Source organism: Leeuwenhoekiella sp. ZYFB001, assembly GCF_011784865.1.
Lineage (GTDB): Bacteria > Bacteroidota > Bacteroidia > Flavobacteriales > Flavobacteriaceae > Leeuwenhoekiella > Leeuwenhoekiella palythoae.
The window spans coordinates 1,361,200-1,591,885 of record NZ_CP050460.1; the positions used below are offsets into that span (position 1 = coordinate 1,361,200).

Consider the following 230,686-nt stretch of genomic DNA (forward strand, 5'->3'; position numbering starts at 1 on the left):
TCAATTATATTGGTAGTCATCCAATCTTTTTCAAAGTAAGGTTGAATAGTTTTAGGCAACACTTTTGGCCATATATAGGCCATACAATCAAATTGATCAGAAATTATAGTGGTGATATTCAAGTGCTCCCAATGCGGCCGGATGTAGTCTTGATAAGATTGATCCTGCTCCCAAATCAAGAATAAACGTAGTTTACGAGCAACATAGTTAATCTTTTCAGGATGGTCTTCTTCAATGATTTTTAAGGCACTAGCAATGGTATTCGTTCCTCCCCAAGCTTGCACCCAAATTGGTCGATGATCAGTAGTATCTAAAAGAGTTTCTGCGATAAACTTTGCGCCTTTGGTTCGTTTTTGATATTCCCCGATTTCAGCGATGTTACCAACTTTCCATATGCTGTGTAAATAATCGGGATGCGGAAAAAGGGTATCGTGAGTTTGTAGATTGGGGTAAACTTGAGCATACAAGTCTATATATTCTTTAACCCAAGTTACGGGGTGAAAGGCATTCCACCCTTGACCACCTTCCCAATGAAATTGCGAACTAGAATTTACAATACCTTCAACTTCAAATTCATTAGAAGTGAGCAAAAAGCGCACCATTGAAGCTCGATCATCAGCTTCGCCGTCTGTAGTCACAAATACACGTGGTCGATCAACAGTTTGAGCTATCAATGAATTTACTACTGATAGTAGTAGTATAATGATGAATGAATAGTAAAATTTAACCATGATTAATATCCTCTAAATCGATTGAAATATACAGAATAAAAATCTAAAGTGTATTTTTTACAATTATTAAAAGAGTCCGTTTTTATTTGGGCTATCTTTTTCGATGATTTGGCCCAAATCCCACAATTCTACAATTCTATTGTTTTCAAATCTAGATATATGCACCACTGCAATCTGCATAGTTTGCTTTGAGACCAGACTGTGCGTGATTACCGTATTACCATCAGCATATACCTTTTTAATTTCGAAATCAAGGTTAGGATTGGTTTTGTGATCTTCTTTCATCGCTTGTATCAATGCATCACGAGAGCCCTCAAAATACTGATTGTGATGCATAAAATCTTCGGCAACATATTTCTTGAAAGCTAAGTCAATATTGCCAAATGCGACCTCTTTTAAAAAGGTTGCGGCAATGGTTTTAAATTCTTCCATAGGAGTATTATTTTCTGAGAATTTTTTCCATCGCCTTTCCTTTAGCGAGTTCGTCAATTAATTTATCCAGATAACGCACTTTTTTCATTAGAGGGTCTTCAATATTCTCAATGCGATGACCACAAATAACTCCGGTAATCTTGGAAACATTAGGATTGAGCTGAGGCGCTTCGTCAAAAAAGGTCTCAAAATTTGTTTTTTCAGATAATATTTGATCTAAGTCGGTCTGATCATAACCGGTTAACCAAAAGATAATTTGATCAACCTCGTCTTTGGTGCGGCCCTTTTTTTCGGCTTTTGCGATGTAATGCGGATAAACACCCGAAAAGGCCATAGTATAAATGCGATGTTTTGCCATATTGAAGTACTTGTGAAACTCAAATATAACTAAAACATCTTTTCTTCTTTTTTGTATTCTCGTTTAAGACCTGCTGTGAGATTCTCGCTCGTAATAGTCAGTGAGTCTTGATTCAGCGCTTGCAAACAACAGTAATGCATAACATTAGTAATGTGTGCCCCGGTAATATCGTAAGTTTTTGCAATTGTTTTTAAATCGATCTCTGGCGCGTATTTAAATTTCTTTGGAAGTGTTTTTTTCCACAGTTCGAGGCGCTCTTGATATCCGGGAGGTGCAAAATAGACCAAAGCTTGAAAGCGTCTGTTAAATGCAGCATCAATGTTATTTTTAAAATTAGAGGCTAAAATGACAAGGCCGGGATGCTCTTCTAAACGTTGTAAAAGATAAGAAACTTCTTGGTTGGCATATTTATCGTGCGCATCGCGCACTTGAGTGCGTTTTCCAAAAATTGCATCAGCTTCGTCAAAGAAAAGTATCCAGTTTTTATATTGGGCTTTATCGAAAAGTTTAGCCAGGTTTTTTTCGGTTTCTCCTATATATTTTGAAACTACGGTTGAAAGATCGATACGGTAAACTTCGCGGTCTGTATATTTTCCCAAAAGGCTTGCGGTTAGTGTTTTTCCGGTACCGGGCGGACCGTGAAAAAGTACGCGATAGCCTTGCTTAAATCTGCTGGTCGTGTGGTGTTTTTGCTGAAGCGTTTCGTTATGTTTCAACCATATTTCAAGGTCCCGAATTTCTTGTCGGGTTTCGTCATTAAGAACCAAATCATCCCAGGTAAGTTGTGTTTCGATCTTTGAAGCAGGAAATTCAATGCTCAGTTCTGGTTCTGGTATGTTGCCCGTTATAAACAAAGAAGTGTATTCAGGGTCTAAAATCAGCGCTCCACTCATTTTGGGCTCATTCTTTTCAGACTTTTCTAACTGAATGACCTTGTTTGCGATGAGTTTACTATGCTTATCAAAATAATGCCAGCATCGGCCTCTAGCTTCAATATTTGCTCCTGCGATGAGAAACAGTGCAGTCTCTGCAGTGGGTAAGATACCGCGGTGATTTTTGCCTTGAATTCCGCCAAGTTCGGGAAGTTCGCCGCCATCAGGAAAAACCTGATTTACACAAAACTTTAAAAGTTCCGGTGAAAGATTGGGAGCTAGGACAAGTATGAGTATTGCAATTTCTGCAGCATCTAATTCTAAGACTTTAATAAGCTGTTTTAATAGTGAGTCGGGGAGTGCCTGACTATCTAACTGTGGAGCTTTTTCAAAACTCAACTTAGGATGTTTTAGTCGCCAAATCACAAGTTCTTGCAAATGCAGCATCACCGTGTCAAAGCCTAAGGATTGATTTTTACTCATAAGGCTTACGAGTATTTAGCATAGGCTTTTGCCAGTTTAATATCGTATTTGTTTGCAGCGTAACCGGGGCCGTTGTAGCCTCTGGCAAAAGCTGCCCAATTTTTTGAGCGTAAGTGTTTCAACAGTTTATTGACCTCTAAAAACTTACCGAAAGCCGCCAGATGCTCCCGCTCGTGTTCAAACATTTTTTCTACAAATGCATCTACCGAAGCATAGTCCAAACTTTTAAAATGATAACCCATTATTTGAAACATCCCCCAAGATGCCGAAGCCTGAGCTGCAGCTTTAAAGTCAGGATGATCGTCTAAAGCCGCAGCTTTATTCATACGGTCGTATTCGCCAATTCCGCCTATATAATATTTACGGGTCCATTTTTTATAAAGCACGTTAGCGCTCTCCTCTGAAACATAGTTTTTGGGATCGATGCCTTTAGATTCTAATTGTCGCCAAAAAATATGACCTTCAAAAAGAATACGCGGTTTATCACCCACCAGAAAACCTTTACCATTGCTCTCAATTTCATTGACAGCTTTTACAGCAGCCAACTCTAAATCATAGCACTGCGCAAAATCAACCAGATCCTGTTCACTAAGTAATTTTGAATTCGAGTCAAAAATTTGATTTTCCTGAGCCAAAAGCTTACTCCAGGTTTTTAAGCCTACGATACCATCCACGACCAGATCATTTTTTTGCTGAAAGTCTTTAACTGCTTTATCAGTATCCACACCAAAATAGGTAGATACATAAATCTCGTAACCCATTTTTTGTAGTAGTTCTTCTAAAAAATAAACTTCTTGATCTCGTGAACGGTAGCGTAGTGTTTTCATGATTTTTAATTTAGTGGTTTAGGTCATATTCAATTTAAAGTAACGTTATTCATTGCTCTCAATTTTTCTACGCCAGCCTCTGCTGCGGGAGAATTAAGAGTCGCAATAATCTGATCATAGTATTTCAAATTATCTATTTTATCGACAGCATCTTTAATACGATTAATACTCACGCGGCTTATACCAGTGGTATTAGCTGCGATATGATCCTTAGTATCAGTCTTAAGTTTAACGGGTTGTTTTTTCTCTGAATCTAATTGATAATTGGTGATGGTAGTATCAATAGGATTATCTACATTCTTTTTGACAATTTCCTGCGTTTTCTCAAAGCTGTTTTCTTTCTTCCGTATGATAATGGCTTCACAAACAAGTTTAGTTGGAACGTGCTGTTCTGCTTCTCGTATTTGTTGAATATCAGCTGGAGCAGAGCTTGGTGTTGCTAGCGCATTCCTACTGTAGTCTGGCTTTACACTATACTTCACAATAGCTCCTGAACTTACAGCAGCTTTCACAAGTGATTCAACAAGACTTTCGTGATTTTTATTACCCTCTTTAGAAAGCGGTGTCATGTTAGTCCATTTTCCTGGACCATGTGTGTTATGGTTTAATAGGTGCCCTCTGATGTAGTAACTACTTCCACCCAAACGGCGTTTTGAAAGCTTGTCAAATAATTTGTGTTTTCGAGAGGTAGGAATACTTCCTCCACTTCCTTTTTGAGTTAATGGTTCTGCTATCATCTCGGTTCCAACAGTGTCATCACCTTTTGTTGTAGCATCTTGTTTGAAAATCTTTGTTGTGGGAAGTTCAGAAACATCCAGACCAAATAGCTTTTCAGCACGTTTACTAAGGTCTGATAGTAAAGCTTCAAGTTTCTCTTTTTTATCTAGCCGGCTTTTATTCTTAGCTTCTTCGGTAGTTCCTTCTAAAGGAGCGCGTTTTGTTGTGTCAATTTCAGTTGCTATTTGTACGGCTTCGTCTTTGGCTTTTTGTTTTTCTCCTTTTGGGTCTTCACCAATTACTACGGAAGAAATAAATGTCGTAAATGGGGTAGGATTACTGGCAACCGTCAATATCGGATTAGACTCATTACCTTCAAAATACAAGGTATGCGTTTTATCATCTTGACCTCTAAATTTTTTCTTTACCCGCCACCATTCAATGAACTTTTGTACGCCAGATTTTACTTTATTGCCCAATTTTTTAAACGCCTTTTTAGCCTTAAGAATAAGTTTATCAATAGCCTTGTCTATGCGTTGGCGTATGCGCTGAATGAGGTTTTGCACCTTGAGAGCGAGTCCGCTGATGCCTAACAACGAAGCTAGGAAGCCAATGATCACGGGTACGGCACGCCCTAATGCTTCTTCAATTTTAGAGGCAATAGCACCCACATTTCCTGAAGCCACCGCTTTTACACCTTCGATAAAGGCATTAACCAGAGCCATAATTTGACTTCCCCGTTTAATAAAGAATTTTACAATGTCGATGATCATCATTGCCGCTTTGACAAAAGCACCCGCCGGACTCATCAATCCTAAAACCCACTTGATTCCGGCGTCAACTACGGTGGTAATGATCATATCTTGTATACCTTCGATCACCGTTTCCTTTAGATCAGTAAACTGTTCTTTAATGTATTCCCAAATGCCGGCAATTCCTTCGGTTCTGATGATTTGAAAAAGTTCAAAGCCCAATTCTAAAGCTTGTACTACAGGTTCGCCCAAAAGTTTTACTGCTTTTTGACGCATATAATCCCACGTCAGCCCAAGCACTTGCATCACCAGACTAAAGATTCCTTTTAAGCTGAAGATGTCTTCCGGAATTGTGATTCCCATTGGCCCTAAGGCTCCGGTTAACCATGTCACCAATCCATTCATCAAGTGCGTCATGATGTTGGTGCCGAAATTCAAAAAGCCTTCTTTCACTCCGCGAATCAAATTCATCAAAAATCCGATAGGATCAGATATGATCGCACCTATCGCATCTAATGCAGCACTCAATAAATTGGTGAGCATATTTTTGATATTGATGATCGTTTGAATGACGCCCATAACAACACCCATCGCCATATCTATAAGTCCACGGTTTTCAGCTTGCATTTCTTCAATACGCGCATCTACTTCAGCAAGACTTTCCTGATATTGTTGTGCGAGAGATTCAATAAGTTCGTCTTGCTTGCTATTTACAGCATTTTCTAGGTCGTCAAATCTACTTTGAATAGTTCCGGCGGCTTCTTCAGCAATATCTTGAAACTCCTGAGGCTGACTTGCAACATAGTCTGCAATTTGTTGTTTGCCTTCAGTAATTTTGGTTTTTGCTTCGGTGAGTTTTTGAGCGATATATTCTGCGATACTTGTAAGCTCACTATCCATCGCCTCGATGTATTTTTCTCTTCCTTCTTCAAAAAAGGCATTGACTTCTTCGGGTAAACCGGTAAATGCATCACCCACCCAAGTGACGGCACCACCTAGACCGCTGTAGCGTTCAGCTTTATAAGTATCCATTTTTCGTGCTACATAATCCTCAAACACCTTCTTGGCCTTTTCTGCTGCTGTGGTAAACTTTGATGCAACCTGTTCTTCGAGTTCGCTTAAAATTGTCTCTACTGCATTTTTTGTGCTTTCAAACAGGGTGTTGATTTCTGATGCAATGCGTTCTCGGGCAGCGCTGTTAGCAGTTGCTGTATTTTGTTGCTCCAGTTGAGCACTTCCCAGCGAGGCAGCTCTGCTGTTATGCATAGCGTTAAGTTGAGAATTGCTGTTTTGCTGCGCAGAATTTTGTGCGGAAGTTAAACTTGCTTGCTCTGACGCTCTAAATGCTGCAGGAGCTTGATTTGCGTGGTCACGTGCTTCGTTAGTTGCGCTTAAGGCGCTACCGAAGGTAGGTTCGTTACTGTTATGAAGCATATCCTCAGTGACTTCATTTGCTTCTAATTGCTGATCTATTTCATTTACGTTTTGTTCTAAAGGAGCCTGTACCTGACTGTCAGGACGGGGAGGAGGTGCAGCTGCGTTTGCGTTTAAAGGTGCCGGTCGCTGACCTACGGGAGCCTCAGGAATGTTTGCAACCTCACGTTGTGCAACCGAATAAGGATCTGGTGCTGTACTGGTTGCCTGATCAATCGCTCCAGATGCTTGCTGACTTTCTGTATTAGCCATTCCAACTCCGGCTTGAGTAACCGAATCAATATTATTATTGCTTTCAAAGTCATCTGCCTCTTCTTCATTTGCCGGAAGCTGCATCGCCTCAATACGTTCCATCAGGCGATTTTTAAAACTTACAGCATCAAAAACTCCCGGTTCTTGCGCATTCATTACCTCAACCTGATTGGCTTGTGCACCACCCATTTGTTCATTAGCAGCACGTGGTGCAGCCAACGCACCTGTTTGAGCAGAAACGTCGGCATCGGGCGTTGTTTGAGCAGCCCTTGATCTGTTTGTAATGGATTCGGTTAATTCTTGAAAGGCTTCATTTTCTTGAGCAGAAGCAGGAAAGGAAGGATCTTGAGTTTCGGTTTGTGCTGAATTTTCCTGAGATTGAAATTGCTCTTTCTTTGTTTCTTCTGAATTTTTCTTCACAGATCCTGAAATAGAATCCTGCTTTGGAACAGCTGTTTCCTTTGATGAAACCGTTGCCTTTTTAGGTTTTATCGAATTGGTTTTCGTCGATTTGTTAGTAGCAATTGCACCTTGCTGAATCGTATGCGTCAATTCGTGTGCAAGCAGGCCATCACCTTCGGGTGATCCCGGCGCATATTTGCCCTCATTAAAATAAATATCACGACCAGAAGTGAATGCCTGAGCACCAAGATCTGCGCTCATTTTTTTAGCATTGGCATCGGTGTGAATACGCACATCAGACAAATTGGTACCGAAATTCTGCTCCATTCTGGTTTGCGTAGCCGGAGCCATAGGTTCACCATTGTGCTTATTATTTTTTAAACCTTCTTGAATATTTGTAGTTGGAGTGGCACTGGTTTGCGATTTTGCTTGAAGGCTTTCTTCCTCGTTTTCTTCAGTTTTAGCTTGTACTGTTTCCTCTTCTTCTTTCGCCTGAACAGTTTCTTCCTCTTCACTTTTTTTCTGAACCTGGTCTTCCTCCAGCGCTTTGAGTTGAATCCCCGGTTTGATGGTTTGTGCGAGTGGTTTCTGTTGCACTTTAGCTGCTGAGTTTCCGTGGGTGTTTTCAACAACTTGTTGTGCTACCGTATCTGCTTCCTGCTCATACTTATCTCCAGATTGCCCCATTTTAAGCTTCGCCTGAACTTTAAAAAAAGCAGCTTTAGAAGGTTTTTTGGTATCTGTAGACGGAGTTCTATTTTTAGCAAAAGCAGGCATAACTTGAACTTTTTACAGAATTAGGGTTACTGCTTTACTCACAATGAGTTTAATAGCGGCGTTTTTAAAAAGACCTATTTTTATCTTTGACACACCAGCTTTTTCAAGGGTTTGAATGATCAAAAGGTCTTTTTGACTTTGCAGTAAAAGTTCAAATTCGGCAGGAGTGATGGCACCCTGATTGAGTAATAAAACCCAGCGTTCTAATTTATCTTTTGACTGCTCTAAAAACAGATCAACATCGTTTTTAATAAGGCTGCTTTCTTCATCAAAGCGTTCTTTGATCAAATCAAGAATTCCCGCTTTTATCGATTTGTAGAGTTCTTTAAAATCCATAATTCAAGTTTTTTTACATCGAGATTAAGTCTAACAAAGCAAGCTTAGACTGTTCGTTCTTTTTATTTTCATAATTGGCCATCAGATCAAAGATCTTGGCAACTTGCGGCTTAAATTCAGCCTTAAAAGCGGTGCTTAAAGTGCCTTGCGTTTCCCACAAATCCAGAAATTGCTGGATGCTGCTTGCGTCGCTTTGCAAATACTGCCACATCTGTATGGTAATTTCATTTTTAGATTTGGCCTTTTCATAGCTTACCATCATATCAATTTTATTGATCAGTGCCTGAGCAGCGACTTTGTGTTGCTGGTATTCTTGATCTGAAACTTCAACCAGACTCAAGGCATTGGCTTTGGTTTCAAGGGTTTCAGTAAAACTGTATTGATCATAAAAAGAAGTGCCGCAGCTCGATAGCAAAAAGCAGATGAGAAGGCTAGAACTTAATAATTTGATTGTTTTCATAGCGTAGTGTTTACCAGGTTACATAAATCATTTTTTTGAGCCAGGGAAGTTTTACCATAGACAGTCTCCAAGGCAATTGATCGAGTAGAATGTCTGCAGTTTGCCGCTCGATAAAGAGTTCGATTTTTTCATTGGTTGTGACCCATTTTCCGGAACGGATTAAAAATTGACCGCGCAGTCCTACGGCCGTTGTATTTTTTAAGGCACTCCAGTAATTGAGCACGGTTTGAATGAGATTAAGTGCTTCCTTTTTATGTTTTTCTTGTAAGACGTTTTCTTTTTTTATGGGGTACGAACTAAAAACACCACATAATTGTTTAGCGGCGCCAAGTTGCTGTTCACTTATATTTTCTTCACCTGTGGCAATGAAATGCAGTAATTGTACAACGAGATCATAATGTTCTTCAGCGATCTGTTTTTGCGAACTAAGAACGCCTAATTCTTCAAATAAAATGGAGAGGAAGGGATGCAGTAAAATGAGACCGCAGTTGGGTAGAATCAAACCTTGGGATTCATCAGTTTCAACCGGATTGTGCTCGATTGGTTGGTGTTCCTCTTTAAAAGTATCGTCGGAATCAAGTGTTGGTTTTTTATACTGAAATTTTACAGGAGTAGATTGCAGCCTTTCTTCGATCTCTTTTGTAGAGAGACTTTTGCTTTTATGGAAACTTATTTTTTCTGACGGCTGAAAAACCAAGGTCGCCTTTTCAAGATTTAGAAAAGAGGCTATTAAAACTGTTGGTATAAAGCTTATACCAATTTTTAGGTTGAAAAAGTTAGAAAGACTCTGAAACCTTTCAAGTGATAAACCGCTTTTTGATTTATAAAATTCAAAGAGCTTGATCAAGCGTCGTTCGCGTTCTAAAGCTGATAAGCGATCGTATTGAAACAGACTTGATCCTATTTCTTCAAGTATTTTTTTATCTACAACTTTAGAGGCTAAAACGACTAAGCCGTTGATACTACTTTTCGGTAGTTTTTTTAATTCGGCATAAGTACGCCAAACCGTCAACATAAATTTTGGATGCTCTGCAAACTGATATGCTAATCGTTTTTGAGTTTCAGTTTTACTTAAACATTCGGTAAGTGAATGTGGCTGTGTTTCTTTTAAAAATAAAGTCAGTGCTTCAAGATTCAAAGTTTCTCTTTCAGCAAAAAACCAAGGATGCCTTCCATTTTCTAAGAAATAAATAAAAGCCTTATAGTTTCGCTGTTTTTCATCTTTAAACTTTTGATTGTTAATTGTTAAATCATTTCTATTTAAACTTAAAGTTTCAGTGGTTCTGGTGTGTATTTTATTAGTGATTTCAGATAAATTAGATTCTTTAAAAAAATCATTTTCAAATGCAACAGCGACTTTATCTACAGTGTAAAACTCATTTGAAGTGCCTAATTCATCAAAAGCTTTACTTAAATGCGGACTGAGTTTTTTGGTTACGAATTGGCCTAGATTCTGTTTTAAGCGCAACGCTTCCTCCATCGAGTTGCAATCGACTTCTACAAATAATTTATTGATGATATGTACGGGTTGTATAATCATACCTTAGCTTGTCCATTGGAGTAATTGATTAAAATGATTTTGATAGCGGTCTACTTTAAAATGAGAACTGTAATCGTTAAGTAACGCGTACCAATTTTTATAGTTGATTCCCTCAAGTAGGCTTATGGCGATATCAAACTGTGGATTGAACTGATTTTCGATCAAGTTTAAAATTGAGAAGATCAAGTCATTATCAAGAAACTGCTTGTCTCGGCAGTAAATGCTTAGATAGAATAATTCTTGCAGTTTGAGATAGAGACTGAAATAAGGCTGACGCTGTTCTGGCTTGTTTTTGAAAAGCAATTCTGATAGCTCGGTGAATGCTGTTTCTAGTTTCTTAGCAAATGCTGCATCAAATTCACTTTTAAACAAATCCGGTCTATTAATCAAAGTATCATATATTGCTATGATTTTTTGACCAGCATCTTTCACTTGTTGATTATCCGTTTGTTTCAGTGCAGTTACGATCTCTTCTTTATTTGTATTCAGCTTTTTTGAAACCTCATCTGTGCAAGTATCAGTTTCTGGATCAGGTTCAGGTGTAGGGTCTGGGATAGGATCAGGATCAGGATCCGGGCTGTCTGTTTCTATTGCTGGAACTCTAACTTCTTGATATTCAGATTCAAGAGTGCCACAAGCTGAAGTTTTGACAACTACTTGTAATTTGAATAGTTGTTCTTTTTCTTCTTGCGGAATTTCTAAAACAGGTTCTGCCGTAGTTGAAATGAGTTTGGCGTCATTAAACCAACTGAATGCTTCCGCCTGAATGTCCTCAGTGATTTGTAATACCATTACTTTGTTATGTAACTCAGCTTCAAAACGTACCGTTTCCGGAGCCTTAAACACTTCAATAGTTATGGGATCAACTTCAGCAAAAGTTATGTTGTGCTTTCCAGGACCTGCTACAGCAGGAATAAAATACCAAGAATCACCTTCACCGTAAATTCCCTTCACATCATCATTTAAAAGTTTGATCTCGCTTCCTTCTGGTGTAATAGTAATAGGATATTTTTCTTGGTCGTTAGAACAAAATGGTCCGTCCTTAAGAATTACCTGTACTTCTTCGGGAGTGTCTATAGCAACTTCTAAGGTATATTCAATAGAAGTTGAATCGCACAAATCGTTTGACAATGTCAGAGTAACCGGTATTTCAAGAATGTTACTATCAATATTCTGAGGAATAGGCAGATTCACCGTTGGGCGTTCGTTAGTATACGAAGTACCGTTAATCGTCCAATTGAAGCTAAACAAATCGGTATTGAAGTTATTCAGATTTTCGATCGAGAATTGAACGGGAGGTAACGTACTTCCCGGTAAGCCACTCACTCGCTCCGGATTTGTAGTTATGCGAGCTTCCGCCTTTTTAGTTGCTGTTAGATTCGCTGTGGTCAACTGACCATTAACTGTAAATTGAATAGGAGTATCAAAGGCATTAAGCTGGTACGGAGTAATAATAAGCTCCGTTTCAGAAAAGCTAATCCCTTCAATATTTTTATTGAGTAGTGCTAAAACACCATCTGTAGGACTTTTAGTAAATGAAATGCTAATTTCAGTTTCAGAATTGGTGTCTATGCATATTTTATTTTGGTCTAGAATTAGGCTGCTGCTAGTGGCTGCTTCTTGAATAATAAAGCCAATAGGAGAACAATCTGAACAGCAGAGGTAAGGCAGTGCAAAATCTGCGACTACTATGTTTCTGGGGATTTCACTATCATTAGAATTGCTTACCGCTCCCGTGTAAACCATCACAAAGGTCCCACCGATTGGGACACCGGCTTTATGCTCAAGTCCCGGATGTTTTCTAGCAAAATTTGAGAAAATAAGTTCGTCAAGAATTTCTTCTTTTTTGGTCTGAATTTCACTCAGAATAATTTCTAAAGAAGATGCGGCGCAGCAATTTGCTTCGAGCCGGTCTAACATAAATGTATATAGCGTCTCATAACCAATGTGGGTGTATTCAGCTTTTGGGTTGTAAAAAATTTCATTGATGATGGCTCTTGATTTTTTAGTATACACACATAAATCTTCCATCGCAGCGGCGTATTTTTCTTTTGTGTCCGCGTTTACTTGGTCTAAACTTTCTGGGATATATGAACTTACAATTTGTAATCTGGCGAGAATTCCGTTAGGTATGGTGAATCCCACCTTTAATAAATTTTGCTGTTCAGGATCAATTTTTGGATAAAGTTCTTTACGTTTAAGATCGATCGCTTTTTCAATTTCAGTAGCGCTTCCTATAAAGTTTTTATCGAGCACAGTGTTCATTATAAAGCCGAGATCTGAGGTTTTTGTTTTTAGATTATCCGTAACTGTGGCGTTAACTTTGGTTTCAGTAATAAAGGGCGTATACGTTTTAACGCCGGTATTGAGAACTACGGGACTAACAGGTTCTACAGTTTTACTTACTTTTAACAGCATGGGTTGAGCGGTGTTTTTTTCCGTGCTTGATTTGGAATACGATTTTGGCTCAGTGGAATTGAGGACTTCTAATTTTTCTCCTAACACCACAAAAGAGCTTTGATATTCACTTACCACATCCTCAATAGATGCTCCCGTGGAGATTTTTTCTTGTGCTTTATCTAGAAGTGTGATCAAAGGTTCTCGATCTGTCTTATCGCGCGCAGCAAGAAGATCTGCATTAATGTTAAGTTTGCCTAGAAGCGAAAGCTGATTGTTGCTGAAAAGTAAGTCAGTAGGCTTCTTGATCTTATCCGGATCTACAAGTACCTCTTTATCTAATAAATCATCACGGTCAAATTGTTCAAAAGCATAATTATGACTGCCCAGATCATCCATATTAAATCCGCTAAAGAACTCCGTAATATCTTTATTGATGCAATTTTGTTCCTGTCGCCAGGTTTTAAGATCAGTATCGAGATAATTAAAATGACATGCATAAGCATCCATATCAATATCTTCAATTTGTTGATCAATATTGATCGCTTTAATGTCAAAATTAAGACCGTAATCGGTTTTCAGCTTTGATACTTCTTTTAAAGCTTCATCATAAGGCATACCGTGAATTCCTTCAATCCTTAGAAAATCATAGTTGCTCAAGTCATACTTAAGTGGTTCTTGAATGGCATTAATGGGCGATAAGTACTTCTTGAAATAGCTTAACTGAAAGGCTTCGTTAAAACGTTGTGTGAGTTTAAAATTCCATTGAAAAACCAAATCTTCTGATGGATTATAATAAAATGGAATTGCACAAGCTGCGTTTTCTGTACTGATGCTCGTAGATGGTGTGATGTCTGCACCTAGCTGTGTTTCCGGATTGAATGCTTTTAAAAGCAATAGCATTTTACGTACTAAAAAGTGCGCTTTTTTACCCGGAAGTTTTCCTATTATTTCTGTGGTGGCAGGGTAGAAGTGATGTCGGTACGCTATGCTACGAGATGTATCATTTGGTCTCCCCAGAATCAAATGTTTTGGGAACGCGTCTATATTTGGACAACAATCACTTTGAATATCAAGAAGCAGGTCTCTTAATTCATTATAGATTTTTACGAGATCACAGAGGTGATCGTAGAGGTATTGTATATCCCCATTATTTTGTTCCAAATGATTTTCAAGTGCTTTAATGCTTTGTTCAAAATCTTCTGAAATATTCAAGCCCAAAAGCTGACTAAAGTGGTCTGTTATCGTTTTGAGTGCGGATTGCAATTGAGGTACTACCGTGTTTATTTTTTCTGCATAGGAGCTAACCAATGCCGAATAGGTCTTGGTATTGACGGTAGTTTTTGTATTTGAATTAAGAACAGAGGTAAAGTTCTTAATAGCCGTATTTGAAGCACTTAAAGAATTATATCCTATATCAAGCGCAGGAGTTTTTACTGAGGAGAAACTGTTTTTGAGAGGTGAAAGTGCGTTATTAGAAATAACTAGGTTCTTTCTAATATTGGTTAGGTCAAAAAGATCGCTTAAGTCAACTTTCAAGGGTGTTTCAATCTCTTTGGCGCCGCTATTTAACAACACGCGAGGCATCTTAATAGGCGGAAGCTTCTTATAAACGTCAAGGATGTCATACTTGCGATAGATACTATCATTTGCAAGCAAATAGTTGATGTTTTTTTCTTCGACTAATAAAACCTTTAGTTTTTGTACGTGTTGCTCCCCAAGATTATCGCAATTAGTTTCGGTACATATATCTGGAGTTTTAGCATAAGATTCTAGATAGAGCACCACAATTTTATCAGTAAGATCTAATGTCGTTAAAGCTTTATCTGTAGTTTTTGAGCTCCCTTTTGAGACAAGTTCGTATAAAGGAATGGTCGTATTGGAATCACTATTTGAGGTTGTTCTAAAAGCATCATATTGCGCAAAATCATCCTCAAAACTTCTAAAGTGAGTGTAGTGAATAGCCTCTTTGGCTAAAGTCTTATAGGTAAGGTTCTGCGTGCTTTCATCATCGGTTGGGGTTTTCTTTGCGTCCACAAGTAATTTAATAAGATCACCATCTGTGGTAATGCCACACCCGGGAGTGATCGCAATAGTTTTTGTAGCCGCATTCAAACTGACTTCAAATCCACAAACGATCCCCACACCGTTGAGGCAAATACGCGTCAGACGCTGCTGATCTTCAAAATAGTCTAAAAACTCATTTAGCTGCCCAGAGGTTAATACTTGGTCATCTACAAATGCTCTATAGTCTGGCGTTATCTGGTGAAGTATTGGTCGCATAGCCGTATATTTTAAAGTTTGCCAAGATGAGTACGCCCCAAAATGACTTTTTGATTAGTTTTTTGCTCATTGGTATTTGATGGAGAAGAGGAACAGCTGTAAAGCCTGCCTTGATGGTAAATGGTGTGCAAACTGCTTAGCACTTTATTTAGGGAAATAAGTGCGGTTTCATCTTGTTTTTGGCCGGCGTTGGTCTTAGAAAGTAGCCAGATTTTATACGCAGCTTCAAGTAAAACCATTTCATTTTCTTTAGGTGGATTGCCGTCAGGCTCGGTATAATTTTTTGGATAACCAATCCAGCAAATTTTTGGAAGAATATGTGATGGGAGTTCTCTGCAGATCAAATCTTCAACATAGCGTCTAAAGTCTATATTGCCAAAGCGTTCCGTCCAACCCGGAAGTACAATGCTCACTCTAAAGCTATAGGGGTCTAACGGTTCACATGCTTCTTCAATCTGTTCTTTACAAATGGGTAGAAACGTATGTTCTAGTGCTGTATTTTTAGTAACATCAGGACGAAGAAGTATGTGCTCAATTAGATACATTCCTTCATTTCCTGCAAAGGATTTTACCAGATTAAGCACAGCTCTACTCGCTTTACGCGCATTAGCTCTACTGTTAAATTGAGCAATACGACGGGCGATAATGTAATCTTCGCTTTTTGTATTGGTGATCGTTGGATTCACAAGAACGAAATACCATTTAACCTGATCTTCAGGATTCTTCTTTTTGATTTTTCTGAATTTGTAATTAGAAGAGTCGGTAGCATAGCGTTTTACCAGTATTAACTCTTGGTGCAATTCTTCTAGGCTTTCGTAATTCTTGGTTGCAGAAGACAAAATGGTCTTTGAACCGTCTTTTATACGCCAGCGATATTCTAGTTTGTTATCAGCGTCTTTTTCCTCATAAATTTCAACGTAATCTTCAGAAAGATTTCTGCGGTTGATGTCAGTAATTCCTAATAGAAGATAGAGCCGTTTTTGTAAAGCCGAAATATTATCAGTTTCCCAAAGTTGAGCTTCCGGTTGCTGATACCAGTTAAAAGCTGCTCCTCGCGCATAACTACTTTCAGCATATTGCTTTAACAAACGTTCTTTGGTATCTAAAACCGCATCATTTGCAAGATCTCCATAGATCTTTTGCATTAGAAAAGCGTAGTTACCAAAATCTTCTGCAAATCGAGACAACAAATGGTCAATTATTTCGTGGCGCTTTTCACTGTTTCTAGCAGTATAATATGAATAGAATAGTTCGCTTAATTTTTGCTCATCGTTATAATTTTGAGGTTCCCTTAAAAGTTCCTCAAGACCTTTTATATCTGTAAGAGGTTGAGCAAAAAAGTTTTGAGATTTATCACCAGCAACCGAAAGTAAATCACCTACGATACTAAGGTGTTTAAAATAATTAGCCAAAAGCTGATCGAAGAATAATAGATAGGCCTTTAGTTGCTTAGCCTTTACCTTATCAGCTTCAGAAGCATTGCTTTTGAGTCCGTAAGGGCCTACACCATAAATCTCGGGAAGATCGTTTTGAATACTGCTGGTTTCGGCAAGGTTGGTAAAACTTCCTTTTAGTATGTCTAACTCTTGAGAAGCACTTTTGATTTGAGTACTCACAAGGAGTTCCTGTTCTTCAAATGCGGTTTGATATGCTTTTACTTTATTTTCATCAGGTACAAGCGGTATAAAACCTTTAAAAAAGCTCCACGAACTTTTATCGCATAGCACCGGTTTTTTACCGTTTTCAATACAAATAACCCAATTATCAGGAGGAGGTGTTTGGTCAGAACAAGCGCCTATACTTATGGCCTTAACATATTTAATTCCATCTATTTTAGTAAGTATTGCTACAAGATCGCTTTGGCGTACTTCGGTTCTTAATTGAGCTGCTTTTACCTCATTGCTATCTAAAAAACCGTTTTCTAATATCGGTCCGTTAAAAATCTCGTGGGTTTCTAGACCTAATTCAAGCAATTGAGCTAAGGTTTTGGGACGTATTGAAGGCGTTAGGTATTGATCAATCGTTTGTAATACAGTTGCTTTTACGAGATTTTCATCAGCTTCAGGTTCCAGTTCTAGTTGGGCGCAAATTTTAACGGGATGTTCTCCAACCTCAGTGATATGAATAAGGTCTTCACATAAGTTGCGGTTGGCTTGGTAGCGCTTCATTAGTTCAGGCCTTAGGCTATTTATAGAGCGGGTACCGTCAAGATCGATAATGAGATCATATAATCCATTCAGTATCGTTGTATGTTCATCTTGAGGCTTTACATGTGCATAAGAACCATTTTTTAGAAAGCTTCGGTAACTTATTTTGGCATCTTTTGTATTGATGTAAAGCTTCTTATTATGTTTTATTAACCAGGCATTACGCACTCCCGGAACGTCTATAAATAGTTTTCTGTAATCTAAATGCGTTACCGGCTTACAGCCTAAAATGTCTGAAGCTTTATGAAACTGATCAATGCTATCTTCTTGTTTGCTGGCGATAATCGTTTCAATAGGAAGACTCATGCGTTGACCAAGATCGGTAAGTGCGTAGCATAACACTTCGAGAATAGTTATCCCGGGATCGTGGCTGTTATAGTCTGTCCATAATTTGCTACTTAGAGATTCTATATAGGCAATTCCGCTTTTGCGTAAAAATTCAAATTCAAGATCATCGTGAGTGCTTGTATTTTTTGATAGCGATATGTGTTCTTGTAAACCTAACATGAGACTAGAACAGTATTTTCGTTAGACTTACATGTGCTTTTTGCCAATTCAATAGTGTGTGTTTTGGCAGAAACTAATATAGCTTTTGGAGAAGAGGGGACGATTTCATTTTTTGGTGTTGCCTGATGCATTAAAACCACATCGCTCAAATATTCTACATAGCTTAATTGTTCAAGATGACTTATAAGCATACTTTTATTAATAGACACGCCAAATGTTAGCAGGGAAACCTCTTCATAAGCCCAAGGCGAAAGCCATTTTTTTACAGCTTCTTGTAATTCATTTTTATAGTGATGCTCGTCATAACCTTTATGAAATTTTACTTTGAGAGCAACACTAACAGGCTCATACTGCGGATTGATTATTTGCGGCGTGATGAAATACGACGTTCGTTCAATTAAAAATTCTTGAATTTCATTCAAAATGGCAGTACTGCATCTAGGCTCAAACAGGTCAAAAACGGGTTTGTTTATCGTATTAGGAATGACCACTAATGTGACTTGCCCGGCTGCTTTAAATTTAGTTTTACAGGTATGGTTTAAACATTTTACCTTATAAATTTCAGGGAAGTTCTGTAGCACCAGATGTTCATAATCCCAAAGATTCAATGCGCGATCTTTATGGCGTAGGCGTTCACTTACTCTTCTGTAATAATCAGCTTGGGACTCTTGAGTTCTTCCATTGAAGCTAGAATAGGGTTGCATTACTTTTTTAACGGAAGCAACACGTGTGTTTAATTTGCTAATGCTTTCTGCAGGCAAACCATTTTTTAAATGCTGAATACTTGAGGAAGCCAAATTAGCTTTTACAACCTGAATATGAATATTTATAAACCTACACACTACATCAAAGGCTCTAGAAGTATGCGCTTGTAACCAAATAAATCCTTTAGGCATTAAAGGACTCTCGGTTGAAGCCGATTCAGGCAAGGCCAATGTAATAATTCCTGTTTTTAGAAAATTGTCTATTTCTTCCCGCAGGATTTCCTGATCGGTTAATGCTTGCCAACCCGAAGCAGTAAGAACTGACCATTCGATTTTTTCTTGTTCTGCAAACGATTCTTTCAAAGGATTTTCTGTTCCCTCTTGAAGCTGAAACAAAAAGCTTACCTGCGCTCCGGGCTGGGCATTTTCAAGAGCTAAATAAAGATATCCTCCTTCCTCGTATTGAGGAAACACCGTAGTACCCATTGAAACGCCATATGGATGAATTTGATAAAAATTTAGTTGCTGATCAGTTTCTTCTGCTTGCTTATCTGAGGTAAGGTCTAACCGTTGCGTAGCGTAATAACTGAGTTCTAACGATTCCAGAAGTGGGGTGTAAGGCTCGTTAGGAATAATTACTTCTGGATCTTGAGCGGCCAAAGCCAGTGCGTAAAGTTTAGGATAGAGTGTATGATAAAAACTTGTATTTAAAGTAAGTTCAATAGGATGTGCGCCAGATTGAATTCCGTTTTCACTTAAACTTTTAATGTTGATATCGGTTTGGGATGCGTTATCAGTAAATAACGGATGCGCATCTTTAGATTGAGAAGTGATAAAAAGTCTGTTCTCATCTGCTATAGTAATCTGTACAGAAAAATGGTCGTTACTCTCAACAATGAGATTATCGAGATCAGAATTCCAAGTTTTGGGAAGTTTAGCTAACTCTGTAACTTCGGTTTTACTGCCAATCTTATAAATACTTTCTACAAAAGCGCGCGTAGAATTGATGGTGCCGCTTCGGTATCCTAAATAATGATCTCTAAAGCTTTGAGGTAAATTAAGCCAGTTAAGCCTAAGGTTTATTTGAAGCCAATTCTTGGTTGTAAGTTCAGAGCATTTTATTTTAAAACGGGACTTTTCAAATGGTCTAGGCCCAAAAGGATAAAACGGTTTTGATGCGCTTAAATTCCCGATGTCATTACTTAAATCAAGCGTTGTGAGTCCATCAACCGCCACGGCAATTTCGACATCATCTAAAGTTAATTCACTAAGCGATTGGGCCAGATCATAAGATTCTGTAGAATTTAGGGTTAACTGCAGTTTCACTACCGGAATTCCAATTTTAAAATTTCCAGTATGAATTGCATCATCAAAGCCAATAATTGCTTTTTCCGAGGCTTCTAAACTAAAAGCAAAATTGATAATACCAGATTCTGATGAGGTTTCAAAGCCCGGATAACTTCCTTTTTCTTGTAATCTAATTGGACCGATCCAGCCTTTTTCACAGGTGACAAAAACTTCGAGTAAATTAATCAACTCCTCACTATTAAGCTTTTTACTTTCTTTAAAGAAGGCTGAAATACGCACTTGACGTAGTCCGGATTCCATGTTCAGTACGGTGGCAGCCACAGCAAAACCGAGAGTAGCATTGGGTAATTCAGGACGGTTTTTAAATATTTTAGGATAGCCGAAGGGCATCCAAAATTTTTCTTCTTTGAGTTCTTGATCTATACCATCTAGCGTATTGGTTTTATGGGTTGCCTTGAGTACTTTAGTTATAGGATCTTTATAAATGCTTCTAATATTAGCGAGCTGAGTCTTGTTTATGACTGTGGTTTGCTCAGTTGCGTAAAGAAGTGGCTTATTGTGCTCGTCTTTTCCTGCAACGGCTTGGGTAGCCTCAGGTAATGCATAGGATTCTATATTTTTAGCGAGTTCAAATAGTAAATGAACCTGATCGTTTTGAGCGGGTTTCCTGGCGATCTTTAAAACTTCAGAATAGTAAAAATCCAGATGTCTAGTAGTGATCGTATTAAACCGATTTTTAGAATGTTCTAATAATCTTAAAAAAGAAATAAACAGGGCTAAGTGCGGTGTAATGGTATGTTCCTTTTCACCTTGCTCTAAGTAATTTTGAAGCGTCTTAGCATCGCCAGAAATAAAAAAGGTTTGCCAATCACCTATAGCTTGTTCCGGATTACGAGTACCGAAGTACTTAACCTCTTTGGCAAAATTGTAAGCCAATTGCATATAATCCTCCCAAGACAAGTCATTCAGTTGAACTGAAGCAGGATTAGGAGCTGTGGCAGCTCTATCTTCTTGAGATGTTCCGCTTAGCGCATTCAAAAAAGAGTCGATACAATTAGTACTCATAATTATTTTAATTCAGTTCCTTCATTGATGTAAAAGGGATAAACCATATTGCCACGCGAATTGGTTAAACGCACGGTGTAATGCACGATCATTAGTACTTCACCCTCTAGAATACGTGATTGATCAAAATCGATCTTATCCAGTTCGATTCGTCTTTCGTTATAAAGGATGGCCATTTTTACCCGGTCTACGATGTAGGTGCGCGTGCTCATATTTAGTCCTTCAAAAACAAAATCACTTAAGCTTGAACCATAATTAGGAAGCATAATGCGTTCTCCCAATTTAGTATTCAGAAGAATATGAAGACTTTGATTGATGTCTTCAATAGCAGAAACCATTTGGATACTTTTAGTTTCTTTATTAAACTCCGGTGGAAAACTCCATCCAATACCTAAAAATGATTCTTCAATTTTCATAAGTCATTATTTTTAACCACCAATATCAACAGTTGGGGCTCCTATAGAAATTGTTCCGCCGTGTGCTGTTGAGTCTCCCATTCTTGCCGCCGGCATTCCGCCAATTAAAACACTTGTTGAACCCGAGGCGATTACATCAGGAGGTCCTACACAAACCGCATTATCCCCAACGCGAGCTGCCGGCATTCCTTCAATAAGCACGGTAGGCTCTCCTGGACCAATTATAGGCCCGCCAACGTGCGGAACAGGTGGCGTTCCCGGCGTTTGCATCGGGCAGGTATGCATATCGTTAAGTCGTGCTGCAAGTGGCATAGGTTTAATTTATTTGTACTAATGATCCTTTTAAAATGGCGATGGCTGAGGTTGATAATTCTGCTCCTGCTGCGCCTTCGGCTTTTAATTCTTGTAGGGCTTTTATGCTTATGTTTTGTCCCTCAAGATTGAGGTCGCCTTTAGCCTGTATAGTTATAGCACCGCTACTGTCTAGAGCGATTCCGTCACTGGTGAGGCTGACACTACTAGTGCCATTGTCATCAACATGAATTTCTTCTTCATCATCATTAATGACAATGCTTCGACCTCCCGGTGTGGTGATGGAAACTGATTTTTTTTCATCGTTGAATAAAAATTGAATTCCGCTACGCGTAAAAAATCCTTTCTCATTATTCTCATCGGCTGCGGCGATTGGTGCAGTGTTAATACTACTATGTAAAGCGCCGAGTATAACAGCGTCGTTGGGATCGTCATTGATAAATCCTAGTATAACTTCGTCATCGATCTCGGGACGGAATAGGGATCCGCGATCTAGGCCGGCATCTAGCAGTGCAATACGTGCCCAAATCCCTTCTTCAGCATTGTTGATGATTGGAATCTTGACCAAAACACGTTCGGCACCCTCAGGATCATCCTGTAATTGGGTGACTTTGCCAATTTGTAAACCGCTTATTGCCGGAATAATACCAGAAGCCGGTTGTGCATTTACTTCAAAAGTTTCACTAAACCATTGCGGACTCAAGCCGTATTGAAGATTTGTAAACCAGTTTCCGTTAGCGAGCTCGTGATGTACCGCGGTAATGTATGCTTTGCCATTAAAACGATCGCCTAATCCTTTAAGAGTTACGTTCATTCCCGGTTTTACCGAAGCATTCCCTTGAATTTTTATACGGCCCCGATTAAGCGACAACTGATGCAGTTGCAGTTTAGCATCGGCCCAATCCTGAAGTTCTTCTTCGGAAAGACTTCCACCGTGGTTGAGTTTAAAATTTTCAAGATCTACTATTTCAGCGAGATCCATTTGGGTTAGATTTCCCAATTCTAATGCGTTAGATGTATTTGCTTCTTTTTCGCTTACCTCTTGATCATTGCTGTTCCAACTATAGGAAGTGATGGTTTTCAGTGCATTTCGGGCGTCTATTTCACCGTCAAAATCATAGATGTTAAGTCCGTATTCTAACGTGATTACAGCTTCGGTAGAAAGATCAGGCTTCTTGAATTCAATAGTGTTTCCTTCAAGAAAACATAAAAATCCGTTTATTTGAGCGCGTAGTACGATAAAGTCCCAATCGGTAGTTTGATATTGAATAAGCTGAGGGTGGTTAGAATTTGATTGCTCTACCGATGCATTAATGCCTGCATTACCAAGAATGCTTTCAATAATATCACTATCAGAACTATCATAAAAGTAGGTGCTTTTAGGGCCAACGGTAAGCTTAACTGCCTCGTGTTTACACTCAACAACAAGCATAGAAACAGACTCTCTTATTTTTATACTATGCCGAATAACTTTACCTGTAAATAAGCTTACATTATCATTTTCATAGCCCGCTTGGATTTCTAATTCGCTGCCCGGAATTAAATCTTCTGAAGAGCTAACCGCAAAAGTCCCGGTAGAAACATCACCATCTACCAGAATAATCGATGCATAAGGAATACGATTAACTTCGTGATGAATAACCATGGACTTTATTGATAAAGAAGCACTTTTATCAGTGCCATTGATCAAAAGCTTATAGCTAACTATTCCTGTATTTAGTGCGGTAGCAGTATTCATGTGTCTAATGCATCAAATTGTTTTTTCTATAATAGGAGGGAAGAATATCTTCTGACCGGGTTTAAGTGTTCTAAAATTGGTGATCCCGTTTGCCTGAGCCACTTGCAAATAGTATTTGGAATCGCCATAAATGCGAAAGGCCATCAACGGAAGCGTATCTCCCGATTCTACAATACGTATGTGCGTGAGATCTGGTGAATTTCGGTTTTCGTCTGCCAAACGTAATTCAGGGTCTACCGTTTCTTTAAACTTGGCTTTGATGACTGCTCGTAACGGAGTTCCTTGCGGATTAAAAAGTTTATATTCGATATTCATCTCAATTAATATCCCTTTAAAAAGCAGACTACCCCAACGGATTTCTAAATAGTAGGGGCGATGTTCATCCCCAGAATATTCAAACGCTACTTCTTTAAATTGCTGAATATCATCGACCACTCCGGCGTCTTTATCGTGATTTTGATTGTGAGCAATTATGCCTGTACGATCAAACAAGAATTCAAGATCTAGATCTTTGGGAGGTATTTTTTCAAATCTGGGATCATTGCCACTAGACCCTGCAGCCTGATCATCATTATATTCAATCTTGTACGCCAGCGTGTATTTTTCTGGATTAAGCAGAGATGTAAAAACTCCATCAGCTACTTTCTCGCTATATTTTATATCGCGAAAAGCGGTGATCTTCAATTTAAAAAGTTCTCCTAAGGCCATTTATCGTTCGTTTTTTCGTTCTTGAATACGCATAACTTGTTCTATGCATGCTTCGATGAGTTTTTCTTTTTTAGCAGAAGAGGTTGTCGAAGTCGCAGCGGTAGAGTTGGCATTATCGCTAACATTTATTTTGATATGCAATTCTTTAATTTCAATGGGCATAATCAAGATTTAAAATAGTTATACGCTAGTTCTATGGTTTCTATAGCGATGCTGTTCTGCTCTGCATTAAAATCTGAAACCGACCATTTTACGGGATACGCGTGAACTACATTCCAGGTCACCAGAGGTTCGTGTTCATTATTCAAAAGTTTGATCGTTACATCTGTAGGACTGAAATCAAAATTTTCTACAGCGTCCTTGCACCATTTAATAAGTTTTGAATCGCCTACGAGTCCGCGTTTGAGGACCAGATTAGGAAACTTGGTCCGAACGGGTAATTTGTGCTTAAACCTATTTTCTCCACCTTCGGCATATTCTTCCGTTTCTATATCTACTGAAAGTCCGCTCACAGATTGAAACTGATGATCGATTTCAGGAGAAACCGCACCAAATTCAACCTTAAAGTGAAAACCAACCGGTGGATAGTAGTTTGCCATTATGCACCATTTTGAATTTCTAGACCTTCGTGCACAATCTCGATAGATTCTATAGCCACTTCATTGGCATCAGATTTCAAATCTGTTGACTGTACTTTTATAGGAAAGGCATTTTTTACTTTCCAAACTACAACAGGAGCATGCTCTTCATTTAAGAGACTTATGGTAATGTCGCGACGTTCTATGGTGTTGAGTTTTACACTATTCCACCAAGTGAAGTATTCATTGTCTGCTAAGAAGGTACCACGTTTCATCGTGATGTTGCTGTATTTCTGCATTCCCGGCATTTTGGTTTTACTGTATTCCGGGCTTGCTCCGTGTCTGTATTCTATAGGTTCAATTTCCACATCAAGACCGGAGACTTCTGTGAAACCTACATTCGTTCCGCCCCAATCAACGAGGAAATGAAATTTTGCTAATGGATATATTGCTGCCATATTTATGATTTTTAATTACTAGGATTAGATGATTGTTTTTTATGATTCCTGCATTTTATGAGAGAATTTAAGGATGATGAATTCTGCAGGTCGTACTACTGCCATACCAATTTCGATCGCCATAATACCATTTAAGATATCTTCAGCAGTCATCGTTTCTCCAAGCCCTACACGCACATAAAAAGCGTCGTTAGGTTTTGCTCCGGCTAGTGCTCCGGCACGCCATTGAAGATTTAAAAAGTTTTCGATCATTGCGCGTACTTTTACCCAAGTGTTGGCATCGTTACTTTCAAAAACAAACTGTTCAGTTGCTTTTTTAACCGACTCTTCAACCATATTAAAAAAGCGACGTACAGGAACATAGCGCCATTCGTTGTCATTACCAGCAAGGGTACGTGCGCCCCAAACCATAATGCCTTTTCCGGTGAAGGGTCTAATAGCATTTATAGATTTTCCTGCAACGGTATCAACATTCAAGCCTTGCTGATCGTCGTGATCTATAAGGTGTGTCACACCCACAACACTATTTAAAGAAGTGTTGGCTGGAGCTTTCCATACACCGCGGTTAGCATCTGTTCGTGCATAAACTCCTGCAATTGCTGCACTTGGTGGTAGCACGATGTATTCTCCTGCAATCGCATTTTTAATTGATTTTAGAGCCGGAATCATTTCGGTTGCGGCCGTTTCGTAGGAGCTTAAATAATTTGCCGTAGTGCTGCTGATATAGTCTAATGCCGATTTGATTTCAGTATAGAAACTACTCACAGTGGGTAATAGTTCTGCTATATAAAAAGCTTGTGTTTCACCTCCTTGGAAATAGGTTCCGGTTCCGCCACTACTATAATCTACACCAGTGGTAGAAGTTACAGTACGGTCAGGATCATATTCAGCATTAAAATCAGCAAGAATGTCTGAAATCGTCTCTGTGATGGAATGTATACTGCCACTAGTCAAACTTGTATTAAATACCGAATTTAAATGCGGTTGTAAGGCTTGGCCAGGAGCCGTTGCTGAAGTGTGTTTCAATTTATAATTATCGGTTCCCACTTCAACAATATCTCGTATAAAATCAATTGCATCGGCATAAAATTGAAGGAGACTAACAAGGTTTCCAATGGATGAAGTTGTTGTGACCGTAGTAAGCAACTCTTGATACTGATTATCAACCGACGAACTAGAGTCGGCAAGGCCATTCAGCTTATCTGTTACGAGTGCGCTGTCATCTATCAGTTCATCAAGTTGATTAGCAAGACTTTTGGCTTCTGCATCCTGAATCAGGTCAGCTAGAGTAACCGATACGCCTCCCAAGCTTATTTTACCTTTTAAACTTTTATAATGCACCGTTCGCGGCAAATTTGCTTTTAACCAAGGCGTGTAGGCTGCTCCATATTTTAAGCTGTTCATACCCACGCCATTTCTAAAAGCATTTATATCTACCTCGAGATCTTCGTTATCATTTTTAATACCTAATAGGGCAAAGCGATCGCCTAATTTTCCACACTGTTTTAATAATCCCTGATTAAAGGAGTCTAGATCAGCTTGATCTAATAAACAGGCATCGGGAGAAACTAAAATGGTAGGTTCATCTACTTTTGCGATTTTGGCTAAACCGTTTTCTAAGGCTGTTAATGCAATACTATCTTCACCGCATTTACCTACACTTACTATGTAGCAATCACCGCCACCATTTGCATAGAAAAGTCTCAACGCATCATATAAATAATACGTGTCTTCAATAGTAAAAGAAGCAACTGATTTTGATGCTGTTAACTGAATATCGTTAATATTTGCTTCGGGTGCACCTCCATAAAGGGAAACAAACTCTAACATAGAGCCTATTTTCTTAGGTGTCAAAAGCAAATCTTGTTCGATTTTATGAGAAACTTTATTAGTATACCCTATAAATGCGGGAATAGCGGTCTCAACCTGCGCTACCGAAGGAGGAAATACTGATATTTCTTCTACATATACTCCGGGCGTTTTATACGATGATGCCATAATAGAACGTGTTTAATTAATATAAATGTTAGAATATGTTTTGATGAGCGAACCGTCTGTATCACGGTCTTGATAAATTCTGTATGGAGTAGGAGTAGGGTAGTCAGTACCCGCATTGCTTATGGGGACAATCCCGTGCTGTACTAGAGGTTTTTCTTCAGGTTCTGTGGTGTATATCAGATCTTTTGTTGCTCCTGAATAATAGCGCCAAATTGTTTTACGATTATGAAATACAATTTTAAAATGCGGTGTATGCTGTGGAAGTGTTCCATTTAATAAAACCAGATTCAAGCCCGAACCCGCATCACGCATTTTTAAGGAGATTATAAAAGGTTTTTCGGTTTGAAGGTCACTATATTTCTTAACGAGAAAGTCTTTAAAAGCTTCGGAGACCGAATGATTTTTAGCGTTTGATTCTTCATTGTGTCTAGCCAAATAAACGGGTGAAACAGCGTTGTAAATCGTGGCATGATTACTTAGGAAAAGCGGACGGTCAAAAGCTGGATCAAGGTCTGTGTAATTATAAAATTGCGGGTCTAAAAGCTGAATATAAAACTCAAGCTTTAGGTCTTGATCTAAAGCAATTAATGGTGTGTAATTAGGAGCAGTATCATTAAAAAGTTCAGCTTCAATCAAAACCACAAAGCCTAGAGGATTTGGTTTGAGCAACATTCTGTGATTCTGTAGGTTTACTTTTGTCTCAACAGTAGGAACTATTTTTCCGAAGGAATTCCAGTTATATTTTTGAAGTTGTTTTTCAAGAACTGTTTCATTGGTGTCAAAAGGAGTGAGTCCGTCATCTAAGAAAAACTTATGGAAAATATCCAGTTGAAATAAAGGACGATATGTGGTAATGGTACTCACGATGTTAGGTGTTTAAAATTGGTATTAACCTGTGTGAGTAAAGCGCCTTCGTCTAAAATATGTTCACGCTCTATGCTCAAAATATTGAGTTTATAGATAGCCGCAGGATAAGCCTTACCGCCATGCATACTCCAGATGTAATTGAGTTCTTCAAAAGAAGGTGTGTAAAGCTCAACCGTGAATTGAAATTCTTTTACAGCTTGCATTACTTGCGTATTTCTGGAAAACAATGTGTTTTTATGATTGAAACTATTTTTCCCTTGAAAAAACTGAAGTATTGCCGCAAGAGACCGTAAGGAAAACGCATACTCCAGACGGTTGCACGTAAACAGAATGTATGCATTTACAAATACCGGAGTATTTTTATATACAGGTTTGCCGGATTGAACCGTATAGTTACGCTGATTTTTGAGCGTCACCTCTTCTTGAAGATTCAGCAGCGAGACAACTACTTTATTATCTAAAGGTTGGTTATCTCTATTGGGTTTATCAATAAAATGCGCAATAGAATCTAAAGTCACCAGATTGGTGCCTAAATCCATTTCTTCTAAATAGATTTCGACTTGCTCTCGTAATATTTCGAGGGATTCATAGAGCATGGGTTGGAGAATTTAGATTTTTTGTTATTCAAATTTAAATAGATAAATAATTGATATTCAGTGGTTAAAATCCCGAAAGCCATTGCGTCATTGACCCTTTTTTAATTCAGCTTATTCCCTTTACGCTACGGGGAATTTCCCCCTATTTAACTTGCTGATAATCCATTTGTTAGCAAATGCAGTACTTTAGACTGTGAATCACAAAATCAATACTATTATGAGGTGTTTTAAAGTTTTTATATGCGGTTTTGTAACCGTATTATTTTTAGGTTGTACAGAACAATACAATACTGCAAAACCTCCTAAAGGAGTTATTTCAATAGAAGAAGCAAAGATTTTAGATCGCACATTTACCGAAACTCGTGCGGACGCCATAAACAAAGCTATTGGTATGCCTGATAGTCGATCAAGTTGGTGGTCTGTAGATGATCTAGAAGCCTATATCGCTTATGCAAAAAGTGTAGCGAAGGAAAAAGGATATAATGTAAACGGCTTACGCGTGTATTATGGTGCCTATCCTAAGGATTACCACAATGCTGAAGTTTCCGGATACTCAACTTTATTTATTGTCCCAACCGGATATAAAGCAGCTTCTAATGAAGCGGCTGTTTTTAGTATTAATTTTCAAGAGGAAGAAGAGGATCTTGAAGTCCCTCCATTAAATATGGGACATTTAAGAAAACCACCTCCAGGCACGTACCAATAGAAAACAGGTTTAATGGAAGATTTGAGTTCGTATTCTCAATACTTAGAACTTATTGCTCTGATCATAGGTATTATAAAGTATAAAGAATTTAAAGATTTTTACTTTAAATATGTCTTTTACTTTTTGATCTATGTGGTGGCCAATGAGTTTTTAGCGGGTATTTCATATGAAGTATTGAACATCCCCAATACCTTTTTATATAATATCTATATTTTAATTCATTTTTCCTTTTTTTTAGCTTGGTTTCATTCGCTAATTGTTTCGACCGTAAAAGCGCGAATACTTAAGTTTTTCTTTTTAATGTATATCGTGTTTTGGTTTGGCGAAGCGTTGACCATAGGCTCTATAACTGATAATTACCTGTCCATCACCTTTTCTTTAGGCACACTGTTACTCATAATAGCTGTAGCTTTTTATTTCATCGAAATGCTCACTAGAGAAGTTGTACTTAATATCACGCAATCACCATATTTCTGGATGAGTTTTGGTATCTTGACCTATTGTGTGACCTATTTGCCTTTTTACATTACCTTAATGTTCTTTTTACAAGAAAATCCGGTTATTCTGAGTGTGGTTCTCTTTCTCATTAATTGTATTCAATATTGTTGCATCGCAATTGCGTTTATAAAATCTGATCGCTATCAAATGGAGCATCCAATAGCAAAAAAAAGCTAACTTGCTTCTTGTATGTCTTTTGATGATAACATTTTAGGCTCTTTTGAACTACTTATTATAGTATGTTCTTTAGTGCTTCTTGCCTTTTTGATGATCATCATTATTCTTTTTTCAGTATTTCAAAAGCGCAAGATCAAGTTTATCAATCAGCGTAATGAAGCTATTTTAAGATATCAGGAGGAAGTTGCGCGTACTCAGGTCGAAATTCAAGAGGAAACCTTAAAGAATGTGGGGCGCGAATTGCACGATAATATTGGTCAGCTAATTTCCGTAGCTAATTTGGAGTTGAAGATCTTTGGCGCAAATAACCATTTAGAAAAAGAACCAGAGCTTATCGAAATTACAAAACTGTTAGGCAAATCTTTAAGTGAGATAAGGGCCTTATCTAAAAACCTGAACAACGATATTATTACACATATCGGTCTTCAAGAGAGTATTAAAAATGAACTTAACCGCCTAGAACGACTTAAATTTTTAAATACAGCATTTACTATTCAAGGAGCGCCATTTTCAATACCTAAAGATGATACCATCATTTTATTTAGGATCGTGCAAGAATTTCTCAGTAATGTGATCAAGCACGCAAAAGCCTCTTCTCTAGAGGTTATGATGCTCTTTAAGGATGATTTCTTAGAAATTTTAGCCCAAGATGATGGGATTGGCTTTGATCAAAGTGTAACATCTCAGGGTTCTGGGCTACTAAATATGCATACTCGGGCACAAATGATCAGAGCAGAGTTTGAGCTTAATTCAACTAAAAACAAGGGTACACGTCTTAAAATCAAATACATAAAGGTTTAATTTAGTAATTATAATTACCTTTAACGCACTTAAAACTAACCACAAATTTTACTATTTCCATGAAAAACCATGTTGTAGGAGTCGTTGATGATCACGTTCTTTTTGCACAATCCCTACAAGGGCTCATCAATAGTTTTAATGGTTTTGAGGTGGCTTTTATGGCACGTAACGGTAACGACTTGATTAATAAACTTAGTACCTGCGATAAAGAACCTGATATTCTACTCTTAGACATTAATATGCCTATAATGAATGGTTTTGAGACTATTTCCTGGCTGAATGAACACAAACCGGAAATTAAAACCATAACGCTTTCTATGGATGATGATGAAGAAACTATCATTAAAATGCTAAAAGCAGGAAGCAAAGGCTATTTGCTGAAAGATATTCACCCAGAAACACTTAATCTTGCGCTCAACCAAGTGATAGAACGCGGTCACTACTACACTGATAATGTAACTACCGCTTTACTTAAAGGTGTTTCTAAGAAAGAACAAGATACGCTCCTCGAAAATTTTTCAAGTAGAGAATTAGAGTTTATGGAGCTTGCCTGTTCTGATAAAACCTATAAGGAAATTGCGAGCGAAATGTGCTTAAGTCCTAAAACTATAGACAATTACAGAGACACGCTCTTTAAAAAGCTTGAGGTGCGCAGTAGAATAGGTCTGGTTCTATACGCTTTGAAAAATAAAATTGTTTCTAACGGAAACTAAAGCATTTTTACAAAACTTGCCGTTGCGATAAGCTGACCTAAATGCCGCTGACTGTGTTCAGCAGCGTGAAATAATAATCCGATTAAAGTGGATGGTAATTTTTTTCTTCCTACAGATCGAGTCTCCGTTAGCTGGTGCTCTTCTAAAGTTTTAAAATAAGTAAGGGCTTCTTCAACCTTTGCAGTAAAAAACTTTATTAGTTGTTCAACAGAGAGATTAGTTTCAATCGCTTCCTCTGCCTTGAGGTACGCAAATTGTTTAGAAGATAAGGGTTCTTCTTTGGCATACGTAAGCATTCTATCTAAGACGCCGCTTAAATGCTTGAGATGAAATCCTACTGAAGCTCTTCCTGCCGGTTTGATCCATAATTTTTCTTTAGGGAAATCTTTCAACCAAAACGGTAATTCTTCTTTGGTTTGCATTAGAGCAAATGCTGCAGGCTGTAATAGTACAGGCAGATCTTCAAGAGGACCTCTTAGCCAAACTTCGGGTTGTGGTAGTTTTTCATCCATAAATAAGTTCGTTTAGCAACCGCATTCCCCATAAATTGAAGTACTGTAAACTGCTCCATTTTTGTCAGTTATTTTAAGAGATCCTTCCCTATGGTAGCGCTCTTGATCTAGTTGAATTTCTTCCTCAATTTCAAGGTCTAAGGTATATTCAGATTTTTGTTTATTTTTTGGATCAACAGCAATTAAAGAATCATTAATACTGATGTAAGCAGGAGGAGTTTCATAACTATCAATATAAATAAATTGTTGTTTTTGAAAATGTGCTTCATCTACCGCATAATAGCAACTACACCCCATAATGTCAGGAGGAAAGCCATCTATCTGAGTTACAGCGATACTTTTGTCTTTGACGCAGCTCACGAGTAGCATTGTAGAAAAAAATAGTAGTAAACCCTTGCTCATAATTTTAAAATTTGGTTTTAAAAGCTTAGGCCGAAGACGAACGCTCCGTCTTGATTGGGGCCATTAATTGAACGCACATAATCTACTCGTAAAAATTTGAATTTACCAAAACCTAGATTACCAATCCCTGCTGAAAATTCATAATACGGTTTTTGCTCTTGGGTAATTAAGGAATGCGCACCAAGAATCAAATTAGCATTTAAACTACGTATTCCGGGAATTTTGCCCAAAATAAAACCTTTAAAGTTATGCTCAGCGTGTCCTTCAAAATAGCTGTTGTTAGTACTAAAACCGTAATAGGGGAGCAGGTTAAAACCATTTAAGTGTCTCCCTTGCATTTGTATTCGTGTTTGATTTCCTTGAAAATGTTGATAGTCAACAAAACTAATGTCATCGCCATTTAAAAAGGTTCCGCCGCGCAACGTATAACCTAAATTTCCCTTGTTGCCGATGTCTAATTCTTGCTTGAACTGCGCAGCAATCTGAGTAAAATTAAAACCGGAATCTGATGCTGCAAAAGCTTGCTCAAAATTTAGGGTTAGCGTAGGGTATTTTGACTCGCTCACATTGAATTTTCCGTCAGGATAACTCATATATTTTTGATCAAAATGAATGACCGCTCTGGCATTAAATTTAGCCAACTCGTGTGGCACAATTGCATCTGTGTCAAAATCTAGTGGCACTAACGGATTGTTTGATGTATAGTCCACCGAATTTTTAATCCAAACTTGATCTGTGGTATTAAAAAGCGGACTACGTTTTTCGTATGCAGCGTTGGCGTAGAATTGGAAGCCATTAAAAAGCTCTTCACTATAGTAAACTCGAGCAAAATCGAGTTCATAAAGCTTCATATAATTGCGTTCCCAGAAGAGGGTAGAAATGCTATTTACCAATTTAGAAATGGGCTCTTGCGCGTTAAACTGTTGCACCTTTGTTCCACCCGTTATACCCAGCGTGCGTTTATTAATTTTATTAAAACGCTTTGCAATATTTCCTGTAAAACGCAGACGATCATCGTCAAGACCATAATTTGCATCAAGACTGGCATAGGTAGCTTGATTATATTCTTCGGTCCAAGTATTATAAAATAAACCTGCTGTTGCATTAAAACCTTGAACGGTATTGAAATTAAGCGTAGAAGCGGGCCCGCTGTAACCTATGCGCCAGCGCTCAAAACTATTGGTATAGCTATAACCTAATAGAGGATCTAAAATCCCAAAGGTATTAGATACTGCATCTACGGAATCTTTATAGGGTTTCGAATTACGTTTTTCTTGAATACTATCTTTAAGTTGATAATCTGCACGCTCTTCAAGGGTCAGCGGTACCGGTCGTATTTGTTGCCAGAATAAACTGTCTTTCTTATTGGCTTCGGGCTCAAAACGCAACACTTCATTAGAAAAAGAAGAACGCTCAAATTGCGGCTCAAAATCATAATTACTATAAACAGCAGTAAAGCGACCATTTCCGCCAAAACCCAGAAGTTTAAAGCTGAATTCAATGTTTTGCGAAATCTTCACCCATAAATCGGTTTGGGAATCGTATTTAAAATTGTGTTTAAACACCAAAGATTCTACAAAAGGCACCTGAATGGCTTTACCTGTAGTTGTGAGTTCTGCTCCATAAAGTTGCCAGTCATCTTCTACAATATAAATCACGCCAGAAAATACTCGATCGTTCTCTCGTTTTGGGCTAACGGCAATTTTGTTGATGAGTTTATTACCTTCTCTAAATGCGCCTAGAAGTTTATAGTTGTAATAATTAAAGGCATTGTCAGCCAGTGGTGAAATGAGTTGCGTATTGATCTCTAACGTATTTTCATAAAAGGAATAATCAGCTTCTTGAGCGCTGTTAAAACTAAAACCGTTGTCATTTCCGCTTACTTTGCTTGCGGTGATGGTTTCATCAAAATCATCTGGAGCTTGATAAGCGATTTTTGAGATGGTTTCGCTGAGATAAACAATACCCGTGCGGGTTGAGTCCAGTCCGCCGCCAAGATCTCCAATTTCTTGACCTAAGAATTTTTCAGGTGCATTTTCTACGCGCCATAAACCTCTGGAATAGAAATCTGCCGTATATGCTTTCTGTTTATCTACAATTACCGGCTTTTGGTCAAGTACAGCTTGAATGATCCTATTGGCAGGATTGCCGGTAGCATCCACAAAGACTTCATCTAGTGAGGTGGTTTCTTCCTGCAAGGTGACATTCAGCTCAAACGGAAAAGAGGTTATGCTAACTTCAACCTCTTTAGTCTGAAATCCTAAAAACTGAAAAACGATAGTGTAATTCCCGGGCTTTGCTATAGCGAGTTCATAATTGCCGTCGCCATTAGAAGTTGTACCGGTAGCTGCATTTTTCTGGTAAATATTTACATAAGGAAGTGGTTCGCCATCGGTATTGCTAACCAAACCGGTGATTTGTGCAGTTCCGGTAAAAGTGCTTAGGGTGAGTAGAAAAAGAAGTAGCTTTTGTTTCATAAAAGAAGTTTCAAGTAAATAATTCTTGGGGTAAAAGCCCAAACCACTTTTAGGAAACAATTTTTCAATTTTCAGGCAAGCCTCAGAATATTAAATCCTTTGGTGGTGCTAATAAAGACTTCAACTACTTTATGCCTGTTGCATTAATTATTAAATGCTTTCTTGATCTGCCCTAATCGTTTTTTAGTGTCGCGCTCCTTAATAGTCTCTCGCTTGTCATACAATTTTTTACCTTTTGCTAAGGCGATTTGCATTTTAGCAAGACCGCGATCGTTGATAAAAAGCCTGAGCGGGACGATCGTAAGACCGCTATTGCGCACTTCTTTATGCAATTTATTTAACTCACGCCTGTTGAGTAAAAGTTTACGACTGCTCTTAGGATTGTGATTAAAATAGGTCGCGTGAGAATACTCTTGAATAGTCATATTGATCACAAAAAGTTCATCTTCTTGAAACTCACAAAAACTTTCGGCAATAGACGCTTTTCCTTCTCTAATAGATTTGATTTCGGTTCCTGCGAGTTTTATTCCGGCGGTATATTTATCAAGAATCTCGTATTCAAACCGAGCCTTCTTGTTTTTTATGTTAATTGTATTTGTTTGCTTCATAGATTTTTTTGCCTTGTAAGCTTATCGCTTATGCTATACAAAAGTACTAATTTCTTATTGGGCGTTCTATTGCTTTAAATTACTTTAATTTTGTTTTAAAAATTTTTTTGATGAGAACATTACTCCTAGGTGCTATTGCATTATTTATTGTTTCGTGCGGTGAAACTGCTGAAGATCTTAATGCTGAAAGCATAATTGCAAAAGCTATTGAAACCAGTGGTGGCACAACGATTGACACTTCTTTGATCGCCTTTCAATTTAGAGATAAGTTTTATAGAGCTGATAGAAATAACGGAAGGTTTAAGCTGGAGCGGTGCACAGACGCTGCTTGTAAAGATACCCTAGATCAGTTAACCAACGCCGATTTTAAGCGTTTTGTTGATCAGCAGGAAGTTACGCTTTCTGACAGCCTAGTCGCTTCATTATCAGGAGGTGTTAATTCTGTTCATTATTTTTCGGTTTTACCTTATGGATTAGATGCCAAAGCGGTAAAATCAGAATTGGTGGGTGAAGCTACTATTAAAGGAAAACACTATTATGAGGTTCAAGTAACCTTTAGCGAAGAAGGTGGCGGAGAAGATTTTGAAGACACCTATATGTATTGGATCAATAAAACAGATTTTACCGTGGATTATTTAGCATACAACTATCACGTAAATGAGGGCGGAACGCGTTTTCGCGAAGCGTATAACATTAGAGAGGTTGAAGGAATACGTTTTGCAGATTATAACAATTATGAACCTGCCGAAAAGTTTCCGCCGTTACAATCTTTAGATAGTTTATATACATCCGGAAGCTTAAGCTTGCTTTCTAAAATAGAATTAGAAGATGTAACTGTCAAATGATATTCGCAGGGCTTCACACGAATTTTTAGGCTTGATAAAAGCTATTCTGCGGACCAGTCATTAAAATCTTTGAGCTCTACTTGGGCGCTTCCATTTTTGACGGTTACGACATATAAAAATCCATACAGAGCGTCGTCGATCTCGTCATATTTGTTTTCGCCAAGAATAGCATTCACAAAAGCGGGAGTCGTATTGCTGTGACCAACGACTAATACTGTCTTTCCTGCGGTTTCTTGCTGAAATTCGGCATTATATAAATGCGTAGGATCATATAATTTAACGCTTAACGCTTGTGCTTCTGCAGTTGGCTGAGCAGTGGCTAGGGTACGCTTATAATCGGTGCTGTACACCGCATCAAAGTCCACATCACTTAATTCTTCAGCCCAAAATTCTGCACGCTGCTTTCCGGCATCGTTTAATTCAGGATCAGAACCTGCATCAGGACCACGCATTTTATCAGCATGCCGAATTAAATAGTAGGTAGCATCCAAAGAAACAGGCGCAGCTTGTGCAGTTGCTTTAGGGGTGTCTTTACAAGAAATAATTGCAAGAAGAAGCGTACAAAGGAGTATGGTTTTTTTCATAAATTGAATTTAGACATTTTTAACGTAACCCGCATAAACCTTAGGTTTTTCTTGTGCTAGGCCGGGGTGATTAATCTGTACTTTTAAATAGTATTAATTACAAAAACTATAAAGCTATGAATTCTGATCAATTAGAAGGAAAATGGAAACAAGTAAAAGGAAAATTTAAAGAAGAGTACGGCGATGTGACTGAAGATGACACAAAGCATGCTGAAGGTAAATTTGACCAAATGCTTGGAAAACTTCAAGAAAAAACCGGTAAAACCAAAGAAGAAATTAAAGATTGGATCGATAAGCAATAGGCAGATCACAATTTATTAAAAAGGAACCGCTAGTAATAGCGGTTTTTTTTATTTCTAAACTGTACTTTCGCAAGGCTATGCGCATAGAAAAATCAGTAGAAATTCCGCAAGATCTTCCCTTGCTTCAGCAGCTTGTTTGCTGGGCAAATCAGGAGCCGGTTTCTTGTTTGCTATTGTCAAACAATCAGGTGGATGCTTATGGCGCTTACGATTATGTATTTGCTGCCGGAGCACAAGAGTCGCTACAAGTTTCTACCGGAACCGCTTTTGAAGCTTTGAAAGCGTTTAGAAAACGCACGCAAGATTTCCTTCTGGGATACTTTTCTTATGATCTGAAAAATGAACTGGAAGAAGTCAAGTCAGAGAACCTAGACGGACTCGATTTCCCTGATCTGTTTTTCTTTCAGCCTAAAAAGTTATGGCTGGTTAAAAAGAATGAAATTACCTGTTTATACCTCCCGGAATATGCAAACGAACTTGATGCTGATCTGGACAAAGTTTTTAATCAAGCATTTCAAATAGAAAATACAGTTGCGTCTGAAAAACCGCGTATTCAAGTGCGGTTTAACCGGGATGCCTATTGTGCGCAGGTTTCTAAAATGCTCGACCACATCAAACGCGGCGATATTTATGAGGCTAATTTCTGTCAGGAATTTTATAGCGAAGCTGCAATTGATCCTGTTGCGAGCTTTTTACATCTCAATGCAATTTCTGAAGCTCCATTTGCTGCTTTCTTCAAAAATGAAACACAATATGCCTTATGTTCCTCACCTGAACGTTTTTTGACAAAGCGGGGGACTCAGCTTATCAGCCAGCCTATAAAAGGCACAGCACCACGCAGTGTAAATGCCACTGAGGATGCTTTTCTCGCCCGCCAACTTGCCACTGATGCTAAAGAGCGTACCGAAAATATTATGATCACAGATCTAGTGCGTAATGATCTTTCAAAAAAAGCTTTAAAAGGAAGCGTAAGAGTCGAAGAACTCTGCAAGGTTTACAGTTTTAAACAAGTGCATCAGATGATCTCGACCATCAGTGCTCAAGTTGATACTGATGAAGACCATGTAGCGTTGATTAAAATGGCATTCCCAATGGGAAGTATGACCGGTGCACCTAAGGTTTCTGCAATGCAAATCATTGAACAATTAGAGAATCATAAACGGGGCTTGTACAGTGGCAGCATAGGTTATTTTGAACCCAATGGTGATTTTGATTTTAATGTGATGATCAGAAGTATTCTGTATAATGCGGCAAAGCCTTACGTCTCATTTTCTGTAGGAAGTGCGATCACTGCACAAGCCTTACCTGAAAAGGAGTATCAAGAGTGCTTACTTAAAGCTAAAGCCATGCGCGAGGCTTTAGAGCTTTAATCTAATGCTAGAAGTTCAATTTTGTTTCGTTGAATTTTTATGCGACCCTCCAATTCGAGTTTTTTTAATAAGCGTGAAATCACCACGCGAGAGGTGTGCATTTCATATGCGATATCTTGATGCGTACTCGACAGAAAATTACTTTGCACCAGTTTCTGTTTGTCTCTTAAATAGCGTAAAAGCCGCTCGTCCATACGCATAAAAGCAATACTGTCTATAGTATCTAGCATTTCCATCAGACGATTTTGGTAGCTGTCAAAAATAAAGTTCCGCCAGGATTTGTAATTAGAGCTCCATTCTTCCATTTTTTGAATAGGAATCATAATAAGTACCGTGTCGAGTTCGGCGATTGCTCGTATTTCGCTTTTGCGTTGGCCTCGATTAAAAGATAACGTCAGCGCACACGTATCTCCTTTTTCAAGAAAATAGAGTAGGAGTTCATCACCCTGAGCATCCTCTCTTAAGATCTTGATAGCACCGGATACTAACAAAGGCATTGCGGTGATATACTGACCGATATCCATAAGTTTCTCGCCTTCTGAAACCTCTTTTAAAATTCCGGCTTTTGCGATTTCTTCTAAAAGGTTTGGCTCAAAAATATGTGCGTAGTGCTGTTCTAATAATGCTCTCATAATTTCAAATGTAAACCGAAAAACTCATTTGCGCGGTTCAATTTAATTCAGAAAGCATTAAAAAAGGGTTAAAGTGCTTGTTCTGCGTAGATAATCTTTTAGATTGACGGGTACACTAATTTGAAATTATATGGCAGGACATAGCAAATGGGCAAATATTAAACACAGAAAGGGAGCCCAAGACAAAAAGCGCGCGAAGCAATTTACACGCGCCATTAAAGAGATTACGGTGGCGATTAAAGAAAACAATCAAAATGGCGATCCGGATTCTAACCCGGCGTTGCGTAATGCGATCCAGAACGCCAAAGGTGTCAATATGCCTAAAGACACAATAGACCGTGCTATTAAAAAAGCCTCGGGAGCAGATGCAGACAGCTATGAGCAAATAACCTTTGAAGGTTACGGCCCACACGGCATCGCTTTTTTTATTGAGTGTACCACAGATAATACAAACCGAACCATCGCTTCGGTGCGTTCTATTTTTTCAAAAAATGGAGGAAGTTTAGGTACCAATGGTTCGCTCGAATTTTTATTTGACCGAAAAGGTGTTTTTACGTTGGACAAAACTTCTATCGAACGCGATTGGGAACTGCTGCAACTCGAATTGATTGAAGGCGGAGCCGAATCTTTTGAGAATCACGACGATGTTTTTGTGATCTATACTGCATTTACCGATTTTGGTAAAATGGCACAGCATCTTGAAGAACTGAATATCGAAACTAAAAATGCTGAATTACAGCGTATTCCATTAAATACCATCGAATTGCCCCTTAAGGAGGCAAAACAAATTTTAAATCTTGCTGAAAAATTTGAGGATGACGATGATGTACAGAATGTTTTTCACACTCTTGAATTTTCCGAAGAATTGGAATTGGCTTTAGATGAAGAAGAGTAGGTTCTAAATAAAATCAAAGAATTACATATTCTGAAGCTAGCCTTTAAGGTAATCTAAACCTACTTTTCTTTTCCTGATCCCTCAGTAGTTTTTGACTGTTCGATAGGGAGCTTGTTTTCAAATTGAATACGCGATTTAGAAAGGTGTTTACCATTTTCTAGGCTGCAAATGTATTTTATGAGCTTTTCGCGTAATCTACAATGTAAATCCCAAGTAGTAGAAGCGTCTTTAGAGCTACATAAGGCTCTTAATTCCAAGGCATTTTCAGTAACACCAACGACTTGAACTGTGGGCGGAGTATCGCGGTCCCAGTCTTCTTCGGCTTCTAAAAGTTCTTCAAATATATTACGAACTAAATCCACATCAATCTCATAATCCGCATAAAGGATTATAGGGCGCACTTGATGTGCACTGGTCATCGACCAATTTTCAAACGTGTTTGAAATAATGTTTTTTAAAGGCACCACCAAGCGTCGTAAATCCCACGTACGCACTACCATATACGTAAACCGAATGTCCTCAACATAACCCCAATCGTCTTCAATGATCACAGTGTCTCCTATGCGTGCGGGACGGGTTATGGCGATCTGAATTCCGGCGATGATATTTCCTAAGGTACTTTGTGCCGCAACCCCTAAAATCACAGTTGCAAGACCCGCAGAAGCAATAAGGGAAATTCCTAATTTCTCTAAAGATCTAAATTGGGAAAGGATCACAGAGATCCCCACAATGATCACCACAAAAGTGATTACCCTACGCGCTACCGAAATATAAGTCATCATCATCCGGGCTTCGTTATTTTCTTCGGGGTTGGCATCGCCAATTTTGGTTTCGGCAACATACACCATAAAAGAATCAATAAAACGCATAATAAACCACGTGATCGATAGAATTACTGCGATAAGCAAAATAGCATACAACGTACTGGCAAACGTTCCTCCAAATGAAATCAATTTATTCAAAGCGATGTAGAAGAAAATAACGCCGATGGCCCAACCTGCTGGTGTTGCAAGCCTTTTAGCTATGGTATTGACCCAGACTTTTTCAGATTTTCTAAAAAGTCTTCTAAAGAATATTAAGCTTACTTTACCAAGGAAATAGCTGAGCACAATAAGAATAAAGGTTCCCACAACTTTCCACACCGGCATATTTAAAAAGCGTACGCGTGCCCAATCTGGCATCATACGATCTAGCTCTCGAGGGCCGTAAGTTTCATATAAACCGTCTATATTCTCAACAGTATTTGATGAAATGAGCCAAAATGCACCAAACTCTTTATACTTCACCCGTTGCAGTCGCAAAACAACATCTTTGCCCTCAAGATCAATCTCACCAAACACAATACTTCGCATTGGTTTACCGGCGATTGCTTGGTTAGTGGTCGTGCTAATATCTATCTGACCATCAGGGCGATCAGATAGTCCGCCCCAATCGATTTTAACACGTTGATTGAGCACGAAATATAGCTTTTCAGCTAGCGTAGAGGCTTCTTCCTGCGTTAGATTATTGGGAAGCAAATTAAAGTTGAGTGCATAAGATGCTTCCTTAAAATTATTATTGCGAGCGCTGCTGATAAAATGCTCAAGGGTCGCCTGAGGAGACTGAAAATTCAGTTTGTTCGGCGGTAGTCCGTTAGGCATATTCAACCTGTTGATCACATAATAGGCTTCATTATATTCTTGAATCGCGTTTGGCAAAAAGGCTCCATCTTCAGGAACGGTAGCTTCACTATCGGGTAGATTGGCTCCAGATTTTGCATTGGTAGAATCTTGAGCAAAGCCATTAAAATTTAACAATAGAATAAAGAGGAGAAGGATATGGTTAGCTTTCATAAGTTGAAATTTACGGTCAAATTTTAACAGCAGGTATTAGTGTTTCGTTAAAACCACTTAGGGAATAGCGCAGTGCTAAAACTTTCACAAGCTTTTAAGAATATTAAATGTATAATTCACGGTTATTTACATAGTTATACAATATTTTTAGAGCATCAGTAAAGTATACGGTCTGTTTAAAATCGAACAGATTATGGTTAATTGAGCATATTAAAATCGTGGGTTTTGCGATTAATATTGTCAAAGTATTTTGCTGTTATAAATCTGTTTTTCAGATAAGTAACCAACTATTTTTAATTCTGTAAATGAAAAATTTTTTATTTGTTTGTGCCGAAAATGACGCTTTAGCTCATTGCAAGGCCGGTGGTATGGCAGACGTGGTACGCGATGTTCCCAGACAGATTGCCGCAAGCGGCGATCAGGTTCACGTTGTGGTGCCTGCGTATAACCGTTTGCACAAAAACGGCCGACTCATCACAGAATTAAAATTCAATATCAGGGGAGAAGCAACTCTCGCTTCAATTTATGAGGTCGAACCCAAAAAGCAAATTCCGGGAATTACACATTATGTCATTGATCATCCGGAAATCGTTGAGGGGAATATCGCACATATTTATAATGACGACCCGGAAGAACCTTTTTTTAATGATGCCGTAAAGTATTTTATTTTTAATACTGCAGTAGCACAGGCGGTAAAGCAAAATTTGTTTGACCATATTGATGTCGTGCATTTACACGATTGGCACACGGCGTTACTGTTATTTCATAGAGCTTTCCATCAAGATTTCACGATATTAAAAGACAGCAAATTTGTTTACAGTATTCACAATCTAAGTTTGCAAGGTATTAGACCTTTGAACAACAATTTTGCATCAATCAATAATTTTTTCCCGGAGCTGGGCTACGAGTATGATAAAGTGAAAGATCCCAGGTATAACGACTGCATTAACCTGATGGCGGTGGGAATTCGCCTTGCCGATAAAGTGCACACGGTGAGTCTGTCTTATATGCAGGACATTATGAGACCCAGTCATAAGCCGGAATTTATTGGGGGAGAAGGCCTTGAAGAAGATTTACGTACAGCTTTTGCCGAAGGGAGACTGCACGGCATTTTGAATGGTGTGAACTATAAAAATATGCGCGTAGCAAAAAAAGGGAATCTGTACGCCAATATTCTCGTTCAAATCTTTAAATGGATTCAGGAAGAATCTAAAAAATACAAGTCTGATATTTTAGCGAATACAGGTGAAAAAGTGGTGCATCTTCTTTTGAATCCGCCCAGCTTTGTGGCGTCTAGCGTAGCACGTATGACTGAGCAAAAGTTTTATTTCTTCAAACGTAATCCTGAAGCGTTAAAGGCTATTTTAACCCATCTGGAATCTCAGAATGGTATTTTTATTCTTCTGGGTACCGGTGAGCCGGAATATGAGCGTTTGATGCGCGATATTAGTTATGAGCACGCCAATTTTATTTTCATAAATGGCCAATCTGAAGACATTATAGATTCTATTTATTTGGAGTCTAATTTATATTTTATGCCAAGTCTTTTTGAGCCGTGTGGCATTAGCCAAATGCTCGCCATGCGCAATGGTGTTCTCTGTTTAGTGCATCACACAGGCGGACTCATTGATACCGTGCGGGATGGGGTAGATGGTTTTGCTTTTTACGGGTCGCACATCGACGAGACGGTAACTAATATGGTGAAAGCTTTTGCACATTGTATAGAGGTATTTCAAAATGATCGTAAACGCTGGGGCGTTATGCGCCGAAAGGCTAAAGCAGTGCGTTTCTCTTGGGAAGATTCGGTGAAAAAATATTATGATAAGCTCTATACGTACTAAAGTCTAACCGCCAATCGCGATCATACTGCGGTTGTTACTGTGTAGATCAGGATTGGTAAGTTGGTCAAAATCATTCATTCCGGCGCGTACGGCTTTTTTGGCGTTCAGCGCACCATCAATAAGCTCTTCGAGTTTTTCGCCTTCGCGAAAAGGTTTCAACAGGTTTGTTTCTTCATTTGAAAACAGGCAATTTTTCAATTTTCCGTCTGCTGTTAGTCGAATGCGATTACAACTATCACAAAACGGATTAGTCACCGAACTAATTATACCGAAGGTTCCTTGAAACCCTTCAATCTTAAAATTACGCGCGGTAAAGTTTTTCTCGTTAGGAAGTGGTTGCAACGCTTCAACACCAAAATGATCAGTCACTCGATTGATGACTTCCGCCTGAGATACTAGTTTTTCTTTATTCCAGGCATTTCCATCAAAAGGCATAAACTCAATAAAGCGCACATTGATCGCTCGTGCTTTGGTAAGATTAATAAAATCTACAATTTCATCTTCATTAAAATGCTTCATCAAGACCGCATTGATCTTGACATTAAAACCTTCTTGAATAAGTTGTTCAATATTCTCAAATGCTTTTTTGTACTGATCTCTTCTGGTGATGAACTTAAATTTTTCGGCATTTAAACTATCAAGACTCACGTTGATATCGTGAAGCCCGTAGCGTTTAAAATCCTCAATAAAACGATGAATTAGCAGCGCATTTGTGGTGATCGATAACTTCACCGGGAGTTTAGCTAACCGCGCTAAAATAGCTGTAAAATCCTTGCGTACCAGAGGTTCGCCACCGGTTAGTCTTATTTTAGTGACCCCGTGATCAACAAATACTTTGGCGAAAGTTTCGATCTCATCCGCGGTCATAAGATGCGACCGCGGACTTAACGGAATTCCGTCGTGCGGCATACAATACGTGCAGCGCAAATTACATTTTTCGCTTAGCGAAATCCGTAAATAGCTGTGCTTGCGACCGTGCGTATCTGTTAATATTGAAGTTGTACTATTCATTGGCTTGGTGTTGTGCACCTCTTAAAATTTTAAAAACATGTAATAAATGCGGGAAAACAGCATCCATAGATTCTTTAGCTCCGTTAGTAGAACCGGGTAAAGCCAGAACTAGGCAATTTCCTAGCGTTCCTACCACGCTGCGGGAAAGCATAGCATAGGGCATACGGTCCTGACCATATTTGCGAATGGCTTCTTCAACCCCCGGAATTCTGCGCTCTAAAATAGGTTCAAGCGCTTCTGGAGTAACATCGCGCATACTCAGGCCTGTTCCGCCCGTGTAGATCAATAAGTTGACCACTTCAGAAAGCTCTAATGCTTTGTTGCGGATGGTTTGCAAATCATCAGGAATGATCTCATAGCCTTGTATCTGCACATCACTGGCTTGAAGTTTCTCCATAATTGCTTTACCGGCACGATCTTCTTTTTTTCCTTCAGAAATTGAATCTGAACATACAATCACATGCGCACTAAGTCGCGACGGATTCTGATCTTTAAAACTGCTTTTACCGCCTTTTTTGTGCAGAAGCTTCACGTTGTTGATCTCTATACCTTTATCAATGGGTTTGAGCATATCATACATCGTCAACGCGATCACCGATGCACCGTGCATCGCTTCAACTTCTACACCGGTTTTATAAACGGTTTTAACCGTGATCTCAATAAAGATCTGTAAACCTTCAATACGATAGTCAACCGCGGTATATTCTACCGGTAACGGATGACAGTCAGGAATTGAGGTATGCGTATTTTTTACGGCAAACAAACCCGCTGTTTTTGCCATTTCAAACACATTGCCTTTGGGCACGGCGTTGCGCTGCAACGCATCTATGGTTTCTTGTTTACTAACGCATACCGTGGCTTGAGCGGTAGCAGCTCTTAACGTATTTATTTTATGTGTGATGTCAACCATAATGGTGATTTCAGAATTTGTGATAGAAAGATTTAAGATTAACTATTGACTTTCCATTGATGGGTTTCATCTTCAAAAATCTCTTTTCCGAAGATTGGGGTGTGTTCTTTCACTTGGTTTACCAGCCATTCGGTGGCAGCATAAACTTCTTTTCTGCCCACCGCGGAAACAAAAACAAAAAAGCAGATTTCTCCAGCCTTAATTGTTCCCAGACTGTGGTAAATATGCATACAGATCAGATCGAATTTTTCAAAAGCAGCCTCACGAATTTCGTGTAGCTTGGTGTTTGCCAGTTCTTCATAACAGGTGTATTCAATAGCGGCAACATTCTTACCATCTACCGCATCTGCACGCACCTGACCTAAAAAGATATTGTGTGCACCAATGCTAGTCTTAGATTGATGTTTAGCGATAGCGTCGCCAATAAATTCACTACTGATGGGACCTTCTATAAATACTTTTTTCATAATCTTTTACTTTATGATCGTTACTGGTGTAACGAGATTTTTAAGTTGCGTAGCATTTTCTGCCAGAGGCTTTATGTTAATGTGATTTTCTTTTAAATAGTTAACGGCTTGTAGTGCTCGTTGTCCACTTTGGCAAAAAACATAATAGTTTTGTTCGGGTTTGAACAAAGATCTGTTTTGCGACAACTCTGAAAGCGGAATTTCCAAAACAGCAGGATGCTCAACTCTAGGTTGCTCCTCAAGATTGCGAACGTCTAATAATACAGCGCGCTCTAGAAATTCTTGCTTAAAATTGACCTGAATGTTTTCGGACTTATTATGGTTTTCATCAAAAAAATCTTGAGTGATTTCTATAGATTCTTTTTTAGAAAATTTGAATTTCTCTTGGTGCGCCGTCAACGTATTGTAAACGTGCAATTCTCCAGATAGAATACTGCCGGTTTGCAAAATGATTTTCATCACTTCTGCGGCTTGCAGCATACCAATAATTCCCACGCTTGTTCCTAAAACGCCGGCTTCGGCACAGCTAGGTACTTCAACTGCCTTTGGAAATAAACAGCGATACGTTGGTCCGTCATTGTAATTGAATACTGAAACCTGACCTTCAAAACGGTGAATACTTCCGTACACTACGGGTTTTGAAGTGAGTACTGCAGCATCATTTATGAGATAGCGCACATCAATGCGATCTGTAGCATCGACTATAATATTGTATTCATCAAATAATTCTAGTGCGTTTTTCCCGCTTAAATACTCCGGGTAGCTGGTGATAGTACATTGAGGTTGTTGCTTTTGAAGCACTTGTTTTGCTTGCTCAACCTTAAATGCACCCAAATGTTCTGGGGTGTACAAAATTTGGCGGTGCAGGTTACTTTCTTCAATATGATCGCCATCAACAATGCCCAGATGCCCAACACCCGCAGCAGCAAGATAGGGCAGAAGAGCGCAGCCCAAACCACCGGCTCCAATCACGAGCACTCGTGCTTCAGCAATTTTCTGCTGGCCCTGTTCTCCAACTTGAGGTAATATGATTTGACGTTGATAGTGATTCATAATTTTTGTTTAACCTCCGGCATAGGGTGGAAGCAACGCAATAACATCTCCTTCTTTTAGCGTCACATTTTCATCCTGATCAATAAGTTTTTGATTGATCGCCAGCTGAAATGGAATATGGCCTATAGCATTATTTTTTTTGAGATGCTCTAAAAGCGCGGCCGAAGTATGTTGCTCAATACCGCGTGTTTCTTCGTGTGTACCCAGAACATCTACTAATTGTCCAAAATATTTAAGTGTAACTTCCATTCAATTCAATTCTTGTTCAACACGCGCTAAAACCTCAGGCGTATTGATATTGGTAAAAGCCCGTTCCTCTGTAAAATTAAGGGCTCTGTAATTGTTCGTTTTGATAAAATCAAATAATCTTAACTGATCCTTCTCTAAATGCGCTTCCAGATTCTTGAGTATTTTTTTACTGTAAATCCCTATAAGCGGATGCCAATTGGTCGCTGTCTCGGCAAATATGATATCTGCTGTTTTTTTTTCGGCTAATAACCATTTAAGAACGGATGCATCTAAAAGCGGAATGTCACAACTCAAGATCATAATACGATCCTGATCTGTGTGTTTTAGCGCCGCGTGAATACCACCTAACGGGCCTTTATCTTTATAGTGATCATTCACGATGGGAAGCCCAAAACGACTATACTCCGAGTTTTGTGTGACCAAAACTATTTCTTTAAAAACCTCGTTTATTTCGCTGATTATATGATCTATAAAATGCTTTTCTTCAAGCATGGCCAAACCTTTGTCACGACCCATTCTTGAGCTTTTACCGCCGCAAAGAATATAAACCGGAATGTTATGTGCAAAAGATTCAGTCATCTATTTTTTTATTCGAGTGTCGTCCCAACGGAAACTCTAAAAGCTTGCTCCCAGATAGTTTACTTCTTTAAATTTCTCATTTAGAAACTCTTCGCAGGCAGCGTTTAATTGTTCAAATTCTACGATCATTTCTTTTCCATAATCGGTTAAATAAGTTCCACCGCCAGATTTTCCACCGGTATTGGTCACCACAAGCGGATGTTTAGCCGTAGAATTCATCGCATTGATGAGCCCCCAAGCTTTTTTATAGGACATCTTCATCGCTCTGGCGGCAGCACTAATAGATTGTGTTTCTTGTACTTTTTTTAAAAGTTCAATGCGTCCATAGCCTAAAAAAACACTGCCTTCATCCTCAATCCAAACTCTACTTTTTATCTGCATCGTCCTAAAAGTTTAAATCAATATAACCTGCCTGCTGGCCTTTTTCTAGAATCTCTTGACCTTCTTCAACCACAAGAAGTGCGTTGCTTAAAGCATAAGTATTCAGCATCGAACTTGCCTGACCGGTGTAAGGTGTAATGGTATCATCTGTTACCCCGGCTTTCAAAAACAGGGTTTTACCAATAGGATTATTTACAGATTCTGTAAGTCTGGATTTACGCGTTGGTAAAAAAGGCGATAGGCTTCCCATACGCGCTCTTAAGTGCGGTATTACATAAACATAAAATGCGGTCAGACTAGATGCCGGATTACCCGGCAACCCAAAAACTGATTTAGAATCTTTAGTACCAAACCATAACGGTTTTCCCGGTTTTTGATTGACCTTGTAAAAATGTTCTGTAACCGAATTTGCTTTTAACGCCTCTTGTACAAAATCATAATCTCCTACTGAAATTCCACCGGACACTAAGAGTACATCGTGAGTTTCTAAAGCTTGTGCTATACTATTTTTAGTTTCTTCAAAAGTGTCTTTCGCTTTAACAAGAGTGACTTCAAGAATCCCCAAACGAGCCAAAGCATTTTTCAGCATAATGCCATTGCTTTCATAAATATGATTGGGTTCTAGTGGCGTTCCGGGTTCTTGCAACTCGTCTCCGGTCATTAGTACAGCAACTTTAGGCAAACTGTAAACTGAAATTTCTGTGATGCCTAAACCTGCTAAAAATCCTATGCTTGCTTCATTAATAGCATGTCCTTGCTCTAATACTTTTACTCCTTCAGTTACTTGTTCGCCCACCGGTCTTATGTTAGCTCCTTTGGCTGGCAGTTTTTGCAGGTGTAATATTTGATCTTCAAGCTGTGTGTGTTCCTGTATAATTACTGTATTTGCAGCATCAGGTACAGGAGCTCCTGTAAAAATGCGAATTGCTTCCCCTTTTTTTAATTGGGGCACTTTTGTAGCACCGGCTTGAACTTTACCGGTCAAAGTCAACGAAGTGATTCCTTCCTCATAAATAAATGCGTAACCATCCATGGCTGACTGCCGGAACGGTGGTAGTGAGATAGGCGCACTTATCGCTTCAGCTAAATAGCGCTGGCGACTTTTAGATACAGGTACTAAAGTCCTTGGTAAAAGGCTAGCCTTTTCTATTACTATTTTTTGAGCCTGAGCAACTGAAATCATTTTTAAAAAGCGTTATGTTTTAGCGAATATAACGAAATCTATTTCATACATCAATAATTTCGCCTTTTCGTTAACAGGCTTTTAGGAGCTTCTCAAGAATTTCGACTTTTATTTAGTTTTTCCTTAATAGCGCGCTGTGACTATAATGGCTAAATTGTTTTTTAAAATCATTCAGCATAAAAATTTAGAAATATTATGTCAAAGCCTGTAAATAGAGGAGTGTCCATCACCGGAATCGAAGAATTTACAAACATAAAACTCGGTGATCCCGTACGTGATGCCGCCGGGATGTTAGGCGTAAAAGAGGCTCTCACACACGGTTTTAAAGAGATGGGCGTGTTGCGCTCTATGGGCGCTCTGCTCAAAATGAATCAGAAAGATGGCTTTGACTGCCCCAGTTGCGCCTGGCCTGATCCAGAAAATAGATCTCCTGTTGCAGAATATTGCGAGAATGGTGCAAAAGCTTTGGCTGATGAGGCTACTTTGGCTAAGGCAGATACTAATTTGTTCAAAAAATGGAGCGTGGGAGAGTTGTCGCAACTTTCAGATTACGAACTGAATAAATTTGGTAGACTTACAGAGCCCATGGTTTTAAAACCAGATAGCACGCATTACGAACCGATTACTTGGGAAGAAGCGTACCAACTTATAGCAACCCATTTAAAGGAATTGCGGTCGCCTGATGAAGCGATCTTTTACACCTCTGGTCGTTCTAGTAACGAGGCTGCTTTTTTATACGGAACCTTCGCGCGAGCTTTTGGCACCAATAATTTACCCGATTGTTCAAATATGTGCCACGAATCTAGCGGTGTTGCGCTCGGCGAAACGCTTGGAATAGGGAAGGGCTCCACCGTACTAGAAGATCTTTATGAAGCAGAAGTGATCCTGATCGCTGGGCAAAACCCGGGAACGAATCACCCCAGAATGATGTCAGCATTAGAAAAGTGCAAAAACAATGGCGGAAAAGTAATCAGTATAAATCCTTTAGAAGAATCCGGATTAGTGAATTTTAAAAATCCGCAACACTTGAGCGGAACTATTGGGAGCGGAGTTCAAATGGCCGATTTGCATTTACCGGTTCAGATCAATCAAGATATTCCGTTGATGAAACTCATCTTAAAGAAGCTGGCAGCTCTTGATGGTATTGATCATTCGGTTTTTGATCACGCGTTTATCGAGAAATATACTTCGGGCTATAAAGCTTTGATGCTAGATCTTGATCAATATGACGAGCAAGATCTTTTAAATAGATGCGGGGTGAGTGAAGCTTCGATCAACAAAGCGGTTGCGATGCTGCGTAATGCTAAAAAAATCGTTGTGTGCTGGGCAATGGGGCTCACGCAACATAAAAACGGAGTTGAGAATATACGTGAATTCGTGAACCTCTTACTACTGAAAGGAGCTCTTGGTAAACCCGGAGCCGGAACGTGTCCTGTACGTGGCCACAGTAATGTGCAAGGAGATCGAAGTGTGGGGATTCAGCATTTTGTAGATGAAGCGATGAACGAACGCATACGGAAGCATATGGCCTTTGAACCGCCTAAAAATAAGGGATGGGATGTCGTAGAATCCATACAAGCGATGCACGAAGGCAAAGCGAAAGCATTTTTCTGTTTAGGTGGAAATTTTTTAATGGCTGCTTCTGATACTAAGTATACCGCCGAAGCTATTGAGCAATGTGATCTTACGGTACAGATAAGTACTAAACTCAATCGCTCACATCTTGTCACCGGTAAAACCGCGCTTATTTTACCTACGATGGGTAGGTCTGAAAAAGATATGAATGGGGATACTAAGCGCTACTTCACTGTAGAAAATAGTATGGGAAAAGTGAGTCAATCTAAAGGGGTTTTAAAACCCGTAGCCGGAAACTTGCGAAGTGAACCTCAAATCATCGCCGAACTTGCTGACGCTTATTTTGACTCTCATCCGTTAGACTGGAAGCGGCTAAGTCAAGATTATGATTTGATTCGCGAGTATATAGATAAAGTGGCTAAAGGCTTTGAAGAAACCTCAAAACGCTCTGAAGGACACGGATATTATTTACCCAATAATGTACGCAACCTAGACTTTAGTATGCTTCCGGAAGGGAAAGCCCAACTCACGGTCAATAAATTACCAGAACATAAACTCGATAATGATGAACTTATGTTGATGACTATACGTTCTCACGATCAGTTTAATACCACGATTTATGGTCTTGATGATCGTTATCGCGGTGTATATAATGAGCGTCGAGTAGTATTTATTAATAAAGGAGATATGAAAGCGCAAGGCTTACAAAAGCTGGATGTTGTAGATCTGACAAGCAGTTATGATGGGATAGTGCGCACAGCACACAAATTTCTGGTCATACCTTATGAAATTCCCAAAGGCAATTTAGCGGCCTATTTCCCTGAAACCAATGTACTTGTACCTTACAATCATTATGCAGATCGCAGCAATACTCCAATTAGTAAATCAGTTAAAGTAAGAATTGTAAAACGGGTTGATCTGAGTAATTAAAAGTATGGGGGCACTCACCGAAGCGATACAACACGCTTGGAGCTTGTGGTCTATTCATATGATTCAGTTAAGTTGGGCAAATGATACTATTGATGATTTGCCGTCTTTAAGTTAATCTAATACATCTGAATAGACCTTCAACATTATCTCCATAGCTTAAACATCATTTCTCAAAATTCCATCACAGAATCAAGCCCTCTTTTTAAACCTTTGAAAGTACCAACTTGCTCAATAGCTAAAAGTCCGCCTTTTACATAAGGTTCAGCGCTCGCACCAGAATCATGCCTTATGGATAATTTCTCGTCTTTTAGTCCAAAAATTGTTTCTATAGAAATAACGTGACCCGGAAGCCTAACTGAATGAACTTGAACGTCGTTAAGATTTGCACCACGACTTGCTTGATCACCCATCAATTCATCCTCGGTAACATATTTATTGGGTTTCTGAACTTTTGATAGGCGATATGCAAGTTCTCTTGCTGTTCCGCTTGGGGCATCAATCTTATCTTCGTGAGTATAATCTATAATTTCAAAATTAGGAATATACTTAGCTGCCATTTCTGAGAATTTTTGAAGGAGCACCACAGTCAAAGCAAAGTTCCCAACCGCTAGGATAGAGGTGTTAAACCTGTTTGCAGCTTTTTCAATATCAGCGTAATCGGCATCAGTTAAACCAGAGGTTCCTACGATGACATTTTTACCTTTTTCTGTTGCTTTTAAAATGTTGTTTTTAGCACTATTGGGTTTGGTATATTCTACAAGAATGTCAAAAGCGACTTCATCTAAGGCAATTTCAATATTTTCATAAATGGGGATAGGTTTTGAATCTATTTGTAGAATTTGTGCAAGGTCTTCACCTTTATGCGTGCGTGATAATGCACCAACTAATTGCATATTTGGGTGATTAAAAACGCCTTTGCACAAAGCAGCACCTGCCCATCCCGTTCCTCCTGCTATAAATACTTTGATCATAATGATTGAAATTAAAGTTTAACACATCTTTTTTTCTCTAAATAATAGAGTTGTCTTAAAAATAACTAGTTAGAATAGCTAGCATTTAGTTTATGTAACTAGTTACGTAAAAGTATTCTATTTAAATGTAACCGGTTACGTTATTGTGATTAATTAACAATTCTAGTTAGGGAAGGAGTGCGCGTCTAAAGTCAAATCCTATTTAATATACTTTATAATATAGAGTCATTCGTGAGCCAGCGTTGGCTATTTCAATGAAAGATTATTGGTTACACTGTGATTTATATAAACAAATTCCAAAACATATATTTTTAATTATTTACGTATTAGAATTATTTTATTAAGTATAAATACTTATATTTGATTTTATAAATACGTAGCATATGAAAAAAATAATCGTAGTTGGTAATGGGATGGTTGGGTATAAATTCTGTGAAAAACTCAGTCAGCATCCCGATTTTGAGGCTTATGAGGTCACCGTTTTTGGTGAAGAATCTAGACCTGCTTATGACCGCGTTCATCTAAGTGAGTATTTCTCTGATAAATCTGCAGATGAACTTTTGTTAGCACCTTCAGCGTGGTATGCCTCTAAAAACATTAACCTGCGCACTTCAGAATTAGTGATCGCTATTGATATAGATGCACAAACGATCACTACTCATAAAGAAGGCCAATATGCTTATGATTATTTGGTCTTAGCCACTGGGTCTTCTCCGTTTGTTCCTCCTATAAAGGGAGCTGATAAGCAAGGTGTTTTTGTTTACCGCACCATTGAAGACCTTGATGCTATGAAGGCTTATGCCACTAAGCTTAAAGCAGCCGGTAAAAAGAATGCAGCCGTTCTTGGTGGTGGCCTGCTAGGTTTAGAAGCAGCGAACGCCGCTAAAGAATTAGGCTTAAATGCACATGTTGTAGAATTTGCCCCACGATTAATGCCAAGACAGCTTGATCAGCAAGCAAGCGATATGCTTCAAGCAAAAATAGAAAGTCTGGGGATAGGTATTCATCTAAGTAAAGCTACTGATCTTATTGCAGGTGAGGATTGTATTTCGCGAATGGATTTTACTGATGATACGCATTTAGATGTAGATATGCTTATCATTTCCGCTGGTATCAGACCTCGGGATGAACTGGCGCGTAACTCTGGCATACAAGTAGGAGCGCGCGGAGGTATTTATGTAAATGAGAAAATGCAAACTTCGGTTGAAACCGTTTATGCAATAGGAGAAGTTGCGCTGTATAATGAAGGAATTTACGGCCTTGTTGCACCAGGCTATGAGATGGCAGATGTGGCGGTACAGCAGATTACTGGTGGCGATAAATGTATGGCTGCATCCATAGATATGTCTACCCAACTTAAACTTATAGGTACAGAGGTTGCAAGTTTTGGAGATCCCTTTGTAGAAAATGATGAGATAGTTGCCATTACTTATGAAAACAAACACAGTGGCGTTTATAAACGTATTAACGTAGCCCGTGATGGTTCGCGCTTGTACGGCGGTATTCTCGTTGGTGATTCTTCAGATTACAACAGTTTATTTCAGATCTATTATAACGTGATGAAATTACCGGAGAATCCTGAAGATTTAATCTTAGGTTCTCGAGGTGGAGACAGTATCCTAGGCAGTGTACTTGATTTACCAGATTCTGCTCAAATATGTTCTTGCGAAAGCGTTTCTAAAGGAGCAATTTGTAAAAGTCTTGAAGATGGAAGCTGCTCGGGATATAAAGATATTGTGAGTTGTACTAAAGCCACTACCGGTTGTGGCGGTTGTAAACCTATGGTGACTGATCTGGTAAACGAGACCCTCAAATCTTTAGGAAAAGAAATAAAAGATACGGTGTGTGAACATTTTGAATTCAGCCGGCAGGAGCTTTACGATCTGGTCAAAATCATGAAGATCACAACTTTTGAAGAAGCACTTCAGAAAATAGGAAAAGGATGCGGTTGTGAAATTTGCAAGCCGGTACTGGCTTCTGTTTTTTCGAGCATTTATATGGAAACTGCTAACAAACAACCGGCTATACAGGATTCTAATGACCGATTTCTCGCCAATATTCAGCGAAATGGTACCTACTCAGTGGTACCTAGAGTTCCGGGAGGTGAGATCACGCCTGAAAAACTTATAGTTCTAGGTGAAATAGCAAAACAGTACGATCTGTACACCAAGATCACAGGCGGACAACGTATAGACTTATTTGGAGCCCAATTGCACGAATTACCGTTAATTTGGAAAGCGCTTGTAGATGCAGGGTTTGAAAGTGGTCACGCCTACGGAAAATCCTTGCGTACCGTTAAGAGTTGTGTAGGGTCTACTTGGTGTCGTTACGGTATGCACGAGTCGGTTTCTTTTGCTATTGAAATTGAAAACAGGTACCGCGGTTTACGCTCTCCACATAAACTGAAGGGTGGCGTATCAGGTTGTATACGAGAGTGTGCAGAAGCCCGAGGAAAGGATTTTGGATTGATCGCAGTAGATGGAGGATGGAATTTATATGTATGCGGAAACGGTGGTGCCACACCTAAACACGCTATTCTTCTTGCTGAAAAATTAGATGACGCAACCTGCGTTAAATACTTAGATCGCTTCTTGATGTATTACATACGTACTGCGGGGCCGCTAGTTCGTACCGCTCCTTGGCTTGAAAAACTGGATGGGGGAATTGATTATCTCAAAAAGGTGATTATTGAAGACAGCCTTGGGATCGCAGATGAACTTGAGCAAGAAATGCAAGGGTTGGTAAATCGCTACGAATGCGAATGGAAACAAGCTATTGAAAACCCAGAAATGGCAAGCCGATTTAAGCATTTTGTAAACTCTGACGATACAGATGATAATATTGAGTTTGTTGCGTTGAGGGATCAAAAAATGCCAAAACCTTGGGCCTCCTAAAACTGGCAGAATTTTTCATACCACAATAGAAGTTTCAAATAAAAGCATATTCAACAGGTAATTTTAAAAAATCACTTATGGAAGAATTACTCAATACGTATAAAAGTGTAACACTGGAAGGGGCCAGAACTTGGGTACAAGTTGGTCACCAATCCGATTTTCCGCAGAATGGTGGGGCGTGCATTAAACATAAAAACAAACAGATCGCAGTGTATAATTTCAGTCTTACCCAGTCGTGGTATGCCTGTCAGAACTTGTGCCCTCATAAAATGGAAATGGTGCTTTCAAGAGGGATGATCGGTGATCTAGACGGTATTCCCAAAGTAGCGTGCCCATTGCACAAAAAGACCTTTTCGCTTGAAAATGGTTCTAATCTAAACGGAGAAAATTTTAAAATTGCGGTCTATCCGGTAAAAATTAAAAATGAAATGGTGTATATTGGTTTTGAGGATTAATAACCTAAACCATGATAAAACTCGAGCAAGCGATACAGAAAATAGATGCTTTAAATGCACAAGATCCTAATCTTGAAAAAGATGGTGAGCAAGAAGTCCCTAAAGAATTGTTGTATTCGCAACGTATGACGCAACATTTATTTGCATTTGAGCCAGATGCAAGTGAACCTTTGCAAGTTGCGGCTAGAGCTCAACATATTTGCCGCTGGAAAAGCCCTCGGGAAGATTACCCAATGACCCGTGTAGGCTATTTAAAATGGCGCGAAGAGTTAAAAAAAATGCACGCTCAAGTGACTGGTGATCTTTTAGAATCTTTAGGCTTTGAGAAGGAATTTATAGATCGGGTTCAGTTTCTAATTAAGAAAAAGCGCATTAAAAAAGATCAAGAATCGCAAACCTTAGAAGATGTAATTTGTTTGGTATTCTTAAGCTATTATTTTGAAGATTTTGCAGCCAAGCACGAGACAGATAAAGTCATTGATATTGTTCAGAAAACTTGGGCAAAAATGTCTGAGAAAGGCCAGGAGGCAGCGCTTAAACTTCCATTAAGTGCAACCACATTAGATCTGGTGGGTAAAGCACTTGCTTAATGTAATTATGGCATCGTTAGATCAAAAAACCTTTGTAAAATTACGCCGCCTCTACATAATTGCTTTGAGTCTCATAGCAGTCTCGGTATTTGTAAGTCAGTTTTTAGTACAGAATTTTTTAGATGATCAGGCTACAGACAGTAGAGTGATCAATATTGCCGGGCGGCAGCGAATGCTAAGCCAAAAGCTCACCAAAGAAGCGATTCAACTTAAATATCCGGATTCTAAATTTGCATTGCGTGCTCTTCAAGATAGTTTGGCTCAAACCCGTAATCTATGGTATTTGAGTCACAAAGCGCTTCAGCAAGGCAGCGATTCTTTACAAATTCCGCATATTGCTTCAGATACTATTGCCAAACTTTATGAGAAGATCAATCCGTTTTTTAATCAAATTCTAGATGCTTCATCCACGCTAGTTCGTTCATCTCAAAATAAGGATCAATCCAGCGCGGAGATGGACTCAGCGATACAAACGATTCAGAATAACGAGGGAGCGTTTTTAAAATTGATGGATCAAATTGTAGATCAGTATGAACTCGAAGCTGCTTCAAAAATTGACCGTCTTCGTACGCTAGAAACGCTACTTGCTTGTCTTACACTTTTGATTTTATTGGGCGAATTTATATTTATTTTCTGGCCTACTGCAAAAGTCGTTCGTAACGGAATGCTAGAACTTATTAATGCAGAGCGCAAAGCTTTAAAGATGGCAAAAGATGCCGATGCGCTTACAGAGTCAAAAGAAAAATTGCTTTGGGAATCTCGAGCCTTAAACCAAGCAATGGATAAAACATTACTTTTTGTACGCACCGATACTAGCGGTGTACTTCTTCACGCAGGGGAACAATTTAAAAAAATGTTTAAGCTGAATTCAGTACAAGAGAATACAAAGTTCGCTTCGGTGATCTCCAATGTTGAACTCGAGCAACAAAATCTAGAAAAGATCTTCACTGAACATAAAAAAACCGGATGGCAAGGTGAGGTTAAAGGCAGATCGCCAGAAGGTGATGAATTGTATTTAGAGATGTCGTTATTACCGTTTCAAAAGGAAAAAAGTAGCAATGAACTTCTAATAATTCTTTTAGATATAACTAAAAGAAAAGAAGCGCACGAGGAAATAGAGCGGTTAACTAAAGCCAATTTTGAAGAGCGCATAAGCAGGCAGAAAAATGTCTCAAGACAAATAATAGAAAACCAGGAACAAGAACAAAATAGGATCGCGCAAGATCTACACGACGGCATTGGTCAAATGTTAACCGGACTAAAATTTACTCTGGAGAGCATCAACCTTAAGGATCGTGACAAAGCGCAGACTAAAATAGATCATCTTAAAGTACTTTCTTTAGATATTATAAAAGGCATACGTACCGCCACTTTCAATTTAACTCCACCAGAATTAACAGATCACGGTTTAGTGCCTGCATTGATCAAACTGGCTAAAGAATTAACCGGTTTAACGGGGAAACAAATCACTCTAAATAATACGACGGGTTTCAATCAAAGGTTAGATTCCCTTGTGGAAATCAATACGTATCGTATTACGCAAGAAGCTGTAAATAATGCTATTAAATATGCAAATTCTACGAGTATTTTAGTTCGCATTAGACATACGGAGCGTCTTCTAAGTCTAACCATTGAAGACGATGGCGATGGCTTTGATATTGAGCAATCCCAACAAACTAAACGTGGAGATGGCGGTATGGGAATGACATTTATGCGCGAACGCATGAACTATATAAATGGGAGACTTTTTGTAAATTCGGAAGTTGGAAAAGGAACCCGCATTACACTAAATATTCCTATTGATTGACCCTATGGATACTGAAACACTTAAAGTTATACTAGCAGATGATCACGTTCTAGTACGCGATGGTATAAAGGCGCTTTTAGAAGAAGAGCATGAAATTATGGTCATAGATGAAGCCTCAAATGGTAAAGAAGCATTACAAGTTATCAAAGAGACCACTCCAGATTTACTTATTGTAGATATCAGAATGCCTGAAATGAATGGCATTGAAGTAGTACAAGCTATAAAAAACGAAGCTATTCCTGTAAAGACTTTGGTTTTATCTATGCACGATAGTGAAGAATATGTGTTGCAGTCCATTCAAGCAGGTGCAGACGGATATTTGCTTAAAGGCTCAAGTAAAGAAGAATTTATAAAGGCTTTAAATACGATTAAAAATGGCGAAAAGTATTTTGCAGGCGAACTCTCCTCTATAATAATCAACAACTTTGTGAATGGTAATGTGTCTTCTGTATCTAAACAAGAAACCAAGAAAGAATCTGTTGCTGATGCTTTTAGTCTTACCAAGCGTGAACAGCAAATATTAAATTTGGTTCTCGAAGGAAAGAGTAATAAAGAAATAGGCGAGGAGCTTAATATTAGCAAACGTACTTGTGAGGTGCATCGTTTCAATTTGATGAAAAAATTAGAAGTTAAAAACCTTATGGAGTTGGCGAATAAGGTTTCAGCATTCAATATTTCTTAATACGACAGCGGGATTAATAGAATATCTATAAAACTCAACACTCAGATTTAAAAGTCATTAGGGATTCCTTAAAACTTGGAACTACGTATTTTCATTAAGTATATATACTTATATTTGTGAGTATAAATACTTAATTATGAAAACAACAATCACTTCAGCTAAGGCAACGCGCCTAAATTTTCGAGATTTTACCAGTGTTCCAATGCGAACATTTTGGATTACATCAATTGCATTCTTTTTATGTTTTTTCGCTTGGTTTGGTATTGTGCCCTTTATGCCCGATGTGGTTAGAGATTTAGGACTTACGCCTGCTCAAAAATGGAACTCTGTAATACTTGCTGTTTCAGGTACTGTATTTGCCCGTTTACTTATAGGAAAACTATGCGATAAATACGGACCAAGATTATGCTACACATGGTTGTTATTGCTTGGAGCTATACCGGTAATACTATGTGGTCTTGTGCAAACACCCTTACAATTCTTAATATGTAGATTGTTTATTGGTTTTATTGGGGCGAGTTTTGTGATCACCCAGGTACACACCTCACTGATGTTTGCTTCTAATATAGTAGGGACTGCAAATGCGACCTCTGCCGGATGGGGAAATATGGGAGGTGGAGCCAACCGTTTAATTATGCCGCTTATAGCCGCAGCGATCATAGGTTTAGGTGTTGCCGAAGCAGATGCCTGGAGGTATTCGCTTGTTATTGCCGGAGTAATTTGCTTTTTAATGGGGATCGTCTATTTCTTTTTTACAAAAGATACTCCTGAAGGAAATTTCAAAGAGATTAAAGCGGCGGGAAAAAAGATCAAAGGAAAAAAGAAGGATGAAGTTGGTTTTCTCGAAGCCTTAAAAGATTACCGCGTATGGATCTTATTTGTGGTCTATGCGGCGTGTTTTGGAATAGAGCTTACCGTTTACGGGACAATGGATGACTATTTGCAAAATACGTTTAATCTTGAACGCATAACAGCCGGAAATATCGTGCTCTCTTTTGCTTTGATGAACTTATTCGCTAGAACGCTTGGCGGGTATTTTGGAGACCGCTTCGGAAAATTAAAAGGTCTTCGTGGTCGTGTTTTATTTCTTGTGGCCATCTTGGCTGTTGAGGGAGTAATGCTTGTTACCTTTTCTACCATTACCAGTCTATTGTTAGGAATTATTTTTCTAGTTGCTTTCAGTCTTTCGGTACAAATGGCCGAAGGCGCAACTTTCTCTGTTGTACCTTTTATAAATAAAAAGGCCATTGGTTCAATCTCAGGAATCGTGGGTGCAGGGGGTAATGTAGGTGCTTTTTTAGCAGCAATGCTTTTAAAATCAAAAGCTGCAGTTGCAGAGCAAGCAGCAATCAATGCTAATTCTGGTGCCAGTGAAGAGGTCATTCGCTTAGCACAGTCAGACGCTGCAGCAACAGCAGTTTCTAGTGGGTATTTCATTATAGGAATTATGGTATTCGTCATAGGTCTATTAGCTTATGCTATAAAGTTCTCTACCGCAGATGAAAAGAATGCGATTGAAGAATTAAAGCTTTCGGGGCAAGAAAACCTTATTCCGTCTAATGCATAAGAAGTATTGAGGGTATTCTTAAAATTTATTTTAGCGCATTTAATTTTGATAATACCCTTAAAACTTTAACCTTAGTAGAGCAAACTTATCTGCGGTAGCCCAATTATAGACTTCCTTGATAAATTTGATACAGAGCTCGTAATTCATTAAACAAACGTATTTCTCGTTTATGCAGGATAACTCAATAAAATCTACTTGTTCCTATTGTGGAGTAGGGTGCGGTTTACTCATAAAGAAAGACTCTAAGAATAAAGTTTCGGTTGAAGGTGATCCAGACCACCCGGTAAATAAAGGTATGCTGTGCTCAAAAGGCAGAAACCTGCATTATGTGGTAAATGATACATCAGACCGGTTGCTTTATCCTCAAATGCGCTGGAGTAAATCCCATCCTAATCTGGATCGGGTAGATTGGGATACTGCATTAGAACGTGCTGCACATGTTTTTAAATCCATTATCAAACAGCACGGTCCGGATAGCGTGGGCTTCTATGTTTCAGGACAATGCTTAACCGAAGAATATTATATCGCCAATAAACTTGTAAAAGGCTTTTTAGGAACTAATAATATTGATACCAATAGCCGTTTGTGTATGAGTAGTGCAGTGGTGGGCTATAAAAAGACGTTTGGTGAAGATTCTGTTCCTATTTCCTATGCAGATATTGAACTGGCAGATTGTTTTTTGATTACCGGAGCAAATCCGGCGTATTGCCATCCTATACTGTTTCGGCGTATTGAAGCGCATAAAGAAAAGAATCCCGATGTTAAAATAATAGCTGTAGATCCGCGACGAACGGATACTGCAGCTTATGCAGATTTACATCTTCAGCTGTTGCCCGGTACTGATATCATTCTATATAACGCCATAGGCCGAAGACTTTTAGAACAAGGTCTGGTAGATAAAGATTTCATAGATAATCACACCGAAGGTTTTACGCAATATCGGGCTCAAGTTATGCAACTGTCTTTAAAGGAAGCTGCAAAGAAATGTGGTGTTCCGGTGGCAGACATAAAAAAGGCTGCAGATATTATTGGCATCAGCAAAGGTTTTATAAGTATGTGGGCGATGGGCTTAAACCAAAGCGTTGTAGGTACTAATAAGAATTTTGCCCTCTTAAACCTATCTTTAATTACCGGTCAGGTTGGCAAGCCGGGCTCGGGACCTTTTTCACTCACTGGTCAACCTAATGCTATGGGAGGTCGAGAAGTGGGTGGTATGGCTAATTTATTAGCGGTGCACAAAGATTTGATGAATGAAAATCATCGTCGCGAAGTCGCTCATTTCTGGGGTGTTAACGAGATCTCTGGAAAACCGGGCTACACCGCAACACAGATGTTTGAAGCCTTAGAGACAGGACGATTAAAAGCTGTATGGATTATTTGCACCAATCCGTCTGTGAGTTTGCCAGATGTGCGGAAGGTTGATAAAGCCCTTCAAAATGCAAAATTTGTTGTGGTCCAAGATATTTCTAAACGATCAGATACGTTGCAATATGCAGATTTAATTTTGCCTGCTGCAGGATGGCTAGAGAAAGAAGGGACGATGACCAATTCAGAACGAAGGATTTCGCACTTGCCTAAGGTTGTGGAGGCACCCGGTGAGGCAAGGCCAGATGTAGAAATACTTTGTGATTTTGCACAAAAAATGGGGTTCAGAGGCTTTGATTACTACAATACCTCAGAGATATATCAAGAATACGCCGCGATGACTAAAGGCACCAATATTGATATTTCTTACCTGAATTATGATCGTCTAAAAAATGAGGGAACATTTCAATGGCCGGTGAATACGTACAGACATACCGGAACACCGCGTTTGTTTGAAGATAAAAAGTTTTATACACCAAGTAAAAAGGCGGTATTTAATATTCCTTCTACTTTATATAATCGTTCTATAAAGCCTGATGCTGAATATCCCTTTGTGTTAACTACTGGTCGTGTGCGTGATCAATGGCATACCATGACAAAAACCGGCAAGGTTTCTCGTTTAAAAACGCATTATCCCACACCGGTATTGGAAATTCATCCGGTTGATGCTGTTAAACTAAAGATAAGAGAAGGTACTATTTGTGAGGTTGCTAGCGAAAACGGTAATGTTCGTGTAAAAGCAAAACTAACTGATACCATTCGACAGGGCGTTGTGTTTTTACCTATGCATTGGGGAAAAAAGTTAGCCTCTGATCTCAATCGCACCAATAATTTGACGCAAAATATGGTGGACCCTCAGAGCAAAGAACCAGACTTTAAGTTTACTGCGGTGCGTGTGGAAAAGTATACTAAAAAGCGAGAAAAAATCGTCGTTATAGGTTCGGGAGCAGCTGCATTTCGCTTTATTCAAAACTATAGAGCGCGCAATACACAAGATATTATTTGTGTTTTTTCAAAAGAAGCGCATCCCTTTTATAATCGGGTGCTCCTGCCGGAATATATCACTGAAGAATTATCTTGGGAGCAGTTGCTTAAAATAAAAGAGCAACACCTTTCTACATTAGATATCAGACTTTTTAAGAATAATTCTATTGTTGATATCGATAAGAAATCGAGAACCTTAAAAGACAGTCAAGGTATTTATCACGCCTACGATAAATTAATCATCGCCACCGGAAGCAGGGCTTTTGTTCCTACAGATGTGCGACTAGATCTTCCGGGTAGGTTTACTATGCGGGATAAACTTGATGCAGATCGATTTAAAAAGTATTTGATGCAGTCGGGAATTCCTAATGATCAGCAACACGTCGTGATCGTAGGAGGCGGACTTTTAGGACTTGAATTGGCCGCGGCGCTTCGGCATAAATCAGTTAAAATAACCATCATTCAGCGCTCCTCATATTTGATGGAGCGGCAATTGGATAGTATAGCCAGTAATATGCTTGCAAACAATGTGCAGCAACGCGGAATTCAGATTTATTTTGACAATGAAGTGAGTACGGTTTTTGACGCGGAAGAAAGTCATAGTTTAGAGGTCACTCTAAAAAGTGGAAAAGTTTTGGAAGCTAACGCAATTGTCTATGCCGTAGGTACGCGACCTAATATTGAGATTGCACGCAAGGCTGGATTAAAAATGGGTAAAGGTCTACGCGTAAATGAGTATATGCAAACTTCAGATGCCTCTATTTTTGCCCTTGGGGAAATAGCAGAATTTAGAAACCAAACTTTTGGAATCACCGCAGCGGCTGAAGAACAGGCTAATATTCTGGCTAACTATTTAGCAGGCGATATTAGCAATCCCTATAAGGGCTCTGTGCTGATGAATATTCTCAAGTTTGAAGATTTGGACCTCTGTAGTATAGGACAGGTGAGTGTGCCTAAAAATGATCCTTCGTATGAGGAAGTTATTTTTATGGATGTCTCAAAACAATACTATAAAAAATGCATCATCAAAGATGATTTACTCGTAGGAGCCATTTTGATGGGGGACAAGCAAGAGTTTGCAGAATTCAAGAATTTAATTGATAGCCGCATTGAACTGGCAGAAAAACGTGAATTATTACTTAGAGGTGCAACCAAGCAAGAGCCGGTAAAAGGTAAACTTATTTGTTCATGTAGTCAGGTGGGATGCGGCAATATTGAAGAAGCAATAAGACAGGGATGCACAGATTTTACTGCACTTTGTGATCAAACCGGGGCCGGACTAGGCTGCGGAAGCTGTAAAACCGAAGTACGTGAGTTATTAACCGAAGCTACTGTAAAACTATGAGACAGCAATTTTCAAGAGTTATTGTAAAAGGAGGAGTGGTGTCTCCCGGTGAGTTAAAAATTATTCTAGATCAAGCAGAGCGCCTAGATCTAGACACTATTGCTTTTGGGTCTCGACAGGATATTTTGTTCTTAACTCAAAATAAAATAGTAGATAATTCTTCAAGTCTTAGACTGGTGACTCCTGATGGCGATCGGGTTGAGAATATAATGAGTTCTTATGTTACGAGTGACCTGTTTGCAAGTACCCATTGGCTTACCGGAGATCGTTACTTATATATTCTCGAACAGTTTCAGAATACACCAAAGCTTAAAATTAATATTGTAGATCCTAAACAGCGCGTAGTGCCCTTGTTTACAGGACACTTGAATTTTATCGCTTCTGAACAAGAAGATTATTGGTATCTATATATGCGTCTTCCGCATTGGGAAAAAATACAGATGTATCCGGTATTGATCTACAGTTGGGATTTGGCACAGATAGCAGAAGCTGTTGAAAGAATTCTGAAAGAAGAACCCCAGAATGTTGAGATGGTTTTTGATCTGGTCATCGATGCTACCGATTTAAATAACAAAACGGTTTCATCTCCTTTAGCGATGGATTTTCAACCTTTTCCTTATTGTGAAGGAATGAACCGTATGCAATCTGGCAAGTATTGGTTAGGCTTGTATTGGCGAAATAACAAGTATGACATAAAATTTTTAAAAGGATTATGTGATTTGTGTGTAACCTCTAGAATTGGCAAAATCGCACTAACACCCTTTAAATCATTTATAGTTAAAGGAATTCCTTCGGAAGATAAACTGGCTTGGGAAAAATTCTTAGGTTTATCAGGAATCAATGTTAGGCACAGTATGCTTGAGCTCAATTGGCATTTGCCGGTTGCGAATGAAATGGCTTTGAATTTAAAACAGTTTTTAGTTGACTCATTCAATAAACAAGACATCAGCACTTATGGGTTAACCTTTGGCATTGCAGACTTTGATCGAAGCGGTTCGTATTTTACATCAATTGTTATCGAAAGAAATAAACCCGATGTTTTACCGGTTGAATTTGAAGCCAGAGCTAGCTTTAATATTGTTTATGCTCGGGATTTTGATCCCAATACGCAAGATTATATTGTGCACGTTCAAGATGTAGATCAGGCTGAATTACCCGCCTTATTGATGGAACTTAGCCAAATGTATTTTAAAAATTTAGGAGATAAAAAACCTGTAAAAGAAGTAAGTGCTCCAAAACTTCAAACTATTAAAGTAGCGGTGTATCAGTGCAATTCGTGTCAAACAATTTATGATTATAGATTTGGCGATCAGACGCAAAACATACAACCTGGAGTACTTTTTGAAAAACTACCCAACGAATACTGTTGCTCGTTGTGTGAGGGGCCAAAAGAGAATTTTAGTAAAATATCTTTTATGGCAGAATTGAATCAGTAAGTACTCGGTAGTGTTTCTACTTGCCGCGCGATCTGCAACATCTGATCTCTATGATTCACTACGTGGCCTAAAACAATAATAGCAGGATTACTCAGGTGTTTGTCTTTGTAAATTTGAGCAATGGTATTAACCGTTCCTACGGCTATTTTTTCATTACTTAAACTGCCATTTTGAATAATGGCTACGGGCAGTTCATATTTGTTTTGAGCTTTAAATAAGTCCAGAATCTCATTGAGTTTAGAAGTACCCATAAGTATTACTACAGTAGCGTTACTCTGAGCAGCGAGCTCCACATCCTTAGATAACTTATGCGCTTTGGTCGTACCGGTTATCACCCAAAAACTTTCAGAAACACCTCGCTTTGTGATCGGTATATTTTGTAATGCAGGTACAGCATTACACGAGGAGATTCCTGGGATTACGCTTGCCGATATTCCGCGTTGAGCAGCGTATAGCATTTCTTCTGCACCGCGACCAAAAATGAATGGATCACCACCTTTAAGACGCACCACTATAGCATTATTCTGGCCTCTATCTACAATAAGATCGTTTATTTGATCTTGGTGATAGGCATAACACCCCTTGCGTTTTCCAACAAAAATAAATTCGGTTTCCGGTTTGCAGTGTTTTAATACTTCGGGATTAACTAATGCATCATAAAGCACTATATCTGCACTTTTCAATGCTTTTAAACCTTTTAGCGTCAGTAATTCTGGATCGCCGGGTCCGGCACCGAGTAGTATGAGTTTTCCTGTATTCATAATTTAGATATATATACGTATTATTTTATTAAAATCTCTGTAATTAATTGTGATTCAAATTAATTATCTCAAATAATTAGAATAAAATTAAGTATTAATACGTAATAAATCAAATTTTAAAATATATTTGAATGGGAATTTTAAAACGCTATTATGAAAAACATTACCATTACTCTGCTTTTCTTCTGCATGTTTCAAATGGGAGCACAGGAGTTTACTGTTGACGCCGATTTACGGCAACGCTTTGAATACCGCCACGGGTTTACTACGCTTTTTCCAGACAATGCAGAACCTGCAGCATTTGTAAGACAACGAGCACGTTTAAATTTTAATTACTCAGCCGAAAAGCTCAAACTTTTTATTGCAGTTCAAGATGTGAGCACTTGGGGCGATACAAGACAGATTTTGCCAGCTGATGGTAATGATTCGTTTATGCTCTTTCAAGCTTGGGCAGAACTTCAACTAGGTACCCATTGGTCTACCAAGTTGGGAAGACAATTGATCTCTTATGACGACCAACGCATTTTTGGAGGTTTAGATTGGGCTATGCAAGGTCGTTTTCACGATGCTGCTCTTTTAAAATATAAAAAAGAACGTACACAGCTTGATATGGGATTTGCTTTTAGTCAGCAAGGTGAATCTATTTTAGGTACTACATACAACATCCCGGGGTTCTTTACTTATAAGAGTATGCAGTATGTTTATTTTAAGCATAGTTGGGAGCAATCAAGCTTTAGTTTACTAGGTTTAAACACAGGTTTTCAGCGTTTTGTTCAAGAAGATATGACGCAGGCAGATGGCGTGTATTATACGCAAACTGTGGGCTCTTATTTTACATTTCCTGTAGCCAAGCTGAAGTTATCAGGAAGTGCTTATTATCAATTTGGTGAAGCCTATCCTGTAGATGAGTCGTTATCTGCTTATCAATTGGCACTAAACGCCACATATAAAGTAGGTAGCACGCTTCTTGGGGTAGGTGCCGAATTGCTAAGTGGTTCTGATCAAGGAAGTTCAGACCGTAAATCATTTTTTCCTCTATATGGGACCAACCATAAATTCAACGGGTTTATGGATTATTTCTATGTAGGTAATCACGCCAATAATGTGGGGCTTAACGATTTTCATGCAAAAGCTGTTTTTAAAACCGGTGAACGCGCTACGTTCCTTACTGGCTTGCATTATTTTACCTCAAATGGCGCATTAGCCGAAACTACAGATAAGTATTTAGGAACTGAATTAGATCTGGTTTATACGCAGCCGTTGATCAAAAATGTAAAATTACAGTTGGGCTACTCGCATATGTTTGCTTCATCAAATATGTCTTTAATCAAAAATGGAGTCGCTTCAGAAAATACAAACAATTGGGGATGGGCGATGCTTGTTATCAATCCAAGGTTATTTAATCATAATTTTGACTAGGGAAGTGGTTACCTATCATTTAATGAAAAAGCCTGCTGAAGATCATTGTCAGCAGGCTTTCTTTTTAAAGAATGTCGGGATGAGAGGATTCGAACCTCCGATCTCGCGCCCCCCAGACGCGCACTTTAACCGGACTAAGCTACATCCCGAAATTTTTGCAGGCTGCAAATATAAATATTTGTAACAGACCTCAAAGTTTTAATCCTATATAACCTATAATTGCGTTGCCACTATAATTTATATCAATTATTGAATATTCATTAAATAAAGTTAATCGTTTAAATATTTTAAAATTATAACGTTGTAGTTTATTGAATAATAATTTTTTGTACCTTAAAGGTAGTATTTGTTTAATTCCTCAATCTCAATATTATGAAACTATCTTTAATAACGCTTATTCTTTTGATGAGTACTGTTTACAGTACAAATCAAACCGAAATCAAACAGGACAATGATGTTTTAATCAGAGGTACCTGGGAACTCAGAGATTTTTATCATTATGACGAAAATGAAGTCGTTGATACTGTAGCAACGACTGATGGTTACCGTCAAATAAAAATGTATACTAAAGACCGCGTGATGTGGACGCGCTATGTACCCAAAGATTCCGTTGAATGGTTTGGATACGGTAGTTATGTCGCTTCAGATGATCAGCTTATAGAAACGCTAGAGTATGGGTCGGAGAGCATGATGAATGTTATTGACACCCTACGTATTTTTACATTCGAATTGCAGATTTCAGAGAATGAATACAGTCAAATCACTGTGGATGAAGAAGGTAATCGCATTTTCTCTGAAAACTACAAACGTATTGAATAGCTATTTCTCTATCGCCGCAACTTCTTTTTCGGTGACGGGTTTATCTGAAGAATTTCCCCAGGAATTTAAGATGTAATTCATAACATCTGCAACCTCGTCATCATACAAACCTAACGGAGCCATTATACTATTATAATCGGTTCCGTTTACGGTTATAGGGCCTTGTAAACCGTATTTTACCGCGTGAATAGCTTTGGTTCTATTATTTAATAAATAATCTGCTTTCGCCAAAGGCGGAAATGCTCCCGGAATACCTTCTCCGGTCGCCATATGACATTGCATACAAAAGTCCTCGTACACGGTCTTTCCTCGTTTTATACTGTTTTGCAATGAGGTATCCTTTTGAATAGGAATATAAATAGACGTCTTAGTGCCAAAACTTTGATTTCCTTTAGCCGCTGAAAAGATGAGAATGGTTGCGAAGCTCGCGAGTGTAATTAATGCAGTTTTCAATTTTGTACAAGTTTTACGATTCCTACTCCTTCAACACCAACATAAACGAAGCCGTCTGGGCCTTGAATTACATTACGCACACGACCAATACCGTCCAGCAGTTTTTCTCTTTTCATCACTGAATTGTTTTCATCTAAATAGAGTGCTTCGAGATAAACAAACTTAAGAGAACCTACTAAAAGGTTGCCTTTCAAATCTGGATAGGCATCACTGGTAACCATTGCCATTCCGCTAGGTGCGATTGAAGGTACCCAATAGTAAAGAGGTTGCTCCATTCCTTCCTTTTTGGTAATGTCTGTAATATCTGTACCGCTGTAATTGATTCCGTAGGTAATGACCGGCCAGCCATAATTAGCACCTTTTTTAATTACATTGATTTCATCGCCACCACGTGGACCGTGCTCGTGCACCCAAATTTCGTTTGTCTCCGGGTTGATGAGCATCCCTTGCGGATTGCGATGCCCGTAAGACCAAATGGCCTCTTTAGCATTTTCAGTTCCTACGAATGGATTATCTGTGGGTATACTTCCGTCTAAATTTAGGCGGTACACTTTACCGTTGTCGCGAGTGATATCTTGTGGATTAATATCACGCTCACCACGTTCACCGGCTGTAAAAAATACATGGCCTGCATCGTCAAATACGATACGACTACCCCAGTGCTGGCCTTTAGTGGTATTGGGCGTAGCTTTATAAAGCACTTCTTGATTGATAAGGCTATTACCCGATAATTGCGCACGCATAAGCGCAGTGTTTCCTCCTTTGGCTTCACCTTCAGTAGAAGAGTAGGTAAAATATATAAATCCGTCACTTTCATAATTCGGACTCAACTGAATATCTAATAATCCGCCTTGACCCCGATTGTAAACTTCCGGAACTCCGGCAATAGTTATTTTCTCACCGTTAACAAAGTGAATTAGTTCGCCTGATTTCTCTGTTATGAGTAAGCTTCCGTCTGGCAAGAATACAATTCCCCAAGGATTGATCAAGTCAGGAACAATGACTTCGTATTCGTAGGCTTCAGAAACTGTAATAGGTACATCATTATCTTTAACCTCTTTAGGGTTTTGAGCACAAGCGATTACTGTGGTAAGCACGGATAAAAGAAGAATGCTAAAGTTTTTCATATAAGAAATTTTGATTTAAAAATAGTGAAAACCTAACAATCCCTAATAGTAGAATTCAAACATCGGTGTAAATTTGCATTGTTAATAACGACTTATAATTAGCGATTGACTTTTCTTTATAAGTATAGCTAAAAAACTATTTTTGTTTAGATCACTAGAATTAATGGTCTTAGGTCTAAAGACGATCTTTCAATAAAAATTAAAAATGTAGAATTCCACAGCACGTGGATAATATTTAAATAAAATGGCAGTAGAACGTATTAAATGTTTAATTATTGGGTCTGGTCCTGCAGGTTACACCGCAGCAATTTATGCTTCAAGAGCAGATTTGAAACCGGTAGTCTACACAGGTATGGAACCCGGTGGACAATTAACTACGACCACTGAAGTTGATAATTTTCCCGGATATCCTGAAGGAATTGACGGTCCAACAATGATGGTGCAGTTGCAACAACAGGCAGAACGTTTTGGTACCGAAGTGCGTATAGGAATGATTACCAACGTTGAATTTTCTTCTGAGGAAGGAGGCATTCATAAAGCTACCGTAGATAATACTACTGAGATCGAAGCAGAATCTGTTATTATTTCAACAGGTGCAACAGCGCGCTACCTCGGGTTACCTAGTGAGCAGCGCTTGCGCGGTGGGGGTGTTTCGGCCTGTGCGGTTTGTGATGGATTTTTCTATAAAAATCAGCGTGTGGCTATTGTAGGAGGTGGGGACACTGCTGCAGAAGAAGCAACTTATCTTGCTAACATTTGTGAGCACGTTACAATGCTAGTGCGTAAAGATGAGATGCGTGCTTCAAAAGCAATGGAACATCGTGTGAATTCAAGAAAGAATATCACCGTACTTTATAATACTGAAGTTGAAGAAGTAGTAGGTGAGCAAGTAGTAGAAGGATTGAAAATGATAAACAATCAGACTAAAGAAGTATCTGAAATCGAGATCACAGGTCTATTTATCGCTATTGGTCACAAGCCGAATACAGACATTTTTAAAGGGCAGCTGGAAATGGACGAAACCGGTTATATTCTTACTGACGGAAAATCTACTAAAACCGGTAAACCTGGTGTGTTTGCGAGTGGAGATGTTCAGGATAAAGAATATCGCCAGGCTATTACTGCCGCTGGGACAGGATGTATGGCAGCACTAGATGCAGAACGTTATTTAGCTTCAGTAGAGGAAAAAGTTGAAGCATAATAATTGTCATTAGATGCTTACAAATAAAAAAAGCTCTTGCATTTGCAAGAGCTTTTTTTATGCTTATTACTGAAGAACCGTTCTAATCCTCGTCTTCTTCAGATTCTTCATCAACCATTTCCTCATCTTCTTCATCCATTTTATCAGGGATTTCAGAAATTGGCTCGTTTAGATCATCATCATCATAATCTTCAACGTCATAATTTTCCATTGACGTTTCTAACTTTTTACTCACCTTCACCAAGTATATCGTATCGGCAGTGCGTACTTCTACACACTCGATGGTTTCGTTTTGAGCATTTTTAAATGATATGATGTGGTCATCATCATATCCGTAGGGGTACTTATCAACCAGAAGCGCAAGAATCTCTGGGGTAAGCTTTTTAAAATCAACTATTACGCGACGCATAAATAAAATTTAATATTTGTTGCAAATTGTGGTTAAATGTAAAAAAAAACGAATGGGTTGTGCAACACTATTCACTTAATTCTTTTTTAATTTTTTGTAATACTCAAAAGCATTGTAAATCAATTCGTTTGAAGCTTCTTGATTGAGAACAACTTCGCCTATACGGTTAAGCAAAACAAAGAGCACCTTTCCGTGGCTGTTTTTCTTATCGTACTTGAGTAAAGTGATGATACTCTCAATATCTTTTTCTGTAAATTCAACGCTAGGGTAGAAGGCTAAGATCGCTTGTGAAATTACATCACACTCTGATTTAGGCAGACTGCACAATTCACTAGACAAATAATTGGCCAAGATCATACCAATTGCGATGGCTTCACCGTGCAGCAAGCGTTCTTTTTGATCGCTTTCCATAAAATAGGATTCGATGGCGTGACCTAGCGTATGCCCATAATTGAGACTTTTTCTTCTATTCTTTTCGAAGGGATCTTCTAAAACCACTTCGTTTTTTATAGCAATAGATTGTCTGATCAATTCAGCCAGACTTTCAAAATCTGTATATTTTGCTTGCTTTACCGTATTCCAATACGCTTCAGAACTGATGAGGCCATGTTTAAGCATTTCGGCATAACCGCTACGCAATTCTTCAACCGAAAGCGTTCCTAAGAAATGAGTGTCAACCAAAACCAGCTCAGGATTACTAATGATCCCAATTTGATTTTTTAACGGTCCGAGATCTACACCGGTTTTTCCCCCAACAGAAGCATCAACCATTGCTAGTAAGGTAGTAGGAATATTGATGAAATCAATACCGCGTTTAAAACAACAAGCTACAAAACCGCCAAGATCAGTTACGACACCACCACCAAGATTGATCAAAGCACTGTTGCGATCAGCATTGAGCTCTGAAAGCACATTCCATACTCCTTCACACGTTTCAAGATTTTTAAACTCTTCGCCAGGATCAATCTCTATAATTTCAATAGTCGTTTGAGTGACTATATTCTGAAGAAAAGGCGCCAAACAATGCTCGTGTGTATTACTGTCTACAAGCACAAACAGGATGCTGTAATTTTTTTCCTTTAAAATAGCATTAAGATTTGAGTAGCCGTTTTCGCCAAAAACAACCTGATAATCTTTAGCTTGAATTGCTTCCATGTTAAAGTTTTTTGAGGTTGTGAAATTAATATCTTTTTATAACAATCCCTTTGCGATTTGGCTATATTTGACGCCTAATTTTAGAATATGTTAGAACAAAAAATATTTGATGATACAAAGACTGCATTTTCTTTAAAATCAGATAGTGAGCTCGAGCGAGCTTACTTCTTGTTTAAGATGATTTCCTTGCAGCCTTTGGTAAAAATAGGCACGGCGGTTACACGTTTTGCATTAAATGCTAGCCTTCCGGTAGAAGGTTTGGTACGCGCTACCGTTTTTGATCATTTTTGCGGTGGGGTAAGTGAGAAAGATTGTGTTTCTACCATTGATGCGATGTACAGTAAAAATGTACATTCTGTTTTAGATTTTTCGGTAGAAGGGAAGGAGACCGAAAGTTTATTTGATTCTGCTCTAGAACGCGTGATGAGTCTTATTGATTTTGCTAAAGACCGACCCGGGATGCCTTTTTCTGTTTTTAAACCTACCGGTTTTGGCCGTTTTGAAGTTTGGCGCAAGGTTACCGAAAATGAAACACTTTCAGATAAAGAACATCAAGAATGGAAGCGTATTCAGGAGCGTTTTCATAAAGTATGTAAAAAAGCAAAAGCTTGTGATATAAAATTGCTCATTGATGCCGAAGAAAGTTGGATGCAAGGTGCTGTAGATGATCTTGTACTTGAGATGATGCAAACTTATAATCAAGAGAAACCCATTGTTTTTACAACCTTGCAATGTTATCGCTGGGATCGTTTAGCTTATTTAAAGGATCTGCATCAAGACGGAATTGAAAAAGGATATCATTTAGGGATAAAAATCGTGCGTGGCGCGTATATGGAAAAGGAGCGTGCTCGAGCAGAAGAAAAAGGGTACGATTCTCCAATTTGTAAAGACAAGCCTGAAACTGATGCGCATTTTAATGCGATGTTAGTTTACATCTTTGACAACCTTGAGGATATTTGGGCTTTCATTGGGACGCATAATGAAGAAAGTAATTATCTGGCCATCGAAATTATGGCTCAGAAAGAAATTGCTCCAGATGATGGTCGTGTATGGTTTGGTCAATTATATGGTATGAGCGATCACATTAGCTATAACCTGGCAAAGGAAGGGTATAACGTTACCAAATACGTTCCTTTTGGGCCTGTTAAAGATGTGATGCCCTACTTGATAAGAAGAGCTGAAGAAAATACTTCGGTTGCGGGTCAAACCAATCGAGAGCTTTCGTTAATTCAGGAAGAACGCAGACGTCGCAAACTAAATTAGACGGAATTAAAAAGGCTTACCACTCTGGTAAGCCTTTTTAATTATAAAGCAGGTTGAATTTAATGCTTAATCACACTCAAAACTTCAAAAGTTTCGTCGCAAAGTTCAAGTGTTGTAGTAATAGGAGTAGGCATCGTTTCTTGTGAATGAATCATATAAAATCCACACGGTTCTTTTCGGGTATCGCTTTTATCAAAATCAACTTCCCCTTCTAGGAAAACAGTGTTTAAATCTGAAGTGTCAAGCTTTAATTCTTGTAATTGTTTTTCGGCTTGCTCAGAGAGTGTGTAACCATTATTCCGAATGGTTTTGAGTACGCGTGCATTAGGCATATAATCGCAAGAGGGTAATTCAACCCCGCTACCTTTTACAAAAAAAGCCAAAAGAATAAGGCCAATAGCGAAACCACCAAGATAGAAACCTAATCGGTATAAAATTTTCATGTGTTGTATTTAGATCTAAAAAAATAAGAGATTGATATCTCTGAATGGAAGATCAAACCAATCTGCAACAGACTTGCTGGTTAGAATTCCGCGGTAAAAATACAATCCGTTTTTTAAACCTTTATTGATACGCAGACTATTTTCTAGTCCGCCGTGTTCACCAATTTCTAAAAGATACGGCGTAAAAATATTACTAATTGATAGTGAGGAAGTTCTCGCGTAACGAGAAGGAATATTAGGCACACAATAATGCACCACATCGTGTTTGACAAAGGTAGGCTTATCATGAGAGGTAACTTCTGAAGTTTCAAAGCAACCGCCCATATCAATACTAACATCGATGATGATCGATCCCGGTTTCATATATTCTAGCATTGTCTCAGTAACGATTACAGGAGACCTATCTTTACCTCTCACGGCTCCGATGGCTACATCACAACGGCGCAAAGCCTTAAGTAAATTTTTTGGCTGAATGGTAGACGTATACAAAGGTTGGCCTACGCTTACCTGAAGACAACGCAGTTTAGTGAGGGAATTGTCAAAAACTTTGACATTAGCACCAAGACCCAATGCAGAGCGTGTTGCAAATTCACCTACTGTGCCCGCACCAATGATCACAACTTCCACAGGGGGAACTCCGCTAATATTGCCAAACATCAATCCGTTACCACCATCTTGCCGTGACATCAATTCTGAAGCGATAAGTACAGATGCGGTACCGGCAATTTCACTTAACGCTCTAACGGCAGGGTAGGTGCCATCAGCATCTTTAATAAATTCAAAAGCAAGTGCTGTAATGCGTTTTGTAGCTAGAATTTTAAAGTATTCTTTTTTCTGGGTTTTGAGCTGCAGTGCAGAAATGATCACCGTTTGCGGATTCACCATCTCAAGCTCTTCAAGAGAAGGCGGCTCTACTTTTAATACCATCGGGCAGCCAAAAACTTTGGCCCGATCAGAAGTGATTTCTGCACCATTTTCAGAATAATCGTGATCTGTAAAACGAGCATCTTCACCTGCCTGTGATTCGATGAGCACACGATGCCCGTGTGCAACTAGGGCTCCCACTGCATCAGGAGTAAGGCAAACGCGTTTTTCTTGAAAGTGATTTTCTTTTGGGATACCTATAAATAGCGAACCTTTCTGCTGCTCAATCTCAAGCTTTTCTTCTTGCGGAATCAGCTGTTCTCGGGTAAAAGGGCTATTTTGAATCATTTGATGATTTAGTTAAAAATAAACCTCAAATTAAACATTATTATTTAGGGAAAAAAAGAGATTGAAGTAGAATTCTTATGACTATCCCATAAATAAAGGTTCATCATCATCGTCGTCTTCTTGCTCGTCCTCTTTGGAAAATGAAGGATATTGATTTGTCAGTTCATCTTCATCTCTAATTTTTCCTTTAAAAGAGACTCTTTCAAGCTCAGACAAATCGATATTATGAATACGATCGAAAATTTTCATACGTACTGTATAAAGGAAAATGAATGCAAAAAGTATTAAGGGAGCTAGATAATAAATTTCGACACTATCTTTATAGAAAATATCCTCATTAAACAAACTGTATATTTGAAAAATATACATACAAATAGGGATAATTAAGGAGTGATACCACCAATGCTTACAAGTGAAAAACCAAATCAATAACAGTAGGAGCGGGATTAATTTGCTAAAAAATAACCATCCGGCCACGTTAACACTTTGATAAAATCCACTTTCGTATCGTAAGTCAAAACCAAAAAAAGAGGTTTCCCAGATTTTGACATCTGGAAAACCTTCATATAAGTAAAAAAAGTATGGCGTACCAGCAATAAAAGCTGCTAATATACTACCCGTTAGAAGGGACTCTGATCTTAGTTGGGTCAACTTTTTTCGCTGCATAATCTGCGTTAGTATCTTGTGCTGTGTAAGTAACTGCTGTTGCACCTGCAATTAAAAGGCCTAGGAGTAATGCTTTAAGTTTCATAATAAAATGTGTTTGAGTGTTAATGATTTGTTGGTTCAAAGATGAACAACTTTTTACACCCTACTGCATTTTATAATTCTTCTATATTTGCCTCACAAAAAATGGCATTAACACATTTTATCGATTATAATTATAATGCCAATTTAGGAATAATTCTTTTACTCGTACAAATTTTGACTATAACTTTTTCGTGATTTTTAACTTGTAAGAAAAATCTTCACAGTACAATTTTTGCTTTAACATACTTTTAACAAAGTTATAAAAATTCAAGTATTCTTACATTATCTTTTGTCGAAAAAATTCTCGCTGAATGAACTTCATCATCAAGTAAACTGTTAATTTTTTGAGGCCACTCAATTAATTTTAAACTGTCAGTTTCTAAAAGTTCTTCAATTCCTAAATCGTAAGCTTCATTTTCATCTTTTAGCCTGTATAAATCCAGATGAAAAATGGATGCGCCTGCATCTGTTTTATACTCATTAATCAATGAAAAAGTTGGGCTCGAAACATTATCTGCTGAGCCCAACCTTTTAACCAAAGCTTTAATTAAAGTTGTTTTACCTGCGCCTAAATCTCCATAGAATAGAATTGTTGAAAATTTTAAATTCTTGATTAAGGCTTCAGCTACTTCGTCAATCTGATCTAATGCATAGGTATATTCCATATAAAGACAGCGATATTATCTTGGGTTTAATACAATAAACGGAATGATCACCTCCTCAAGTGAAACACCACCGTGTTGATAGGTGTTTCTGAAATAGCTCACATAATGATTGTAATTATTAGGATAAGCAAAAAAGAGATCTCCCTTGGCAAAAATAAACGAGCTACTCATATTTATGGTAGGCAAATGAATTGATTTTGGTTCTTTAGCTTCTAACACATCCTTTTGCTCATACGTCAAACTACGCCCTGTCTTATATCTTAAATTTAAACTGGTATTCTTATCACCAATTACTTTAGACGGATTTTTCACATTTATGGTTCCGTGGTCTGTGGTAAGAATGATCTTAAACCCGAGTTGTTGTGATTTCTGAATCATCTCTAAAAGTGGAGAATTCTTGAACCAACTTTCGGTAAGGGAGCGATATGATTTATCGTTACTTGCTAACTCCTTTATAACTTCCATTTCCGTTTTAGAATGGCTGAGCATATCAACAAAATTGTACACGAGTACGGTAAGATCATTTTTTTTGAGCGAATTGAAATTTTCTACTAGTTTTTTTCCGCTTTTAAGATTGGTGATCTTATGATATTCCCAATTCAGGTTACTTAGCCCTAAACGCTTCAGTTGTGCTTCTAGAAACTTGTCTTCATTTAAATTCTTTCCGCCATCATCCGTATCGTTTAACCAAAGATCAGGATGTTGTTTTTCCATCTCACTTGGCATCAAGCCAGAGAAAATCGCATTTCGCGCATATTGTGTAGCGGTGGGTAGAATGCTGTAATAAGCGCTTTCGCTTTCTTTTTTGTAATAGTTACTTATTATAGGTTCAAAAGATTTCCACTGATCGTATCTTAAGTTATCTATCACAATAAGCATAACCGGCGCATCGTCTTTTTTGATCTGAGGGACAATTTTGTCTTTAAATAATGTATGTGACATCGTAGGGCGATCCTCATCGCTAAACCAGTCTTTATAGTTACGCTCAATAAATTTGAAAAACTGACTATTTGCTTCGGTTTTTTGAGACTCCAGAATTTCTTGCATACTCTGATCCTCAATATTCTCTAATTCAAGCTCCCAATAAATCAACTTTTGATAGAGTTCAACCCATTCTTCATAAGAATTTACCTGCGCCATATCCATTGCAATTTTTCTAAATTCTTGCTGGTAATTGAGCGTTGTTTTTTCTGAAACTAGTCGGCTTGTATCTAGGTTCTTTTTCAGACTCAACAAGATCTGATTGGGATTCACAGGTTTTATAAGGTAATCGGCGATTTTAGAGCCAATGGCCTCTTCCATTATGTATTCCTCTTCACTTTTAGTGATCATAATGACCGGCAGCGTATCTCGTTTCGCTTTGATTTCGCTCAAAGTTTCAAGACCGGTAAGGCCGGGCATATTTTCATCGAGAAAAACCACATCAAAGTTTTGCTCTTCAACAAGTTCAATAGCTTCGGTACCACTCTGACACGTGGTTACCTCATAATTCTTCTTTTCTAAAAATAAGATGTGGGGTTTTAATAAATCAATTTCATCATCTACCCATAGTATTTTAATCGTACTCATATATAGTATCTTTGTATAAGGTGATTCTAAAAATCACCTGTTGCGCACAACGCGTTATTTAAAATTTTAAAGCCTTTCTTTTTGAAAACTCCTAACAAACTTACGATAATTAACGACCCTATTTATGGCTTTATTACCATACCCAACGGGCTCATCTTTAACTTAATTGAGCATAAATACTTTCAGCGCTTGCGCCGTATTTCTCAAATGGGTCTGTCTTATTTAGTATATCCCGGGGCGCATCATACCCGTTTTCATCACGCGATAGGTTGTGTGCATATTATGCAAAAAGCTATGGAAAAGCTTGAGCAAAAGGGCGTTGAGATCTCTGCGGAAGAAAAGGAGGCTACGCTAGTTGCTATATTATTGCACGACATAGGTCATGGGCCTTTTTCTCACGCGATGGAAAATAGTATTGCAGAAGGGGTTCATCACGAGCAGATTTCGCTTCAATTTATTGAGTGTCTCAATTCGGAGTTTAACGGAAGTTTAACCCTGGCTCTTAAAATTTTTAAGGGAACCTACCACCGTCCGTTTTTGCATCAATTAGTTTCGGGGCAATTAGATATGGATCGTACAGATTATCTTAAAAGAGATAGTTTTTATACAGGAATGGCAGAAGGCAACATCAATACAGATCGTATTCTCGCGATGTTGAATGTAAAGGATGATGAATTGATGGTAGAGGAAAAGGGGATTTATACCATCGAAAAATTTTTGGTAGCACGTCGCCTGATGTACTGGCAAGTGTATTTGCACAAGACCAGTTTGGTCGCTGAGCAAGTTCTTGTAAAAGTTTTAAAGCGTGCAAAAGCGCTTACCGAAGCAGGTTATAAGCTTCCTGCGAGTACTGCGCTTGGGTACTTTCTGAAAAAGAAAAATGCAGAAGGAATCTTTGATCAAGAGGCGCTTGAAGTTTTTTCAAAATTAGATGATTACGATATAATTTCAGCAATGAAGGCGTGGTGTGAGGAAGACGATTTTGTTTTGCGTACACTTTGTAAAACAATTATTGATCGAAAATTACCACGTATTAAGATTAAGAAGAAACCCTTTAAAACCGATTTTATTCAGACGGAAAGGAGCCGGGTTAAAGCCCACTATAATATCTCTGATGAAGAAGTAGATTATTTTGTATTCACCGGTACACTTACAAATCAAGCTTACACCTTAAAAAAGGAAGCGATTAATATTCTTACAAAAAAAGGAAAAGTCATTGATGTGATTTCTGCTAGTGATCAATTGAGTTTAAAGGCCTTGTCAAAGGTGATCACAAAAAACTATATCTGCTATCCCAAACACTTAAATTAAACCCTTTTTTTCTATTTTTGCGATGATGAAATTTACAGCTGAACAAATTGCTGGAATTTTAGAAGGCTCTGTGGACGGGAATCCCGAAGCAGAAGTTTCTAAACTTTCAAAAATAGAAGATGGAACCACGGGCTCGCTCACCTTTTTGGCGAATCCTAAATACACTCCATATATATATAAGACTAAAGCTTCAATTGCTATAGTTGACAAAAATTTTAAGCCTGAGCACGATCTTGACGTTACGCTTATAAGAGTAGATGATGCCTATAAATCGTTTTCAAAACTTTTGGAATATTACAATCAGGTAAAACTTAGTAAGTCAGGAATAGAACAACCCGTCTACATATCAGAAAGTGCTTCTTACGGTGATGATATTTATTTGGGTGCCTTTGCCTATTTAGGTAATAATGTAAGCATAGGCAACAATGTCAAAATCTATCCTAATGTTTACATTGGCGACAATTGTAAAATAGGGGATAACTGCGTGATCTTTCAGGGAGCTAAAATTTACTCTGATTGTGTTTTAGGCGAAACAGTTTATGTGCATAGTGGGGCAATTATTGGCGCAGATGGTTTTGGTTTTGCTCCTGATGAAAATGGAGAGTATTCTAGAATTCCGCAAACCGGTAATGTTATTATAGAAGATAATGTAGATATCGGTGCAGGAACTACGATAGATAGAGCTACTTTGGGTTCTACGATTATACGTAAAGGTGTGAAACTAGATAATCAAATTCAGATTGCACACAACGTAGAGATTGGAGAGCATACCGCTATTGCCGCACAAACAGGTATCGCAGGTTCTACTAAAATAGGTAAGAACTGTATGATAGGAGGGCAAGTAGGTATCGTGGGACATCTTACTATTGGTGATCGCGTGCGTATTCAAGCACAATCTGGAATCACAAGAAATATTAAGAATGATGAAGCGGTGCAAGGTTCGCCGGCGCTATCCTATAATGATTTTAATAAATCTTACGTACACTTTAAAAATTTGCCAAGTCTGGCAGAACAATTAAATAATTTGGAAAAACAAAAATCCAATGATAAGTAAAGCTGAAGGAAAGCAAAAAACAATCGCCGGTGAGGTTTCCTTAACCGGCGTTGGTTTACATACAGGTAAAAATGTTACGCTAACGTTTAAGCCAGCCGATGAAAACACCGGTATGTTTTTTAAGCGTGTTGACCTTGAAGGACAGCCTATTATAGAGGCAAATGCAGATTATGTTGTGAATACCCAAAGGGGAACCAACCTCGAAAAAATGGGAGTACACATTCAAACGAGTGAGCATGTGCTTGCTGCTTGCGTTGGATTAGGAATAGACAATATTTGTATAGAATTGAATGCTTCAGAACCACCTATTATGGATGGTTCTTCAAAGTTTTTTGTTGAAGCTATTGAGAAAGTAGGCATTCAGGAGCAAGAGGCTAGCCGCGAGGAATACGTGGTGACTGAAGTGATTAGCTATGTTGATGACAAATCTGGCAGCGAAATTATGCTTATGCCAGCCGATGAATATCAACTTACTACTATGGTAGACTTTGGTACTAAAATTTTAGGCACTCAGAATGCAAGTATCAAAAGTATTTCTGAATTTAAAGATGAAATTTCGGACTCTAGAACGTTTAGCTTTCTTCACGAAATAGAAATGCTTCTTGAACACGGACTCATAAAAGGCGGTGATCTCAATAATGCAATAGTTTATGTGGATAAAGAACTTTCTCCGGAAACTATGGAGAAGTTGAGAAAAGCATTTAATAAAGATAATATTTCGGTTAAATCTAATGGAATATTAGATAACCTAACGCTGCATCATCCTAATGAGGCTGCGCGTCACAAGTTACTTGATGTTATTGGAGATCTAGCTTTGGTAGGGATGCCTATCAAAGGAAAAGTGATCGCCAATAAACCGGGACATTTTGTAAACACACAGTTTGCAAAAAAGCTGAAGAAAATCATTAAGCTTGAAAAGCGTAATAATGTACCTAATTTTGATTTGTCAAAACCACCGGTTAAAGACATTCATCAAATTATGGCGATGCTTCCGCACAGACCACCATTTCTTTTAGTAGATAAAATTCTGGAAATTACAGATACCGGTGTAGTGGGACTTAAAAACGTAACCATGAATGAGCCCTTCTTTGTAGGGCATTTTCCGGGAGCTCCTGTGATGCCGGGTGTTCTTCAGGTAGAAGCAATGGCGCAAACAGGTGGGATTTTAGTGTTAAGTACGGTTCCTGATCCTGAGAATTACCTTACCTATTTTATGAAAATAGATAATGTGCGCTTTAAGCAGCAAGTGCTTCCGGGGGATACACTTATCTTTAAATTAGATCTGTTATCACCTATTCGCAGAGGAATTTGCCATATGCAAGGAAGTGCATATGTAAACGGCAAATTGGTATCTGAAGCTGAGCTTATGGCTCAAATTGTAAAAGTAAAGAAAGACTAGATTTATGAATCAACCCTTAGCATACGTACATCCGGGTGCCAAAATTGCCAAAAATGTGGTGATTGAACCTTTCACTACGATCAATAATAATGTGGTCATAGGAGAAGGAAGTTGGATAGGATCTAACGTTACCATAATGGAAGGTGCACGCATCGGTAAAAATGTAAATATTTTTCCCGGCGCTGTTATTTCAGCAATTCCACAAGATAAAAAGTTTGATGATGAGGATACGGTAACTATTATTGGCGATAACACAACTATTAGAGAATGTGTTACGATCAATAGAGGTACCACAGACAAAATGAAAACTCAGATAGGTCACGATTGTTGGATTATGGCATACAGCCATATTGCGCACGATTGTATTGTGGGCGATCACTGTATTTTTTCTAACAACAGTACACTGGCAGGACATATTGTAGTGGGTGACCATGTGGTATTAGCAGGAATGGCAGCCGTGCAGCAATTTTGTACTATAGGAAGTCACGCCTTTGTAACCGGTGGGTCTTTAGTTCGTAAAGATGTACCTCCTTACGTTAAAGCCGGTCGTGAACCGCTTTCTTATGTGGGAATCAATTCTATTGGGCTACGCCGAAGAGGCTTTACCACAGAGAAAATCAGAGAAATACAGGATATTTACCGTATTCTGTACCAAAAGAATTACAACAACACCCAAGCTGTAAACATTATTGAAGCCGAGATGGAGGCGACTCCGGAGCGTGATGAAATTCTTCAGTTTATTCGTAATTCGCAACGCGGAATTATGAAAGGCTATTTTACAGCAAACTAATAATAGATTATAACAGCTTAGATTAATTTAGAAATATGGCAACTACATCAGATATTCGTAATGGAATGTGTATTCATTACAACCACGACATTTATAAGATTGTTGAATTTTTACACGTAAAACCTGGTAAAGGACCAGCGTTTGTAAGAACAAAATTAAAAAGTGTTACTAACGGAAAAGTTTTAGATAATACATTTTCGGCAGGGCATAAAATTGAAGAAGTACGTGTAGAAACTAAAGGGTATCAGTTTTTATATAATGATGGGGAATGGTACCACTTTATGAACACTGATGATTATACGCAAATCAGACTTTTGGAGTCTGCGCTAGATCAACCCGGACTTTTAAAAGAAGGTGAAGTTGTTTCTATTGCGATCAATACTGAAGACGGTATGCCGCTTTCTGTAGATATGCCGGCTCACGTGATTCTCGAAGTTACCGCAACTGAGCCTGGTGTAAAAGGAAATACCGCCACTAACGCCACCAAACCTGCTACTGTAGAAACCGGTGCTGAAGTAAATGTTCCTTTGTTTATAAATGAAGGGGACAAAATAAAAGTAGAGACCGAAAAAGGTACTTACAAAGAGCGTATAAAAGAATAACTAGTTGAAATTTCCTCAAAAACATAGCTTAGAGCAGATCGCTACCATTCTTGGAGTAGAATATATAGGAGCTGCTGATTTTCCGGTTCTGGGAATGAATGAGATTCATGTCGTAGAACCCGGAGATATTGTTTTTGTTGACCATCCCAAATATTATGATAAGGCTTTAGCTTCTGCGGCAACAGTTGTTTTAATAAACAAAAGAGTAGCTTGCCCAGAAGGTAAAGCATTATTGATTTCGGAAGATCCCTTTAGCGATTTTAATAAGCTTACCAAGTTCTTTAAACCTTTTGAAAAAGCTACTTCGAGTATTGCGACTACCGCAACGATTGGCGAAGGAACGATCATTCAGCCTAACTGTTTTATAGGTCACAATGTAAAAATCGGTCGTGATTGTTTAATTCACGCCAATGTTACGATTTACGATAATGCGATTATTGGTGATGGTGTTACTATTCATTCTGGAACTGTTCTAGGAGCAGATGCGTTTTATTATAAGAAGCGTGAAACCGGTTTTGACAAATTACTTTCCGGCGGAAGAGTGGTCATTGAAGATCACGTAGATCTTGGAGCGCTATGTACAATAGATAAGGGTGTGACCGGCGATACTACAATTGGTCAAGGATCTAAATTTGACAATCAGGTTCACGTAGGTCACGATACTCAGATAGGAAAGCGTGTACTTATTGCCGCTCAGAGCGGAATTGCAGGCTGCGTGGTCATTGAAGATGACGTGGTGATTTGGGGACAAGTAGGTATCGCCAGCGGAATTACCATTAAGGAAAAAGCTGTGATCTTTGCGCAGAGCGGAGTAGGGCGTACTTTAGAAGGAGGTAAATCCTACTTAGGCACTCCTGCCGAAGATAGCAAGAAGAAGTTTAGAGAATTGGCTTCAATTAGGCAAATTCCTTATATTTTAGAACAAATAAAAAAATAAAATGAGTCAATCAGCAAAAGACCTTGTAAGAGGTTTATATGAATCCGATTTTTTCAATGATTCCACTGTTCTAAAAAAGTTCTTACATCAGGATGCAGAGCTGTATTGGAATGCATCTACCGGATTTTCAAAAATGACGTACAGCGATATTGCTGATATGTCTTCAGAAATGGGGAAATCGTTCATTTCTTTAAGGTCATCTATAAGTCATCTTATTTCAGAAGGTGATAAGGTGAGCGCACGTTTAACGTATTATATTCAGACGGTTGAAAACCCTGAAGAAGAGGTGGGTATTATTCACTTTATGGCGATTTGGGAACTTAAAGACGGTCTCCTTTACAGAGGGTATCAAATTAGTCAACCTAGTGATGATGACCCGCAAAATAATGATGCGCACATCCGCATAAAGTCTTAAAATTCCTTTAGCATTCAGCTTTAAAAAATTATTTTTGTTACTACAAAATTCAAACAACTCATGAGCGTTTTAGTAAATAAAGATTCCAAAATAATTGTACAAGGTTTTACCGGAAGTGAAGGTACCTTTCACGCCGGTCAAATGATTGATTACGGGACCAACGTTGTTGGTGGTGTGACACCGGGTAAAGGTGGTCAAACCCATTTAGACAAACCGGTATTCAACACTGTTGAAGATGCAGTAAAAGAAACCGGGGCTGATGTTTCAATCATCTTTGTACCGCCGGCATTTGCTGCTGATGCGATAATGGAGTCTGCTGATGCAGGAATTAAAGTGATTATTGCGATTACTGAAGGTATTCCGGTAGCAGATATGATTAAAGCTGCTGATTATATCAAAGATAAAGACTGCCGTTTAATTGGTCCTAACTGTCCTGGTGTGATCACTCCCGGAGAAGCCAAAGTAGGTATTATGCCTGGTTTTGTGTTTAAGAAAGGAAAAGTGGGTATCGTTTCTAAATCAGGAACACTTACTTATGAAGCCGCTGACCAAGTTGTAAAACAAGGTTTAGGGATCACTACTGCAATTGGAATTGGGGGAGATCCTATCATTGGTACCACTACTAAAGAAGCTGTAGAATTATTGATCAACGATCCGGAGACTGAAGCTGTTGTGATGATCGGTGAGATTGGAGGTCAGTTAGAAGCAGACGCCGCAAAATGGATCAAAGCAAGTGGAACCAAAAAGCCGGTTATTGGTTTTATCGCTGGTGAAACTGCTCCAGCCGGAAGAACAATGGGTCACGCTGGTGCTATTGTTTCTGGAGAAGGAGAATCTGCTGCAGATAAAAAGAAAATTTTAAGAGAAAACGGAGTACACGTTGTGGATTCTCCAGCTGAAATAGGCAAAAAAGTTGCTGAACTTATTGGTTAATTTCAGCCTCTGAAAAAATCAAAACCGACACGTAATGTGTCGGTTTTTTTATGCGTGTACCCCTCAAGTTTCCTATATTTACCGCTATTCAAACGAACTATTTTAGATATATCAATTTAGAATGAAACTTTTAGAAGGAAAGAATACAATTATAACAGGAGCCAGCCGCGGGATCGGAAACGGTATCGCCAAGGTTTTTGCTCAAAATGGAGCCAACGTGGCCTTTACCTATAGCTCGTCTGCAGGTCCGGCAGAAGAGTTAGAACAAGAACTTCTTGCAATGGGAGTGAAAGCCAAGGCTTACAAATCAAATGCTGCTTCTTTTGAAGATTGCCAGGAGCTGGTAAAACAAATCAGTGCAGATTTTGAATCTATCGATGTTCTGGTCAATAACGCAGGAATAACCAAAGATAATCTGCTGATGCGTATGGGCGAAGAAGATTTTGATCAGGTTATTGAAGTAAACCTGAAGTCAATCTTCAATATGACCAAAGCTGTACAGCGCACCATGCTTAAACAACGTTACGGAAGCATCATCAATATGAGCTCTGTGGTGGGGATTAAAGGAAACGCAGGTCAAGCCAATTATGCAGCATCAAAAGCCGGAATAATAGGTTTCTCTAAATCTATGGCTTTAGAATTAGGTTCGAGAAATATCAGAACCAATGTGGTTGCTCCCGGATTTATCGAGACCGAAATGACCGCTAAACTCGACGAGAAAGTAGTAGCAGGTTGGCGAGATGCTATTCCATTAAAAAGAGGAGGTACTCCAGAAGATATCGCTAATGCTTGTGTATTTTTAGGTAGTGATATGAGTGCTTATGTTACCGGTCAAGTCTTACAAGTAGATGGCGGAATGCTAACCTAAGCAAATCTTAATACAATACTTTATGGCAATATCCACAGTCTTATATATTATCCTCTTAGGGATAATCGCTCTGGGTATTGCCATATTTTTTTACTTCCATAAACCGGAGCGTTCTAAGCGCTTGCGCCTACTTCTTAGCGTATTACGATTTATAAGTCTTTTTGCGGTCTTGATTTTATTGCTAAATCCTTCGGTTAAGCAAACATCTTATAAAACCATCAAGCCTAAACTAGCGGTGGTGCTTGACAATTCTGAATCCATGTCTTTTTTAGCAGATTCGGTAGCCATACGAGAGGTTTTTCAAGCAATACTTCAAAATGAGGCTTTGAGAGAACGATTTGATCTGGACGCCTATACTTTTGGATCTGAATTGAATCAACAAGAACGAGTTGATTTTAGCGAAACCCAAACCGATATTGCAAAAAGCATTCAAGCATTAGATCGAATTTATAAAGACCAGAAATACAGCAGTCTTGTAATCACTGATGGGAATACCAATCTTGGTGCAAATTATAGATACGTTGCAACCGAAGCTAGAGAGATTGCCCGTCATTTTATTGTGGTTGGTGATACTTCGGCGTATGAAGATTTGCGAATTGATCAGGTTAATGTCAATCGTTACGCATATATAGATAATCAATTTCCGGTTGAAATTAAGGCAGCGTATTCCGGAAAAAAAGAAGTATCTGCCAAGCTTTCGGTAACGTATGGCGGAACTATTGTACATACGGAGACCCTCAATTTATCTTCTCAAAACAGTTCTTTCCGAAGCAATTTTTATTTGAACGCAGATCAGATAGGAACACAGCGTTATACGGTAAGGCTTGAAGCTTCACTGGATGAGACTAACTTAGAAAACAATACCAAGCAGTTTGCGATTGAAGTCATTGATCAACGCTCTGAAGTGCTTATTATTTATGGTGTTTTGCATCCTGATCTAGGGACGCTAAAAAAGAGTATTGAAAGTAACCAGCTGCGTTCAGTAAGCCTTAGAGCTATTAATGATGTCAAGGTTGCTGAACTTAATGAAGCAGACCTAGTGCTGTTGTTTGAGCCCAATGCACGTTTTGCTACTGTTTATCAGGAACTCAATAAACTGAATAAAAACCGGTTTACAATTATAGGGTTACAAAGTAACCTCTCTTTTTTAAATCAAAGTCAGGAAGCATTTAAGTTGCCGCTAAGCAGGCAGTCAGAAGCTGTCCAAGCCATTAAGAACGAATCGTTTTCGGCATTTCAAACCTCAGAAATCAACTTCGCTAATTATCCTCCGCTGGAAACCATTTTTGGCGAAATCACAGTTGCCGGCTCCAGTGATGTTCTTTTTTATCAGCGAATTACCGGTGTTACTACCGGAAATCCTTTGTTGGGGCTCACAGAGTTGTCGGGTAGAAGAGAGGTGTTTTTATTTGGAACAGGTATTTTTCAATGGCGTAGCCAGTCGTTTTTAGATTCCGGAAGTTTTGAAACCTTCGATACTTTTATAGACCAATTGGTGCAATATGCAGCTTCAAATCAAAAGCGTCAGCGCTTAGAACTAGATTATGACCGTTTCTATTATGGAGGAAACGCGATTGTGTTGAACGCGCAGTACTTCGATAAAAATTATGTTTTTGATCCGGGCGCGCAACTTCAGGTAAAAATCTTTTCAGAAAATGAAGTTCTTTATGAATCACCACTCGTTTACAACGGAACTAACTATTCAGCACAGCTTGCAGATTTAGAGCCCGGAACATATTCTTTTGAAATTACTGTTGCTGACGAAAATTTAAAAGCGGAAGGTAGCTTTACAGTAATTCCTTATACAATTGAACATCAGATTAAAAATGCTGATTGGACAACGATGGAAACTGTAGCAAAGGAAACCAATGGGAGTATCGCCTCAATGGATCGCTATTCAGAGTTGATAGACGGCCTTTTGAAAAATCAGGAGTTTACTCCCGTACAGCGAGCTATAGAAAAAAATGTACCTTTAATAGCTTTCAGTTGGCTGCTTTTCCTCATCATTGCAAGTTTAGCTGCTGAATGGTTCATCAGAAAATACAACGGACTCATATAATAAAAACTACATAAAATGGATAGATTACCTAAAATAGGAATTCCGGTAATAATTGGAGTAATAATCGTAATTGTACTCATTGCAAAATCTGCGGTAACGATTGATTCAGGAGAAGCGGGAGTACTTTATAAACCATTTGGAGGCGGTGTAGTTACTGACGAGCCCCCGCTAGGAGAAGGTTTTCAAATAGTTGCTCCTTGGAATAAAGTTTATATCTACGAGGTAAGACGGCAGGAGCTGAAAGAGATTATGAATGTACTTTCTTCTAATGGTTTGGATATTAAATTAGAGGCTTCTGTATGGTATAAACCACAAGCTGAAAATTTGGGTAAACTGCATCAGGAGATAGGAGAAGATTATCTAAACCGAATTTTGTTACCCACTATTAGATCTGCAGCACGTTCTGTAGTGGGGCGTTATACTCCAGAACAATTGTATTCTTCAAAACGTGATGCGATTCAAGCAGAGATTTATGATGAAACTAAAAAAATCGTAAAAGATCAATATATCGTTCTTGATGAAGTATTGGTACGTGATGTGACGCTACCTGCGACGATTAAGCAAGCAATTGAACGTAAACTGCGTCAGGAACAAGAATCTCTAGAATATGAATTCAGGCTTATTTCTGCTCAAAAAGAAGCAGAACGTCAGGTTATTGAAGCTCAAGGTAAAGCTGATGCTAATAAAATTTTAAGTCAATCCCTTAATGATCAGATCTTGAAAGATAAAGGTATTGAAGCTACACTAAAACTATCAGAATCTAACAATTCTAAAGTGATTGTTATAGGTTCTGGAGACAGCGGGTTACCCATTATTTTAGGGAATAACTAGCCTAATCAACTGTCTCTTGGCAAATTTCTGTAAGTTGGAGGGAGTTTCACCTCATTGGCGGCGCCAATAAAATCACAAAAAAACCGAATCGATTACGATTCGGTTTTTTTGTGTTGTAACAGTCTTTGTGCAAAGAATCTTAGGCTTTTTTCATTCTAACGTTTCGATCCCTACGCAGTTTAATTTGCTGCTTGGTTTCTTGAAGCAATTTGGCTTTGGCTACCCAATTATCATTTACGATGCGATCTGGAAAAAATTGAATGCGCTCAGTAACGATCTCGATATCTCGCGTATTAAACTTACTGATCTGATCAAAGGTGTAAATACCGATCGTATTGAGTTTTTCTTCGGTATAGGGTCCGATTCCGATAATTTTTTGAAGATCATCAGCATCTTCATAGGATGCGTAACCAATACGCTCAAAATCTAATTCAGTTCTGGTTTTATCGAGTTCGTCTTGAGCGAAACGTTTCTTTTTCGCTTTGGCCGCAATTTGAATATCCTCATCGGGTAATGTTTCCTCTAGATTTGGATCTTCAATATCAACACCTGCTTGTTCTGAAAGCTTTTGGCGCAGATTGGAAATTCGCTTTACATATTTGCTTTTCTGATAATAATATGCAAAGAAATAACCTATAGAAAAGGCACCCAACATCAATACAATAACCTCTATATACACTAAGGGTATAGAGACGTAATCGTTATTGGTTTGTGTCAAAACTAGATGGAGCATTATTTAAATATCAGTTCGTAGCGGTTATTTAATTCTATTTTATCTTCTTGCTCTCGGGGATATAAAGGAAATTCTTCTCCTTTTGATAATGCAATAACTTGATTTTCAGGTAAATTAAGGCTTTTTATGAGAAATAACCTAATTTTTTGAGCTTGTTCTAAGGCAATTACATAGTTATCTCGATCATCTCCAATATGATCTGTATAGCCTATAATTTCAATTTTAGCTTGTGGTTTGATCTTTAATCTCCGTTCAACTTCGGCTAAAAAACGCGATGCATTTTCATCACGCACTAAACGTGCCATTTTAAAAACAGGTCTAAATGTAATATCAGCATTTGGTTTAGTGGCTTTGGTAGTTGCCGTTTTACTCAATTTTGCGAGGCGCAAACGTTCTTCATCTTCATCAATAGCGCGCTGGTTACGTTCCATTCTTTTTTGAATGTCATCTATGAGTTTATCGTAATTTCCGGTTTTAGCAAGGCTGCTATCTTGATAAATTCCTCTCTCTGCTGGTTGTTTTGTAGGTTCTGTAGCTTGATAAATAGAATCTAAAACATATCCAGGAGCTTGTTTTTTAATAGTACCGGGATTAGCAGGTTCTACAGTGGACGAAGCGTCAACAAAAAGACTCTTGCGATTATTGAATGCTCCAGTAGCGTTTAAAAAGTACAGACCTACTACACACCAGCAGGAAAATACGGAGAATGCTATAAGAAAATTCTTCATCGGTTAGTAATTTTCTCAAATGTAAGTCTTTAAGATAAAAATCACATCAAGCTGTTAAATGTATTCGATATAATGCACGTAAAAAGGATTTTTTTTATAAATTCGCTCTGTATTATGAGAAAAACAGCATTACATCATCATCATTTTTATTCACGCACTCAAGCGAGGTAAAGATGTTGTATATGTAATTGACGTATAAAAAACAGTAACCCGTTTGAGCTTTTCAAACGGGTTTTCTGTTTAGAATAGCTCAGACTACCAATCAAACCTAAAAAAATGAATAAAAAAATTAGAATCGCAATTCAGAAGTCAGGCAGACTCAACGAAGATTCTTTACAAATTTTAAAAGACTGCGGAATCTCTATAGACAACGGTCGCGATCAATTGAAAGCGAATGCTGCTAATTTTCCGCTTGAAGTATTTTACCTCCGCAATGGTGACATTCCACAATACCTGAGAGACGGGGTTGTTGATATCGCGATCATTGGTGAAAATGTTTTGATCGAAAAAGGCGAGGATATAGCTATAGCTCAGAAACTAGGTTTTTCAAAATGCCGGGTGTCATTAGCGATTCCAAAAGGAGTTAAATATGATTCGGTAGCAGATTTTGAAGGAAAGAAAATCGCTACTTCGTATCCGAATACAGTGCTTAATTATTTAAGAAAGTATAACGTAAAAGCAGATCTTCATATCATTAATGGTTCGGTAGAAATTGCTCCTAATATCGGCCTCGCAGACGGTATTTGTGACATCGTATCTAGTGGAAGTACATTATTTAAAAACAACCTTAAAGAGGTTGAAGTGATGCTTACTTCTGAAGCCGTTCTTGCAGTCTCACCTAAAATCGATGAGGAGCGTCAGACCATTCTAGACAAATTGTTATTTAGAATTAAAGCGGTGCTTAAGGGGCGTGACTACAAATACGTTTTGTTAAACGCGCCGAACGATCGTTTAGATGAAATCATCGCATTGCTACCGGGAATGAAAAGTCCTACCGTGTTGCCGCTTGCTGAAAAGGGATGGAGTAGTGTACATTCAGTAATTGACAAGAATAAGTTTTGGGAGGTCATTGATAATCTTAAAGATTCTGGCGCTCAAGGAATTTTAGTGAGTGATATAGAAAAGATGGTGCTCTAATTTTTAGACTAAAGGAAGACGTATGAATACGATTGTAAATCCTGAGCGTTCGCAATGGAATGAGATTCTAAAACGCCCCACGCAAACTTACAAGCAGATCGAACAAACCGTTTTAGAGGTTTTTGAAGCTATTCAAAATGACGGTGATGCAGCAATTGAGAAATACACTCAAAAATTTGACGGGATCAGCCTGAATTCTTTTGAAGTAACTCATGCGGAAATTACTGCTGCTGTTGCAAACCTAGATGCCGATTTAAAAGAAGCGATCACCCTTGCAAAATCTAATATTGAAGCATTTCACAAAGCACAACGCACCAAAAAAATTGAATTAGAAACCGCACCTGGTGTAAAATGTTGGCAAGAAAAGCGCCCTATTCAGAAAGTAGGTTTGTACATTCCCGGAGGAACTGCGCCCTTGTTTTCAACGATTTTAATGCTGGCTGTTCCGGCAAAAATAGCAGGCTGTAAAGAAGTGGTGCTTTGTACGCCACCTGATAAAAAAGGGAATATCAATCCTGCTATTTTATTTACCGCTCAACTTTGTGGTATTGCTAAAATCTTTAAAGTAGGCGGAATTCAAGCTATTGGAGCAATGACGTTTGGTACACCGAGTATTCCAAAAGTGTATAAGATTTTCGGTCCCGGAAATCAGTTTGTAACGGTAGCTAAGCAAATGGCAACTCAATTCAATGTTAGCATTGATATGCCTGCAGGTCCGTCTGAATTGTTAGTTGTTGCAGACGATACTGCCGAAGCTGCCTTTGTAGCTTCAGATTTATTAAGTCAGGCTGAGCACGGTGTGGATAGTCAAGTTATTCTTGTTTCTACCTCTAAAGATTTAATCAAAGCTGTTGCGCAAGAAGTTCAAGAGCAGCTGCAAGCGCTTCCCAGAAAAGCCATTGCAGAAAAAGCCATTGTAAACAGTAAGCTGATTTTTGTTGAGACTAAAGAGCTCGCTTTAGAACTTATTGATGAGTATGGTCCTGAACATTTTATTGTGGCTACTTCAGATAATGCATTTTTTATTGAAAATATTGCTAATGCAGGTTCTGTTTTTATAGGAAATTATACGCCTGAAAGTGCCGGGGATTATGCCTCAGGAACCAATCATACTTTGCCAACTAACGGGTATGCTAAACAATACAGCGGTGTAAATCTTGACAGTTTTATGAAGAGTATGACCTTTCAGGAAATTACGCCGGAAGGAATTCAAAATATTGGTAAAGCAATCGAGCTTATGGCTGCTGCCGAAGGCTTACAGGCGCACAAAAATGCAGTGACTTTACGTTTATCTCAACTCGCAAATTCAAATTAATGACTGCAACTACTTTTAATTTAGAGCGTTTGATTCGCGCCAATGTTGCGCAGTTAAAACCTTATTCATCGGCTCGTGATGAGTTTAAGGATTTTCACGAGGATATGGTGTTTCTTGATGCAAATGAAAATCCGTTTGAAAACGGCGTCAATCGCTATCCAGATCCACAACAGCTTACTTTAAAACAACATTTATCGTCCTTAAAACGGGTGCCGGTTGATCAAATTCTTTTAGGTAACGGAAGCGATGAAGTACTCGATTTATTATTCAGAGCTTTTTGTGAGCCCAAGCAAGATAACGTGATCACGTTACCGCCTACTTACGGGATGTACGGAGTGCTGGCAGCTACCAATGATATTGCTAACCGCGAAGTATTGCTGTCTGAAGATTTTCAGCCCCAAGTTGCTAAGATTCTGGATCAGGCAGACCATCAAACCAAAATGCTTTTTCTATGTTCACCAAACAATCCTACGGCCAATAGTTTCAAGGCAGAGGCTATCGAAGTGCTGCTTCAGAATTTTAAAGGGTTGATTGTCGTAGATGAGGCATATATTGACTTCTCTCCAGAAGAAAGTTGGACGACAAAGCTTCAGCAGTATCCTAATCTAGTCGTGACACAAACCTTGTCTAAAGCCTATGGCCTAGCGGGAATTCGCTTAGGAATATGTTATGCTTCCGCAGCAATTATTTCAATCTTAAACAAGATTAAACCGCCGTATAATGTAAATGAACTCACGCAAAAACGCGCGTTAGAACGTGTGCTTGATGATGAAAAGGTTCAAGGTGAAATAAGTACGATTTTAAAGGAAAGAGGTGCTTTATCTAAAGTGTTACTTCAAGTGGATTTTGTTGAGAAAGTTTATCCATCTGAAGCTAATTTTATTTTAGCAAAAGTGGATGATGCCAACAAACGTTACGATCAATTGATCAAAAAAGGAATTGTGGTTCGTAATAGAAGTTCACAGGCTTTATGCGAAAACACACTACGCTTTACCGTAGGGACAACCACCGAAAATGAAAAACTAATTACCGCTCTCAAAGAACTGTTTTAACTGTAATAAATGACTACCGAAACTACCTCCAAAAAACAAAAAGTATTATTCATTGATCGGGACGGAACGATCATTAAAGAGCCGCCCGGATATCAAGTGGATGCTTTTGAAAAGGTAACTTTTTACCCAAAAGCTTTTACCTATCTAGGTAAAATTGCTCAAGAGCTTGATTACAAGTTGGTCATGATCACCAATCAAGATGGTCTGGGAACTGATATTTTTCCTGAAGATACGTTCTGGCCGGTGCATAATTTTATTTTAAAATCCTTTGAAAACGAAGGTGTTGTGTTTGATGACGTTTTTATAGATAAAACTTTTCCTGAGGATCAGGCAGACACCCGTAAACCAGGCACGGGAATGTTAACCGAGTTTTTCTCTGAAGATTACGATCTTGCCAACAGTTTTGTTCTGGGAGATCGTATCACAGATATTGAACTGGCTAAAAACCTTGGGGCACAGGGTATTTTTATCAGTGATCATACTGATTTAGGTGCCGATGAAATCACCACCAAACGGGAAGATCTTGATGCCTATATTGCCTTAGAAACTACAGACTGGCAAAAGATTTATGAATTTTTGAAGCTGAAAGAACGCACCGCTTCGATCTCCAGAAAAACCAACGAAACCGAAATAGAAATCAAGTTGAATCTTGACGGAACCGGTAAAAGCGATATCAAAACCGGACTAGCATTTTTTGATCATATGTTAGATCAAATCGCTAGACACGGTTCTATGGACTTAAAAATTCACGTAGATGGCGATCTCGAGGTTGATGAGCATCACACAATTGAAGATACCGCGATCGCCTTAGGTGAAGTTTTTTCTAAAGCTTTGAGTAACAAATTAGGTATAGAACGCTACGGTTTTTGCTTACCGATGGATGATTGTCTGGCGCAGGTAGCCATAGATTTTGGTGGGCGTAATTGGTTGGTTTGGGAAGCTGACTTTAAACGCGAGAAAATAGGGGAGATGCCTACAGAAATGTTTTATCATTTCTTCAAATCCTTTACAGATGGCGCACGTGCAAACCTCAATGTAAAAGCTGATGGAACCAACGAGCATCACAAGATCGAAGCCATTTTCAAAGCTTTTGCAAAAGCGATTAAAGTAGCTGTAAAACGCGATCCTGATAAAATGGTATTGCCCAGTACAAAAGGAATGTTGTAAGCTTATGAAATTAGTAATAATCAATTACGGAGCAGGAAATATTCAAAGTATCAAATTTGCTTTTGAACGCTTAGGAGTTCACGCGATATTGTCTGATGATGCAGACGAAATCAAAGCAGCTGATAAAGTAATTTTTCCGGGTGTTGGAGAGGCGAGTAGTGCTATGGCAAAGCTGAAAGCCACGGGGTTGGATAAAATCATTCCTACGCTGAAGCAACCAGTTTTAGGAATATGTCTGGGAATGCAATTGATGTGTAAGCATTCAACTGAAGGAAACACCACTGGTTTGGGGATTTTTGATGTTAATGTGGTTAAATTCTCAAACAAAGTCAAAGTTCCACAAATCGGCTGGAACGAAATCGAAAGTTTAAAAACTCTATTATTTAAAGACATACCAGAGCATAGTTTTATGTATTTGGTACACAGTTTCTACGCTCCAAAATGCGATGAAATGATCGCTTCTACAAATTATGAAGTAGATTATGCATCAGGTTTACAGACGGATAATTTTTACGGTGTACAATTTCACCCGGAGAAAAGTGGAGTTGTTGGCGAGCAAATTTTAAAAAACTTTTTAGCCCTATGAGAATAATCCCAGCAATAGATATAATCGACGGTAAGTGTGTGCGCCTTTCTAAAGGTGATTACAACACCAAAAAAATATATAATGAGAGTCCGTTAGAGGTTGCAAAAGAATTTGAAGCCCACGGAATTCAGTATTTGCATTTGGTTGACTTAGATGGTGCTAAAAGCAAGCATATTGTGAATCATAAGGTGCTGGAGCAAATTGCTTCTCAAACCAGCCTAAAAATTGATTTTGGAGGCGGACTCAAAACCGACGATGACCTGCGCATTGCTTTTGAAAGTGGTGCTTCACAAATCACCGGTGGAAGCATCGCCGTTAAAGATCCTGAAACTTTTAAAAGCTGGTTACAGAAATTTGGCGCTAATAAAATCATTTTAGGCGCAGATGCTAAAGATGAAAAAGTTGCGGTGAGTGGCTGGCTCGAAGAGTCTAAAGAAGAATTGATTCCGTTTATTCAAGGCTATCAAAAGGAAGGAGTTTCTTATGTGATTTGTACAGACATTAGTAAAGACGGGATGTTAGAAGGACCTTCTTTTGAGTTGTATAAGCGCATTTTAGAAGAAACGAAGAACTTGAAGTTGATCGCTTCCGGCGGAATTTCAACTTTTGACGAATTACCAAAACTAGCTGAATTAGGTTGCGAAGGAACGATAATCGGTAAAGCGATCTATGAAGGCCGCATTTCAATGAAACAGTTGGAAAATTATATATTGGAACATGAGTAATGCTTCAACTTTTAGAGAAGAATTGGTCAACAATATTTTCTACAGGTTAGATGAAAACCTTAGAATGATAAGAATTGCATTAACTCAAATCACAGAAGAAGAGATCTGGTTAAAACCCAATCCCACGCTAAACAGCATAGGCAATTTGATTTTACACCTGTGCGGAAATCTGACTTAATATGGGATTTCTTCTTTAAGTGGAGCTACAGATAATCGAGTTAGAGATTTAGAATTTTCATCTGAAAGTGGACTTTCAAAACAAGAGTTGTTAGATAAATTGGAGAATACGGTTAATCAAGTTAAAGCGACGATAATTCAAGTTTCTGATGAGCGTCTAACTCAGATAAAGGAGATTCAAGGATATCAATTTTCAGGTATTGGAAATGCTATTCATTTAGTAGAACACTTTTCGTATCATACGGGTCAGATTGCTTTTTGGGTAAAAATGCTTAAGTCTAAAGATTTAGGTTTTTATTCTAATGTTGACTTGAATAAAAGAAATAAAAAAGAATAATTATGTTAACCAAACGTATAATTCCCTGTCTCGATATCAAAAACGGAAGAACGGTAAAAGGTGTCAATTTTGTGGACTTGCGTGACGCCGGTGATCCGGTGGAACTGGCTGCAAAATATGCCGAAACAGGAGCAGACGAACTCGTTTTTCTTGATATTTCGGCTACAGAAGAACGCCGAAAAACCTTAGCCGATCTGGTATTACGTGTAGCAGAAAAAATAAATATTCCATTTACCGTAGGCGGTGGTATTTCCTCGGTTGAAGATGTAGATGTGTTGCTTCAGAATGGCGCAGATAAGGTTTCAATCAATTCTTCCGCAGTAAAAAATCCACAACTCATTAATGATTTGGCGGCAAAATTTGGTTCGCAATGTGTAGTTGTGGCGATTGATGCTAAACAGATCAATGGAAAGTGGACGGTGCATCTTGTAGGAGGAAAAGTCCCAACCGAACTCGATCTTTTTGAATGGGCAAAAGAAGTGGAAACCCGCGGCGCCGGCGAGATCTTATTCACCTCAATGGACCACGACGGTACTAAAAACGGATTTGCAGATGAAGCTTTAGCCAAGTTGAGTACGATGCTGAATATTCCTATTATTGCTTCAGGAGGGGCAGGAGCGATGCAGCATTTTACAGATACTTTTGTAAATGGAAAAGCAGATGCAGCCTTGGCAGCGAGTGTGTTTCATTTTCACGAAATCGACATTCCCGAACTCAAACAGGTTTTAAAAGAAAATAATATCCCGGTTAGAATTTAAAGACTTAGCCGAAAAACAACATAGTTACAATGGAAATTAAATACGATGAAAACGGACTCGTGCCGGCGATAATTCAAGATGCCAAGACTAAAACGGTTTTGATGCTAGGCTATATGAACGAAGAGGCCTATTTGAAAACCAATACTACTAAAAAAGTTACTTTTTACAGTAGAAGCAAACAGCGTTTATGGACAAAAGGCGAGGAAAGTGGGAATTTCTTGAATTTAGTTGCTATTAAAAATGACTGCGATAATGATTCGCTTTTGGTGACCGTAAATCCAGTAGGCCCTACGTGTCACACCGGAACAGATAATTGCTGGGGCGAGGATAACAAGCAGACTTTTGGTTTTCTAACGGAATTGGAGCAAACTATTGCAGACCGAAAAGCGAATCAGGATAACGATGATAGTTATGTCGCAAGTCTTTTTAGAAAAGGAATCAACAAAATTGCGCAGAAAGTAGGAGAGGAAGCCGTAGAAGTTGTTATTGAAGCAAAAGATGATAACGATGATTTATTTTTAAATGAAAGTGCAGACCTTCTTTTTCATTATCTCATATTGCTAAAAGCTAAAGGTTTTGGACTAAATGATATTGAACAGGTATTGCTTGATAGAAAGAAATAATTGAATCCGAGTAATTTAGACGTTTTCAATATCGCTAAAAATTTAAAGTCCTTTCCTACAAGAAAGGGCTTTTTTGTTGTTTATATTTTTTAGACAAACAACAAAATTTGACGTTACGAAGCACAAAATGCTTTTCGTAAAGGTGAAAAAAGTAGCCTTTTTCGACTATTCTAAGGATAAATCTAGAAATAATTAAAATTCAGTTATTTAGTACTTGTAGATTACTATTGTAGTATTTTTATCAAAGAATTAAATCAACTAAATCGATTGATATTTAGTGTTTTACAAGTAAAATTTGTAATATTTCTTTCTGAAATAATATTGAACGCAAATTATTACTAAAAAATATAGGCGCTTAGTACAAGTATTAATATTTAGTTAAAGGATTTAGGAGATCAAAGAAATGTAAATAATGCGCAGTTAAGCGTATTTGCTTGTATTTCATCTTGTTATTGAGGAAATTAGGGTAACAATCATCCAATTTAGATTATGCCCAAAATTCTACTTTTCTTCTCTCTTCTTCTTACATGTCTTATTGCCCATTCACAGGTAGGAATAGGAACTACAGATCCACATCCTGATGTGATGTTAGATGTCAATGGCGGATTGCGAATACGCAATTACAATGACGGTAGTGATAATGCAGCAAAAGATTCTTTGGTAGTCTTAGACGGAAGAGGAGTAGTGCATCGCATTGCTACAAGCACCTTACTTGCAAATATGGATAAGTCATTAGCCAAATATAATTACACTCCGTCTACAGGACTCGGTGTTTTTCTTGGCTATCACGAAGAATTAATCGTTTTTGACAATCAAGAATTTGATTTAAAAAATGAATATGATAGCACTTCTGGTATTTTCACTGCTCAACAAACGGGATTATATCGTATTGAAGGGCAAATAAAACTTGGACTTAACTTAACTATTGGATTTGGACTACGATTGAAAAAAATTCATCCTTCCGTTGAAATTTTAGCAGATGATTCATTTACCAATTTCCCAGGTGTAGCGAGAAGATTCTCAACAATAGTAGAACTTAATGCAGGAGATCAAATTGCATTTTATAACATTTTATCTATAAGCGGAATTATTGGGGTATCGGTAAGTCTCAGTGCTAATGCATACGATAATTATTTTACCATCGAACAAGTGCGTTAGCTATCCCTCCATTTCAATCAAGGTAAGGGCTAAGCGAATTTTATAGTATGGAATCTTTTCTTCAAAATGCTCAAAATAAGGCTTTAGACCTTCTGGATGTCCTAGTTCTTGTTGAGCGGTTTTTATCTGAGCAACTTCTGTTTGACTTACATAGTTATACAAGTCAAGATCAGCACCGTCTTGCGCTAATTTGGCTAAATGCGAATATACCGTGGTATCCTTTAAATCTCTTTTAGCCGCTATGGCTTCCACACTTAAACCATCTTTGAGCAGTTCATAGGTTACTTGATGTGTAGCACTTTTGCTACCTTTTTTCTTGATCTTATTTTTCTGAAAATCTATTATTGCTTTAATAAAAGCATCCCCATATACTTCAAGCTTGCGTTGCCCCACACCACTGATTTCAAGAAATTCCATTTCTGTGACCGGTCGTGCTTGTTCTAGTTCTTTTAGCGTTTTATCGCTGAATACTAAATAAGCAGGAATCTCTTCTTCTTTGGCAATTTCTGCACGCAGGGCACGCAGTTTTTCAAACAGTTCATTGCCTTTTTTGATTTTAGGCTTTTTAGCCTCAACAGGTTCCTTTTGCAATACTTCGGTAGGTGAAGTCAGTCGTACTCTTTTTCCGTGAAATAAAATTTCTTTACTGGATTCGGTCAGATGTAGATTGTTTCTCAAATGAAAAGCAATCTCACAATAGCCTTGATTGATGAGTTGTAAAACATAATGCTGCCAGTCTTTCCAAGAAACATCTTTTCCGATCCCGTAGGTGCTTACTTGATCTAACTGATGATCTAGAATATGTGCATTTTTAGCTCCTCTCAAAATATCAATGATCACCCCAATGGGTTCAGTACTTTTTACACGTGCGATCGTAGAAAGTGCTTTTTGAGCTAAAATGGTTCCGTCAAAAAACTGTGGCGGATTTTTACACACATCACAGTTGCCACAATCTTCGGCCAGGAATTCGCCAAAATAACTCAGTAAGATCTTACGCCTGCACGTTGTTGCTTCGGCATATTGCTTCATACGGTCAAGCTTCGCGTTTTGCACTTCTTCATTTCCGGCGCCTTGCGTAAAACGTCGCAGTTGCAGCACATCAGCATAACTGTGAAAAAGCAATGCGTGCGATTTCAGCCCGTCTCTTCCTGCCCGCCCAATTTCCTGATAATACCCTTCCAGGTTTTTAGGCATATTATAATGAATCACCCAGCGCACGTTAGATTTATCTATTCCCATCCCAAAAGCGACCGTAGCACAAACTACTTGGGTTTTATCATATATAAAATCTTCTTGCACTTTATTGCGCTCTTCAAAGCTTAAACCAGCGTGATAACATGTAGCTGCTATACCCTCTGCCTTTAAAGATTCTGAAACACTTTCGGTTGTTTTTCGGCTCAAGCAATAAATAATTCCGCTAGTGTCTGGGCGCTTTTCTAGAAAACTCTTGATCTGGTTTAGGCGTTTGTCTGCTGAGCGGACTTCTAACGTGATGTTTTTTCGGTCAAACGAACTGATAAATTGTTGTGCCTCAGAGATGTTTAATTGATTTGCAATATCCTCACGGGTCGCTTTGTCAGCAGTCGCCGTAAGCGCGATCATAGGAATTTGTGGTAAAGATTTTTTCAAAAATCCCAACTGCTGGTAAGAAGGTCTGAAATCGTGACCCCAAGAAGAAATGCAATGCGCCTCATCGATCGCAATACAGCTGATGTAAGTTTTGTTTAAAATAGGATTAAGACCCGATAAACTTTCGGGCGCCACGTAGAGCAATTTTAATTCGCGGTTGGCTACTTGATCTAGAATCTTTTGTTGGTCTTCCGCACTCTGGCTGCTGTTGTAAAAATCAGCGGCGATCCCGTTAGCTTTCAATCCATCAACCTGATCTTTCATCAGAGCGATCAAAGGTGAAATTACAAGTGTTAGGCCGTCAAAAAGAACAGCAGGAAGTTGGTAGCATATAGATTTTCCTCCGCCGGTTGGCATAATCACGATCGCATCATCACCACCAAGCACTGTCTCAATGATCTTACTTTGCTGATTTCTAAATCTATCGTACCCAAAGTATGTTTTTAGTGTTGTAAGCAATGTATTTTGATCTATTGATGCGCTCATAACTTCTTTTTCTCTATGATCGAGATTCAATCCCTGCGGAGTTTACCCGAAGTAGTTTATTGCAAAAAACGGAATTTTTAGGGAGACCTCAGTCGCTTTGCTTTTAGAATCTAAACGGAATTGATTAAGAGGCGTTACAGTTTACAAAAACCGTAAAATCAATATCGCATTTTTACGCTAAACTCAAATTATTAAACTAAAATTGACAATTGCATAATTCTTAAGTTTAACCTTTATAAAAGCTAATGCTCACGGGCTTTGGCTTCAAATTTATTACTAAAATTGTTCTACATGAAATCGAGAAAATATACCATTGCGGTCCTTCAATTGGCCTTAAACAATACATCCCAAAATAATTTGGAAAAGTGTAAAAAGTGGGTTGCAGATGCTGCTGAAAAGGGAGCTGAGATCATTTGTTTGCCTGAGCTGTACAGCAGTCATTATTTCTGTCAGGATGAGGATGTTGACAATTTTAAATATGCTGAACCGCTTTATGATGTGTCTTTTACTGAATTCAGTGCGCTGGCCAAACAATTAGGAGTCGTGATCATTGTTCCGTTTTTTGAAAAACGTATGAGCGGCATCTACCACAACAGTGCTTACATCATAGACACCGATGGGAGCGAAGCCGGACTTTACCGCAAAATGCATATTCCAGACGATCCTCATTTTTATGAAAAATTTTATTTCACTCCGGGAGATCTGGGTTTTAAAACGATCAAAACGCAAAAGGCTAATCTAGGTACCTTGATTTGCTGGGATCAGTGGTATCCTGAAGCAGCGCGTCTCACCGCGTTACAAGGCGCTGAAGTTTTGTTTTACCCGACCGCGATTGGCTGGCATCCGCAGGAAAAGGAAGAATTTGGAGTAAACCAGCACGGCGCTTGGATGAATGTTATGAAAGGGCACGCGGTGGCCAATGGAGTATATGTAGCTGCAGCAAACCGCATAGGACTAGAACAGTATGTGCCTGATACTAACGGCATCGAATTTTGGGGACAAAGCTTTATCTGTGGTCCGCAAGGAGAGATTTTAGCTCAGGCTTCAGCAGATCAAGAAGAAATACTTCTCGCAGAAATCGACCTTGATCTTCAAGAAAATGTACGCCAGAATTGGCCATTTTTTAGAGACCGTCGCATTGATTTTTACGGAGAAATAACCAAACGCGCACTAGATTAATCTATGAAAAACAACAGACGTTTACCTGCAGAATGGGAGAAGCAACAGGGGATTTTATTATGTTTTCCCAGTAATGGAAACGACTGGCCCGGTAAATACCAGGCAATTCAATTTGTTTTTATTGATTTCATAAAAAAGATAGCAGAAACCGAAACAGTTTTTCTACTCATCGGGCGGGAGAGTATGAAGGAAAAAGTGATCACACTGCTTGAGGCGGCACACGCCAATATGAGCAAGATCACGTTTATCTTACAGAAAACGAATCGCAGCTGGATGCGTGACTCAGGACCGATCATCGTTAAAAATAATGGAGCGCGGGAGGCGCTAAATTTTAATTTTAACGGCTGGGCAAAATATGGCAATTACCGTTTAGACAAACAAGTACCCAAACGTATGGCTGATTTTTTAGGGATACCACTTCAGCAGGTTATGTATAATGGGGAGCCAGTAATTCTTGAGGGTGGCGCTATTGATGTAAATGGTAAAGGAACTTTACTCACTTCTGAAGAGTGTTTATTAGATCCTAAAATTCAAGTGCGCAATCCGGGATTTACTAAAGAAGATTACGAGAGCATTTTTAAGCAGTATTTTGGGGTTACAAATACTATTTGGCTGGGCAATGGTATCGCAGGAGATGATACTCATGGGCATATAGATGATCTCTGCCGTTTCGTAGATGCAAAAACCATTGTTACAGTGGTAGAAACTGATAAAATAGATCCTAATTATGCTGCCCTGCAAGATAATTTAGCCCGTTTAGAATTGGCTAAATTAGAAGACGGCAGCAGCCCTAAAGTCGTGACCTTGCCTATGCCCAAGCGCATTGACTATGAAGACTTGAGGCTTCCGGCGAGTTATGCTAATTTTCTAATTCTCAATAAAACGATTTTGATGCCCACCTTTAATGATCCTAATGACTGTGTGGCTTTACAGACCTTGTCTGATCTTTTTCCAACACGCAGCGTCGTAGGTATTTGTGCTCTTGATCTGGTTTGGGGCTTAGGTACTTTGCATTGTTTAAGTCAGCAAATTCCTTCTTAAATAGGTATAGAATAGAAGCCGTTTAAAACCGTACATTTGCAGCGGTTAAAGCAACTGCATGGTTGCTAAAATAATTATTATGGCCTCTTTTGAAGATTTTAAAATAAATAAGCAATTGCGTTATGCAATTGAAGATCTGGGTTTTTCTACTCCGACACCTATTCAAGAACAAGCGTTTTCTGTAGTCAAATCAGGACGCGATGTTGTTGGGATTGCCCAGACCGGTACCGGGAAAACCTTTGCATATATGCTTCCGGTATTAGAAAATTTAAAATTCTCAAAGCAGATCAATCCGCGTGTTTTAATTATTGTACCCACCCGCGAACTCGTTTTACAAGTCACAGAACAGGTGAAAGCCTACGGTAAATACAGCTCCATCAGAGTGGTTGGGGTGTATGGTGGAACCAATATCAATACGCAAAAAGAGGCGGTATTACAAGGTTGCGATATTCTCGTAGGTACTCCGGGACGGTTGTATGATTTAGCACTAAGTAGAGCGCTTCAATTAAAATCTGTAAAACAATTGATCATTGATGAAGTAGATGTCCTGCTGGATCTTGGTTTTCGTTTTCAACTGGTGAATATTTTTGATTTACTTCCGGCTAAACGACAAAACATCATGTTTTCGGCAACGATGACTGATGAAGTAGACGAGTTGATGGACACTTTTTTTACCAGTCCAGAACGCATTCAAGTGGCGCTGAGCGGTACTCCGCTAGATGCTATTGAGCAGCATTATTATGAAGTACCCAACTTTTACACTAAAGCAAATTTACTCAGTGTTTTACTGAAAGATAAAAACGAATTCAAAAAAACGCTGGTATTTGTTTCAAATAAAAAGCTGGCAGACCGACTTTTTAAAGTGCTTGAAGAAGTCTTTGGAAATGAAGTAGGCGTGATTCACGCTAATAAAACACAAAACTACCGCATCAATGCGATAGAGCAATTTGACGCCGGCACGTATCGTATTTTGGTCACTACAGACGTGATGGCACGCGGTCTGGATCTTGATGAAGTAACTCACGTATTTAACGTAGATGTACCGCGTTTTGCCGAAAACTACATGCACCGTATAGGTCGTACAGGTAGGGCAGGAACCACTGGTAAAAGTTATTTAATAGGTACGCCAGATGAGCTGGAGCGCAAAGAGGCTATTGAAGCCTTAATGAATAAAAGTATCGCGCAGGTAGATCTTCCGGAGGGCTTAGAAGTATCGAAACGTTTAATTCCCGAAGAAGAGCCCAATTACGTTGAGATCAACAATCCTACAAAACGAGACGACACCCGTGGCGCTAGTTTTCACGAGAAAAAGGAAAAAAATAAAAAGGTCAATCTTGGCGGAAAGTACAAACGAGAAATTGCCAAGAAATATAAAAAACCGAAGACTCGTGGAGACAAAAACTACAACCGTAGAAATAAGCGTAAATAGCTAGAGGTTCTACAGTTGGCATTGTAACGTTTTCGCTGGTCAGGAAACGTTATAAACTTATTTCAGTATCAAAAAGATATTCTTCACAAACACGTCAAAAACTTTTACAGAAGGTATTTATTTTAATAATTCTGTAAAAATAGTGTTATAAAATTTCGTACTTTTTAAACTTTAAATGCATTTTTGATGAATTGGAGGGCTAATCGGTTAATCAACTGAAGCTTCCCCTGAAATTTATAATTTGCTCGAAACAAATGCCTTGAGTTTAGCTACGAGGTAGTTACAATAGAAGTATGAAACGTAGAAATACCATTAAACTGCTTACGCTGGGCACAGGAGCAGTTTTTGTTTCGCCGCTCGTTAGCGGCTTGCTTTCCGGGTGCAAAGCAGAACCAAAAGCGCCAGAATTCGATCCGGAATTCTTCAATGAAAACGATCTGCCCTTTTTGGTTGCGGTTATAGATACTTTAATTCCGGCGACTGATAGTCCTTCGGCATCAGGAGTAGGGGTTCCACAAATGCTAGATCATATGATAGCCGGACTTTATTCAGAAACAGATCAGGCCAATTTCTCAATGCAATTTTCGGCTTTAAAAGATTACCTCAATACCATAGACGGCCAGTCTTTTGTTTACTTGGATCCTGAGGAGCAAACGGCACATATTCAAGAGCTTATCAACTCAAGGGAAGATTCAACTAATGCTGCACGTAGCGGACTTTTAGCAATTAAAAATCAATCAGTTAATTATTATTTAAATACTGAAACGATCGCTAAAAATCATTTGAATTATTTACCGGTGCCGGGACCTTTTTTACCGTGTGTACCTCTTGATGAACTTAACGGAAAAGCCTGGGCAATATGAAAACAGAAGATACAATGAACACCCAATATGACGCTATTGTAGTAGGCTCCGGAATCAGTGGTGGCTACGCAGCAATGGAACTTTGTAAAAAAGGCTATAAGACGCTAGTGCTTGAGCGCGGTCGGGATGTGGAACATATCAGCGATTATGAAACTGCGAACGACGATAACTGGGATTTACCGTATAATGGGCGCGTTCCTAAAAAGGAAATAGATGCGCACTATCCTAAACAGAATCGCTTAAGCTGGTGGGTTAATCAAGATAATAAGCCGTTTATTAACAAAGATGATGAATACCCGTATGAAGAGCTTTCCCGCTTTGACTGGATTCGCGGGCATCACGTTGGTGGGCGTTCAATTATGTGGGGCCGGCATTGTTACCGCTGGAGCGATATTGATTTTGAAGCCAATAAAAAGGAAGGTATTGCGATAGACTGGCCCATACGCTATGCTGATATTGAACCTTGGTATGATCAGGTAGAAACTTTTGTTGGGGTGAGTGGCCAAGCCGAAGGTTTGAAACAAGTTCCTGATGGAAAATTTTTAAAGCCTTTTGAACTCAATTGTGCCGAACAGGATTTTAGAGAAAAGGTAAACGCTAAATATCCGGAACGAGTGGTGACTCCGGGGCGTATTGCCAACTTATCTGAGTACGACCCCGAGGTGCATTTGGGCACACGCGGCCAGTGTCAAACCCGTAACCGCTGTTGGCGGGGTTGTCCTTTTGGTGCGTATTTCAGCAGTCAGTCTGCGACTTTACCTGTTGCTCGAGAAACCGGTAATCTTACCGTAAGACCCTTTAGCATTGCCGCTGAAGTTTGTTACGATCCAAAAACGCAAAAAGCTACCGGTGTTCGTGTGATTGATGCCAATACCGGAGAAGAAACGGTATTTACAGCCCGTATAATCTTTTGTAATGCAAGCACGGTAGGTACTACAGCCTTATTACTAAACAGCAGGTCTGAACGTTTCCCTAACGGTATGGGGAACGATAGCGGTGAACTAGGCCATAATTTAATGGATCATCACTACGGAATGGGAGCCGGCGGTACCTATCCCGGTTTTGAAGATGTGTACTACCAAGGCCGCAAAGCCAACGGGTTTTACATTCCGAGGTTTAGAAATATTGATGATGAAACAAAACGCGCAGATTACCTGAGAGGCTTTGGCTACCAAGGGAATATTTCTCGCGGAGCATATGTACCGGAAGATACAATAGGAGTGGAGCTTAAAGAAACCATCTTTAAACCCGGGCCTTATAATGTTTCGGTGGCGTGTTTTGGAGAAATGTTGCCATATCACGAAAACCGAATGTTTTTAGATTTTGAAAAGCGGGATCAACACGGAATGCCCATCATTACATTTGATGCGAAATTACGTGATAACGAGATGAAACTACGTGAGGATGGCGTGCAATGTGCCGTTGAAATGCTAGAAGCTGCCGGTGTTGAAAATATATGGAGCTATAATGATCTTACTGCTCCCGGCGCGTGTATTCACGAGATGGGTACTGCCAGAATGGGTAGTGATCCTAAAACTAGCGTACTCAACAAATGGAATCAAATACACGCAGTACCTAACGTTTTTGTTACTGATGGCGCGTGTATGACCAGTAGCGGCACCCAAAATCCCAGTATTACCTATATGGCGCTAACCGCCCGTGCAGTAGATTACGCAGATAGACAGATAAAAGCGGGGAGGTTGTAATTTTTAAATTAATGTTTTAAAAAACAGTAAGATTTTTGGTTAAGTATAGTAATTCTAATGTAACGGCAAAAATTGGTGTAAACTTTCTAAGAAGTTTGATAGAAGAAAATGGTAGTATTTTTCACAAAATAGAACAAGAAAATGATTTAGGTATTGACGGTATTATTGAATTTATCCAAGATGGAAAACCCATAAATAAGAGTATAGCGGTTCAAATTAAATCTGGAGATTCTTACTTTATTAAAAGTAAACAAATGTGTAAAATACCAATAGATCAACATCGAGATTATTGGTCAAATTATCATTTGCCTGTATATGGATTTGTTTTTATACCAGCTTTGAATAAGGCATTCTGGATTAATATTAAAAAGTATTTAGATGACAATCCTTATTCTAAACATATAGCGTTTAAAATCAACGAGATAAATCAATTATCAAATAATACCTTTTTAGAAATTTTCATACCTATAATACTGAATAAAACTCCTAATTTACCTCTTGTTGAATCAATTAATTTATTCAATTCCAGGGATTCAATGGAGTATGTTATAGGTCGTGATAGCCTTTTTATAAATCATATAAATAAAATTGAAGTCTGGGATAATTTTATAAATAAATTATTAGGTGAAGCAATGAGAGATAAACGATTAATCTATTATTTATCACATATTCCTTGGCATCCTGATATATGGTATACAGGTGAAAGAATTAAGAAACCGATAAAAGATTATGTCCTTGAAAGGATTTATAATTTTGAATTGCATGATGTGGTTTTATTAATAGATAATATAGATGACCGAGGAATTGAACGAGGAACAATTGGGCAATCTGTGGATTCAGTATTATTTAGAGTAAAGGATATCAATGATAAGCTTATACAAATTTTGAGAAATTCAGATTTAAATGTTAGAATTCGCAATTTATCTGGTTTTTTACTAGCCTTTTATATGCAGGAAGATTCTATTCCTTTTTTGAATGATTTAGAACCAGATCAATCTAATTTTTCATTAGAACTTATTACTCATTTGGAGGAATATGGGCATTTTAATCCGTATATATAAAACTTAAAGTAGCCCATCCCAAGCTAATACTTCGCCCGGTTGCAGGGTATTGAGTTTTAAATTTCCCACGCGTACCCGTACTAATCTTAAAGTAGGGCAGTCAATTGCAGAAGTCATCTTGCGCACCTGTCTAAACTTACCTTCAGTGATGGTGATGCTCAACCAAGTGGTTGGTCCGTGGCGGGAATCTCTTATTTTTTTTCCGCGATCGGGCAGTGCCGGTACTCCCTCGAGCTTTTGTACCTCGCAGGGTTTCGTAGTATATTTTTTGCCCTCTAAGCCTATCTCTATTCCTTTTCTCAACTGATCTAGTTGGACTTCGGTGGGCACGCCGTCTACCAAAGCATAATATTCTTTTTCAATCCCGCTTCGGTTGATGTGATCGCTCAGAACACCATCGGTTGTCATGAGTAATAAGCCTTCAGACTTTTCATCAAGCCGTCCAATGGGCATTATTCCTTCTGGCCAATCGTAAAGTTCAGCTAGGAATTTTTTCTTCCGCCGTTGGCGTAAATCATTACTGCTCAGCTGACTGATGTAGCCATAGGGTTTAAATAATAGAAAATGCTGTGGTGAGGCCAAGAGACTTATTTTTTTCGCCTTACGAAAGTATAAAAATATCAATGAATCTGAGGTTACAGCTTTAGCCGGAGATGTAAGCGGTTTAGGCTCTAAAAGCTTATTTTTGGTTACTTCAACGCAATACAGATTCTTTTCTGCTTTTTATGACAGGACAACACAAGCGCAAGCAGCAGGCCAAACTACTTAGACAATTTAGAAGCGTTCACCGAGCTATGGGCGCTTTATTATTTGTTTTCTTTTTTGTGATTTCGGTTTCAGGATTACTGCTGGGCATCAAGAAAAACAGCGGAGATCTACTCTTACCAAAAACTCAAAAAGGCACAACAACCGATTTAACACAGTGGCTTCCGCTAGAGGATTTAAAGGAGCAAGCGATACAGGTTTTGCACGATTCTGTTTCGGCAGACTTGTCAACTAAACTAGACCGTATTGATGTAAGGAATGAAAAAGGAATCGTCAAATTTATCTTTGATGGCCATTATTGCGGAATACAGTTAGATGGTGCTACCGGCAATGTTTTGCACATTGGTAAGCGGCGCTCAGACGTGATCGAGAATATTCACGACGGCTCGATACTCGATAATTATCTGGGAACGGGCGGCTATATCAAATTGGTTTACACACTGGTGATGAGCATTGCTTTGCTGTTGTTTACCATTACCGGATTTTGGCTGTGGTATGGTCCTAAGCGTATGCGAAAAGGCCGTAATTAATTGATTAAAAATTCACTATGCTGAAACAATTTGGCGGAAAAATCACTCCTGAATTGAAAAAACGCTACGCCCAATCTCCGAATTGGAAGTCGGATAGTTTTCAAAATCTGGAAGAAACCACAATGGATATTGGCCTGGCGGAAATGCCCGGTATGCTTTGGAAGATGTTTTTCTCTAAAGGAAACACCATTCCTCAAAAAAACTTACCCATTCAGGCTTTTGATAAAACGGCATTTTTAGCGCCAGATAATTCCTTAAAATATATTTGGTACGGCCACGGTGTTTATTTACTACGCTTGGCCGGAAAAACAATTCTAATCGACCCAATGCTTGGTCCCGATGCAGCACCAATTGCTCCTACAAAAAGTGCGCGTTTTTCAGAAAACACCTTGCAATTGATTGATGATTTTCCGCAAATTGATTTGATGTTACTCACACACGATCACTACGATCATCTGGATTATGCAAGTTTTAAAAAATTGCTTCCAAAAGTCAAAAAGTACTATGTCGCGTTGGGTTGTGGCAGACACTTGGAGGCGTGGGGTGCCGCCCCACATACCATTACGGAATTTGATTGGTGGGACTCCTACACGTTTGCAGATATTGAGATTACGTTTACCCCCAGCAGGCATTTTTCGGGAAGAGGTTTAAGGGATAGAGCCAAATCACTCTGGGGCGGTTGGGTATTAAAAACCGCCAAAACCACTTTATTTCATACAGGAGATGGCGGCTACGGCGCTCATTTTAAAGAAATAGGAGAGCGTTTGGGCCCGTTTGATCTGGGTTTTGTAGAATGTGGTCAATATAACGAGCGCTGGCGTGCGATACATATGCTGCCCGATGAGGCTGTACAAGCCGCTTGCGATGCTCAAATAAAACGAGCGACACCGTATCATTGGGGTGGATTCAAATTGGCTTTTCATTCGTGGACCGCTCCTGCAGAAGATTTTACAGCAGCGGCCCACCTAAAGGATTTAGAGTATACCTTGCCAAAATTAGGACAGTTAATGCACCTCGATCAACCAGCACAAGTTGACGCTTGGTGGAAAGACATCACCTAAAGTATGGAAAACAAAGCCATTTATGCCGTAATTCTTGCTGCGCTAATCGCCGGATTTAACGGGATTCTTATAAAAGCGATGCCCAGTTTATCTACCGGTGCTATCGGTTGGTTTCGGGCGGGAGTTCCTGTATTGTTTTTGCTGCCGGGATTGCTTAAAGCAAGGCAGTTAAAAGTACAAGGCAATACCAGAATGCTCTTAATGGCCTCGGTGATCAATGCGGTGCGTACTTATTTTTTTCTGCTGGCTTTTATATATACTTCAGTAGGTAATGCTATTGTTCTGTTTTACATATATCCGCTGTTCATCACCATTATTGAAACTACGGTTTACAAAGCTCCCATTAGCAAGAAACAAGTTTTATTTATGCTTTTAGCCTTCGGCGGAATTGCTTTCACCTATGCTGATAAAGAATTTAGTTTTGAATCTCGGGATTTTATAGGAATGCTTGCTGCGATTCTTGCTGCGGTAGGTTATGCCTTTTTTGTTTCGATCTTTAAGCGGCAAACCCAAGACTGCAACCGAAACCAATTGCTTTTTTACCAGAATTTAGCAGGAGCGGTTTTATTCATTCCTTTTTTATTCGGTTTAAAGGATGTTGCATTGACACATATGGGAATTGGCGTTTTTTATGGACTTCTTATTGGGATCGTGCAGTTTGGACTGTTCTTTTTCGGACTAAAACACCTCAATGCCACTACCGCCGCCTCTTTGATGTATTTAGAAGTGTTAAGCGCAGTACTCCTGAGTTTTTTCATTTTGAACGAGCAACTCAGCTGGAATACCTATGTAGGCGGCGCCTTGATTTTGATAAGCAGTTTCTTTATTTCCCGATTGAATAGAAAAACACCTTAGCTTCTAAAAGTTCAAGGAGTTCGGTCTTGCCAAGATTGCGTTAAACTTTAGCCAATCCTGTTTCAATCCCTTGACAAATGGGCGTTCATCGCTTATTTTGTGTTAAAACAAAAACTATGAGCGAAGTTAAAGCATATGGTGCTGCTGACCCTAAAGCAGACCTGAAACAAATCAACATCGAGCGTCGTGAGGTAACTCCACGTGATGTAAAAATTAAAATTACCTATTGCGGGGTGTGTCACAGTGATATTCACACCGTACGCAACGATTGGGGCGGTTCTAAATACCCAGTAGTTCCAGGACATGAGATCATTGGAAAAGTACTTGAAGTAGGCAGCGAAGTTTCTGATTTTAAAGTTGGAGATACCGTTGGCGTAGGTTGTATGGTAGATTCATGTAGAGAATGCGAATCGTGTAAACATGACTTGGAGCAATTTTGTGAGCAGGGAATGGTAGGCACCTACAATGGAAAAGACAAACATTTAGGCGGACATACCTACGGAGGATATTCTGAAGAGATCATTGTAGATAAATATTATGTGTTAAGCGTTCCTGAGAATCTGGATGAGAATGCTGTAGCACCACTTTTATGTGCAGGAATCACAACATTCTCTCCTTTAAACCACTGGAAGGTAGGTAAGGGAGATAAAGTGGGTGTAATTGGTTTAGGTGGTCTTGGCCATATGGGAATAAAATTTGCTCACGCGATGGGAGCACACGTGGTAATGATCACCACAAGCCCAGGCAAAGCAGAAGATGCTAAACGTTTAGGAGCAGACGAAGTTTTGATCTCTAAAAATGAAGAGGCGATGAAAAAGCACGCCAATTCGTTCGACTTCTTGCTGAATACTGTTCCGGTAGGTCACGATATTAATCCGTACTTAAGTTTGTTGAAAATAGACGCTACGATGTGCATGGTAGGCGCAGTAGAGCCACTGGAACCTGTACATGGGGGCAGTCTTATTATGGGGCGAAAAAATGTTGCCGGTTCGTTAATTGGTGGTATAAAAGAGACTCAGGAAATGCTTGATTTTTGTGGAGAGCACAATATTGTAAGCGATATCGAGATGATCGACATTAATACCATAAACGATGCCTATGATCGCGTCGTAAACGGAGATGTAAAATACCGTTTTGTAATTGATATGGAATCCCTACGAAACTAAGTAAGTTCTTGATATTACTTTTATTGAAAAAAATCCGTTAGAGAATTCTAACGGATTTTTCTATTTTATAAAATACTGATTCTAGGAAGCGATACCGGCGTTTTTAAAGAGTTGCTGAAGATCTTCAGCAATAGGAAAAGGCTTTAGAGGCGGAACATTAGCACCACTGGGATTGCCCACCGGAACTTTACCCACAAAAGATTTCACTCCTCCAAAAACCAATCTTGGAATCTGCCCAAAAACTTCCTTTGCACTTTTTATTTTTAAACCAAATTGAAGCATTTTCCAATGCACATAACTATGCGCAAAAGGATACCGCTGACCAATAATATGAGCACGCTCCAGATGTTGCCACGCGATTTGTATATGCCCGTTGCTATAAGCTTCAGTATAGTGTTGCAGTTCCTGATCGTAATAAGGCTTTAAAGATTGAGGTAAATGCGTATAAAACTTCATAAGCTGTAATTTTCGGTTTCATTCTTCTAAAGATAACCTAAAATCGGTTACTTTTTAGATTTCACATTAAAACTAGGTGCCACATAATCTTTAGGTAAATAATCAGATGGAATCGTGCTTTGATTGCCATCCCGCGCAGCACGGTAATGCGGCGAAAGAATCTCTATACCGTTTTCATTACATACATCTTGAATATTTTGATGCAGGTTAGAGTAGATGGAAGCTTGTTTATTGGCTTCGCGAACATAAGCATTGATTTGATAGGCCACATAAAAATCTTCCAAACTAGTTTGCAATACAAAGGGTTGTGGATCTTTTAAAACCAGATCGGTGCGTAATGCAGCATCAATAAGCGTCTGGTGCATCACCTTCCACGGAATATCATAACCGATAGTCACGGTGGTATGAATGATCAACCCTTTTTCCGGAGCATCACTGCTGTAATTGATGGTGTGACTGCTCATCACCGTTGAATTAGGAATAGAAATGATCTCATTTTTTGGTGTCCGTACTCGAGTCACCAAAGAAGATTTTTCGATCACATCGCCTACGATTTCACCTATTTTCACCCGATCACCAATTTTAAACAAGCGCATATAGGTAAGCACCAATCCTGCGATCACGTTAGAAAGTGACCCCGCTGAACCAAAGGTAAAAAGGAAACCTAAAAACACTGAGATCCCTTGAAAAATGGGAGATTCGCTTCCGGGTAAATATGGAAAAATCACTACAAAGGCAAAAGCGATAACCAACACACGTACCAATTGATAGGTTGGGTTGGCCCAATCAGGATAAAATCCATTAAAGGTCAGGCGGCCTTCGGCGATCTCAACTTTTAAAAAGTTTAAAAATTTCAGCAATAACCTAAATACCACAATGATGACAACGATCGCAAAGATGTTTGGTAGATAATTCCAGATAGCTAGAAAAATCCCTTTAATGGGATTGATAATGTATCCTAACAGTTCATGTGCAAAGGCTTCCGTTTGTGGGAAAAACCCAAAAATGAGCGGTAACGCGATATAAATGGCCAGCAACACCGTAACCCATTTTAATATGCGATTGATCAAGAGTAATACATGTACCTGACGCTCGGTATCTAAAAGCGTGTAGTTTTTAACGGTAACAGCTTTGAGACGTTTATGCTTTTGACGTTGAATTTTTAAAGCCGTCCATCTGAATAAACGCAACACGTATTTGATGATCAATCCCATCACGATGATCACCAGCAGGGCCATACCGATGCTTTTCAGCAAATTGATCAGACTGTGTTCTTCTTTATAAACGGTCACTGCATCGGCAATAATCTCCTTGTACGAGGTGGCTAAAGCTAGGGGAGTGGTTTCAAACCACAAGGCATCCACTTCTGTAACACTGGCGATAGTTTGATTACCATAAATTACATCAACGGTAGCTTCATTTTCATTTACTTTGAGCGAATCTGAAAAGAATTCTAAAGTCTCGGTAAGACGCTTGATACGCGAACTGGTCGCATTGGCGCGTTCTTGTGCCGAAAAACTTCCTAATCGATTATAGATTAAGAACAACGTATCATCTTCAAAACCTGCAACCGGAAAGCCTCTGGTAGTTTTTTTGAGTCTTTCTATTTGAAGACGTTTTTTTTCTAGAAGTTCATTTTCTTTGGTTTCAAACTGCTTGAGTTGTGCTTCTAATTGCGTACGCTCTCTGTTGTTAGTAGAGCTCACGGCGTCTAAGCGCGCTTCAAGATCGGCACGACGTATAGAATCTGCAAAACGCTGTTTTTCTAATTCGGCTAGTTTTTTTACAAAATCATCACCAGTCGTAACAGCGGGTACAGAATCCACAACTGTAGCGGTACTATCAGTCTGCGCCGAAGTGACGACAGTAAAAAAGAAAATAAGAACAAAACTGAAACGCTGTGCAAAAACCATTTGTAAACCTCTTAAATGAAGTCTGAAAAGTACTTAATTTGATGATATTTCTCAATCAGTCAAACTTTTAATTCTGAGGCCTTTTTAAATTCAGGTATTTATGCGAACCATCGCAGGAAGGAAGCCGTTTTGATAAACCACAGGTACAGTCGTTTATACCTTTTCCAGATAAAATGCGGGAGGTATATTTTTCAATACGCCCTATGCGGGTTTTAACTTGTTTGGCTCCGCCGAAAAATAACAAGTAACCACGCTGCCTGCCGGGAGTTAATGCTTTAAACGCCTTTTCAAACTCGAGGTCTTCTATAAATTTTTGCTGAAGTTCTTCAGGAAAATCAAATGCTTCTGTTTTCTTTAAAACTACCTTCTGACCGGAAGCTTCTATAGAAATAGCCTGTTGAACATAATCTTGAATGCACTGCTTTTTCCTAACTATTTCATCTACCGAATAAAATTGTAATAATCTAACAGATTGCGAATTAACACCCGGCGCTTCAAGTAAATTATAAGTATCGTCGATCAGTACGCCTTTAAAAAAGCTGATAGCGCAATAGTCTTTAAAACTGCTAATTATTAACACATTAGTGTTTTTATAAGTATAGCAGGGATTGCGCCATTTAAAGGTTTCACTCAATTCTGAGTCCAGCACTAAACTTCTCAAATACGCCAATTCTTCATTCCACCTTATGGCTTGCGTAAAAAAAATGTCAGCTTTTGATTCCATTTGTATTATTCCGTTGAAATACCATCAAGAACAGCTTGTATTCCGCGCAGCGCAACTAAAGCAAATAACGGTCTGTGGTTAAGTTCGCTATTGAGTTCGCCCACGGCTATTTCCAATAAAAAGGTATCCAATAGCACGCTATAATCCCGGTCATTATCAGGAATCAAGTCGGTATCTTGAAGTGTAGATTTGTACCCGTCCAGATAAAAACGAGACACATAATAATACCAAGCTTCTGCCCAATGCTCTAAATGTTCCTCGCGATATTCTTCGGCATAATTTTGCTGCATCAACGGACTATAAGCTGCATAATGAAATGAGCGAATCATCGCGGCAACATCACGCAACCCAGAACGCAGAATACGACGCTCACTAAACGGACGCGAAGGTTCGCCTTCAAAATTAATGATCACAAAATCTTTTCCCGTCCATAACAATTGTCCCAATTGAAAATCACCGTGCGTTCTGATCTTTACCGTATTGATCTTATGTTTAAAAACACGTTTAAAACACGCCAGCACTTCATTTTTACGCTGTAAAACAGCTTCAGCTTCCGCTTGAATCGTTGCCGGCAAACTGGGTATAGAACGGCGTAGATTCTCAAATGCTTCGCGAGTCACGCTCTGCAAAGATGAATATAAAGAACGCTGATAGTGCAAAGAGAATGCTTCGTGCTCAAAACCGCTAAGCTCTTTATGGCTGGCAAGAGCCAGATGCATTTCGGCACTGCGGCGTCCTAATAAACTTATACGTTCAGGAAATAAACTTTCTATAAGTTCGCTTTCCGGTTCGTGTAAGGCTTCAAAAACTAAAGGTTGCGTACGCAGCGTCTTTTCATAATCCGCCTGAAGTTCCTGCGCTTGCGTCTCAATACGCTCCATATACCGGTGGGCAGCGTCTTTGGCATTTACCCAACCTGTACCCACATTGGTCACGAGATCTTGCATCATCCCCAAAACCGCTTCGTTGCGTTTTTCGGTATGATACACGAGTTTCCCCATATAATCAGGTGTATTCGCAAATTTTACCGTTTCGGTAAGGTATTGCGCAAGCTCTGCATCAGGGTTGATGGTATTATCCAAGCGGCGATACAGTTTTAAAAAATAACGATGATCATAAATGATCGAAGTATTGCTCTGTTTCGATTCGATAATACGGGAATTCACATCCTTGATTTTCTCATCGGGAGTGATTTTTCCGCGGTTAAACGTAAGTTTTTCTTTACCGAATTTAAGCGTTTTTCCTTCCTGCAAACCATAGAACAATTGCGCTCTAAAAGGTGCTACATACACCGCATCTACGAGTAACCCGGCACGATCTTCTAATTGTATTTCGGCTAAAATCCCTTTATGCGGAATGGCTTCAATTAGACTTTCCTGACTGTTGGCAATAAAGGAAACAGGCAATTGATAGATTTCAGGGAGCCCTTCATTAAAGTTAACTTCCACGATCAAATTCTTGACCAAAACAGTGCTGTCAGAAAGATCGAGCATATTGGTAACGTGCATCGACTGAATGATTCTGTTCGCATCACCAAACCAATATTTGCTTTTAAAGTACGCCGGCAAGATTTTACGTTCTAGCAGCTTTACACTTTTAGCGTCAAACAAGCTTTCCCAAGAAGAAGTCTTCACTTGGGGCAAGGGACCGTCTTGTGCTTCGCTCGCACGATGCGTCAATGCAAACCAATAATACCCGTGTGGTGCCAGCGTAAACAAATAAGGCCGATTAGTTATTCTGGGGAATTTATTATGACTGAAAACTTCTACAGGAATATAATCGATATAATCTTCCAATTCTAATTCTACTGCCTGCGAGAAGCGCGAAAGATTGGCTAGAACTAAAATAGTTTCATCTTCATAGGTACGCGTAAAAGCAAGAATTTTGGCATTAGAAGGCGATAAAAATTGAATATCTCCACGCCCGAAAGCTTTAAAACTTTTGCGCATATGCATCACGCGCTTCATCCACCAGAGCAAGGAAGACGGATTCATTTGCTGGGCTTCTACATTCACCGATTCTGATCGGTATTGCGGGTCTATAATCGTTGGTAAATACAACTTTTGTGGATTAGCCATCGAGAAACCGGCGTTTCGGTCGGCGGTCCATTGCATTGGGGTACGCACGCCATCGCGATCTCCTAAATAAAAATTGTCTCCCATACCTATCTCATCGCCGTAATACAGCACCGGTGTTCCCGGAAGCGAGAACAACAGCACATTCATCAGCTCAATTTTATTGCGATTGTTATCGAGTAGGGGAGCAAGCCTACGCCTGATGCCCACATTAATTTTTGCCTTAGGATCTTTAGAATAAACTTTATACATGTAATCGCGCTCCTCGTCAGTGACCATTTCGAGCGTGAGTTCGTCGTGATTTCTTAAAAAGATCGCCCATTGGCACGAATCCGGAATATCTGGAGTTTGATCTATGATATCCATTATGGGGTAACGATCTTCCATTTTGACCGCCATAAACATACGCGGCATTATAGGGAAATGGTAATTCATGTGGCACTCATCGCCATCACCAAAATAGGCTGCAGAATCTTCAGGCCACATATTTGCTTCGGCGAGAAGTAATTTATGATCGTATTTTGAGTCGATGTGTGCCCGTAGTTTTTTCAGGAAAACGTGTGTTTCCGGCAGGTTTTCGCAATTGGTTCCATCGCGCTCAAAAAGATAAGGAACCGCATCAAGCCGAAATCCATCAACGCCCAACTCGCACCAGTAGTCCATAATATTAAAGACTTCTTGCTGAACATCAGGGTTGTCAAAATTCAAATCGGGTTGATGAGAGAAAAAACGATGCCAATAATAGGCGCCTGCTTCGGCATCCCACGTCCAATTAGAAGGTTCTGTATCTGTAAAAATAATTCGGGCATCCTTGTATTTTTCTACATCGTCGGTCCATACATAATAATCCCGGTATTTGGATCCCGCAGGAGCTTTACGCGCCCGTTGAAACCACTCGTGCTGGTCTGAAGTATGATTGATCACCAACTCGGTAATTACTTTAAGTCCGCGTTTGTGTGCTTCTTCAATAAACCGTTTAAAATCCTCGATCTCGCCGTAGGATGGGTTGATGCTGTAATAATCTGCAATGTCGTAGCCATCATCACGCAGGGGCGAAGGGTAAAATGGCAGCAGCCAGATGGCCGTTACGCCCAGATCTTCCAGATAGTCTAACTTTTGCAACAAGCCTTCAAAATCACCTATTCCATCGCCATTACTATCAAAAAAAGCTTTTATGTGCAGTTCATAAATTATCGCGTCTTTATACCAGTTTTGTTGATCGTCAATAAATGGAGTGATGGCCATAGATTAGAATTTATGCTTGATTTTAAAAGATTTATACTTGGCGGGAAGGTGCCAAAATGTTAAAGTTAAAGAAGTCTTTTTAAATGCCTCGTTAAATAATAATTAAACCTAAAAATATAGCGAGTGATAAGGTTACAGCATTGTTTTTTGCTCTAATTTTCGCCCATTAATTTTTATTCATGAATGCATCAGAATCCACGGTGAACAGGGAGATCTCTCAAGAAGATTTACAAACTTGTTTACGTGTTTTAGAACAGTTTAATACTGATACTAATCTTTTATTTGAATTAGATCGTGAAGATCGAATCGCAATCTTAAAAGCTTCCGGAAGATTATCTCGACCTGATCGTGATGAATTTTCAAGACGAAAAAAAGACGCTAAAAAAGCGCAGAAGCGTAAACAAGCTGCTAAAGATCGAGCGGCCAGAAAAGTGACAGGAATACGCAGTGCGCGTGAAGCTTCGGTATTTACCGCACCAAAATTACTTCAAGCCGCAGAACTTGAAACGCTAGAAACACCCGAGTTACAAACTGCGCGTAATTGTTATGTGTGTAAAACAGAGTTTACTAAACTGCATCACTTTTACGATACGATGTGCACGACCTGTGGTGATTTTAATTACGCAAAGCGCTTTCAGACCGCAGACCTTACAGGACAGGTGGCGATTATTACCGGTTCACGGTTAAAAATTGGATACCACATTACCTTGATGTTACTGCGCGCAGGAGCTACCGTAATCGCCACGACCCGTTTTCCGGTTGATTCTGCCTATCGATTTTCAAAAGAAGAGGATTATCACGTTTGGGCCGACCGCTTAAAAATTCACGGTCTTGATTTGCGGCATATTCCCAGTGTGGAGATCTTTTGCAATTATATTGAGCAGCGCTATGAGCGTCTGGATATTTTGATCAATAACGCTGCGCAAACCGTACGCAGGCCTGCCGGGTTTTATCAGCATCTAATGGCTAAAGAAGAAACTGCTTTAAGCGAACTCCCGCAAGTTGTAAAAACGCTATTGTCTGACCACATAGGCTGTTTAGACGAATTGAAGTCCTTGAGCACTTCTGCCAGTGGTACTAAAAATATGCCAGTGACCTGGCACGGACCAGAGCCTGGAATCGGGATTAGAGCTTCGGCAAAATTATCGCAGATTCCGTATAGTTTTGATAATTCACTACAAGCTGCTGAAGTGTTTCCTGAAGGAAAATTGGATGCAGATCTTCAGCAGGTAGATTTACGTAAAACAAACAGTTGGCGTTTGAAATTAGGAGAAATCGAAACCACCGAAATGCTGGAAGTACAACTCGTTAATTCTGTTGCACCTTTTGTGCTTTGCAACCGTCTTTCAGAATTAATGAAGCAAAAGCCTACGGGTCAAAAGCATATTATTAATGTTTCGGCGATGGAGGGTAAATTTCATCGCTTTTTTAAAGAAGATCGGCACCCGCATACCAATATGGCCAAAGCTGCACTCAATATGCTCACACACACCGCAGCCGGAAGTCTCGCAAAAGACGGGATTTATATTAATGCAGTAGATACCGGTTGGGTGACTGACGAAGATCCTGTTGCCTTAGCGCAAAAAAAGGTTGAAGAACACGATTTTCAGCCACCACTTGATATTGTTGACGGTGCAGCCCGGGTGGTTGATCCTTTATTTGACGGGATCAATACGGGTAAACACTGGAGCGGGAAATTCTTAAAGGATTATTTTCCTATTGATTGGTAAGTACAAGTTGATTTTTCTATAAATGAATCTAAGTCGCTGGTTTTCTGAACATACTAAAACCAGCGACTTAATTACATCGTTATATTTCGACTATTTGTATATTTCCTTAAAGTAACTTTGTATTTATGATAGACGCTTATTTAGAAATTCTCGATGCTTTTAGTCCGTTACAAGAAGAGGCGAGAACGCTCATAGAATCTCAGATATCAATTAAAGATATACCTAAAGGAGATTTTATTTTACAAGAGGGGAGTGTGTGCAATCATATTTACTTTTTACACAGCGGATTTGCACGGCAGTTTTATTATAAAAACGGAAAAGAAATCACCGAGTGGTTTGCTGCCAGTAAAGAATTTTGCTTTTCTATAGAAAGCTATTTTCATCAAACTCCAAGTAAGTTGATGATTCAAACTTTAGAAGATTCAACAGTGATCTTTTTACATCGCGATGCCTATATGGAACTGAGTAAAATACAAAGTGACCTAAGCCAACTGGCGATAAAAATGTTTGCCGAATCCCTGGTTTTCTCTCAACGCCGTATGGAGCACGTGCTCTTTGAAAGTGCCAAGGAGCGATACGTACATTTACTGGAAACAAAACCCAATATCATACAAAAAGTACCCTTGGCGCACATAGCTTCGTTTTTAGGAATAACGCAAGAAACACTCAGTAGAATCCGCGGACAATTGTAATTAATCTGGAAAATTGCCAATCGACTCATTATTTGATAAATGTCAAACCAATTCTTAATCAGAGAGTTGATATTTGCAGCTCATAATTGAGATTTTTTTTGGTTAAGAATGTAGGAGGCTTTTTCACCCCAATGTACACTTCATTTTTAAATTTTATAATTAGGTGTCCCCTAGACCTAATTGTTTATTGTAAGAAGCAGTTCGTTTAGAACTGCTTTTTTATTGCCGCTAATTCAACACATAGAGCCATAAGAAACTATTTAAGATTTGTCTGCTTAACCCTTATAGGTTTACGTATTTAAACCATAGTACTCGCAAAATTTTAAGACTTTTCTGTTTATTTGATAAATATCAAAGGTTTTCGTTATTCGATTATTCAATTTTATTGAGTAATCAAAACTAAAGCAATGAATGCAAAAATCTTTACTTTAATTATGCTTTTGGCGGTATTCTCTGGGGTTGCTCAAGAGGATACTCAAAAACTGATAGATCAACTTTCGGTTGATGAGAAAATTTACTTATCCATTGGTACAGGGATGGACATTCCGGGAACTCCGGCGGGTACTGAAGCTCCACAAGCGGTAGTAGGTTCTACAAAATCTGAGGTTGCCGGTGCAGCAGGTACAAGTTATCCTATTTCAAAAATAAATCTTCCGCCTATTGTATTTGCAGACGGGCCGGCGGGGATCCGTATTGATACTGTACGGCCGCAAGCACCGGGAAAAACATTTTATGCGACCGCATTTCCTACGGCTAGTAGTCTTTCTTCAAGCTGGAATATTGAATTAGCCCAACAAATTGGCCAAGCTTTTGGTATTGAAGGGCGTGATTATGGAGTAGATTTTTTACTAGCCCCGGCACTCAATATTCATAGAAATCCGCTGGGCGGAAGAAATTTTGAATATTATTCTGAAGATCCAATTCTAGCTGGCGAGATCACCGCTGGCTTTGTTAATGGCGTTCAGGCGGAAGGGCTAGGGGCTACCATCAAGCACTTTGTGGCAAATAATTCTGAAACCAATAGAACTGCACTCAATACTGTGGTGAGTGAGCGTGCACTTCGGGAGATCTATTTACGGGGATTTAAGCTCGCTATCGATAAAAGCGAACCTTGGGCGATTATGTCTTCATACAACAAGATCAATGGAACTTACGCTTCTGAAAATAGTGAATTGTTAACCGATTTACTTCGTAAAGAATGGGGCTACGAAGGATTTGTTATGACCGACTGGTTTGCGGGTCTTGATGCGGTAGCGCAAATGCGCGCCGGAAATGACCTGCTTATGCCGGGAACAGAAGTACAGTTTAATGCGATAAAAGAAGCAATCAGTAACGGTACTTTAGAGGAGTCTATTTTAGACCGAAACCTTACTGCGACACTTAATGCGTATAAAAAAACATTCTCGTATAAGGGCTATGAGCCGTCAGGAGTTACAGATCTTGAAGGTCACAAAACGGTGGCCAGAAATGCTGCGTTAGAAGGAATGGTCTTGTTGAAAAATGAAAATAAGGTTTTGCCCCTCAACAGCGACGCTAAAATTGCGCTATACGGTTCTGCATCTTATGAAACGATTGCCGGTGGAACGGGTAGTGGTGATGTTAATAAAGCCTACAGCGTATCGGTATTTGAAGGACTTAAAAACGCTAATGTACATTTAGATCAGGAGCTAACCTTTATTTATGAGGTTTATATGAAAGAAGAACGAGCCAAAATTCCACCGAAAGCAATGTTCTTTTTAAAAGACGAACTTGTACCTGAAAAAACGTGGACGGAAACGGAATTGGCACGTGCAGCAAAAGCTAATGATGTAGCGATATTTACGCTAGGCCGCACCAGCGGAGAGTTTCAGGACCGTATTGAAGCAGGAGATTTTGAATTGACGGCGACAGAGTTAGAATTGATTTCAGATTTAAAAAAGGCCTTTGCTGCCGAAGATAAACCCCTAGTTGTGCTACTAAATGTAGGAGGGGTGACCGAAACAAACTCTTGGAAAGCACTTGCTGATGCCATTTTGTTGACCTGGCAGCCGGGCCAAGAAGCGGGTAACGCAATTACTGATCTATTGCTGGGGAAAGCAAATCCGTCTGGGAAGTTGCCGGTAACTTTTCCTATTGCTTTAGACGATGTTCCTTCTAGCAAGAATTTCCCGGGAATTCCTTTAGATCCAAATGCCGAAAAACCTGCCAATCCGTTGCAAGGTATTCCTTCTGAAGAAATCTATGAAGAAGGAATTTATGTAGGCTACCGCTATTTTGATACGTTTGAGGTACCGGTTTCTTATCCGTTTGGTTACGGAATGTCGTACACGACTTTTGAATACAGTGATCTTCAGGTTGAATCAGGAGCTACGATTAGCGTTTCGTTTACTGTAAAAAATACTGGAAGCGTAGCCGGAAAAGAAATTGCTCAACTTTATGTGAGTGCTCCTGAAGGTACTTTAGAAAAGCCCTCAAAAGAGCTTAAGGCCTTTGCAAAAACGGCGCTATTAGAGCCGGGAGCTTCAGAAACGATCACACTTGAAATCAATCCGGAATCGCTAGCTTCTTATGATGATAAGAAACACGCCTGGATTCTGGATGGCGGAACTTACGCCTTGTCTATTGCTGAAAATATCGCCAGTTCAAAACTTAAAGCAACACTAGAGATTGAAGCAACCACGGTGAGAGAAACCGAAGCGTTGTTGGTACCCCAGAAAGCTTTGAATATGTTATCAAAAAACTAAACTAACGGCACATAAAAATATGAAGAGGCTGTCCTAAAAAGTAAGCCTCTTTTTTTATAGCGGAAACCTATAGAGCAATTCTAATTTGAATAACGCGCCTTTTTGCAAAGGGGTATTGAGCAAATTTCTATCATCGCCTAAGAAAAACAAACTCAAACCTAAATCTACTTTATCACTTTGTTCAAATACTTTATAGGTGCGTGTAATGCTGTATCCGGCTTTAGCTTTTAAGAAAAGATTTTTAGCAACAGGGTAGCGTACATACGCAAAAAATTCTGTGGTGTTTTTAGCAAAGTATTCAGGCGAAGAACCAAAATAAGGATCAGCAAGCGCGTAGCTAGATGTAAGACCATTAACGTCACCACCTATATTGATTTTTTCTGTGAGCATATAATTGATATCGCCGTTGATCGTGGTGATATAGGCTTCAAAACGTTTAGACGGACTCAAATAATAAAATCCCACATAAGGCACTAGAAACAGTCCAAATTCTTCGGTGTTGGCATATAAACCAAATTTATAATTGAGGTTTTCATTCTTTTTTAGCGTAGCCAACGCCAAACCGCCCAATTGAAAACCTTGACCGGTGATCTGTTTTAAATCTGATGAAATTTTAGGTATGACCAAATAGGTTATTGCTAACTTTTCAGAATATTTATGATTGAATCCCAGCGCTAAACCTACGGAAGCCAGCGTAGTTCTATCGGCTAAAGACGAGTCTAAGCGCAAGGCATTAGATTCAAGCATAACATTAGCGATCAACGTATTTTTTTCATCTAAAACCTGCGGAAACGTAAACTGAAAATCCAATTCTTCAACCTGAGTTTGAGCATTGCTCGATTCAAATTGATTTTGTGGCGTTAGGGAATACGAGAGATTCGCCAAATCAATGTAGTCCTGAGCAAAGTTTATTTGAATACTGAAGAAGAGCAAACCGCTCAGAATATAGATTCTCATATAACGAATATAGTTAAGAACGACTTATAAGCAAGCTCAAAGGCACAAATAGAAACAAATTTTAAAGCCTTTGACGGTGCCAAAAAAAAAGGAATTTCCTGATAAGTGGAAATTCCTTTGAATGTTTAATTGCTTTATAAATGATTATTCTGCAGTGGGTATAGCTCCAATGCCTGATTGCCACAAGGCTGCATTATAGTTGGGTATTCTTGACTCTAGAAGGTTTAATCCTTCGACTTTTAGAGATTCCCATTCTTGGTTCATACGATCAAATTCAGCTTTATTTGAAGCATTTACCCGCGGAATATCACTATCAGTCTGATTCATTACAAACATATAATTTGCTGAAAATTTATTTTCAAAATTCTCAACATCATCATAAGCTTTAGATTTGCGCTGAACCATTTTAGAATCCCAAGCGTTTAAATCGTTGATCAAAGCTTCTCCTTGTTCTACTAAGGCCGTTGCATTCTTAGCTTTTAATTTTGGTAATAAGCTTTCGATTTCTTCTTCTGCAGTTTTAAGTTGGTTCACGAGCGTATGCATCGCTGTCACGCGCTGCTCCATCGCGTTCATGAGTTTGTGATACGCTTCAAAATCAGTAGCATCCAAATCTAAATTAGGATTAGGAAGAATTGTTGCAGTGGTGCTTTGACTTTCTGCGCCGTACGTCAGCGTTATGGTATACGTTCCAGGCGCTACTTTATGGCCTGCATAACTTGCTTCAATATACACGCCCGGTACTCCGGGAAGCTCTGGATATCTGCCGTCCCAAACAAAACGGTTTAGACCTTGATGAACCGAAAGTGTTGGGGTAGGCGACGGTCCGCCGGCATAAGCGTTGAAATTCTCATCTGCGTTTGACGAAAAGGAATTGATCAAGGTTCCGTCTTGGGTTTTAATCGTTAGTTCAAGCGCTGTCGAATCCTTCAGTTTAGGTAAATTATAGTAGATCACGCTTCCATTAGCCGGGTTCACACCTTCAAATGTTGAAGTCCCGTCAAAGTTTGGATCGCTACTGTTTAAAGCAGAATACCAACTTCCGTAGATTGCATTTTTCGGCTCAAATAATTGAAATTGATCTGTATTTGCTGAATATTGCTGTAACAACTTTAGATCATCAAGTATCCAGAAGGAGCGCCCCGAAGTAGCCACGATGAGATCACCTTGATGCACTTTTAAATCAGTTATCGGTGTGATGGGTAAATTAAGCTGCAAAGACTCCCAAGAAGCACCGGCATCCCAAGAAACATAAACGCCTTGCTCAGTACCAGCATATAACAAACCTTTTTGATCCTGATCTTCGCGCACAACGCGCGTGTAAGCGCCGTATGGAATTCCATTATTTATGGATTTCCAGGTTTTTCCGTAATCCGTAGATTTAAATAGCGCCGGAGTGTAGTCGTTGAATTTATAGCGGGTTGTGGCGATAAATACGGTTGCCGGATCGTTCGGAGAAACCTCAATAGCGTTGATCAAAGTTTCCTCAAGTCCTTTGGGTGTGATGTTTTGCCACGAAGCTCCATTGTCCCGGGTTAGGTGAACTAAACCGTCATCACTTCCGGCATAAAATACTCCTTTTTCGTGTGGCGATTCAATGATGTAGCTCAAGGTTCCATAGTTTTCGGCACCTACTGCCTCAACCGTATACGGGCCACCGCCTTTGCCTTGTTTTTCGTCTATATTACGCGTAAGATCTGGGGAGAATTCCGTCCAGGTTCTTCCTTGATCTGTAGTTTTTAAAACCATTTGGGCACCGTGAAAAACAGTGTTGGGCTCGTGTTGTGAATAGATAATAGGCGCATTCCAATTGAAAAGATATTTCATATCTCGCGCCGCTTTCCCTAGATATTGAATGGGCGCCGCCATTACTTTGGTACTCATTTTGGTTTGCATATCAAGCACTTCAATCGTACCCAGATAGCTTCCGCCATATACGTATCTAGGGTCGTCTTTATCAAAAGCTAAAAATGCACTTTCGCCTCCGGCGGAAGATGTCCAATCCTGCCGACCAATGCTTCCGCTGCCTAAGGAAAGACTTGCTATTTTTACTGAAGTATTATCCTGCTGACCTCCATAAATATTATATGGAAACAAATTATCTGTGTTAATGCGGTAAAACTGTGCCGTGGGCATAATATCCTGAGAAGACCAAGAAGCTCCATAATTGAAAGAGATCGCCGCCCCGCCGTCATTACCGATCACTATATTTTTTGAATTCGCCGGATTGATCCATAAATCGTGATAATCCCCGTGTGTTCCTGAAAGTGTTTCCCAGGTTGCGCCGCCATCTGTAGAGCGTAGGGCAGGAGCACTCAGCACGTAAACGGTATGCTCGTTGTTAGGATCGGTAAAAACTTCAGTATAATACCAGGCACGTTGCGTTAATCTGTTATCGCCGCTTACCATTTTCCAAGAGTCCCCGGCATTGCTAGAGACAAATAGTCCGCCTAAATCTTTTTCACTATCACTTTCAATCAAGGCATAAACTTTATCAGGGTTTGCTCTACTTACTGCAATCGCCATTTTCCCCATTTCTTCGGGTAGGCCTTCTTTTAAAACCTTCCAGGTTTTTCCGGCGTCTATAGATTTGTATAATCCACTTCCTGCTCCGCCACTGATCATCTTCCAGGGAGTACGTTGATGCTGCCACATTGCGGTATATAAAACATTGGGATTGTTCATATCCATAGAGATCTCGGTACTACCGGTCTTTTCATCTACAAAAAGAACCTGTTCCCAAGAAGCACCGCCATCTGTAGATTTGTAAACTCCACGCTCAGGAGTGGCTTCTTGCATAGCGCCTTGAGCAGCCACATACACTACATCAGGATTTTGTGGATGTATAACAATTCGCGCGATCTGTTGCGTGTTCTCAAGACCTAGATGCGTCCAGGTTTTGCCAGCGTCTGTAGATTTATAAACACCGTCGCCATAGGTCGTCATCACCCCTCTAATGGCGTGTTCACCCATACCTACATAAATAATATTGGGATTAGATTCTGAAACCGCGACAGCCCCCACAGAACCGGTTTTGAAATATCCATCGGAGATATTTTCCCAATGTTGTCCCGCGTCTGCCGTTTTCCACAATCCGCCACCGGTAGTACCCATATAATAGGTTAAGGGATCGCCAATAACTCCGGAAACCGAGTTGCTTCGACCGCCTCTAAACGGACCGATACTGCGGTATTTTAAAGGTTTGAAATAGGTATTTGCATCTTGAGCAGCACAAAAAGCAATGGAGAAAATGAGTAAGAATGAGGTAAAGTTATAGCGCATAGGCAGTAGCTTGTAAGATTAAGTTCTTCTTAAAAATACTATAAAATGGAAAATCTTGATTATAAAAAAAGAGCGACAAACTTGTCGCTCTTTAATTTAGGGGATATCGTTTTTGGTTTAGCTTGCAATTTTTTCAGCTTGATCTGCTGCTTTTTGTTGCTCTTTAGCCAGTTTGTTTTTAAGGGTAGCAACGTTGTCAGATACGGTATCTTCAACTTCAGTATAGGTATCTTTTAATTTAGTACCCAACTCATTTACTTTATTTTTTAAGCGCGCTTTCTCTTCTGGAGTTGCGTTGTTATATCTCCACCAAGCAAAAAGTCCACCTGCTAATCCTAAAAGCGCTGCTGCTATTCCGGCATTTTGATTTCTAGTTGTCATAATTTTTCTTTTATAGTTTATACCTCTAAAGTAGTCAAAGGTTATTCCATTATCAATTCGCTTAAGCACTTTAATATAAGTTTAATAGTAAATGCTAAGGATGTGTAAAAACTGAAATTATAAGGGAATAGCCCCAAAAAATAGGGTTATTCCCCTGCATAAACTCTATTGCATTCCCGCTAATTTTGTTCAAATCAAAAACCGAACGACTTATGGCACGTACGATCATCACTTTAATTTTAATGGTTTTATTGGGGTTTGCCACAATGAATGCCCAAACTAGTATGTATCTTAGACTTCCGGATATTAAAGGAGAATCTCAACAGCAAGGTCACGAAGAGGAGATTGAGTTAACTCAAGTTTCTTGGGAAATTAGTATTGCCGATGCTGCTTTATCAGGAAGAACCCGTGCCCGCACTTCATTTTCAGGGATTAGCATCGCCAAGAATACCGACCTCGCAAGCAATACGATGCTTGATTTTCTGGCACGAAATAAAACGCTGCGTAATGTAATTCTAACCTTTTCAACAAATTCATCTGGCGGAATCAACGACTATCTTATTTACGAGTTAGACAATGTTAGCATCACATCATTTAAGATGGAAGCAAATGAAAAGGACTCAAAATCTCAAGAATATTGGACCTTGTCTTTTGAAAAAATAAACAGTTTGTATAAACAATTCAATAACAACGGAAGGTTAGAAGAAGAAGTCGAATTTGAATATTCACTGCGCACAGGGAGTTAACAGCCATAATTTCATGTTTTATAATGCCCGGTCACAAGGTTTGTGATCGGGCTTTTGTATTTATGATACAATTTGATAAGTTTCATTAAATAAACCGACCAAACCGATATCCTACAAATTTTGATTTATGCAATTCAACATCAATAATCTTTTTACAGAAGCGCTTCCGGCAGATCCTAATTTTGAAAACTCAAGAAGACAGGTTATGCAGGGTTATTACTCTTTTGTATCTCCTAAGGAAACTGCAGCGCCGCAACTACTGCACGTTTCTGATGAAATGTTGAATGCTTTAGGAATATCAGAAGAAGAGGCTGAAAGCAAAGAATTCTTAGAAGTCTTTACGGGAAATGCGGTTTTACCGAATACGCATCCGTATGCTATGTTGTATGGCGGGCATCAGTTTGGGCACTGGGCAGGACAATTGGGAGACGGTCGTGCGATAAATCTATTTGAGATCGATCACGATAATAAGCACTGGGCATTGCAGCTCAAAGGAGCAGGGGAGACGCCTTATTCGCGCTCTGCTGATGGCCTAGCAGTTTTACGCTCGAGTATTCGTGAATATTTAATGAGTGAAGCGATCTATCATTTGGGAATCCCAACTACGCGTGCGTTGTCTCTGGCTTTGACTGGTGATTCTGTTTTGCGTGATGTAATGTACGATGGCAATCCGGCTTATGAAAAAGGAGCTGTGGTCTGTCGGGTGGCGCCTTCTTTTCTTCGGTTTGGGAATTATCAGATTTTTACTTCGCGCAATGATATTGCGGGATTGCAAAAATTGGTAGACTTTACTATTGAAAACTACTTTCCAGAATTGGGTGCTCCTTCTAAAGAAAACTATTTAAAGTTCTTTGCTGAAGTTTCAGAGCGCACGCTTGAGATGATCATTCATTGGCAGCGGGTGGGCTTTGTACACGGCGTTATGAATACCGATAATATGTCAATTCTCGGTCTCACCATAGATTACGGACCTTACGGTTGGTTAGAAGGTTTTGATTGGGGCTGGACGCCCAATACGACCGACAGGCAACACAAGCGTTATCGCTACGGAAATCAACCCAATATTGGCCTATGGAATTTATATCAATTGGCCAATGCGCTTTACCCGCTTGTTGAGGAGGCAGACGGTTTTGAAGAAATTTTAGATCGCTACAAAGAAGATTATGCCAAGAGATCTTTTCAAATGATGGCGGACAAATTGGGTCTTGAGGCGCCTGAGCAAAGTGATCTGCAACTTATAGCAGATCTCGAGGAATGTCTTCAAGTAACCGAAACCGATATGACCATTTTCTTTAGAAAACTGGCAGATTTTAAAAAGGATGCTTCGGTAGATGGTTTGACATTGATTTGGGAAGCTTTTTATACTACTGAAGAGATTTCAGAAAAAATACAAAACCAGTGGAAGCAGTGGTTTCAAGCCTATGCAACACGTTTGCAGCAAGATCAGCAAAGCGATGAAGCGCGTAAGAACGCAATGAATGCGACCAATCCTAAATACGTGTTGCGCAATTATATGGCGCAGCTGGCGATCGACGCCGCTGATGAAGGAAATTATAGCTTGATCGACGAATTGTATCAACTACTTAAAAAACCCTATGACGACCAACCAGAATACGAAAAATGGTTTGCCAAGCGTCCCGAATGGGCGCGAGACAAGGTAGGCTGTTCTATGCTTTCTTGCAGTTCGTAATGAAACTTAAATCTCTGATATCGCGCATTCCCGAAGGCTATTCGGAAGGTTTTTATAACAACCGAAAGTATAGCATAACCCGTACCGATTTCAACGAAGGTAAAAGTTCAAAGATTTACGCAAAAGAGTTGGGAGGGATTGATTTCATTAGCCTTAACTATTACGAGACTAAAATGGGTGAATTGCTAAAACCTTGCGAAATGCCGGAATTAAAAGTGATTACATTTTTAAAAGAAGTAAGAATTATTGACTAATTCATTAGAAAAAATAGCTGTAGGTGGCGGTTGCCATTGGTGTACCGAAGCAGTCTTCCAAGCCTTAAAAGGAGTTGAGAAAGTAGAACAAGGTTATGTTGCTTCACACCCACCTTTTGAACAATTTTCAGAAGGCGTGATCATTCATTTTGACCCACAAATTATTTCTTTAGAGATTCTTATTGAGATTCACTTGCACACGCATAAAAGCACTTCAAATCATAGTTTTCGGTCTAAATACCGTTCTGCGGTGTACTGTTTTTCCGAAGAACAAAAGCGGGAAGTACGCCGCATTCTAACATTATTACAAAGTGAATTTGATGATCCTTTAGTCACTCAAATTTTGCCTTTTCAGTGTTTTCAAGCTTCGCGAGAAAGCCAGCACAATTATTACCGAAGCAATCCGGAGAAGCCTTTTTGTGAACGCTATATTGCGCCAAAACTTCAGTTTCTTCTGAAGCGATATAGTAACCGTCTCAAATAGGGCAATTGCCGTATTGATAGTACAAGGTGTCTAAAACTACCTTTAGATCGTAAAAACTGCGATCTATGAGAATATTAGTTTTATTCCTCGTCTTTAGCTCCTCATTATGGGCGCAAGGACCTTACGACATCAATAAGAATCAAAATTACACCAAGTTTACAGCCTTAAAAAAGGCTGGCAATAACAAGGAGGCCTTTAATGTAGGCTTCAAGTTGCTAGATGCTTTTTATACTAATACAGACCTCTATTTTGAAGTAGGGATCTCGAGAGCTGCTTTGTCTCAAGAACCGATTATAGGAGCACAACTCATTCAGACGGCCTATGATATGGAACCTATTTACGATCGTTTGGCTCAGTCTGCTATCGCTTATGCTTTTTTTGCCAAAGATCTATCACGAGCTAAGCAACTGCTTTGGGAATACAGTTTTTATCCGCATCCGCCAGAGGATTTTAAAAGATCTGTAACGTACTTAGAAGGCGCGGTTGATTATTATAAAAATACGCTTACGGCTTCGCAGGTACAACAAGCGCAACGTATGCTCGATGTTTATAAAGCGGAGGCTTCACAGAATATGATGGTTTTTTGGGAAAAGTTTAATCCTATATACAGCGCTTCTTCAAAGGATATCATTCAAAAAGGTCCAGAGCATTATTTGAAAGTATTAGAACCTGTAAAACAGCAAATGGACGCTGGTAACTTTCCAGTAAGTTATTACAATGTAGCCTTAGAAACCCTTGCCGTTCTTACATTTTGGAATAATTGGCAACAAGCACACGTATTAATTCCGGAGCTTAAACTGCAATTTTCAAATCCGAAAACTGCTCCGATGATGAAATTTAAACTCTACGATATTCTTTCAAAAATCAATGAGGTAAATAGAAATTATGAGGAGAATATCACTCTTGCAGTCATTATGCGTAATGAGCTACCGCAATTCACCTATTCCAATTCGACCTTGATGCTTGCTTTGAACAATCAGCTATTTTCATTAGTGCAATTAGAGCGCTATAAAGAGGCGTATAAGCTAGCAGAAGGTGCTCAGAACTTTATGAACAAGGTGACAAATCCCGATGTTAAAATGATGGGGTATTATAATCTTTCGCGGGCCTTAACCTATGGCGGGGATAAAGAGAAAGGACTTCAATATGCGGAAGCTGGTGTAAACTATATGAAACAAAACGGTTATGAAGAGCATCCTCAATTTGGTAAAACCCTGCTTAGCAATCTTCAATCCTTAAAATTTTATAAGGATAACTCAGTAGCCATTGAAACCGATATTAATTCTACAGATATTATTGAATTGTATAATTATGGTTTGCAGTTGGGAATGAAGAAAAAATATGCTGAAGCCGTTCCTTTTTATGAAAAAGCTTTCAAACTTCAAAAGCCGAAAGTCAGCGAAACAACAGGATCACAACGTAATGCGCAGCTTGATCTTTTTACTAAAATAGGAGGAAACCTGATCGCTTGCCTTTTTGAGAGTAATCAGAAAGAAAAAATATTCTCTGTAATGGAGGAGTTAAAAGCTAATGGATTACTCGCGTCACAAGATGAAATTCCTACGCTAAGCCTTAGTGAAATTCAGCATGGCCTAAAAGCTGACGAGGCCTTGGTTTATTATGTTGATGTGATGCGCGGTAATGTCAATGAAGGTGTTTATATGGCCGCGGTGATTACGAAGAACGACATAAATTATAGATACATAAATACCATTGGAGCTTTAATGCGGGTCTATGTAGATCGTAATACAGAAATTGGAGCTATCGAGAAGGCTATGGCGCAACGCGAATTACGTCAACCAAAATATACGGTATACCGTAATCTGGATGAAGCAGGATTTAATCAATACAAGAAAGGTGATTTTGTGCTTTTGGCAGAACTGTATCGCAATTTTTTAAATCCTAACGAAGGCGGAGAAGTACGTGAAGAATATACGGATGCGGCCTATCGAGATTATATTGCTAACTCTTTTTTCATCGATATGATGAGCCGTATAGAACCTTGGTTTGAAGGTAAAAAACGTATTTACATTGCGGCAGATGGAGTGTTGCATTTTCTGCCTTTTGAAAGTTTTAAAAACAATGAAGGGCGTTATCTCGTAGAAGATTATGAAATAGGTTATGTTCCTGCCGGCAGTACACTTGTTGCATTGCGCAAGCGACCTAAAACCAATTATGAGAAGAATGTGCTTGCCTTTGGCGATGCTAAATATCAAAAGCGGGCCAATCCTGGACGTGACTTAGAATCGGCTGCAGATATTAAACGCTTAGAGCTTGATGTGGAAGAATCGTTACAGAAAAACGAACCTTTAGATTATGCATTTGCAACCTTTTCCAGCGAAGCCATGAAATACCTGAAAGGCGCAAAAGATGAAGTGCTTGCAATAAAGGGATTGGTACCAAAAACCGATTTGCGTCTGGATACTCAAATGACCGAAAACGAATTTAAAAAAATGAGTAGGGAAGGAGCATTGCACCACTACCGAAGCATTCATTTATCAAGCCACGCAGTAACGCATCCATTTGTTTTTGACCTTAGCGGGATTGCATTTTCGGTGTATAGTTATCCAAAAGATGGGGAAGACGGGATGCTTACTGTGAAAGAAATGGCCCAACTTGATATTGATACCGACTTTATGTTTCTTAGTGCCTGCCAGACTGGTTTGGGAAAATTAGTTCCGGGAGATGGGGTTCAAGGTCTTAATCAGGCTATGTTAATGGCGGGAGCTAATGCTACGTTAACCACACTTTGGTCTGTTAATGACTACGGCACAAGTGTATATACAAAAAGTCTTTATTACAAGATCTTTCAGGAAAATAAAGACTATCTCACCGCCAGCACTGAAGTCAAACGCGAATTTATTAAAGGATCTTACAATAAATATGTAGACCTGTCGAGTCCGCAATACTGGGCACCCTTCATCTACACTGGTAAATAGGGCAACTGCCGTATTGAAGTACGCCGATATGCTTTATAGCTTTAAGCTGTAAAAATCAAATACTTTCAATCTCGATTACTGATTAAAAACCTCAATTATGAAAACACTTATTTTAAGCAGTTTATTTTTTCTGTGCGCAGTAAGTTTTGCACAAGAAACGCCATGTTCTAAAGGTGATTGCCAAAATGGTTACGGCTTTTATTACAATAAAGAAACCGGCGATGTATACCACGGTTTCTATAAAAATGGGTTGTATAACGGTGTAGGCTATAGCCAGAATAAAACCAGTGATTATTATTATTCCAACTTTAAAGAGGGTAAACCTGACGGATTTACCGTATACGATGAGGGGGAAGGACGAACCTCAGGCCTGTTTGAAAAAGGAATTAAAATAGGAGATCACATCAGAGAGGTGCGCTCCCCACAAGGATTTTCAAGAGAATTGATCAGCTACGATCAGGGGCAAGTGCTTAGTCGCAATACCTTCACGCCTCAGGATATTGCAGATGCTACGTGTATTTCTGGGGATTGTTTTGACGATTACGGGATCTATTTCCAAAACAACACTATTATTTCGGGCAAGTTTGAAAACGGAAGATTTACCTATGGTGAGATGATGCACATCGAGACCAAAACATCAGACTTTTTTATGCCACCGGTAGAGACCGAACAACATACGCCATATTTTAAATTCAGTATTACTATGACCGATAATGGAGCAAACGAAGCCGCTTATATTTCGGTAGGTCCAAAAGCAGACGGACAATACATTCTCGTAAATATGAAACAGAATAATTTTGTTGGAGCGTTGTTTAAAGACAATCAATTGGTGGAACGGTATTAGTTGGTAAACCTTAAGAATACTGATAAGAAGGTTGAATGCTATTAAAGCGTTCAACCTTTCTTTTTTGTTTTCAAAACTATGATTCCTAACAAAACATTAACGCCAACCTTAAGAAAACCTTGGTATACAAGCCGCTACAGTCTTCTTAACTTTAAAAGAATTAACCAATTTAAATTATGAGTTATACCGTAAAAATCAATGAAATTCATTTTATTAACCACGATGTATTGCATATTGAGACAGAAAAACCTGAAGGATTTGATTTCACACCAGGTCAAGCTACAGAAGTAGCCATCAATAAAGCCAAATGGAAAGAGAAAAAAAGACCCTTTACATTCACAAATTTACCCGAAGAAGATGTTTTACAGTTTACTATCAAAACCTATCCTGACCATAACGGAGTTACCCAACGCTTAGGTAAACTTAAAAATGGAGACGAACTCATCATCGATGAGGCTTGGGGAGCAATATCTTATCAAGGTACCGGAGTATTCATTGCCGGTGGCGCCGGGATCACGCCATTTTTGTCCATTTTTAAACAATTAGAACAAGAAGGAAAAGTCAACGGGAACAAACTCATCTTTGCCAATAAAAAAGAAGAAGACATCATCTACGCTCCCGAACTAGAGGCCCTTTTAGAAGAGGATTTTATCAATATTCTTTCTGAACAGGAAGATACAGACTATGCATACGGGCACATTGATAAAGCCTTTTTAAATAAGAACATCAACAGCACCACGTTAAAAAAATTCTATGTCTGCGGACCGCCACCTATGATGGAATCGGTAATTAAGGATCTTAAAAAAATGGGCGTTACAGAAGAACGTATCGTTCAAGAAGCTATGGACTAATTCAACTTAATTAAATTCCGGGCAAGCATCAGAATATATAACGCTTTGGCGCCCACAATAAACTAAAAATACAATTTGATGAAAGCGATTGGATTTAAAAAATCATTACCTATAAACGAAGAAGAAAGCTTTATTGCTTTTGAAACTGAAATCCCAAAGCCCGAAGGGCGAGATCTACTGATAAAAGTTCAGGCAAATTCTGTCAATCCGGTGGATTATAAGATTCGGCAGAATGCTGCAAAAGACCAAGTTTTAGATAGTCCTAAAATTATAGGTTGGGATGCAGTAGGAATTGTGGAGGCAGTAGGAGAGGAGGTCTCTCTATTTAACGTGGGAGATGCAGTTTTTTATGCTGGTGATCTAACGCGAAGCGGAAGTAATGCCGAATACCAACTGGTTGACGAACGGATCGTAGGACGCAAACCAAGGAATTTAAGCATTGCCGAAGCTGCAGCGATTCCGTTGACGGGTTTGACTGCCTATGAAACTATTTTCGATCGGTTTAAATACAATCCGGCTACAGACAAAGGCAAAACACTACTTATTCTTGCCGGAGCCGACGGTGTTGGGTCTATAGCCATTCAACTTGCAAAAAAACTAACCGATCTCACGGTGATCGCCACCGCATCACGTAAGGAAACTGTGGACTGGTGCAAACAAATGGGCGCTGATATTATAGTCAATCATTATGAACTCAAAGACGAGCTCGCAGCAAAGGGTATTGAGCAGGTAGATTTTATTTTTGATTGTGTTGATCTTAACAGCTATTGGGAAACCGCTGCTGAATTGATCAAACCGCAGGGACATATTGTAAGTATTACCGGTAGTAGTGATCCTCTAAACTTGAATCTATTAAAAATTAAAAGCGTGACTTTTTCATGGGAATTGATGTACACGCGCTCTATGTATCAAACCCCAGATATGCAACGCCAGCACGATATTCTAAATCATCTTGCAGATCTTTTAGAGGAGGGAGCCATACAATCTACACTCACTACAACCTTCAATGGTTTTACCGTAGCCAATTTAAAAGAAGCACATAAATTACAGGAAAGCGGCAAAAGCATTGGTAAGAATGTTATTCTATTTTAAGCTTCCACAATAATGATAAAAAGCGATATAAGCTGTACTTGGCACAATTTCTGAATACTATTTACGTAACTATACGTTAGTATTTGAAACGACGTTAACTTGAAAATTAAAAGTAACATGATGAAGTCCACGTTAATACTTACATTAAGTTTTTTATGCACTTTCCCAATTATGGCTCAAGATTTTTGTTCTGAAGTTGAATGTCAATATCTCGATAATTTATACCAAGTAAGCGACTCTTTATACCGCTCTGAGCAACCCAGTAGAAAAGGATTTGGCGAACTTGATAAACTCGGAATCAAAACCGTACTCAATTTTAGAAGGCTTTGGAAAGACGATCGTAAAGCCAGAGATACAGATATGGAGCTGGTTTGGATGCCATTAAGAGCAGGCGAACTCACAGAAGGTGAGTTGCTGGCTGCTTTGACTGCGATTAAAAATGCCGAAAAACCGGTACTCATTCATTGCTGGCACGGTAGCGATCGCACCGGAGCCATCAGCGCAGCATATCGTATTGTTTTTGAAGGTTGGAGCAAAGCCCGCGCCATCGAAGAATTACGCATTGAAGCCTTGGGTTATCACGAAGACTGGTATCCTAACGTTATTGATCTGATAAAAGATTTAGATACACAATCGTTTAGGACAGCTTTGGATATAAAAACTAGTGAACTGGCCGCTGGTCAATAAGGAAAAACATCTAAAATAAAATGCCTTAGTGATAATATTTCCCGCGAAGGCCAACATAAAAAAGCGTTGATCTTAAGTATCAACGCTTTTTTTATGGGTTAAGCTGTTAATGAATCTTCCATCGCTAACGCTTCATCTTCGGCATTGTCGGCAGGAACAGATTCTTTAAGTCTAAGAAATTCTTCCAGGCGCTCTGAGTTTTCCTCCTCACCGGTAAAATAGGGGAATACATCAACAATAGGAGACTCTGCAATAGATGGGATACTAAATTCGCCCATCGTGTCTTTCATCGCGTGCATCGTGTTCTCATAAGCCTCTTTGACATCATTGGCCTGGACCAGTAGATACTCGTTAGTTTTACGTTCCTTTCCGCTTTCTTCGTCAAAAGCGATCAAAGAGATCTTAGCTTTAAACCAGCGATCTGCATTTTCAAAAGGGTGTATCTCAGCATAATTCGCCACTTTGATGTTGGTGATCAAAATCCCTTCGCCGTCGCTCAGGTATAACTGCATTTCTTCGGTAATGCGCTTTTCAGCTTCGGTATAAGACACTGCGTCTACCAAAAACGGTTCTGTTTTCAATTTTTTAGTCCCTGAAACTTCATCAAGTTTAGGATATTTCACTTTGCATTCGTACCAGATTACGCTCATAAATCAAATTTTTGGACGCCAAAAATAACCGTTTCACAAGGCCAAACAAGCACATTCTACGCTGAGATATTCACAATCTGAAATGCTTTTATTTATTCCGCTAGCACGTAGGAGCTTATACTAATAGAAAATAAAATTTGTTTTAAATGTCCGTGGGTAAGTCTTCCTATTATGTAAAAAGGAACTTTAAATGCTAACTTTGTATGAAATGCTATGAAACTTAAAAATGCTGGAAAAAAGAACCCAAGTACCCCAAAACTATGACCTAGATCCTGATAAGTTTATCTATTGTTTAGAAGGGGTTGAAGATATAGCGGTTGATGCACGTACTGAAGTGCAAAAAAGTCTAGAAGAGCTGGCGCTTCAATTTGGTGTGGCCAGTATTTATCAAAGCTGCGATACCATTGAAGGTCTTGAGGCGAGTTTAAACACGCTGATTATGGACGATCATTATTTCAAGGAATACGAAATCATTTACCTCGTAATGACCGGTGCTGCCAATAGCATTTCTCTAAATGGGTACAACTACAGTTTTCAGGAGATCGCAGAGCTTTTTGAAGGAAAATTAAGAGGAAAAATTGTTCACTTTTCTAATGCTAAAGTGCTGGATCTTGACGAAGAGGAAGCCCAATATTTTCTGGATATCACCAATGCCAGAGCAGTTTCGGGCTATGGCAATGCCTTTAGCGGAGTGAGTAGCGCCAATCTGGATAAAGTGTTCTTTAACTTATTTAATGAAGATGATGATATTTTTAATGTGGTAGAAGAGCTTCATCAAAAACATTATACAGCTTGTAAAGTATTAGATTTTAGAATGTATTATTAAACCGCATCCCAGCGTACTTCTAGATGTGTAGTAAAACGAGCAACGCGCACTGCCAACTGAGACTGCCGACTACAAACTAATCACTTCGTATTTTGTATTTCCCATTTCGTATCTCAATCCCTGTCATTTCTATTTATTCTCTTATCTAACATCTCAATTCTGGAACCAAAATCTCTTAGAACGTCAGCAGCGACCTATCAGAAGCTTCTGTAAGCCTAGACTTTTTTGTTTCTTTTTTGGGCGATGCAAAAAAGAAAAGGAATACAAATAGAAGTTCTAGTTTATTCAAAATCAGTACCTGCCTATCTTTAGATCTTAAATAAAACAAGTAACGCGCAATGCCAACTGTGACTGCCAACTACAAACTAATCGCTTCGTATTTTGTATTTCCCATTTCGTATCTCAATCACGGTCTTTTCTTTATGTTCTCTTATCTTTAATCTATCTTCTAAAATTTATCTTTACCCAAAAAATCATAATAATGGATCATAAACATTATATGCAAGAAGCCGTAACCGCGGCGCTTAAAGGAATGCAAAACAATGAAGGCGGACCTTTTGGCTGTGTGATTGTCAAAGACGGAAAAATCATTGGTAAAGGCAACAACAAAGTCACGTCTACCAATGATCCTACTGCACACGCCGAAGTCACGGCCATACGCGATGCGTGTAAAAACTTAGGTTCGTTTCAATTAGAAGGCTGTACGATTTACACCTCCTGTGAGCCCTGCCCAATGTGTTTAGGTGCGATCTACTGGGCACGACCGGAAAAGGTGTACTACGGAAGTACAAAAACCGATGCAGCACACATAGGCTTTGATGATGATTTTATCTACGAAGAGTTGAAACTACCTTACGCTGACCGAAGCATTCCCTTTGAACAGTTAGCTCCCGAAGTTGCCATCAAACCTTTTCAGGAATGGGCAGTAAAAGAAGATAAAACCGAGTATTAAAATGAAGTCAAGACTGAAATCGCTTTTAATTGGAAATGCGTAGGAGGAGGGGTCTACGCTGCAATTATGGCTGTATTTGACTATTATGATGAGCAGGAATTCAGTCTTTGGAAATTTGCAATTAACTTTTTGATTTTTGGTGGTTTTATGACGTTGACAACTTGGTATAGCTTGAAGCATGCTGATATAAAGGGAGAATGAATTATAAAAGTTTGCTTTTTCTAACAGGTTTATTATCTATGATTTTGACATCTGAAAAGTCGGATTTTATGAAAGACTGTACGTGTAAAAAAATAGATTTAACTAAAGGATTAGTTTTAAAGGGAAGTGGAAATCGATATTCAGTTACTTTACCAAATAAAGATTGGAATCCCGTAATTATTGAAAACGGTCTTAATGCAGCAGTATTTGAGAAGGGTGCTTTAAAATTTTTTGGAATCGTAGAAATGAAAAATTCTCAGCCAAAGCAGACGCTTGGCGAACAACAGCAAGATATTCAACGTAAGTTTGATGTGACTGAGTCTGGAACTACAATGATGTTCAACAAGAAATCAATATGGAATTTAGTAAAGGAAAAAGTTGATACAATTCCTTTAAAGGTGCTGTACGTTACTGTTGAAAATCCAAAAAATGATTTGATCTATACATTAAGTCTTGGAGTTTCTAGTAACCGTTATGGAAAGAAAGAATTATGTGAACTAGAAACTATAATAAAGTCATTTAAACTTAACTGAGCTTTTAATTTTTCAATTCCTGAGAATCGCGTATTTGAAAATTTCCGGACCCATTGTACGGAATACGCGATTTATAAGCGGTTACCCAAAGCGGCTATTTTAGTTTGAATTTGCATATTCTTATATTGTGTACTTTTGTATTATAATTTACATTATGTAAAATAGAGTATTTTCGACACGAATCCCATTATCTATCTCTGTGTGTTATAAAATTAACACCTGTTCCCTACAAGTGTTATATTCTTCTTAGATTTTAAGTTTGACTAACACAACTCTTGAGCCTTTGCTGCATATCTAGTAACTTAAAGAAAAAAGTCATGAAACAACGACCAAAGATTTTTATAATCACCTTTATTATTGTGACAGCTTTTGTGTTTGGATTCTACTATTTAGATACACACAATGTATTCAATTCACTAAAATTAGGTGCTATTGGCGGAATTGTCATTGCTGCGATGGCTGCGCTTTTAGTTCCTTTTGTATTGAAGAAGCGCTAATTACTTTTCACTTTCAGTTTCAGTTTTATCAGGATCATAGGCTTCAATACGCCCTTGATACTGAATCGCTGCACGCTGACTACTGTTTACCGCAATGTTCGCGGTCTGATTAGGATACAGATTTAAAACGATGTTATAACTTTCCGTGCGATCAGCTGCGGAAAATTTAACGCGGTAATATCCTTTTTCTGCGCTCACGGTATAATTCTTTATTGGTGCTTTAAACTCAATTCCCGAACCATTCTGGTTGTATCCTCCGCCCATAAAGCGTTCCCCAAAAAATGGCAGGTGCACATCGATACTATCATTGTACACACGTAAATGATTAGGGTTTCCGATTAAATTGATGCGGTTTGCGTTATTTCCCGGTCCTAGAATATTAGAATTGGCTACGGCCATAAACGCCGATGTTGGCATTGGTGACGCCCATTGTGATTCAATTGCATAAGTCCCAGATTCAATCCATTGATTCAGTTCTGCATTGCTATCTGCCGCTATTTTACTTCCAGAGCAACCCAATACTCCAAATGCTAGTACTATTAAAACTAAATTTTTCATAGATTTTATTTTACATAATGGAAACAAAAATGATTCCATTTCTTAATTCACATTGTTGACAAAGGCGCGATATTTAAGCAAGGCTACAAAAAATGCACCTCCAATCGCATTACCGATCAGCGCAGTAGATTGTACCCATACATAACGCCCCAGACTGATCTCATCTCCCAACACGTAAGCACAAAACACTTCAATATTCCCAATTATACTGTGATGCAATCCTACAAAAGCCATAGTAGCAGTGATCAGAAAGATAATGATGATGCGACTTACCGTGTCTTTAGACGAAGTCACCAACCAAGATAGTAAGCCCATCATCCAGCCAGCAAGTATTGCACTGACTAAGATGACTGGTAATGTATAATGGGCTACGTGGTCGCCAATACTGACCATAGTTTCCACCTCAAAAATTCCTAATTGTGGCCCGATCCACATTAATACCAAAGCGATCAACCACCCTCCTAGTAAATTCCCAAAAATTACAAGTCCCCAAATACGTAATAGACTCATTAAGCTGTGCTTTCGGTTCAATACCGGAAGTGTCAATAAAGAGGTCTGTTCTGTAAATAAGATAGACTGGCCTAGAACAACCAAAATAAACCCTAACGGATACACCAACGCGATCAATTTAAACAGTGTTGAATCACTAAAGGAATCTGAAAAATGAAAAAATACACTACACAGCATCATATAGCTGAAACCCAGCTCTAACCCAGCTGTGAGCGAACTTACCAAAACACTGCTGGTGCTTAGCGTGTATATTTTTTTTCCTTCACAAATTTGCTCTTTGAGTATTTCGCCGTGACTTTTGGCCTGCGAATCTTCAGAAACTTCAGATTTCTCAAGTTCCTTGTCTATGTTTTCTTGTTTTACTTCTTCTTCGCTCATAGTATTAATTCCATACGGCTACGGCTTCGTCGCGTAGCAGTTGCTTGAGTTTAAATTCTTGATGTCTCTTTCCGCTATGCGAATTGTAAAACAGCTCGCTATAAATATAACCGGCTTCTTTAGCGTCTGCTGCAGAAGCACCGTAATAGACAGCATCAAGTTCGGCCCAGCGCGTGGCTCCTAGGCACATTATGCACGGCTCACAACTGGTATATAAAATACACCCTGTTAGACTCTTAGATCGCATTTTTACACAAGCTTGTTGAATCATCGCTAGTTCTGCGTGTTGGGTACAATCTGTACTGGCACCTACGCTATTATGACCTTCTGCGATGATGATTCCATCTTTGACAATGACTGCTCCAAAGGCTCCTCCTCCTTTACTGGCTTTTCCTTTCCTAGCCCAATGAATCGCTTTTCTTAAGAAGTTTTCGTGTAGTTGTTGTTCCATATGAATTAAAAAGAGACGAATGTCAAAAATACCAAGCGCATTTGAGCATTCGTGCCTAAATTTTGTTATAAAATGTTTTTGAACCGTTTAGGCGGAAAGTTTTTCTTTAAAATCATTGATAATTCCACCTTTAAGCAAAACGCGTATTTGGCGATCGCTCAAACTATGCTTTGTTGGAATAGCAACTTCCCCGGTTTCTTTTTTAATAAGCACTTCAATAGTTTCTCGCTGCTCTACCAGTTGTCGTAGATTTTTCAACATAACGGTATCTCCTTGATCAATTTTATCTAAGTCGTCAGGATTCTCAAACTCTAATGGAAGAATTCCGAAGTTCACCAGATTCTGCCAAGCGATTCGTGCATAACTTTTAGCGATGACAGCAACCTGACCCAAATATTTTGGTGCTAAAGCCGCATGTTCTCTACTACTCCCCTGTGCATAATTGTCACCGGCAACCACAATATGTCCGCCTGTTTTTTCTTTGGTGGCCATTGCACGATCGTAAAAAGTTTCGTCAATAACCGTATAGCTGTACTTACTGATTTCCGGTAAATTAGAACGAAACGGAAGCACTTCTGCCCCTGCCTTAAGAATTTCGTCTGTAGAAATATTATCCTGCATTTTTAAAAGCACAGGTACTTCATAATCACTTTGTAAAGCTTCGATATGCGGTAAAGATTTGATGTTAGGCCCTTTTTTAAGCGTTACTTTGCTTCCATCTTCAGCCGGAGCTACCAACATATCTTCATTGATAATGTGCAACTCTGGATCTTGATACTTGGGATATTCCATATCGTAAAGTGAAGCGATATCACGAGGATCGGTAATTTTTCCGGTCAACGCAGAAGCTGCGGCAGTTTCCGGACTGCACAAATGCACTTGGTCATCTTTAGTTCCTGAACGATCCGGGAAATTACGCGGCATCGTACGCAAACTAATCGTTCCGCTTGCTGGTGCTTGTCCCATTCCAATACAGCCCATACAACCGCTCTGATGAAAACGTGCACCAGCGGTAATCAGATTAGCAAAAGCTTTGGTGTCGATCATATTCTGAATGATCTGCCTACTTGTAGGATTCACGTCAAACGAAACATCAGGATTCACTGATTTGCCCTTTACGATAGCTCCTGCGATCCAAAAATCACGCAGTCCGGGATTCGCAGAAGAACCAATCACCACCTGAGAAATAGATTTACCGGCTACTTCACTCACCGGAACCACATTCCCTGGACTGGTAGGCAATGCGATAAGTGGTACTAATTTATCAAGTTCAATATAATCATGTAAATCATAAGAACAGCCTTCATCGGCTACAAGTTCGGTCCAATCTTCTTCTCTGCCTTGAGATTTTAAAAAACGTTTGGTTTCCTGATCACTAGGAAAAACGGTAGTAGTGGCGCCTAATTCGGCTCCCATATTGGCAATCACGTGCCGGTCCATCGCACTGAGGTCTTTTAGACCTTCTCCATAATATTCAATCACTTTACCCACGCCTCCTTTTACATCGTGACGGCGCAGCATTTCTAAAATCACATCTTTAGCACTTACCCAATCTGGTAATTTCCCTGTCAACTTAACCCCCATCACTTGAGGCATTTTTACAAAATAAGGCTGACCGGCAATTGCGGCAGCAACATCTAATCCACCGGTACCAATGGCGAGCATTCCTAAAGAACCTGCAGCGCAACTATGACTATCACTACCTACAAGCGTTTTACCGGGCTTCCCAAAACGCTCCATATGTACGGGATGACTCACACCATTCCCCGGGCGTGAAAACCAAAGACCAAATTTTTGTGCAGCACTATGCAGAAACGCGTGATCATCTGCATTTTTAAAGTCGGTTTGAAGTAAGTTATGATCCACATATTGCACGGCAACTTCGGTTTTAGCCTGATCGAGATTCATAGCCTCTAATTCAAGTTGCACCAAAGTTCCGGTAGCATCCTGAAGCAGCGCTTGATCTATTTTGAGACCAATTTCTTCTCCGGGTGCTAACTTCCCTTCAATAAGATGATCGTTGATTAATTTTTGAGTAACATTTAGTGGTTTCATTGCAGTTTTTTTGTTTTCTTAGAAGTTAATCAGAAACAAAAAGGGCTACAATTATTTAACAGCAATTTACAACCAGAATCGGCTTAAGCCCTGTAAACTATGCTAACTTTACGGCCTATTTTGAATAACGCATTATAGTATTAAGCACCGTCTAATCAAAAATTGTATATGCTCGTCTGGGGAATTTTTATCGCTTTTATATTAGTTTGTCTCGCACTTGACCTAGGTGTTTTTAATAAACACGATCACGTGATCAAAAGTAAAGAAGCCGGTATTTGGACGGCGGTCTGGTTTAGTATTGCAATGGCGTTTAGTGGTGTGATTTACTGGCTTTTCAACGCAGAATTGATCGAGAACCCAACTAATATTACGGCGAACACCGCAGTTTTAAAATACATCACAGGCTATTTAATCGAACTTTCTTTAAGCATTGATAATGTGTTTGTGATCGCTGTGATCTTTTCTTCTTTCAAAATTCCACCTAAATATCAACATCGCGTGTTGTTTTGGGGGATTCTTGGCGCTATTATCTTTAGAGCTTTAATGATCGTATTTGGTGTGGCGCTCATCAACAAATTTGAATGGATTATTTATGTGTTTGGAGGATTTTTACTCATCACAGCATATAGAATGTTGAAATCTAACGACGATGATGATTATGATCCTCAAGATTCTGCGGTTTATAAAGGGGTGAAAAAATTATTCCCGGTTACTACTAAAATGGAAGGGCACGACTTTTTTATCATTGATCAAGGAAAAAAGGCGGCCACTCCCCTTTTTCTTGCTTTGATCGTGATCGAACTTACCGATATTCTATTTGCTCTTGACAGCATCCCAGCGATATTGGCCATTACGGCAGATCCGTTTCTGGTATTTACCTCCAATATTCTCGCGATCCTAGGCCTGCGCTCTATGTATTTCTTGATATCAAGAATGCTTCAGAAGTTTAGATATATACATTATAGTCTCGTGGTGATTCTAGCTTTTGTAGGTCTAAAGATGATTTTTTCGCATATGATAGATATACCGGAGTGGTTATCTCTAGGAGTGATCGTCGTTTCTTTAGTAGGCGGAATCTTAGCTTCTATTTATCTAAAAGGCGGCCAGGACCCTGAAGCCAATACCGCAAAGGCCGAAGAACTTCCTTAAAATTTAAAACACATTAACGTATAGGTGTCAAAGAAAGCCTAAAATGCATTGAAGAGGCATTGGCTTTACTTAACTTTAAGGTAATACTTTAAAATACACCTATATATGAACTATAATTTTGAATATCATGATGTTGCCGCAAGCGCAGCATTAGAAGAGTTTACCAAAGAGCAGTTAGATAAACTGGCTAATAAATATGACTTCATAGTACGCGCCGATATCTTTTTTAAGATCGAAAATACATCGAGCGATGAAACCGGTAAAATTGCCGGAATTCGCTTGAGCGCTCCAGGTCCACGACTCTTTGCAGATCATAGTTCAAAGAGTTTTCACGAATCGGTGAAAGAAGCGACGCGCGAATTGAATATTCAATTGAAAAAGCGCAAGGACAAAATGAAGTCTCACCACTAAGATCAACCAAAACGATGAAATCAATTGCAAGAGATGAAAATCAGGTAACGCTTATTTATAGCAGTACTACCCGCACGGGAGAACGTACGTACGGGCATATTTCGGCTGTAAAAGATAAAGAGTTACAAACGATAGATATAGCCAAAACTCCACTTACAGGAACCCAATGGGCTGAATTGGCAGACGAACTCAATAAACCTATCAAAGATCTGCTGAGCTTTGAAGATGTAAGCGATGATGACGAATTGAAAACGGCTGATTATGATGAGAATGATTATATCAACATCATCAAAAATCGCCCGGAACTTTTTGCACATCCTATCATCATTCATAAAGATGAGGTAAAACAGGTAACTAATCCAACCCAAGCGCAAGAGTTTCTTGGTGTGGACAGCGCCGGTCTTGATAAAAAAATGATGTACGATGAGCCAACCATAAGCAGTACAACTAAAAAAGAACATTTTATTGATAAGCCTGATAAAGGCGATCATAACTAAATGTTGAAACATTTTGGCAAACTTGAGAAGATTCTAACTTTAAAAGATGCCAATAAAAAAAACCGCGATTTTAGAATCGCGGTTTTTTTATGAACTCATTGTTTTCTGCAATCTAACTTATATAAGTTTACAAAGTTTTTAAGTCAAGACTTATCGGTTACAGCCTGGCGATAGGCTGAATACTTGATTTGATCTTTTCATATAATTCAAACTGCTGTTCGGTAAGTACCTCACTCATAGAACCGCTTTCTTTTTTACTCACTTTATACAACTCATTGAGTTTTTCGGTTCCTTTGTATTTCTTTTCTACTTCCTCTCGCAGAACCAAGTAATCTCCAATATTGGTTTTAAAAAGTAAATCTTGCTTTGGAGTTAATCCTAATTTCTTAGAATAAATCTGCGTAAGGGAATCGGCTTGTTTTTCAATATATGCCGGTTTGTCTTTCAAATACTGAATTTGGGCTTGCCCTACCAATGCACAAAGCAAAAAAGCAAGCACTACTGTAAACTGTTTCATATCTTATTTTGATTTAAAATTTCCGTTGAATGCAAATTCGTCGATAGCCATACGCTCACGTTTTGAATCTACCTCTTGCTCTTGTAATTCTTCGGGCAGACGATCAGGGTTTCCACCGTAATGACCTAAAGCAACTGCTGTAGCTACCTCAAAATCATCAGTAAACTCAAAAGTTTTATGCGCTTTTTCTTGATCAATTCCGCCCATATGATGCGCTGCAATACCGTTATGATTCGCTTGAATCACCAAATTGCCCATAAATAACCCTAAATCGTGCGGAGCGTGAAAATAAGTATCGCCATCAAAGTTGGTCTTCTTATACGCCGTGACCAGCAGTGCCTGTGCATTTTTGGCCCAATCCTGATTAAACGGAATCAGACAATCTAGAATTTGATCATAAACTTTATCGCCTTTAATACCATAGATGATACGCCAAGGCTGCTGATTATAGCTACTACTGGCCCATCTACCGGCTTCTAGCAATTGTTTTACTTCAGAAATGCTTAAAGGAACATCGTCAAACACTCGCGGACTCCAGCGTGTTTTGATTTCGTCCATAATTTCAAAAGCTGTAGGTGTAATTTTGGTAATTTCTTGCATAATAATTTTTTACAAGAAATATACTACACATAAACCGATTTTGCCTCAACTTTTAAAAACTCTTAACGCTTTATGACTGCGTTTAACGCGCTGCTAACTTTTGATCAATCAATGCGATAGAAGCCTTTACGGTCTCCATTTTATCAAGCTCGTCATCTTCAATAGTAATATCAAAAGCATCTTCTACATCAAGCACAATATCTACCAAGTGTGTAGAATTAATGTTGAGATCGGTCACAAGGTGACTCTCGTGGGAGATTGCGTCAGGATTGACATCTTCGGGTAAATAAGGCTTAATGATCTCTTTAAGTTGCGGGTATATATCCTGACTCATAGGTACAAGTTCTTCTAATTTTATGGTTTAAAAAGTTCTAAAAATAAGACAACAGTTGACATCGCCAAAACCAAAACTAGCTTTTGCCAGATAATTAAATTTTAAAGCGGTTTTTACCCTTGGAATTTTACTTTCTGAAATATGCTCAAGTACTTCATCGTGAACGGTATGTAAATTGATATTAGGAAATAAAAATTGATGTTTTAATTCTAATACCGAAGCCACACACTCTATACTTCCGGAAGCTGCCAGACAGTGGCCGGTCATTCCCTTTAATGAATTGATATACGGAAAGTCAACTCCAGAGCGTTTTAAGGCTTCGCTCCAATTCTTGATCTCTAATCCATCTTTTGAAGTTGCGGTAAGGTGCCCATTGATCACATCAATCTGTGCTGCGCTGATCTCTGCATCCAGCACTGCCTCTTCAATACAACGCTTAACAGCAATAGGATTTGGAGCGGTCATCGAACCTTCATTACGCTGCCCACCGCTGTTGCTACTTCCACCTAAAATTTCAGCATAGATTTTTGCGCCTCTTTGTTGCGCACTTTCTAAACTTTCTAGTACCAATGCGCCCGCACCACAGCCAGGAACAAATCCTGCTGCATCGCCTGCCAGTGGTCGTGATGCTTGCGTAGGTTTATCATTATACTTTGAAGGCAAAATACGTAAAGCATCAAAACCTCCCCAAACATAAGGGCCGCCGTCGCTAGTGCTTCCTGCAAGCATACGTTTTGCTTTTCCAGCTTTGATGCGCTCGTAGGCCATCAAAATAGCTTCAGTTCCCGTAGTACACGCCGAAGAATTTGTAGTCACCAAATTGCCCAAACCTAACATTCCACCAAGATAAGCACTTACGCCGCTACTCATCGTTTGTTGCACGCTGGTACTGCCTAACCTTCGGGTATTTCCTTCGTCAATTTTATAAATGCTTTCCCGGTATTTATCAACTCCCAGAGAACCAACACCAAATACGGTTCCGCTGTCAAAATCACATTGTCCCTCATCTGTAGGAAGCTGCGCATCTTGCCAGGCTTCAACTCCTGCAACCACGCCATATAAAATCCCTGCGGAATTAAAATTGCGCAGTTGTAAAGGCGTAAAGTATTTTGTTTTAACCGCCTCTGAAATCAGCGGCATCCCTCCTATTTGACAAGAAAATTTAAGCTTCTCGAGTTCGCTGTAAAATCGAATTCCGCTTTTTCCGGTTTCAAGCGCTTCCTTAAAAGCAGGAACGCCTACTCCGTTAGGAGCGCAGACTCCCAGACCCGTAATAACTACTCTTTGTTTACTCATCGCCGGGCTTTAAAATTCCAGAGAAAATTCCGCTACAAACAAGTTCGTTATCGGCATTTAGCATCTTAACTTTTGACTTTAACTTATGAAACCTAAAATATTCTAAATCAGATACAACCGTTACTTTTTCATTAGGAAATACAGGCTTGTGAAAACGCGCTTCATTTTCTACCATTGCCACTGTAGAATTACCTCTGAGGTCAAAACTTTTATCGCGCAGGAGATAAATGCCTAAACTCACAAGACCTATTTGCATCATACACTCTAAAAGAATCACTCCGGGGGTAACCGGAAAATTCACAAAATGGCCTCTGTAGAAATCACTGGTTTCATCAAAAGTATAATGCCCTTTGATGTGTTTTTGAGATACTTCGGTGATCTGATCTACGAATAAAAACGGATCAGCATACGGCAGTTTGGAAACAATTTCTTCTTTAGTCACAAATTAATGGTTAAGGCATTGAAAACTTCCTATGGGCGAACCATCAGGGATTTGAGGTGCAGGGATCGTCTCGTATTCTTCAGGGTCTTCCATAAATCTACCCAATTCAAGCGCGATAAAACGATCATTAGCATCTTTAGACATTGCCAGTTTAGAACTCAAATTTAAGAATTTTGCGAACGTTGCAGCCTTAACTTGTGGAATTGCATCCTTAGCTACCGAAAGTTTTTTAAGATGCTCCAATACCCTGTAATTGATGGTGCGCTGAATTTCAGCCGCATAGGTATCTTTAGTGTTTTTGTACAACGTTTTTTTCATAAGTTCATCTAAAACCGACTCAAAAGAAGGTAATTGATCATCCCAAGCGTGTTGCGCAACGATACGATTGGCGCGCTCAGCATTTAACAGAAATGCTAATGTCATATCTGCAGCGGTCTCTGGAGCAGCTAGCGGATCAAAGGTGATCCCAGTGTTGCCTTTAAAACTTTCTCGCGTTCTGCGATACCCAAAAGCACGTGGCGGAAACATAGCCAATTTATCCTTTGGAATAGCTAAATACTGAGCATCTAAGGTTTTTAGAACAGCATCAAGCGCTTGTTGTTGTTCTTTAGCACTTAGCGGTGTAACGATCTCTTGTTGCTCATCGCCTTTGACCGCATAGGTATAACGCTGCCCGCCAATGCTCTTGGTTGCAGCTTCGGCTTGATAACGGTGATAGAAATACAAAGGGACAAAAACATCTTCAAGCGTGCTTAAAGCTTCCCCTGTTTTAATATTAGCTAAAGAAAAATTCTCGATCGCCTTTTCGCGAAGCGCTAGAACATCTTCTAATTCCTGAGCGGCATTAGCGCCATTATCCCATAAATGTGCATCAGGATGCGCTCCTGTTGCAGCACGGGCGTCACTATCAGTGATGAAACGCAAGCCTTGTGCTTCGGCTTTTTCAAGTATATCGTTGAGATACCAGGATTCGGTCATTCCTTTAGGTACATCGCCATAACTATAGGCAACTGTAACTTTATCCCAAGTACCAATCCCAACGGCATAAGCATCGCTAAAATCGATATTTCCATTTTTTAAACGAATTGTAGGATGCGGATAATCCATCACCGATGCGCGATCAGCCACGCTGGCTGCAAAATTATGTGCAAAGCCTAACGTATGCCCTACCTCGTGCGCAGATAACTGACGTATACGTGCAAGCGCCATTTCTAGCATAGGTTCGTAGTTGTCATCAGAAGATTTAAAAGGCGCATTCATTAAAGCCTGAGCGATCATAAAATCTTGTCGAATACGTAAACTTCCTAAACTCACGTGACCTTTTAATATTTCACCTGTACGCGGGTCAACTACACTTGCGCCGTAACTCCATCCTCTTGTGCTACGATGTACCCACTGAATCAGGTTATATCTTAAATCTAACGGATCTGCATCTTCCGGAAGCATTTTAACCTGAAAAGCGTCTTTATAACCTATGCTTTCATAAGCTTGATTCCACCAGCGCGCACCTTCTAAAAGCGCAGATCGAATGGGTTCCGGGGTTCCGGGATCTAAATAGTAAACGATAGGTTCAACCGCCTCGCTGACAGCCAATTCAGGATTTTTCTTTTCTAGTTTATGTCTAATAATAAAACGCTTGGTCATATCTTCCTGTACCGGTGCAGAATAATCCATATAACTGCGGTGGATCGCACCTGATCTCGGGTCAAACGCGCGCACTTGGTAACCGTCTTCCAGAAGAGCTACAAATGAATGATGCTGTACTACAGAAACCGAGGAAGCATCAGGAGCCACAGAACGCAGGTTGCGACCTTCAGGAGTTCCTGTAAAGGTGATCAGAGCTTCAAACTCTGTATTTTTAGGGAAAGATTTTGTATTTGCTAAGGCCAAAGCACTTCTGGACTTATCTACTTTATACGAGCCCTCACGGTTTGCTTTAAGCCTTCTCGCCACACCGTGAGCATCTTCAAGCAAAAAAGGGGTCAAATCAATGATGTAAGAGCTGCCTTTTGTTTCTTTGATCTCAAACCCATAAAGTACAGATTTTGCAAAAGCTTCTTCTACCGATGCTTTTTCTGCAGCATTATCGGTAATTGCCCTGTAGTCTTGATTAGGCTGAACCAGAAGGAGTTTATTTCCGGCTTTGATAAATTTTACAATTGCGGTGCCTCCCAACTGGCCCCGATCTAAGCCAATGTCATTAGAACCTAAACCACTTTTTAACGCGTGCACATAGATGAATTCTTGGTCAACGTTATCAACTTCAAGATAAAGTTCGTCTTCCTTCTCGTTGTAATGAAAATCAAAAAAACCTTCGGTGGTTTTTAGATCCTTTTTCTGCTCTAAGAACTGAGCCGATCCCACAGCGAAAACGAGCATGAGAACAATCGTAATTTTTTTGGTCATGGATTTGTGTTTTAGATGAAGCTAGTTAGTCAAAATAAGAGGAAGTTGGAAAGCAAGTGTAAAAAATTTAAAGATTTAAAAAATTCATTAATAATACTGAAGATAACGCAGTATTAAGCTGAATAATTAAGAATTAATTATACTCATTTAGTAAGTAAATTCATAATTTGTCTAAAACTAATCACCAATGTCTACAACCCAGCAAACAATTTTCTCTTCTTATGACAAAGATCCCAAGTTTTTTGACGAGATCTTTGATGAGAAAGGTAATGTGAAAGAAGTTTATCAAACCTTATTCGATTTATACAGCGGTCACTCCAGTCAAGATTTCGCAAAGCTGAATGACAAAGCCAAAGCCTCTTTTTTCAATCAGGGCATTACTTTTCAAGTCTATACTGATCAGGAGGCTAAAGAAAAGATTTTTCCTTTTGATCTCTTTCCTAGGATCATTGATCATAAAGAATGGGAAACCATTGAACGCGGCGTGTTGCAACGCAGTAAGGCGCTCAATCACTTTATCTGGGACATTTACCACGACAAGAAAATCATAAAACAAGGAATCATTCCGTTGGATTTGATTACTTCCTCGGCAAATTATTTGCAGCAAATGATAGGTATTGATCCACCGGGTGGGATTTATAATCACATATCGGGTACTGATCTCATCAAACACGCTGACGGCAAATACTATGTTTTGGAAGACAACATTAGATGTCCGTCTGGAGTGAGCTATGTTATTTGTAATCGAACAGCTTTAAAACGGGCGTTATTTGGTGTTTTTAATCATTACAATGCGCATACCGTAACAGATTATGCACAGAATTTACTTGAAATCATGGAGTCAGTAAAGCCACGGGGCGTAGACGAACCCAATTGTGTGGTGATCACTCCCGGGGTTTACAATTCTGCATATTACGAGCATTCGTATCTCGCAAAATCTATGGGAGTTGAACTTGTAGAAGGCCGTGATCTTTTTGTAGAAAATGATTTTGTGTATATGCAAACCATTAAAGGTCCTGAACGTGTAGATGTGATCTACCGTAGAATTGACGATGCGTTTTTGGATCCTTTAGAGTTTAGACCGGATTCAGCATTGGGAGTTCCGGGATTATTTTCTGCTTATAAAAAGGGAAATGTTTGTTTAGTGAATGCTCCAGGAACCGGTTTTGCAGATGATAAAGCCGTATACACCTATATGCCTGAAATCATCAAATATTATTTAGGTGAAGAGCCTATTCTCAACAATGTACACACTTACCATTGTAGCAGACCTGACGAACTTAAATATGTGCTTGAAAATGTTGACAAGCTTGTTATTAAACCGGTAGACGAAGCTGGAGGTTACGGGATTTCAATAGGAAACCGACTTACCAAGGAAGAAATTGAGAAAGTAAAGAAAACCATTCAGGCGAGTCCACGAAAATACATCGCACAACCAATAATGAGTCTTTCGGTTCACGCCACGTATATAGAAGAAAGTGAATCTTTTGAATCCAGACACGTTGACTTGAGAACGTTCTGCCTTTTAGGAGCAGATAAAGAATTTGTACTTAAAGGAGGGCTTACCCGTGTTGCCCTTAAAAAAGGAAACCTTATAGTTAACAGTTCGCAAGGCGGAGGCTCAAAAGACACTTGGGTGCTCAAAAAATAACAAACTCTAACTCCTAACTTCACTAAAAGAACCAATATATGCTTGCACGCGTAGCAAATAATTTATTCTGGATGGGCCGTTATATCGAGCGCGCCGAACATCTTGCACGATATCTTAACGTAAATTATTTTTCATCTTTAGATGCTCCTAACGAAAAATCGCAATCCCGTGATCACGTGTTACACTCTCTACTTTTTATGGCGAACGGTCCTGTGGATGAAGAGTACGAACTTACCGAACAAAATGTTTTTTATGATATAGGAATGAGTTCAGAGCAGCCGTTCTCTATTTTGAACAGCATTAAATACGCTCGAGAAAATGCAAACGGAGCTCGTGATCTGATCTCTACTGAATTGTATGAGTCTATCAATAAGTTTTATCACTTCGTTTTAAGTTATGACAGCGATTATTTTGTAACCAAAGGCCTTTTTGACTTTACTACTCAAGTAGCCGAATCTACCTCTATAATCCGTGCAAAAATACGAGGCACACTGCTGCACGACGAAGTTTATGCGATCATCATGTTAGGTGTAAATATTGAACGGGCAACTCAGGTAGTACGCATAATTCAGGCAAAGTATTATGATGCACTCAATGCTCAGGGAGGCTATGATAAAAAATTCAGTAAAAGTTATGAATGGACAACGCTTTTAAAGTGTATTGAAGCCTATGATATGATGCGCAGGCATTATAAAAAAACACCTACCAGTTTAAGCACTTTAGAGTTTTTAATTCTAAATCCGGAATGTCCTCGTTCCGTAATGAATAGTTTAGTACAGGTAAAAAACCACATTAGTGTGTTAAATGAAGATAAATATCCGGGTAAAGACACTGCAGCCTTTTTAATCGGAAAAACTCATGCTCAATATCGCTACAGGACCGTAGATACTATTGAAGGCAATGTAGAGAGTTTTATAGAAGAGATTCAAGACACCCTAATAGAGATTGCAAAAAAGATCGAAAAAGAATACTTCAATTATTGATAAATAAAAAAATATGGGTTTTTAGTGCTATTTTTGCTTAGTTAAACCCCCTATACCTTGGAATATACAATTAAATACAAAGCTGTCAACACCTATGACGCACCGGTTGACGAGGCTTTCTGGCAGTTTTTACTTCGCCCGGAAGAGAATGACACACAACGCGTACGTCTTTCAAAGTTTTCAAATTCAATCAACGCTGCAGTTGATGCTTCTACAAACACCTTTGGTTTTCCCATTTGCCGTGTTCATCTTAAAAAAGCGGTAGATCGTATTAGCTTTGAAGCGAATTACATTATTAGCAAAAAACACAGTAATCCGTTTTCTGCGCTAGACAGCGTGGTAAACCCTGTTCATACCCAGCTTTTAAACAGTCTTGATTTTAAAATAGAGCATGAACGTTTCTTAGGAGAAACTTCTTTAACCACATTAAAAAGAGAGGCACTGCCGTTCAAATTTTCAGATTCACGTTCTATTTTTGATAATCTTAACGAGCTCAATACGTGGATCTACAAGAATTTTGAGTTTAAAACTCGGGTTACCGATGTTACCACTACTCCATCTGAATTTTTAGCGCAAGGCGCCGGAGTTTGTCAAGATTTCACCCATTTGTTCTTAACCATTGCACGCTTGCATCAGATTCCTGCACGATACACTTCGGGCTACTTACATCAAGGCAATGGCTATAAAGGTGACTCGCAAATGCACGCTTGGGCAGAATGCTATATTCCTGAAAAAGGTTGGTTAGGTTTTGATCCTGCAAATAATTTGATCGCGTTAGAGAATCACATCAAAGTCGCACACGGAAGAGACTACGCTGATTGCGCCCCGATTAAAGGGATTATTTACAGCAATTCTGAAAAGAATGAAACCAATTATGTCGTGGAAGTTCAGGCACGTGAAGAGAGCGAACCTGATGTTTTTATGGATTTTGAGTTTTCAGAACCATTACCTTTTGCACAGCAGTTAGCCTTTCAGTCCCAATGGCAACAGCAGCAATATCAACAGCAACAACAACTTAGACAACAGCAAAATCCGTTAGATAGTTCTGAGCTGTAAAGCCACGCTTTCAATAGAAAATAGTAACTTTCAACCAAACGGTTTAGCATGATAATGAGCGATCAGATCAAAGATCTTGTGCAGCGCCTTGACGCGCTTAAAATTCACTTGGGAATAGATCAGAAACGAGTAGAAATACAGAACGAAGAAGAGAAAACCTTTGATCCTAACTTTTGGAATGATCCTAAGGAAGCCGAGCAGTTTATGCGTACGCTTCGCGAAAAAAAGAATTGGGTTAAGAATTACGAACAAGCCATAGCGCTTACCGAAGATCTTGAGGTAATGCTCGAGTTTCACAAAGAAGGTGAAGCCTCTGAAGAAGATGTTGTAAAACAATACGATAAAGCAGTAAAACTTATTGAGGATATGGAGTTCAAAAATATGCTCTCTGATGAGGGAGATGATTTGAGCGCTGTGTTACAAATCACCGCGGGTGCCGGCGGCACCGAAAGTTGTGATTGGGCTTCTATGCTGATGCGTATGTACCTGATGTGGAGTGAAAAAAACGGCTTTAAAGTTAAAGAACTCAATTATCAGGAAGGTGATGTCGCCGGAATCAAAACCGTTACTTTAGAGATTGATGGTGCTTATGCTTTTGGCTGGTTAAAAAGTGAAAATGGTGTACACCGTTTGGTGCGTATTTCACCCTTTGATAGTAATGCTAAAAGACATACTTCATTCGCTTCGGTATATGTGTATCCCTTAGCCGATGACAGTATTGAGATTGATATCAATCCGGCGGATATTAGCTGGGATTTCGCACGATCTTCAGGTGCCGGAGGGCAAAATGTAAATAAAGTGGAAACTAAAGCCATTTTGACGCACCACCCTACCGGAATCGTGATTCATAATAGTGAAACGCGCTCGCAGCTTGAAAACCGCGAGAAAGCTATGCAAATGCTAAAATCGCAGTTGTATGAAATCGAACTGAAAAAACGCCAGGCGGCGCGTGATGAAATTGAAGCTGAGAAGAAAAGCATTGAGTGGGGATCGCAAATACGCAACTATGTCTTACACCCATACAAACTTATTAAGGATGTACGTACCGGAGAAGAAACCGGAAACACCGATGCCGCTCTAGATGGCGATATTGATAGCTTCTTAAAAGCCTATTTGATGATGACCGGTCAAAAAGAAACCAGTAACGAATTATAATTATGCTTAAAATATATCATAATCCACGTTGTAGAAAAAGTCGCGAAGGCCTCGCCATTCTTGAAGAATCAGGAAAAGAATTTGACATTGTTAAATATCTAGATACGCCTCCCTCCTACATCGAGCTTGCCGCGATAATTGGTAAACTAAAAATTGAACCTATTGCTCTGGTGCGCAAGAACGAAGCCATCTGGAAAGATCAGTTTAAAGGAAAAGAATTGACTGATGAAGAAATTATTCAAGCGATGGTAGATCACCCTAAACTAATTGAACGACCTATCGTAATTCTTGATAATCAAGCGGTTTTAGGAAGACCTCCGGAAGACATTAAGAAGCTCTTAAGATAAATCGTTTTACTTTAACAATATTTTAACCCCTTTCAATTAAACCTTATTTGTTCTCATAGTCTAACAACCGAAACCTTAAAACGACTATGAAAAACAAATTTCTATTTGCCCTAATGTGTTTCTGTACAGCATTGGGCTTTTCTCAATCTACTAACTATGCCATTACCGGTACTGTAACGGATAAAGATGCCGGTATCCCTTTAGAATATGCAACGGTAACAGTTACCGATGCCAATGACGCTCAAGATGTTGAAGGAGGAATTACCGATATGGACGGTAATTTTCGTGTTGAAGTTCCGCAAGGGAGCTACACCATTAAAATCGAGTACATTTCTTTTCAGCCCATTATTTTAAATAAAACTATAAATGGCGACCTTAATTTAGGGACCGTTCAATTAGAATTTGCTGCTTCAGACTTAGATGAAGTTACTGTAGTTGCAGAAACCACTACGGTAGATATTCGTCTAGACAAAAAAATCTATAATATTGGTAAAGACCTTACTACCGCCGGTGGTACAGTGAGTGACGCGCTTAACAACGTGCCTTCAGTATCTGTTGATGTAGAAGGAAGCATCAGTTTACGTGGTAATGAAAACGTACGTATTTTGATCAACGGTAAACCTTCAGCAATTGCGGGTTATGGTTCTACCGATGTACTTAGACAACTTCCGGCAGATGCTATTGAGCGCGTTGAAGTGATCACCTCTCCTTCTGCACGTTACGATGCTGAAGGTACTGCGGGTATTCTGAACATTATTTTACGTAAAGAAAAGACACTTGGATTTAATGGTTCGATCAACGGTAGTTTAGGAAATCCTGATTTGGCTAGTATTTCTGCCAACTTGAACTTGCGCACCGAAAAATTCAACATTTTTAATACTACAGGTTATAGATATTCAAGTTCTCCAGGAAATGGATATTTTGATACCCGCTACAATACTACCGATGAGATCACGCCTACTTACGAGCGTATCATTGAAGATCGCGATATTCAGCGCTTAAATCGTGGATTCAATACCAATTTAGGTTTGGAATATTATTTAGACGATCAATCTTCAATCACCGGTACTGTTTTCTATAGAAACGGAAATGATGTAGATGAAACTACAAACCTTACCCAGAGTTTTAATAATTCTTCACGTGTTTTAGAAACTTCACGTATAGAACGTCAGAAAGAAAAAGATGACCGTTATCAGTTCTCTTTAAACTACATCAACCGTTTTAATGACGAGGGGCATCAATTAACAGCAGATTTACAGTATGCAACCAGCGAGGAGACACAAAACACGTTCATAAACGAGGATATCACTTTTGATTCTGAAAATACAGACCCTATAATTGCAGAGCGTTTATTGAGTATTGAGAAGCAAGATGAGTATTTAATTCAAGCAGATTACGTGCTTCCTTTTGGTGAAGGTGCGCAGTTTGAAGCAGGATACCGCGGAAATTTTGAAAACGAAATCACAGATTACCGGGTAAACCAAGAGCAAATTGCAAACTCAAACAATTTTGTTCAAAATGATACTTTGACAAACGTTTTTGATTATACCGAAAATGTAAATGCGGTATATACGCAATTAGGAAGCAAGTTTGGAGACTTCTCTGTTCTTGCCGGTTTACGTTTAGAAAACACGCAATTGAAAGGTAAGATCGGTTCTGCTTTAACCGAAGCTGAATTGCAAGATATCTACGGCTTTGAGATCAACACTGATTTTGACAATAATTATTTAGGCCTCTTCCCTACTTTAAATGTTACATACGAACTTAACGAACGTGAGAATATTACATTAGGTTATAACCGTCGTATCAACAGACCAAGGGGTTGGTTCTTAAATCCGTTCCCGGATAGAAGCAGCCGTAACAACGTTTTTCAAGGGAATCCAAATTTACAACCGGCTTTTGCAAATGCCTATGACTTAGGTTATTTAAAGCGCTGGGACAAGTTAACCTTGACTTCATCTGTATATTTTCAGAGAGAAACAGAATCTTTTGAAGTGGTTGAAGAAATCATTGAACTTCAAGGACAAGGTTCAAACACTAATGGTAATACCGTAATTAGAAGTATTCCGGTAAACCTATCAAGCAACGAGCGTATTGGTGCTGAATTAGGACTTTTGTACAATCCGGCGAAATGGTTACGTCTTAACGGTAGTTTTAACTTCTTCCAGTTTAATACTGAAGGATTCTTTAATGATGTAGATTACAGTGCTAAAAACACCAGCTATTTTGCACGCTTCAGCTCAAAAGTTTCACTTCCTTGGAGTATAGATTGGCAAACCAATGCATTCTACCGTGGTGCTGCTCAAAACGCACAGTCTGATACAGACGGCATCCTTTCTGTAGATATGGCGTTGAGTAAAGATTTATTTGATGAAAAAGCGACCATCTCTATGAACGTAAGCGATTTGTTTAACGGAAGAAAGCGTAGTCAAATAACGACTAACGATCTTTTTACCAGAGACAGTCAGTTTCAGTGGAGACAAAGACAAATCAACTTATCATTTGTATATCGCTTCAACCAGCGTAAGAATGATAGACAAAACAACAGAAAATCTCCTGTCAATGACGATGACAACGAGGGAGATTACCAAAGTTAAAATACCCTTTCATTTCCCTTCAATGACGCAAAGCCATTTCGCAAGAAATGGCTTTGTTTTTTTATAGCAAAGAAAAATAGATCCATAAAAAAACCTGCTTCAATCTGAAGCAGGTTTTTCACTTAAAATTATATCGAGTAATACTTATTAATTTCCGCGTTCTAATTTTTTCTTCTCACGAATTTCTTTCATTCGCTCTACAAACGCTCCACCAATCCAATAAGGTAGAATAGATACTAAAAATATCATTAACCAAAATCCCATGGTTGCGATGGTTAAAAATGCTAAGAAGCCTAAGTATTGATCAAATTCAAACATAATATGGTTTTTGTCTGGTTGCAAATTTAAGTATTCTTGTTTAAAATACACAACAGAAATTTGAAGTTATAAACATATTTATAACAGCTGCAATCGATAGTAATTATACGCAAACCTTTACTTTTGTAGAACTACTAAAATAACCAAAATGGATTATAGAATAGAAAAAGATACGCTGGGCGAAGTAAAGGTTCCGGCAGATAAAATCTGGGGTGCGCAAACAGAGCGTTCCCGCAACAATTTTAAAATTGGTAATCCCGCTTCGATGCCTTTAGAGATCGTTTACGGTTTTGCTTATCTGAAGAAAGCTGCAGCTTACACCAATCACGAATTAGGTGTTTTAGCTGAAGAAAAACGCGATCTTATCGCTCAGGTGTGTGATGAGATTTTAGAAGGAAAACACGACGATCAGTTTCCGTTAGTCATCTGGCAAACTGGTTCGGGGACTCAAAGTAATATGAATGTGAACGAGGTGATCGCCAACCGCGCTCATATTCTTGCCGGAAAAAAATTAGGTGAGGGCGATAAAACCCTTCAGCCTAATGACGATGTCAATAAATCACAATCATCTAATGACACCTTCCCTACCGGGATGCATATCGCAGCCTATAAAAAGGTGATGGAAGTTACTCTTCCAGGAGTGATCAAACTTAGAAATACGCTTAAAAAGAAATCAGATGATTTCCGTGAAGTGGTAAAAATTGGTCGTACCCATTTAATGGACGCTACACCCCTAACCTTAGGTCAGGAATTTTCGGGATACGTTTCTCAATTAGACCACGGTATTAAAGCTCTTGAGCACACTCTTGACCATCTGTCTGAACTTGCTCTCGGCGGAACTGCTGTAGGAACAGGTTTAAACACGCCAAAAGGTTATGCAAAGTTAGTTGCTGATTACATCGCCAAATTCACAGAACAGCCTTTTAAAACCGCAGATAATAAGTTTGAAGCGCTTGCAGCCCACGATGCTATTGTGGAGTCTCACGGTGCTTTAAAACAACTTGCCGTTTCCCTCAATAAAATCGCAAATGATATTCGTTTGCTTGCCAGCGGACCGCGCTCAGGAATTGGTGAGATCATCATTCCGGCAAACGAACCGGGATCTTCAATTATGCCAGGGAAAGTAAATCCTACACAGTGTGAAGCACTAACTATGGTTTGTGCTCAAGTAGTGGGTAATGATATGGCTATCGCTGTGGGTGGTATGCAAGGTCAATACGAACTTAACGTATTTAAACCGGTGATGGCTGCCAACTTTTTACATAGTGCACAACTTATAGGGGATGCCTGCGCTTCATTTGAAGAGCATTGTGCTGCCGGAATTGAACCGAATCATCCGCGTATCAAAACAATGCTTGAAAACTCGCTAATGCTAGTTACCGCTTTAAATACTAAAATAGGTTATTATAAAGCTGCCGAAATTGCAAATACTGCACACGAGAATGGTACTACATTGCGTGAAGAAGCCGTAAATCTTGGTTACGTCACTCCTGAAGAATTTGACGAGTGGGTAAAACCTGAAGATATGGTAGGCGAACTCTAGTCACAAAGTTTATAAAACTAAAAAAGGAAGCATTTTGCAATGCTTCCTTTTTTTTATGCTTATTCGGTAAATTCTTATTTGTAAAACTTCTTGTATTTAGGATATGCGAGAAGTGCAAAAACGATCACACCTGCAAAAATACAAATGGCCTTATTCAGGTTTAGGATGTTGTCACCACTAGCATAACTGTGTAATCCTGATAGCCAGAAGTTCACGCCAAAATAGGTCATCAAAATACTTCCGTAAGCTAAGACGGCCATTAAGTTGAAAAACCATCTTCCGCGAAGACCGGGAACTAAGCGCATATGGATTACAAAGGCGTACACCATAATGCTGATCAACGCCCAAGTTTCTTTAGGGTCCCATCCCCAATAACGTCCCCAACTTTCGTTAGCCCATTGACCACCTAAGAAGTTTCCTATGGTTAGCATGACAAGACCAACGGTTAGAGCCATCTCATTAATAATGGTAAGTTCTTTAATATTTAGCTCCATACGCTTCTTATTCTTTGAGTTGGTCAAAAGCATCAAGAGCAACGAAACAATTCCTAAAATCATTCCTAAAGTAAACGGGCCATAACTCGCAACGATCACCGCTACGTGAATCATCAACCAGTAACTATCAAGTACCGGTTGCAAGTTAGAGATCGCAGGGTTCAGCCAGTTCATACTCGCTCCCCAAAGAATAAAACCGGCAACAAAAGCCGTACTCGCAATGGTAAGCGAACTTTTTCTACCGAAAGCCAATCCAAAGAACATTGTAGCCCAACCAACGTATAGGATCGATTCATAAGCGTCACTCCAAGGTGCGTGCCCCGAAATATACCAGCGCCAGATAAGTCCGGCAGTGTGCAGCGCAAACAGGATTGCTACGGCGAGTCCGCTAAGACGTACCATAGTTTTAATAAAGCGATTATCTTTAAAAATGCGAATGATCACAAAAATAAACATGACTACACTCGCCAATAAATACATCCAATACAACTTGGTAAAAATATCGTGTTTATTATAGAAAACTTCAGCATCCACTTTATTCTGAGAAGGAATAACGGCACTTCCGTATTTTTCTTGGAAACTCTTTATGCTCTTCAGAAACGTATCAGCTTTTGAAAAATCCCCGCTCTCATTGCCTTCTCGCAAAGCGGAAAAATAAAGCGGCAAAATCTGTTTGGTGTATAACGAGTCCATTCCTTTAAAACCAGACTCATTCAGTTCTGGGTAAGAAACCCATTTGTTGTTCTCGTCATTGACCAGCGGAAAAATTTTAAGAATTTCTCCACTTACTGCGCGATTGAGAAGACCTAAACGTTCTGCAATGTCAATAAAATCTTTGTCAAAACTGTTTTTAACTTCCGCCTGATAAGCAGCGGTTATATAAGGATCAAGTTTGTTGCGCCCCATATTATCTATAAAATCCAAAGCACTCACATACTTCTGATCTTTAGGAACACCGATTATTCCACGTAAACTATCGTTAGCCGGTTTTAGATAAATAAGATCTACATTATACCAGAAAAATGGAGTTTCAACCATAGATAGAAAAACCTGATCTGCTGTAAGTCCTTGATACTTATCACTTCGGCTGAGTTTTCTTAGAAGTTTGCTAGAAAAAGTGTTCACAGGCATCATACGTCCGCCATCATCCTGAATTACCAATTTACCAAACTTTGCAGCTTCTTCCGCAGGTACTTTATTAGCCATCAAAACCGAGTCGATTTGCTGCGCTGTAGGCACAGTGTGCTGCGTTTCTTCAGCAATTGCAGCCGTCCCCGGAATAAAATCCTCAGGTTGCTCTTCAACAACCTTTGTGTTTCCATTTTCAACGACCACTTCTTGTTCCTGCGCGTGTAAGGCCGTTCCGCTGAAAGCGATCAAAGCAGCAATTACACTAAGTTTAGCCTTTTTAGCCTTTACTTTATCTAAACGCACTTTGAGATCGCCAAAACGACTTCCTTTATCAAAAAGAATGATCATTAGACCTAAGTACAACAAAAAATACCCTATGTATGTGATCCAAGTTCCAACCATATCGTGATTTACCGAAAGTACAGTACCCAGTTCGTCAGGATCAAAACTCGCTTGAAAAAAGCGATAGCCCTTGTGATCCAGTACGTGATTCATATAAATATCATAGTCAAAAGTGTCCTGCGGACCGTTAATTACTGTGATCTCGCTCTCGTAAGAAGAGTACACATTGGTAGTTCCGGGATAACGCTCAGCGATAAAATCATTCAGCTTTATTGAAAACGGAAGTTCCTGAGCTAAGCTTCCATAGGCCATATGAAATTTAAGATCACCAATATCTGTAGATACCATCTCGTTGTTATAACCTTTTCCTCCTAACAGGCCTACAGTCTCCTGACCATCTGGTGTAGTCACGGTTACAAAAAGCGCATCTGCCTGACCTTTTTGCTTTGGGAAGGCTTCAACAATCCCATTTGTTCCTTTGATCACAGGATCAGGAATCACAAACTGCATTCCGCCTAATTGATATAATGCGCGCAGTTTAAGTTCTTGTACGCTGTCTTTAGCAACGGCATAATCGGTTTGCGTTGCCATTACCCGCGTGCTTCCTTCAAAAGGCGTATCAATCGTATAATTCTCACCATCATAACCAATATTGATTGCACCCTCTGTAGGTTGATTTAGTGCAAAAAGCATATTGTGAATGCTCGCCACCTGCCCTTCTTCAAGATAATGCTCGTGTCGCTGTCCATCTCCTGCTTCAACGATCTTCAATTGGGCTTTTCCATCAGTAGTTTCGATAAGGCCTTCCTCTGCCCCATCTATAAATTTTGAAAAAGAAATAGTTACCGGTTTTCCGTCAAAATCGGTTTCCCAATCAAAGCTGTTATCTAAACGTGTAGATAAATTCAGACGCTTCGGCTCGAGTTTTCTTCGCATAGGAGCACCGTCGCGTTCCCCATCAATAAAGACATTGAGGTATGTTTTTTCACTTAAAAACGTATTCTGTGTTTCCCCCTCACGAATAGGCATCACCCCTTCAAAACCAATATATCTCGTCCAGGCTGCACCAAAAATGATAAGAATAAAGGCGGCGTGAAATACCAGAGTTGACCATTTTTCTTTGCGCCACAGCCTGAATTTCCAAATATTACCAACAAAGTTGACTATAAATAAAATGTGAATTAATTCAAACCACCAGGCTTCATAGACCAGTTCGCGAGTATATGGGGTTGGTGATGTTTCTTGGCCTGCGTCAAGGATGGTTCCGGTTGCCATCGCTACAGCATAAACAATAAATAAAACGGCCATTAAGCGGGTAGAAAACAGAAAATCTGCAATACGTTTTTGCATGATAAATGTGCAATTTTTTGATGGCGCGAAGATACGAAACAAAAGAGCATTAATAAAGCTTTAACGCCAGCTATTGTCTAGTGTTTTTGCCGTTTTTATGTATTTTTGGAGCGTGATTTCAGTTTCAATAATTGGTACCGGTAATGTGGCTTTTCATCTCGCAAAAGCCTTGAGCACGTCTCAAAGCGCTAAGCTGCAGTTCGTTGCCGGAAGATCCACAACGCAATTAACCGATTTTGAACCCTTTGCTGAAGTAAGCACCCAAGTAAGCGATACCTTCCATTCAGATCTAATTATTCTAGCAGTAAGTGATAATGCTATTGGGGAAATAGCCGAAAAATTGCAACACACTAATGGTCTTTTGGTGCATACTTCCGGGAGCACTGCAATGGATGTTTTAGCTCCTAAAACCCGCATTGGCGTATGTTATCCTTTACAGACATTTTCTAAAAGTAAAGAGCTGAATTATAGCAAAATACCGTTTTTACTTGAAGCGAATTATCAAGAGGATTATGCATTGCTTGAAAAGCTTTTGGGTAGCTTGAATGGACCTGTTCATCAGATGAATTCTAAGGACCGTGCTTCAATACATCTTGCGGCAGTTTTTAGCAATAATTTTACCAATCATATTTTAACCGAAGCAGCGCAACTTTGTAATCAGCATCAGGTTTCTTTTGAGCTGTTAAGACCTTTATTAGAAGAAACGCTCGAGAAAGCATTTATAAACGGTCCCGAAAACAGCCAGACCGGACCTGCAAAGCGCCACGATACGCAAACCATTCAAAAGCAGCTTGAGGCGTTAAAGACTCCTGAGCAGCAAGAATTATATTCCACATTAACCAAGGCAATACAAAACTATTATGAGCGATAAAAGCTATAAAGAATACTTAAGAGACATCACAACCTTCATTTTTGACGTAGATGGCGTGATGACCGACGGATCATTAATAATCAATACGGAAGGCGAAATGTTTAGAACGATGAACGTTAAAGATGGGTATGCAATCAAATGTGCTTTAGATAACGGTTATAATATCTGCATTATCAGTGGCGGAACCAATGAAGGGGTTCGTAATAGACTTGCAGCACTAGGTGTGACTGACATTCATTTAGGCGCACACACTAAGATGAAGCAGTTCACCAAATACATTGAAGAAAAAAACATCAAGCCTGAAAATGTATTGTATATGGGTGACGATATTCCTGATTATCCTGTGATGAAAGAAGTTGGACTACCCACCTGTCCGCAAGATGCTGTAAAAGAAATTAAAGAAATTGCTAAATATGTTTCTCACAAAAAAGGCGGAAAAGGCTGCGTAAGAGATGTGATCGAACAAGTGCTTAAAGTGCAGGACAACTGGATGAATTATTTTGACGCCGGTTTAAAACAGCACTAGATAAAATTTAAACTACTACCGAAATTCTGAGCCACCGTTAATGGTGGCTTATTTGTTTTGATAACCCGTTATGGCAGCTTCAAGCACCTGTTGTGCAGCATCTTTATCTCCAAAACCTTTGGAAACCATTTTAGACGGACCTTTATAATTGCTGAACCAAAGCTTTATGATATCAGCGACTCCATTATACGTGGCCTCAAGATCTTCTAAAGAGTCTAATTGATAAAAAGGTGAATCTTTGGCCACTGCGATCAACTTGTCGTCTTGCTCTCCGCGATCCTGAAGGTATAAAACGCCAATGATCTTACATTTAATAACGCTTCCGCGATTTACGGGACTGCCCAACACAAGAATATCAAGCGGATCACCATCTCCCCCATCTTTCTCAGCAAGTAATGTTTGCGGGATGAAACCATAATTACCGGGATAACCTATATAATCTACGATTCGACCGGTACCGTCAACCTGCTCCCATTGTATGATTCCTGAGGTTTTATTGACTTCCCATTTCTGTTGGGTTCCTGCAGGAATTTCAATAACCGCATTTATACTTTCATCGTCAGCAATTGCAGGATAATCGGTAAGCAGGTTTTCTTCAGTAGAAGTCTTACAGGAAAATATGGCAACTAGTACGAATACTATACAGGTTAATCTAATGATCATCAGTCAAATTTTAAATCATACTGGTAATGCTCAGCAAGCTTTTGCGCTTCCGCCTTGGTAAGCTGAATTACAGCTCCGTGTTTAGGCGAACTAAAATTAGTAGTCTTCATCTTCCCCTCATTGAAATGCCCTAGATCTTTAAAATTTTTAAAGTCGGTGGTTTCTACAAATCCAAAATTATGCGGATTAATACTGTAAATATCGTACATCAACACAAAGGAATCAGTGCCTATACGCTGCCAAACATTAGGCGCTTCGCACGAACCCGGTTCCATATCAATCCACTCAGGATCATAAACATATCCGGAATTTATCGTGTCTGAAAAGGCCATTTTTATCCCTATAGGATTTTCTTGAGCGACATACATCATGCAAAATCTACCGTCAGGCATTTTAGTGATATCAGCATCTAATACCTGAATAGAGGCGTCAGGATATTCAAAGAGTTGCTTCGGCTGAGTTTCTAAAGCAGTAAAATCTTCATTCGCATAGGAGTAATAGAGTTTGGTCAAGCCGTGCTCCATACGCATCGTGTAATAAACCATCATTTTTCCTTCTTCAGGATCATAAATACTTTGAGGGGCCCAAGCGCAGCCTATTTCATCAAAACCTTCAAAGTTCTCATTAAACAGAAAATTACTGTGTGTCCAATGAATCAAATCATAAGATTTCATCATTACAAATCCTCTATTATTTCCCCAATCATAATCTTCAATAGGACGCTCCCAAGTGGTATCTCTATACCCAAGATCTTTTGCAAAAAGATGCAGATCAGTCATCACCACATAAAACGCACCATCAGGACCCCGTGAAATATGCGGATCCCGAATTCCTTTTTGACTTGCAATAGTATCCCCTGCAACTACTGGATTTCCTTCATTGATATCAGTAAAAGAATATCCATCTGTACTTAATGCCATATGCAGGCTATGCGTATCATCTTTAAAATACGTAAGCAAATAGGCCTGCATTGCGGTGGAGTCTGCTACAGATTCAGCGGTTTCGTCTGTACTATTGGAAGTCGCATTATTTTTGCAAGCAGTAAACGCCATAAGCAGAAGAGCAAACGGCAGATAAAGTTTTGTAGTCATTAATTATAGGATTTTAATATCAGCGTTGAGACTTAAAATGGTTTTGATGAAATCGTCATTATTTTGCGGACTTATATAAATTTCATCATAAAGATTGTACTTAATGATAAGCCCCTTTCTTGCGGTTGCAGGCTTAAGCCCTACCCATAAGGTTTTATCTCTAATGATCTCTCGAATATCTTTTAACGGAATAGAGCCAGTTAATGGACCTGATTTATATTTTAACAAAGAAGCTGACAAAGAATAAGAAGTGCCAAAATAAAACCAAATAAAAAGTAAAGAAGTTGGCGTTATACCTAACAGATACCAATACCAACCCGTTGCACTACCCGAATCTGAAAACACACCAATTAACACAAAAAGGGTGATCAGCACGAGCAGAATGCTGAAAAATAAAGGATCTTTTCTACTTTTAAAATTCATAAGGAAGGTTAAGTTAACTAAAAAAAGGCTGCAATTTAAAAATTGCAGCCTTTTTAAGTTTTTCCAAGTTATGATCTCTTAAATGAGATATTTAGATTGAATTACATTAGCATGATGAATCTCGTGCCCGCAGATTATGAAGCCTGCAGCTCTAGTGGTCAACGTGGCATCGCTGGCTGTTCCTTTAAAAGCCAAAGCTTCTTCATCAAAATGCTTAAACAAACTAATCGTACAATCTCTTACGAGCGCATACTCATCTAGTAATTCGTGCATTTGTCTTTGATTTGCTCGAGATGGCGTTATATAATCATCTTGCTCAAATCCCGGTAGCGGCGTACGATCTCCCCTACCTATTCGCAATGCGCGGTAACAAAAAATACGCTCGGTATCAATTACGTGTTGCAATACTTCTAAAATGGTCCATTTTCCATATTGGTAGGCATACGACCATTTATCTTCAGGGACATCATCATAAAAAGCTATGTTTTTCTCCTTCCCTTCAATTAAAGCATCTAACAATAATTGATCAGGTTTAACGAGTTCTACATAATTCTTGTAGAACGCGTTAAACTCACTATGATCAAGATCTATAACTTTAGCCATTATGCTGAATTACGACTCGCATTAATATTTCCGAATAAAGAACGTGTCACCATTTTCTCAAACATTTCTAGCTTTTTCTCATCCGGATTTTCTTCGCGTTGCATTTCTTGAATTTTCTTCAATGCAAATTGCTGAATGGTCAACAATGGCAATACAATACGCTCCCGTTCTTGAATTGAAGCCTTACCTGCCTGCTCATCTTCCATAAGCTCGCTGTAACCGGTCACTTTTAGCAATACGCGTTTACTACGCTCATATTCTTCATAAATAAGCTCCCAGAATGCTCCAAACTCAGGATCATCTTTCATATAAGCCGTAAGTGCAAAGAATGATTTGGTCAAACTCATCATACTGTTTTCTAGTAAGGTTCTAAAGAACATGCTATTGTTGTATAATGATTGCACGCGATCAAACTCACCACGCTCCTCTAATTTTTCGATTGCAGTACCTACACCAAAAAATCCGGGAACGTTTTGCTTTAATTGCGACCAAGATCCCACAAAAGGAATCGCACGCAGATCAGAGAAATCCAGTTTATCGCTTCCGCCACGCTTACTAGGACGGCTACCAATGTTAGTCTTCGCATAGAATTTCAAAGTACTCATACGCTCTAAATATCCTAAGAATTTAGGGTGCGCTTTGAAGTCAGAATATGCTTTGTAGCTGATCTCTGCAAGCTCTTCCATCGTCTTACGATCTTCATCCGGGAATGCTTTTGTTTTTTGAGAAAAGACTCCATTAAAGATCCCTGAACTTAACAACTGCTCTAAGTTGTACTGGCAAGAGTCTGGCGTACCAAAATTTGAACTAATGGTTTGCCCCTGAACAGTTACTTGAATTTCTTCATCTTCAATAGTATCGCCCAAAGAAGCGTAGAATTGATGTGTTTTACCACCACCACGTGCTGGTGGTCCACCTCTACCGTCAAAGAAAATCACTTTAATACCGAATTCTCTCGAAACCTGCGTAAGCTCCTCTTTCGCTTTAAAAATACTCCAGTTCGCCATTAAGTATCCTCCATCTTTAGTACCATCACTAAAGCCTAACATAATGGTTTGCTTCATATTACGCTTTTTCAAATGCGCAGCATAAGCCGGATTGGTGTACAAGCCACGCATAACTTCTTTAGCGATCTTTAAATCAGGAACCGTCTCAAATAAAGGTACAATGTCAACAGTAGGATCTTCCCAACCGGTAAGATGTATCATAGAGAACGCCTGCATTACATTGAGCCCGGTCTGGTTGTTACTAATTATGTAACGATTACAACTACGCTCGCCGTTTTGCTTCTGAATATCTTGCATCGCATAAATACTTTCCAAAGTTTTACGCGCAATATCATCTTGCAGGGTTGAAGGATCAACAGAACCTTTAACATCCTGAAGTACTTTAATTTGTTCTTCTTCTGAGAGTTCAAGATAATTATCTGGGAAAATACCCAAGTTATCCTTAGCACATTGCTTTACGATCTCTTCCATGACGTGCATATGCACACGACTATCCTGACGAATGTCTAGCACAGCAAAGTGATAACCAAACATTTTTACTTTGTTCAGAATATCATCAATTTCTTCTAGGAATAAGCTTTCGTGGCGCTCAACTACGATTTTACGAATACGAAGCAGAGTAGTTTCTAATTCTTCAAGGGACACAGTAACCTCGTCTCCCGGAAGGAAAATACTCTCATATAGACGTTTTTCTAGATCTGCAAGCGGTTCTTCGGTTCCTACAAAAGTGATGCGGCGACGAAGACTGCGTATATCGCGATAGTAGTTCTTAATAATGGTGTTACGTAACCGTGCAGCAACCTTTAAGGTGATTTCGGTTGTTACAAATGGGTTTCCGTCACGGTCACCTCCAGGCCAGAATCCTAAGTCGATCACTTCGTTGTCAAAAGCTTCTCCTTTAAATACATTCTGACGTACGTAATTGTAAATGTGGCTTGAGGCCTTGTAAAATACATTCTCAAGATACCAGATCAAACTTACTGCTTCATCGTAGGGCGTAGGTTTTTCTTTCTTGAAAAATGGAGTTTTACCTAATTGAGACAATAACTTCTTAATCATCTCAACATTGTTTTCATTTATGGCTTTACTCAAGTCATTAATGATCCCCAATACAGCTCCCGGATAAAATTGTGTAGGGTGTGCTGTAAGTACAGGTCTTATTTTAAAATCCTGAAGATAGGCTTTAAGCTCTTCGGTTTTTGATTGCGCTTCTGCCTCTTCTTTAATGTTACGAAGTGTTCCGCGCCCGTCCATATTATTTACGGTACGATAGGCTGCATCTTCGATTGCATCAAAGAGTACCACTTGACGCTCTATATATTGAATAAATCTAAAGAGCAAGTCATAGCGCTCCTCTTCAGAGACATCACGTTGATACTTATCAAAGAAGTAATTAACGATTTTTTCTGGGTTGTAATGCTTATCATAACCACGGGTACAAATACGATCAAAAAGTGGCAAAAGCACTCCGGTATCGGTTATTCCGTGGAATGGTAAGGTCATGAACAAGCTGTTATAGACCTGATATTTAGATTTTACCAGGTTATTAAAGCGTTCTAATTTTGGTTGTCTGGACATAAATAGTCTGGTTTTAGAATAAAAAAACCCTTTGTCAACAAAGCCAAAGGGTATATTATAAAAATATGCTTTGGTTTACTTTACAAATCTTGAAAAATACTATGCATTAAACGTTTCTTATCGTTAATGCTTTCATCAAGAGAAATCATTGTTTCAGTACGGTACACCCCTTCAATATCATCTAACATAAAGATAATATTTTTAGCGTGCTCTGTATTCTTAGCACGTACCTTACAGAAAATATTAAACTTGCCTGTAGTTACGTGCGCTACCGTAACATAAGGAATTTGGTTAATACGCTCCAAAACAAATGTGGTTTGACTGGTCTTATTTATATAAATACCTACGTAAGCAATGAAAGAATAGCCAAGTTTTGCATAGTCAAGCGTTAAGGATGACCCTACAATAATACCTGCTTCTTCCATCTTTTTTACACGTACATGAACAGTACCTGCAGATATCAACAACTTCTTTGCTATATCTGTAAAAGGAGTTCGGGTATTCTCAATCAGCATGTCTAAGATTTGATGATCAACCTCGTCTAATTTGAATTTTGCCATTATTAAGTAATTAAATTATATATAAATCAAAAATAATATAAAATCACTGAATAATTCATAATAAATTGTTGCTTTTTACCGAAAACGTTGTAGGTAAATTACTATTTGCTTGAAGATTCTCAAGATTTGCTCCTACTTCTAGTTTCATTCCTTCTGGAATTTGAATTTCTTTTTGATAAAAATCCAACTCCTTATGCCCCACAAAATCATCTAAACCAGCGATCTGGGCTATTTTAGGCACAAAATATAAGGTACCATTCTTTAAAGTTTCTTCATATTGAATAGCCATATCGGTCACTCCGATTTGCGGAATATTCACATTGCGAATTATGCAATCAAAGTAGCACTTTTTGTTCTCCGGAATAGCGAAATACGAATTTGAGTCCCTTATTTCTTCAGATTTGAGCAATAAAACCGACTCAAAAACGCGAATTAATGATAAAAACATAAAACATCTGGTCTGCTCCCGCTCGTAATCTTCGGGAAAATGACCGGCTTCAAACAAGATGGTAGGTATATTTAATTGCTGCAAGGTATCCCCTACACAGTTAAGATTAAATCCGTCATCATAACGCCCCACACTTCCCGGAATAAATTGCTGAAGCATCTCATTTAGATCACTTATAATAGACATTCCTATTTTTCTAGATGCCGTCACGGTGCGCAATTCATCCTGAGATGGTGATAAAAAGGATACTGTAGCGCTCTTGGCCGGACTTCCTACACCAAATATGGTGCGCTGTCCGTGTAGATTAAGACAATAATCAGGTTTGATCGAATTATAGGCCTCCTTAAGAATACTACTTTCAGGCTGTGTCAAGTTTTGCGCATCTCTATTTAAATCTACCTGATTGGCATTAACACGAGTATATGCCTCAGCGCCGTCAGGATTGAGCATAGGGATCATAGTAAACGTGCACGCATTTAAAAGGTGCTTAACCTCAGTTTGATCCTGATGTGCAGCAAACCACCTAAAAAGGTCAAATAAAGCTTTGGTTGTGGTGCTTTCATTCCCATGCATTTGAGACCAACCTAAGATCTGAATAGGACCGGTACCAAAAGTTACCGATTGTATCAGACGCTTCTCAACAGAATAGCCCAAACTTTTTACTTGAAACAGTTCTGGAAGTTGATCAATTAGCGGTTGTATATGTGAAGTTGTAATGTAACGCCCAAACAAGGCTTTCTCGTGATGAAGCTTATGCCAATCACGCAAAGTGGTATAATTCATAAGTATTTAAATAAGTAACAAATGTAAACATTAGTGATGTTACAAATGTAAACGAAGAATGATTTCTTATTTGTTTACATTGATAAACAGGATGTATTAATGGTAAATAGCGCAAAAGGAATTATTCCAAAGAGCATTTTTAATTTTAGTAATAATATTATATACAGCATCTTATATTCTTCTTATTAAATGAAAACTTCAATTAAAAGTAATTCTGTTTACAAATGTAATTTTACAATTGTGTTTATATTTTTTACATTTGTAATCTAATGTAGGGCTTATAGAATTTACAATGGTAAACAGCGAATTATTTACTAAAAGGCTTCAGAAAATAATGGATGAGTACGATTTGAACGCTACTTCATTTGCTGATGCTATTGATGTGGGGCGCTCTTCGATCTCTCATATTATTTCCGGCAGAAATAAACCAAGTCTAGAATTTGTAATGAAGATCATTGAGGCCTTCCCTGAAGTAGAGCTGTACTGGCTCTTAAATGGCAAAGGAAGCTTTCCTAAAAGTCAAGTCACAAAACGAGCTCCTATTGTGAGTTCGCAGCTTTCGGCAAATTTTGATGATGAACCGGTAGCGCTAGCCTCTAATTCCACAGATGCTTCAAGCACTGCTCAGCCAACTCCAGACACTAGTCCTTCGACTAAATCAGATATTGAGCGTATCGTGATCTTTTATAAGGATGGAACCTTTAAAAGTTTTAATCCATAATCGCCAGAATGTTTATTCTTCGCTAACTTTGGCCTAACCAAAATAATGTGATCTCCTATGCGGTATTTTTGCTTTTTGCTGCTCGCAATGCTTCTTCTCAACTCGTGTTATAATCCTGAACGCAACTGCACCGATTTTAAGACGGGCTCCTTTGAGTTTGAGACCTATTTGGATGGCGAAGTTGTAAAGACAACATTTACGCGTAATGACACCTTAGAAATTGATTATTATAAAGGTCAAGCAGACTCTTCAAGCATTCGTTGGATCAACGATTGTGAATATATTGCGAAAAAGATCAACCCTCAAAGTATGATGGATCGCAAAGCGCTACATTTTAAAATTCTTACAACTCAAGGTAACTCTTACACTTTTGAATATGCCTTGGTTGGTGACTCTAAAAAACAAAAAGGTACTGCCATTAAAGTGAAATAGTTTGATTTACATAAAATCTAAAATTCTAAATGTTTGATTATATAACGCAAAAGCATCTGTTTAAACTTTGTGCTATATTTATCCTGTTTTATAAATGATGTGTTTTTTTCATCATTGTCACAGGAAAAATCCTAAAGGCAATTATTAGAAACGAATTTTTAATTTCGAGGCATCCCGATAGCGATCGGAATGGAGTATTAAATACTTTGCGATGCCCGTAAAATCTGAAGCTTTTGTCGCGTGCTATTTTTTATACCTTCCTTTGCTTTTGTCTGTTTTCTTTCAGGCCCTCTTTTGGTCAGGATACCAATGTAAAAAATATCATTGATGAACTTCTGCAAAAAAGATTCACCACCTTTGATTCTTTGCAGAAATATACCTCTCGATTCAGACGCGATTCTCTAGGCATTACTTCTTTTATTGATCGATCTCAAAAAGCCAATTATGATTTTGGCGAAGCCTTTGGTGAAAATTTATATGGAATTTTTCTAAGAGATCGCTCGTATTATGACGAATCTATAGCGCATCATCAAAGAGCTCTAACCTTAGCCGAGCCCATTAATGATGTAGAATTAGAAGTTTCTATTCTCAATATGACCGGGGTTGTGTACCGAAGAATTGACGCGGTAAGTTCTGCCCTTGACAATCATAATGCTGCACTCGCTTTAGCAGAAAGTCAGCCCAAAAAATCCAATGCGCTTTTAAAAGGCATTGCTATCTCTCAAAACAGCATAGGAAACATCTATTTGCTTTTACGCGATTATGAGCAGGCAGAGAAATTCTTTAAGATGGCCATTAACAGCGAGATCAACTTAACGAGCGATCTGGGTATGGCAATCAATTATGCTAATCTGGGGATCACTTATGAAGAGCGCGAACTTTACGATAAGGCGCTGATTAATTATCAGAAGTCATTAGAATATAATGAGAAGATCAATAGTGATTTAGGTAGGGTCATTTGTCATAATAGTATAGGCCAAGTCTATTTAAAACAAGGAAAACCACAAGAAGCCCTAGCGCTTATAAAACCTTCGTTGCCCAAAGCTCTTGAGATAGGCGATAAATTTTATATCGCGTTGACATATATAAATTTGGGCTGGGCCAATAGCGAAGTGGGCAATTTAAGTCTCGGAGAAAACTATCTCCTTAAAGGAAAAAATATAGCCAAGGAGAACGATCAAAAGCAGTTTTTAAGCCTAGCTTATATGCACCTTTCTCAACTTAAAGAAAAAACCGGGGATTATAATGCGGCTTTACAATATCAACGAAAATCTCAGGAAGTACAAGAAGCCTACCTTAACGAAGCCAATCACAAATATGTAAGTAACCTCATTTACAAATACGATACAGAACAAAAGAAAAATACCATTAGCTTACTGCAGCAAAATAATGAGATCGCGCAAATTCAACTCAGTCAAAGCCGTAAAAATAACATCTTTATTCTCTTAGTTGCGTTTCTTATCTTGATCATTCTCATCATTTTGTATCGTCAAACCCAGTTAAGAAATCAAAAGCAACGCTTAAATGCAGAGCAAAAATTAATGCGCTCTCAAATGAATCCGCATTTTATTTTTAACGCGTTGCTTTCCATTCGTATTTATTTACAGAACAGCAATCTTGAGGATGCTACTAATTACCTCAATCAGTTTGCAAAACTTATTCGATCTATTTTATCCAGTTCGCTAGAAAAAGAAATTACACTTGCTGAAGAACTCGAAACGATGCGCTTGTACGTCAATATTGAGAATATCAGATTTTGTAATGAAATTGATTATAAAGAAACTATTGATGATCAAGTAGACATCTCGGCTATTAAAATTCCATCGCTCATATTACAACCTTTTCTAGAAAATGCTTTATGGCACGGTTTGCAAGCCAAAGAAGGTTATAAGCGACTTGCACTAGATGTAAAGAAAAAAGATGAGCATTATATAACAATTACCATTACAGATAATGGCATAGGCAGAAAGAAAACTATGGAAATGCCTAGTGAAAAAATCAATACTCAAAAGAAATCAATAGGGATCAATCTCACATTAAAGCGACTGCAAAACTTCTCGAAGAATCTAAGACACAATTACACCCTTAATTTCGTTGATTTGTATGACGCTAATGAAAACCCTGAAGGCACGCAAGTACTGCTGAATTTGCCAATCAAATAACAATTTTCTGAGAACCACCTATCCCAAAGTGCTCGTTAAGCACTAAGATCAATTTGCTCTTATCAATTGGCTTAGTTAGGTAATCACTCATTCCGCAATCAATTCCTTTATCCATTGCGCTCAGCGTAGAATCTGCTGAAAGCCCTAAAATCACCGTTGCTTTGTTAGCCAACTTGATTTGTTTGGTTGCCTCATACCCATCTATATCCGGCATATGAACATCCATAAAAATAAGGTCATACTTCTTTTTCTGAGCTTTAGAGACAGCATCTTTACCGGTGTACGCAATATCTGCGTCTAAGCCGAGTTTTTTGAGCAATTGCGAGAGTACAATTACATTGAGTTTGTTATCATCAACAGCAAGTATATTAAGATTCGGAATCTCAGATTTTGGGGTAGTATCTTTTGTTGAACAATTTTCAACAGCCGTATCAAAAGTAAGCGCAATGCTAAATTCAGAACCTTTACCTTCTTGACTCTTGACCGAAATCTTTCCTTTTAATAATTCGACCAAATGCTTAGCAATAGATAAGCCAATTCCGCCTCCACTATGCTTTTTGCGCATTCCTGTATCCAGCTGAATAAAGCGCTCAAAGATTTTATCTAATTTATCTTGAGGAATACCTATTCCCGTGTCTTTGACGCTGATAGAGAGATGGGTTTTGTTTTCACTTACCTCCTCTTTATAGAGCACTTTTATACTTCCGGATTCGGTGAACTTGATAGCGTTACTGATAATATTATTGATGATCTGCTCATATTTAGCACGATCTCCCAATACAAAACTATGTTCTTCAGCTTCAATTTTTAATTCAAACGCAATGCCTTTGTCTTTTAATACCTGAAGGTTAAACTGTTCAATATTCTTTAAAATATCAGACGGACAAAATTTAATATGGGCAACTTCAGAAAAGCCAGACTCAATCTTGTCTAGACGCAAAATATCGTTGATTAGATTGAGTAAGGTTTTTGACGATTGTTTTAAAAGAGATAAGTAATGTTCTTCTTCAAACGTATTCGTTCCGGAACCTATAAGATCGGTGATCCCTACAATTGCGTTTAACGGAGTTCTGATCTCGTGACTCATATTAGATAGAAATTCCGTTTTAGCGATTGAAGCTTGATTGGCACGCTGCGTTTGTTCCTCAAGATGCTGATTGACCTTTTTCAATTCTTTGTTGATAATAAAGGTGCGTCTTGCGGCAACTTGAGCGTTTCGGTTGAAAAAAGAAAGCAAACCAATTGCCAGAGATAAAATTAGCCCCACTGCCAACGCAATATTGATCAGCAACATTTCTTCAGCAAAGAAATCTGGATTAGAAAAGGTAAGTTGAAAATTCCAGGATTCATTTAAATCAGAATCCATAATCATCGCAGTCTCAAAAATGTAATACGGATCTTTCTGAGCTAAATCATAATTATTATAATTATAAAACTGAGTCCCTTCTTCATCAAAAATTTGAATTGCAAAGTCTTTCAGGTAATAACTTAGCCGATCAAATTCCTCATTAAAATTCATTCCACCGGTTACGGTTCCTCGAAATTCATCATTAATATACACCGGGACATCAATAAGAAAAGAATCACCGCCTTGCGAAAGGTGCAACCATTGAGTAATGTTTGTAATCCCTTGGTTTGATTTACTTTTCCAGTCCTCAAAACGGTAGGCTAACTTTGAAATATCTAGTCCTATAGCAGGTACATTAGGCCTTCTAGGATACACATCTTCAATAATACCATCTGCGTTGATGATCTCAACAAAATCTAAAGACTCATTTTGCTTGAGCAAACGCTTCGCATCTTGTTTCCAATAATCATAGTATGCTCCGTCAGTTTCTTCAATGCGCTCTGTAAGGTTTTGTAGCGCCTGCACATTACTGCGCACGGTGCGCTTAAAGTCTTGTGTGGCCAAGCTTCCGGTCAATTGCACCTGGTCTGAAAGCCTTTGGGGTAAAGCTACTTTGTAGCTGTGATACACATAAAAGCAAACGAGCGCCGGTATTAAAAACCAGAGGAAGGCTATAAAATAGTGTTTGGGGGGTATTCCTTTTGCCATCTAGGAAGTAGCTGTCGCTTATTTATAATTTAATGTTAAAAGTACAGATTTTCTTGCGAGTGAAGCACTATAAAACAATAAATAATCGATTAACCACCTAAAATAATTATTAAAAATAATTTTAACGAAAGAAAATTCTTACTTTTTGCTTTTTTGTTGGTTTCTTAAAAGTTGATTTTGCTCTTCAAGTAAGGTTTCCATTCGTGACAAAAGCTGAATGTTTTTTGGAGTTTCAACAGCAGGATTCTGATCATCTTCACTTTGTCTTTTTAAACTATTCATCAATTTTACCACAATAAAAACTACAATCGCAATGATAAAAAAGTCGATCAATACCTCTATCAATTCTCCATAGCCAATGGCTATTTCTTCAACAGCAGTGCCGTCTACGGCGGTATATGCGTCTTTCAGCACAATCTTTTTATTGGCTAGACGCACACCATCTGTGAGTAACGAAAGTGGAGGCATCATAATTTTTTTTACAATGACATCCACTACACTTTGAAAAGCCGCACCGATGATCACACCAATAGCAATATCAACCATATTGCCTTTTACAGCAAAATTCTTAAACTCCTGAATTAATCCCATAATTTAAAATAATGATCCTTGACTCCCATCCCCTTTTATGTGATCCTCTTGATCGTTCTCAGAGTGATCTGTCTCTTCTGATTCTGAAGGGGTTTCAGCATCCTGTTCAGGCTGAGCTTCCACGGGCTCCTCATAAGGTAGCGGGTCTAATAAATTGATCTGCTTGAGCTTTTCAGTATAAAATTGATTACCTAAAGCATTTATTCCTTTAATCGATATAAAATCTTCTATATCAACCGTTTCATTTGCCTTTTGATCCTTGTTACGCTCTTTGTAAAATACCATTTCTACCACTGGCCTATGGTCTGTAGAAACAAGCTCTAATTGCGTATTTTCGTGATCAGAAACAAACGATTCTTCTTTCTCAGGATTATCAATCAGAAAGCGTTTTACATAATAACGTTCTCTGTTTCCATCCCAATAGATCGCCGAAATAGGTTTAGCAGGAATCCATTTTTCTAATATGATCATTTTATCGTCAAAACGCGTGGTAAGTTCCGGAGTTATGGTTTTGGCGATCCCATCTTGGGTGATGATCAACAGCTTGTCTTCTCCTTTAAATTCTCCCAGAAGTTCTCCTCTACCATCCACATTTAAACGCTGAATGGTATCATCAAACCATATTTTTCTTGGCTTTAATGTAGAAACCCCTTTCTCCTTCAGTTCTACAGTACGTACGGCGTGTTTGGTAGCAAGGTTTCCGTTAGCGTTTCGGCCTTTGATAAGAATATCAGAAAAGTCTAGATCAAACTTTAACTTCTTTATATTCCCTACCGCTCTCAAATAAACGGATACCACTTCAGCCTCTCCATTAGGGTTCGCAGAAAAATAAAGTACTTGAGAGCCTTTTTTTCCTTTAGTCATATCATACTCGCGGTCGCGCGTCGTACTGGTAACATTAAAGCGCTTGACATAAGTTGCGCCTCCTTTTCCATCGCGATACAACATATTATAAATGGTGCGCTTGTCTTTCTTTTTAAATACGGCTACGTGTATGATATCTTTACCCACAAAGGTTTTGGTGTCCACTTTAGAAACCATCATTTTTCCTTCTTTAGTAAAAACGATAATATCATCAATATCAGCGCAATCTGTGACATACTCGTCTTTCTTGAGAGACGTGCCCACAAAACCTTCTTTACGATTCACATAAAGTTTTGTGTTGCGAATAACCACTTTTGACGCTTCGATATCATCAAAAAGTTTGATCTCAGTTTTGCGCTCTCTACCAGCGCCATATTCTTTTTTAAGTCTTTTGAAATAAGCAATGGCAAACTCCGTAAGATGCTCTAAATGATGTTTTACTTCAGCGATCTGATCTTCTAGCGCCTCAATGCGCTGCTGCGCTTTATCTATATCAAATTTTGAAATTCGCTTGATACGAATTTCAGTCAGGCGCACAAGATCTTCTTCAACCACAGGACGTTTTAGATGCCCTATATGTGGTTTTAAACCTTCATTGATCGCGTGTAAAACGCCTTCCCAAGTGGTCTCTTCTTCAATATCACGGTAAATTCTATTTTCGATAAAAATGCGTTCTAAAGAAGCATAATGCCATTGATTTTCTAACTCCTCAAGTTGTATTTCAAGCTCTTGACGCAATAAATCTTTAGTGCGCTCTGTTGAAATACGCAGCATCTCACTGACACCTACAAACAACGGTTTGTTATCTTCAATCACACAACCTAAAGGCGAAATAGAAACCTCACAATTGGTAAACGCGTAAAGCGCTCCAATGGTTTTATCAGGAGAAAGTCCGGCTGGTAAATGCACCAAGATTTCAACTTCAGAAGAGGTGTTATCCTCTATTCTTTTTATTTTAAGCTTTCCTTTATCGTTTGCTTTTAAAATACTATCTATCAGTGATGTAGTAGTTGTTGTAAAAGGGATTTCGGTGATTACTAAAGTATTCTTATCCTGCTGACTGATCTTAGCACGTACGCGTACACGACCGCCTCGTTTTCCATCTTTGTAATCACTAAAATCTGCTTCTCCTGCGGAAGGAAAATCCGGTAAGATTTTAAATTTCTTTCCTTCTAAATGTTTTACCGAAGCATCAATCAATTCTATAAAATTATGCGGAAGCACCTTCGTACTTAAACCTACCGCAATACCTTCGGCACCTTGCGCTAACAACAATGGGAATTTAACCGGAAGATTTATGGGTTCTTTTCTTCTTCCATCGTAGGAGGCTTGCCAATCTGTAATTTTCGGACTAAACAATACTTCCAACGCAAATTTTGAAAGTCGGGCTTCAATATAACGCGAAGCTGCAGCGCTGTCACCGGTTAAGGTATTCCCCCAGTTTCCTTGGGTATCGATCAATAGATCTTTTTGACCCATCTGCACCATTGCATCGGCAATACTCGCATCACCGTGCGGGTGATACTGCATCGTATGCCCAACAATGTTTGCAACTTTGTTGTAGCGGCCATCATCAAGATCTTTCATCGAGTGCATGATACGGCGTTGTACGGGTTTAAAACCATCTTCAATCGCCGGTACCGCACGTTCTAAAATAACATAAGAGGCATAATCCAGAAACCAGTCTTTAAACATACCCGTTACTCGGGTTATGGTTTCACCTGAATTTTCGTCGTCTGGTTGTTCTAAATTTGGATCTTCGTAGTTTTCGCTCATAGTTTCTTTATCTCAAAAAGATAAATGGGGATTCTTATTCTAATTTTCTAATACAGGATCTAACTCCACCTTAAGGTTATTAATAATAAACTTCTGGCGGTCTGGCGTGTTTTTGCCCATATAGAACTGTAAAATTTCTTCAATAGACATCGCTTCGTCAAGCATAATTGGCGCTAAACGGATACTGTCACCAATAAAGTGTTTGAATTCGTCTGGCGAAATTTCACCTAAACCTTTAAATCGAGTGATCTCCGGTTTTCCGCTTAATTCTTCAATTGCATCACGACGCTCCTGCTCGCTATAACAGTAAATTGTTTTTTTCTTATTACGTACTCTAAAGAGTGGCGTTTCTAAAATATATAAATGCCCCTCTTTGATAAGCTCAGGGAAAAATTGCAAAAAGAACGTTATAAGCAATAATCTAATGTGCATCCCATCAACATCGGCATCAGTTGCGATCACAATGTTGTTGTAACGCAAATCTTCCATAGATTCTTCAATATTCAAAGCAGATTGCAAGAGATTGAATTCTTCATTCTCATATACAATCTTCTTACTCATATTGTACGAGTTGAGCGGTTTACCGCGTAAGCTAAAAACCGCCTGGGTATTGACATCACGAGATTTAGTAATAGACCCTGATGCTGAATCTCCCTCGGTTATAAATAATGTACTCTCTAGATTGCGTTCCTTCTTACTGTCTGTTAAATGTACGCGGCAATCTCTTAGTTTTTTGTTGTGCAAGCTTGCTTTTTTAGCGCGCTCTTTTGCCAATTTTCTAATTCCGCTTAGCTCGGTACGCTCCCGCTCTGCCTGAAGAATTTTGCGCTGAAGTTTTTCAGCGGTTTCCGGGTTTTTATGCAGATAGTTATCCAGTTTAGTTTTGAGAAAATCATTGACATAGGTACGTACCGTAGGCAAATCTCCTCCCATATCAGTAGAACCTAATTTGGTTTTAGTCTGTGACTCAAAAACCGGTTCCATGACTTTAATACTTATTGCCGAAACAATAGACTTCCGAATATCTGAAGCATCATAATTTTTATTGTAAAATTCGCGTATGGTCTTAACCACGGCTTCTCTAAAAGCCGCCTGATGCGTACCTCCTTGAGTGGTATTCTGACCATTCACAAAAGAGTGATATTCTTCAGAATACTGCGTGCGGCTGTGGGTAAGCGCTACTTCAATATCATCACCGCGTAAATGAATGATAGGATACAGCACATCATTCTCGGCGATACGGTCGCCCAGAAGATCTTTCAGTCCATTTTCTGAATAGAATTTTTCCCCATTAAAAACTATGGTCAATCCCGGATTGAGGTAAACATAGTTTTTAAGCATTCGCGAAACATACTCATTTCTAAATTTGTAATTCTTAAAAATGGTGTCATCCGGTACAAAAGTGACTTTAGTACCCTTTCGGCGTGAGGTTTCTTCCAGAAACTCTTGATCTTTTAGAGTTCCGCGTTCAAATTCTGCGGAAGCAGATTGCCCGTCACGGGTAGATTCTACTCTAAAATATTCAGAAAGTGCATTTACCGCTTTGGTACCTACACCATTTAATCCCACCGATTTTTTAAAGGCACGAGAATCATACTTACCACCGGTATTCATTTTTGAAACCACATCAACCACCTTCCCTAGCGGGATCCCACGGCCATAATCACGAATGATCACGCGGGTTCCTTGAATACTAACTTCAATGGTTTTACCGGAGCCCATTACAAACTCATCAATAGAGTTGTCTAAAACCTCTTTTAAAAGAATGTAAATTCCATCGTCTGCACTAGATCCATCGCCCAGTTTCCCGATGTACATCCCCGGACGCATACGTATATGTTCTTTCCAGTCAAGGGATCTAATATTGTCCTCGGTGTATTTTGTTTCTTCAGCCATAAAATAAAAGGGATGTCCGCTAATATAGCATTTCACAGAGGTTTTTTAAAGCCTCAAAAGTCATTTTAATTAACAAAGTTTTTAAGAAGCTGGATCAAAAAGCTAACTCTTTGAAAGCTAGAGAATAGATTCTCCGTTTAAATCTGTTGTCAAAACTTCGCTCATATAATCAAAAAACGGCAACAACAGCTTAAAGTGTTGTAATAAGGTTTGCTGAAAATCTTCTGCGAGGACTTCGGCATCTGTGTATTGGTGCGTGACAAAAAAGTTTTTATTCTTGATCAGATCAATATTAGGGTCGTCTTTGCTAAAACCTTTTGGAGCTGTTTTTACCTGACTTTCAGTATTAAATCCGCCGTAGACCGACTTAAATTCTTTTTGATTTAAAATAGATCGTATGGGCTCTGCGTCAAACTCAAACTCCTTACGAATTCTGAGCAAATCTGCCGATTCTGGCTTAAAGAAACCACCTCCGGCAAAACTGGCACCAGGCGCCATCTGAAAATAAAAACTACCTCTTCGCTGCACGCCAGACCTAGAGAAAATAGCTCCCCTGTTGGTTTTATACGGATTTTTATTCTTGCTAAAACGTATATCTCTGTTGATCCTAAATACCTTTGCGCGCTCGATCTCGTCAAAATTGTTCAACCGATTCTTGGTGTCTTCACAAAATTGTTTGAACTGTTTTTCCAGAGTTTTATATTCCGCCTTATGTGCGTCCATCCACTCTTTATGGTTGTTTTCTTTGAGTTCGTTTAAAAACGGAAAATAGGCTGCGGGGAGTTTAGTTGACATTAAAATAGCTTTTACAATGCAGTTAGAATTAATCTAGATTACAGGTCTAAAAGTCGAACTTTCTAAAAAATTATTACTTTAGATTATCGAAATTTTATACCCGATACCCGATCATTTTTGAAATTTAAAATTAACCAATTATGACTTCAAGTAAACCTAATCGTACGTTTTGGATTATCACCACTTTAGCAATTATTTGGAATTTAATGGGCGTTTTTGCCTTTATGGGGCAAACCTTTGTAAGTAGTGCTGCTCTTGCTGAATTACCCGCAGATCAAGCCGAACTTATTCAAAGCACACCGCAATGGCTTAAGGGAATTTTTGCCATAGCAACGATTACCGGTTTCATAGGAAGCTTGCTTTTATTACTGCGCAGAACTTCTGCAGTCACCTTGTTTTTGATTTCTTTGGTTGGAGTTCTGATTCAAATGGGATATTCCTTTTTTGCAACGCCGGCAATTGAAGTCTACGGAATGGTACAAGGTTTACTGATGCCTCTGATCGTGATCTTTATTGCAGTCTACCTTTATTTCTTCAGTAAACGCAGCCTTAAACAAGGCTTTTTAAAGAATTAACACGGTTACTTACAACCATTTTTTCCGTTTGAAATAGTACAGCAATCCTAAAAACACAAGGATCATTGCTGCCCATAAATAATAGTACCCGTATTTTAGATGTAATTCTGGGATGTATTCAAAATTCATCCCATAAATACCAGCCATAAACGTAAGCGGAATAAAAATACTGGCCATAATGGTCAATACTTTCATCACCTCGTTCATCTTGTTGCTAATGGTGGTCATATACATATCCATCAAGCCCCAGGTCATTTCTCGATAAATATCAATACTATCAGTCACTTGTGTCACGTGATCATACAAGTCGCGTATGTACGTTATCGTACGTTCATCAATAAGCTGACTGTCTATTTTTTCCAACCTGTTGACCACTTCTCTAAACGGAAAGACCGCTTTTCGCAAACGCAAAACCTCCCGCTTTAACTCTTGAATATCTTGTGTGATATCTTGATCTGCAGTATTAGAAAATAATATGTCTTCTAGCGATTCTATGCGATCGCTCATCGTTTCTATTAAAGTGAAATAGTGATCCACTACCGCATCCATAATTGCAAACATCAAATAGTCTGCACCGGCATTGCGCACTCGCCCTTTGGCATTGGCGATACGCTGTCGCAACGAGTCAAATACATCTCCGTCAGCTTCTTGAAATGTGATCAGGTAATTTTCGCCCAGAACAAGACTGATGTGTTCATTCATAAAAACTCCCTCACTATTGTAATAGAGCATTTTAAATACGATAAATAAATAATCTGGATACTCATCAATCTTGGGCCGTTGGCTGGTATCTACGATATCTTCTAATATAAGTGGGTGCAACTTATAGTGATCCCCCAGTTTTTCTATTTGATCAATATCACTCAGTCCGTTAACATTGATCCAGCTAATTTCTTCCGGATGCTTTTTATTGAATGCCTGCGAAACATCATCAACCGTGATATTTTTATGTGTAGAAGGAGAATAATCAATAAGTTCAACCGTCACGTGCTTCTGTTCCTTACTACCTGTATAGGTAAGTGTTCCCGGCACATCGTTTTGTATCTTCTTGTGCGCCAGCTTTATTTTTGGAATTTTAGGGATTCTCGGCTTCTTAATCTTTATTCTCTTTGACATCCATTACAATTTAGTAGGTTAAAAATAGAAAAAGTCCGCCATACGACGGACTTTTAAAATCTGATTATCTAGAAATCGAGGTCAATTTATGCGTGTTGTAAATCGTGCTTACCTTCATTGATTTCCTCGATTACTTTTGCATTAAATGCCGGTAAATCGTTAGGATTTCTACTGGTTACTAACGCTTCGTCTACCACAACTTCTTTATCTACCCACAATGCACCTGCGTTTTCTAGGTCTTTTTTAATTGATGAGAATGAAGTTAACGTTCTTCCTTCAACTACATCAGCACTGATCAATAATTGAGGTGCGTGACAGATTGCAGCCACCGGCTTATGCTGTTTAAAGAAATCTCTAATAAATACGAGCGCATTCTCGTTTCTTCTCAGCTGATCCGGATTAATCACTCCACCCGGCAATACTAAAGCATTATAATCTTTTGCTGAAACTTCGTCTAAGGTCTTATCAACATCGTAATCTTTCCCCCAGTCGGTTTCTGCCCACGCTTTAATCGTTCCTTTTTTTTCGCTTACAATATCAACCTGAAAGCCTTCTTTTTTCATTGCTTCTAATGGAGAAGTTAATTCACTTTCTTCAAATCCGTTAGTTGCTAAAATTGCTACCTTTTTCATAGTATATTGTTTTTGTTGGTTATAAAATCAATTCACTTACAAAGATAGTCAGCAGGTATGCGCTGCCGGGTTAAGACCGGGTTAAAGCTTTATTCATAAGGGTTAAGCTTTGTTAAGCTCTGGCAGATTTAACTTAAATTAAGTCAATGTTCCTCAAGATTGATCTCTTGCAGAATAAGACCAGATGCCTGAGCGATGTGTGTAAGTTTATAAGGGATGGTTCCGTCAAGACTCTTCTCAAAAGCCTCCCAAGAAAGAATTCCGCTTCCTAGATCAAATAGCGCGCCCATCATTAAGCGCACCTGATGTCGCTTAAAACCGGCTCCCACAACTTTGAATACATAGGAATGCTTCGGAAAAAAACTAGCTGTGTACAAAGTGTTTTCTTCAATAACTGAAGATTCAATTGTCATAAGCGTTTGCGTTTCGGCAGTAGCCTTGTAAGCATAATTTCGATAATCGTGCGTACCCTGCATTAGGCTTGCACCGCGTTGCATCAATGCGATATCAAGCGCTCCTTTTACATTCACCATATAGGGTGCGCAGAACGGATGATTTTTTTCGCCGAATGAAAATAGATAAATATACTCTTTGAGTTTGGGAGCTTGAATGATGTTAGTTTGTTTAGGCTTTTCAATAACTTCTAAAAGCCGAATATCCTGCGGAAGGTTGTCATTGAAGACTTTAAAAAAATCATTGACCGCTAAGGGTTCTTCTTGAAGTATGAGTTCTACATAGGTAGCATTAACCGAAACTTTAGCATCTGTACGACCGGCTGCAATGAATTTAAAGTTATTACGACCCAATACATATTTTAATGTACGTTGCATCATACGTTCTACGGTGAGCAGATCTGGTTGCTTTTGCCAACCGTGATATCTAAAACCGAGATACTGAATTTTAAAAAGGTAGAAGAATTCTTTTTTAAACATAGCCCAAAAATAGAATTTTACTATCATTACCAGATGTTGTGCAAATACATTTCAATACATTTGAATGAATTAAATAGCCTATGATCAATAAAGAGAACATCATAAGTCAGATACGCGCTCATAAGCAAAACGCCAATCTTAATTTCAAATTAAAAACAGATACACATCGTTTTACTAAAGAGCTTTTTTCAACCTTATTCAACTTTCCTAATGATCTTGATGAAGATTTAGATCGATTAGAACGCTTGTTTGAGAATCTAGTTGAGCTTGCCTGCTGGGAAATCGATAAGAAATGCAGCAAGGTTTGGGACGATTATGTGGCCCAGCTGCCTGAGATCTTGCGAAAACTAAATCTTGATGCCGAAGCTATATTTCAAAACGATCCTGCAGCGACGAGTATTGAAGAGGTATATCTGGCCTATCCCGGTTTTCACGCAATAGCTATTTACCGCTTAAGTCACGCGCTGCACCAAAAGGGATTTCCTATTGTACCGCGTTTAATGACAGAGTATGCGCATCACATTACCGGTGTTGATATCAATCCGGGAGCGGTTATTGGCGAGTACTTTTTTATGGATCACGCCACCGGAATTGTAATAGGAGAAACGGCAGTTATCAAAGATCACGTAAAACTTTATCAAGGGGTTACGTTGGGCGCACTGAGTGTTGCTAAAGATCTGAGCGCGGTAAAAAGACATCCTACCATTGAGGATAACGTGACCATCTATGCCAATGCGACCATCTTAGGTGGTGATACTGTAATTGGTTCCAATAGTATCATTGGCGGTAATGTGTGGTTAACCAAATCGGTCCCACCCTACTCTTTAGTTTCGCATAAACCCGAAATCTTGATCAGAGAACTCGAGAAAAAAGAATAGCGGGTATTTTAAAAAAAACAATTCATGAATTATTCTATAGAACGCCTTATAGGCAATACGCCTCTCGTAGAATCTAAGGTTTTACAGAAAAACCCTAAGGTAAAATTACTTTTTAAGCTCGAAGGGCAAAATCCCGGAGGAAGCGTCAAAGATCGTGCGGCATTTAATATGATCACCACAGCTATGGAGCGTGGTGAAATCACTAAAGAATCTAAATTGATCGAAGCTACAAGCGGAAATACAGGTATTGCCTTAGCAATGATCGCCTCAATGTATGGCCTGGATTTAGAAATTGTAATGCCCGAAAATGCAACTAAAGAACGCGTACAAACTATGCGTGCTTATGGTGCCAAAGTCATTCTCACTTCAAAAGATATCGGTATTGAAGGTGCTCGAGATTTTGCCGAAGCAAAAGTAAAAGAAGAAGGTTATTTTATGTTTAACCAGTTTTCTAATCCCGACAACTGGAAGGCGCATTACAAAACTACCGGCCCGGAAATTTGGAATGACACACAAGGTAAGGTAACGCATTTTGTATCTTCTATGGGAACTACGGGAACGATTATGGGAACTTCAACTTATCTAAAAGAGCAAAATAGTGCTGTACAAATTGTAGGCGTACAACCTACCGATGATTCCAGTATTCCCGGAATACGCAAATGGCCGCAAGAATATTTACCTAAAATCTTTGATGCTTCTAAAGTGGATGAAGTGCTTGAAGTTAGCGAAGCAGATGCGCGCAAAATGGCTAAAAGATTAGCTAAGGAAGAAGGTATTTTTAGCGGAATGAGCAGCGGGGGCGCTACAGTTGCGGCACTGCGCTTGTGTGAGCAACTAGAAGAAGGCGTTGTAGTTTCTATTATTTGTGATCGCGGTGATCGCTATTTATCATCAGATTTGTTTGACTAATATTAACCTGCAACATCAATATCAAGGATTTATAGATACGCCTCAAATCGACCTATCTTCAGAGATTTTAGGCGTATCTAATTTTGATTTCAAACCTGCTAATTTAGAATTACCAGAAGATTTTGAAATGCCTCAATCTATACGACTTGGTCAGCGTATGGAGTATTTTATGCAGATGTATCTTATCGCCCGTGGTTACAAGGTTCTTGCTCAGAATCTACAAGTCATAGCAAACAAGTTGACCTTAGGCGAACTTGATTTTATCATCGAAAATCAAACCGGTGAACGCATTCATTTAGAAATGGTTTACAAGTTTTACCTCTATCGCCCGGAACTTGAAGGCAACTGGATTGAACGACTAATAGGTCCAAACGCAAAAGATGCACTTAAAGAAAAGATTAAAAAATTAAGCACACATCAGTTCCCGATGCTACAGCATCCAGAAACTGAAAAAATGCTTCACGCCATAGATATCCTCCCTATTTCATTAATACAACAATTAAGTTTTAAAGCCCAAGTTTACATTCCGTTAGGGTTGAAGCTGCAACACATTGAGATACCGCATCAATTAATTGCCGGATACTATTACACTTTAGATCAGCTGTTGCAATTAAAAGATGAAGAAACAACCTTCTATATTCCGTCTAAGAATGATTGGGTTGGTGCTCCCACATCTGTTCAGCGTTTATCATTTGATCATTTCTTTGATTCAGCTAAAATACGATTGACACAATCCCGCTCATTCAAATTTTGGATTTTTAAGCCAAGTGGCGTTTTGAGCGCTTTTGCTGCGTGGTGGTAATACCTTTTTAACAACTCCTATTATGCATTTTGCCATTTATAACAGTATCAGTCATTTATATGTCTTGATACAAATAGATATAAAAGCAGAGGAAATAATAATAAATTTTAAGCATAGCTTATTTTATTTTGAAAGTTTTTTCCTACAAATAATAAATTAAATAGTTAATTATTATTTAATAAACCACTTTTTATATACTTTTACCCTATTATAAAAGTCACCCAATTGAAACATTTTCACCCAAATCTTCAACTTGTTGCTTTTACAATCATTCTCCTTTCTATTGTTCCTGTTTTGGGACAAACAACTGGAGTAGGAATTGGTACCACAAATCCAAGGGTCAAATTAGAGGTTGCAGGGGATGCACGCGTACAGAATACTGTAACCATAAGCACTATCAACGATTTAAAAGATGATGATACTAGCACATTCTTAATTCAAGATGGTAATAGTAAGATCAAATCTCTGGATGTTAGCAACCCTACCGGAGCCGCTCTAGGTTATATTCAGATATATGAATTATATGATCCTCAAGAAGATTGGGTTTTTGATTTTGATACTAGAGTAGATGCAAATGAATTTGTGCTTAATACTTTATCAGCATCATACGATCGTGAACTGGATATAAACAGTAATGCAACAATACCCTTTTACAGTGCATTTATTAAAGACGGTACTTGGCATATTACTGCAGATTTTCCTGCTGCAAATAATTTAAACCCAAATGAAAAAGGTACTTGGACTATTACCACACTGATATATTCAAAAGATTTATCAAAACAATTTGGACGCATACCTGTAGCTATGGAAGAAGCTAGTACGCAGTCGGCCACAAATCCCTTTATAGACTAATGTATAAAAAGTTTACATTTTCCTTTGTATTAAGTATTTTCTGTGTTGTACAGTTATTCGCACAAGTGGGAGTGGGGACTACTAATCCGGAATCAGATTTGCATATAATAGGTTCGATGGCCGTACAAAAACAATTTGAACTAGGTACCTTAGGAACGGTTACTAATACTGATGAAGATTTTAAACTTTTAACAAGGCGCACCGATTCTACAGCTTTAAATGGAGAAATTACCAAACTTAATGTAGATGAGTTAACTGTTGCACCAATCAATGTTTTGAAATATTATTTCCATAATCTAAGTTATGATAATATTGTTGATTTAAATCTAAGTTTTGAAACTTCAAGATATATAGTAGGACTAGCTGATATTCGTTATATAGGAGCGCCAGTAAACAAAAGACTTATAGATGGAGGTGATGATTCTATAGGAACATTTGTTGCTCGAACATTTGAAAGTAATGGCACTTGGCATTTAGAGATTAGAAACCGATTTCTTGATACCACAAATCGGCGAAATGCCGTACACTATGAATGTACTTTTATTATTTATGATACCTCTTTTTATCGCAAACTTCCGGTAATCAGAACTGACCTTGGAGGCAACCGTAATGGTTCGGCCTCAGCAATCCCAGATTTATATTAAAGATGAAATTACTTATAACTTCAATAGTAATTTTTATTTCTTGCTTGACATCTAAAGCACAAGTTGGAATAAATACAAATACTCCACGGGACCTTCTCGATGTAAATGGTGATACCAGAATTGATGGTAAACTTTTTCTAGAGGACCCTGGTAATTCTAATCAAATTCGAGGATCCAAACTCATCATTGAACGTCAAGATTTATCCATTGTTCAGTATGATATTGACATCAGTAAATATGGCCCCATAAATTATGCAGAATTAGTTTTCGAAAACACTTCGAATCGTGGTGTTGAAAATTACAATACTAAAATAAGTATCGAGGACTACGTTGTAACTGTGCAGGGTTACTATTTTATTGAACATGATACTGGTAATACAAGCGTAATCACGGAAAGTTACGCCGGAAATGATGTCGTGGAAGGTTTTCAGGTACATGCTTACAAAAACACTGATGAAGGTACTTGGTTCATTAGAGGCTTTGCTAATAACGGTTTTTTTAGAACCGGAAATACAGATATTACTATCGACCTCCATATGAATCTTATCATTTATAGAAAAGGCTTTATTGCCAAAGATGCGCCTGGAACTTATTACATTAACATGCAGCAATTCACAAATGCGACATTACTAAAACCTCCAGGCTTCTAATCAAACCATAATCTATTCTGATTTTTCGTGTTCTTCCAGGTCTTTTCTCAGATCTAATTTTCTGAATTTAGGTGAAATAATCCCTGTTGCCAAAACGGTAATCAACGTCATACTTCCGCCAAAAACTACTGCGGTCACTGTGCCCATCAGTTTTGCTGTCAATCCACTTTCAAAAGCACCTAATTCATTTGAACTACCCACAAACATAGAATTTACCGAAGCGACCCTACCGCGCATATGATCTGGAGTTTTTAGTTGAAGAATGGTTTGTCTGATGATCATTGAGATTCCATCGGTCACGCCGCTCATAAATAGTGCTAGAACAGAAAGCCAAAAGGTTGTTGAAAGTCCGAATACAATAATAGAAACACCAAATCCAAAAACTGCGGCTAGTAATTTTATCCCCGCCTTTTTATACAATGGAAAATACGCTGAGGTAAACATTGTGATCAATGCACCCACCGCCGGAGCTGCCCGCAAAACCCCAAATCCTTGTGGACCTACTTTTAAAATATCTTGAGCATAAATGGGCAACAGTGCTACCGCTCCACCAAACAGAACTGCGATCATATCTAATGTAAGTGCTCCTAAAACAGCTTTGCTATTTCTAACAAAGAGAATGCCTTCTTTAAGACTTTGCATCACCGGCTCCCCTATTTTAGGGTTCATTATTGGTTTTTTCTTGATTTGTGACAAGCAGACCAAAGCAAACAGTGAAAAGCCAAAAATCACACACATAGACCAGTGCACACCTAATAAATGTATGGTAAAACCACCTGCAGCCGGACCAACCACAGCTCCCATCTGCCACACCGAACTACTCCACGTAGCCGCGTTAGGATAAACCTTTTTAGGAACAATTAAAGCAAATAAAGAAAAAATAGTAGGCCCCAGAAAGGCACGAACGATACCACCACAAAACACCAAGAAATAAATAGCATATAAGGTTAAAGATGTGCTTAAATGCTCAGTAACTCTTGGCCAAGTAAGCAAAAACAAACCTATACTAACAAAAGAAAACCCAAAAAGACATTTAAATAAAAGTCCGCGTTTCTCACGCTGATCAACAATATGACCTGCAAACAAAGCTAAGGAGACTGCAGGTATGACTTCCATAAGACCTATAATACCCAGCGAAAGCGCATTTTTTGTAATACTATATACTTGCCATTCAATCACCACAAATTGCATTGACCAGGCAAAAACCATTGCAAAACGCAACATTAAAAAGATATTAAATTCTCTGTACCTTAAGGCTGCATAGGGATCATTTTTTGCCATAGTTTGCTTTTATCCACAACAAAAGTAGTCTACACAATTTTAGAATTGCGTATTCCCGCACTAAAAATTAAATGCAGCAACTACTGCCCGGTAAGCTAGGATCTGAAGCTGCTTTCATCAAAGGTGTAGTTTGCTGATTCTTAACGGTAGTATTGTTAGAAACAGAGGTATTATCGAGAGCGACCAATTTAAAATAGGGTTCGCCATTTTGCAATGTAAACCAAGTGGTTCCGTGGTCAAGCAAGGCTATTTCAATGGGTAAATCAAGTAAGTTTAAGCCTTGTTTTGCTTTATCTAAAAACGCTTGTAAATCGCTCGGGTTTCTTCTGTGATTGTTTTGGGAAGACGCGGTTAAGTGGATCTCGATAACTTCGTGTTTTCTAGTGCTTCCATTTGGTAGCATTTGATGTTCCTTTTTGAGACTTACTTTGGACCAATAGAAATGACTTGGAAGTAATTTTCCGTTAGGCAATTCAAAACCAATCTTATAAACTTTTTTGAGTACAGCCTGTAATTCAGATAATTTCATAGCTCTAGATCCATTCAAATTCGTGCTTAATTAAGGTAATTATTTAAAAACGAAGTGTTAAGCTAATGCAAATCTTAACAAAAGCGAAAAAGATTTAAAAAAGGATACTTACATTTACGAGTGCTTTGATATCAAGGCCTAACACAGTATTTACGATAAGAACACACATAAAATGAACGCTGAAAAACAGAAACTGAATTTAGAACTAACCGAAACACTTCAGAAATTATTGGTCAAAAATTACGATGCAGAGAAAGGCTTTATTAAGGCTATGCAAGAAATTGAACATACCGAATTGAGAGGGTTTATGCAGCGGCAAGCAGTAAAGCGTAATCATTTTGCAAATCAGTTGGATAAGGAGTTACACGCCTTAAACGCACGCCCCGAAGGTGATGGCAGTCTAGCGGCAGATTTGCACAGAATTTGGATCGATGTCAAGAGCATTATAAGCAAAGATGATATTTCTTCAGTTTTAGAAGAATGTATGCGCGGTGAAAAAATGAGTGCCGAAGAATATGAAAATGCTTTGGAGGAGCACGATTTTCCTCAGCATTTGCGCACTGTTTTAAATAATCAGCTTTCTCAAATTTATCATACGATCGAAGATTTGCAACAGTTAGATGATATTGCTAAATTGAGATAGATTTAAGTTAGACTTCGTTCGCAATAATCCGTTTCGGTTGAAAATCAATCAAAACGGATTATTTTTTTGTCTTTATTCTTACTAATTGCTTTGAAGTCATTGAAAGATTGCTAGTGAAACCTACTTTCCATTGTCAATTCGATATTTAAAACGCTGTTTTTTATCAACTTAAATGTCAATATGCAGTGGTGTTTTTTTAAATTTAAAAGAATTACAAACTAACACTATCTAAGCATGAGCACATCAAATCTTCACAGGAGAGATTGGTTAAAAAAAATGGCACTTTCTGTAGGTGCAGTAGCGGTAGCGCCCACTGCCTTATGGGCTGCAACCGTAGAAGAAGCACAAAAAAACAATCAAAAGTTTTTGTACAGAAATACTTCTTTTGACGAATTCACTCCGCCGCGTATGCCAGATCTAAGCACGGTTAAGGCGCGCTTGGTTTGGAATGAAAACCCACACGGTCCGTCTAAACTTGCAGCTAAGGCTTTTCAAGAAGCGGTATGGGATGGTAATCATTATTCTTGGTCCACTCTTGGTCAATTGGTCCAGAAAATTGCAGACAAAGAAGGGGTTACTCCTGATAACATTATGATGGGTCCGGGTTCGTCAGATTTACTAGAAAAAACGGCTTTGGTTTATTTTAGAGAAGGCGGAAACGTGGTAAGCGCAGACCCCAGTTATATGTCTCTTGTAAGCGTAGCTAAAGCTTCTGGAGGTTCGTGGAAAGCGGTAAAATTAACCGAAGATTATCAACACGATCTCAAAGCTATGGAGGCCGCGATTGACGACGATACAAAATTGGTTTACATCACCAATCCTAATAATCCAACAGCTACGCAAACCGATACTGAAGATCTCAAGGATTTTTGTAGACGCGTTTCAAAAAAGGTTCCGGTTTTTATTGATGAGGCTTATCTAGAGCTCGCTCCGGAAGGAATGGACGCAAGTATGGCACCATTAGTTGCTGAAGGTTATGATGTATTCGTGGCCCGTACTTTTTCAAAAATACACGGAATGGCCGGCTTGCGTATGGGATATATGTTGGGTAAAAAAGAATCCCTAGAAGCGATCAACGATATCACGCGTGGCGGAATGGGAATCGCAGGACCAACCATTGCTGCTGCTTCAGCGAGTATGGATGACGAAGCCTACCTGACAGACTGTAAAAATAAAATTAAAGAAGCTAGAGATTATACGACCTCCTATTTAGAGTCTCGTGGATTTGATTATATGCCTTCTTCTACAAATTTTGTGATCTTCCCGATCCCTATGGAAGGAGATGCATTTCTTGAAAAGATTTACGATAAAAAAGTGGTCGTTCGGGCGTTTCGTTTTTGGGATCAAAACTGGTGCCGCGTGAGTATGGGAACTATGGAAGAAATGAAATATTTTACCGATGCGATTGAAGAAATCCTCGTCTAATTATGGATATTAATCTTCAAAAAACCCTACTCTTTCTACTCTTTATAGGAATTGGTATCCTATTAAAAGTAAAACTCAAGAATAAATCTGAGCTAGCCGGCATTAAAGTTATTATACTCAATTTAGCATTACCGGCTACAATTTTCATTGCATTGATTGGTGTTAATATTGAAGCCTCGCTCCTACTTTTGCCCATCATTGCGCTTTTACTTAATGTAGTTCTATTTTTTGCGACGCCTTTGGTCTTTCCTTTATTAGGGATCAAAAAAGGAAGTCCTAATTACAGAACAGGACAATTACTGTTGTCATCACTGGCACCGGGACTAAGTTGTTTTCCTTTTATTTTAGAATACCTGGGAGATAGCTACCTGGCAAAAGCAGCTATGGCCGATTTAGGAAATAAAGTTTTTGTATTACTGGTACTGTATCTGGTGGCAATGCGCTGGCATTATAAAACACAAGAAATCGAGAACACTTCTAATAGAGCCAAATTTAAAAGCCTTTGTATAGCAATGGTTTCAGAACCTGTTAATCTGTTTATCATCGCAGCTTTGATCTTATTGTCCTTCGGTTTTCACATGAATAATTTGCCTTTTATTGTAAGTGAAAGCTTGAGCAGGCTCAGTTTATTAATGACACCTTTAGTATTATTATTTATCGGACTTTCCGTAAAAATTAAAAAAAGACAATTTGCTCAAATTATTTCGATGCTGCTTTTAAGAGCCGGTATTGTTGTGATTCTGGGAATAGCATTAATTACTGCAGTACAAATTAACGTAGCTCAAGATCGGCTGTTATTATTGGCTTTTGGGCTTAGTGCTTGTAGTTTTTGGCCATTTGCGCACATCGCTGCAGTAGACGCTCAAGAAAAGCGTGTTTTAAATTTCAAGAAGACATTTAACCAAAACTTCGCGATCAACATTCTGGCTGTATCCTTCCCACTTTCTGTGATACTTATTTTAGGAATTCTTTCTGCCGGAACTTTGTTTGCTTCAATAAAAACTATGGTTTTGCTTGCAGGTATTTTGATTGCAAGCGGATTGATCTATCCGGCGTTTATGCTTGTTGTAAAAAAGAAGACAATCGCTCAAATACAATCTCTGGATACTGAAACCGGCGATTCTTATAAATTGAAGCGTGTAAGTGAAAATTAAAAAGTCTCTTCTAAACAAAAAAAAGACCGGCTCAATGCCGGTCTTTCTATTTAAAAATAATTCAATCTTAAGTTGAATTGTTTTGATTATCTGGGATCAAGAATAAGATCTATACGCTCCATTAAATCCTGTAAGTGGTAACGACTTAAAGTATCACCGGTTCTACCAATTGCGCTGCGTACGCTACGCTTTAGGGTATTTAATTCGGCACGCGCTATCGCTCTAATATCAGATTGACTAACATTAACACTCGTTGCGTTACGGCGACCGCTTTGCTCTTCAGTTAGAAGGTATTCTAGGCGATCTACATAAGCGCGTTGTAAATTACGTCTGTAGGTATCAATTTTCTTACCTGAACGCAATTCGCTGAAAATTCCTGAACGTAGGTCGTTCATCATTTCAGTTAGCGTGTAGGCTTCCTTGCCGTTTAGCGTTTCGTTTTCGATCATACGACCAAGACGTCCAAAATCTAAAACATTTTCTAGCGTACGTACCTGTAAACCGCGTATGCGTTCCACATTTCCGTTATTCTCAATTTTATTCAAGATGTTGTTATCAATCATCCATTCTGGAGTTGTGAATAATTGATCTTGTAAAAATTGCATACTTTCTTCCTGACGCTCTTTAGGTACAGGAATAAATACAGCTCCTTCCTGATCATAGGTTTTGTTGTATTGATATACACCACCAATATTATTACTCACGTGACCCATATAACGATTAAACTGCGTTAAAACCTGGCCATATAAGGTTTCAAGATCATCATAATCCTTACCATCTTCTGAAGTCCAGCTGATAAGGTTAGGTATGATACGCTTTAGGTTTTCGATACCATAATTACTCGCTTTTACAGCGTCATCTCCTAAATCTTCCGTTTGCGAACTAGGGTCAACAACGCTCCATTGTTGTGCTCCAAAACGATATAAAGGATCTCCTGCGTGCTCTAAAATCCACTGATCAAGAATTGGTTTTTCTTCCATTCCTTCTTTGTCTAAAATAGGACGATATCCCCACTTGATAGAGTATTTATCGTAAACTCCAATATTAGGCATCATAGAAACGTCACCATCTCCCGGTTGAGCCACGTAGTTGAAACGTGCATAATCCATTATAGATGGTGCAGTCCCGTATTTATCAGTAAAGCTTTTAGAACGTAATGAATCTACAGGATACGCAACGCTGCTTCCCATATTATGCGGTAAACCTAAAGTATGACCAACTTCGTGTGAAGAAACAAAACGAATTAAACGCCCCATAATTTTGTCTTTAAACGCTACTCCTCTAGCTTCAGGATTTTTAGCAGCAGTTTGAACAAAATACCAATTACGCAATAACGTCATTACATTGTGATACCAGTTGATGTCTGATTCTAAAATCTCACCACTACGTGGGTCACTTACGTGAGGTCCATTTGCATTAGGAATTGGCGATGCTAAGTAACGTACCGTTGAATAACGTACATCTTCAGGAGACCAGTCTGGGTCCTCTTCTTTCGTTGGAGCCTCTTTAGCAATGATGGCATTTTTAAATCCTGCAGCCTCAAAAGCCACCTGCCAATCTTCTATACCTTCCTTGATAAACGGAATCCATTTTTTAGGAGTCGCGCGGTCAATATAGTAAACGATTTGCTTTTTAGGCTCAACAAGTTCGCCTGCTTTAAATTTAGCCTCGTCTTCCGGTTTAACTTCTAATCTCCATCTATCTAAATAACGCACTGTTTTACTTTCTTGAGCGTCCAGACCATAATCTACCTGCCCGCGAGCAAACCAGCCTACTCTTCGGTCAAAATAACGACGCTCCATAGGAACTTTTGGTAACAATACCATGCTGTTGCTCATCTCAACAGTGATAGAGCCTACACTTTCGTTACTTGGCGGATTTCCGGCATTGTAAGTTTTTACGTGGCGTGATTCGATATTTAATGGAAAACTCTTTAAGCTTTCAATATAGCCTCTGCCCTTATCTACGTTACGCACTTTATAAGATTCTCTGTAATAGCCAGGCAATCCTAAAGCTTGCACATCATCAGAAAACAGGTCATTTACCTGAACAACAGTCGCAGTAGAATCTTTGTTGATGGTTTTTACATCAAAAGAAAATAGAACCGGTTCAAAATTAGAATTACTCACCGCTTCGTGAATAGGTAAAGAATCTGCGGCAAAAATCTCATGTGAAACTACACGTAACAAAACCTTTTTATTCTTCTTTTCCCAGCGTAAAACCTGTGTGTTGGCTTTTCCTCCACCAAAACCTATTCCGGTAGCGGTTTTTGCGATTCGGGTAACCATCAACATTTCACGATTAAAAAGACTGTCAGGAATTTCGTAGAAATAGTCATCTTCTACTTTGTGAACGGTAAATAAACCTGAGTCTGAGACCGCTTCTTTTGTAATTACTTTGTCATAAGCTTTGAGATCGCTTTTAGACTTTTCTTGTTTTTCTTCGGTGGCTGCACTCGCATTTTTTTTCTTTTGCTTGGTACTTGCACAATTCACCGTCAACATCGCGAGCATAAATGTCGCAATGGGGTAAAGTTTTAATTTCATTATTACATTTTAGAGTTGCGCCAAATTAACACTCCTTAACAACATATGCTGTTAAGAATATCTTAACAAGATTTCTTAAAATGTAGTGAAATTCGGTTTTTGTAAATTATTTGAAAATTTTTTAGCGTTTTACACCTTCTTAAAAACAAAATTTATAAAGCAAAAGTGCACACGGAAATTCACAGCGAGAAGTTCATATTTACAATAATAGGCTAGAACTGCATTATGCCTATAGTAAAAGACATCTACGCACTCGCCTGATTTAAAAGTGCTAAGGCATCTTCATCCAATTGAAATTTTAATGCTTCATCAAAAGCGGTTAGTTGATTTTCTTTAGTCGCGCTGACTATTGGAGCAGTGACTCCCGGTTGGTGTAGCGTCCACGCAATGCTTAAGGCGGCCGGTGAACAGTCATAACGCTTCGCTAGAGTTTCTAAGGCGTTTAAGACTTCAAAACCTTTTGGAGTGAAGTATTTTTTAACAAAACGCTCGCGTGCTTTTCCTGAAGCTTCTTCCGCCGTTTTATATTTTCCGGTAAGGAAACCGCTCGCTAAGGTAAAATAGCTGGTGACACTCAAGTTTTCTTCTATACAAAATTCTTGATAGGCACCTTCAAAACTTTCCCGTTCCATTAAATTGTAATGCGGTTGTATAAACTGATATTTGGGTAAGCTTTCCTTTTTTGATAATTCTAGTGCTTCACGCAATACCGCTAGCGGAAAATTTGAAGCACCTATTTCACGTACTTTACCCGCATCGATGAGATGTTTATAGGCTGCAAGCGTTTCGCGCTGCTCAACACTGTCGTCATATTTATGACTAAAATACACATCTACATAATCAGTTTGTAACCGCTGTAAACTAAGATCTATTTGCTCTTTTATATAACTCGCAGATAAATTATTAGATTCATCGCCTATAGGGCTGCCCACCTTAGTTGCAATGATCACTTGATCTCGGTTTTTCCGCTCTTTAAGCCAGGCACCGATCATTGCTTCACTTTCACCTCCAGAATTCCCTTCACCCCAATAAGAATATACATTTGCAGTATCAATAAAGTTGAGACCGCGTTCTAATAAGGCATCTAACAGGTAAAACGACATTTTTTTATCAGCCGTCCAGCCAAAAACATTTCCTCCAAAAACCAATGAAGGAATTTTAATTTGAGATTGAGAATTTCTTAATGCACCCATCAATTTATTTTTACAGCTAAATTTACAAAAGCCCGTGGGCCTTGCTTATGCTTTGTGTTTAAAGTATTGTTAATCTGTACGAATCACAGCTGCACATCGTTAAATGATAGTAACTTAGCGAACTAGCTAACCAATATAATACTTATGAAAAAATTACTTAGAGCCCTTCTTGCAGGATATGGAGCAAAAAAAATTGGCGGCGGTCGTTGTGGATGTATTGGTACCATTGTGGTTTTTATCATTTTATACTGGCTTTTAGGCTTTGTCTTTGACGTTCTTTAAGCACGCGCTCCCTAAAAAATTGAAAGAGGCTTTACATGTTTGTAAAGCTTTTTTTTGTGTAGTAAACTGTTGGAATACATCGGGCTTTTAAACATTTTAAAACTTTAAGGAATAAAGAAATGTTCCTAAATTAGATGCTTGATTCATCTTCTATGGCTGTTAACAAAACAGATGCTTACGAGAAAAAAAAGTACAATGATTTTGGTCTTGGCGAGAAAGCTACCTCAGGGCATTATCGGGTGATCAATAAAGATGGTACGTTCAACATCAAAAAGAATAACGTACCGCTTTTAGAAAAGATCAACTTTTTTCATGCGTTGGTTTCTATGTCCTGGAGTAAGTTTCTACTCTTGGTTTTAGCAACATATTTCTGCGTCAATCTGCTTTTTGCAAGTATCTATATCCTCATAGGAATTGAAAACCTTACTGGAATTTACGGCACTAGCACACTTGAACAATTTATTGAAGCCTTCTTCTTTAGTGCGCAGACCATCACCACATTAGGATATGGTCAAGTGGCGCCTACCGGCATTTTAGCCAATATTGTCGCAGCCACAGAATCTATGCTTGGTTTATTGGGTTTTGCATTAGCAACCGGTATGGTATATGGCCGTTTTTCTAAACCTGCCGCCAAACTCAAATACAGTAAAAGTGCAGTGATTGCTCCATATAAAGATATTAATGGTTTTATGTTTAGAGTGGTCAACCCGCACGGCAATCAACTTCTAGAGCTTGAAGCTACCGTTGCATTGTCTATGCTGCGCGAAAATTCTAATCTACGTAATTTCTTTCCGTTAGAGTTAGAGCGATCTCAAGTGGTCTTTTTACCTGCCGCCTGGACGATCGTGCACCCAATAACAGAAACCAGCCCTTTTTATAGGTTGTCAAAAGAAGAATTAATGATTAAAGATGCAGAGATCATCGTTACGCTTAAAGCCTTTGACGACACCTTCTCGCAATCTGTTTACTCACGAACTTCCTACAAATATTCTGAAATTGAATGGGGTGCTAAATTCACTTATCTCATTACGCATGAAGGCGGAAAAATTTCAATTGATGTAAGCGGCATTGATAATACCGAAGCGGCACAACTCAATCACTATTAAAGTTTTAATAAAGCACCCTGCTAGGCCGTTAGAGATCAATATGTTTGTAAAAAGTGCGCTTTAACTGACTTTATGAGACAATCACTCTATCTATTTATTCTAAAATTACGCAACCTGCTTGCCCAAAAGTTCAAGCAATATGACGCCAAACTACCGTATTTAATTACCGTTTTCATCGCGCTGATCATTGTAGTTTTAGGCGTAAATGTTTTTATAGAATTGACAGATACCCTAGAGTCAGACATGTTAAATGAATGGGATTCTAAAATTACAACGTACGTGATTTCACACCGAAACCCGGCGCTCACCAAGTATTTTATGTTTGTGACAGACGTAGGTGATCTTTACGGCTACTTGATTGTTATGGGCCTTTTTGTTGGAATTTCTTACTTCATTTTTAAACGCTGGAAATACGTTGCGCAAACCGCATTGGTCCTTCTTCTCGCTTCTATTTCTAACGTGATTTTAAAGCGCTTTATTGATCGTGCACGGCCAAGTATTGAGCATTTGGTTTCGGTAGAAACGTTGAGTTATCCAAGTGGTCACGCGATGAGTGCCATGGCATTTTATGGGTTCCTGATCTATCTCACCACTCAATTTAAGATCAATAAATGGGCTAAAGTAGCGGCTATTACTTTTCTTGCATTCATTCTGCTGAGTATTGGCATCAGCCGAATTTACCTAGGGGTCCACTTTCCGTCAGATATTGCAGGTGGATTTATAGCTGGTTTTATTTGGGTAATATTTTGTATTCTTCTTTTTAATGTTATCGAACTTTTCAGAAGAGATCCCAGAACACATTAATCTAGAACGGGTATCCTATCGCGAAGTTTAAGATAGGATTTTCAAGATCCCAAGACCAACGTGATCCTTCAGCTAAACTCGGATCGTGAAACGGCGCTGCGAGATCTAGTCTGATTACAAAATTCTGAATATCTACACGCATTCCGAAGCCGCCACCAATACCCAGTTGCTTCATAAAGTCACTTCCAAAAGTATCGCTTTCAAGCGCTTCGTTATCTGTGGTGTTCCAGACGTTACCGGCATCTACAAAAAATGCGCCTTGCAGTAAACTTACGAGTGGAAACCGGTATTCTAAATTGGCCTCTAGTCGCAAATTTCCTGTTTGATCATAATAGCTAAACGTCTCGCTATCTTCTGGTTGATAAGTCCCCGGACCCAGTGAACGAGTTCTAAACGCTCTCACACTATACGGCCCTCCGGAAAAGTATTGTTTGGTATACGGTACCACATCTGAATTTCCGTAAGGAATACCCACTCCCGCAAATAATCGGGTAGCAATAATTTGCTTTTCGGTGAGTTTAAAGTGGTATCTAAAATCAGCATCTACGCGTGCAAATTGGGCATAATCTAAACCGAAGATATTTTGTGGTTTTTCTCCGCTTGCAATTAAACTTAAGCTATTACCGGCTGTTTCAAAATTGGCATTGAAATAAATTTGATGTTGACGTTGAGTATCGATCATTCCATTGTAAATAAAAGAATAGGTCAAACCAGAGATGAACTGTTGATCAAAACTCGTACGTAAAAATGGATTTTCATCTAAAATCTGTTCAAATTCGTCTGTGGTATTGGCTAGGGAAACATAATTAATCGCCACTGGATTGATCTCGTGTGTCACATATTTATTGGCTTGCCATACATAACCAAATTTTGCTTCAACAGAACCTAAAGTAAATAACTGCGTTCGGTTCAAATAAGAAATCCCCATCTCGATCTTCGTTTTGGGAATATCATACTTGAAATAATTTTTAGAGATTTCAATAGGGAAAAGCATTCGCGGAAAGATCAATTTTCCGCTTAAACCTAACTGTAAACTGGTAGAACCACTGTTACTTCCAGAACCACCCGCTTGTACCTCGTAAGCTCCATCAAGTGAAATATTGAGGCTTTCTCCTCCCTTAAACAAATTGCGATTGATAAAGGTCAATCCTAACCCTGGACCTGAAAAACCATTAGATTTGGTTACGCCTTTTACCTCTGCCCTAACCGCTCGTTTATTTAACGGGGATAAATAAATATTGGCTTCTAGAAGTCCTAAACTGTCCTCGGCATCAGTATCCATTTCTTGGTAGCGAATGTTCACAAACTTATAGGCGCCTATGGAACCCAGACGTCTTCCGGTCGCTTTTGATTTTGACGGACTATATAATTCTCCTTCTTCAATCAAAACAAAGGGGTCTAAACGTTTAGGTTTAAAATAAACTTCGTCCTGAATGAAATTCTTATTTGCAAATTGGGTGGTGTCTAAAGTTGTACTGTCAATATCCACACGATTATTAGGGAAGATATTCACTTTCCCTATTTGATATGGAATAATCGCTTTTGCGGGAACATCTTTCTTTAAACGTAAATACTGATCAAAGCGCTTATTTTTATATTGATTGGTATCTGTCTCAAAAATCAAAAAAGCACCATTGAAATTGTAATAGCCTTCACCTTTTAAATACGTGTCTATACGCTCGCGTTCGGCTTTCATAGCACTTAAATTGAACGGCATATCCTTTTTTAAAAGGGTTTCATTCATCGAATTTTGAATCTTAGCATACACCGGAAGCGTATCAGTATCCAATTGATATGTTTTCAGTCGGTACGGCTTTGTAAGTCGAAGCGAGTAAATTGCTTCGGCCTCTTTACTGCTAGTGTCTCTTACGATCTCAGAACTTACGGTGCTATAGAAAAACCCTTTGTTTTCTAAACGATTAAGCAAAATTTGCTCCATCTCGTAAGTTTCAATATCGGTATCATATACCGGCTCTTTTCCAAATTTTTTATTCAAGAATTTATTTAGAAATCCAGGTTTTTCACGTTGAGCTTTGTAATGGTAGTAAAGTCCCGGGTAGCCACCCAAAAATGAACCTACAGGTTCTGGTCGTAAAGCCGCTTTCAAATCGGTTTTAATAGCATCCAGATTTTCTACCACAGAATCTGGTGTAATATTAACGGTCTCTTTTGTATAAAGATATTTCCCGTCTGGAATATAGCGATCTACCGAACATCCGTAGCACACAAGCACGAGGAATAGCACCGCAAGCAGGTTTTTATTCATTTTCATTAAAACTGTTGACTTACTCATTAGTATCTTCCTCTTCTTCGGTTTTAGCAGGAAACATCGACTGCCATAATTCGGTAAACTTGTTGAACTCACGCGTAAACTGTAACGAAATACCGTTTACGATGATCTGACCATCAATAATATTTTCAAACTGACTGCTGCGATATCCGCGTAAGCGATAACGACCATCTTCAGTTAACAGATATTCTATACTCACGTTGCCTACCACAGGTGCGTTTCCGCTATCAGTATTTCCGCTGCCTTGCAGATCAACAGCGCTCCCCACACTTACCACTACCCGATCGTTAAATAGACTTTTTTGAGCTGCAATATCTAATGTGGTACGATCAGTAGGCGCGCTTCCTTGATAATCCGTATAGCTATCTAAACCAAAATTTAGATTAAAACCGGTGTCGCCTAATAGTTTATCTGAAAACATATTCAACTGGTCTGAGATCGCGTCGTTTAAGTTGTCACGTGCAATAGCCGCAGTACCACCGCTGCTTCCGTCTGATGAAGAAGTTGGAAAAAAGCGATTAAGAACAAGAAGTGAGAATACCTGTTTATTCAATTCATTCTCTTGTTGATTCAACTGCTGAACACGGCTATAAACCTGGCCGCCAACTGCCCCGCGACTACCCTCAGGAATGTCTAGATTAAAACTGATAATAGGCTGCATCAGTTCGCCATTGATATTAATATACACCTGAAACGGTACTTCCTGACGGTATTGCATTTGTGTACTGATATCTGCTCCGCTAGTTTGAGAAGCCATCAGTCCGCTGGCCGAAGTTTCTACGCTGTAATAGGCCTTGATGTCCAGATCAGCATCAAAAGGATCACCTGACCACGTGATACGGCTATCAGGAGCAAGTTCAAAACGGCGGTTAACAAGATTATACAGGCTCATTTCGTAGTGCCCATCTGTCACGTCGTAGCGTCCGCTAAGCGTCATTCTTCCGTTAGGATACATATCAAATTCAAAATCCCCGGTACCGCTCACTTGAAAATTATCTCCGGTTTGCTCATCGATCACAAGATTAAAAACCGCACCTTTTTCAATACCAAAATTCGCATCAATCGTAAAGCCCGAAACCGTATACGAGTCTTCTTCATTATTGGTTAAAATCGCATCCGGATTTTCTTTATTCACAAATAGCACAACGCCTTCTTTAGATTCAATTTGCACTTCAGATGGTGGAAGTACATAAGTCACATCAGTATCTGAATTTACGGTGAGATTAAGTGTTACTTTGGGCAAATTTAGGTCTCCCGTGATTTGAGCATCAGCATCAAAAACGGCAGTTCCGTAAACCAAATCAAAATCATCTTTAGTAGAATTGATCGCTTTAAAGTTGGTTGCTTTAAGATCAAGATCAAAAGTTGGATTCACAAAACTTTCGGTACCAATGGTTCCATTAACAACTATTGGATTAGCGTTCTCATCTTCTACTCTAAAATTATTAAAAGTGACTCCCTCATTGTTCAAATTCAGCTCTTCATTTTTCAGAAGGAACGACGCATTGAGTTTGGTAACTTCAAACTTTGCATTATCAAACTGAAAGGCGCCTTCATATCTGGGTTCTGCGGTGGTCCCAGCTAATTTCATCGCTCCGCTGATGGTCCCGTCTGCATTTGATAGTTCCCCAAAAGATAATTTTTCAAGCGCAGCCATGTCAAAGCGATTGAGATCTAAGTTAAGATCAATTTGAGCAGCCGTTTCATTTGCGGTGTAATTCCCTTTAAGGTCCAAGTCTGCCACACCCTCTTTGATCGCCATTTGAAAATCATATCCTGAATTACTTATAGAATTTCCTTGTGCGGTGAGAACGCCCATATTTGTTTCTAGTACTTCAAAGTCTTTAATATTGAGGTCTAAAACCATACCCGGACTGGTATATGGATCTTCAACAGCAAATTGACCGCTAAGTTTACCACGAGCCAACGCAGCATCAGGATTGAGCAAACTCATAATATTAGCGAGTTTAAAATTCTCAAAATTGATCCCCAAATGTTCTTTAGAAATACCTTGTAAATTATTCCCGGCGGTTATACGCTGGTTGTTGTACGACATTTCAAAATCTTCAAAAACTGTATTGGTCTTCGTTAAAGTCACCGAATTATTCGGGTTGATCTCCCACGGCTTTTTATTCAGAATAAAATCGTCAGGATCTATCTGAATTTTAATATTGTCTTCTTCCAAAGCGATTTTATAAAGCACATGCACCAGCTTTTCCTTATCGTGCATAGACAGAAAATCAATGTACATTTGACTGTTGGTCACCCTTCCGCCAATGCGTGTATCTTGCATATCAACCGGTCCTGCGATAAGTTCTTTCAGCCCAAAACCGAAATCCATATTCTCTTTGTTAGATACCATTTTTAATGCAAGACTGTCTATCGTATAGCCGTTATAATTGATATAAGGCAATTGAATATCTGCATTAAGCGTGCGCTTATATTCATCAAAATCAACCGATATATCAACCGTATCTAACTCTCTAAGATTAGGAATGAATACTTCGCCTAAAATGGGTGCTTGATGCACAGTCCCTTTAATTTTCATCAACACGGGATCTTGGATAGAGTCAAGAACGGGGTTTTTCTGCAAATAACGTTTAAAATGATTTTGTACCGAAGTGATCACCTGCTGCGGATTTGCATTAGATTCTAAATCCAGATTGAGAATTCTGTTGCTGATGGCTAACGAAGTCGTATCAGGTTTTACATACGCCGAAATATCAAGATCACCCAACTGATAAGCCCGGTCATCATAAACCGCTACTCCTTCATTGATCTGCGTTTGAATCTCATAATCTTCGGGATCCCCTTTAAAAGTTCCCTGAAGCGTTAAAGCTGCTTTTATATTTTGTTCGGTAAGACCTAGAGCCTGCAAATCAGCTCCTATGAGATCCAGATTTATTTCAGCTTGAGACGCAACAGAATCTAAAATTACCCGCGCATCTAAGGTCATATTTAGATTTTCATCTTTATAAGCCGTTTTTAAATCCCCGGTTCCTGACTTGAACGCACCATTGATCCCGAGATCTTTAAATGTGTAATTATTCAGCTGAATACTGTCAATGGTGGCATTTACTGTAGCATCAAGCGTATTTATGCTATTCCCGGCACCTTCTGCCTGCAGTTGTAGTTCAACAAAACCCAATTGCTCATTTTGCAGCAACTTGCCTAGATTGACCTGCTGCGCGCTAACGTCGCCCTTAAACTCAAGCGTATCGCCAAAACTGGCATTTCCATCAAGACTCACAATGCCATCTGTAGTGGTTAAAATACTTTTTGTAGCAGCACGGGTTGTGGTTCCTTTTAACGAACCTTGCAAAGTAACTTTTTCCGGAAATTGTACACCTAATGCTTGCTCATCCACAAATCTTCCTAAATCTTGTTTAGCGCTTTTTACGGTGTACACCGGTAGATTATATGACAAATTCTCTGGAGTAGAAGCGTTGTAAATACTTCCTTGTACTGCAAGACTTGTTTGATTTCCCCAATTAATACGTGTAGGTTTTAGATCAATAGCATCAAGTTTCCCCGAGAGATTTAAGCTTCCGCGTAGTGGTCGTTTACTTAGGGTCGCCAGATACTCATTAGCGCGTAATTCCGGTGAAAACTTAAACAGCGTGTTTAAATTCAGGGTCAATTGTGGTATGTTCAATTTAAGCCCTGCGGAACCGGGTTCTTCAATCAACGCATTCAGGCTGCTATAATCCAGCTGAAGCGTTCCTGCTAATGCATTCTGATTAAGTTGAAAAGCGATATTATCCAGATCTAAACGTGTATCGCTTACTTGTAGGTCAAACGCCAACTCATCTAAATTCATCCCCGATACTTCCTTAAAATCTGCACGAGTTACGTGTGCTTCTAAATTCTGGTCTTTCAAGTTTATGCCCTCTAGGTTTAGATTTAAATCAGAAAGTGCTATCGCATTCGGATTGAAACGTCCCGCACTCGGTTGTGCCCCATCAAGCGTATACTGAATTGCATTATTCTCTAAATTTATTTCGCCAACAGAAACTGTAAAAGGCGGCCAGAGTTCTTGAGAGGTTTCCGGTAATGTTTCAGCTGGTGCCTCTTGTTTTTCAACAGTTTGTAAAGCCAAGTTTACCACGGAGTTTTTCAGCAGAAAATCTTCAACCTCAATAACGTTGTTTTTGAGATCTATTTGAGGAATATGAGTCTCTAATACTGCAAGCGTGCCATCGGCAGCAATTCCGTCTGGTGTCGAGGCGTAATCAAAGGTCACATCTTCGACTACCAATTCCCCAATACGCAAAATTGGCAAAGGGACTTCAGTAGTATCGGCTGATGGCGTGATGGGTTCCTTTTGTTTATAAACGACTTTAGTATTGGCTAATCGTACATCACCAATATCAAAAAGCATTTCTTCAAGATTGGTTTCTTGCATCTGAACCTCAAGCGCTCCTAAATTGAGATTAGCCTGCATACCGGTAACTTGATCTGCGTAATTTAATTGGATATCCTTAAAGTCAAACGTACCCAGATTTAACTGAAGCGCTGTGGTATCTTGCGCTGTAGGTGCGGGTTGTACACTAGTAGTATCTGTCGCGGCAAAGGCATCTATCAAAAATTGATAATTATAACCAGTTATGGAATCCTTGCGTACTACATTTGCCCTTACTCCTTCCCAAGTGACATCGTCCACACTAATGGGACCGCCGGTAATTACAGACCATAAAGGGATTTCTGCTTCAAGATGTTTACTAAACACCAAAGTATCTCCCTGCGTATCTTCGAGATACAAACCATCTAAAGAAATGTTTCCATCAAAGGTGACAAAAAGCTTATCTATACGAACTTCTGTATTGGTTTTAGCCTTTACATAATTTACAGCTTTGTCAACGATGATTCCTTGTCCCCACGGACTACGAACAAAAAGCACTAAGAGTATAAACAAAAGCAAAAGCACTCCTATAATTTTTCCTAAGATCTTGAGGATTTTGAAAAAGATTTTCTTGCTTTTTTTGCTCATAAAGTGGGAAATACTTGGGCTAAATTGTTTTAGCTTCAAAAAGCTAAAATACTATTAATACCAGTGTTGACCGTGCCTACAAGTATTAAAACCTTGTTATAGTTTTCAGTAGAAGCAGTTAAAAACGATGTGATAACGTTTTAGAATTTTTAAATTTTAGAAAAATTGAAAACTATGAGTACTAAAGAAAAAAGTAAAACAGATTATAACGCAGATCTTACCAAAGAAGATTTAGATCTTCTGAATCAAAAAAATGTGCATAAAGATGGTGGAGTTGATGAGCAGCTGCGGGATCGGGAAAAACCTGTAGATTTTACCGGCAAAGATCTGGATATCCCAACCGGAGAAGACCGTTCTAATGTGAAGGACGAGGAAAACAAATTGTACAGTCAAGGAGGTTCCAGAAACAACAACCTCGAGGAGCAGAAAGGAGAATTATAAAATTAAAAAAAGCGAGTCTATCTTGGGACTCGCTTTTTTAATATATTTTTCAATCGCTTACTCTTCCTTAACGATCATAATATTAGCTTTCACTCCGGTCAGTAAATTCCATTCGTTAGAACTAATAACGTTTCCTGAATCATCATAGACCGTAAAAGAAGCGGTGTTGGGTCCTGACGAACCTTGATTCAAAGCTTTAAACGAAATACGGTTAAATCCCTTTTTTAAAGGAAGATAAAAACTAGACCAGGTCTCTGTTAACCAAATGCTAGGAACAACTACTTCGTCGTTCACTAATACAGCCACGCGGTCCCCATCTACAAATTGATAATCTCTACATACAATTTTCACTTGCTGTGCGCCACTGTGAAAAGTTCCCAGATCTTGATCTGATTGATGTGCAGGCGTATCAGATTTATCGCTTTTTCTATTTGCTTCACGCTCATTCATCATATCTGTATAGCGTTGTCCGCTATCAGCAAAATCTTCTCGCTTTAGCATATAAAATTCGGCAGATTCCGATGCACGCAGTTGCGGGCGCTCGGTAAGCTTTCCATCAGGACCTATACTTAATCCACCTCGTGAAAGCGGGATATCTGGCTGAGCTTCTGAATCTAATGGAACCGTCGTGGGTGTTCCTGCAGTATCTACCACAGCCGGAATTTTAAAAGAACCTTTTCGGGTATCTACCTGCGCTTGAACCATAGAAAATGACAATACAAACGCACCGACCAAAATATATTTTAATCGAAAAGGGGTATTAAAGCGAAGTTCGTTGCTCATCAAGTTCAAAACGTTGTTATTCTTAAATACGTATTTATGCTGATTGTGTTGCAAATAGATTTACAAAGTTACAGCTATTCTAGAGAACAGAAATCGTGCCAACTGCATTTTTGGATGCATTTCAATCCTTAAATAATTCGTAATTATTCGTATCTTCAGTGGATAAATAATCAGTTTTAGCTATGATAAATTATAGATATAAAAAATATCACATTTTCAGAGGGAGTTTACTCCTACTCCTAATGTTTTTAATTCAGCCTTATTTAGGGTTAAAAGTCTATGCGCAGGATACACAGAAAATTGTGGAATATAAAGGGATAGTAGTTGATGCACAAACCGGAGACGCGTTGCCTTTTGTAAATCTTGAAATTGCAGGAACAAATATTGCCACAGTGACCAATAGCGAGGGAAATTTTTCTCTAAAACTTGACGAGGCTATGCCCAACGCAAAAGTTGCGATCACTTACCCCGGTTATAAGAAGCTTTTGGTCATCTTAAAAGATCTCGCAAAAACAAATAATGAAATAGCTTTGAGCGCACAACGCTTTGAATTGGATGAAGTCAGCATCAGCCGACCAAAAGATGCGTATACTTTAGTAGCTAAAGTTTTTTCTAATCGAAATCAAAATTATTTAGATACCGAAACCTATATGACTGCTTTTTACAGAGAAGCGATCAATAAGCGCAACCGAAGCGCTTCACTTGCCGAAGCTGTAGTAGCGATTAAAAAACGCCCATATACCAATGCTGGTTCAGACTTGGTGGGCGTCTATAAAGCGCGAAAAAGTACCAATTACAATCGTTTAGATACTTTGGCGATTAAATTACAAGGCGGACCGCTCAATGCGCTTTATGCAGACCTGATCAAATATCCTGAATATTTTATGACGCCTGCAACCTTATCAAATTACGAATTTTCATTTGGCGAACCGCTTATCAATGATAGCAAAATGGTTTATGTGGTAAACTTTAAACAGAAAGAAAACATATTAGATCCGTTGTATTATGGCAAACTCTACATTGAAGCAGAAACATTTGCGCTAACTAATGCGATTTATAATATGAATGTTGAAAATCGCAAACGTGCATCAGAACTTTTTGTAAAGAAAAAACCCAACCGTGTAAAAGTTTACCCATCCGAAATTAGTTATCGGGTAGATTATCGCAATACAGACGGCAAATGGTATTATAGTTATAGTAATGTACAGCTGGAATTTGTTGTAAACTGGAAACGCAAACTTTTTAATAATAAATACCGAATAAAAAGTGAGATGCTTATAACCGATTGGGAAGAAGAGTTAGGCGCACAAAACATTACCAATAAAACTAAATTTAAGAGCAATACGATTCTAGCTGATGAGGTTTCAGGGTTTAGAGATCCTGATTTTTGGGGGTCTTACAATGTTATTGAACCCGAGAAATCCATTCAACAGGCTATTGATAAAATACAGCGACAAATACGTAGAGAATAATTGTTAAGAAAACATACGTAACAAATAAAATGTAATTCTAAAGTAAGTCTCTACTATTTATATTTGTAGATGGTGTTTTAAGAACTAGGCACATTAATTGATAAATTTTTAATTATTAACTTAAAAACTTATCATTATTCGAAATTCTACTTCCATTCATGCAGGATCAATGGCAGATATTGCCTTTTTAATGCTCATTTTTTTTCTTACCACCACGACCATCAATACGGATCAAGGTCTTGATCAAACGCTACCGGAAGATTGTAAGACCGCAGACTGTGCAACCAAACTGCTAGAGCGAAACATTTTTGAAATTCACTTAAACAATCAAGGTACCTGTTTAATTCAAAATAAAGTTTCTTCTAAAAAAGAACTTGCAAATCAACTTATTGATTTCGTTGAAAACCAAAGCGGTAGTACGATTGCTCCAGAAAATCCAGCAGAGGCGGTAATTCGGCTTGAAGTTTCCCGTACCAATTCCTATAAAGATTATGTCTCAATAATGGATGAAATTAAAGCGGCCTACTTACAAATGCGAACGCAGTACAGTCAAGAAAAATTCAGTAAAAACTTCAATGATTTGAGTGCAATTGAGCGTAAGCTCGTGTTGAAGCAGTATCCTCTTCAACTTTCTGAAGCTACCAAGTAGTTAAAGGCCGGCGCCGAGTAAGCTGTCTTTTTTAAGCTCTTTTGCTATAACTTTTGAGAACTGGCTAAGGTTATAAGGTTTAGTGATCACATCATTCATTCCGCTTTCCTTAGCTTTTTGTTTGATATAATTAGCTTCGGCAGCCGTAAGCGCAATAATTGGAATGGTTTTGTCAAAAACCCTGATCTCTTTTGTTGTTTCATAACCATTCATACCCGGCATATTGATATCCATCAATATCAGATCAAAATGATGCTTACGCACGCGCTCTAAGGCTTCTTCGCCATTTTGAGCCTCAAATACCTGAGCACTTTGCTTTTCTAAAACACGGCGCGTAACCATTCGGTTGATCTTATTATCATCTACGATAAGAATACGCTGATTGGTTAAATCGGTTAAAACTTCCTCCTCTTCAGCTTCTCCTTTTTTACGCTTTCCTATAACTTCTAAAAGCGTTGCTTCCTTAAAGGTAATGGTGAAGCTAAACGTACTTCCCTTGCCCGGTGCACTTACAAGATGAATATCTGAGCCCATTTTGAGCAGTAATTTTCGTACGATAGGTAAGCCAAGACCGGTTCCTTTATTCACGGTGTTTACGTGATCAATCTGACTAAATTCATCGAAAATCGATTTGTGCATCGCTGCCGGAATTCCAATACCATTATCCTCTACTTCAAAATAAATGGCGTGTTTGCCATTAGCCAAATGATTACTGCGCAAGCGTAATGCAATAACACCTTTCGGCGTAAACTTTACTGCGTTCCCAAGAATATTGAGTAGTATTTGTGAAATACGTCGTGAATCTCCTACTACATAATTAGGAATAGAAGAATCTACATCACAAATGATTTTACAATCAGAATTTTTAAGACTGTTCTGATCAAAACTATTAGCCAATTCTTCTGCAAGCAACTTTAGATTGAAAGGCTTCTCAATAAATTTAAAACTTTCATCTTCTAACTTTGAAAGGTCTAAAAGATCATTTATGATCTCAAGCAAGTGGTCTGCACTAAATTTTAGCGAACCTATTTCTTCCTTATATTCTTTAAAAGCTTCACTTTTTTCTAGCAACGCCACAATACCAGTAACACCATAAAGCGGAGTTCGCATCTCGTGACTTAAATTAGAAAAGAACTTGGTCTTTGCTCGTTCACTCCTTTCAGCACTTTCTTTAGCCTGCTTAAGGTGTTTATTATTGACTTTAAGATTGCGAATTAACCCCAAACGTAATTTCTCGCTATAAAATAGATACGCTAAAAAGAGCACCATTAAACCGATTATGGATCCCAATAAAACCGACTGGGTTTTCTTTCGCTTAAGGTCTTGATCTAAAATCTCTTGTTTTAATTCGGCATCATTGCGCTCTCGTCTGAGTTCTTCAGCTTCTAAATGCGCTTGTGCCAGCTGAACGGTCTCTTTAGTTTTAGTGAGCTCTTTATTCTGATAGTAATCAAAGTACTTTTGATGCACCTCGTACGCTGCTTCGGGCCGATTATTTTCAGCTAAAAATTGAGCGTATTTGTCATAAAAATTAAGGGCCAAATAAGACATTTCAAAGCGCTCTATAATATCAAAAGCACTTTGATAATAGCTCAAAGCTTTATTATTAAAGTCTAATCCTCTGTAGTAATCACCCCATAAAACATCTAGATAAGCCTTAGGATCATCGTACCGTAAAGTATCTGATTTATAGGATTTTTGAGCCTCTTTAAGATAAGGATACATCATTGTATAGTTTTCCTCATCTCTATAAATCTCAGCAATATTTAAAGCCGCATCATTAAATTGATCGCTATTAAGCCTACGCTGAATCACTAAAGATTCCTTATACAATTTAAGCGCATCACTTCTTCGGTCTGGAAAATAGGATAAACTGGCAGCAAGATTGTTTAATCCCCAAGATATCAGCGTATCATTTTTAGAAAGCTTTGCATAATGCAAGGCTTTTTCTGCATAATCAAGCGCAGGAATAGTATCACTTAACTGATCGTATGTAAGACTGAGATAATTATAACCGTGAAAAAGAAAACCATTTTCACCCTTTTTAGAAGCTTGATTAATTAAAGCAGATGCAACTTCAATAACACGATCATATTCGTGTTGCTTATTAAGTTGACGCAACTGACGCAACTGCTTCTGGAGAGGAAGCTTTTGAGTTGAGTCTACATCATGAGCCACAATAGCCGGACGTACAACGCTAAAGCAGAACAAGAAAGCAACAAATATAAAAGTTGGGTGTAGGTTTTTCAATTACATCATTTAAGTAACCGGGGCAAAAGTACAATTTTTATCGATTAAAAACACTTTTAAAAACAATTTTAATTCTTCAACTATCTAATTTCCATTAGTTAAGTATAAAAATTACACTATAAGGGTTTTTGGTTTCAATTAGTAAGAATTAAGCTACTTTAAGACAGCGTGTACTCCTACAATTACAGAGAAATTACCAGAATTAATTGGTCTATATTTGCACTCATAAAAATTGCCAGAAATGAACATCGTTCTGAATCCTACTTATTTTCCTGATATAATTACCACTGCTGCCCTGGTACAAGCAACTGAGGTTCGTTTAGAGGTTTGCGACAATTATCAAAAACAGAGTTATCGCAATCGCATGTATATAAGTACTTCTAACGGCACGCTACTTTTAAATATCCCAATCAAGCATACTAAGACTGAAGGGCATAAAAAGACCAAAAACGCTTTAATAGAAAATAACTTTTTGTGGCAGCGTCAACACTGGCGCTCTATTGTTATCGCCTATCGCACTTCTCCCTTTTTTGAATTCTATGAAGATGACCTCTATCCTATTTTTCACACACCTTATGAGAATCTGCTGGAACTAAACAAAGCTACAATAGTGTGTATTTTAGAAATGCTTGATATTGAAATAGATTTTAGCAGCACCACAGCATATAAGAAGGAATATAGCGATCAGACTGATTTACGCTTTTTAGCAAACGCAAAGCGGAAAAACCGATTAGCGATCCCTGAATATCGTCAGGTATTTAGTGAAGAAAATGGTTTTACTCCACATTTGACGGTTCTTGACCTTATATTTAACTTAGGTCCTGAAGCATTACCCTATCTTCAAAGCCTGGACTTAAAGTTCTAAAACGGCCATTATAGGAAAGTGATCTGAATAGGTCACGTCAAAATTCTCAAAAGCGCGCACCTTAAATTCCGGATCTGAGAGGATAAAATCTATACGCAGCGGTATAATATCAAAAATAAAGGTTCGGCCAAAGCCGCTTCCCTGCTCTGCAAAAGCATCGATTTTTTCTCCTTTTATTTTATTATAGGTATACGAGAAAACGGTGTTGTTAAAATCTCCCGCAACGATCTTTTTGTAAGGGCAAGCCGCTTGATGCTCCAGAAACAATTCCACTTGATCTTCCTGCTTTTTAAAAGCCCTACCCAGACGTCCAACTAATGATTTTGTATTTTCTTGCTCGAGGGCTCCTAATTCAGGTGTGAGCGCCAAAGATTGCATATGCATATTGTAGATACGCAGGGTATCTTGCTTTTTTACAATATCCACAAAAATGGCATTATTAAAAGTACTTTCAAAATCCAACGAACCTTGATTGATTATCTTATACTTTGAATAAATAGCCTGAATACTACTTCGGGTATTTGCATTAACACCAAAATAGTGATACGGATAATTTAAATCAGGTGCGCCGTGATTCGAAAATTCCTGATAGCATACGATATCAGGATTTGCTTGTAAAACAAGCGCTTCGTTTCCCGCCTGAATCGTATCTCTGCTGAAAGACTCACTTCTGAAAACATGCGCATTATACGTTAGAAGACTGATTTGATCTTCTGAAGATTCAAGCTCCGCCGGAAAGATTCCCGACTCAATTTTATACAACGTGGTGTTATGCAGCAACCATAATCCTAAAACCAAAATAGACAGTAGCATTTGCCTTTTAAAAAGCAACAACCAATATACCGCAAAAGCTAAATTAACGACAATAAGCACCGGTATAATGAGTGTAAGCACTGCTATAGGTGGAAAAATCTTTGGTGGATAATACGGAAGTAAATAACCTACTAGAAGAAGTAACGCAAAGACGCTGTTTATAAGAAAAACAAATTTATTCCAGAGGTTCAAGTTTTTCATCAATTGTCTTTTCCGGCCTTAAATAAGAAATCTTTTTCTGCTTTAGAGAGGCTATCATAACCACTTTTGCTTATTTTATCAAGAATAGCATCTATTTGGGCTTGCTGTTCATTTTTTGAAACCCGAGAGCCTGAACGATACGTGCTTTTTTGTGCACTGGCCTGATTCTTATAAACCGTTTTCATATTGGCTTTTTTAGCCGACTTAGGCTTCGATTTAAAAAGATTAACAAAACTGTCAGCTAGACGCTCCCACCAGAGACCAATGTCATTACCCTTACTCAATTGCTGTGCGTAAACATAGCCAAAAATAGCTCCACCCACGTGTGCCAATAATCCACCTGCGTTACCTGAACTTGGTATTTGGATCAAATCTGTAAGTACCACAAAAACACCGATATGCCATAGTTTGACATTGAAAAAAATCACACGGACTTCAGTATTTGGAGTATATGCGGCAATAAAGATCATGATGGCTCTTACCGCTGCGCTTGCTCCTACGAGGTAAGCACTTGAAGTAATTAAAACCGGAAACAGATTATAAGCCAATACAAAGAGCACACCTCCGGCCAATGCGCCTAACAAATAAATAGTTAGGAAACGCTTTTCAGTAAAAAGATTGAGCACGATCTGACCAAACCAATACAGGATAAGCATATTCCAGAAAATATGCCAAAAACCTGCGTGCAAAAAGGCATACGTTAATAATGACCACGGCTGAATGAGCAATCGGCTTAAATCTGTAGGTAAACTAAACCATTGACTAAAAATAGATCCTGAATTCAGCATCCATTCTAAAAGCATAAAACCTATCCAGACCAATACGTTGATCACGATAAGTTTTACGACAATATTTGCCGTTTTGTATTGATAACTTAAGCTTGGTCCTGCCATAGATTAATACCAGCGTTTATCGTTAAAACTATTTTTTTTCCAATACCACATCATTATAAATCCAAATATCGCTCCACCAATATGCGCAAAATTGGCAATGTTTGCACCAAATATTGAAAAACCGGTCACTCCCGAAAACAAATCGAGCAAGATCAATCCCGGGATAAAAAACTTAGCTTTTATTGGAATTGGTAAGAAAATTAAGAATAATTCAGCATTAGGGAATAACATTCCAAAGGCCACTAAAACACCATAAATTGCTCCTGAAGCACCCACCGCCGAAGTCGAAAATGCTTCGATCATTCCTCTCACTTTGTCCAGCTCATTAATATTAGGATAACTGTACTGACCAGATTGTTGAATACTCGTAAATGCTTTATTTACGGTATCACTAATTTCTGAAGGCGTTAAGCCTGCATTGATCAAAGCCTCATACCCCGCTTGATAATGATAATAGCCCACAAGTGTATGAATCAAAGCTGCCCCCAATCCTGCTGAAAAATAAAAGAAAATAAACTTATTACGTCCCAAGGATTGTTCAACCGGCCCACCAAAAGCCCAAAGCGCATACATATTAAATAGAATATGAAAAATACTACTCTGATCGTGCATAAACATATGCGTAACCGGCTGCCAGAAATGGAAATTAGGATTTTCAGGGAACCACAGTCCAAACAGTTGCACTGCGTTAGGTATTAAAAACTGTGACCCCAGAAAAAAGATCACATTGATGATTAAAAGTACTTTTACAGTTTCGGTTATTCTACCCATTAATCTGGTTTGAAATGTTTAAACGCTCACAAGCGCTTTTAATTATGCGTTAAATTTACGATCCAGCTCGTCTATTGTAAGCGTAATAAACGTTTTTTTAAGAAAAGGAGACAAGGTTGGCTCTGTACACGCAAAAAGTTTATTTACTAAATGCTCTCTAGAAAGCTCATCTAACTTTTCACCGGTTTTCACCGCCATACTTTTTGCCATACTCTTGGCGAGCACATCAGTCTGGCTAAAACCGGTATCCGGAACCTCTTGTTCCACATCGCTTAAAAGTTGCTCTAACACAATAGAAACCTCACTTTCTTGAATACTCGCAGGAATACCTGAAACTTCTAAAACGCCGGCCTCAGGCATACTTAGGGCGAAGCCTGTATTTTCTAAAGAATCCTTTAATTCTTTTAAAATATCAATTTCTGAAGCTGAAAAGTCTAAACGTAGCGGAAACAATAGCTGCTGACTTACCGATTCTTTTACCGTAATATTCCGAAGGAATTCTTCATACAGTACCCGCTGATGCGCTCGACTCTGGTCTATGAGCATCATCCCGCTTTTAATCGCGCTTACAATATATTTATTGTGTAATTGATAGGTATTAGCCGAATCACTTTCGGTCTCCTTAGCCTCACTAAAGCCTTTACTTTCCTGTTCTACAAAAAGAGATTCGGCCTCCGGCTCGTTTTCAATTTCAACGTGACTAAAATTGCTGGTGTCGTTTTTTCTATCAAGTCCGGCATACAAATTTTCCCAACCGGCAGCACTTTTCTTTTCATAATTTGGTGCACTGCTAAAACCACTTGTTTTCACTTTCTGCTCTTGTTCAAACGGATTGAAATGACGATCCACTTCAACCTTAGGTACTTGAGCTTCCTTGTTTTTGTACGAGTATGGTGTATCCATATTTGACTCTCGATTAAAATCAAGAATCGGCGCGATATTAAACTGCCCCAGACTGTGCTTAACGGCAGCTCTCAAAAGGGTATAGATCGCGTGCTCATCTTCAAACTTCACCTCGGTTTTAGTGGGGTGAATATTGATATCAATGGTTTTAGGATTTACCTTTAGATAGATAAAATAACTGGCACGAGCGCGATCAGGAAGCAAACCATCAAACGCCGCACTAACCGAATGGTTGAGATACGGATGCTTAATAAAGCGATCGTTTACAAAGAAAAACTGCTCCCCTTTGGTTTTTTTTGAAAACTCAGGTTTAATGATAAACCCGTCAATATTCACAATTTCTGTTTCTTCAGAAACAGGAACCAATTTCTCATTTGTTTTGGGGCCGAAAACTCCCACGATACGCTGACGCTTATTCGTTTTAGGAAGGTTGAAAAGTTCACTGTCATTGTGATACAGCACAAAAGCGATCGCCTCATGTGCCAAGGCTACGCGCTGAAATTCGTCAATCACATGCCGTAATTCAACGGCATCTGATTTTAAAAAATTCCGCCTTGCGGGAATATTAAAAAACAAGTTTTTTACCGCTATCGAAGTTCCTTTAGGCGCTGCACAGACCTCTTGATTTTTTATCGTACTTCCTTCAATCTCAATACGCGTTCCTACCTCTTCATCTTCGGGCTTGGTTTTGAGATCTACGTGTGCTACCGCAGCGATAGAAGCTAAGGCTTCCCCTCTAAACCCTTTAGTGCTTAACGCAAAGAGATCATCTGCAGCAATGATTTTTGAAGTAGCGTGACGTTCAAAACTCAAACGAGCATCTGTGGGACTCATACCCTTTCCATCGTCAATAACCTGTATTAAGGTTCTTCCGGCATCTTTAACCACTAATTTGATGGTGGTCGCTCCTGCATCTATGGCGTTTTCTAATAACTCTTTTACCACCGAAGCCGGCCGCTGCACTACTTCTCCAGCAGCAATCTGGTTGGCAACGTGATCAGGTAAAAGTTTTATGATATCAGACATCTGGTAGTTTTACATAAACACCCATAAACGTTCAGCAAAATAAAGCTGACGGAAATGGGTGTAAAAAATTTTTAATCGATACGGTTTATGGGAAGCAACAACTAGCCAAAAAATATACTTAGATCAAAATCGATGATGTATAAAAAGAGAAATACAAGAACCATTAAGATGATCAACGTAATCTTGTTTGCCCGTTCATCTTTATTGTATTTAAAGTCGTCCAAGGCCGTAGTGAACTTTTTCTTAAGACCTTTATTCTCTAAGGTAGCTTTACGATACTGATCAAATTTTGACTCTAATTTAAACGGACTCCCTTCTCCCTCGTAATAACGAGGACTGTAGCTGTATTTCTTGTTTTTGCGTGTTTTTAAAACTCCCATAATTCCTAAATTTCAAAGTTACAATAAAAGGAAAGCGTATAAAAACAACTTTCTCTTAGATGTGAAATACAAAAAGCATTCCAACTAAGAATATAGAGAATTCTTTTTAAAAACGGGCGTCTTTGCGCAGTTGCGCCATTTTGATCGCAGCCACAGCAGCCTCTACTCCTTTATTTCCGTGCTGACCACCACTGCGGTCTACAGCCTGCTGCATCGTATTATCAGTAAGTACGCAGAAAATCACAGGAATATCACTCTGAATGTTAAGATCTTTGATCCCTTGCGTTACGCCTTCACACACAAAATCAAAATGCTTGGTCTGCCCTTGAATCACGCTACCAACTGCGATAACAGCATCAAGCATATCGTAACTCTGTTGCATTTTTTTGCAACCATAGATCAGTTCAAAACTTCCGGGAACATTCCATCTAACGATGTTTTCCTTTTTTACACCGCAGTCTATAAACGTGTCAAAAGCACCTTGAAAAAGACCTTCGGTGATTTTATCATTCCATTCTGAAACAACAATCCCAAACCGAAAATCTTTCGCATTTGGGATTGTTGCTTTATCGTAAACAGACAAGTCTGTTGTAGCCATATTTATATTTTTAATTATTCAGCGCCTGCAACGCCTAACAAAAGAGGTACTTCACCAGCTTCTGCAGATTCGCTATAATCTTCTTCAATTCTATTTAAGAAAGAAACAGCTTTATCATTTTCATCTAAAGAAATAGCAACCTTTGCTGCTTTTAATAAGAAACGCGGCGCAACAAAGTTATTTTCACTTTTAGATGCTGCTTCTTCATAATAAGACAAGGCTTCTTCAGGTTGATCAAGCTGCATAAATGCATCACCGATCGCTCCTTTAGCTAGAGGCGCTAACATCGCATCCTCGCTCTCAAAAGCGTCTAATTGATCTATTGCCTCTTGATACTTATTTGTATTCAGATAAGCCATCCCCGCATAATAATGTGCAAGGTTCCCTGCTTTTGTACTTCCGTAGTTATCAATAATATCTAAGAATCCATATTTACCTTCACCTCCAGAAAGCGCAAGATTGAAAAGAGAATCTTTTGCTACACTACCTTCTACAGCTTCGTTAAAATAGTTTTGTGCTTGATACATCTCGTTTGACGCTTCAAGTTCTTTAGGCTCTTGAATGAATTTTTCAAACGCCAAGTAACCTAAAACGGCAACAACGATAACAGCAATACCAATAAATATTGGCTTCTGGTTATTTTCTACCCAAGCTTCGGTTTTTGAAGCACCTTCATCTAAGGATTCAAAAACTTCTGCAGTTGTGCTTTCTTCTTGCACATGCTCCTCTACTTCTTCTTTAGTCTTGGGTTTGTAACCTCTTTTTTGATATGTTGCCATACTTTAACTTTTGTTGGGCGCAAAAATAAAATTTTTATTGAATATTAATAGCGTATTGTTTTGTTATTTTTCAATAATTTGCAAGCGGCACCACACTAAAACAAACATTTGTTTATCAAGGGTTTAGCGCATTTCAAACCTCATTTTTAATTATGATTCTTAAAGCCTTATCGCTTATTAACTATAAAAATTTTGAATCTGCATCCTTTACATTCGATGCTAAAATTAACTGTTTTGTAGGTAATAATGGCGTGGGAAAAACTAATGTGCTTGATGCGATCTACCATTTAAGCTTTGGCAAAAGCTATTTTAACCCAATTACTACACAGAATATTAATCACCAAGCTGATTTTTTTGTGATCGACGGTATTTATGACAAAAACGATCGGGATGAAAAAGTAATCGTAAGCGCAAAGCGCGGGCAAAAAAAAGTGATCAAACGCAACGGCAAGATCTATGAGCGATTTTCAGACCATATTGGTTTTTTACCTTTAGTGATAATTTCGCCTGCAGACCGGGATTTGATCATCGAAGGAAGTGAAACCCGCCGTAAATTTATGGATGGTGTGATTTCCCAGAGTGATAAAGCCTATTTAGATACTCTTATAAAGTACAACAAAACACTTTCTCAACGGAATGCGTTACTCAAATACTTTAACGCTAATCATACGTTCAACGCTGATACACTTTCTATTTATAACCAACAAATGCACGAACTGGGAACGGTGCTGCATACCAAGCGTACGAAGTTCTTAGAAGACTTTACTCCCATATTTAAAAAGCGATATGCGGCCATAAGCGGAGATAAAGAGGCGGTAAAATTGAAATACAAAAGTCAGCTTAACGATACCCCTTTAAGTCAATTATTTGAAGAAAACCTTAAAAAAGATCGCGCGTTACAATACACGAGTGTGGGCACACACCGCGACGATCTGAGTTTTAAAATTGAAAGTCATCCTATTAAGAAATTTGGTAGTCAAGGTCAGCAAAAATCATATCTCATCGCATTAAAACTGGCACAATTTGATTTTATCAAAGCACAAAGCAATACGACCCCAATCTTATTGCTAGATGATATTTTTGATAAATTAGACGAAAGCAGGGTGACGCAAATTATCGACTTGGTTAATGATGATAATTTTGGCCAACTCTTTATAAGTGATACGCACGCTGATCGTACTGAAGCTATTGTAAAAGAAATTCACCAAACCTATAAACTCTTTAAACTTTGAAGAAAACCGGATTCTTTATACTCGTAATACTTACATTAATTTCCTGCGGAAAAAACGATCCTAAGGTGCAATTGCAACATCTGAATGGCTATTGGGAAATTGAAAAGGTTGAAACGCCGTACGGTGAGGATAGAGGCTACAAATTTAATGAGCGCATAGACTATATTGAGGTTGAAGATTCTGTAGGATTTAGAACCAAAGTGCTTCCGCGTATTGACGGGACTTTTGTGAACAGTGAAACACAAGAAAAGATAACAGTTAGAATAATAGAAGATTCCCTACGTTTAAACTACAGCACGCCTTTTGCTGAATGGACAGAGACGGTTCTGGAAGCAAACGACGAACTTCTTAAAGTTAAAAACGATCGCGGAATGATCTATTCTTATAAAAAATTTGAAAAAATAAATATTACTGATTAATGGCACAACGTGACGCAGATCCTAAATCTATAAAAGATGTACTTGGAGCATTTGTTGAAACTAATAAACTACAAAAAGGCTTTGATAAAGTCAATGTCGCCGATGCTTGGTGCGATGTGATGGGCCCGGCAATAGCAAAATACACCACACAGATCAAGCTGGATAACGACCGACTCATAGTGCAATTAAGTTCGTCTGTATTGCGCGAAGAATTGAGTTATGGGAAAGAAAAAATTATGCGCAATCTCAATGAAGAATTGGGCAAAGAAATTATTACAAAACTTGTTTTAAGGTAGTTCTAGACCATAAAAAAAGCGGCAATTAAGCCGCTTTTTTTTATTAGCATCGCTAAAGAGATTAACCTCCATAAGCTTGCCTAAAATTTGAAATTTATTACTAGCAATAGCTCAAGTACTCTGCCTTGAGTAAATATTTCAAATTCTAATTGTATTAGAACATCTCTCTTCCTGAAAAGTGAAATGCACCTTCAATTGCTGCATTTTCATCGCTGTCACTTCCGTGAACTGCGTTTTCTCCTACAGACTTAGCATACATTTTTCTAATTGTTCCTTCCGCAGCATCAGCAGGATTAGTAGCACCTATAAGCGTTCTAAAATCTTCAACAGCATTTTCTTTTTCTAAGATAGCCGCAACAATAGGACCTCTGCTCATAAACTCAACAAGCTCTCCGTAAAAAGGACGCTCACTGTGTACTGCGTAGAACTCTTGCGCATCTGCTACAGTCATTTGAGTTAATTTTAAAGCTACGATACGAAATCCTGAAGCTGTAATTTTTTCTAGTATTGCTCCAATGTGTCCATCTTCAACAGCATCGGGCTTAATCATGGTAAACGTTCTGTTTGTTGCCATTTTTTGTGTTTTAATAATTTCGCTAAAGCGGAATTTTCTGTTTTTAAAATCGCTGCAAAAGTAATTCTTTTAATTACAATAGCTAAAAGCTTTACGATTATTAATAGTCCTGTTGTAATTCACCTAAGATTTCACCTCCTACTCCTATGATTTTCATAGCAATACGATTCGATTCTAAGTCAACATCAACCATTCCATAACTGCGGGTGCTTACTACGTTTCCTATGCGATACCTATTAGGTTCCCCATCATATTCGGTATACGAATGCGTAAGTCCGCTAGAAGTAAAGTCGATCAAAGGGTAATCCAGACCTTTAACTTTTTTCCTTGAGAATTCAGAAATATGACGGTCACCACTCAAAACCAAAACAGCCTGCGCCTTTGATTTATTCAAGGCCTTTTCAAAACGTT

Annotated in this window: 210 protein-coding genes and 1 tRNA gene (2 of these 211 running past the window's edge); 105 read left to right on the forward strand and 106 right to left on the reverse strand. The window is 38.8% G+C overall.

The features are described from left to right. The 22 genes from HCN54_RS05985 to HCN54_RS06090 all read right to left on the reverse strand — a co-directional run. On the reverse strand, positions 1 to 731 hold the 5' portion of the coding sequence (locus tag HCN54_RS05985) for a DUF1593 domain-containing protein (protein ID WP_167596957.1). It extends 694 nt beyond the left edge of the window; 731 of the gene's 1,425 nt are visible here — the first part of the coding sequence; it begins with the start codon at positions 729 to 731; its stop codon lies off the left edge, out of view. A 66-nt stretch (positions 732 to 797) separates the two neighbouring features. Beyond that, positions 798 to 1,163, reverse strand: a complete 366-nt coding sequence (locus tag HCN54_RS05990; RefSeq protein WP_167596958.1) for an ester cyclase — start codon at positions 1,161 to 1,163, stop codon at positions 798 to 800. A 7-nt stretch (positions 1,164 to 1,170) separates the two neighbouring features. Further along, the gene (locus HCN54_RS05995) at positions 1,171 to 1,521 is read right to left on the reverse strand and encodes a DUF2200 domain-containing protein (RefSeq protein WP_167596959.1); all 351 of its coding nucleotides are present in this window, start codon (positions 1,519 to 1,521) and stop codon (positions 1,171 to 1,173) included. 29 nt (positions 1,522 to 1,550) lie between these two features. Next, positions 1,551 to 2,876, reverse strand: a complete 1,326-nt coding sequence (locus tag HCN54_RS06000) for an ATP-binding protein (RefSeq protein ID WP_167596960.1) — start codon at positions 2,874 to 2,876, stop codon at positions 1,551 to 1,553. Between the two features lie 5 nt (positions 2,877 to 2,881). Beyond that, positions 2,882 to 3,703 carry an N-acetylmuramidase domain-containing protein gene (locus HCN54_RS06005; RefSeq protein WP_167596962.1) on the reverse strand — a complete coding sequence of 274 codons (822 nt, stop codon included), beginning with the start codon at positions 3,701 to 3,703 and terminating at the stop codon, positions 2,882 to 2,884. Positions 3,704 to 3,732: 29 nt separating this feature from the next. Beyond that, the gene (locus HCN54_RS06010; RefSeq protein WP_167596963.1) at positions 3,733 to 8,037 is read right to left on the reverse strand and encodes a DUF4157 domain-containing protein; all 4,305 of its coding nucleotides are present in this window, start codon (positions 8,035 to 8,037) and stop codon (positions 3,733 to 3,735) included. A 12-nt stretch (positions 8,038 to 8,049) separates the two neighbouring features. Continuing rightward, entirely contained in the window at positions 8,050 to 8,373 is a 324-nt protein-coding gene (locus tag HCN54_RS06015) for a hypothetical protein (RefSeq protein ID WP_167596965.1), read from the reverse strand. Positions 8,374 to 8,386: 13 nt separating this feature from the next. Next, the gene (locus tag HCN54_RS06020; RefSeq protein WP_167596966.1) at positions 8,387 to 8,833 is read right to left on the reverse strand and encodes a hypothetical protein; all 447 of its coding nucleotides are present in this window, start codon (positions 8,831 to 8,833) and stop codon (positions 8,387 to 8,389) included. A 10-nt stretch (positions 8,834 to 8,843) separates the two neighbouring features. Then, positions 8,844 to 10,373, reverse strand: a complete 1,530-nt coding sequence (locus HCN54_RS06025) for a contractile injection system tape measure protein (RefSeq protein ID WP_167596968.1) — start codon at positions 10,371 to 10,373, stop codon at positions 8,844 to 8,846. A gap of 3 nt (positions 10,374 to 10,376) precedes the next feature. After that, the gene (locus HCN54_RS06030) at positions 10,377 to 15,053 is read right to left on the reverse strand and encodes a hypothetical protein (protein WP_167596970.1); all 4,677 of its coding nucleotides are present in this window, start codon (positions 15,051 to 15,053) and stop codon (positions 10,377 to 10,379) included. A gap of 11 nt (positions 15,054 to 15,064) precedes the next feature. Continuing rightward, positions 15,065 to 17,767 carry a hypothetical protein gene (locus HCN54_RS06035; RefSeq protein WP_167596972.1) on the reverse strand — a complete coding sequence of 901 codons (2,703 nt, stop codon included), beginning with the start codon at positions 17,765 to 17,767 and terminating at the stop codon, positions 15,065 to 15,067. Then, positions 17,761 to 20,844: a baseplate J/gp47 family protein gene (locus HCN54_RS06040; protein WP_167596973.1), complete on the reverse strand. Its 3,084-nt coding sequence runs from the start codon at positions 20,842 to 20,844 to the stop codon at positions 17,761 to 17,763. The genes HCN54_RS06035 and HCN54_RS06040 overlap by 7 nt, the downstream gene beginning before the upstream one ends. A 2-nt stretch (positions 20,845 to 20,846) precedes the next feature. Next, complete coding sequence (locus tag HCN54_RS06045; protein ID WP_167596974.1) at positions 20,847 to 21,260, reverse strand: GPW/gp25 family protein; 414 nt, start codon at positions 21,258 to 21,260, stop codon at positions 20,847 to 20,849. A gap of 12 nt (positions 21,261 to 21,272) precedes the next feature. Next, on the reverse strand, positions 21,273 to 21,572 hold the full coding sequence (locus HCN54_RS06050) for a PAAR domain-containing protein (RefSeq protein WP_167596975.1): 300 nt from the start codon (positions 21,570 to 21,572) through the stop codon (positions 21,273 to 21,275). A gap of 4 nt (positions 21,573 to 21,576) precedes the next feature. Continuing rightward, positions 21,577 to 23,310 carry a type VI secretion system tip protein VgrG gene (vgrG, locus tag HCN54_RS06055; protein WP_167596976.1) on the reverse strand — a complete coding sequence of 578 codons (1,734 nt, stop codon included), beginning with the start codon at positions 23,308 to 23,310 and terminating at the stop codon, positions 21,577 to 21,579. A gap of 12 nt (positions 23,311 to 23,322) precedes the next feature. Next, the gene (locus HCN54_RS06060) at positions 23,323 to 24,018 is read right to left on the reverse strand and encodes a CIS tube protein (RefSeq protein WP_167596977.1); all 696 of its coding nucleotides are present in this window, start codon (positions 24,016 to 24,018) and stop codon (positions 23,323 to 23,325) included. After that, a complete protein-coding gene (locus HCN54_RS06065) occupies positions 24,019 to 24,180 on the reverse strand; it encodes a DUF5908 family protein (RefSeq protein ID WP_164916923.1) in 162 nt (53 codons plus the stop codon). Between the two features lie 2 nt (positions 24,181 to 24,182). Next, entirely contained in the window at positions 24,183 to 24,617 is a 435-nt protein-coding gene (locus HCN54_RS06070; RefSeq protein WP_167596978.1) for a phage tail protein, read from the reverse strand. Continuing rightward, positions 24,617 to 25,054: a phage tail protein gene (locus HCN54_RS06075; RefSeq protein ID WP_167596979.1), complete on the reverse strand. Its 438-nt coding sequence runs from the start codon at positions 25,052 to 25,054 to the stop codon at positions 24,617 to 24,619. The genes HCN54_RS06070 and HCN54_RS06075 overlap by 1 nt, the downstream gene beginning before the upstream one ends. 39 nt (positions 25,055 to 25,093) lie before the next feature. Then, the gene (locus tag HCN54_RS06080; protein WP_167596980.1) at positions 25,094 to 27,052 is read right to left on the reverse strand and encodes a phage tail sheath family protein; all 1,959 of its coding nucleotides are present in this window, start codon (positions 27,050 to 27,052) and stop codon (positions 25,094 to 25,096) included. Between the two features lie 12 nt (positions 27,053 to 27,064). Next, positions 27,065 to 27,916: a hypothetical protein gene (locus HCN54_RS06085; protein WP_167596981.1), complete on the reverse strand. Its 852-nt coding sequence runs from the start codon at positions 27,914 to 27,916 to the stop codon at positions 27,065 to 27,067. Continuing rightward, positions 27,913 to 28,515 (reverse strand): DUF4255 domain-containing protein, encoded by a 603-nt coding sequence (locus tag HCN54_RS06090; protein WP_167596982.1) that lies wholly within the window; start codon positions 28,513 to 28,515, stop codon positions 27,913 to 27,915. The genes HCN54_RS06085 and HCN54_RS06090 overlap by 4 nt, the downstream gene beginning before the upstream one ends. A 217-nt stretch (positions 28,516 to 28,732) precedes the next feature. Between HCN54_RS06090 and HCN54_RS06095 the strand changes: the two genes are divergently transcribed. The 4 genes from HCN54_RS06095 to HCN54_RS06110 are packed head-to-tail and all read left to right on the forward strand — an operon-like array spanning position 28,733 to position 31,410. Continuing rightward, the gene (locus HCN54_RS06095; RefSeq protein WP_084673104.1) at positions 28,733 to 29,221 is read left to right on the forward strand and encodes a hypothetical protein; all 489 of its coding nucleotides are present in this window, start codon (positions 28,733 to 28,735) and stop codon (positions 29,219 to 29,221) included. 12 nt (positions 29,222 to 29,233) lie between these two features. Continuing rightward, positions 29,234 to 29,896 (forward strand): hypothetical protein, encoded by a 663-nt coding sequence (locus HCN54_RS06100; RefSeq protein ID WP_167596983.1) that lies wholly within the window; start codon positions 29,234 to 29,236, stop codon positions 29,894 to 29,896. Positions 29,897 to 29,908: 12 nt separating this feature from the next. After that, positions 29,909 to 30,697, forward strand: coding sequence for a sensor histidine kinase (locus HCN54_RS06105; RefSeq protein ID WP_167596984.1), 789 nt, complete (start codon positions 29,909 to 29,911; stop codon positions 30,695 to 30,697). 59 nt (positions 30,698 to 30,756) lie between these two features. Continuing rightward, on the forward strand, positions 30,757 to 31,410 hold the full coding sequence (locus HCN54_RS06110) for a response regulator (RefSeq protein ID WP_072982222.1): 654 nt from the start codon (positions 30,757 to 30,759) through the stop codon (positions 31,408 to 31,410). Here the strand turns inward: HCN54_RS06110 and HCN54_RS06115 are convergent. The 4 genes from HCN54_RS06115 to smpB all read right to left on the reverse strand — a co-directional run bounded on the left by HCN54_RS06115 (position 31,407) and on the right by smpB (position 35,409). Further along, the gene (locus HCN54_RS06115; RefSeq protein ID WP_167596985.1) at positions 31,407 to 31,922 is read right to left on the reverse strand and encodes a DinB family protein; all 516 of its coding nucleotides are present in this window, start codon (positions 31,920 to 31,922) and stop codon (positions 31,407 to 31,409) included. The two genes, HCN54_RS06110 and HCN54_RS06115, sit on opposite strands and share 4 nt — an antisense overlap. A gap of 12 nt (positions 31,923 to 31,934) precedes the next feature. Continuing rightward, the gene (locus HCN54_RS06120; RefSeq protein WP_167596986.1) at positions 31,935 to 32,324 is read right to left on the reverse strand and encodes a hypothetical protein; all 390 of its coding nucleotides are present in this window, start codon (positions 32,322 to 32,324) and stop codon (positions 31,935 to 31,937) included. A 17-nt stretch (positions 32,325 to 32,341) separates the two neighbouring features. Next, on the reverse strand, positions 32,342 to 34,801 hold the full coding sequence (locus HCN54_RS06125; protein ID WP_167596987.1) for a DUF5686 and carboxypeptidase regulatory-like domain-containing protein: 2,460 nt from the start codon (positions 34,799 to 34,801) through the stop codon (positions 32,342 to 32,344). Between the two features lie 143 nt (positions 34,802 to 34,944). Continuing rightward, positions 34,945 to 35,409: an SsrA-binding protein SmpB gene (smpB, locus tag HCN54_RS06130; RefSeq protein ID WP_167596988.1), complete on the reverse strand. Its 465-nt coding sequence runs from the start codon at positions 35,407 to 35,409 to the stop codon at positions 34,945 to 34,947. A 110-nt stretch (positions 35,410 to 35,519) separates the two neighbouring features. Between smpB and HCN54_RS06135 the strand changes: the two genes are divergently transcribed. Continuing rightward, entirely contained in the window at positions 35,520 to 36,254 is a 735-nt protein-coding gene (locus tag HCN54_RS06135; RefSeq protein ID WP_167596989.1) for a DUF6503 family protein, read from the forward strand. Between the two features lie 41 nt (positions 36,255 to 36,295). Here the strand turns inward: HCN54_RS06135 and HCN54_RS06140 are convergent, their stop codons facing one another. Next, complete coding sequence (locus tag HCN54_RS06140) at positions 36,296 to 36,838, reverse strand: SixA phosphatase family protein (protein ID WP_167596990.1); 543 nt, start codon at positions 36,836 to 36,838, stop codon at positions 36,296 to 36,298. A gap of 116 nt (positions 36,839 to 36,954) precedes the next feature. Between HCN54_RS06140 and HCN54_RS06145 the strand changes: the two genes are divergently transcribed. Continuing rightward, the gene (locus HCN54_RS06145; protein WP_167596991.1) at positions 36,955 to 37,140 is read left to right on the forward strand and encodes a CsbD family protein; all 186 of its coding nucleotides are present in this window, start codon (positions 36,955 to 36,957) and stop codon (positions 37,138 to 37,140) included. Positions 37,141 to 37,217: 77 nt separating this feature from the next. Beyond that, positions 37,218 to 38,510 (forward strand): anthranilate synthase component I family protein, encoded by a 1,293-nt coding sequence (locus HCN54_RS06150; protein WP_167596992.1) that lies wholly within the window; start codon positions 37,218 to 37,220, stop codon positions 38,508 to 38,510. On the opposite strand, the gene HCN54_RS06155 is transcribed toward HCN54_RS06150, so the two are convergent. After that, positions 38,507 to 39,142 (reverse strand): Crp/Fnr family transcriptional regulator, encoded by a 636-nt coding sequence (locus tag HCN54_RS06155; RefSeq protein WP_167596993.1) that lies wholly within the window; start codon positions 39,140 to 39,142, stop codon positions 38,507 to 38,509. The genes HCN54_RS06150 and HCN54_RS06155 overlap by 4 nt on opposite strands. Before the next feature lie 130 nt (positions 39,143 to 39,272). Here HCN54_RS06155 and HCN54_RS06160 point away from each other — a divergent pair, with 130 nt between their 5' ends. Beyond that, positions 39,273 to 40,037: a YebC/PmpR family DNA-binding transcriptional regulator gene (locus HCN54_RS06160; RefSeq protein ID WP_167596994.1), complete on the forward strand. Its 765-nt coding sequence runs from the start codon at positions 39,273 to 39,275 to the stop codon at positions 40,035 to 40,037. A gap of 59 nt (positions 40,038 to 40,096) precedes the next feature. On the opposite strand, the gene HCN54_RS06165 is transcribed toward HCN54_RS06160, so the two are convergent. After that, entirely contained in the window at positions 40,097 to 41,869 is a 1,773-nt protein-coding gene (locus tag HCN54_RS06165; RefSeq protein ID WP_167596995.1) for a mechanosensitive ion channel family protein, read from the reverse strand. A 305-nt stretch (positions 41,870 to 42,174) separates the two neighbouring features. Between HCN54_RS06165 and HCN54_RS06170 the strand changes: the two genes are divergently transcribed. Continuing rightward, on the forward strand, positions 42,175 to 43,710 hold the full coding sequence (locus tag HCN54_RS06170; RefSeq protein ID WP_167596996.1) for a glycogen synthase: 1,536 nt from the start codon (positions 42,175 to 42,177) through the stop codon (positions 43,708 to 43,710). Between the two features lie 3 nt (positions 43,711 to 43,713). Here the strand turns inward: HCN54_RS06170 and moaA are convergent, their stop codons facing one another. The 8 genes from moaA to glp are packed head-to-tail and all read right to left on the reverse strand — an operon-like array spanning position 43,714 to position 49,543. After that, positions 43,714 to 44,721 carry a GTP 3',8-cyclase MoaA gene (gene moaA / locus HCN54_RS06175; protein ID WP_167596997.1) on the reverse strand — a complete coding sequence of 336 codons (1,008 nt, stop codon included), beginning with the start codon at positions 44,719 to 44,721 and terminating at the stop codon, positions 43,714 to 43,716. Next, positions 44,714 to 45,631: a bifunctional molybdenum cofactor biosynthesis protein MoaC/MoaB gene (moaCB, locus tag HCN54_RS06180; protein ID WP_167596998.1), complete on the reverse strand. Its 918-nt coding sequence runs from the start codon at positions 45,629 to 45,631 to the stop codon at positions 44,714 to 44,716. Before moaCB ends, moaA begins: the two co-directional genes overlap by 8 nt. A 38-nt stretch (positions 45,632 to 45,669) precedes the next feature. Continuing rightward, positions 45,670 to 46,098 carry a molybdenum cofactor biosynthesis protein MoaE gene (locus HCN54_RS06185; RefSeq protein ID WP_167596999.1) on the reverse strand — a complete coding sequence of 143 codons (429 nt, stop codon included), beginning with the start codon at positions 46,096 to 46,098 and terminating at the stop codon, positions 45,670 to 45,672. Between the two features lie 6 nt (positions 46,099 to 46,104). After that, positions 46,105 to 47,151 carry a HesA/MoeB/ThiF family protein gene (locus HCN54_RS06190; protein WP_167597000.1) on the reverse strand — a complete coding sequence of 349 codons (1,047 nt, stop codon included), beginning with the start codon at positions 47,149 to 47,151 and terminating at the stop codon, positions 46,105 to 46,107. Positions 47,152 to 47,160: 9 nt separating this feature from the next. Continuing rightward, entirely contained in the window at positions 47,161 to 47,400 is a 240-nt protein-coding gene (locus HCN54_RS06195) for a MoaD/ThiS family protein (protein ID WP_167597001.1), read from the reverse strand. Beyond that, complete coding sequence (locus HCN54_RS06200) at positions 47,401 to 47,979, reverse strand: molybdenum cofactor guanylyltransferase (protein WP_167597002.1); 579 nt, start codon at positions 47,977 to 47,979, stop codon at positions 47,401 to 47,403. A 36-nt stretch (positions 47,980 to 48,015) separates the two neighbouring features. Beyond that, the gene (locus HCN54_RS06205; RefSeq protein WP_167597003.1) at positions 48,016 to 48,360 is read right to left on the reverse strand and encodes a winged helix-turn-helix domain-containing protein; all 345 of its coding nucleotides are present in this window, start codon (positions 48,358 to 48,360) and stop codon (positions 48,016 to 48,018) included. Between the two features lie 4 nt (positions 48,361 to 48,364). After that, positions 48,365 to 49,543, reverse strand: a complete 1,179-nt coding sequence (gene glp, locus HCN54_RS06210) for a gephyrin-like molybdotransferase Glp (RefSeq protein WP_167597004.1) — start codon at positions 49,541 to 49,543, stop codon at positions 48,365 to 48,367. Positions 49,544 to 49,738: 195 nt separating this feature from the next. On the opposite strand from glp, the gene HCN54_RS06215 reads away from it, so the two are divergent. Further along, positions 49,739 to 52,048, forward strand: coding sequence for an FdhF/YdeP family oxidoreductase (locus HCN54_RS06215; RefSeq protein WP_167597005.1), 2,310 nt, complete (start codon positions 49,739 to 49,741; stop codon positions 52,046 to 52,048). A 170-nt stretch (positions 52,049 to 52,218) separates the two neighbouring features. Here HCN54_RS06215 and dapB read toward each other — a convergent pair whose 3' ends face one another. After that, positions 52,219 to 53,019, reverse strand: a complete 801-nt coding sequence (gene dapB, locus HCN54_RS06220; protein WP_205881703.1) for a 4-hydroxy-tetrahydrodipicolinate reductase — start codon at positions 53,017 to 53,019, stop codon at positions 52,219 to 52,221. A gap of 383 nt (positions 53,020 to 53,402) precedes the next feature. On the opposite strand from dapB, the gene nirB reads away from it, so the two are divergent. The 8 genes from nirB to HCN54_RS06260 all read left to right on the forward strand — a co-directional run bounded on the left by nirB (position 53,403) and on the right by HCN54_RS06260 (position 66,144). Next, positions 53,403 to 55,913 (forward strand): nitrite reductase large subunit NirB, encoded by a 2,511-nt coding sequence (nirB, locus tag HCN54_RS06225; RefSeq protein WP_167597006.1) that lies wholly within the window; start codon positions 53,403 to 53,405, stop codon positions 55,911 to 55,913. A 77-nt stretch (positions 55,914 to 55,990) separates the two neighbouring features. Further along, a complete protein-coding gene (gene nirD / locus HCN54_RS06230) occupies positions 55,991 to 56,368 on the forward strand; it encodes a nitrite reductase small subunit NirD (protein WP_167597007.1) in 378 nt (125 codons plus the stop codon). Between the two features lie 11 nt (positions 56,369 to 56,379). Further along, on the forward strand, positions 56,380 to 56,958 hold the full coding sequence (locus HCN54_RS06235; RefSeq protein ID WP_167597008.1) for a DUF4202 domain-containing protein: 579 nt from the start codon (positions 56,380 to 56,382) through the stop codon (positions 56,956 to 56,958). 7 nt (positions 56,959 to 56,965) lie between these two features. Beyond that, positions 56,966 to 58,765 (forward strand): ATP-binding protein, encoded by a 1,800-nt coding sequence (locus HCN54_RS06240; protein WP_167597009.1) that lies wholly within the window; start codon positions 56,966 to 56,968, stop codon positions 58,763 to 58,765. 4 nt (positions 58,766 to 58,769) lie between these two features. Further along, entirely contained in the window at positions 58,770 to 59,447 is a 678-nt protein-coding gene (locus HCN54_RS06245; RefSeq protein WP_167597010.1) for a response regulator transcription factor, read from the forward strand. Positions 59,448 to 59,583: 136 nt separating this feature from the next. Then, positions 59,584 to 61,014 (forward strand): NarK family nitrate/nitrite MFS transporter, encoded by a 1,431-nt coding sequence (locus HCN54_RS06250; RefSeq protein WP_167597011.1) that lies wholly within the window; start codon positions 59,584 to 59,586, stop codon positions 61,012 to 61,014. Between the two features lie 169 nt (positions 61,015 to 61,183). Further along, positions 61,184 to 64,708: a nitrate reductase gene (locus HCN54_RS06255; RefSeq protein WP_167597012.1), complete on the forward strand. Its 3,525-nt coding sequence runs from the start codon at positions 61,184 to 61,186 to the stop codon at positions 64,706 to 64,708. Further along, a complete protein-coding gene (locus HCN54_RS06260) occupies positions 64,705 to 66,144 on the forward strand; it encodes a rubredoxin (RefSeq protein ID WP_167597013.1) in 1,440 nt (479 codons plus the stop codon). The genes HCN54_RS06255 and HCN54_RS06260 overlap by 4 nt, the downstream gene beginning before the upstream one ends. Here the strand turns inward: HCN54_RS06260 and cobA are convergent. After that, positions 66,138 to 66,905: a uroporphyrinogen-III C-methyltransferase gene (cobA, locus tag HCN54_RS06265; RefSeq protein WP_167597014.1), complete on the reverse strand. Its 768-nt coding sequence runs from the start codon at positions 66,903 to 66,905 to the stop codon at positions 66,138 to 66,140. The genes HCN54_RS06260 and cobA overlap by 7 nt on opposite strands. A gap of 153 nt (positions 66,906 to 67,058) precedes the next feature. Here cobA and HCN54_RS06270 point away from each other — a divergent pair, with 153 nt between their 5' ends. Next, positions 67,059 to 68,324, forward strand: coding sequence for an alginate export family protein (locus HCN54_RS06270; RefSeq protein ID WP_167597015.1), 1,266 nt, complete (start codon positions 67,059 to 67,061; stop codon positions 68,322 to 68,324). 74 nt (positions 68,325 to 68,398) lie between these two features. Here the strand turns inward: HCN54_RS06270 and HCN54_RS06275 are convergent. Further along, a tRNA-Pro gene (locus tag HCN54_RS06275) sits at positions 68,399 to 68,473 on the reverse strand. Between the two features lie 223 nt (positions 68,474 to 68,696). On the opposite strand from HCN54_RS06275, the gene HCN54_RS06280 reads away from it, so the two are divergent. Then, positions 68,697 to 69,143, forward strand: a complete 447-nt coding sequence (locus HCN54_RS06280; protein ID WP_167597016.1) for a hypothetical protein — start codon at positions 68,697 to 68,699, stop codon at positions 69,141 to 69,143. On the opposite strand, the gene HCN54_RS06285 is transcribed toward HCN54_RS06280, so the two are convergent. Continuing rightward, positions 69,144 to 69,596: a cytochrome c gene (locus HCN54_RS06285; protein WP_317172007.1), complete on the reverse strand. Its 453-nt coding sequence runs from the start codon at positions 69,594 to 69,596 to the stop codon at positions 69,144 to 69,146. Next, positions 69,593 to 70,723 (reverse strand): PQQ-dependent sugar dehydrogenase, encoded by a 1,131-nt coding sequence (locus tag HCN54_RS06290; protein WP_167597017.1) that lies wholly within the window; start codon positions 70,721 to 70,723, stop codon positions 69,593 to 69,595. The genes HCN54_RS06285 and HCN54_RS06290 overlap by 4 nt, the downstream gene beginning before the upstream one ends. A gap of 244 nt (positions 70,724 to 70,967) precedes the next feature. Between HCN54_RS06290 and trxB the strand changes: the two genes are divergently transcribed. Continuing rightward, positions 70,968 to 71,924 (forward strand): thioredoxin-disulfide reductase, encoded by a 957-nt coding sequence (gene trxB, locus HCN54_RS06295; protein ID WP_167597018.1) that lies wholly within the window; start codon positions 70,968 to 70,970, stop codon positions 71,922 to 71,924. Positions 71,925 to 72,006: 82 nt separating this feature from the next. Here trxB and HCN54_RS06300 read toward each other — a convergent pair whose 3' ends face one another. Further along, on the reverse strand, positions 72,007 to 72,333 hold the full coding sequence (locus HCN54_RS06300) for a hypothetical protein (RefSeq protein ID WP_167597019.1): 327 nt from the start codon (positions 72,331 to 72,333) through the stop codon (positions 72,007 to 72,009). A 75-nt stretch (positions 72,334 to 72,408) separates the two neighbouring features. Next, complete coding sequence (gene aroB / locus HCN54_RS06305) at positions 72,409 to 73,488, reverse strand: 3-dehydroquinate synthase (RefSeq protein WP_167597020.1); 1,080 nt, start codon at positions 73,486 to 73,488, stop codon at positions 72,409 to 72,411. An 87-nt stretch (positions 73,489 to 73,575) separates the two neighbouring features. Between aroB and HCN54_RS06310 the strand changes: the two genes are divergently transcribed. After that, positions 73,576 to 74,751: a proline dehydrogenase family protein gene (locus HCN54_RS06310; protein WP_167597021.1), complete on the forward strand. Its 1,176-nt coding sequence runs from the start codon at positions 73,576 to 73,578 to the stop codon at positions 74,749 to 74,751. Positions 74,752 to 74,810: 59 nt separating this feature from the next. On the opposite strand, the gene HCN54_RS06315 is transcribed toward HCN54_RS06310, so the two are convergent. From HCN54_RS06315 to HCN54_RS06340, 6 genes are all read right to left on the reverse strand, one after another. Then, positions 74,811 to 75,194, reverse strand: coding sequence for a DUF4258 domain-containing protein (locus tag HCN54_RS06315; protein WP_072982158.1), 384 nt, complete (start codon positions 75,192 to 75,194; stop codon positions 74,811 to 74,813). 15 nt (positions 75,195 to 75,209) lie between these two features. Next, a complete protein-coding gene (locus tag HCN54_RS06320) occupies positions 75,210 to 76,406 on the reverse strand; it encodes an alanine dehydrogenase (protein ID WP_167597022.1) in 1,197 nt (398 codons plus the stop codon). Between the two features lie 81 nt (positions 76,407 to 76,487). Further along, on the reverse strand, positions 76,488 to 77,057 hold the full coding sequence (locus HCN54_RS06325; protein WP_167597023.1) for a hypothetical protein: 570 nt from the start codon (positions 77,055 to 77,057) through the stop codon (positions 76,488 to 76,490). Further along, positions 77,020 to 77,157, reverse strand: coding sequence for a hypothetical protein (locus HCN54_RS06330; protein ID WP_164916921.1), 138 nt, complete (start codon positions 77,155 to 77,157; stop codon positions 77,020 to 77,022). The genes HCN54_RS06325 and HCN54_RS06330 overlap by 38 nt, the downstream gene beginning before the upstream one ends. Positions 77,158 to 77,413: 256 nt before the next feature. Continuing rightward, positions 77,414 to 77,821, reverse strand: coding sequence for a tRNA (adenosine(37)-N6)-threonylcarbamoyltransferase complex ATPase subunit type 1 TsaE (gene tsaE / locus HCN54_RS06335; RefSeq protein ID WP_167597024.1), 408 nt, complete (start codon positions 77,819 to 77,821; stop codon positions 77,414 to 77,416). Between the two features lie 15 nt (positions 77,822 to 77,836). After that, complete coding sequence (locus HCN54_RS06340) at positions 77,837 to 79,390, reverse strand: PglZ domain-containing protein (protein WP_072982151.1); 1,554 nt, start codon at positions 79,388 to 79,390, stop codon at positions 77,837 to 77,839. An 81-nt stretch (positions 79,391 to 79,471) separates the two neighbouring features. Here HCN54_RS06340 and HCN54_RS06345 point away from each other — a divergent pair, with 81 nt between their 5' ends. The 11 genes from HCN54_RS06345 to HCN54_RS06395 all read left to right on the forward strand — a co-directional run bounded on the left by HCN54_RS06345 (position 79,472) and on the right by HCN54_RS06395 (position 90,589). Then, a complete protein-coding gene (locus HCN54_RS06345) occupies positions 79,472 to 80,701 on the forward strand; it encodes an HD domain-containing protein (protein ID WP_167597025.1) in 1,230 nt (409 codons plus the stop codon). Between the two features lie 25 nt (positions 80,702 to 80,726). Further along, entirely contained in the window at positions 80,727 to 81,755 is a 1,029-nt protein-coding gene (lpxD, locus tag HCN54_RS06350) for a UDP-3-O-(3-hydroxymyristoyl)glucosamine N-acyltransferase (RefSeq protein ID WP_072982147.1), read from the forward strand. Continuing rightward, complete coding sequence (locus HCN54_RS06355) at positions 81,745 to 83,154, forward strand: bifunctional UDP-3-O-[3-hydroxymyristoyl] N-acetylglucosamine deacetylase/3-hydroxyacyl-ACP dehydratase (RefSeq protein WP_072982145.1); 1,410 nt, start codon at positions 81,745 to 81,747, stop codon at positions 83,152 to 83,154. Before lpxD ends, HCN54_RS06355 begins: the two co-directional genes overlap by 11 nt. Before the next feature lie 4 nt (positions 83,155 to 83,158). Beyond that, a complete protein-coding gene (gene lpxA, locus HCN54_RS06360; RefSeq protein ID WP_072982143.1) occupies positions 83,159 to 83,944 on the forward strand; it encodes an acyl-ACP--UDP-N-acetylglucosamine O-acyltransferase in 786 nt (261 codons plus the stop codon). 35 nt (positions 83,945 to 83,979) lie between these two features. Continuing rightward, positions 83,980 to 84,546, forward strand: coding sequence for an elongation factor P (gene efp / locus HCN54_RS06365; protein ID WP_072982142.1), 567 nt, complete (start codon positions 83,980 to 83,982; stop codon positions 84,544 to 84,546). 4 nt (positions 84,547 to 84,550) lie between these two features. Beyond that, positions 84,551 to 85,483, forward strand: coding sequence for a UDP-3-O-(3-hydroxymyristoyl)glucosamine N-acyltransferase (locus HCN54_RS06370; protein ID WP_167597026.1), 933 nt, complete (start codon positions 84,551 to 84,553; stop codon positions 85,481 to 85,483). Position 85,484: 1 nt separating this feature from the next. After that, positions 85,485 to 85,898 carry a nuclear transport factor 2 family protein gene (locus HCN54_RS06375; RefSeq protein ID WP_072982139.1) on the forward strand — a complete coding sequence of 138 codons (414 nt, stop codon included), beginning with the start codon at positions 85,485 to 85,487 and terminating at the stop codon, positions 85,896 to 85,898. A gap of 60 nt (positions 85,899 to 85,958) precedes the next feature. Beyond that, positions 85,959 to 86,831: a succinate--CoA ligase subunit alpha gene (gene sucD, locus HCN54_RS06380; RefSeq protein ID WP_167597027.1), complete on the forward strand. Its 873-nt coding sequence runs from the start codon at positions 85,959 to 85,961 to the stop codon at positions 86,829 to 86,831. A gap of 121 nt (positions 86,832 to 86,952) precedes the next feature. Then, positions 86,953 to 87,699: a 3-oxoacyl-[acyl-carrier-protein] reductase gene (gene fabG, locus HCN54_RS06385; protein ID WP_072982136.1), complete on the forward strand. Its 747-nt coding sequence runs from the start codon at positions 86,953 to 86,955 to the stop codon at positions 87,697 to 87,699. Positions 87,700 to 87,721: 22 nt separating this feature from the next. After that, complete coding sequence (locus tag HCN54_RS06390; RefSeq protein ID WP_167597028.1) at positions 87,722 to 89,758, forward strand: vWA domain-containing protein; 2,037 nt, start codon at positions 87,722 to 87,724, stop codon at positions 89,756 to 89,758. Positions 89,759 to 89,773: 15 nt separating this feature from the next. Beyond that, entirely contained in the window at positions 89,774 to 90,589 is an 816-nt protein-coding gene (locus HCN54_RS06395) for a prohibitin family protein (RefSeq protein ID WP_072982132.1), read from the forward strand. Between the two features lie 139 nt (positions 90,590 to 90,728). Here HCN54_RS06395 and HCN54_RS06400 read toward each other — a convergent pair whose 3' ends face one another. Both HCN54_RS06400 and HCN54_RS06405 read right to left on the reverse strand, forming a co-directional pair. Then, positions 90,729 to 91,322, reverse strand: coding sequence for a hypothetical protein (locus tag HCN54_RS06400; protein ID WP_167597029.1), 594 nt, complete (start codon positions 91,320 to 91,322; stop codon positions 90,729 to 90,731). Then, positions 91,322 to 92,050, reverse strand: a complete 729-nt coding sequence (locus HCN54_RS06405) for an OmpA family protein (protein ID WP_167597030.1) — start codon at positions 92,048 to 92,050, stop codon at positions 91,322 to 91,324. Before HCN54_RS06405 ends, HCN54_RS06400 begins: the two co-directional genes overlap by 1 nt. 276 nt (positions 92,051 to 92,326) lie before the next feature. On the opposite strand from HCN54_RS06405, the gene hisG reads away from it, so the two are divergent. The 11 genes from hisG to HCN54_RS06455 all read left to right on the forward strand — a co-directional run bounded on the left by hisG (position 92,327) and on the right by HCN54_RS06455 (position 101,085). After that, positions 92,327 to 93,187 (forward strand): ATP phosphoribosyltransferase, encoded by an 861-nt coding sequence (gene hisG, locus HCN54_RS06410; protein ID WP_167597031.1) that lies wholly within the window; start codon positions 92,327 to 92,329, stop codon positions 93,185 to 93,187. A 22-nt stretch (positions 93,188 to 93,209) separates the two neighbouring features. Further along, complete coding sequence (hisD, locus tag HCN54_RS06415; RefSeq protein ID WP_167597032.1) at positions 93,210 to 94,502, forward strand: histidinol dehydrogenase; 1,293 nt, start codon at positions 93,210 to 93,212, stop codon at positions 94,500 to 94,502. Then, complete coding sequence (gene hisC / locus HCN54_RS06420; protein ID WP_167597033.1) at positions 94,502 to 95,554, forward strand: histidinol-phosphate transaminase; 1,053 nt, start codon at positions 94,502 to 94,504, stop codon at positions 95,552 to 95,554. Before hisD ends, hisC begins: the two co-directional genes overlap by 1 nt. A gap of 9 nt (positions 95,555 to 95,563) precedes the next feature. Further along, positions 95,564 to 96,721 (forward strand): bifunctional histidinol-phosphatase/imidazoleglycerol-phosphate dehydratase HisB, encoded by a 1,158-nt coding sequence (gene hisB / locus HCN54_RS06425; protein ID WP_167597034.1) that lies wholly within the window; start codon positions 95,564 to 95,566, stop codon positions 96,719 to 96,721. 4 nt (positions 96,722 to 96,725) lie between these two features. After that, a complete protein-coding gene (hisH, locus tag HCN54_RS06430; protein WP_167597035.1) occupies positions 96,726 to 97,307 on the forward strand; it encodes an imidazole glycerol phosphate synthase subunit HisH in 582 nt (193 codons plus the stop codon). Beyond that, complete coding sequence (hisA, locus tag HCN54_RS06435) at positions 97,304 to 98,032, forward strand: 1-(5-phosphoribosyl)-5-[(5-phosphoribosylamino)methylideneamino]imidazole-4-carboxamide isomerase (protein ID WP_167597036.1); 729 nt, start codon at positions 97,304 to 97,306, stop codon at positions 98,030 to 98,032. The genes hisH and hisA overlap by 4 nt, the downstream gene beginning before the upstream one ends. Further along, positions 98,025 to 98,210, forward strand: coding sequence for a DUF1572 family protein (locus HCN54_RS17560; protein ID WP_317172008.1), 186 nt, complete (start codon positions 98,025 to 98,027; stop codon positions 98,208 to 98,210). Before hisA ends, HCN54_RS17560 begins: the two co-directional genes overlap by 8 nt. A 6-nt stretch (positions 98,211 to 98,216) precedes the next feature. Continuing rightward, a complete protein-coding gene (locus tag HCN54_RS06440) occupies positions 98,217 to 98,546 on the forward strand; it encodes a DUF1572 family protein (protein WP_317172020.1) in 330 nt (109 codons plus the stop codon). Positions 98,547 to 98,548: 2 nt separating this feature from the next. Continuing rightward, positions 98,549 to 99,304 (forward strand): imidazole glycerol phosphate synthase subunit HisF, encoded by a 756-nt coding sequence (gene hisF / locus HCN54_RS06445; protein ID WP_167597037.1) that lies wholly within the window; start codon positions 98,549 to 98,551, stop codon positions 99,302 to 99,304. 29 nt (positions 99,305 to 99,333) lie between these two features. Further along, positions 99,334 to 99,927 (forward strand): bifunctional phosphoribosyl-AMP cyclohydrolase/phosphoribosyl-ATP diphosphatase HisIE, encoded by a 594-nt coding sequence (gene hisIE / locus HCN54_RS06450; protein ID WP_167597038.1) that lies wholly within the window; start codon positions 99,334 to 99,336, stop codon positions 99,925 to 99,927. Between the two features lie 489 nt (positions 99,928 to 100,416). Further along, positions 100,417 to 101,085 (forward strand): C1q-like domain-containing protein, encoded by a 669-nt coding sequence (locus HCN54_RS06455; protein WP_167597039.1) that lies wholly within the window; start codon positions 100,417 to 100,419, stop codon positions 101,083 to 101,085. On the opposite strand, the gene recQ is transcribed toward HCN54_RS06455, so the two are convergent. Then, positions 101,086 to 103,200, reverse strand: coding sequence for a DNA helicase RecQ (gene recQ, locus HCN54_RS06460; RefSeq protein WP_167597040.1), 2,115 nt, complete (start codon positions 103,198 to 103,200; stop codon positions 101,086 to 101,088). Between the two features lie 291 nt (positions 103,201 to 103,491). Between recQ and HCN54_RS06465 the strand changes: the two genes are divergently transcribed. From HCN54_RS06465 to HCN54_RS06490, 6 genes are all read left to right on the forward strand, one after another. Further along, entirely contained in the window at positions 103,492 to 104,379 is an 888-nt protein-coding gene (locus HCN54_RS06465; RefSeq protein ID WP_167597041.1) for a carbon-nitrogen hydrolase, read from the forward strand. A 3-nt stretch (positions 104,380 to 104,382) separates the two neighbouring features. Beyond that, the gene (locus HCN54_RS06470) at positions 104,383 to 105,420 is read left to right on the forward strand and encodes an agmatine/peptidylarginine deiminase (protein ID WP_167597042.1); all 1,038 of its coding nucleotides are present in this window, start codon (positions 104,383 to 104,385) and stop codon (positions 105,418 to 105,420) included. A gap of 79 nt (positions 105,421 to 105,499) precedes the next feature. Next, positions 105,500 to 106,849, forward strand: coding sequence for a DEAD/DEAH box helicase (locus HCN54_RS06475; protein ID WP_167597043.1), 1,350 nt, complete (start codon positions 105,500 to 105,502; stop codon positions 106,847 to 106,849). A gap of 293 nt (positions 106,850 to 107,142) precedes the next feature. Continuing rightward, on the forward strand, positions 107,143 to 107,712 hold the full coding sequence (locus HCN54_RS06480) for a gluconate 2-dehydrogenase subunit 3 family protein (RefSeq protein ID WP_167597044.1): 570 nt from the start codon (positions 107,143 to 107,145) through the stop codon (positions 107,710 to 107,712). Further along, positions 107,709 to 109,418 (forward strand): GMC oxidoreductase, encoded by a 1,710-nt coding sequence (locus HCN54_RS06485; RefSeq protein ID WP_167597045.1) that lies wholly within the window; start codon positions 107,709 to 107,711, stop codon positions 109,416 to 109,418. The genes HCN54_RS06480 and HCN54_RS06485 overlap by 4 nt, the downstream gene beginning before the upstream one ends. 35 nt (positions 109,419 to 109,453) lie before the next feature. Further along, complete coding sequence (locus tag HCN54_RS06490; RefSeq protein WP_167597046.1) at positions 109,454 to 110,479, forward strand: DUF4365 domain-containing protein; 1,026 nt, start codon at positions 109,454 to 109,456, stop codon at positions 110,477 to 110,479. A 3-nt stretch (positions 110,480 to 110,482) separates the two neighbouring features. On the opposite strand, the gene HCN54_RS06495 is transcribed toward HCN54_RS06490, so the two are convergent. Beyond that, positions 110,483 to 111,061 carry a pseudouridine synthase gene (locus HCN54_RS06495; protein ID WP_167597047.1) on the reverse strand — a complete coding sequence of 193 codons (579 nt, stop codon included), beginning with the start codon at positions 111,059 to 111,061 and terminating at the stop codon, positions 110,483 to 110,485. 143 nt (positions 111,062 to 111,204) lie between these two features. On the opposite strand from HCN54_RS06495, the gene HCN54_RS06500 reads away from it, so the two are divergent. From HCN54_RS06500 to HCN54_RS06515, 4 genes are all read left to right on the forward strand, one after another. Beyond that, positions 111,205 to 111,774: a PepSY-associated TM helix domain-containing protein gene (locus HCN54_RS06500; RefSeq protein ID WP_167597048.1), complete on the forward strand. Its 570-nt coding sequence runs from the start codon at positions 111,205 to 111,207 to the stop codon at positions 111,772 to 111,774. A gap of 17 nt (positions 111,775 to 111,791) precedes the next feature. After that, the gene (locus HCN54_RS06505) at positions 111,792 to 112,835 is read left to right on the forward strand and encodes an MBL fold metallo-hydrolase (RefSeq protein WP_167597049.1); all 1,044 of its coding nucleotides are present in this window, start codon (positions 111,792 to 111,794) and stop codon (positions 112,833 to 112,835) included. 3 nt (positions 112,836 to 112,838) lie between these two features. Then, positions 112,839 to 113,690 carry a DMT family transporter gene (locus tag HCN54_RS06510; RefSeq protein ID WP_167597050.1) on the forward strand — a complete coding sequence of 284 codons (852 nt, stop codon included), beginning with the start codon at positions 112,839 to 112,841 and terminating at the stop codon, positions 113,688 to 113,690. A gap of 116 nt (positions 113,691 to 113,806) precedes the next feature. Next, positions 113,807 to 114,856 carry an NAD(P)-dependent alcohol dehydrogenase gene (locus HCN54_RS06515; protein ID WP_167597051.1) on the forward strand — a complete coding sequence of 350 codons (1,050 nt, stop codon included), beginning with the start codon at positions 113,807 to 113,809 and terminating at the stop codon, positions 114,854 to 114,856. Between the two features lie 81 nt (positions 114,857 to 114,937). On the opposite strand, the gene HCN54_RS06520 is transcribed toward HCN54_RS06515, so the two are convergent. The 4 genes from HCN54_RS06520 to treS all read right to left on the reverse strand — a co-directional run bounded on the left by HCN54_RS06520 (position 114,938) and on the right by treS (position 121,269). After that, positions 114,938 to 115,312: a DUF3703 domain-containing protein gene (locus HCN54_RS06520; RefSeq protein ID WP_167597052.1), complete on the reverse strand. Its 375-nt coding sequence runs from the start codon at positions 115,310 to 115,312 to the stop codon at positions 114,938 to 114,940. A gap of 47 nt (positions 115,313 to 115,359) precedes the next feature. After that, positions 115,360 to 117,225 carry a mechanosensitive ion channel family protein gene (locus tag HCN54_RS06525; protein WP_167597053.1) on the reverse strand — a complete coding sequence of 622 codons (1,866 nt, stop codon included), beginning with the start codon at positions 117,223 to 117,225 and terminating at the stop codon, positions 115,360 to 115,362. Positions 117,226 to 117,292: 67 nt separating this feature from the next. Further along, positions 117,293 to 117,949, reverse strand: a complete 657-nt coding sequence (locus HCN54_RS06530) for a DUF1801 domain-containing protein (RefSeq protein WP_167597054.1) — start codon at positions 117,947 to 117,949, stop codon at positions 117,293 to 117,295. Between the two features lie 5 nt (positions 117,950 to 117,954). Further along, on the reverse strand, positions 117,955 to 121,269 hold the full coding sequence (gene treS / locus HCN54_RS06535) for a maltose alpha-D-glucosyltransferase (RefSeq protein WP_167597055.1): 3,315 nt from the start codon (positions 121,267 to 121,269) through the stop codon (positions 117,955 to 117,957). A gap of 179 nt (positions 121,270 to 121,448) precedes the next feature. Here treS and HCN54_RS06540 point away from each other — a divergent pair, with 179 nt between their 5' ends. The 3 genes from HCN54_RS06540 to HCN54_RS06550 all read left to right on the forward strand — a co-directional run bounded on the left by HCN54_RS06540 (position 121,449) and on the right by HCN54_RS06550 (position 126,414). Then, positions 121,449 to 122,999: an SDR family NAD(P)-dependent oxidoreductase gene (locus HCN54_RS06540; protein WP_167597056.1), complete on the forward strand. Its 1,551-nt coding sequence runs from the start codon at positions 121,449 to 121,451 to the stop codon at positions 122,997 to 122,999. Between the two features lie 125 nt (positions 123,000 to 123,124). After that, on the forward strand, positions 123,125 to 123,691 hold the full coding sequence (locus HCN54_RS06545) for a Crp/Fnr family transcriptional regulator (protein ID WP_167597057.1): 567 nt from the start codon (positions 123,125 to 123,127) through the stop codon (positions 123,689 to 123,691). Positions 123,692 to 124,098: 407 nt separating this feature from the next. Further along, positions 124,099 to 126,414: a glycoside hydrolase family 3 protein gene (locus tag HCN54_RS06550; RefSeq protein WP_167597058.1), complete on the forward strand. Its 2,316-nt coding sequence runs from the start codon at positions 124,099 to 124,101 to the stop codon at positions 126,412 to 126,414. 54 nt (positions 126,415 to 126,468) lie between these two features. Here the strand turns inward: HCN54_RS06550 and HCN54_RS06555 are convergent, their stop codons facing one another. The 3 genes from HCN54_RS06555 to HCN54_RS06565 form a co-directional block, all read right to left on the reverse strand. Further along, positions 126,469 to 127,371 (reverse strand): DUF6268 family outer membrane beta-barrel protein, encoded by a 903-nt coding sequence (locus HCN54_RS06555; protein WP_167597059.1) that lies wholly within the window; start codon positions 127,369 to 127,371, stop codon positions 126,469 to 126,471. Positions 127,372 to 127,515: 144 nt separating this feature from the next. Next, positions 127,516 to 130,653, reverse strand: coding sequence for a VPS10 domain-containing protein (locus HCN54_RS06560; RefSeq protein ID WP_167597060.1), 3,138 nt, complete (start codon positions 130,651 to 130,653; stop codon positions 127,516 to 127,518). Between the two features lie 117 nt (positions 130,654 to 130,770). Then, positions 130,771 to 131,034, reverse strand: a complete 264-nt coding sequence (locus HCN54_RS06565; protein WP_167597061.1) for a YtxH domain-containing protein — start codon at positions 131,032 to 131,034, stop codon at positions 130,771 to 130,773. Between the two features lie 212 nt (positions 131,035 to 131,246). Here HCN54_RS06565 and HCN54_RS06570 point away from each other — a divergent pair, with 212 nt between their 5' ends. The 9 genes from HCN54_RS06570 (at position 131,247) to HCN54_RS06610 (ending at position 140,621) form a co-directional block, all read left to right on the forward strand. Continuing rightward, positions 131,247 to 131,780 carry an Hcp family type VI secretion system effector gene (locus HCN54_RS06570; RefSeq protein WP_167597062.1) on the forward strand — a complete coding sequence of 178 codons (534 nt, stop codon included), beginning with the start codon at positions 131,247 to 131,249 and terminating at the stop codon, positions 131,778 to 131,780. A 127-nt stretch (positions 131,781 to 131,907) separates the two neighbouring features. Beyond that, a complete protein-coding gene (locus HCN54_RS06575; protein WP_167597063.1) occupies positions 131,908 to 133,470 on the forward strand; it encodes a protein adenylyltransferase SelO in 1,563 nt (520 codons plus the stop codon). Then, positions 133,470 to 133,724 (forward strand): peptide methionine sulfoxide reductase, encoded by a 255-nt coding sequence (locus HCN54_RS06580; protein WP_167597064.1) that lies wholly within the window; start codon positions 133,470 to 133,472, stop codon positions 133,722 to 133,724. Before HCN54_RS06575 ends, HCN54_RS06580 begins: the two co-directional genes overlap by 1 nt. Beyond that, on the forward strand, positions 133,717 to 134,208 hold the full coding sequence (locus HCN54_RS06585; protein ID WP_167597065.1) for a peptide-methionine (S)-S-oxide reductase: 492 nt from the start codon (positions 133,717 to 133,719) through the stop codon (positions 134,206 to 134,208). The genes HCN54_RS06580 and HCN54_RS06585 overlap by 8 nt, the downstream gene beginning before the upstream one ends. 65 nt (positions 134,209 to 134,273) lie before the next feature. Further along, complete coding sequence (locus tag HCN54_RS06590) at positions 134,274 to 137,147, forward strand: CHAT domain-containing protein (RefSeq protein WP_167597066.1); 2,874 nt, start codon at positions 134,274 to 134,276, stop codon at positions 137,145 to 137,147. Positions 137,148 to 137,244: 97 nt separating this feature from the next. Then, entirely contained in the window at positions 137,245 to 137,991 is a 747-nt protein-coding gene (locus tag HCN54_RS06595) for a hypothetical protein (RefSeq protein WP_167597067.1), read from the forward strand. Between the two features lie 176 nt (positions 137,992 to 138,167). Beyond that, a complete protein-coding gene (locus HCN54_RS06600; RefSeq protein ID WP_167597068.1) occupies positions 138,168 to 138,842 on the forward strand; it encodes a flavodoxin reductase in 675 nt (224 codons plus the stop codon). A 78-nt stretch (positions 138,843 to 138,920) separates the two neighbouring features. Then, the gene (locus tag HCN54_RS06605; RefSeq protein WP_167597069.1) at positions 138,921 to 139,934 is read left to right on the forward strand and encodes a zinc-binding alcohol dehydrogenase family protein; all 1,014 of its coding nucleotides are present in this window, start codon (positions 138,921 to 138,923) and stop codon (positions 139,932 to 139,934) included. 171 nt (positions 139,935 to 140,105) lie between these two features. Continuing rightward, the gene (locus tag HCN54_RS06610; RefSeq protein WP_167597070.1) at positions 140,106 to 140,621 is read left to right on the forward strand and encodes a tyrosine-protein phosphatase; all 516 of its coding nucleotides are present in this window, start codon (positions 140,106 to 140,108) and stop codon (positions 140,619 to 140,621) included. A gap of 98 nt (positions 140,622 to 140,719) precedes the next feature. Here the strand turns inward: HCN54_RS06610 and HCN54_RS06615 are convergent, their stop codons facing one another. After that, complete coding sequence (locus tag HCN54_RS06615) at positions 140,720 to 141,271, reverse strand: DUF4494 domain-containing protein (RefSeq protein ID WP_072982067.1); 552 nt, start codon at positions 141,269 to 141,271, stop codon at positions 140,720 to 140,722. A gap of 226 nt (positions 141,272 to 141,497) precedes the next feature. Between HCN54_RS06615 and HCN54_RS06620 the strand changes: the two genes are divergently transcribed. The 4 genes from HCN54_RS06620 to HCN54_RS06635 all read left to right on the forward strand — a co-directional run bounded on the left by HCN54_RS06620 (position 141,498) and on the right by HCN54_RS06635 (position 144,280). Beyond that, positions 141,498 to 142,097, forward strand: coding sequence for a DUF6642 family protein (locus HCN54_RS06620; RefSeq protein WP_167597071.1), 600 nt, complete (start codon positions 141,498 to 141,500; stop codon positions 142,095 to 142,097). A 481-nt stretch (positions 142,098 to 142,578) separates the two neighbouring features. Then, positions 142,579 to 143,049, forward strand: coding sequence for a nucleoside deaminase (locus HCN54_RS06625; protein ID WP_072982063.1), 471 nt, complete (start codon positions 142,579 to 142,581; stop codon positions 143,047 to 143,049). A 197-nt stretch (positions 143,050 to 143,246) separates the two neighbouring features. Beyond that, complete coding sequence (locus HCN54_RS06630; RefSeq protein WP_167597072.1) at positions 143,247 to 143,783, forward strand: hypothetical protein; 537 nt, start codon at positions 143,247 to 143,249, stop codon at positions 143,781 to 143,783. A gap of 317 nt (positions 143,784 to 144,100) precedes the next feature. Further along, positions 144,101 to 144,280 carry a hypothetical protein gene (locus HCN54_RS06635; RefSeq protein ID WP_072982058.1) on the forward strand — a complete coding sequence of 60 codons (180 nt, stop codon included), beginning with the start codon at positions 144,101 to 144,103 and terminating at the stop codon, positions 144,278 to 144,280. On the opposite strand, the gene HCN54_RS06640 is transcribed toward HCN54_RS06635, so the two are convergent. From HCN54_RS06640 to HCN54_RS06655, 4 genes are all read right to left on the reverse strand, one after another. After that, positions 144,281 to 144,838, reverse strand: coding sequence for a DUF4251 domain-containing protein (locus tag HCN54_RS06640; RefSeq protein ID WP_167597073.1), 558 nt, complete (start codon positions 144,836 to 144,838; stop codon positions 144,281 to 144,283). A gap of 42 nt (positions 144,839 to 144,880) precedes the next feature. Next, positions 144,881 to 145,726 (reverse strand): formate/nitrite transporter family protein, encoded by an 846-nt coding sequence (locus tag HCN54_RS06645; RefSeq protein ID WP_072982054.1) that lies wholly within the window; start codon positions 145,724 to 145,726, stop codon positions 144,881 to 144,883. Between the two features lie 4 nt (positions 145,727 to 145,730). Next, the gene (locus tag HCN54_RS06650; protein ID WP_167597074.1) at positions 145,731 to 146,177 is read right to left on the reverse strand and encodes a nucleoside deaminase; all 447 of its coding nucleotides are present in this window, start codon (positions 146,175 to 146,177) and stop codon (positions 145,731 to 145,733) included. An 87-nt stretch (positions 146,178 to 146,264) separates the two neighbouring features. After that, the gene (locus tag HCN54_RS06655) at positions 146,265 to 148,232 is read right to left on the reverse strand and encodes an aconitate hydratase (protein ID WP_167597075.1); all 1,968 of its coding nucleotides are present in this window, start codon (positions 148,230 to 148,232) and stop codon (positions 146,265 to 146,267) included. Positions 148,233 to 148,400: 168 nt separating this feature from the next. Between HCN54_RS06655 and HCN54_RS06660 the strand changes: the two genes are divergently transcribed. The 3 genes from HCN54_RS06660 (at position 148,401) to HCN54_RS06670 (ending at position 150,289) form a co-directional block, all read left to right on the forward strand. Beyond that, entirely contained in the window at positions 148,401 to 149,381 is a 981-nt protein-coding gene (locus HCN54_RS06660; RefSeq protein ID WP_167597076.1) for a TerC family protein, read from the forward strand. Between the two features lie 105 nt (positions 149,382 to 149,486). Further along, the gene (gene hpf, locus HCN54_RS06665; protein WP_072982046.1) at positions 149,487 to 149,792 is read left to right on the forward strand and encodes a ribosome hibernation-promoting factor, HPF/YfiA family; all 306 of its coding nucleotides are present in this window, start codon (positions 149,487 to 149,489) and stop codon (positions 149,790 to 149,792) included. A 14-nt stretch (positions 149,793 to 149,806) separates the two neighbouring features. Then, positions 149,807 to 150,289: an arsenate reductase family protein gene (locus HCN54_RS06670; RefSeq protein WP_072982044.1), complete on the forward strand. Its 483-nt coding sequence runs from the start codon at positions 149,807 to 149,809 to the stop codon at positions 150,287 to 150,289. A gap of 157 nt (positions 150,290 to 150,446) precedes the next feature. On the opposite strand, the gene HCN54_RS06675 is transcribed toward HCN54_RS06670, so the two are convergent. The 6 genes from HCN54_RS06675 to HCN54_RS06700 all read right to left on the reverse strand — a co-directional run bounded on the left by HCN54_RS06675 (position 150,447) and on the right by HCN54_RS06700 (position 155,884). Further along, the gene (locus tag HCN54_RS06675; protein WP_167597077.1) at positions 150,447 to 150,806 is read right to left on the reverse strand and encodes a hypothetical protein; all 360 of its coding nucleotides are present in this window, start codon (positions 150,804 to 150,806) and stop codon (positions 150,447 to 150,449) included. A gap of 3 nt (positions 150,807 to 150,809) precedes the next feature. Then, the gene (locus tag HCN54_RS06680) at positions 150,810 to 151,406 is read right to left on the reverse strand and encodes a nitroreductase family protein (protein ID WP_167597078.1); all 597 of its coding nucleotides are present in this window, start codon (positions 151,404 to 151,406) and stop codon (positions 150,810 to 150,812) included. 82 nt (positions 151,407 to 151,488) lie between these two features. After that, a complete protein-coding gene (locus HCN54_RS06685) occupies positions 151,489 to 151,740 on the reverse strand; it encodes an acyl carrier protein (RefSeq protein WP_167597079.1) in 252 nt (83 codons plus the stop codon). A 27-nt stretch (positions 151,741 to 151,767) separates the two neighbouring features. Further along, positions 151,768 to 153,036 (reverse strand): beta-ketoacyl-[acyl-carrier-protein] synthase family protein, encoded by a 1,269-nt coding sequence (locus HCN54_RS06690; protein WP_167597080.1) that lies wholly within the window; start codon positions 153,034 to 153,036, stop codon positions 151,768 to 151,770. Beyond that, a complete protein-coding gene (locus HCN54_RS06695; protein ID WP_167597081.1) occupies positions 153,029 to 153,478 on the reverse strand; it encodes a 3-hydroxyacyl-ACP dehydratase FabZ family protein in 450 nt (149 codons plus the stop codon). Before HCN54_RS06695 ends, HCN54_RS06690 begins: the two co-directional genes overlap by 8 nt. 3 nt (positions 153,479 to 153,481) lie before the next feature. Next, the gene (locus tag HCN54_RS06700; protein ID WP_167597082.1) at positions 153,482 to 155,884 is read right to left on the reverse strand and encodes a zinc-dependent metalloprotease; all 2,403 of its coding nucleotides are present in this window, start codon (positions 155,882 to 155,884) and stop codon (positions 153,482 to 153,484) included. Between the two features lie 187 nt (positions 155,885 to 156,071). Here HCN54_RS06700 and HCN54_RS06705 point away from each other — a divergent pair, with 187 nt between their 5' ends. The 6 genes from HCN54_RS06705 (at position 156,072) to HCN54_RS06730 (ending at position 163,673) form a co-directional block, all read left to right on the forward strand. Then, positions 156,072 to 157,535: a circularly permuted type 2 ATP-grasp protein gene (locus HCN54_RS06705; RefSeq protein ID WP_072982030.1), complete on the forward strand. Its 1,464-nt coding sequence runs from the start codon at positions 156,072 to 156,074 to the stop codon at positions 157,533 to 157,535. A gap of 38 nt (positions 157,536 to 157,573) precedes the next feature. Beyond that, a complete protein-coding gene (locus HCN54_RS06710) occupies positions 157,574 to 158,518 on the forward strand; it encodes an alpha-E domain-containing protein (protein ID WP_072982028.1) in 945 nt (314 codons plus the stop codon). 57 nt (positions 158,519 to 158,575) lie between these two features. Beyond that, complete coding sequence (locus tag HCN54_RS06715) at positions 158,576 to 159,574, forward strand: transglutaminase-like domain-containing protein (protein ID WP_167597083.1); 999 nt, start codon at positions 158,576 to 158,578, stop codon at positions 159,572 to 159,574. 48 nt (positions 159,575 to 159,622) lie between these two features. Next, the gene (gene prfB / locus HCN54_RS06720) at positions 159,623 to 160,729 is read left to right on the forward strand and encodes a peptide chain release factor 2 (protein ID WP_167597084.1); all 1,107 of its coding nucleotides are present in this window, start codon (positions 159,623 to 159,625) and stop codon (positions 160,727 to 160,729) included. A gap of 2 nt (positions 160,730 to 160,731) precedes the next feature. After that, on the forward strand, positions 160,732 to 161,076 hold the full coding sequence (gene arsC / locus HCN54_RS06725) for an arsenate reductase (glutaredoxin) (protein WP_072982022.1): 345 nt from the start codon (positions 160,732 to 160,734) through the stop codon (positions 161,074 to 161,076). Positions 161,077 to 161,162: 86 nt separating this feature from the next. Beyond that, a complete protein-coding gene (locus HCN54_RS06730) occupies positions 161,163 to 163,673 on the forward strand; it encodes a TonB-dependent receptor domain-containing protein (protein WP_167597085.1) in 2,511 nt (836 codons plus the stop codon). Between the two features lie 147 nt (positions 163,674 to 163,820). On the opposite strand, the gene HCN54_RS06735 is transcribed toward HCN54_RS06730, so the two are convergent. Further along, positions 163,821 to 163,991, reverse strand: a complete 171-nt coding sequence (locus tag HCN54_RS06735) for a hypothetical protein (RefSeq protein ID WP_009780232.1) — start codon at positions 163,989 to 163,991, stop codon at positions 163,821 to 163,823. 148 nt (positions 163,992 to 164,139) lie between these two features. On the opposite strand from HCN54_RS06735, the gene fumC reads away from it, so the two are divergent. Continuing rightward, on the forward strand, positions 164,140 to 165,534 hold the full coding sequence (fumC, locus tag HCN54_RS06740) for a class II fumarate hydratase (protein WP_072982018.1): 1,395 nt from the start codon (positions 164,140 to 164,142) through the stop codon (positions 165,532 to 165,534). A gap of 74 nt (positions 165,535 to 165,608) precedes the next feature. Here the strand turns inward: fumC and ccsA are convergent, their stop codons facing one another. Then, on the reverse strand, positions 165,609 to 168,851 hold the full coding sequence (gene ccsA, locus HCN54_RS06745; RefSeq protein ID WP_167597086.1) for a cytochrome c biogenesis protein CcsA: 3,243 nt from the start codon (positions 168,849 to 168,851) through the stop codon (positions 165,609 to 165,611). A 73-nt stretch (positions 168,852 to 168,924) separates the two neighbouring features. Here ccsA and HCN54_RS06750 point away from each other — a divergent pair, with 73 nt between their 5' ends. Both HCN54_RS06750 and HCN54_RS06755 read left to right on the forward strand, forming a co-directional pair. Further along, entirely contained in the window at positions 168,925 to 169,722 is a 798-nt protein-coding gene (locus tag HCN54_RS06750; RefSeq protein WP_167597087.1) for a Rossmann-like and DUF2520 domain-containing protein, read from the forward strand. Beyond that, the gene (locus HCN54_RS06755) at positions 169,712 to 170,248 is read left to right on the forward strand and encodes a KdsC family phosphatase (protein ID WP_167597088.1); all 537 of its coding nucleotides are present in this window, start codon (positions 169,712 to 169,714) and stop codon (positions 170,246 to 170,248) included. The genes HCN54_RS06750 and HCN54_RS06755 overlap by 11 nt, the downstream gene beginning before the upstream one ends. Positions 170,249 to 170,296: 48 nt before the next feature. Here HCN54_RS06755 and HCN54_RS06760 read toward each other — a convergent pair whose 3' ends face one another. The 7 genes from HCN54_RS06760 to HCN54_RS06790 form a co-directional block, all read right to left on the reverse strand. Further along, a complete protein-coding gene (locus HCN54_RS06760; RefSeq protein WP_167597089.1) occupies positions 170,297 to 170,911 on the reverse strand; it encodes an inorganic diphosphatase in 615 nt (204 codons plus the stop codon). Further along, complete coding sequence (locus tag HCN54_RS06765; protein WP_167597090.1) at positions 170,911 to 172,002, reverse strand: glycoside hydrolase family 43 protein; 1,092 nt, start codon at positions 172,000 to 172,002, stop codon at positions 170,911 to 170,913. Before HCN54_RS06765 ends, HCN54_RS06760 begins: the two co-directional genes overlap by 1 nt. 3 nt (positions 172,003 to 172,005) lie before the next feature. Further along, complete coding sequence (locus HCN54_RS06770; protein ID WP_167597091.1) at positions 172,006 to 172,425, reverse strand: PH domain-containing protein; 420 nt, start codon at positions 172,423 to 172,425, stop codon at positions 172,006 to 172,008. Between the two features lie 78 nt (positions 172,426 to 172,503). After that, positions 172,504 to 173,028, reverse strand: coding sequence for a DinB family protein (locus HCN54_RS06775; protein WP_167597092.1), 525 nt, complete (start codon positions 173,026 to 173,028; stop codon positions 172,504 to 172,506). Further along, a complete protein-coding gene (locus HCN54_RS06780; protein WP_072982006.1) occupies positions 173,028 to 175,613 on the reverse strand; it encodes a phosphoenolpyruvate carboxylase in 2,586 nt (861 codons plus the stop codon). The genes HCN54_RS06775 and HCN54_RS06780 overlap by 1 nt, the downstream gene beginning before the upstream one ends. A gap of 80 nt (positions 175,614 to 175,693) precedes the next feature. Beyond that, entirely contained in the window at positions 175,694 to 176,173 is a 480-nt protein-coding gene (locus HCN54_RS06785; protein ID WP_009780242.1) for an Lrp/AsnC family transcriptional regulator, read from the reverse strand. A gap of 55 nt (positions 176,174 to 176,228) precedes the next feature. Then, positions 176,229 to 177,404, reverse strand: a complete 1,176-nt coding sequence (locus HCN54_RS06790; RefSeq protein ID WP_167597093.1) for a M14 metallopeptidase family protein — start codon at positions 177,402 to 177,404, stop codon at positions 176,229 to 176,231. 292 nt (positions 177,405 to 177,696) lie between these two features. On the opposite strand from HCN54_RS06790, the gene HCN54_RS06795 reads away from it, so the two are divergent. The 3 genes from HCN54_RS06795 to HCN54_RS06805 all read left to right on the forward strand — a co-directional run bounded on the left by HCN54_RS06795 (position 177,697) and on the right by HCN54_RS06805 (position 180,719). After that, positions 177,697 to 178,125 (forward strand): helix-turn-helix domain-containing protein, encoded by a 429-nt coding sequence (locus HCN54_RS06795; protein WP_167597094.1) that lies wholly within the window; start codon positions 177,697 to 177,699, stop codon positions 178,123 to 178,125. Between the two features lie 57 nt (positions 178,126 to 178,182). Then, positions 178,183 to 178,557: a DNA topoisomerase IV gene (locus HCN54_RS06800; RefSeq protein WP_167597095.1), complete on the forward strand. Its 375-nt coding sequence runs from the start codon at positions 178,183 to 178,185 to the stop codon at positions 178,555 to 178,557. A gap of 365 nt (positions 178,558 to 178,922) precedes the next feature. After that, the gene (locus tag HCN54_RS06805) at positions 178,923 to 180,719 is read left to right on the forward strand and encodes a tetratricopeptide repeat protein (RefSeq protein ID WP_167597096.1); all 1,797 of its coding nucleotides are present in this window, start codon (positions 178,923 to 178,925) and stop codon (positions 180,717 to 180,719) included. On the opposite strand, the gene HCN54_RS06810 is transcribed toward HCN54_RS06805, so the two are convergent. From HCN54_RS06810 to HCN54_RS06830, 5 genes are all read right to left on the reverse strand, one after another. Further along, on the reverse strand, positions 180,712 to 182,775 hold the full coding sequence (locus HCN54_RS06810) for an ATP-binding protein (RefSeq protein WP_167597097.1): 2,064 nt from the start codon (positions 182,773 to 182,775) through the stop codon (positions 180,712 to 180,714). The two genes, HCN54_RS06805 and HCN54_RS06810, sit on opposite strands and share 8 nt — an antisense overlap. 138 nt (positions 182,776 to 182,913) lie before the next feature. Continuing rightward, positions 182,914 to 183,366: a large conductance mechanosensitive channel protein MscL gene (gene mscL / locus HCN54_RS06815; protein ID WP_167597098.1), complete on the reverse strand. Its 453-nt coding sequence runs from the start codon at positions 183,364 to 183,366 to the stop codon at positions 182,914 to 182,916. A 3-nt stretch (positions 183,367 to 183,369) separates the two neighbouring features. Next, positions 183,370 to 186,006 (reverse strand): DNA gyrase/topoisomerase IV subunit A, encoded by a 2,637-nt coding sequence (locus HCN54_RS06820; protein ID WP_167597099.1) that lies wholly within the window; start codon positions 186,004 to 186,006, stop codon positions 183,370 to 183,372. A 39-nt stretch (positions 186,007 to 186,045) separates the two neighbouring features. Then, entirely contained in the window at positions 186,046 to 187,902 is a 1,857-nt protein-coding gene (locus HCN54_RS06825) for a DNA topoisomerase IV subunit B (RefSeq protein ID WP_072982842.1), read from the reverse strand. Between the two features lie 117 nt (positions 187,903 to 188,019). After that, positions 188,020 to 188,697, reverse strand: coding sequence for a DUF2461 domain-containing protein (locus HCN54_RS06830; RefSeq protein ID WP_167597100.1), 678 nt, complete (start codon positions 188,695 to 188,697; stop codon positions 188,020 to 188,022). A gap of 140 nt (positions 188,698 to 188,837) precedes the next feature. Here HCN54_RS06830 and HCN54_RS06835 point away from each other — a divergent pair, with 140 nt between their 5' ends. Further along, positions 188,838 to 189,272, forward strand: coding sequence for a hypothetical protein (locus tag HCN54_RS06835; RefSeq protein ID WP_072981993.1), 435 nt, complete (start codon positions 188,838 to 188,840; stop codon positions 189,270 to 189,272). 9 nt (positions 189,273 to 189,281) lie between these two features. On the opposite strand, the gene corA is transcribed toward HCN54_RS06835, so the two are convergent. The 3 genes from corA to HCN54_RS06850 all read right to left on the reverse strand — a co-directional run bounded on the left by corA (position 189,282) and on the right by HCN54_RS06850 (position 191,952). Continuing rightward, positions 189,282 to 190,388, reverse strand: coding sequence for a magnesium/cobalt transporter CorA (gene corA / locus HCN54_RS06840; protein ID WP_167597101.1), 1,107 nt, complete (start codon positions 190,386 to 190,388; stop codon positions 189,282 to 189,284). Between the two features lie 86 nt (positions 190,389 to 190,474). Beyond that, positions 190,475 to 191,020: a type 1 glutamine amidotransferase domain-containing protein gene (locus HCN54_RS06845; protein WP_072981990.1), complete on the reverse strand. Its 546-nt coding sequence runs from the start codon at positions 191,018 to 191,020 to the stop codon at positions 190,475 to 190,477. Positions 191,021 to 191,163: 143 nt separating this feature from the next. Continuing rightward, positions 191,164 to 191,952 (reverse strand): tRNA pseudouridine(38-40) synthase TruA, encoded by a 789-nt coding sequence (locus HCN54_RS06850; RefSeq protein ID WP_167597102.1) that lies wholly within the window; start codon positions 191,950 to 191,952, stop codon positions 191,164 to 191,166. A gap of 80 nt (positions 191,953 to 192,032) precedes the next feature. Between HCN54_RS06850 and epsC the strand changes: the two genes are divergently transcribed. The 6 genes from epsC to HCN54_RS06880 all read left to right on the forward strand — a co-directional run bounded on the left by epsC (position 192,033) and on the right by HCN54_RS06880 (position 196,687). Next, entirely contained in the window at positions 192,033 to 192,830 is a 798-nt protein-coding gene (gene epsC / locus HCN54_RS06855; RefSeq protein ID WP_167597103.1) for a serine O-acetyltransferase EpsC, read from the forward strand. A gap of 24 nt (positions 192,831 to 192,854) precedes the next feature. Then, complete coding sequence (gene cysM, locus HCN54_RS06860) at positions 192,855 to 193,739, forward strand: cysteine synthase CysM (protein WP_167597104.1); 885 nt, start codon at positions 192,855 to 192,857, stop codon at positions 193,737 to 193,739. Further along, the gene (locus HCN54_RS06865) at positions 193,732 to 194,541 is read left to right on the forward strand and encodes a DUF1853 family protein (protein ID WP_167597105.1); all 810 of its coding nucleotides are present in this window, start codon (positions 193,732 to 193,734) and stop codon (positions 194,539 to 194,541) included. Before cysM ends, HCN54_RS06865 begins: the two co-directional genes overlap by 8 nt. Before the next feature lie 225 nt (positions 194,542 to 194,766). Then, a complete protein-coding gene (locus tag HCN54_RS06870) occupies positions 194,767 to 195,393 on the forward strand; it encodes a hypothetical protein (RefSeq protein ID WP_167597106.1) in 627 nt (208 codons plus the stop codon). Further along, positions 195,393 to 196,037 carry a hypothetical protein gene (locus HCN54_RS06875; protein ID WP_167597107.1) on the forward strand — a complete coding sequence of 215 codons (645 nt, stop codon included), beginning with the start codon at positions 195,393 to 195,395 and terminating at the stop codon, positions 196,035 to 196,037. Before HCN54_RS06870 ends, HCN54_RS06875 begins: the two co-directional genes overlap by 1 nt. Positions 196,038 to 196,039: 2 nt before the next feature. Continuing rightward, complete coding sequence (locus tag HCN54_RS06880; RefSeq protein ID WP_167597108.1) at positions 196,040 to 196,687, forward strand: hypothetical protein; 648 nt, start codon at positions 196,040 to 196,042, stop codon at positions 196,685 to 196,687. 12 nt (positions 196,688 to 196,699) lie between these two features. Here HCN54_RS06880 and HCN54_RS06885 read toward each other — a convergent pair whose 3' ends face one another. Further along, positions 196,700 to 197,968, reverse strand: a complete 1,269-nt coding sequence (locus tag HCN54_RS06885; RefSeq protein ID WP_167597109.1) for an MFS transporter — start codon at positions 197,966 to 197,968, stop codon at positions 196,700 to 196,702. 67 nt (positions 197,969 to 198,035) lie between these two features. Next, entirely contained in the window at positions 198,036 to 198,497 is a 462-nt protein-coding gene (locus tag HCN54_RS06890) for a DUF6428 family protein (RefSeq protein WP_167597110.1), read from the reverse strand. A 172-nt stretch (positions 198,498 to 198,669) separates the two neighbouring features. Here HCN54_RS06890 and HCN54_RS06895 point away from each other — a divergent pair, with 172 nt between their 5' ends. From HCN54_RS06895 to HCN54_RS06905, 3 genes are all read left to right on the forward strand, one after another. Further along, positions 198,670 to 199,140 (forward strand): ferritin-like domain-containing protein, encoded by a 471-nt coding sequence (locus tag HCN54_RS06895; protein WP_167597111.1) that lies wholly within the window; start codon positions 198,670 to 198,672, stop codon positions 199,138 to 199,140. 276 nt (positions 199,141 to 199,416) lie between these two features. Further along, the gene (locus HCN54_RS06900) at positions 199,417 to 200,565 is read left to right on the forward strand and encodes a pyridoxal phosphate-dependent aminotransferase (protein WP_240924953.1); all 1,149 of its coding nucleotides are present in this window, start codon (positions 199,417 to 199,419) and stop codon (positions 200,563 to 200,565) included. Between the two features lie 2 nt (positions 200,566 to 200,567). Then, entirely contained in the window at positions 200,568 to 201,719 is a 1,152-nt protein-coding gene (locus tag HCN54_RS06905; RefSeq protein WP_167597113.1) for a permease, read from the forward strand. A gap of 86 nt (positions 201,720 to 201,805) precedes the next feature. Here the strand turns inward: HCN54_RS06905 and HCN54_RS06910 are convergent, their stop codons facing one another. Then, positions 201,806 to 204,265, reverse strand: a complete 2,460-nt coding sequence (locus HCN54_RS06910) for a zinc-dependent metalloprotease (protein ID WP_167597114.1) — start codon at positions 204,263 to 204,265, stop codon at positions 201,806 to 201,808. 245 nt (positions 204,266 to 204,510) lie between these two features. Then, complete coding sequence (locus HCN54_RS06915; RefSeq protein WP_167597115.1) at positions 204,511 to 205,458, reverse strand: aldo/keto reductase; 948 nt, start codon at positions 205,456 to 205,458, stop codon at positions 204,511 to 204,513. A 144-nt stretch (positions 205,459 to 205,602) separates the two neighbouring features. Here HCN54_RS06915 and HCN54_RS06920 point away from each other — a divergent pair, with 144 nt between their 5' ends. The 3 genes from HCN54_RS06920 to HCN54_RS06930 all read left to right on the forward strand — a co-directional run bounded on the left by HCN54_RS06920 (position 205,603) and on the right by HCN54_RS06930 (position 207,650). After that, positions 205,603 to 205,740 (forward strand): hypothetical protein, encoded by a 138-nt coding sequence (locus HCN54_RS06920; protein WP_164916919.1) that lies wholly within the window; start codon positions 205,603 to 205,605, stop codon positions 205,738 to 205,740. Positions 205,741 to 205,892: 152 nt separating this feature from the next. Then, positions 205,893 to 206,846 carry an ion channel gene (locus HCN54_RS06925; protein WP_167597116.1) on the forward strand — a complete coding sequence of 318 codons (954 nt, stop codon included), beginning with the start codon at positions 205,893 to 205,895 and terminating at the stop codon, positions 206,844 to 206,846. Positions 206,847 to 206,918: 72 nt separating this feature from the next. Continuing rightward, positions 206,919 to 207,650, forward strand: coding sequence for a phosphatase PAP2 family protein (locus HCN54_RS06930; protein ID WP_167597117.1), 732 nt, complete (start codon positions 206,919 to 206,921; stop codon positions 207,648 to 207,650). A 1-nt stretch (position 207,651) separates the two neighbouring features. Here HCN54_RS06930 and HCN54_RS06935 read toward each other — a convergent pair whose 3' ends face one another. Continuing rightward, complete coding sequence (locus HCN54_RS06935; protein WP_167597118.1) at positions 207,652 to 209,922, reverse strand: BamA/TamA family outer membrane protein; 2,271 nt, start codon at positions 209,920 to 209,922, stop codon at positions 207,652 to 207,654. A 13-nt stretch (positions 209,923 to 209,935) separates the two neighbouring features. Next, the gene (locus HCN54_RS06940) at positions 209,936 to 214,930 is read right to left on the reverse strand and encodes a translocation/assembly module TamB (RefSeq protein ID WP_167597119.1); all 4,995 of its coding nucleotides are present in this window, start codon (positions 214,928 to 214,930) and stop codon (positions 209,936 to 209,938) included. 174 nt (positions 214,931 to 215,104) lie between these two features. Here HCN54_RS06940 and HCN54_RS06945 point away from each other — a divergent pair, with 174 nt between their 5' ends. Further along, the gene (locus HCN54_RS06945) at positions 215,105 to 215,371 is read left to right on the forward strand and encodes a hypothetical protein (RefSeq protein WP_167597120.1); all 267 of its coding nucleotides are present in this window, start codon (positions 215,105 to 215,107) and stop codon (positions 215,369 to 215,371) included. A 57-nt stretch (positions 215,372 to 215,428) separates the two neighbouring features. Here HCN54_RS06945 and HCN54_RS06950 read toward each other — a convergent pair whose 3' ends face one another. Next, positions 215,429 to 216,154 (reverse strand): hypothetical protein, encoded by a 726-nt coding sequence (locus HCN54_RS06950; protein ID WP_167597121.1) that lies wholly within the window; start codon positions 216,152 to 216,154, stop codon positions 215,429 to 215,431. A 182-nt stretch (positions 216,155 to 216,336) separates the two neighbouring features. Between HCN54_RS06950 and HCN54_RS06955 the strand changes: the two genes are divergently transcribed. Then, positions 216,337 to 217,626, forward strand: a complete 1,290-nt coding sequence (locus tag HCN54_RS06955) for a carboxypeptidase-like regulatory domain-containing protein (RefSeq protein WP_167597122.1) — start codon at positions 216,337 to 216,339, stop codon at positions 217,624 to 217,626. A 154-nt stretch (positions 217,627 to 217,780) separates the two neighbouring features. After that, a complete protein-coding gene (locus HCN54_RS06960) occupies positions 217,781 to 218,275 on the forward strand; it encodes an ExbD/TolR family protein (protein ID WP_410503583.1) in 495 nt (164 codons plus the stop codon). Here the strand turns inward: HCN54_RS06960 and HCN54_RS06965 are convergent, their stop codons facing one another. Further along, complete coding sequence (locus tag HCN54_RS06965; RefSeq protein ID WP_167597124.1) at positions 218,276 to 220,525, reverse strand: response regulator; 2,250 nt, start codon at positions 220,523 to 220,525, stop codon at positions 218,276 to 218,278. It lies immediately after the preceding gene. A 241-nt stretch (positions 220,526 to 220,766) separates the two neighbouring features. Between HCN54_RS06965 and HCN54_RS06970 the strand changes: the two genes are divergently transcribed. Then, a complete protein-coding gene (locus tag HCN54_RS06970; protein ID WP_167597125.1) occupies positions 220,767 to 221,390 on the forward strand; it encodes a WbqC family protein in 624 nt (207 codons plus the stop codon). Here the strand turns inward: HCN54_RS06970 and HCN54_RS06975 are convergent. From HCN54_RS06975 to HCN54_RS07005, 7 genes are all read right to left on the reverse strand, one after another. Next, entirely contained in the window at positions 221,379 to 222,404 is a 1,026-nt protein-coding gene (locus HCN54_RS06975; protein ID WP_167597126.1) for an endonuclease/exonuclease/phosphatase family protein, read from the reverse strand. The two genes, HCN54_RS06970 and HCN54_RS06975, sit on opposite strands and share 12 nt — an antisense overlap. Next, positions 222,404 to 223,297: a rhomboid family protein gene (locus HCN54_RS06980; RefSeq protein WP_167597127.1), complete on the reverse strand. Its 894-nt coding sequence runs from the start codon at positions 223,295 to 223,297 to the stop codon at positions 222,404 to 222,406. The genes HCN54_RS06975 and HCN54_RS06980 overlap by 1 nt, the downstream gene beginning before the upstream one ends. 3 nt (positions 223,298 to 223,300) lie before the next feature. Further along, on the reverse strand, positions 223,301 to 224,068 hold the full coding sequence (locus tag HCN54_RS06985) for a rhomboid family intramembrane serine protease (RefSeq protein WP_167597128.1): 768 nt from the start codon (positions 224,066 to 224,068) through the stop codon (positions 223,301 to 223,303). 42 nt (positions 224,069 to 224,110) lie between these two features. Continuing rightward, complete coding sequence (gene mutL, locus HCN54_RS06990; protein ID WP_167597129.1) at positions 224,111 to 225,997, reverse strand: DNA mismatch repair endonuclease MutL; 1,887 nt, start codon at positions 225,995 to 225,997, stop codon at positions 224,111 to 224,113. 101 nt (positions 225,998 to 226,098) lie between these two features. Further along, positions 226,099 to 226,377, reverse strand: a complete 279-nt coding sequence (locus tag HCN54_RS06995) for a riboflavin synthase subunit beta (protein ID WP_072981942.1) — start codon at positions 226,375 to 226,377, stop codon at positions 226,099 to 226,101. 106 nt (positions 226,378 to 226,483) lie between these two features. Then, the gene (ribH, locus tag HCN54_RS07000; RefSeq protein WP_072981941.1) at positions 226,484 to 226,975 is read right to left on the reverse strand and encodes a 6,7-dimethyl-8-ribityllumazine synthase; all 492 of its coding nucleotides are present in this window, start codon (positions 226,973 to 226,975) and stop codon (positions 226,484 to 226,486) included. Positions 226,976 to 226,989: 14 nt separating this feature from the next. Further along, on the reverse strand, positions 226,990 to 227,754 hold the full coding sequence (locus tag HCN54_RS07005) for a tetratricopeptide repeat protein (protein WP_072981939.1): 765 nt from the start codon (positions 227,752 to 227,754) through the stop codon (positions 226,990 to 226,992). 152 nt (positions 227,755 to 227,906) lie between these two features. On the opposite strand from HCN54_RS07005, the gene recF reads away from it, so the two are divergent. The 3 genes from recF to HCN54_RS07020 are packed head-to-tail and all read left to right on the forward strand — an operon-like array spanning position 227,907 to position 229,701. Further along, entirely contained in the window at positions 227,907 to 228,986 is a 1,080-nt protein-coding gene (recF, locus tag HCN54_RS07010) for a DNA replication/repair protein RecF (RefSeq protein ID WP_167597130.1), read from the forward strand. Next, positions 228,983 to 229,405, forward strand: a complete 423-nt coding sequence (locus tag HCN54_RS07015) for a lipocalin family protein (protein WP_167597131.1) — start codon at positions 228,983 to 228,985, stop codon at positions 229,403 to 229,405. The genes recF and HCN54_RS07015 overlap by 4 nt, the downstream gene beginning before the upstream one ends. After that, entirely contained in the window at positions 229,405 to 229,701 is a 297-nt protein-coding gene (locus HCN54_RS07020) for a DUF721 domain-containing protein (protein WP_167597132.1), read from the forward strand. Before HCN54_RS07015 ends, HCN54_RS07020 begins: the two co-directional genes overlap by 1 nt. Before the next feature lie 154 nt (positions 229,702 to 229,855). Here the strand turns inward: HCN54_RS07020 and HCN54_RS07025 are convergent, their stop codons facing one another. Both HCN54_RS07025 and HCN54_RS07030 read right to left on the reverse strand, forming a co-directional pair. Continuing rightward, positions 229,856 to 230,275 carry a nucleoside-diphosphate kinase gene (locus HCN54_RS07025; protein WP_072981932.1) on the reverse strand — a complete coding sequence of 140 codons (420 nt, stop codon included), beginning with the start codon at positions 230,273 to 230,275 and terminating at the stop codon, positions 229,856 to 229,858. A gap of 100 nt (positions 230,276 to 230,375) precedes the next feature. Further along, a protein-coding gene (locus HCN54_RS07030; RefSeq protein WP_167597133.1) for an alkaline phosphatase D family protein crosses the window boundary here: on the reverse strand, positions 230,376 to 230,686 show its 3' portion. It continues 697 nt past the right edge of the window; the window shows 311 of its 1,008 coding nt (coding positions 698-1,008); the start codon falls outside the window, past its right edge — the gene reads right to left on this strand; its stop codon occupies positions 230,376 to 230,378.

Coding starts and splice junctions, on each gene's coding strand:
- HCN54_RS05990 (WP_167596958.1), bottom strand. CDS start 1,163: ATGGAAGAATTTAAAACCATTGCCGCAACCTTTTTAAAAGAGGTCGCA.
- HCN54_RS05995 (WP_167596959.1), bottom strand. CDS start 1,521: ATGGCAAAACATCGCATTTATACTATGGCCTTTTCGGGTGTTTATCCG.
- HCN54_RS06000 (WP_167596960.1), bottom strand. CDS start 2,876: ATGAGTAAAAATCAATCCTTAGGCTTTGACACGGTGATGCTGCATTTG.
- HCN54_RS06005 (WP_167596962.1), bottom strand. CDS start 3,703: ATGAAAACACTACGCTACCGTTCACGAGATCAAGAAGTTTATTTTTTA.
- HCN54_RS06010 (WP_167596963.1), bottom strand. CDS start 8,037: ATGCCTGCTTTTGCTAAAAATAGAACTCCGTCTACAGATACCAAAAAA.
- HCN54_RS06015 (WP_167596965.1), bottom strand. CDS start 8,373: ATGGATTTTAAAGAACTCTACAAATCGATAAAAGCGGGAATTCTTGAT.
- HCN54_RS06020 (WP_167596966.1), bottom strand. CDS start 8,833: ATGAAAACAATCAAATTATTAAGTTCTAGCCTTCTCATCTGCTTTTTG.
- HCN54_RS06025 (WP_167596968.1), bottom strand. CDS start 10,373: ATGATTATACAACCCGTACATATCATCAATAAATTATTTGTAGAAGTC.
- HCN54_RS06030 (WP_167596970.1), bottom strand. CDS start 15,053: ATGCGACCAATACTTCACCAGATAACGCCAGACTATAGAGCATTTGTA.
- HCN54_RS06035 (WP_167596972.1), bottom strand. CDS start 17,767: ATGTTAGGTTTACAAGAACACATATCGCTATCAAAAAATACAAGCACT.
- HCN54_RS06040 (WP_167596973.1), bottom strand. CDS start 20,844: ATGAGTACTAATTGTATCGACTCTTTTTTGAATGCGCTAAGCGGAACA.
- HCN54_RS06045 (WP_167596974.1), bottom strand. CDS start 21,260: ATGAAAATTGAAGAATCATTTTTAGGTATTGGATGGAGTTTTCCACCG.
- HCN54_RS06050 (WP_167596975.1), bottom strand. CDS start 21,572: ATGCCACTTGCAGCACGACTTAACGATATGCATACCTGCCCGATGCAA.
- vgrG (WP_167596976.1), bottom strand. CDS start 23,310: ATGAATACTGCTACCGCACTAAATACAGGAATAGTTAGCTATAAGCTT.
- HCN54_RS06060 (WP_167596977.1), bottom strand. CDS start 24,018: ATGGCCTTAGGAGAACTTTTTAAATTGAAGATCACCGCTTTTCGCGAT.
- HCN54_RS06065 (WP_164916923.1), bottom strand. CDS start 24,180: ATGCCCATTGAAATTAAAGAATTGCATATCAAAATAAATGTTAGCGAT.
- HCN54_RS06070 (WP_167596978.1), bottom strand. CDS start 24,617: ATGGCAAACTACTATCCACCGGTTGGTTTTCACTTTAAGGTTGAATTT.
- HCN54_RS06075 (WP_167596979.1), bottom strand. CDS start 25,054: ATGGCAGCAATATATCCATTAGCAAAATTTCATTTCCTCGTTGATTGG.
- HCN54_RS06080 (WP_167596980.1), bottom strand. CDS start 27,052: ATGGCATCATCGTATAAAACGCCCGGAGTATATGTAGAAGAAATATCA.
- HCN54_RS06090 (WP_167596982.1), bottom strand. CDS start 28,515: ATGCTCTATGAATCCCTCGAAATATTACGAGAGCAAGTCGAAATCTAT.
- HCN54_RS06095 (WP_084673104.1), top strand. CDS start 28,733: ATGAGGTGTTTTAAAGTTTTTATATGCGGTTTTGTAACCGTATTATTT.
- HCN54_RS06100 (WP_167596983.1), top strand. CDS start 29,234: ATGGAAGATTTGAGTTCGTATTCTCAATACTTAGAACTTATTGCTCTG.
- HCN54_RS06105 (WP_167596984.1), top strand. CDS start 29,909: ATGTCTTTTGATGATAACATTTTAGGCTCTTTTGAACTACTTATTATA.
- HCN54_RS06110 (WP_072982222.1), top strand. CDS start 30,757: ATGAAAAACCATGTTGTAGGAGTCGTTGATGATCACGTTCTTTTTGCA.
- HCN54_RS06115 (WP_167596985.1), bottom strand. CDS start 31,922: ATGGATGAAAAACTACCACAACCCGAAGTTTGGCTAAGAGGTCCTCTT.
- HCN54_RS06120 (WP_167596986.1), bottom strand. CDS start 32,324: ATGAGCAAGGGTTTACTACTATTTTTTTCTACAATGCTACTCGTGAGC.
- HCN54_RS06125 (WP_167596987.1), bottom strand. CDS start 34,801: ATGAAACAAAAGCTACTTCTTTTTCTACTCACCCTAAGCACTTTTACC.
- smpB (WP_167596988.1), bottom strand. CDS start 35,409: ATGAAGCAAACAAATACAATTAACATAAAAAACAAGAAGGCTCGGTTT.
- HCN54_RS06135 (WP_167596989.1), top strand. CDS start 35,520: ATGAGAACATTACTCCTAGGTGCTATTGCATTATTTATTGTTTCGTGC.
- HCN54_RS06140 (WP_167596990.1), bottom strand. CDS start 36,838: ATGAAAAAAACCATACTCCTTTGTACGCTTCTTCTTGCAATTATTTCT.
- HCN54_RS06145 (WP_167596991.1), top strand. CDS start 36,955: ATGAATTCTGATCAATTAGAAGGAAAATGGAAACAAGTAAAAGGAAAA.
- HCN54_RS06150 (WP_167596992.1), top strand. CDS start 37,218: ATGCGCATAGAAAAATCAGTAGAAATTCCGCAAGATCTTCCCTTGCTT.
- HCN54_RS06155 (WP_167596993.1), bottom strand. CDS start 39,142: ATGAGAGCATTATTAGAACAGCACTACGCACATATTTTTGAGCCAAAC.
- HCN54_RS06160 (WP_167596994.1), top strand. CDS start 39,273: ATGGCAGGACATAGCAAATGGGCAAATATTAAACACAGAAAGGGAGCC.
- HCN54_RS06165 (WP_167596995.1), bottom strand. CDS start 41,869: ATGAAAGCTAACCATATCCTTCTCCTCTTTATTCTATTGTTAAATTTT.
- HCN54_RS06170 (WP_167596996.1), top strand. CDS start 42,175: ATGAAAAATTTTTTATTTGTTTGTGCCGAAAATGACGCTTTAGCTCAT.
- moaA (WP_167596997.1), bottom strand. CDS start 44,721: ATGAATAGTACAACTTCAATATTAACAGATACGCACGGTCGCAAGCAC.
- moaCB (WP_167596998.1), bottom strand. CDS start 45,631: ATGGTTGACATCACACATAAAATAAATACGTTAAGAGCTGCTACCGCT.
- HCN54_RS06185 (WP_167596999.1), bottom strand. CDS start 46,098: ATGAAAAAAGTATTTATAGAAGGTCCCATCAGTAGTGAATTTATTGGC.
- HCN54_RS06190 (WP_167597000.1), bottom strand. CDS start 47,151: ATGAATCACTATCAACGTCAAATCATATTACCTCAAGTTGGAGAACAG.
- HCN54_RS06195 (WP_167597001.1), bottom strand. CDS start 47,400: ATGGAAGTTACACTTAAATATTTTGGACAATTAGTAGATGTTCTGGGT.
- HCN54_RS06200 (WP_167597002.1), bottom strand. CDS start 47,979: ATGACTGAATCTTTTGCACATAACATTCCGGTTTATATTCTTTGCGGC.
- HCN54_RS06205 (WP_167597003.1), bottom strand. CDS start 48,360: ATGCAGATAAAAAGTAGAGTTTGGATTGAGGATGAAGGCAGTGTTTTT.
- glp (WP_167597004.1), bottom strand. CDS start 49,543: ATGATTTCAGTTGCTCAGGCTCAAAAAATAGTAATAGAAAAGGCTAGC.
- HCN54_RS06215 (WP_167597005.1), top strand. CDS start 49,739: ATGTCAAAGCCTGTAAATAGAGGAGTGTCCATCACCGGAATCGAAGAA.
- dapB (WP_205881703.1), bottom strand. CDS start 53,019: ATGATCAAAGTATTTATAGCAGGAGGAACGGGATGGGCAGGTGCTGCT.
- nirB (WP_167597006.1), top strand. CDS start 53,403: ATGAAAAAAATAATCGTAGTTGGTAATGGGATGGTTGGGTATAAATTC.
- nirD (WP_167597007.1), top strand. CDS start 55,991: ATGGAAGAATTACTCAATACGTATAAAAGTGTAACACTGGAAGGGGCC.
- HCN54_RS06235 (WP_167597008.1), top strand. CDS start 56,380: ATGATAAAACTCGAGCAAGCGATACAGAAAATAGATGCTTTAAATGCA.
- HCN54_RS06240 (WP_167597009.1), top strand. CDS start 56,966: ATGGCATCGTTAGATCAAAAAACCTTTGTAAAATTACGCCGCCTCTAC.
- HCN54_RS06245 (WP_167597010.1), top strand. CDS start 58,770: ATGGATACTGAAACACTTAAAGTTATACTAGCAGATGATCACGTTCTA.
- HCN54_RS06250 (WP_167597011.1), top strand. CDS start 59,584: ATGAAAACAACAATCACTTCAGCTAAGGCAACGCGCCTAAATTTTCGA.
- HCN54_RS06255 (WP_167597012.1), top strand. CDS start 61,184: ATGCAGGATAACTCAATAAAATCTACTTGTTCCTATTGTGGAGTAGGG.
- HCN54_RS06260 (WP_167597013.1), top strand. CDS start 64,705: ATGAGACAGCAATTTTCAAGAGTTATTGTAAAAGGAGGAGTGGTGTCT.
- cobA (WP_167597014.1), bottom strand. CDS start 66,905: ATGAATACAGGAAAACTCATACTACTCGGTGCCGGACCCGGCGATCCA.
- HCN54_RS06270 (WP_167597015.1), top strand. CDS start 67,059: ATGAAAAACATTACCATTACTCTGCTTTTCTTCTGCATGTTTCAAATG.
- HCN54_RS06280 (WP_167597016.1), top strand. CDS start 68,697: ATGAAACTATCTTTAATAACGCTTATTCTTTTGATGAGTACTGTTTAC.
- HCN54_RS06290 (WP_167597017.1), bottom strand. CDS start 70,723: ATGAAAAACTTTAGCATTCTTCTTTTATCCGTGCTTACCACAGTAATC.
- trxB (WP_167597018.1), top strand. CDS start 70,968: ATGGCAGTAGAACGTATTAAATGTTTAATTATTGGGTCTGGTCCTGCA.
- HCN54_RS06300 (WP_167597019.1), bottom strand. CDS start 72,333: ATGCGTCGCGTAATAGTTGATTTTAAAAAGCTTACCCCAGAGATTCTT.
- aroB (WP_167597020.1), bottom strand. CDS start 73,488: ATGGAAGCAATTCAAGCTAAAGATTATCAGGTTGTTTTTGGCGAAAAC.
- HCN54_RS06310 (WP_167597021.1), top strand. CDS start 73,576: ATGTTAGAACAAAAAATATTTGATGATACAAAGACTGCATTTTCTTTA.
- HCN54_RS06315 (WP_072982158.1), bottom strand. CDS start 75,194: ATGAAAATTTTATACCGATTAGGTTTCTATCTTGGTGGTTTCGCTATT.
- HCN54_RS06320 (WP_167597022.1), bottom strand. CDS start 76,406: ATGATTCAAAATAGCCCTTTTACCCGAGAACAGCTGATTCCGCAAGAA.
- HCN54_RS06330 (WP_164916921.1), bottom strand. CDS start 77,157: ATGAAACTTAAAGCATTACTCCTAGGCCTTTTAATTGCAGGTGCAACA.
- tsaE (WP_167597024.1), bottom strand. CDS start 77,821: ATGGAATATACCTATGCATTAGATCAGATTGACGAAGTAGCTGAAGCC.
- HCN54_RS06340 (WP_072982151.1), bottom strand. CDS start 79,390: ATGAGTACGATTAAAATACTATGGGTAGATGATGAAATTGATTTATTA.
- lpxD (WP_072982147.1), top strand. CDS start 80,727: ATGAAATTTACAGCTGAACAAATTGCTGGAATTTTAGAAGGCTCTGTG.
- HCN54_RS06355 (WP_072982145.1), top strand. CDS start 81,745: ATGATAAGTAAAGCTGAAGGAAAGCAAAAAACAATCGCCGGTGAGGTT.
- lpxA (WP_072982143.1), top strand. CDS start 83,159: ATGAATCAACCCTTAGCATACGTACATCCGGGTGCCAAAATTGCCAAA.
- efp (WP_072982142.1), top strand. CDS start 83,980: ATGGCAACTACATCAGATATTCGTAATGGAATGTGTATTCATTACAAC.
- HCN54_RS06375 (WP_072982139.1), top strand. CDS start 85,485: ATGAGTCAATCAGCAAAAGACCTTGTAAGAGGTTTATATGAATCCGAT.
- sucD (WP_167597027.1), top strand. CDS start 85,959: ATGAGCGTTTTAGTAAATAAAGATTCCAAAATAATTGTACAAGGTTTT.
- fabG (WP_072982136.1), top strand. CDS start 86,953: ATGAAACTTTTAGAAGGAAAGAATACAATTATAACAGGAGCCAGCCGC.
- HCN54_RS06390 (WP_167597028.1), top strand. CDS start 87,722: ATGGCAATATCCACAGTCTTATATATTATCCTCTTAGGGATAATCGCT.
- HCN54_RS06395 (WP_072982132.1), top strand. CDS start 89,774: ATGGATAGATTACCTAAAATAGGAATTCCGGTAATAATTGGAGTAATA.
- HCN54_RS06400 (WP_167597029.1), bottom strand. CDS start 91,322: ATGCTCCATCTAGTTTTGACACAAACCAATAACGATTACGTCTCTATA.
- HCN54_RS06405 (WP_167597030.1), bottom strand. CDS start 92,050: ATGAAGAATTTTCTTATAGCATTCTCCGTATTTTCCTGCTGGTGTGTA.
- hisG (WP_167597031.1), top strand. CDS start 92,327: ATGAATAAAAAAATTAGAATCGCAATTCAGAAGTCAGGCAGACTCAAC.
- hisD (WP_167597032.1), top strand. CDS start 93,210: ATGAATACGATTGTAAATCCTGAGCGTTCGCAATGGAATGAGATTCTA.
- hisC (WP_167597033.1), top strand. CDS start 94,502: ATGACTGCAACTACTTTTAATTTAGAGCGTTTGATTCGCGCCAATGTT.
- hisB (WP_167597034.1), top strand. CDS start 95,564: ATGACTACCGAAACTACCTCCAAAAAACAAAAAGTATTATTCATTGAT.
- hisH (WP_167597035.1), top strand. CDS start 96,726: ATGAAATTAGTAATAATCAATTACGGAGCAGGAAATATTCAAAGTATC.
- hisA (WP_167597036.1), top strand. CDS start 97,304: ATGAGAATAATCCCAGCAATAGATATAATCGACGGTAAGTGTGTGCGC.
- HCN54_RS17560 (WP_317172008.1), top strand. CDS start 98,025: ATGAGTAATGCTTCAACTTTTAGAGAAGAATTGGTCAACAATATTTTC.
- hisF (WP_167597037.1), top strand. CDS start 98,549: ATGTTAACCAAACGTATAATTCCCTGTCTCGATATCAAAAACGGAAGA.
- hisIE (WP_167597038.1), top strand. CDS start 99,334: ATGGAAATTAAATACGATGAAAACGGACTCGTGCCGGCGATAATTCAA.
- HCN54_RS06455 (WP_167597039.1), top strand. CDS start 100,417: ATGCCCAAAATTCTACTTTTCTTCTCTCTTCTTCTTACATGTCTTATT.
- recQ (WP_167597040.1), bottom strand. CDS start 103,200: ATGAGCGCATCAATAGATCAAAATACATTGCTTACAACACTAAAAACA.
- HCN54_RS06465 (WP_167597041.1), top strand. CDS start 103,492: ATGAAATCGAGAAAATATACCATTGCGGTCCTTCAATTGGCCTTAAAC.
- HCN54_RS06470 (WP_167597042.1), top strand. CDS start 104,383: ATGAAAAACAACAGACGTTTACCTGCAGAATGGGAGAAGCAACAGGGG.
- HCN54_RS06475 (WP_167597043.1), top strand. CDS start 105,500: ATGGCCTCTTTTGAAGATTTTAAAATAAATAAGCAATTGCGTTATGCA.
- HCN54_RS06480 (WP_167597044.1), top strand. CDS start 107,143: ATGAAACGTAGAAATACCATTAAACTGCTTACGCTGGGCACAGGAGCA.
- HCN54_RS06485 (WP_167597045.1), top strand. CDS start 107,709: ATGAAAACAGAAGATACAATGAACACCCAATATGACGCTATTGTAGTA.
- HCN54_RS06500 (WP_167597048.1), top strand. CDS start 111,205: ATGACAGGACAACACAAGCGCAAGCAGCAGGCCAAACTACTTAGACAA.
- HCN54_RS06505 (WP_167597049.1), top strand. CDS start 111,792: ATGCTGAAACAATTTGGCGGAAAAATCACTCCTGAATTGAAAAAACGC.
- HCN54_RS06510 (WP_167597050.1), top strand. CDS start 112,839: ATGGAAAACAAAGCCATTTATGCCGTAATTCTTGCTGCGCTAATCGCC.
- HCN54_RS06515 (WP_167597051.1), top strand. CDS start 113,807: ATGAGCGAAGTTAAAGCATATGGTGCTGCTGACCCTAAAGCAGACCTG.
- HCN54_RS06520 (WP_167597052.1), bottom strand. CDS start 115,312: ATGAAGTTTTATACGCATTTACCTCAATCTTTAAAGCCTTATTACGAT.
- HCN54_RS06525 (WP_167597053.1), bottom strand. CDS start 117,225: ATGGTTTTTGCACAGCGTTTCAGTTTTGTTCTTATTTTCTTTTTTACT.
- HCN54_RS06530 (WP_167597054.1), bottom strand. CDS start 117,949: ATGGAATCAAAAGCTGACATTTTTTTTACGCAAGCCATAAGGTGGAAT.
- treS (WP_167597055.1), bottom strand. CDS start 121,269: ATGGCCATCACTCCATTTATTGACGATCAACAAAACTGGTATAAAGAC.
- HCN54_RS06540 (WP_167597056.1), top strand. CDS start 121,449: ATGAATGCATCAGAATCCACGGTGAACAGGGAGATCTCTCAAGAAGAT.
- HCN54_RS06545 (WP_167597057.1), top strand. CDS start 123,125: ATGATAGACGCTTATTTAGAAATTCTCGATGCTTTTAGTCCGTTACAA.
- HCN54_RS06550 (WP_167597058.1), top strand. CDS start 124,099: ATGAATGCAAAAATCTTTACTTTAATTATGCTTTTGGCGGTATTCTCT.
- HCN54_RS06555 (WP_167597059.1), bottom strand. CDS start 127,371: ATGAGAATCTATATTCTGAGCGGTTTGCTCTTCTTCAGTATTCAAATA.
- HCN54_RS06560 (WP_167597060.1), bottom strand. CDS start 130,653: ATGCGCTATAACTTTACCTCATTCTTACTCATTTTCTCCATTGCTTTT.
- HCN54_RS06565 (WP_167597061.1), bottom strand. CDS start 131,034: ATGACAACTAGAAATCAAAATGCCGGAATAGCAGCAGCGCTTTTAGGA.
- HCN54_RS06570 (WP_167597062.1), top strand. CDS start 131,247: ATGGCACGTACGATCATCACTTTAATTTTAATGGTTTTATTGGGGTTT.
- HCN54_RS06575 (WP_167597063.1), top strand. CDS start 131,908: ATGCAATTCAACATCAATAATCTTTTTACAGAAGCGCTTCCGGCAGAT.
- HCN54_RS06580 (WP_167597064.1), top strand. CDS start 133,470: ATGAAACTTAAATCTCTGATATCGCGCATTCCCGAAGGCTATTCGGAA.
- HCN54_RS06590 (WP_167597066.1), top strand. CDS start 134,274: ATGAGAATATTAGTTTTATTCCTCGTCTTTAGCTCCTCATTATGGGCG.
- HCN54_RS06595 (WP_167597067.1), top strand. CDS start 137,245: ATGAAAACACTTATTTTAAGCAGTTTATTTTTTCTGTGCGCAGTAAGT.
- HCN54_RS06600 (WP_167597068.1), top strand. CDS start 138,168: ATGAGTTATACCGTAAAAATCAATGAAATTCATTTTATTAACCACGAT.
- HCN54_RS06605 (WP_167597069.1), top strand. CDS start 138,921: ATGAAAGCGATTGGATTTAAAAAATCATTACCTATAAACGAAGAAGAA.
- HCN54_RS06610 (WP_167597070.1), top strand. CDS start 140,106: ATGGCTCAAGATTTTTGTTCTGAAGTTGAATGTCAATATCTCGATAAT.
- HCN54_RS06615 (WP_072982067.1), bottom strand. CDS start 141,271: ATGAGCGTAATCTGGTACGAATGCAAAGTGAAATATCCTAAACTTGAT.
- HCN54_RS06620 (WP_167597071.1), top strand. CDS start 141,498: ATGCTGGAAAAAAGAACCCAAGTACCCCAAAACTATGACCTAGATCCT.
- HCN54_RS06625 (WP_072982063.1), top strand. CDS start 142,579: ATGGATCATAAACATTATATGCAAGAAGCCGTAACCGCGGCGCTTAAA.
- HCN54_RS06630 (WP_167597072.1), top strand. CDS start 143,247: ATGAATTATAAAAGTTTGCTTTTTCTAACAGGTTTATTATCTATGATT.
- HCN54_RS06635 (WP_072982058.1), top strand. CDS start 144,101: ATGAAACAACGACCAAAGATTTTTATAATCACCTTTATTATTGTGACA.
- HCN54_RS06640 (WP_167597073.1), bottom strand. CDS start 144,838: ATGAAAAATTTAGTTTTAATAGTACTAGCATTTGGAGTATTGGGTTGC.
- HCN54_RS06645 (WP_072982054.1), bottom strand. CDS start 145,726: ATGAGCGAAGAAGAAGTAAAACAAGAAAACATAGACAAGGAACTTGAG.
- HCN54_RS06650 (WP_167597074.1), bottom strand. CDS start 146,177: ATGGAACAACAACTACACGAAAACTTCTTAAGAAAAGCGATTCATTGG.
- HCN54_RS06655 (WP_167597075.1), bottom strand. CDS start 148,232: ATGAAACCACTAAATGTTACTCAAAAATTAATCAACGATCATCTTATT.
- HCN54_RS06660 (WP_167597076.1), top strand. CDS start 148,401: ATGCTCGTCTGGGGAATTTTTATCGCTTTTATATTAGTTTGTCTCGCA.
- hpf (WP_072982046.1), top strand. CDS start 149,487: ATGAACTATAATTTTGAATATCATGATGTTGCCGCAAGCGCAGCATTA.
- HCN54_RS06670 (WP_072982044.1), top strand. CDS start 149,807: ATGAAATCAATTGCAAGAGATGAAAATCAGGTAACGCTTATTTATAGC.
- HCN54_RS06675 (WP_167597077.1), bottom strand. CDS start 150,806: ATGAAACAGTTTACAGTAGTGCTTGCTTTTTTGCTTTGTGCATTGGTA.
- HCN54_RS06680 (WP_167597078.1), bottom strand. CDS start 151,406: ATGCAAGAAATTACCAAAATTACACCTACAGCTTTTGAAATTATGGAC.
- HCN54_RS06685 (WP_167597079.1), bottom strand. CDS start 151,740: ATGAGTCAGGATATATACCCGCAACTTAAAGAGATCATTAAGCCTTAT.
- HCN54_RS06690 (WP_167597080.1), bottom strand. CDS start 153,036: ATGAGTAAACAAAGAGTAGTTATTACGGGTCTGGGAGTCTGCGCTCCT.
- HCN54_RS06700 (WP_167597082.1), bottom strand. CDS start 155,884: ATGACCAAAAAAATTACGATTGTTCTCATGCTCGTTTTCGCTGTGGGA.
- HCN54_RS06705 (WP_072982030.1), top strand. CDS start 156,072: ATGTCTACAACCCAGCAAACAATTTTCTCTTCTTATGACAAAGATCCC.
- HCN54_RS06710 (WP_072982028.1), top strand. CDS start 157,574: ATGCTTGCACGCGTAGCAAATAATTTATTCTGGATGGGCCGTTATATC.
- prfB (WP_167597084.1), top strand. CDS start 159,623: ATGATAATGAGCGATCAGATCAAAGATCTTGTGCAGCGCCTTGACGCG.
- arsC (WP_072982022.1), top strand. CDS start 160,732: ATGCTTAAAATATATCATAATCCACGTTGTAGAAAAAGTCGCGAAGGC.
- HCN54_RS06730 (WP_167597085.1), top strand. CDS start 161,163: ATGAAAAACAAATTTCTATTTGCCCTAATGTGTTTCTGTACAGCATTG.
- HCN54_RS06735 (WP_009780232.1), bottom strand. CDS start 163,991: ATGTTTGAATTTGATCAATACTTAGGCTTCTTAGCATTTTTAACCATC.
- fumC (WP_072982018.1), top strand. CDS start 164,140: ATGGATTATAGAATAGAAAAAGATACGCTGGGCGAAGTAAAGGTTCCG.
- ccsA (WP_167597086.1), bottom strand. CDS start 168,851: ATGCAAAAACGTATTGCAGATTTTCTGTTTTCTACCCGCTTAATGGCC.
- HCN54_RS06755 (WP_167597088.1), top strand. CDS start 169,712: ATGAGCGATAAAAGCTATAAAGAATACTTAAGAGACATCACAACCTTC.
- HCN54_RS06760 (WP_167597089.1), bottom strand. CDS start 170,911: ATGATCATTAGATTAACCTGTATAGTATTCGTACTAGTTGCCATATTT.
- HCN54_RS06765 (WP_167597090.1), bottom strand. CDS start 172,002: ATGACTACAAAACTTTATCTGCCGTTTGCTCTTCTGCTTATGGCGTTT.
- HCN54_RS06770 (WP_167597091.1), bottom strand. CDS start 172,425: ATGAATTTTAAAAGTAGAAAAGATCCTTTATTTTTCAGCATTCTGCTC.
- HCN54_RS06775 (WP_167597092.1), bottom strand. CDS start 173,028: ATGGCTAAAGTTATAGATCTTGATCATAGTGAGTTTAACGCGTTCTAC.
- HCN54_RS06780 (WP_072982006.1), bottom strand. CDS start 175,613: ATGTCCAGACAACCAAAATTAGAACGCTTTAATAACCTGGTAAAATCT.
- HCN54_RS06785 (WP_009780242.1), bottom strand. CDS start 176,173: ATGGCAAAATTCAAATTAGACGAGGTTGATCATCAAATCTTAGACATG.
- HCN54_RS06790 (WP_167597093.1), bottom strand. CDS start 177,404: ATGAATTATACCACTTTGCGTGATTGGCATAAGCTTCATCACGAGAAA.
- HCN54_RS06795 (WP_167597094.1), top strand. CDS start 177,697: ATGGTAAACAGCGAATTATTTACTAAAAGGCTTCAGAAAATAATGGAT.
- HCN54_RS06800 (WP_167597095.1), top strand. CDS start 178,183: ATGCGGTATTTTTGCTTTTTGCTGCTCGCAATGCTTCTTCTCAACTCG.
- HCN54_RS06810 (WP_167597097.1), bottom strand. CDS start 182,775: ATGGCAAAAGGAATACCCCCCAAACACTATTTTATAGCCTTCCTCTGG.
- mscL (WP_167597098.1), bottom strand. CDS start 183,366: ATGGGATTAATTCAGGAGTTTAAGAATTTTGCTGTAAAAGGCAATATG.
- HCN54_RS06820 (WP_167597099.1), bottom strand. CDS start 186,006: ATGAGCGAAAACTACGAAGATCCAAATTTAGAACAACCAGACGACGAA.
- HCN54_RS06825 (WP_072982842.1), bottom strand. CDS start 187,902: ATGGCTGAAGAAACAAAATACACCGAGGACAATATTAGATCCCTTGAC.
- HCN54_RS06830 (WP_167597100.1), bottom strand. CDS start 188,697: ATGTCAACTAAACTCCCCGCAGCCTATTTTCCGTTTTTAAACGAACTC.
- HCN54_RS06835 (WP_072981993.1), top strand. CDS start 188,838: ATGACTTCAAGTAAACCTAATCGTACGTTTTGGATTATCACCACTTTA.
- corA (WP_167597101.1), bottom strand. CDS start 190,388: ATGTCAAAGAGAATAAAGATTAAGAAGCCGAGAATCCCTAAAATTCCA.
- HCN54_RS06845 (WP_072981990.1), bottom strand. CDS start 191,020: ATGAAAAAGGTAGCAATTTTAGCAACTAACGGATTTGAAGAAAGTGAA.
- HCN54_RS06850 (WP_167597102.1), bottom strand. CDS start 191,952: ATGTTTAAAAAAGAATTCTTCTACCTTTTTAAAATTCAGTATCTCGGT.
- epsC (WP_167597103.1), top strand. CDS start 192,033: ATGATCAATAAAGAGAACATCATAAGTCAGATACGCGCTCATAAGCAA.
- cysM (WP_167597104.1), top strand. CDS start 192,855: ATGAATTATTCTATAGAACGCCTTATAGGCAATACGCCTCTCGTAGAA.
- HCN54_RS06875 (WP_167597107.1), top strand. CDS start 195,393: ATGTATAAAAAGTTTACATTTTCCTTTGTATTAAGTATTTTCTGTGTT.
- HCN54_RS06880 (WP_167597108.1), top strand. CDS start 196,040: ATGAAATTACTTATAACTTCAATAGTAATTTTTATTTCTTGCTTGACA.
- HCN54_RS06885 (WP_167597109.1), bottom strand. CDS start 197,968: ATGGCAAAAAATGATCCCTATGCAGCCTTAAGGTACAGAGAATTTAAT.
- HCN54_RS06890 (WP_167597110.1), bottom strand. CDS start 198,497: ATGAAATTATCTGAATTACAGGCTGTACTCAAAAAAGTTTATAAGATT.
- HCN54_RS06895 (WP_167597111.1), top strand. CDS start 198,670: ATGAACGCTGAAAAACAGAAACTGAATTTAGAACTAACCGAAACACTT.
- HCN54_RS06900 (WP_240924953.1), top strand. CDS start 199,417: ATGGCACTTTCTGTAGGTGCAGTAGCGGTAGCGCCCACTGCCTTATGG.
- HCN54_RS06905 (WP_167597113.1), top strand. CDS start 200,568: ATGGATATTAATCTTCAAAAAACCCTACTCTTTCTACTCTTTATAGGA.
- HCN54_RS06910 (WP_167597114.1), bottom strand. CDS start 204,265: ATGAAATTAAAACTTTACCCCATTGCGACATTTATGCTCGCGATGTTG.
- HCN54_RS06915 (WP_167597115.1), bottom strand. CDS start 205,458: ATGGGTGCATTAAGAAATTCTCAATCTCAAATTAAAATTCCTTCATTG.
- HCN54_RS06920 (WP_164916919.1), top strand. CDS start 205,603: ATGAAAAAATTACTTAGAGCCCTTCTTGCAGGATATGGAGCAAAAAAA.
- HCN54_RS06925 (WP_167597116.1), top strand. CDS start 205,893: ATGGCTGTTAACAAAACAGATGCTTACGAGAAAAAAAAGTACAATGAT.
- HCN54_RS06930 (WP_167597117.1), top strand. CDS start 206,919: ATGAGACAATCACTCTATCTATTTATTCTAAAATTACGCAACCTGCTT.
- HCN54_RS06935 (WP_167597118.1), bottom strand. CDS start 209,922: ATGAAAATGAATAAAAACCTGCTTGCGGTGCTATTCCTCGTGCTTGTG.
- HCN54_RS06940 (WP_167597119.1), bottom strand. CDS start 214,930: ATGAGCAAAAAAAGCAAGAAAATCTTTTTCAAAATCCTCAAGATCTTA.
- HCN54_RS06945 (WP_167597120.1), top strand. CDS start 215,105: ATGAGTACTAAAGAAAAAAGTAAAACAGATTATAACGCAGATCTTACC.
- HCN54_RS06950 (WP_167597121.1), bottom strand. CDS start 216,154: ATGAGCAACGAACTTCGCTTTAATACCCCTTTTCGATTAAAATATATT.
- HCN54_RS06955 (WP_167597122.1), top strand. CDS start 216,337: ATGATAAATTATAGATATAAAAAATATCACATTTTCAGAGGGAGTTTA.
- HCN54_RS06970 (WP_167597125.1), top strand. CDS start 220,767: ATGAACATCGTTCTGAATCCTACTTATTTTCCTGATATAATTACCACT.
- HCN54_RS06975 (WP_167597126.1), bottom strand. CDS start 222,404: ATGAAAAACTTGAACCTCTGGAATAAATTTGTTTTTCTTATAAACAGC.
- HCN54_RS06980 (WP_167597127.1), bottom strand. CDS start 223,297: ATGGCAGGACCAAGCTTAAGTTATCAATACAAAACGGCAAATATTGTC.
- HCN54_RS06985 (WP_167597128.1), bottom strand. CDS start 224,068: ATGGGTAGAATAACCGAAACTGTAAAAGTACTTTTAATCATCAATGTG.
- mutL (WP_167597129.1), bottom strand. CDS start 225,997: ATGTCTGATATCATAAAACTTTTACCTGATCACGTTGCCAACCAGATT.
- HCN54_RS06995 (WP_072981942.1), bottom strand. CDS start 226,377: ATGGGAGTTTTAAAAACACGCAAAAACAAGAAATACAGCTACAGTCCT.
- ribH (WP_072981941.1), bottom strand. CDS start 226,975: ATGGCTACAACAGACTTGTCTGTTTACGATAAAGCAACAATCCCAAAT.
- HCN54_RS07005 (WP_072981939.1), bottom strand. CDS start 227,754: ATGGCAACATATCAAAAAAGAGGTTACAAACCCAAGACTAAAGAAGAA.
- recF (WP_167597130.1), top strand. CDS start 227,907: ATGATTCTTAAAGCCTTATCGCTTATTAACTATAAAAATTTTGAATCT.
- HCN54_RS07020 (WP_167597132.1), top strand. CDS start 229,405: ATGGCACAACGTGACGCAGATCCTAAATCTATAAAAGATGTACTTGGA.
- HCN54_RS07025 (WP_072981932.1), bottom strand. CDS start 230,275: ATGGCAACAAACAGAACGTTTACCATGATTAAGCCCGATGCTGTTGAA.